Here is a 230,686-nt window from a genome sequence, read left to right on the forward strand (position 1 = left end):
AGCAGCTTTTTACCATCTTCATACAAACGACGCTTCTCTTCTCCACTTGGGAGGTCATTTTCATCAAATCCTCTTTGTCCGACACCTTTCACCCATGGAACGTGTGCGTAAGAATAAAATGCAAGTCTGTCCGGCTTCAGTTCCATTGTTTTTCTGATGGTATGTTCCATTGCTTCCCAATTCTGGTGTGGCAATCCGAAAACCAGATCATGGCTGATTCCTCTGTACCCTATTTCCTTCGCCCATTCCGTAACGTTTTTCACATTTTCAAAAGGCTGGATTCTGTTGATGGCTTTCTGAACTTTAGGATCGTAATCCTGAACTCCAAAGCTCACTCTTCTGAAACCAAGGTCGTATAAAGTCTGAAGATGTTCCTTCGTCGTATTGTTTGGATGTCCCTCGAAAGAAAATTCAGGATGCTCTGCAATATCCACTGATGAAAAGATACCTTCCAGCAATGTTCTTAAATTTTCAGGTGAGAAGAACGTGGGTGTTCCTCCTCCAAGGTGCAATTCTTTCAGTTTAGGTCTTTCAGTGAAAAGATCAAGATATAATTTCCATTCTTTTAAAACACTTTCAAGATAAGGAACTTCAACACTGTGCTGTTTGGTGATACGCTTATGGCATGCACAAAATGTACACAATGCCTCACAGAAAGGCAAATGGATATAAATAGAAATTCCCTCCTCTGCATTGCTTTCATGAAAAGACCTGATTACGGTTTCCTTCCATTTTTCCGGTGAAAATGTTGATTCATCCCAATACGGAACGGTAGGATAAGAAGTGTAACGCGGTCCGGGAATATTATACTTATCTATTAAAGAGTTCATTGTGAAAATTAAATTTTATAAGGGTATGAAATTTAACATAATTAAAATTCATCTTACAAAATTAACCATTAGTTATGAATTTTAACCTATGAATTATATTAGGTTCTATTTTATAATGAGTCTAAATACGTATGATCAGGCTTTTGGCCAATAGTGATAAATTCTATTCCTGCTATTTAAAATTTTAATTTCATGACGGCAATTTTGCTATTTCCTGCAAGAACAATATTATTCCTATCAATCCATTGGCAGACAAAGAAGCCTTTTTCATCAGAAATCTTTTTCCAGGTCTTCCCAAAATCTGAAGAATAGCTGATGTGTTTGTCTCCTACGGCAATGATTTCTTTTCCTTTTGATCCCGGTTTAATTTTCACACAGGTTGTATATCCTGCGTTCTGCCCTGAAGCCTGAATCTGCCAGGTCTCGCCGGCATCAGTTGTGGTTGCGATATTATTGATATTAGCATCCTGTTTGGTATAATCTCCTCCTGCTGCTATTCCGAAACGGTCTTCAAAAAAATCAATGGAATACATTCCCTGCGAAGGTTCTCCTTGTATGATTGGAGTGTTGAATACTTCTATTTTATCATCTTTCAGGTTCATTCTTAAGATTCTTGAAGCTTTTCCTCCAGTCGCAATCCATAAGTATTTTTTAGAGGATGAAATATTGGTATTGCTGGCGGCAAAAGCAGCTTCGCCATCATTTAACGTTACATTATTTTTAAACATGTTCCATTTCCCATCCTTATATACTGCCAGTTTCAGCAGGTGATCTTTATCTGCGTCACTGAAGGTATAGGCAAGTTTATCATTCACAAAATGCAAAGCATCATAAAACGCTGTTTTTGCAGTATCTTTAAAAATCACCTGTGATTTCAGATCTTTTTTATCAATTTTGAAAAAACGTGCCGGACTTTCAATATTGATTGCATAGAAAGAAGTTTTATTCTGTCCTAGTGTTCTGAACTGAAGTTTTTCTTCAGATAGCCTGATCTGTTTCTGGTTTTTATAGTTTTTAAGATCTACAAACCCGAATTTGGAATCCGTACCGCTGTACCAGACCTTGTTGTCATATAGTTCAAGAGCCCTGATACTGATTTTATCGTTAAGAATGGTTTCAAGGCTTTCCACCTGCTGGGAAAACGCGGTAATTCCTACGGAAAGGAGGACAATGGAAAAAAGTTTTTTCATAGAAATAGTATTGTGACAAAAAAAACCGCCGAAGCGGTTTATATTATTATTAATCCTGATTCTGATATTTTTCAGGGTTATTAAGCTTACTGTTTGATTTTCCGTAAAGGAAGTATACCAAACCTCCTAAGAATAACCATACTGCAGAAAGTTCCAATGCATGGGCACTTAGGTTAAAGATCAAATATAGGTTGATAATTACTCCTAATGCCACTACGATTTTATAAGCAGGAACTTTGAAAGGTCTGATCAGGTTAGGTTCTTTCTTTCTCATCACCCAAACTGCGATACAAACCAGTGTAAATGCAAACAGGGTTCCGAAACTTGTCATATCTGCCAATGTAGAAATTGGTGTAAATGCAGCGATTAAAGCTACTACAATTCCCAACAGGATAATTCCTTTGTAAGGTGTTTTTGTTTTTGGGTGAAGCTGTCCGAAGAATTTAGGAATCAAGCCGTCTTTTGCCATACCGATGAAGATTCTGGACTGCCCCATCATCATTACCATTACAACAGAAATCAACCCTACAGTAGCAGCAATCGTTACGATATTACTCGCCCAGTGCTTTCCTGCAATTTCAAAAGCATACGCAACAGGCGCTTTGATGGCATCCGGATATCTTCCTTCAGGATTAAAGTCTGTATAATGCATCATCCCTGTCAATACAAGAGATACACAGATATACAATGCTGTACAGATCAATAGTGAAGCGATGATAGCGAAAGGTACATCTTTTTTAGGGTTAATAGCTTCTCCAGCCTGTGTAGAAACAGCATCAAAACCGATATAAGCAAAGAAAATAGCTGCTGCTCCGGAAATAATCCCTTTAATACCATATGCCGAGACCATATCGCCCTCGGAATTCTTGATCTTTATCGGATCCGGAATAAAAGGCTTCCAGTTTTTAACCCCATCTACAGCGTTATAAAGATCTGTATTAGAGAAGATGATATATACTCCGGCGATAATTACAAAGATAACCGCTGAAGTTTTCATTAAAACGATCAGGTTATTCGCTCCTGCTGCCTCTTTAGTTCCTTTTACCAATAATGCAGTAATTAAAAGAACCAGAATAAATGCTGGCAGGTTCATAGAAAAACCATCTCCTGTATAACTTGCCGGGTCTGATGTCAGATAGGCAGGCAAATGAATATTAAAAATCTTCAAAAATTTATTAAAATAACCGGACCAACTCACGGAGACGGCCATACTCGCCATCGCGTACTCGAGGATGAGACACCATCCCATGGCCCATGCAAAAATTTCTCCTACTGTTCCATATGCATAAGCATAAGCTGAACCCTCTACAGGAATAATGGATGCAAACTCTGCATAGCATAATGCAGCAAAAACGCAGGCGATCCCTGCGATGATAAAGGAAATGGCAAGTGCTGGTCCTGCGTGATAATAGGCTCCTGTTCCTGTAAGAACAAAGATTCCACCACCGATGATAGCACCTACTCCAATTGCTGTTAAACTCCATTTTCCAAGGACTTTTTTCAGCTCACTTTTCTTCATATCTGCCTCATAGGCACTTAGTGGCTTTTTAACCCAAATTTTCGACATGTTTTTTTATTTATTAAGGATTTACGAAAATATAAAAAATTTAGGAACTCCCACGTTTATCGTTAAACTTTCCTCATTTATTTTACATTAAAGGTTTAAAAACCTGAACAACACATTATATAATCCATTTTAAAAAGTCCATATTTTTGCTTATTTTTGATTGCATGAATTTATATGATCTTTTTGTAAAGCCTTATGAAAGCTATGATTCTTTACAAATTATGTTGGAAGCATCAGGTGCAATTTTCGGAATACTGAGCGTATTTTTTTCCATAAAGAAAAATATATGGGTGTATCCTACCGGCATTATTTCAACGCTGATCTATGTATATCTTCTTTTCAATGCCGGGCTGCTTGGAGACTGTATGATTAACGTCTATTATACTGTCATGAGTATTTATGGATGGGTTCTATGGGCAAGAAATTCTGAAGATCATGTTCACGTAGAAGTTACATGGGCTACCCGAAAAGAATGGATACATGCAAGTATTCTTTTTGTGCTGAGTTTGGCATTTGTTACTTTTATTTATTATTGCAAACCTTATATTGATCATTTAGAAGGTGGTTATTTGGGATTGTATCATCTCGACTGGGCCAATTGGATGGATATTTTTACCACGTCCATATTTTTAGTAGGAATGTGGTTGATGGCCAAACAGCGCATTGAGAGCTGGATTTTCTGGATTCTCGGAGATCTTATTTGTATTCCTATGATGATTTTTAAGGGACTTGGAATCACTTCGGTTCAATATTTGGTATTTACTATAATGGCGATCTTAGGATACGTCAATTGGAAAAAAAGTTTTAAAGAAAAAAAAGTACAATAAAGTCATGAAAAATTTATTTAAAATAGCAGTCAGTATTTTTGCTATTACCAGTTTAACCTCTTGTTTAGCATATACCGACGGATACGGAAGCAATAGTGGTTACGGATATGGTGATCCCTACTACAACAACGGGTATTATTATGCTCCTTCAGGATACTACGGAAGCGGAGGATATTGGGGCAATGATGGCTATTATTACAGAAACAACGTTAATTATTACTATGATAATGGCATTCCTTATTATTATGACAATTATAATAACTCCAGAAGAAAAGTCTATGTAGAAAGAAGATCATCTTCTTCTTCAAGACCTCAAAACGGATTCCAGAATACGCGTACAACGAACAGTAACGGTTCATATAATAACGGAGGATTCAATAATAATAGAAACTCTAACAGCAACAGCGGATTCAGAAACCAGAATAGTGGTTATCAAAACAATCAGGGAAATCAGAACAACAGTGGTTTCAGAAACTCCAACAGTAACAGTGGATTCAGAAATCAAAACAGCAGTAATCAGAACAACCAGGGAAACCAGAATAACAGTGGTTTCAGAAATTCCGGAGGCAGCAGATCAGAGTCTTCCGGCGGTGGATTCAGGAATAGCTCGGGCAGCCAAAGCACCAGTTCAAGCAGACAGCAGAGCGGCGGTGGCGGCTTTAGATAAAACGATTATAAATAAGGAAACGAACAGCTAACACTGTTCGTTTTTCATTTAAAATATAGTAATTTTGCTTCTTCATTTAACAAAAAAATATGGAATTTTATAAATATCAGGGAACAGGGAATGATTTTGTAATGGTAGATAACCGTGATCTCCAATTTACTAAAGATAAAGATAGCATTGAAAAATTATGTGACAGACGTTTCGGAATAGGTGCTGACGGTCTTATTCTATTGGAAAACGATCCTCATTATGACTTCAAAATGGTGTACTACAATTCTGATGGCGGAGAAAGTACAATGTGCGGAAACGGAGGAAGATGCCTTGTCGCTTTTGCTTTTTTCCTTGACATCTTTGAAGACAAATGCAAATTCATTGCGACAGATGGTGAACATGAAGCTGAAATCCATAACGGAATCATTAAATTAAAAATGATCAATGTGGATACTATCTCCCAAGACGGAAATGATTTTGTTCTGAATACCGGATCTCCTCATTATGTAAAATATGTTGACAATCTGAAAGATTATCACGTTTATGACGAAGGATATGGCATCAGAAATTCAGAAAAATATAAAGAAAAAGGAATCAATGTGAACTTTGTAGAAAAAATTTCCGATAATGAAATTTTTGTAAGAACCTATGAACGAGGCGTTGAGGACGAAACTTACAGTTGCGGAACAGGAGTTACAGCTTCTGCTTTAACTTTTCTGCAAAAACATAATCTAACCTCTGTAAAAGTTAAAACTTTAGGTGGAAACCTTAAAGTACATGCTGAAAAAAGCGGTGATGCATTCCAGAATATTTGGCTGGAGGGTCCTGCAAAGCAAGTTTTTAGAGGTAAGACAGATCTTCTTTAAAAACAAAAAACTTTTAATCAACATTGATAAGAATGAAAAAAGCAATTCTCATTGTCATTCTGCTGGTTTTTGTAGTGGCAGGATTTTTTGGTTTGAGATTTTATAATAAATATTTAGGAAATAACGTAGAAAAGGATGGTTATGTTCTGATTCCTCATAGAGCAGGATTTAAACAGATCCTGGATTCTATTGCTCCTTATATTAAAGACAGGGAATCTTTTGAAGCTGTAGCTAAGGAAAAAGGCCTTGATACGAATTTTAAAGCAGGGCGATATCATATTCAGAGCGGAACAGGTAACAAAAACCTTGTCAATATGATCAAAGCAGGTAACCAGACTGCAAACTCTTACAGAATCGGGGATTTTGGAGATATGTATCAGATGATTGGTAAGGTGACCAAAAAAACGGAAATTGATTCATTACATTTTGTGAATGATCTGGATGCCGTGGCACAGGAGAAAGGCTATAAAAATGTTGAAGATTTAAAAAAATATTTTTTCATCGATACGTATAATTTTTTCTGGACAGTAAGTCCGAGAGAATTTTTTGCGAAGTTCGAAAATCAGTATAATGATTTCTGGACGAGTGAAAGAAAGAACAAGGAGCAGCAGTCCGGGCTTACAAGAGATCAGATTTATGCTTTAGCTTCCATTGTTTATAAAGAATCAGGAGGGAAAAAGGATGAAATGAAAACCATTGCAGGATTATATTTAAACCGTTACAGAAAAGGAATGAAGCTTCAGTCCGATCCTACGGTAATCTATGCGATTAATAAACAGACCAATTTTAAAGAACCTATAAAAAGAGTATTATATAAGCATTTATCGACACCTTCACCTTATAACACTTATGCCAATGCAGGTATTCCTCCGGGCCCCATCTGTGTAGTGGATAAAAACTCAATAGATGCTGTTTTAAATGCTGAAAACAACAATTATATATTTATGTGTGCTGATCCGGCAAGATTCGGATACCACAAGTTTACGGCAAGTGCAGAAGAACATGCTGTAAATGCGAAGGCTTATCAGGATTGGCTTAACTCGAAAAATATAAAATAAGCTTAGAAAAAGCACCAGGAAACTTATACAGTTAGAAAACAACAAACAACCATAATGTTTTGGCTATCAAATTGATATGGATATTCAAAATATTAAGGGTTATTCTTTCACGATCTTATACAAAAAAATAACCTATGAAGAATAAGACAGAAATTGTCACTATTTTCACCAGAAAAACTTTAGGACTTACATTAGTACTTTCAGCAGCAGCGATGGCTTTTGCACAGGAGAAGGCTGGAATTTCAGGAATCATTGTCAACAAAAAAAATCAACCGGTTCCTTACGCTTCTGTAACTTTCAGCAATAAGGCCAACAAAACATTAAGTGATGCCGTACTGACTGATGAAAAAGGACAGTATCAGCTGCAACTTATGCCCGGCGATTACGAAATTACAGTAGAAGCTATTGATTACAAAAAAAGTGTAGTCAGCAAAAATATTGCAACAGCAGGTAATATCGGTGCATTATCTATTGAAGCAGAGCCCTCTTCTACGGTTGATGGCAAAACAAAAGAAATTCAGGGTGTTGTTATTACTGCTTCAGCAGCAAAACCTTATAAAGTAGAGCTTGACAAGAAAACATATGATCCTTCACAGGACATTGTGAGCAAAGGAGGAAATCTTCAGGATGTTTTAACCAATGTTCCTTCAGTATCTGTGGATACGGACGGAACAGTTTCGATGAGAGGAAGTACCAATGTAAAGTTTCTGATCAATGGAAAGCCTTCTGCCCTTCTTGGGATAGATGACGGCGCTAATGCATTGCAGAGTATTCCGGCTGACCAGATTGAAAGAATCGAAGTAATTACCAATCCTTCTTCTAAATTTGAAGCAAGCGGAACATCCGGTATCCTGAATATCATCCTTAAAAAGAACAAAAAGGTAGGATTTAATGGTAGTGTGGTAGGGTCACTGGGATATTTTCCAAGAACATCCCTTAATACGAACCTTAGCTGGAGAAAAAACAACTGGACCTGGTTCCTGAATGGTGGCGGCGGTTACACGGAAAACAAGACGAAGAATAATTCGGAAACAACCTATCACAATCTCACATTTCCCAATGTGATTCCTTTCCAGCAGCCTAATGATGTTCTTGAACATCAATTGCAAAACTCCGAGAATAAAACGTATAATAAAAATTATAATGTAAGTGCAGGTTTTGTCTATGATTTATCTGATAAGACTTCAATCAATTTTACGGGATTGGTAAGAACATTTGAAGGAGACGGAAATGAACTTCTTGATACGTATGACAGTTTTTACAGGTTTTTCAGAGATTCACCGGATCCAAGTACTACAGCAGGAAAATGGAATTTATTAAATCCGTATGGAAGGAGAGATTCTAAAAGCGTCTTCAATAACCTTGCTTTCCAGGGAGATCTGGGATTAGATCACAAATTTGATGATAACGGGCAAAATTTATCCGTATCATTAAGTCTGCAAAGAAACAGAAGTAACAATAATGCGGATATTCTGGAAACATACGACCTTCGTCCTGATGTACAGGATATTACCAGAAGATATTCACTAAGTAAAACAATCATTGGTAAAGCTGACTATGAGCTGCCAATAGGAGAACAATCCAGGCTTGAAGCAGGATACAGATTGGATGTGAATGATAATACTTACGATAATTTTGTAAGCAGTACTTCCAACAATCCTTTTATTCCAAGCTACAATAACAATACAGATTATAAAGAAGTATTCAATGCTTTCTATCTGCAATTTAAGAGTAAAATCGGTGAAAAATTTGCTTATCAGCTAGGCTTAAGAGATGAACTTTCCAATGTAAAGATCAATTACATCAATCAAAATCCTAATGATCCGCAATTAAATAAAACAAAGAACTACAACAATTTATTTCCAAGTGTATTCTTAAGCTATGACGTATCTAAAAATAATCAGATTTTGCTTAATTATTCCCGTAGAATAGACAGACCAAGGTCATTCTTTATGGTTCCTTTCCCGAATTACAGCAACAGCCAGAATATTTTTGAAGGAAACATAGACCTGAATCCATCGTACGTAGATTCATTTGAAGTAGGATATAATATTACCAGAAAAAAATTTACGGTTAATCCTACCCTATACTACAGACACGCCACTGATGATACCAAAATGCTGGTATACAGACCTGATGAGAGCTTGGGTGTATTTTATACAAAACCAATCAACTTAGGAAATGATGACCGTTATGGATTGGATCTGAACTTTACTTATGATCCATTTGCATGGTTGAAAATCATGGGAAGTCTGGATATGTTCGGATATAAAACAAGTGGAATTGCTTATTATGATGCCATTGATAAAAATAAGCTGCAGCAAACCCGCAGTATGGATTTCACAGGAAACGGATTTTCTACCAGAGCCCGTCTTAATACAACATTTAAACTTGACAAAACTTTAAGTGTACAATTACAGGGATTCTATAGAGGAGCACAGAAAACAGCCAGCCAGAATACAGAGGATATGTATGCTCTGAATCTTGGTGCCTCCAAGACAATCTGGAAAGGAGACGGAACAATTTCCTTCAATATCCAGGATATATTCAATACAAGAAGCAGAGAAGTATTCAGTTTCAATGATGATTATACACGAAGAAACTATATGCAGTGGCAGCCAAGACAGTTTGCTATTTCCTTAACTTACAGATTTAAACAGGGAGAAAAAATCGAACAGCCTAAAAAGAAAAAGGATATCAATTCCAATGCAACAGGTGATGATCAGCAAGGCGGTCCAATGTAATACAACAAAGATCCCGAAAGTAACTTTCGGGATTTTTTATTGTTGTTATTTTACAGGTTCTGCTTTCGAATATTTTTCTTTTTCAGCTTCGTAGATCCTTCTTCTCAGATCACTGGTGGAAAACCTATGGTCTCTCTTGTTGAAAAAAATTTCAATTCCTTTTTCTTCACAGTATTTTTTACCTGTAAAGTCTTTGTCCATATAATCATCTCCTATGATTCTTACATCAATTACAAATGATTTAAGAATATCCAAAAGGTCTTCTTCCGTGTAATAAGGAATGATCTCATCCACAGCATTCACAGCTTTCAGTTGAATATATCTTTCAACAATAGTCTGGCTTGGCTTATTTTTAGTAGGACGGTCGTGGGACGGATCAATTTGAAGTCCGACGATTAAATAGTCACATACAGTTTTAGCTTCTTCAAGCATTTTGATGTGACCCGCATGTAATAAGTCAAATGACGAAAATGTAATACCTATTCTCTGTGTCTTCATACTAATTTAAAATTAAAGCTTCACTGAATTCAATGTTTTTAGGATAACACTTACTCTTCAGGAAAATGTTTTGTAATTTGTTTTATGATCGTTTAAATTGTTGTTTTGATGCAATTATTTCTCAATGCTAATTTACGAATTTCTGGTGTTCAGATATTTCTGCCATTCCCAAACTGTTCTCAAAGCCTCTTCCAGAGACGTTTCAGACTTCCAGTTGAGTTCTTTCTCTGCTTTTCCGGGGTTGGCATACGCTATAGTAATATCCCCTTCTCTTCTCGCACAGATCTGATATGGCACTTCCACATCATTGGCTTTTTCAAATGCTTTTACCACTTCCAGTACGGATGAGCCTTTTCCTGTTCCCAGATTGTAGGTATCAATCACCACATCATATGAAGAATCTTCTATCAGTTTCTTTAATGCTGCAACGTGCGCTTTTGCCAGGTCAACAACATAGATATAATCACGAACAGCAGTTCCATCCACTGTAGGGTAATCATCGCCCCAGATATTCAGTTTCTCACGCACTCCTGAAGCCGTCTGCATTACATAAGGCACTAAATTATTAGGAATTCCGATTGGCAATTCTCCCAACTTTCCGGAAGGATGCGCTCCGATTGGGTTAAAATACCTTAACAGTGATATTTTACTTTGATAGGCTTTGGCAAAATCAATAAGGATCTGTTCGCCCATTTGTTTTGTTTTCCCATAGACACTTTCAGGGGTTTTCAACGGAGTATTTTCATCGATCGGCATTACATCTGCCTGTCCGTATACCGTACATGATGAGCTGAAAATAAAGTTTGAGATCTTTCTTGTTTTAAATTCCTGAAGAATATTAATCAAGGAAAACAGATTATTCTCATAATAATCTACAGGTATTACCTGACTCTCTCCTACTGCTTTAGAAGCTGCAAAATTGATACAACCATCGATCCGATGAGCATCAAAAACCTGGGTAAGAAGCTCTTTTCTTCTCAGATCAAAAGGATAAAAAACAGGTTTCTTACCCGTAATTTCCTCAATATTATTTAAAATAAACCTTTCCGTATTGGATAAATCATCTACAATAACCACTTCAAAGCCGTTATTAATAAGTTCTACCACTGTGTGAGAACCAATATATCCAAGTCCGCCGGTAACAAGTATTGCCATTTTTATTTTTTAATCTTCGTGTTTTCCTATAAACTCAATGCTTTCATAATGTAGTTCTTTGTATCTAAATTTATTTATTAATACAATTAAAAATACAACAGCACCTATTGTTAAATAATTTTCCAATGAAATATTTTCTTCCACATCATTAAACTTTCGCAAAAGCAGTGACGCTAAAAGTCCAAAAGCGAGAAAACCATAAAATATATTCAGAATTAGTATACTTCTTGAAGATCTTGCTATAACCATTATTAAACCTATACAAGCTAATAAAAACATAAAAACTCCAATCGATAATACTGCATATACTTTGAGCGTGATATTGTTTGTCTCACTTTTAAAAAGGTTATAAGTATCATAAGTCCCAAATCCAATTATAAAAATCATCAAAAAATTGAAGATAATTACAAGTGCATTTATGATCTTATATCTAAATAACCTCTTGTTCATAAATCTATCCCATAAACTCAAGCACTGCATCCGTAATATACTTCAGCTGCTCTTCGTCTAATTCCGTATGCATCGGTAAAGAAATTACCTGATCCAAAAGCTTATCTGTATTCACAAAATCTGCAGCATTACTTTCCTGGAAGTACGCTTTTTGCTTTCTTAATGCTACCGGATAATAGATCATTGCAGGAATATCTTTTTCTGATAAAAACTTCTGAAGCTCATTACGCTTTCCGTTCAGAATTCTTAAGGTATACTGGTGGAATACGTGAGTAGAGTTTTCCGCTCTTTTTGGAGTCAGGATATTCGGGTGACCAGCAAATGCTTCATCATAAAAATCTGCTGCTTTTCTTCTTGCTTCGTTGTAAGAATCCAAATGAGGAAGTTTTTTTCTTAAAACTGCTGCCTGAATGCTGTCCAGACGTGAGTTTACCCCTACCTCGTCATGGTAATATCTTTCATACATTCCGTGGTTTACAATTCCTCTTAAACGGTGGGCTAATTTATCATTATTGGTAAAAATAGCACCTCCGTCTCCGTAGCATCCCAGGTTTTTGGAAGGAAAGAAAGAAGTTGTTCCCACTGTTGCCATTGTTCCTGCCTGTTTTACTGTTCCATCGGAGAAAGTATATTCTGAACCGATTGCCTGGGCATTATCTTCAATAACATATAAATTATGCTCTTCAGCAATTTTTAAAATTTCTTCCATATTGGCACACTGTCCGAAAATGTGTACTGGAATAATTGCCTTTGTTTTGGGCGTAATTGCTTTTTTAATCTGTTCAGTAGAGATTGTGAATGTATCATAATCTACATCTACCAGTACAGACTTTAACTTAAGCAGATGAATTACTTCTACTGTTGCAGCAAAAGTAAAATCAGCCGTGATAATTTCGTCTCCTTCTTTCAGGTCCAAAGCCATCAGGGCAATCTGTAATGCATCTGTACCATTGGCACACGGAATCACATGTTTTACGTCTAAATAAGACTCCAATTCATTCTGGAAAGACTTTACTTCAGGACCGTTAATAAATGCCGCAGAATCCATTACATTCAAAACTGCATTGTCTACATCATTCTTTATTTTGTAATACTGACTTTGCAAATCAACCATCTGAATTTTTTTCATATACTAAATATTTCTGTAAAAATAAGGAATTTAAAATCCTATCAAAAATTTTATTGATTTTGTTTTTATCTTTATACAAATAAATTTTATGAAAAAACTTTTACTCTTTTGTTTCCTAACAGGTTACCTGACCGTTTCCGCACAAACGGAGCTCGTTTTTGTTTACTTCACGGATAAGCCTAATAAAGCTGCTTTTTATGCAAATCCGTTGTCAGAACTCAGCCAGAAATCACTCAACAGGCGTACCGCACTGGGAATTCCGCTTAATGATCAGGATGCCCCTATTGAACAGTCTTATCTTCAGAATCTTCAAAATCTGGGATTTGTTGTGACAGATTATTCAAAATGGCTTAACGGAGCTGCGGTAAATGCTACTCCGGCACAAAAAACTTTATTACAGGCTCAATCTTATGTTTTGTCTGTTGAAAGTTTTGCCAGAAACAGTTCTACTACCGTGAAAACAGCACCAGGAAAATGGAAAGACGATGCAAGTATCAATAAAACACTTACTAACTTCAATTATGGTTCAGGGGCCGGACAAATTGATCAGGTCAATATCCGGCCGCTTCATCTGGCAGGTTATACAGGCACAGGAGTTTCCATTGCGGTAATTGATGCCGGATTCCCAACGGTGAATACAGGAACTGCTTTTGCAAGATTATGGACCAATAATCACATCAAAGCTTCCTATGATTTTGTTACCAAAACCGGAGATATTTATAATACTTCACTCAGCACACATGGTTCTGTCGTGTTAGGAGTTATAGGAGGATATCTGCAGAATGTTTTTGTAGGAGCGGCACCGGATGCTGATTTTTATCTTTACCGCAGTGAAAATGCGGCTGTAGAAATTCCCGAAGAAGAGCTATACTGGATTGAAGCAGCTGAGGAAGCAGATCGTAAAGGAGTTGACATTATCACCTCATCATTGGGATATAATGTTTTTGATGAAAGCCGTTATAATTATACATATGCCAATATGAATGGTAACACTTCCTTCATTGCCCGCGGAGCCGGTATTGCTGCTGAAAAAGGTATTTTTGTTCTTGCTGCTGCCGGTAACTCCGGACAACAGCCGTGGCATTACCTTATGACACCGGCTGATAACGCTAAAGTATTTTCTATCGGATCTTTAGATTCTGCCGGAAATGCTTCAGCTTTTTCTTCTTTCGGGCCTAATGCTCTCGGGGTGGTAAAACCGGACGGAAGTACCCAGGGAACCGGTACGACAACCGTTTATGATAATGCTACCTTAATCGTGAATGGAACTTCAATTGCTACTCCTATTGCTGCCGGCGGTGTTGCATGTCTTATTCAGGCATTCCCAGCGATGAACAGAGAGCAGATGAGAGCAAAGCTGAGACAAACGGCTTCACTATATCCTGCCCATACCGATCAGATGGGATATGGTATTCTTAATTTCGGAAGTTTATATAATCTCGTTCTGAATACCTCTGAGACTGTAAAAAAAGACAGGTTCTCCATATTCCCGAATCCTGCAAAAAATATCCTGAATATTGCATCAGAGCTAGAAGTGGAATCGTTAGAAATATATGATAACCTTGGAAGACTCATCAGAAAAAGCAACAACCAGAAATCTATAAAAGTGGAAGATTTTTCCAAAGGAACTTATTATCTGAAGATTCAGATGAAGGACAAGGTTTTCTACGAAAAATTCTTAAAGGAGTAATTTTTTATTTCCCTCAGATTGTGCAGATTGATTAACATAAACATCTGTGCAATCTGTGGGAGATATATTACTATTTGGGTCTTACTACAAAATAAATTTGAGCTAAAGCTCATTGAATGGTTTATAATAAAAAAACGGGCTAAAGCCCGTTTCTATTGATATTGATTATCATTTCGTTATGATCATTCTTATTTTTAAATAGCTTATGCCGAATTTCTGCTGGCATTAATATTCCCAAATAAAGAACGGGTCACCAGCTTTTCATAAGCTTCTTTATTTCCTTCTCCTTTCTGGATTTTCATTAAGGCATATTGCTGAATACTTAACAACGGAAGTACAATCTTTTCACGGATCTTCACCGATTTTCTGGAAAGCGGGTCTTCTTCCTGAAGCATTTTAAATCCTGTCAGTTCCAGCATAATGTCTCTGGAAAGCTCATATTCATTGAAAAGCACATTCCAGAAAGCACCGAACTTCGGATTATTTTTGATATAGTAAGTCAATGGGAAGTAAGACTTGTTCATACTCATCATGGAGTTCAGAACTAAAGTCTTAAAGAAATCTGAACCTTTATACAGCTCTCTTACTTCTTCAAATCTGCCCTCTTCTTTCATCTTTTGCATCGCATATCCAAAACCGAAGAACCCAGGTACGTTTTGCTTCAGTTGTGACCATGATCCTACAAACGGGATGGCTCTCAGATCTTCAAATTTCAGTTCGCTTCCGTTTCCTCTTTTGGATGGACGGCTTCCGATATTCGTTTTTCCGTAATATTCAAGCGTACTCATTTCCTGCAGATAGGGAACAAACATAGGGTGCGCTTTCAGATCTGAATATTTTTTATAGCTCATATCCGCCAACTCAATAATCAAAGCTCTTTCTTTTTCAGTAAGTTCTTTTTTTGAATTTTTGAATACATCATTTTCAACACCAGCGGTCAGAAGCTGTTCAAAGTTGTATTTTGCCTGCTCTTTGTTTCCAAAAATACTGGTAATGGTCTGCCCCTGAATGGTTAATTCAATCTTATTATTGGCAATTGTTTTTCCCTGAGAAGCATAGAAATCGTGGGTTTTTCCACCTCCTCTTGCCGGCGGACCTCCTCTGCCATCGAAAAATACGACTTTGATATTATTCTGCTCGGAAAGTTTTGTCAGTACTTCTTTGGCTTTATAAATTTCCCAGTTGGCTTTTAAATAACCTCCGTCTTTGGTTCCATCAGAGAATCCGAGCATGATCGTCTGCTGATTTCCTCTTTTTTCAAGATGCTTTTTATAAACAGGATTATGATACAGCTCATTCATTACATTTTCTGCATTGGCAAGTCCTTCCATGGTTTCAAAAAGCGGAACAATATCCATATTGATCGCTTCATCCTGATAACCGCAGATTTTAAAGAAGGCATATACATTCATAACATCTTTTACGGCATCAGAATTGGAAATAATATAGCGGTTCATTCCTCTTAATCCGTTCAGATGCTGGATATCCTTAACCTGTGAAACCGTTAACAAAGTATCTTTCACAATGTCTTCAAAATCTTCAGCAGCTACCGTTTCTGAAATCTGAATAAGCTTATTGAATTTTTGTTCATAATCAGCCTCTTCATTTCCGTATACTTTTGCATAAACCTCATCAATAACTTTCTGATGAATTCTGCTGTCCTGGCGGATATCCAGCGTTGCAAAGTGAGTTCCGAAGATCATCACACGATCCCTGAAATTCACCAAAAGATCTAAAAACAAAGAGTTATGTTCGTTGACCAGTATTTTTTCTGCCTCATCGGCTTTATTTAAAATATCTTCTGCTTTAATGCTCTTTCCGTCAAAAATGGCTGCATACAATTCTTCACTTAATTGGGTTAAAACTTCAGAAACACCTCTGAAACTCAATCTTCTCCTGATAAATTTCAAATGACTGTAGTATGATTTCAGAATCGCTGAACGAAGTTCTTCCGCTACTCTTTTCGTTACATCCGCTGTTACAAAAGGATTTCCGTCCCTGTCTCCTCCCGGCCAGAAACCAAGCTGGATAATATCTTCATGAAGATGAAAATGGCCATTTCCGAAAGTCTTTTTGATCTTCGTAAACAATTCCCCAATGGTATCATAATATACATATCTCAGGTAAGAAATAATACTCAGCGCTTCATCTATCGGAGTCGGTTTTTCTTTATTGACAAAAGGAGTCTTGCCCAGCTGCTGAAGAAGCATATCAATCTGGGTAACCGAATCACTGGTAATAGCCCCTCTCAAATCCTGAATAATTCTTTGTACCGAACTTGGATAAAACTGGGTCGGGTGTGCCGTAAATACGACCTTAACGCTAAAGTCTTTTAATTTCTCGCGTACTTTTTCAATTTTATGATCCTGAAAAGAACGTTCAAAAAGATTGGTTACTGTTCCATTATCACTTTCTGAATGGAGATTAGGAAATGCAGCATCCTCAATACTGTCAAACAAAACGACCTGTCTTTCTATATATTGTATGATCTTGAAAAGCAATTCCAGTTTCTGCTCTTCCGTCTGGAGATCGGTATGGTTTTTAAAAAATTCTTCGACGATATTTTCAGGAGTTTTTCCTGCTTCATAGCCGGTTCTGCTTTCCTCATAAAGAAATGGAAGCAGCATTCCGATATTCGTCATTTTATCATAAGGCAGGCTCATAAATAATGAATTATAGATCTGGAACTTATTTTCCACAATCTGCCTGAATTTTTCTGCGCGTTGGTCATGTATCATACTAACAAATGTAAGCGATTTTCAAATTAGTTGGGTTGACAAATGGCAAAAATTAAAGACGAAAATCAAAAAAACATATTTACATTTTATAAATACTTTTCAGAATAAACGAACGATTAACCATGAAATATTGTACAGGTTTAAAAACATAGAAATCCGTTTTACTCATTCAGGATTAATATAATTTTGATTAACTTTACTGTTAACACTATCCATCATCCATGAAAAAAATATTGACTTTCTTACTTATTACCCTTCTGTTCATCTCTTGTGAAAAAGATTGTTACAATGCACCATTACCTGTCATTTTTGAGTTCGTCAATTCCAATAATGAAAATCTTATCACCAATGGAACATTGACGTCCTATTCCATTCAGGATGAAAATAATGTCAGTGTACAATTATCCAAAACATCCGATGACAAAGTTCTTTTAGAAAATGTAGGTGCCTATAACGGAATAAAAAATTATAAATTTTATTCTAATATTAAAGACATTGACTTTTCCATCCAGTCATCGGAGTTTAATGGAGGCTGTGATGGTTATCAGATCAATAAACTGACTTTTACAGGTATAGATATTGATGTAACTGCTGAAAAAGGATATTATAAAATTGTACTGGAATAATTCTCTTTCTTACATTTGCACCGGAAACCCACTCTCTATGAAAGTAATCATCACATTTTTCCTGATTCTCTCCAATCTGCTTTACAGCCAGATCAAGGTTCCCGATGATTATAAAAAAATTCCTGATATTCTTGATACTGCAGAATACCTCTACCCTTTCATTATTCCTGATAAAGAGTATGCTTACTGGCGTGTTCTCAGCAATGATATGGATTATGAAAAAGCAATTATCTATGAAAGCCAGGCTCCTGATTTTATGACGATCAATGAACCTGTTCCAGAAAGAGGCTTTTTCCAGAAATGTATCGGGAACAACTGTTTTTCATACATTCTGGCGTGTAAGAATGAAAGATCAGTTTATTTTTCCAATGAACAACAGTTGAGAGATTTTATCGGAACGGTAGACAATCTTCCGGAGGCTATTTTACTGGCAAAAACATATGGGTATTCGGTGGATACAAGTAACCGATTTACCGGATCATATAAAATTGAAGACCGTCATATTTCAATGTACCTTATGCAATCTAAGGGTTGTCCGGCTGTGAAAGAATCTTTTTGGGTTAAAATCAACAGAAAAACAGGAAAACTGGAGGCAAAAAGCAATGGCGTGTATGCGAAGGATGAAAACTGTAATTCTTTGTGATTCTTTTGAAAATGCAAATAAACCATTAAGATTTTTTAAGTTGATAAGAAAGTTAAGGAATAGCTAAGCTATTTTTCAGCGATCCGCTTTATCTTCCATCAAAGATGGATCTTAATTATTCTTATTGTCTTCATTAACCTTAATGGTTTAATTTCTTATATATTAATAGCTCCCTGCCCAGATGCAATCAGGTAAGCTTCCTTCAATGTTTCAGAATAGGTTGGATGAGCATAAGAAATACGGAACATATCTTCAGCAGTTACTTCATACTCCTGAGCTATGACACCCTGTGCAATCAGATCGGCAGCTCTGGCTCCAATGATGTGAACTCCCAGCACTTCGCCATATTTCGGATCCACCAAAACTTTCGCAAAACCTTCCATATCCATTGAAGCGCGGGCCCTTGCACTGGCAGAAAATGGAAATTTCCCTACATTGTATGCAATGTTATTTTGTTTCAGGTAATCTTCGGTGTAGCCTACTGAAGCTACTTCAGGCCAGGTATACACCACTGAAGGAATACGGTTATAGTGAATGGGTCGTTTGTGCCCGTTAATGGTTTCAACTACAAAAACACCTTCTTCCTCAGCTTTGTGAGCCAGCATTGCACCACCAATAACATCACCAATCGCATAGATATTGGATGCGGAAGTCCGGCTGTTTTCATCCACTTTAATAAATCCTCTCTCATCCTGCTGTACATCAGTATTTTCAAGACCAAGACCTTTTACATAAGGGCTTCTTCCCACCGCTACCAATACATAATCTGCTTCCAGCTCACCTTCTGTTCCGTTTTTATCTTTAAAAAACACTTTAGCAGCAGATCCGGTATTCTCGGTTTTATACACTGCATGATTAAGGCGGATATCAATTCCTCCTTTTTTCAGGATTTTCTGAAGGCTTTTCCCCAATTCATGATCCATAGCAGCGATCAGATGATCAGCATATTCAAGGATAGTCACTTTCGTTCCGATGCGGTTGAAAACAGAAGCCATTTCCACCCCGATTACTCCCCCGCCGATAATCACCATAGATTCAGGTTTTTCCTTTAATGATAATGCTTCTGTGGAAGTAATAATTCTTTTTTTATCAATTTCCACTCCGGGAATAGTGGATGGTTTCGAACCTGTAGCAATGATATAATATCGGGCCGTTATTTCTTTAACTTCAGATCCGTTTACAACTCTGATGGTAGAATTATTGATAAATCCAGCCGTTCCCTGTAGTCTTGTAATATTATTTTTACTCATTAAAAAATCCAGACCTCCTGTATTTTTTGAAACTACATCTGCTTTTCTTCTGTACATCTGAGAAAAGTCCAGTTCTATATGATCCAGCTTAATCCCATGTTCATTGAATTGATGCTTTGCTTCTGAATAATGATGCGTACTGTCTAATAAAGCTTTAGTCGGAATACAGCCCACATTGGTACATGTTCCTCCCAGTGTATCATATTTCTCGATAATCACGGTTTTATATCCCAGCTGGGCGCTTCTTATCGCCGCTACATATCCGCCGGGTCCTGAGCCGATTACGGCAATGTCATAATGATCCATTTGATTTATTAATTTTTTATGATTAAATTTACTTGCAAAACAAAAGCAAATTTAAATTAAACACTTTCAATTTGCAAGTATTATTTTTAAATTAACAAAATGAGTAAAAAAAGATCAGACTGCCCCATCAGCTGTTCATTGGAAATGTGGGGTGATAAATGGTCCCTGCTCATCATAAGAGACCTTATGCTGAAAAAGGAATGCACTTACGGAGACTTCCTTAAGGCTGATGAAAAAATTGCAACGAATATTCTGGCTGCAAGACTTCAAAACCTGTTGGACAATGGAATCATTGATAAAAAAGGCCATCCGGACAGTAAGCTGAAAATTCTTTATTTTCTGACTCAGAAAGGAATTGACCTTATTCCCGTAATCGTTGAAATCAATCTTTGGGGTGAGCAGTATCTTACGATTCCTGATGACCGGAAAAAATTGCTGGACCAGATTAAAAAGGATAAGGAAGGTTTTATAAAAAGAGCAAAGGCCTTTCTTTCTTCTTAGATATAAATAAATGTTACAAGAGAATCGGAAATAGGAATCGGAAAAGCTAAAAGCAATAGCTTTCATAAAATGGAATAATAGCAATTTTAAAATTTCATTAACCTACTTTTCTTTTTTCATTCCGTAAATTTGACTAAAATAAATATAGAACAATGCTTAATTTCGAGTTTAAAAACCCTACAAAAATACTTTTCGGGAAAGGCGAAATCGCTAAAATTTCCAAAGAAATCCCCAAAGACGCAAGAATATTAATGATTTACGGTGGCGGAAGCATCAAAAACAATGGTGTTTATGATCAGGTAAAAGAAGCTTTAAAAGATCATGAATTATACGAGTTTGGCGGAGTTCCTGCCAACCCTGAATATGAAGTTCTGATCAATGCTTTAAGCTTTATTAAAGAGAAAAACATAACTTACCTTCTTGCTGTAGGCGGTGGATCTGTGATTGACGGCACAAAATTCCTTTCTGCAGCAGCCAATTATGACGGTGAGCCATGGGATATCCTGAGAAAATCAGTAAGAACATTTGAAGGGGAAGGAATGCCTTTCGGAAGTATTTTAACACTGCCTGCAACGGGATCAGAAATGAATTCCGGATATGTCATCTCAAGAAGGGAAACCCATGAGAAATTATCTTCAGGAGGACCGGGACTTTTCCCGCAATTTTCTGTACTGGATCCGGAGGTAATCAGATCTATTCCAAAAAATCAGATTGTGAACGGAATCACAGATGCCTATACTCACGTATTGGAACAATATATGACCGCTCCTTCTTCCGCCGACCTTCAGGAAAGAATTGCAGAAAGCATCCTGATCAGCCTGCAGGAAACTGCTCCAAAAGTATTGGCTGATGATTTCAACTACGATGCTGCAGGAAACTTTATGTGGTGCTGTACCATGGCGTTAAACGGACTGATCCAGAAAGGAGTTATTACAGACTGGGCCGTACATGCAATGGGACATGAGCTAACCGCTTATTTCGGAATTGATCATGCAAGAACACTGGCCATTATTGCTCCTTCTCATTACCGTTACAACTTTGAAGATAAAAAAGGAAAACTGGCTCAGTACGCTGAAAGAGTTTGGGGAATCAAAGACGGAAGTGTAGAGGAAAAAGCTGAACTGGGCATTAAAAAACTGGAGGAATTCTTCCACAGCCTTCATATCAAAACCAGGCTTTCCGAATATACGGAGGACTTTAAAGGAACCGCTGAAAAGGTTGAAAAAGCCTTTACAGACAGAAAGTGGCTAGGCCTTGGAGAATATAAAAAACTGACTCCGCAGGATGCTTATAAGATTGTAGAGATGAGCTATTAAGGGATTCGGGGTACGAGGTTTGAGCTATGCTGTTTCAAGATTCGGATGAAGCGCTTATCTTCATTTTCAGTTTGAAAATATATAACCCGAAACTCGCATCCCGTATTGCAACCTCTATAAAATTATTTAATTTACAAACATTCGTTTAAAAATTCACTATTTCATTACAGATATTTCAAATTTATTTATATTTTAGCATATTCTTAAATTTGTGAAAATGAAAAAACAGCTACTTTTATTTGCCTTTTCTGCCTTGGCACTTACTTCTTGTAAAGATGACAATCTCGAAGCTTATGATATGGAAATCATGAAGGGAGATTGGAAGGAAGTTAAAAGGGAAGTAATTTCCGGAAAAGATAATAAAACAGTGCTCTATACTGAAACTTTAACAGGATGTGCAGCTAAAAATACTCTTTTCTTCAGAACAGATTATTATGTAAGCTATACAGCGTATACGGGAGAAGGTGCAGACTGTACCCCATCGCCAAAAACTGAAGGAACATTTACCTACGATGCCGATTCAAAAATCATTGGAATTAAACTTGGTGATGAAGGATCAGTAAACTACAGAATTGATATTCTGACAGCCAAAGATCTTAAACTTGCCCAGCAGTCAGGAATCTTTGATATGGATGGAGATAAAATACCGGATGTCCCTTACGTTACCTACAAAAGATAAATTATAACTCCCGCTAATCGGGAGTTTTTTATTACTTTTATATCTAATTTAAAACTGAATATAATGAAGAAGATTCTATCAGCATTTCTATTGCTGTATTTTGCTATTGCTTTTTCTCAGGAGAAAAAACCGATGTTCTGGCAGGACATTCAGGAATTTAAAAAGCTGGACCAGCAAAACCCGCCTCAAAAGGATGCTATTTTATTTATTGGAAGTTCATCATTCACCAAATGGACTGATGTAGCAGATTATTTTCCTGGTAAAACCATTATCAACAGAGGGTTTGGAGGATCAAGACTTACAGATCTTAATGATTTTTCGAATGACCTTTTAGCGCCTTATCAGCCCAAACAGATCATTATTTACTGTGGCGAAAATGATTTTGCAGATAATCATAAGCTAAAAGCCAAAGTAGTTGTTGACCGATTCAAAGCTTTTTACAAAAAAATCCGTGAGAGGTTTCCTGATATTGAAGTAGATTATATCTCCATCAAATATTCGCCGAGCCGAGAAGTGATCTGGCCGCAGATGAAGGTTGCCAACAAAAAAATTGCTGCTTTTATGAAAAAGGAACCAAACGCGGAATTTATTGATGTTACCAAAGCAATGGAAGATGCTAATGGAAATGTAAGAAAAGATATTTTTGTGGAAGACATGCTTCATTTTAAGCCGGAAGGATATAAAATCTGGGCTAAGGTGATCACTCCTTATATGAAGTAAACTCAATCCATGATAAAAACAATAATATCAAATTCGATTAAAAATAAAAAACGATTCCTGAAATGGGAATCGTTTTTTTATTTTATTTCTTTCTTTTCGATTTCGAAATTGCTTTCTGCTGCGCTCTGTTGGCTCCAAATTTCTTAGGTGCTTTTCTTTTGGAAGGTCCACCCCAGTTTTCTTTGGTATTTTTAGCTTTTTTCTCGTGGAAAGCTCCTCCTCCTTCGTTCAGTTTTACCTGTACAGGATTTTTCATGACTACCTGATCTTCTTCGGCAGCAATCTTTTTAGGATTGATTTTAACTTCCTCAGGGAATTCATTAAATTTCAATTCCTTATCCATCAACAGCTCAATATCAAGAAGCAAAGGTTCTTCTTTTTTCGTTACAAAAACCAAAGCTTTCCCTTCTTTGTCTGCTCTACCTGTTCTACCGATTCTGTGGATATACTGCTCCGGAATATCAGGCGTTTCAAAATTGATGACGTGTGTAATGTTCGAGATATCCAGACCTCTTGCCATGACATCTGTGGTAATCAAACCTCTGATCTCTTCATTCTCAAACCTCTTCATCGCTTTCAGTCTGTAATTCTGCGATTTATTGGAATGAATCACATCAAACTGTTCAGGGAAAAGCTCATCGATTTTAGTAAAGAGAAGGTCTGCATGTCTTTTATTGTTATTGAAGATCAGTACTTTGGACATGTCTGCATCACTTTTAAGCAAATGCTCCAGTAAATTGATCTTGGTATTAAAGTTTTCTACTTTGTAACCAATCTGCTCGATTTTCTCAAGTGGTGTTCCTGATTTAGCCAATGAAATTTCAATCGGATTGGCAAAATAAACATCCAGCATTTCATCTACCGCTTCCGTCATGGTTGCAGAGAAAAGAATATTCTGTCTCTTCTCCTTCATCATTTCAAAAATGTGGGTAAGCTGTGGTCTGAAACCAAGATTAAGCATCTCGTCAAACTCATCGATGATCAGTTTCTGAACCTCTTTCAGAGAAATCGCGTTGTCTATGGAAAGATCCATCACTCGTCCCGGTGTTCCTACCAGAATATCACAGCCATCATTAAACAATAGTTTTTGAGTATTGATATTTTTTCCACCGTATATTCCGATTACTCTTGCCGTAATATTTTCTGTCAGTTTTTCAAGGATTTCTGTTACCTGTACCACCAGTTCTCTTGTAGGAACAAGCACCAAAACAGTTGGATTTCCTGTCTTGCTGTATTTCCATGTTTTAAGAACAGGTAAAAGATAAGCTAATGTTTTCCCGGTTCCTGTCTGCGCAATTCCCATTACATCTCTTCCCGAAAGTATAGGCTTTAAGCTCTTCTCCTGAATTGGAGTAGGTTCAAATAATTCCAGATCTGCTAAAACATCGAGAATTTTAACCGGAAGGTCAAAATCCGCAAAAGTGAGTTTTTCCATTTTGCAAAGATAGGTATTTAATTTTGTAGTATGGAAGCACGAAGTCTTAAGCTGGAAGATTATCAAACGTTCTTTTAATTTTTTGAATGCATAATGAAACAGATCAATATATTAATACAGGTCATTTCCTTCCCTCTTCCAGCCTCAAGCGATTGTAATCAATTCACTTTTACACTTTTACTACTGATTTTAATATCATCATCTTCCCATTTGCTGGAGGTAACAATAACATATCCTTTCTTTTTCGGATCTTTTTTAATAGGAAACTGATCTTCTTCCCACTGATTACAATGGGTTGAGATAGAAGGCAATAATGGCTTCCAACCCGTTTTACCTAATGTATACACATAGAACGGATGCCAGCAGCTGGTGCACCAATTGGGATAAAAGCCGATCTCTTCTTTTCCGTCACCATTAAGATCTCCTAAATTATACAAACTTCCCTGGTTTGCAGGAGTAATGGTGATCGGCTGTATATTTTTATCGCTGAAATAAATGGTGGTTTCACACTTTCCTTCACATTCGTCGCCACAGTCGCTGACTTTTGTGTAAGCGTATTCTTTTGTTCCGTTTCCGTCAAAATCTCCCTGAAGCTTCTCTTCATTTCCTTGTTGAGCCATACAAAGTGTGCTGAATAAGGTAATGGATGTTATAATAAGTGTTTTCATTGTTTTTGGTTTAAATACAGGGTGGCGGGATTCGGGTTACGGGTTACGGGTTACGGGGTGGCGGGATTAGCGTTTATACATTCTTCGGGTTCAAAGTCAACTTCCTTTTTATTTTCTGGTTACTCTTAGCAGAAGGATAATGACTAAAAGAATTGAAAAAATAAAACCTAAAACTGCAACTAACGACAGTTCTCCGATTCTTGGTCCGGATTCTGAGGAAAACACGATAGCCGTGGCAATGATATTCGCTCCTAAAACCATGGCCAGAATCAGATTGATGACACTGGATTTGATGAGCTGGTTGGTCTTCTCTATATTTTTGATTTCGCTGGAAACCGTAAATTTATTTTCATCCAGTTTTTGAAGAACGGAACGAAGTTCTTTCGGAATTTCATCTACATTATCCGTGAAATTCATCATACGGTCCATTCCTGTTTTCAAAAGATTTTTAGGACTGATTTTCTTGGTGAAAATCTTTTTGGTGTAAGGGTGAAGACTTTTAACAATATCAAGATCAGGATTAATGCTCCTTCCCACTCCTTCTATCAGACTGATTCCTTTGAACAGAAGATAGAAATAATCCGGCATATAAAGCCTGTTGTCTTTCAGTATATCCTTCATCTTGTTGATAATCACCTGTACATTGATATCCTGTAATGACGAGCTGTGAACAAAATTCAGAATATCATCCACATCATTTTCAAACCTTCTTTCGTCCGGAATTTCATAGCTTATGGCCATTTTTTTGAGTGAACGGACTATTTTATGCGAATTTTTAGCAACAAAACTGACAATAAGATTTTCAAGAATTTCTTTATCATTAGGCTGAATTTTCCCTACTGCTCCGAAATCAATGAAAACAATTCTGCCGTCTTTTCTTACTAAAATATTTCCGGCATGAGGATCGGCATGGAAAAACCCATAGTCTAAAATCTGTGATACAAAGAGTCTCAATCCTGTTTCTGAAACCTTTACAGGATCGATATCATTGGCCAAAAGAACAGATTTATCGGTTACTTTGATTCCATCAATAAATTCCATACAAAGAATATTGTTGTTGGAAAATTCTTCGTACACTTTAGGAACGTATGTTTCTTTATTGTTCTTAAAATTCAGACGGAATTGCTGGATATTGTTTTTTTCATTAATCAAAGAAACTTCTTCCAGTAAAGATTTTTCAAAGGTAGAAATGGCCTGTTTCAGATTGAGTTTTTCTCCTATCTCCGAATAAGCGGATATCAGTTTTTCAATATCTTTAATCAACAGTAAATCATCTTCAATGACAGACTGGACATCAGGTTTTCTCAACTTTAAAATTACCGGACTGCCATCCAGCAGAACAGCTTTATAAACCTGAGCAATGGAAGCTGTAGCCAAAGGCTTTTTCTGAATTTCACGGAAATAATCTTTCACGGAAATATTAAATTCACTTTCCAGTGCTTCCTCCACATTCATATCTACTGTTTCCACTTTGTCCTGAAGTTTCTGCAGTTCCTGGATCATTTCCGGCGGCAATAAATCTTCCCTGTTACTGAATGTCTGACCCAATTTTACAAAGGTAGGCCCCAGCTCTTCAAGAGCCAGTCTGATTCTTTCGTAAACGGTTCCTTTTGAGATGATTTCATCTGAATGACCGGAAGCTTCTTCCTGCTTATTTCCGTTCATTCTGGCCAGAAGATCTTTGAATCCATATTTACTGAGTACGGAAATCAGTCTTGCGGATCTTTTCAGTTTTCTTTGAGGTTTATCAAACATAGTGTATCAATAGTAGGTGCAATTTACTCCAAAAATTGTTCCTTTATGAAAACAATTATGACAACAACGCCAACAAATAAAATTAAAAATAACAACACATAATCAGTATTTTAAAGAATAAAATACACCAATATCAATAAAAACACATCATATATTGTAAAAATTAATATATTTACAATGTACAAATTAAAACAAATCAAAAATATTAGAACATGAAAAATTTACGCAACAACAAACTTTCAAGAGAGCAATTAAAAGGAATTGCAGGAAACGGAATTATTATCGGAAACTGCTCAAACCAATGCTGCCCTACAGACGGAAGACCAAAATGTCCTGGACTGATCTGCCCTGCTGTAGTATGCCCTCAGTATATGTAAGATCAGATTTTATACAGAATTATACAGTACCCGAAGAAATATTCTTCGGGTATTTTTTTTGCCCTAAAAAATGCCTACGTACCTCAATTTCTGGCACATTATTTCTATCTGGAAGAACAAAAAAAATTTATAATATTTAAATACAACACTATGTTAAAAAAAATTATTTCAGCTGGTCTTATTGTATCAGCAGTTCTGTTTACAACACAAATAAAAGCTCAGGTAGCATCAGCTCGTTCTATTGCCGAAGTAGCCACAAAAGAAATGAGTTATTTGGGACTTACAGAGTCGCAGGTGAATAAAGTTGCAGAGATCAATAATACTACAGCAGATGCACTTATTGCTCTTGATAACAAAGCCGGTAACAATAACAGCCCTGAAAACAACAAGATTATTGCTGACGAATTTGTAAGCATCATTGCCCAACGTCACCAGGCGATGGAACAGATTCTTACTCCTGAGCAAATGGCAGTGGTAAAGCAAGACAGAGCAGAAAAGATTGCTCTTTTCAGAACATTGATTATGGTTCCTATCCTGGATCTGACCGAAAGACAGGTTGAGCAGGCTTATGAGATCAACTTTAAAGGAGTACAGAAGGTTCAGAAAGACTTTGGAAAGCGTCTTAACAAGAAAAATGCAGGTCCTGAAGATGCTGACAGTAATAAAGCCAAAAAGGTTATTATCAGTGATTTTAAAACACTGGACAAAGATTTTAAAAAGATACTAAGTCCTGAGCAATATAAAGTGTATAAAAATAACCAGGATTTAATCAGGGAATCTGTTAAAAAAGGATAATTCAGTTTGTGTTAATACTTAAAACTTCGGGGCGGCTCCTATGGAGCCGCCCCGAAGTTTTATTATTTAAGATAAGTTTCGTAAAGATCTTTTCTCCGGTCTTTCATGACCTGAACAGAACCGTTGTGATGAAGATCTTTCAACAGGTTCAGATCTACATCCACAATCAGGGTCATTTCGGTGTTTGGAGTAGCTTCTCCTTTTACGGCATTGGATGGGAAGGCAAAATCGGAAGGGGTAAATACAGCAGCCTGTCCGAACTGAATATCCATATTGTTTACCTTCGGAAGGTTTCCTACACAACCGGCAATGGCAACGTAGCATTCGTTTTCAATGGCTCTTGCTGCGGCACAGTGGCGTACTCTCATGTAGGCATTCTGAGTGTCTGTAAGATAAGGAACAAACAGAATTTTCATTCCCTGATCAGCCAGAATTCTTGGTAACTCCGGAAATTCCACGTCATAGCAGATGACAAGACCTATTTTTCCGCAGTCGGTATCAAAAACTTTGATTTCATTTCCGCCTTTCATTCCATAATATCTCTTTTCGTTCGGAGTAATATGAATTTTTCTGTATTCATCCATACGGCCGTCACGGTGAAGAAGATAGCTTACGTTGTACAGTTCATTATTTTCAAAAACAGGCATGCTTCCCGAAATAATATTGACGTTGTAACTGATGGCCAGCTCTGAAATTTTTTCTTTGATTTCCTCTGTCAGCTTAGCCAGCTCTATCATACTGTCCCTTTCGGAAAGATTATTGAAGGGTGCCAGCAAAGGTGTGTTGAACAGCTCCGGGAAAAGGACAAAATCAGATTTGTAATCTCCCATTACGTTTACAAAGAATTCTACCTGCTCGTAAAAAGCTTCAATATCTTTAAAATGCCTCATCTGCCATTGCACCAATCCGAGACGGATAATGCTGTCCTGCATGGTATTCGGTTTTCTGCTGTAATAAATATTGTTCCATTGCAAAAGAACTGCATTTTCTCTTGAAGCTTCATCTTCCGGAAGATATTTTTTCAGGATTTTTATCGGAAGAAAATTATTGGAAAGCTGGAAAGACAATACCGGATCATAGATCTCTTTATCTCTTACTTTTCGGATATAATTTCTTGCAGAAAGTTCGTGGCTGTATTTGTGATAATTGGGGATTCTGCCTCCTAGAATAATCGATTTCAGGTTTAATAACTCACAAAGTTCTTTTCGTGCATCGTAAAGCCTTCTTCCCAAACGTAACTCACGAAACTCAGGATCTACAAAAACTTCAATTCCGTAGAGAACATTCCCCGTTGAAGTATGGGTATTGAATGTATAATTTCCTGTAATATCACTATAGGTATGGTCGTCCCCGAATTCTTCATAATTGACGATAATGGAAAGCGCTACAGCAGCGAGTTTTCCGTCAACCGTAATACAAATTTGTCCGTTAGGGAATATTTTTGTCAGTTTATCAATACTTTTTTTGGACCATATAGACTCCGACATCTGTGGGTAGGCCCTTTTCATCGTTTCCGCCAGTTCATCATAATCCTGAAGGGTCAGGTTTCTTGTTTCTATTTGCATTTGATGTAATTTTACTTAAATTTAGTGAAAATATTTTACTTAAATCCTTATAGATAACTACTTCCCCAACTATTTATACAAAATTTAACAGTGGATATCACCGAAACTTTACAAGCAGCAGTTCACTCAAATAATTACTGGAAACATTCTGATTTCAGTTCTGTAATCGAGATGCTTTCATTTCCTTATCACACTGATATAGAAAAGGAAACAGAAAAAATTGCTATTCTAAATTTGGGAAATAAAACTGTGGGATATATCTGTCTGAATTATCCTCTGATTTTTATAGAAAAGCTATATGCTTTACAGGTAAAAAATATTCTGCATACATTTCATGATATAGAATACATTATTGTCGATACACTATCTAATCCATATTTGACTGTAGATCCTGGTATTTATAATGCTTATTTTGATTTTATGGAAAACCTGAATGCTTTTTCTGCGGAAGATTTTTATTTTTACAATGTAAATTAAAAATCATTCTTGTCCGATTAACCTAAAACTTAATTAGCAGGTCGCTCCTCTGGAGCTTTGTTTTTATGGGAACTTCTTTTTTTCTACTAACAGCAGATCCCGACGGGATCAAATCCAGCTCCACTGGGAGCTAACTGTTAATAGAACATATTTGTTTTAAAATTATAGCTCCGGAGGAGCGACCTGTTAATTCATGATGTAAATATTGATATTTTCAATGTATTTATACTTTTTATCGGACAATAATGATCATATTAAATTTTTATTAGCTAATGAAACCATACGCAGTAATTTTACTCATAAGCGTCACCATTATTTTTATTTTAAGAATCTTTTATGCTGATACGTCAGTCAATGTTTCGCATAATTTAAACTTGTTTTCAGCATCTGAAATAAAGCCTCAGGAAGCGAAAAGTTTTATTTACTTTTATTTAATAGGTACTATGTTAACAAGTTATGTCATTTTTCATAAACATATACTCTTCAAGCTGATATATTGCTTGTTAATTGCTTTAAATATTTTACTGATCATTTCTTCATTGAAACAGTTTTAACAAAAAAATCCCACCCAAAAACGGGCAGGATTTATATTTTAAATTCAAGTCAAAAATTATTCCCACTCAATCGTTGCAGGCGGTTTGCTTGAAATATCGTAAGCTACTCTGTTGATTCCTCTTACTTCGTTGATGATTCTGCTGGAAACGGTATCCAGGAACTCGTAAGGAAGTCTGCTCCATGTTGCTGTCATGAAATCGATGGTATTGGCAGAACGAACTACAGCAGTGTATTCATATGTTCTTTCATCCCCCATTACTCCTACAGATTTTACAGGAAGAAGGACTACAAATGCCTGAGATACTTTTTCGTAAAGATCATTTTTGTATAATTCTTCGATGAAGATATCATCAGCTTCCTGAAGGATTCGTACTTTCTCAGCATCCACAGCTCCCAATACTCTGATTCCTAATCCAGGACCTGGGAAAGGGTGTCTGTATACCAGATGATGAGGAATACCCAATTCTTCTCCTACTCTTCTTACTTCGTCCTTGAAAAGCTCTCTTAATGGCTCCAATAACTCGAATTCCATATCTTCAGGAAGTCCTCCCACATTGTGGTGAGACTTGATTACTGCAGATGGTCCGTTGACAGACTGGCTTTCGATAACGTCAGGATAAATGGTTCCCTGAGCTAAGAACTTAGCACCTTCAATCTTGTGAGATTCTTCGTCAAATACGTGGATGAATTCGTTTCCGATGATTTTTCTCTTTGCTTCCGGATCGTCTACTCCGGCTAGTTTTGAAAGGAATCTTTCTTTAGCATCCACCATTTTAATGTTCATATGGAAATGCTCTCCATACTGATCCATTACTTTCTTCCCTTCATCCTTTCTTAATAATCCCGTATCTACGAAAATACAAGTCAACTGATCACCGATGGCTTTGTGGATTAAAACAGCGGCTACAGAAGAGTCTACACCTCCTGAAAGTCCAAGGATTACTTTGTTGTCTCCTACTTTCTCACGGATTTCCTCAACTGTTTTTTCGATATAGTTAGTCAGTTTCCAGTTTTTCTCTGAGTTACAGATTCCGAAAACAAAATTTTCAAGCATCTTTCCTCCTTCTTCTGTATGAGAAACTTCCGGGTGGAACTGGACGCAGAAGATTTTTTTATCTTCATTGGAGATAGAAGCAATTACCCCTGATTTTGCATTTAATTCAAAACCTGCAGGCAATTCTCCTACTTCGTCAAAGTGGCTCATCCAAACGACAGAGTTCTGAGTTACTCCTTTTAATAAAGAGCTTTCTTTAACGATCTCTAAATTGGCTTTACCATATTCTCCTTTCTCTCCTTTGTTTACTTTTCCTCCTAAAAGGTGCGCCGTCATCTGCATTCCGTAGCAGATTCCCAATACAGGAACTCCCTGCTCATATAATTCTTTTTCAACCAGGTGGGCATTTTCTGCATTTACAGAACTTGGTCCACCGGAAAGGATGATCCCTTTTGGCTGTTTTGCTAAAATATCTTGTAATGGTGTATTGTAAGGCAAGATTTCAGAGTACACACCCATCTCACGGATTCTTCTTCCGATAAGCTGGTTGTACTGGGATCCGAAATCTAAAATAATAATACCGTTGTTCATTTTTGATAATTGATAAATGATGATTAAATTAAAAGCTTTAAGCTATAGGCTTCATGCTATAAACTTTCTATACTGCAATAAACATATTGCCTGTAGCCTAAAGCTTATCGCTTACTTAACTGTTTTACAAAAAAAGACTTGGAATGACTCCAAATCTTTTTTCGCGATTTTTATTAAAACTTTCCGATGTCTTCTCTGTAGAAGCCGTAATCGAAATGTACGTGCGCTGCATCTTCGTAAACTTTTTTGCGGGCATCTTCGTAGGTAGCTCCTGTAGCCACAATGTTCAGTACTCTACCGCCATTGGAAACCACTTTATCACCTTTCGTGACTGCTCCTGCATATAAAAGTTTACTATGTTTCAGTTTGTCTTCTCCTGTAATTTCGAAACCTATTTCGATATTTCTCGGATACCCTCCTGAACACATAACAAGGCAAACTGCTTTTTCGTCTTTAAACTTAAGCTCAATGTCTTTCCCTTCCATACAGTCCTGGATAACATCTAAAAGATTGTTTTCCATTAATGCCATCAACACCTGAGTTTCAGGATCTCCGAATCTCATGTTGTATTCAAGAAGGTAAGCTCCGTTTTTCGTCACCATCAATCCGAAGAAGATGATTCCTTTAAATCCGAAACCTTCAGCTTTAAGACCTTTAACAGTAGGTTCCAGAATATTTTTCTCAAAATCTGCGTAGTGCTCCTGAGTAAATTCCGGACTTGGCGCTACTGAACCCATACCTCCTGTGTTAGGTCCTGTATCTCCGTTTCCAGCTTTTTTATAATCTTTTGCCGCTACACAAGGGAATAATTTTTCCCCGTTAGAGAAAGCAATAATAGACGCTTCAAAACCTTGTAAATATTCTTCGATAACTAAACGAATACCGGCATCACCATAGATTCTTCTGATCATGAAATCGTGGATTGTAGCTTCCGCCTCTTCAAGAGTATCACAGATTACCACACCTTTTCCGCCTGCTAAACCACTAGCTTTGATTACCAAAGGATACTGCTGTGTCTGCACATATTCTTTAGCATCATTGTATGAATCAAATACGACAGCCTTCGCTGTTTTGATATCATAGGTCTGCATAAATTTCTTAGAGAAAGCTTTACTTCCTTCCAGGCTCGCTACTTTCTGAGTAGGCCCGAAAACTTTAAGATCATGCTTTTTAAATTCGTCCTTGATACCCGCTACAAGAGGAGCTTCAGGACCTACGATCGTAAGATCAATTTTTTCTTTAATCGCGAAATCTCTAAGTTCTTTGATTTCTGATAAATGAACATTTTTCCCTATTACATCGGTAGTAGCATTCCCGTTGGCAAAAAACATTTTAGAAATTCTTGGGTCATTCTGAAGCTTTGCCGCTAAAGCAGATTCTCTACCGCCTTCACCTATGATTAATATTCTCATACTTTATTTATTATCTAGTCTTATTTTACAAATATATAATTTTGAATGCTAAAAATACAATCCCTAATTATTTTTTAATTCTATTTTAATTAGTGGAAAAAGTGTCTGACACCTGTAAACATCATCGGGATTTTGTGCTCGTTGGCAGCCTCAATACTATCCTGATCTTTTACACTTCCACCCGGCTGAATAATCGCCTTGATACCTTCCTGAGCGCAGAAATCCACTACATCACGGAAAGGGAAAAATGCATCTGAAGCCAATACCAGATCTCCGGAGAATTTTTCTTTTGCTCTTTCGATAGCCTGCTGGGTTGCCCAGATTCTGTTTACCTGACCGCCTCCGATTCCGAATGCCTGAATTCCGTTGGAAACTACAATCGCATTTGACTTCACATATTTTACTACTCTCTGAGAGAAAAGTAATGCTTTTTTCTGTTCTTCTGTAGGCTGTACTTCAGTTACCACTTTGATATCATCTGAGAAGTGAAGGTCATTATCCTGAACAAGGATACCTCCGTCTACTTTCACCCAGGTCTGTTTGTCTGAAACAGGGTTTACGATTTTGATAATTCTCAGGTTTTTCTTTTTTCTTAAAATTTCAAGAGCTTCTTCATCAAATTCAGGAGCCATTACAATTTCAAGGAAAGTTTTATTTAATTCTTCAGCTGTAGCTGCATCAATTGTATAGTTCATTGCAACAATTCCGCCAAAGATGGAAACCGGATCACATTCGAATGTTTTCTGATAAGTTTCCAAAGCTGAAGTTCCGATCGCAACGCCACAAGGGGTAGAGTGTTTTACGGCGCAACAAGCCATTTCTTCTTTGAACTCAGTGACTACTTTCCAGCAAAGGTCCATATCACGAAGATTGTTGAAAGAAAGTTCTTTACCTCCAAGCTGTTCGAAATCTTTCATCGCTCCGTTTTCGAAAGTAGAAACATAGTAAGCTGCTGTCTGGTGAGGATTCTCTCCATATCTTAGATCTGCTACTTTTTTATAAGAAGCATTCAGATAAGTAGGATATTCTTCATCTAAAAGCATTCTGGAAATAGCCGCATCGTACGCAGAGGTAAGGTTGAATACTTTTCCTGCAAGCTTTTTACGGGTTTCGATGTATGTATCACCGTTTTGCTCCATTTCGATTTTCACTGCTGCATAATCTTCAACATCAGTAATTACCGTTACAGAATCAAAGTTTTTCGCTGCAGAACGAAGCATTGAAGGGCCTCCGATATCGATAAACTCTACTTTTTCATGTAAAGAAATGTCTTTGTTTACATTTTCAAAGAAAGGGTAAAGGTTTACGATCACCATGTCAATCAGACCAATTCCGTGTTCCTGAACGGTTTTCATGTGCTCTTCATTGTTACGAACAGCCAGCAATCCACCGTGAACTTTCGGGTGTAAAGTTTTCACTCTTCCATCCAACATTTCAGGGAAATTGGTAACCTCATCAATCTGAATAGGATTTAAACCAGCGTCTTTCAAATGTTTGAACGTTCCTCCTGTAGAGATCAACTCATAATTCTGAGCTTCCAAAAACTGCGCGAATTCAATTAATCCACTTTTGTCAGAAACACTGATTAAAACTCTCTTTTTACTCATTTTACTTTCAATTTTTTACTTTTTACAGCTATTTCAAACTGTGTCCGGGTCTTTCACCTCCGAACTTACTTTTATTTTACTTAGATTTCTTTTTATTAATGTAACAATGTATCAGTCCAGCAATGTAACAATACCTTCAACATTGGTAAATTGGTACACTGGTACATTGTTATATTTATTCATTTCCCAGGACCTTATTGATCGCGATCGGGAATATTTCATATTCAATCTGGTGAACTTTCTGAGCCAGCGTTTCAGGAGTATCCTCTGCGGTTACTTCGAAAGACTTCTGAAGAATAGCTTCTCCTTCATCAATCCCTGGTGTCACAAAATGTACAGTTGCCCCACTCTCTACTTCTTTGGCTTCAATAACTGCATTGTGAACGTTCATTCCCCACATTCCTTTTCCTCCGAATTTCGGAAGCAAAGCCGGGTGAATATTGATTATTTTACCATTCCAGTTTTCACAGAATTCAGATTTTAAGATGGATAAGAATCCTGCCAATACAATCAGATCTGTATTTTCAGGGATTACTTTGGCCAATTCGCTGCTGAAATTCTTTCCTCTTGGAATCAGTATGTTTTCTATATTGTGATTCTTTGCTCTTTCCAGTCCGAAACATTCTCTGTCTGCTACCACCAGAGTTACTTTTGCATTCTGGATTTCTCCTGAGTCAATAGTATCAATGATTCTCTGCAGATTGGTTCCTGAACCGGATACGAGTACAACAATGTTCTTCATTATTCAGATGTTAGATGTCAGATTAAAGATTACAGACTTACGTCTGATATTTAAGATCTGAAATCTGATGTCATTTAAAATTTCAAATTAATTTTCTCTGCTCCTTCAGTGATTTCTCCGATTTCGTAAGCATCATCTAAAAGGTGCAATACTTTTTCAGCATGTTCAGCATCTACAACGATTACCATTCCTACGCCCATATTGAATGTTCCGTGCATTTCTTTACGTGCCACTCCACCTCTTTTTTCAAGTTCAAGCATCACACTAGGAATTCTGATTTTTGATTCGTCGATAGAAGCACAAAGTCCTTCCGGAATAATTCTTGGAACGTTTTCGTAAAGACCACCTCCTGTGATGTGGGCAATTCCTTCTACTCTTACTTCTTCCAATACTTTGTGAATATCTTTGTAGTATAGTCTTGTAGGAACTAAAAGCGTCTCGTATAATGGTTTTCCTTCAAACTCTTCCTCAAAATCCGGGAATACTTTTCTTACTAAAGAGAATCCGTTTGAGTGGAATCCTGAGCTTGGTAATGCAATAATTTTGTTTCCAGCTTTGATCTTAGAACCGTCAATGATCTGGTCTTTTTCTACGATTCCTACACAGAATCCGGCAACATCGTAATCTCCAGGCTGGTACATTCCGGGCATTTCAGCAGTTTCTCCTCCAATCAGTGCACAGTTGTTATCCTTACAAGCGGCAACCATTCCTAAAACGATTTCTGCAGCGATTTCCGAATCCAGCTTTCCGCAAGCCAGATAATCCAGGAAGAATAAAGGTTTAGCACCGTGGCAAAGAATATCGTTGGCACACATTGCGAAGCAATCTACCCCGATAGAATCATATTTTTTAGTATCTAAAGCTACTTTCAGCTTTGTTCCTACTCCATCTGTTCCTGATACAAGAACCGGATTTTTGTATCCTCCGATTTCATAGAAAGCACCAAAACTTCCCAAGTGGTTCAGTACATTGGAATTGTGGGTTTCACCGACCGCTTTTTTGATCTTGTCAACCGTTTTGTATCCTTCTTCTTTGTCTACTCCTGCTGATTTGTAAGTGTTGCTCATGTCTGCTTAGATTTTTAGATATAGGATTTCAGATCTCAGATTTCAGATGATTCTTATCTTGTATCTGACGTCTTGCGTCTTCTTATCTTTTAATATTTCAATTACTTTTATACTCGATTTTAGAAAACAAAAAAGCCGACAATCTTTTCAGATTATCGGCCGTTATTTTATCTCAGAATTTCAGAGCCCACAACTTTCCCTTTATGAGAAAAACATTGTTTATAGGAGGTCTGAATTTTCATCTCTTTTCTTTTTGCAAAAATAGTAATTTTAAATGAATATTCAAATTCTATTTTTCAAGGATTGTTTCAATGACTGCAATCTTCTTAATTTTTTCTTTTAACTCACTGTCTTTCTCTTCATTAGAAATTTTCTGAGCGGCTTTATCAAAGTTATCATTAAAGAAAGGAAGTGAAAATGTTTCCACCACATTTCCTCCGTGGAAAGGGAAACGCTTTGATGCTGCTTCCAAAACACCTGCACCACCTCTACCGCCCGGAGATGTAGACATCAATAGCATTGGTACTTCGTTCCAGACTGTTCTGTCTTTGATTCTGGATACCCAGTCGAACACATTTTTGAATGCTGTAGAATACGTTCCGTTGTGCTCTCCCAAAGAAACAAGTAATACATCAGCACCGTCAATTTTTGCTGCGAAATCATGAGCTTCCTGTGGAACACCGCCTGCTAATTCTCTTTCGTGTTTATAGATAGGCATTTCGAAAGGGTTTAAATCGATTACTTCTACTTCTGCATTTTCAAATAACGTTGATGCATAGGCTACCAACTGCTTGTTCATTGAAACTTCTGAATTACTTCCTGCTATTGCTAAAATTTTCATAGGTGAGGTTTATTTTTAAGATTACAAATTTAGTTTTTTATTTAAGATAAGACGGTAATTCCATTGGTACTTCCATTAATAATACTTCAGTGTCTTCTACCGCTTCAATATTAAAGCTCTGTGTATCCCAGATTCCTAATCCGTCTCTTTCATTCAGGACACGGTCTCCGATTTTTGCGCTTCCTTTTAAAACAAACGCATACACTCCGTTTCCTTTTTTGTTGAGCATATAATTTTTACCGTTTCCTTTTTTAAAGTTGGCCAGATTGAACCATGCATCCTGATGAATCCAAACTCCGTCATCATTTTTATTGGGAGATAAAATCTGCTGGAATCCATTGATTTTTTCCCCTTCTTTGATACTTTTCTGATCGTATCTCGGTTCAACATTCTGTTCTTTTGGGAACACCCAGATCTGAAGGAATTTTACTTCTTCATCTTTATTTTTATTGTATTCGCTGTGCATAACACCGGTTCCGGCACTCATCACCTGAATTTCTCCTTTTCTGATCACCGCTGTGGTTCCCATGGAGTCTTTATGTTCCAGATCTCCTTCCAAAGGAATGGATATAATTTCCATATCTCTGTGCGGGTGTGTCTCGAAGCCCATTCCCTGCGAAACGGTGTCATCGTTCAATACTCTTAAAACGCCGAAGTTGGTTCTATCTCTGTTTTGATAGTTGGCAAAACTGAATGTATGGTAAGAATTTAACCATCCGTGGTTGGCATGGCCTCTTGAATCTGCTTTATGATATACTGTTTTCATTTTCTGTGATTATTTATGGTACAAATGTACGGGATGTGGGTGTTTAAAAAGTTGATGTAGGTTAAGAAAGGAAATTGGAGAAGTAAAAAGGGTGAAAAAGTGAAAATATAGGCTAGGTTGGATTACGCAAAGACGCGATTTTTTGCATTTGATATGTTTTTAGGGCGCAAGGATTTTATCTGGGATAAAATTTTATACTGGATATTTTTTCTTCCAATGATTAAACAAGTGCAAGCATCTGTGATATCTGTGAAAATCTGCGGGAGATTATTGCAATCTTAAGATCAAAAAATAATAAGCATACGAAGGATAGGTTTTAAGTTTTGGCTCTAAAGCCAATTGATGGATGTTTAAAAAGAAAGCGGGCTAAAGCCCGCTTCTATTGAATTTCATTATAGTATTAAATCTAAATTAAAGTTTTCAATGCAACTTCTAATTTCTAACTTCTAATTTCTAGCTTCTAACTTCTAATTTCTAGTTAAAAATGTACCTGCTTGATTTCTTCTTCAATTTCCTTAGCGGTTTCATCTTCAGATTTCACAAAAATCATGGTCACTACAGCTCCAATCAGCATGCAAACGCCTCCTACCACAACATAATCCATCGCCTGTTTTCCGAAAATCCCGCTTACGATGGGACCTCCGAACAAACCATTGATGATCTGAGGAATCACAATAAAGAAATTGAATATTCCCATATAAACGCCCATTTTCCGTTGTGGAATCACCTCAATAAGCATTGCATAAGGCATTGCTAAAATACTTGCCCAGGCAAAGCCTAATCCGATCATTGAGATCCATAAATTGTTGACATCTTTAATGAAATACATGGAAACCAATCCCAAACCTCCACATAATAAAGCTAAAGCATGAGTCTGCTTTTTACCAATCTTTTTTGCTATTGGAGTCAGCAGAAATGCGAACGGAATCGCCCAGAGATTGTACATTCCGAAGAGCTTTCCGGTAAGGTCACCTGCATCATTGAATGCCTTGGAATGGGTATCTTCCGGGGAAAGTCCGAAATGATGAGTGGCCAGAGCACTGGTGGTAAATACCCACATGGTAAACAATGCGAACCATGAGAAAAACTGAACAATTCCCAGCTTTTTCATCTGCAAAGGAATTGCTGCAAAATCTTTGAAAATATCTGAAAACTTAGAATTATGTTGGTCTGCGTCTTTTCCATCTTCAAAATCAGCAAATTCCTGTGGAGAATATTCTCTGGTTGTCATGATCGTGTATAGAATTGATATGATAAGCAATCCCGCGCCAATATAAAAAGAGTAAATAACATTATCTGCTACAAATCCTGCCGGTGCTTCATTGGAAATCCCCATTTTTGTTAACCAGTCCGGAAGATAAGAGCCTAATACCGCTCCGATTCCAATCAGAATTGTTTGTACAGAAAATCCTATCGTACCCTGATGTTTCGGGAGCATATCTCCTACCAAAGCCCGGAAAGGTTCCATGGCAATATTCACTGAAGCATCCATCATGGCTAAAAATATTACCGCTAACAAAAGTGCATTGGCGGCAAACATCTGAGTAACGGATGCTGCATTTGGAAGGAGAACCAATCCTATCGCACACAAAACAGCGCCAATAAGGAAATAAGGCTTTCTCCTTCCCAACGGACTCCATGTATTATCACCCATATGGCCGATAATAGGTTGAACAATGAGTCCTGTAATAGGAGCCACCAGCCAGAACCAGGATAATTCGTGAACATCTGCTCCTAAATTCCCCAGAATACGGCTCGCATTTCCATTCTGTAATCCGAATGCCATCTGAATTCCCAGGAATCCCATGCTCATATTGATAATCTGGAGCATGGATAAGTCTGGCTTTTTCCTTTTTCCTACCTTCCCAGTATCGTCTTTCCCCATCATTATTGCCATTACGACTTCAGTTTTTGAATTAATGCATCTTCGATAGGGGCCTTCTCAATAACCACTTTATCAACAACCTCATTAGGCACTGTCACAGAAAGAACATATTGTTTTACCTTCCAGCTTCCGTTGATTTTCTCTACCACTCCTGAGCCTCTGCAGATCTTCATCTGTGTATCCAGCAATTCGTCAAACCAGGCCAGTTTTCCGTCTTTGCTGAAGTAAATATTTCTTTTAAGGGCTTTAAAATTCCAGGTTTTCTTTTTGTCAAAATAAGGTTTTGCCCATACCATAAATGCTTTTTTGTCCCAGATTTCAGTAGCGTCTGTACCGATAAAGGTAGATTCATCTGCAAACAGATTAAAATAGGCATCATAATCTGCTTTTGCCGCCATTGCATTGAAGGTATCAAGCATGGTAGTGATTTCCGATTTTTCTTTTTCAAATCCGGTCTTCGACTGTGCTGTAAGTAAAGAAACCCCCAGTAAAAAAAGGATTAATGTATAAGCAGTCGTTAGTTTTTTCATAGGTAATTATTATTTTTCTAGTTCAATGATGAATGGCGTTTTTGCCGGAATATTCATGCTCTTTTGCAATGAAATTTCTTTGTCTGAAATAATTTCTTTTCCTTTTGTATATCCATTCAGCGATTCTGCAAACCGTTTCAGATCTAACGTCTGATCTTTTTCATTATTGTTGACCACCACCATTACCGTTTCTTTTTCATTATATCTGAAATAAACAAAAACACCATCCTGAGGAACGAAATTTTTAGTTTTTCCATGATGTATCACGTCTTTACCTTTTCTCCAGTTCAATAACTTCTGAGTAAACCGGAAAAATTCTTTCTGCTCCGCAGTTTGAGCGGATGGATTGAAAGCGTTTTGTGTGTCAGATTTCCAGCCACCAGGAAAGTCTCTGCGGATATCTGCGTCACCACCGGTCTTTTTATCTCCTCTCATTCCTATTTCAGATCCGTAATAAATCTGAGGAATTCCTCTTACTGTCGAGATCAGAGTGAGCGCCATTTTATAGGCATCTGGATTTGCATTAAAGATTTCGTTCCATCTTTCGGTATCATGATTTTCAAAGAAAACAAGGGTATTATTGATATCCGGATAAAGGAAATCGCTGGTAAAAGAATCGTAAATACGAATCATTCCTTTATCCCAGCTTTCTTTTTCTTTGAGTGCTTTAGGCATATTTTCAAACAGCATAAAATCCATCACAGAAGGTAAATTTGAATTGTACCCTTCTATTTCTCCTATCTTCGAATTTTTCTGCCATGCTGCAATTTGAGCTGCTGTATACAGCCATGTTTCCCCTACGATATTGAATTTCGGATATTCATCGGTGATCGCTTTGGCCCATTTTGCCATGGCATCTTTATCATTGTAGGGATAAGTATCTACACGAAATCCTCCCAGTTCTGCATATTCTATCCACCAGATTGCATTTTGAATCAGATACTTCAGAACCAATGGATTTTTTTGGTTGATATCAGGCATGGTCGTATCAAACCATCCGTCCAGTGCATATTTTTTATCAATATCTGAAGCATTGGTATCAAACTGTGTTGTCGTTTTATAATTGGAACGTTTAAACCCTTTCTCTCCTTCATCAAACCAATGAATCCAGTCTTTTGAAGGAAGGTCTTTGATCATCCAGTGTGATCCGCCCCAGTGGTTGGTTACATAATCCATCACCAGCTTCATATTTCGCTTATTCAACTCCTGGGATAATGTTTTATAGTCTTCATTGGTGCCGTAGCGGCCATCTATTTTATAGAGATCAGTCTGGGCATAGCCGTGGTAGGAATACACTTTTTCGTTATCCTCATTCACAGGAGTAAGCCAGACCGCTGTAGCCCCCAGATTCTGAATATAATCAAGGTTGTTGATAATTCCACGAAGATCTCCACCATGCCTGCCGTTGGGAAGACTACGATCTGCTTTTTCGGTAAGTTCCGGTTTTGAATCATTCTTTTCATCCCCGTTGGCAAATCGGTCCGGCATGATCAGATACATAAAGTCTTTTGAAGTAAAAGACTCGCGGCTCGCAGATCCGGGATTTCTTTGCTTTAATTCATAAGTGTATGAACCAAGATTCTTTTTACCTTTTTTAATATTGATAGCAAACTTCGGAACGTTTATTTCGTTGGTATTGACTGTAATAAAAACATAGTTAGGATTATCTACTTTCCTGATGTCTTTGATCTGTATGCCATCAGAAAGCGTAATCTCGTTATTAGCCACTTCTTTTCCGTATACAAGAATCTGAAGTTCAGGATTTTTCATTCCCTTCCACCAGAAAGCCGGTTCTACTCTTTCCAGGTTTTTCTGGGAAAAAGCGAAAGAAGCTATAGAAATGGCGAATGCTGCATATATTGTCTTCATATTAGTGTTCAATTTAGCATTAAATTTTTATATATACATCGAAAAATATAAGAGAAAGTCTATTTTTTGACATCTTTTTACAACAACGATAAGATTACGTATCTTCATATAGATTTCATCATGAATAATTGGATTTGGACAAAATGGGAAAATCAGCCAGATAGCGAATAAATATTAAAAAAATACCCCGGAACATTAAAAAATCAATGAACCGGGGCACCTTAGTGTATCTTACAATTATTTTACTGGTTTAATAGAAATTGCGAAACCGCCGCTTCTTGCCATTTTAAAATTAATTTTCGATTTTCCTGTAATCTCTTTCTTATAGATATTATAACTTTGAGGATTATCGATATAATCGGCATCTTTTCCATCTTCATAGATGGTTGCCTCATATTTCTTTCCTTTGTCCAGGAATGAGAAATCTACTGTATATTCACGTTTGTTTTCATCGGTAATACCTCCTACAAACCAGTTTTCAGTTCCTTTTGCTTTTCTTGCTGTCACCACATAATCACCAGGTTCTGCAGATAAGATTTTGGTATCATCCCAATCTGCTGCCACATCCTTGATAAACTGGAACGCATCCATATGCTTTTTGTAGTTTTCAGGAAGGTCTGCAGCCATCTGAAGCGGCATATACATCGTTACATAAAGCGCCAGCTGTTTTACCAAAGTAGTTTTTACGAAACGGTTATCTCCAGGGAAATAATAATCTAGTTTCGTCTGGAAAATTCCCGGTGTATAGTCCATAGAACCTCCCATCCATCTTGTAAACGGAAGAACGGTCTGGTGGTCCGGTTTATTTCCTCCGAATGCTTCATATTCCGTTCCACGGGCTGCTTCTGCAGAGATATAGTTCGGATAGGTACGGCTTTCTCCTGTTGGACGTACAGATTCGTGAGAATTCACCATGATTTTATAGTCATTTGCTTTTTCAGCAATTCTATAATAATGGTTAATGGTCCATTGAGAGTAATGGTGTTCTCCTCTAGGAATGATATCTCCTACATATCCTGTTTTTACGGCATCATAACCATATTTGTTCATCGTCTGGAAAGCTTTATCAGCCCATCTTTCATAGTTCGTGGCAGAACCAGAAGTTTCATGGTGCATGATTAGCTTAATCCCTTTTGAATGGGCATATTCATTCAACATTTTGATGTCAAAGTCCGGGTAAGGAGTAATGAAATCAAAAACAAACTCTTTTGAATGTCCGAACCAGTCTTCCCAACCGATGTTCCATCCTTCGATCAACAATCCCTGGAATCCGTTTTCTGCCGCAAAGTCAATGTATTCCTTAACTTTTGTATTGTTGGCTGCATGCTTTCCGTTTGGAGTAAGCTTAGCAAAATCTGTTTTACCTAAATGAACATTTTCAGCAGTAGAATATGCCCACTGAGATTTTCCGATGATCATTTCCCACCAGACTCCCATGTATTTTGTAGGGTGAATGTAAGAAGTGTCGGTATATTTTGTAGGCTCATTAAGATTGAAGATCATTTTAGAATCCATCACCTGTTCAGCTTTCGGAGCTACAATAATCGTTCTCCACGGAGTTACTGACGGTGTCTGAATATATCCTTTTGCTCCCTGTCTGTCAGCAGTCAAATGCGTTTTGAATTTATAATTCTGTGCATCTACTTCAAGATGTGAAGCAGGATAATCCAATACAGCAGCTTCAGCAACGTTGATATACAAAGGCTCTTTTCCTTCTTTTTTAAGCATTAAAGGAGACTGAACTGCATTTTTCACCAATGACTGTGAAGCGTTGGCATCATATGCTTTATCCCATTTTGAAGGGATTTCAGATACTTTTGTTTCCTGATACTGATACTCCTGAGAGTCATAATCTGCAACCATCCACCATGCCTTCATATCGGTAGGGAAATCGATTTCAGAATCTTCTTCTCTGATCACAAAGTAATTAAGATTTTTCTGCTGTGGGAATTCATATCTGAAACCCAATCCATCATTGAATAATCTGAACTTTACCACAATACTTCTGTCTGTAGAAGCCTGATTCAGGGTGACTGCCAGTTCGTTGTAATGGTTGATATAATTTTTCTTTTCTCCTAAAACCGGCTGCCAGGTTTCATTTTTGGAGTCTCTTTTTTCATCTGTCTTTGCAAAACCGTTGTTCAGATCGTATTTTGCATCTTCTGGTTTGGCAATCTCAGAAGCGAATTTTATGGCTGTGTCTTTAAATAATCTCAATCCCAATTTAGAATCTTCCACCACTACTGCCCCATTGTATTTCAGGTTATAGTAAGGTACTCCTTCTTTCAGCTGAAAGTTCATTTCGAACTTTCCGTCCGGAGACTTTAAAGATTGGGCTTTCACACCTGTAAACATCATTGAGAGCAAAAGCGCTCCAACTGTAATTTTCTTCATAATGACTATTTATTAACTTAAAAAATAAAGTGCTGCGGTAAAGCAGCACTTTGCTTTATTTGAGTTTGATTTCTAATTGTTTTAAAATATTGGAATTGCCGAATATTCCGCAGTTATATCGTTGAAATATACGTCATACTTAAAGGTTTCACTTACCGGAATATTTCCTCCGCTGAGCTCAGCTACACCAAAAAACTCCTGAGCTTTCCCCCAGTTTGTTCCCCAATCATGATTTGCTCTGAACTTGAACTCACCTGAATTCAAAGTAACATTTTTCTTAACCCAAATGTGAGAATCAAAAGTTGACTTCTGTAAATCCAGATCTGTATTCCAATCTCCTGATGCAGTTCCGATCATTGAAATCGTATTATAGGTAACTGTTGGAGATCCAATTGAAGTAAAGGTATATGTTAAAGTATTGGTATCAACTGTCAGTTTATAATATCCAGCAGCAGATACAGAAATATTTCCTGAAGTACCGCTTGTACTTAATGTACCTACAGTGCCCATTCCATATTGAGTATTCCAGGATCCTGGAGTTTTAATCATTTTAAAACCGCCTTGTGCAAAATATCCGGTATAAGAATACACTCCTGCTGCAGCTGTTTTTTGTAATGGAAGAAACTTCGTATTTGTATCTGTATTATCCCATCCTGCCGATGTAGCATCTCCAATCAGATATAGATCATTAAAATTGTAAACCGGCCCTAAAAGATAGGGCGTTACTGTTAAGGTCTTAACATCAGAATAGAAAGGTGCAGCACCAACCAAAGTTCTTAGCCGAACTTCAATCTCAGCAGCTACATTAGTAGCAGCTCCTAATCCTAATGCTATATTATTAAGCTGTTTATTAGTAAAGCTCAGGGGAGAAGTTGTCACTTCCATTGTAGAAGCATCCTTAAAGTTTTTGCCTTTTATTGCAAATTGTAACTGTTGTGTATAAACTACAGGTACGTTAAAGGTTGATTTATTCCAAGTGATATTTAGAGCTACATTGTCAGGATTAGCCTTATCTAAAACAATAGTTGTCTTATCTGGTGTAATCTTACTTTTTACAGTTTCTGTAATAATTACCTGATCTTCATCTTTTTCACATGAAATAACAAAAATTCCAATACATGCTATTGCTAAAATTTTAAAAAAATTTTTCATTTTTAGATTCTGTTTAAAAGTTAATATCCAGGGTTTTGAACCAAGTTAGGATTAGCCACTATATCATTTGCCGGTATAGGGAAAAGATTTCTATATTCATCTACACCTTTACCTTCCTTTACACCACCTTTCCAAGGCCATAGATATGAACCTGACGTAAATTTACCATAACGAATCAGGTCTGTTCTTCTCGTTGCTTCCCAAGACATTTCTCTAGATCTTTCGTCTAAGAAAAAATCGGTATTAACTGAAGCAACAGTAGTTCCCCCCGCTCTCGTCCTTAAGGCATTTACATATCCTAGTGCAGTGGCTGCGTCTCCTCCTGATCCACCTCTTGAAACAGCTTCACCATACATAAGATAAATATCCGCTAAACGATATAAAGGAATATCCGCGTCAACAAAATTACCTGATACATCTGATCCAGGAGCACCATTAGAATACTTTATATTTTTATATTTAATAAACGCATAGCCATCTGTAAATGTTGATATATTATTTATTTCTAAATTTTGACCATTTGTATAGAAATTTCCTCTTTTGTCGCTTGGGGAACCAGCAAATAGATTAACAAAAGATTTTGTAGTTCTTATACCACCCCAACCTCCATTGATTCCGAATTCAGAAGCAGGCATAGAACCTCCAACTGCAGCGTGTACCATAAAAGTTGAACCTCCGTAAGTTTTTGTACTTGTACCATCGTAGTTTACAGATAAAATAACCTCAGGATTATTTACATTATTATCTGCCATAAATAATGATGAATAGTTTGACTTTAATGAATATCCAGCATTTATTACTTTATTACAGTATGTGATACAATCCGTATACCTTGCTGTGCCCGTATAAACTTGTGCATTTAAATATAGTCTTGCTAATAAAGACCAAGCAGCAGCTTTATCCGCTCTGCCATATTCATTACTTCTTGCATCTTTAAGATCATTTGCACAAGCTAAAAGCTCAGACTCTATATATTTAAATAATTCTGCTCTTGCAATTCTCGGAGGAGGTGTATTAATGATATCAGTAGCCTCAGTTACCATTGGTACATTTCCAAACAAATCCATTGCATGATAGTAAGATTGAGCTCTTAGAAAACGAGCTTCAGCTCGCATATATTTCGCTTCTGTAAGATTACTTCCGGTGATTCCGTTTGTGGAAAGTTTTTCGTCAGTCGTATTTTTAATAAATTCATTACTTACAGCAATTACATTGAATATTCTATAGTATATTGCTGCAACAAAAGGATTGGAAGCATTCCAAGTCATATTATGCATATCTGGAAGACCTGCATCAGCCCAAGCAATAACAGCTTCGTCTGTTGTTAAAACCTGCATACTGTACATTTGACGAAGATAGTTTGAGAAACCACCGTCGATTCCACCTATATCCGTATTTCCATCTGCATTATTTTGATCTCCCTGCCCCCCGATTGCTAGCCCTGCATAAATTTTAGCTAAGGCAGGTTTATAGTTACTAAAATCTTTGTATAACACGGTAGCTGTTAATCCTAAACTTGGTTCTCTTTCAAGATCTTGTGTACAAGAACCTGCAAAGAATAGAGCCCCTAGAGTAATAGACCCTATTATTATTTTTTTATATAAATATTTATTTCTCATGTTGATTAAAATTGGAAGTTAAACCCTACTGAATACACTTTCGGTCTTTGATAGAAACCATTGTCAATTCCTCCAAATACCTCAGGATCTACACCTTTATATTTTGTAATTACAAAAACATTTTGTGCCATTGCATTTACTCTTAAATTTGTTCCTTTTCCCATAAATTCTCCTGCATTATAAGCAATTGATAAATTATCCATTCTAAGAAAGGATGCATCTTCAATAAACATATCCGAGAAAAGTTGTGTTGTAGCAAACTGTGTTGTTAGAACACTTGAATTTGTATTGCTCAAGAAATTATTCGCCTGAATATTTGCAATTGAACTATTAGATGCAGAATTATTATAAACGTAATTTCCTAAAACAGCTCTAAGCGATGTGCTAAATTCCCATTTTTTTACACTTACCTTTGTAGAAAAGCCCAAGATTACATCAGGATTTGGAGATTTATAGAAATATTTATCATCTTCAGTAGATTTTCCATCACCATTTCTGTCAACATAAGCTCCTTCTAAAGGCTTTCCATTACTATCATAAACTTGCTGGTAAACATAAAATGCATTAAGGGGCTGACCCACTGTAATTGCTTGAATATAGTTATTAATACCGGTAAGTGTCCCTACTTGAATTTTATATGATGAATCTACATATTGAGATAAGCTTGTAACCCTAGGATTAAATCTAGTAGCATTAAGATTTACATCCCAGGTTATACTTTCATTTTTTACAGGAACCAAATTCAAGTTAGCTTCAAAACCTTTGTTGGCAATAATTCCAACATTTTTAATATTAAAGTTACTTAAATCACCTGCCCAAGTAGGTACTTTTGCAATAAGGTTTTCAGATTTTTTATCAAAATAATCTATTGAACCACTAATTCTATTATTTAAAATCGCAAAGTCTAAACCTAAGTTTTTAGTAGTTGTTGTTTCCCAAACCAAGTTTGGATTGTAAACATCCGGACGAAGTAATGTATAGAAACTATTACCAAACTGATACTGTGCAGTACTACTATTACTATAAGAATAAGAACCAAATGCAGGATAGAAATTACCGGTCTCTTGCTGACCGGTCTTACCCCAACCTGCTCTTATTTTTAATGAATTAATCGATGAAATACTTTTTAAGAAATTTTCTTCATTAATTTTCCATGCAACTGACACTGCTGGGAAATTACCCCATAACTGGTTCTTATCTGCTCCATTCCAGAATGTTGAAGAACCGTCTCTTCTGATAGAACCATTGATAATATACTTATCTGCTATGGTAAAAATACCTCTGGCGTAAAAAGATAGTAAAGTTCTCTGCGTATCTCCAGCAGTTGAAAAATCGGTCTTTTGACCATTTCCATAATATGTAGGAGCTGCTGGAGTAATCGATCGTGTATCTTGATAAGAGTAACCACCAATTATATCTACAGTGGTATTAATCGCATTAATCTTTTTTACATAATTTAGATAAGATTCAAATAATTTACTTTTAATTTCCTGAGAATATGAACGATAAGATCCTAAAGTTCCAATACCTTGAGCGTATTCTTTATATGTGTTAACAGAACCATCACTTTTTGCATAATCATAAGATCCTGTTATGTTCAATCTTAATTCAGGTAAAAAATGAAACTTATAATCTAGTTGTAAACTTGGAATAATCCTAAAGACAGATGAAATATCTCTTTTACCATATAATAAACCTAATGGATTTCTTGTTCCATTTACGTTTAAACCTGTAGCAGTATTGGCAGGATCTAACCATTCATAATATCCTCCATACTTAGAATTCCCTGAATATACTGGTTGCGTTGGATCAAAATAAATAGAAGCGCCGATAGCTCCAGCATCTGGGAATCTGTTCTCAGAAAAAGTTCCTTTAAAATTACCATTAACAGTTAAATGATTATCAAAAAATTTTGGCGAAAAATTTAACCCTAATGAAGTTCTTCTGAATTCATTTGTCCTTACGATCCCGTTTTGCTCATTGTACCCCAAAGATACTCTATATGGCAAACCTTTTACACCACCTGAAAATGCGACATTATTATCTGTTCCCCAGGCTTGTTGATAAATTTTATCCTGCCAATTAGTATTTGCAGTACCGAGATAAGACTTCTGAACATTTGTACCAAAAGTATTCACAAAACTTCTAAACTGATCTGCATCCAAAACATCTGCATTACCCATTTTTGTAGACACAGAAAAATTAGTATTGAAATTAACTTTGAATTTACCTGCGGTACCTTTTTTCGTTGTAATTAATATAACCCCGTTCGAAGCTCTATTACCGTAAATAGCTGCAGAAGATGCATCTTTTAAAATATCAAATGTCTCGATGTCATTTGGATTAATCAATGATAACGGATTTGTTGCTCCACTTAAATTGTTAAAATCAATAGGAACACCATCAATAACAATTAGCGGATCATTATTAATAAATGAAGAACCTCCTCTTACTCTAATTGTAGAACCTGAGCCAGGAGCACCGCTGTTGCCGGTAATTTGTACCCCAGGAGTTTTACCAACAATCAGTTGATCAGCAGTAGCTGCTCCACCATTGAAATCTTTTGATGTCACAGAAGAAATAGATCCTGTAAGATCTGTTTTTTTCTGCTTACCATATCCAATCAAGACAACCTCGTCAATCTTCTTCTCCTGAGGAAGAGAATCTTTTTTCTGCGCATGTATTACTGTACTGGCCAGTAAAAAAGCGGGCGCGATTTTTAATACTGTTGTAAAATTCTTCACAATCTTATTTTTTTATAGTTTCGTTTTTTTAGTCATGTTCAGGCTTCAAGCCAGACTCGCAATTTAAAAAAAAATTAGAATTATTATAAATTTAATATAATTTTAGTTAAAATTATGTATATTACGAAACCCATTTTAGTTAGTTTTTTAAGATACAATATTTTACAACGTCTTATGCATTACATAATATTTGTTTTAATTTAAGAAAATGTTAAACAATTGTTTAACTTAATTTGGTGTTCGCCCCTTAAAATTTGTATTCTGCAGCATAATAACACCACCAATAGCGGTATTCAACAGATATTCCTTATCTTTGCAGTCAAAACTTTACTATAAATGTCAAACAGAAAGATGATTACGGCAGCTTTGCCTTACGCAAACGGGCCGGTTCATATAGGACATTTGGCAGGTGTTTATATTCCTGCGGATGTTTACGCAAGATTTCAGAGAAGATTAGGAAAAGATGTAGCGTTTATCTGTGGTTCAGATGAGCACGGGATTCCTATCACCATAAGAGCTAAAAAAGAAGGAGTAACTCCTCAGGATATCGTGGACAAATATCACGAAATCATCAAAAAGTCTTTTTCTGATCTGGGAATTTCATTTGATGAATATTCCCGAACAACATCTAAGAAGCATTATGAAACCAGCCAGGATTTCTTCAAGGTTTTATACGAGAAAGGAAAATTCACGGAAGAAGTTTCTGAGCAGTATTTTGATGAGCAGGCAGGAGAATTCCTTGCTGACCGTTATATTGTAGGAACATGTCCTAATTGTGGTAACGAAAACGCTTATGGAGACCAGTGTGAGAAATGTGGTTCTACCCTTTCTCCTTCTGAGCTGATCAATCCGAAATCAATGCTTAGCGGAAATGTTCCTATCCTTAAAGAAACAAAAAACTGGTATCTTCCATTAAATGAATACGAAGACTTTTTAAATGAGTGGATCATTGAAGGTCATAAAGACGATTGGAAGCCTAACGTATACGGACAGGTTAAATCTTGGTTAAATGACGGTCTTAAGCCTCGTGCCATGACCAGAGACCTGAACTGGGGAGTTCCGGTTCCTCTTCCGAATGCTGAAGGAAAAGTATTATATGTATGGTTTGATGCTCCTATCGGGTATATCTCTTTCACCAAAGAATGGGCAGAGAAAAACGGAAAAGACTGGAAAGACTACTGGCAGAGTCCAGAAAGTGATCTGGTACATTTTATCGGAAAGGATAATATTGTATTCCACTGTATTATTTTCCCTTCGATGATGAAAGCACACGGAGATTATATCATGCCGGCTAATGTTCCTGCTTTTGAATTCCTGAACCTTGAGAACGATAAGATCTCAACATCAAGAAACTGGGCAGTTTGGGCTCATGAATATGTGGAAGACTTCCCCGGACAGCAGGATGTTTTAAGATATGCGCTTCTTTCATCTGCTCCGGAAACAAAGGATAACAACTTTACATGGAAAGATTTCCAGACTAAGAATAATTCTGAATTGGTAGGGATCTTCGGAAACTTTATCAACAGAGTTGCTGTTCTTATTCATAAATATTATGACGGTATTGTTCCGCAAGGAGATGTAAACAGCCCTGAACTGCAGGAAATAAGTAAATCTGCAAAAGAAATTTCAGGATTCCTTGAAAATTACGAGTTCAGAAATTCATTAACAGCCTTAATGAACCTTGCCCGTTTTGGAAACCAGTATCTTCAGACTGAAGAGCCTTGGAAAACCATCAAGGACAACCCTGAAAAAGCGGCTCAATCTTTATTCGTTGGGGCGCAAATAGCTGTTGCTTTAGCTCAGTTATGCGAACCTTTCATGCCATTCAGCTCTGAAAAGCTATTGAACATGTTCAATGTTGAGAAGAAAGACTGGAACTCTATTGAAAACCAATCAGTATTGATTGAAACAGGGCACAAAATCAACGAATCTTCCCTTCTTTTCTCAAAAATTGAAGACGATGTCATCGAGGCTCAGATCCAAAAACTGGAAAACACAAAACAAAACAATAAAAAAACAAACCCTAACGCAAACCCTATGAAAGAGGAGATCACGTTTGATGACTTTACTAAAATAGACCTTAGAACAGCAACCATTTTAGAAGCTGAAAAAGTAGAAAAAGCAGACAAATTATTAAAGCTTACTGTAGATACAGGGGTAGATGTAAGAACTGTTGTTTCCGGAATTGCAGAAAGTTTCACTCCTGAGGAATTAATCGGGAAGCAGGTAATGATCCTTCTGAACCTTGCCCCAAGAAAAATCAGAGGAATTGAATCTCAGGGAATGTTATTATTAACAACAAAACCAGACGGAAAATTATCTTTCGTTACACCGGACGACAGCAATGTTGAAAACGGTATTGAAATCGGATAATGACCATCTTTATAAGATCACAGGCTGTTTCTCTGGAAGCAGCCTTTCTTTTATCTACAGCTTATGGTTAACAAAAATGTTTTAAGAAAGCTTTCCAATCTGGAATTAGAAGGATATTTAAAAGAAGGCAACCGCTTTGTTCCGGAGGCTGTTCAGGCAGCTTTGGAAATTCTGGAAGAAAGAGGATGGGTTTTCAGCGAGCAGGAAAAAACGGCTGTTCAGCAGTTGATTCAACGTAAAAAAGAAGAAGAGAAAGCAAAACATGCAGAAGAAGTAGAGGTCTGGAAAGATTATATTACAGAAGATCCGGATGCTATCAGGCTTTATTCACGAATGACTATTTTTGTCAGCAGTATTCTTTTCAGTACAATTCCCGGAGCTATTCTACTCGCGTTTAATTTAATCAAACTCAAAAAATACTTTCCTGCGTTTCTTACGGTGGTATTTGGCTTCCTTTTTTTAATATTTCAGAAGTACGTTCTGGTTTCTCATTTTAATTTTGGTACAACTTCCCGATACAGTCCCGAAATTGGGGTCATTGCAGCAGGAGCTTTGGGTTTACTTGTCATCAGCGTTTTAGTAACTCCTCAAAAACTCCCTTACCGTGCAAAATCCTATGTATTTCCGGTAATTTTATGTGCAGTAACTGTTGTTATGATGTATTTCTATTTCCCGGAATGGTTTTCTTTTTATCCGCTGGCAACGGTTATCAATATATTCAGACAATAATTAAGAAGCTGATTCCCGCTATCAACTTTTACTCCTCGCTCCCGGCCGTCACCCTGAGCGTAGTCGAAGGGCCTCTTCTTTGCTGTGGGGTAACCGTTTCTATCGCGGCTAGGATAAGTACAAAAAGTCATCCCGGTGTACAGAATGACAATGTATGAATTCATGAGATTGCTTCGCTTTCAGCTCGCAATGACTTGTATAAAAATTATTTTTTGGTCAGTTTTGCCAGGTAAGAATCTTCATCTTTCAATACTCTTTCTATTTTGAAACCATTATTTATGGCAGCATTTTTCAAGGTATTAAAATCAAGATACAGCCAGGTAATCGGTTCCTCAGATTCTCCTTTATAATGAACCACATAATCCAGCTCGCCATAATATCCGCCTGCAGGAATGTACACTCCGCCATCTTTATCACGATCGAACATATAAAGAATATCCGTACTATCAATTAAAACCTGTCCGCCATCATTCAGTAATGTATGCAGTTTCTGAAGATAGGTATCTATTTTTGCCAGGCTTTCAAAAACTCCGGTACCGTTCATCAGCAATAAAATAGTATCAAAAGTTTCTCCGGAGAAATCAAGCATATTTTCGCAAACTGCCTTTTTAATTCCTCTCAGCTTACAAACCTCAACAGATTTTGGTGAAATATCCAATGCCGTCACCTCAAGATTTCTTTCATTCTGAAGGTATAAAGAATGAGAACCCGCACCTGCTCCGATGTCTAAAACCTTTCCTTCGGATAACTGCAGTGCTTTCTGCTCAATATCATTCATTTCTTCAAAATCTCTGAATAAATAATCCACCGGAAGTTCATCCAGCTCAGAAATTGACGTTTCAGTCTGCAGATCCTCCGGATTTTCATTGTGGTAATAATCCCAGATCGCTCTGCCCATTAAATCTTTCATAGTGCAAAGATAATAGTTCAATGTTCAATGTTCAAAGTTTTTGGTTGAATGTTGCGGGTTTGCGAGGTACGGGTCACGAGTTTCGAGGTACAAGATTCGGTGTTCCTACAACCTTAAACCTTAAACCTTAAACCTTAAACCTTAAACCTTGAACTTTAAATCCTTGCCTTCTACTCCATCGATTCCTTCTCCTTATGTCTGTCTGCCTGAGATTCGTTTTCTGCTACACCTGCCTTCCAGTAAGAATAGGCGTACAATTCCTGTGAAGTCCAGTTTTTCTCTTTTCTTAGATAAGTTCGGATTTCTTTTACACTTGAAAACTCACAGGCAACGTAACCGAATTTTGAAGTTTCAGGGATCTCAATACTTTTTACCGCATGGGTAATTTCACTGCTGATCTGAGGCTGCGCATTGTGCAGCCACTTAAAATCAATCTGTGCTTTAGTTTCAAGCAGCTGTTCGTCTTCTTTTCCATGAACTTCAATAATACAGGTTCCTTTTGCTGTTTCGGGAAGTGTTTCCAGAATAGCGCTGATCACCGGAATGGCCGTAGCATCACCGGCCAGCAGGTACCAATCTGCTGCAGGGTACAGCTCTTTACCTTCCATGCGCATCATCACTCCCAGTTTGGAGCCTACTTCAGCTTCTCTTACCCATCTGGAAGCAGGTCCGCCGTCTCCATGATCTACAAAATCGATGATCAGCTCATTTTTTTCCAGATCAATTCCTCTGTGGGTATAGGTTCTGATGGAAGGAGCCACATCTTTTGGCGGATACACCCACTGATGGTTTTCATCCAGCGTCGGAAAATGAATCTCATTGAGACCAGCCGGAGGAACTGCAATTTTATTATTATCACCCACCACCGTATTTTTGAATACCTGAACTTCCGGCGAGTAGAGATACACTCTGATAAAATGGTCAGTAATGTATTCTTTTCTGGTGACTTCGGCAACGATCTGCCCTGTTGAAATTTTAGCCATAACTGATTTTTTAAATTAAAATCCGGTTTCCGATCAAACTCAGAAACCGGATTTGAAATACAATATGTTTTCAGATCAGGGTATTTTAAATCCCGATCATTTTTTTAAAATTCAAAAGTGTAGGAAAGGTTGAATGTTCTTCCTCTTCCTTTATAATTAAACAATTCCGGAAGTCCGTAAGTAGCATATAAAACCTGAGAACGTTTGCTCCAGATCGTCTGGTAATCGGTATTAAACAGGTTCTGAATTCCTAAGTTGAATTTTCCCCAGTTGAAACGGTATCCCATCATCAGATCTGATGTATTATAGCCTTCCACTACATTATTAAGCTCGTCTTTCTGCGTGAAATTCTGTAACGACTGGAATCTGAATGACCAGTTCTTAATATTATACCCGATATACGTCACAAATTTGGAAGGGGAAGCATTGTAAATTTCCTGCTTCTGCCATTCTCCTTCCTTGTCTACCTCAGATTTGATCAAAAGTCCGCTGGCACCGAAATACACTCCATTGCTTAAAGAATAGGAAACCTCAGCTTCAATTCCCATGTTTCTTAATTTCAAATCATTCACAAGAATCTGGAACGTCTTTTTATCTACAGCAACGGTTTTGTCTGAATTACTCAAAAATCCGGCAATCTGCGCTCTTAGACCTCCTCTGTTCACACGGTATCCTACTTCAAACTGATTGGTTTTGATAGCCTGAAGCGGTTGTTCTTTCACATTGATACTGGATACTACATCCCAGTTTGTTCCTACCAATTTGTACTGTCCTATTCCATAAAATTTGGCAGGATCTGCTAAGCTTGCTCCCTGGGAAAATGTTCCCCAAACCTGATGCTGCTCATTGAATTTATATAATAAACCTGCATTAGCTAAAGTCACATTATAAGAACTTTCACCTCCCGGAATTGCAGATGCTGAACTTCCATAGCCCATTGCAATTTGGGTCTGCTGTTCAGAACCTACAAAATCATCCATTTTTACGTTAATATGCTGATAACGGATTCCGGCATTCAGTTGTAATTTGGGAAGAATATTGTATTTTGCCTGAACATATCCTGCATAACTCTGTGAATGATTGGTTGGATATCTGCCAAGGCTGTATTTTGTTTCATTGATTAAACCTCCACTGGACATTGTTTTGGCCATATCATAAACAGACTGTGTTCCTTCAAATTTTTCAAAATCGAAATCTGCTCCGTAAGTAACATTTAAGCCTCTCCATGATTTTGACAACAAAGCTTTAATCCCGGAATAATAAGTATCTTGCTGAGAAGAAGACATATAAGGTATTTTTCCCGTCTGTAAGGTAACATTTCCCGGGAATGGATAGAATCCTAACTTTTCACCTCGGGTAGCCAATTGCACATATAAATCCTGGCCGCCTAAAATTCCGTTTCCGTTATACGCTACGGTTGCCATATAACGTTCCGTTCCTACATTTTTATCGGATGAGAAACCATCTCTCATTTCCAGCAATGAAGCATTTTTTGTAGTAAATGCACTTAAATTTTCACCTAGAAATAAGCTTCTGTCTCCATTAAATTTAGAGTTGTAATACTGAACAGAGGCTGTTATTTTATGTTTATTGTTAAACTGATATCCTCCCGTAGCCAAAATGTCAATAGACTGATTATACTGAAGGTCAGTCTGGGTAATATCAGTAAAAAGCTGTTTCTGATCTGCCCCGTACACACCTCCATTCTGCTGATAGGCTAATCCCAATCTTCCAAAGAACTTATCTCCTTTAGCCGCAATAGACTGAGCAGCACGGAAGTCATGGTCATCTTTTCCCATAAATCCTGTACGTACACCCAGTTCAGTTTCACCGCTGATTCCTTTTTTGGAAGGTGTTTTTGTAATGATATTGATAATACCACCGGTAGCGTTACCTCCATAAATTGAACTTGCTCCTGAAAGCACTTCAATTCTTTCGATATTAAAAGGATCAATAGCATCCAGCTGACGGCTGATCGCACGGATACTGTTCAGAGAAACGCCGTCTATCATCACCAGGGCAGAACGTCCTCTCATATTCTGACCATAATTGGTTCTTCCCTGCGGACCAATATCCATGGAAGGTATCAGAATTGATAACATTTCTTTGATCGGAACTCCGCTTTTGGCCTGTTCCTGAATCTTTTCTTTCTGTACTACCCAGACCGTTCCCGGAACTTCAGAGATTTTTGTAGGTTTTCTGGAGGCTACGATTACCACATCTTCAATACCTTTGGAGGCAATAGAATCTTTTACGGTCTGGGAAAGCATTAGTCCCGAAACTAAAAGACCTATGAATGCATACTGCTTTTTCATTCTTTCTACTCAACGTTTTATAATTCTACAAAGATAATTCTTATTTAGAAAGAATAAAAATAACCAAACATGAAATTTTCCCTTATTTTATGATAGTAAACCTCTTTTACAGAAAAGTTTTCTAAATCCGGATATATATACACCATTAAGAATGGATTTAAGGAATAAAGTATACTTAAGATAAATCATTCTGATTTTTAAGCTTAAGGCGAAGCTCATCTTAATACTCTAAACACCTTACTATAATCTTAATATTTCAAAAAAGTTTAAAATTTGATATCTTCTTAAAACGTAAAATCCCAGCCCAACTAAGGACCAGGATTTTACTGGTAAAAACAAGGTTTCTTTTTATACTGCAGGACCTGCAGCATCTTTTATTTCTTCTAATAATTTTTTTCTTTCGCGAAGTCTTCTTCTCGCAATGACCGATTTACCGCCAAGAACTCTTACAAATCTGAAATACTGGAATCGTTTTGCTCCGAAATGATGAGTCGCAACATAAATCAGCACTCCCAATCCCACCAGAATAATATATCCGAATATCTTCTTGGTGGCGATGATAATGGCATTAAGCTGAATGGCTTTCATATTGGCTGCTACATTCTGAGGAGTCACCGTCATTCCATCCATATAAACAGCAAGATCTCCTATTGCCGTAACCTGAAAACGGTATTGAAACCAGGAATATAAAGTTGAAAAAATTCCTACGGCGAGGAAGGTTCTCCAAACCAATACAAGCCCGATGGCCGCCAGCATTTCATCCATTTCAAGCTTATCCAGTGTATAAAACCATACGGAGATAAACAATGAACACATTCCGTAGCCTTTTAAAAACATAGGCAGATACCAGTTGTCATAACTGAACTCCAGCACCATGGAAAAATACATAATAATAGCATATCCAACCATAGCGGCAAAACCGGAAAAAATATACATTTTCAATGGCTTTTCTTTTTTGAACCAGAAAATAGCAAGAGCTCCGGCTAAGATAATTCCGGGAATCATCAGTAGACTCAGCCTGGTATTGGTCAATTGATCATATCCCAAAACTCCTACCGCAAACGTATTCTGAATAGAAGCTGTTCCCAGAAACATTCCCAGCCAGAAAAGCATGAACAAACCGTGCTGCACATTATTTTTTGTGAAAATTTTAAACGAAAGGTAGGGGCGTTTTAAAGTCAACTGACGGATAGAAAGTAGTGCAAAACTGACAAAAGCTGCAATACTTCCATAGATGATATTCCTGGAGTTGAACCAGTCCTGCTGTCTTCCAAATGAATACACATAAGCCGAAAACATGAATGTTGAAATGAAAAGCAAAATACTCAGCCAGTCAATATAGTGCAGCGGTACTTTTAATGCAAAATATTTGTCATGCATAAAAATCCAGTGTATCAATGCTAAAATAAAGCATAAAACAGCTGTAAGCAGGTAGAACTGCTGCCAGTTGTAAAGAAGGGCAAACTCAGCAGCATAATAGGTTGCCACCTGGTTCATTACAAGAACGAAGGTATAGAAAGCTCCGTAAAATACTCCACGATTTCCGATCATAACCATTAATGGCAGAAACAGTTCTATGGTAACCATCATTTTCATAAAGCCAATCATTAAAGAAGTAAAAATAAAAATCATTGGCTGTAAAGTAGTCCCGTTCACGTAGCTCAGCAACCCTAAAAGCACCAGAAGCAACACCATCTTGTCCCTTACTTTGAATCTCATTTTGATTCTCAGAACAACAGGCATGCAAGCTCCCATCCCAATGGTAGTGGCGTAATTGGCCCACATAAAATATTCTGTCATGGCGCCGGTACCGCTTACCAGAGAACTGATATTTCCTGTATACACCCCGCCGATGGGCATTACCACAGCAAGCAGTAATACAATCAGCAGCAGCTGTACGGGTTTCGGTACCCAATCGCTATATAATCCTTTGTTGTACATGATTTTTTAGGGAATAGATTTCAGATATCAGATGGCAGACTTTCAACATTCAGCGTTAGCTTTCCATACGCATAATACCCGGCATCTGATATCTTTCATCTTTTAGTCTTTATTAATATTCACATTCATATTCATTCCGGCGCTCAGCTTATCCAGATCTTCTTTTTTGTTAGAAGCTGTAAACTCAATTCTTACAGGGATTCTCTGTTGTACTTTGATAAAGTTTCCGGTAGAATTGTCTGTAGGCACGCTTGAGTATCTTGATCCGGTAGCCGCTGAAACAGCAGTCACAATTCCTTCGAATTGTTTCCCTCCTAAAGCATCCGCTGTCATAGAAATTTTTTCTCCTACTTTGATATTCGGCATCTGGCTTTCCAGGAAATTGGCAGTTACCCACTTCTGGCCGTTCAGAACGATTGTCGCAACCTGCTGTCCTGGTTGGATGAGCTGGCCTTCAGAAATAGTTCTTCTTCCCATTACTCCATCATAAGGCGCTGTAATCACAGTATACGAAAGATTGATCCTCGCCATATCCAAAGCAGATTTTGTTCTTTTAATTTCAGCATCATTGATTCCCAATCTGCTTTTTACTTCAGTTGTAGAAAGGTTTGCAGATTGCTTTTGATTGACTAAGGTTTCATAAGCAGCCTTCTGAGCATCATATTCTGTCTTCACCTGATCATATTGTTGTCTCGTAACGGCTTCGGCTGCCAAAAGATTTTTATATCGGTTTAAATTCTGTTCGGCATTCCACAATCTTGCTTTTGCTCCTGCAATATTGGACTGCATCACATTGATATTGTTGGAAACTGTGTTTACAGAAGAGCTGGTCGCTGTTTTTTGAGCCATAGCATTCTGATAGGCGGCTTCAGCCTGTCCCAGTTGCGTAAGGATTTCACGGTCGTCAAGAATGACCAAAGTATCGCCTTTTTTTACACGCTGATGTTCAATAAATTTAATTTCTTTGATATAGGCAGAAACTCTGGTATTGATAGGATTGATAAATTCTTCTACCTGTGCTGCTTCCGTATAGGTTTTACTTCCGATATGAAAGTATTCTCGTATTAACCAGAATAATCCGAAACCGATCACCAGAAAAACGATGATATTGGATATAATGGCTCTGATTTTATTGGTTTTATTTTTCTTTTTCTTATGCTCTGCAGCAGATGTTGCCGGAGTAGGTGTTGTATTTTGAGTAGTTTGTCCCTTGTTTTCCATTGTGTTGATTTTCAGTTTTAAATTAAAGTGTTCCTGTAGATTTCAAAAGGTTGTAATACTGATATAAAACATTGATTTCAGCATTGGCGTAATCAAGCTCTGCCTGCAGTTTCTGGTTCTGTGCATCAATCATTTCCGCCTGCACGGCCAGCTGATTCAGATATTTGGCTTCCGTAATCTTGTAGTTTTCTTCCGCCAGTCTTTTGGAATCATTCAGAATATCTGCCTGCTGAATCGCTTCCTGATATTTGGTATAGGCAGCATTCACTGCCATATCTACATTCTGCTGCACCAGAGTCATGGCATCATTTGCCTGATTCTTTTGCAGTTCTCCTAATTTTACTTTTTCTTTTGTTTTATAGAGAGTATCAATGTTGTAACTCAGAGAAACCCCAGTCTGCCAGCCCCCTGAGTACATATCCAAAACAGGATTTCTCGTCGTGATCGGTCTTTGCAGCGTATATCCGCCAAATCCGGCCAGCGTAGGTGAATTGTCTGTTTTGATGATTTCAATATTCTTATCTGCTACCGCAATGTTTTTTTGAGCAGATTTCAGCAAAGGATTGCTTTCGTGTGCAAGATCTGTGTAGTAATCCATACCTATTCCTGCTTCTTTAGTCTCCAGACTTTCTGTAGGCACGATCTCTGTGTCAGAAGCTAAACCTAAAGCAATATTCAGATTATAATTAAGGATTTTTTTATTGTTGGTAAGGGTAAGAATCCCCTGATCCAGGTTTTTGATGGCCAATTCTCCACGAATCACTTCGTTTCGCGTTACCATTCCCTGCTGATAGAACTTCTGGATATTTTTCAGACGTTCCAGAGCCAGTTTTTTGTTATTCTGAAATACTTCTTCCTGATTGATGATTTTATAGACATCCAGATAATTGGAAATCACTAAAAATTTCACATCCTGTTTATTTTTCTCTAAATCCAGTTCCGAAAGCTGTTCGCGAAGCCCAGCCATTTCAATAGATTTATTCACCAATCCTCCTTTGAAGATCAGCTGTGTTGCCTGTACCGCATACGAACTTCCGTAATGTGGCATCGGAACGTTTGTAGAATTTGAAAAATCTTTATCAATGGCTACTGCATCTCCTAAATAGAACTGGCTTGTAGAAGCTGTAATGGTAGGAAGTTTCTGAAGCTTAACCACATTGGTGTTCTGCTTTGCAATATCAATATTCTGTGCGGAGACTTTGAGCTGCTGGTGATTCTGAACAGCGAGTTCCGTCACCTCACCTGCGGTCATCTGTTTGATCTGTTGTGAAAAAAACAGCGCAGGAAAAGCTGCTATCAATACTGATAGTGCTGTTTTTATTTTCTTTGTCATTTTACCTTGTTTTACAGATGCAAAGTTAGGTCAGCAACAAAATCAATCAAATGTTTGATTTTTGGAAAAAGATGTTCAAATGTAAGATTTTAATTTTCGAACTGATGTCTGTACTGTCTAGGGCTTACCTCAAGATGCTTCTTAAAAAAATGAGAAAATGAGTATTGATCGCTGAATCCGAGAATTGAGGAAATCTCCGAAACCGGTTTATTGGAAGAGTTTAAGAGCACTTTCGCTTCATTAATAACAATTAAAGCAATGATCTGACTTGCAGATTTTCCCGTAATGGTCTTTACTACAGAAGAAAGATGTCTGGTTGTAATTGACTGCCGTTCGGCATAGAATTCAACGGTTCTTTCAGTAAGATGATGCTCTGCAAGATCGGTAAGAAAGACAAATACAATTTCTTCCTGTCTGGACATCTGGTTCATAGAGCTGTTATCCTCCTTGGAAATAATTCCTGCCATCTGATAGCAGAAAACAGAAAAAAGGTGCTCTACCATTTCCTTCTTATAAAGCATTTCGGTATCAGAATCCAGGATATATTTCAGGAAATTGACGCTTTTCCAAACGACTTCCATTTCGTCTTCAGGAAAAGGAACTCCTTTATTCATCTGCTGTCTGAAATATCGGTAAGTAATCAGACGATTAAATTTTAATGATAAGGCAGAAATAAATTCTCTTTTATAAGAAACCATCCTCGACTGAAAGTCAGCCGTTACTCCTACCACTTCATAAATAGTTTGGGGATCGGTTACCATAAACATGTTGGCAGAAACCTCCAGATCACTGAAGTGCTGGCGAAGTTTTATAGTTCCTGATTTAATAAATATAAATGCAGGATTTTCGGGACGAAACGGTTTACCTACAGCTATTCGCTCGAAAATATTCCGTTCCGTAAAAATATCGACGCCAAATTTTTCCAGGGCAGACATAAGACAAATGTAAGCAATCTTACCAGTGATTACAAAATTTTATTATTTTAGCAGGAATCCAATTTCCCTTTAGTATGAGAAAGGTTGATCTATTATTTGCAGAATACAGTAAAAGCCATAGAAACCCGACCAACAAGTTCATTCACTGGATTTGTGTACCCTTAATTTTCTGGACGATTCTGGGGTTCGCCTCCCTGATTCCTTCCCCTCATTTCTGCGCTTCCTATTTCGGATGTGCCAGTATCGTAAGCCTTATTGTGATTATTCTGATCACCCTTTTCTATATAAGGCTGTCTTTATTGATCGCTGTTATCATGATCGTGGTCATGCTCATGATGGAACATTTCATCTATCTGGCCAATATCAGTTTCGGAAGACAATCATGGATGGTTTACCTTTCTGTGTTTATCATCACATGGATTTTTCAGTTTATTGGGCATAAAATTGAAGGAAAAAAGCCTACTTTCCTTAAAGATCTCCAGTTTCTTCTGATAGGACCCATATGGCTTTTAGGCTTTGTTCTTAAAAAGACAGGAATCAGATATTAATCTTCCAGCGCATATACCGCAAAACTGGCCAGCCAGTGATCCCCGCCATAATTTCCCTGAAAAAGTAATGGTAATCCATTATTGAGAAATACATCAGCTGTTTTCTTAAAATCTTTTTTCAGGGGATGATTAGCGGGAAGTGCATTTGAGATTCCTTTCATACACCATGCTTTAGAAAAAGATAGCCCTACAAGATGAACGGTTTGGTAATCGCTCAGATCACTTACTACAGGAATTTTTTCAACATTTTCAAGACTTCTCTTTTCGTAGAAAGCATTCAGCCACTGTACAAATTCTTTTTGAGGAAGCACTCTTCGCATCAGGTCTGCAATTTCAAGACTTGGCGAAAAGAAATCGGATCCGTCCGGTTCCAGATAAGCAGGTGTTTTCTGTTCTTTCAAGAAAAAGTATTTTGCCTTTTCCGTCAACTGGCTTTCAAACTCCTTATCTTTATTGGCTCTGGCCCAATCGATGGCAAAAGACATGGCAAATGCCGTGTTAGGATGAACTCCGGTTCTGTTAGGATATGTTTGCTTTGGAAGATAAGTTTTCCATGATTTCAGGATCTGATCTGTCAGCGGTTTCAGATTTTGGTGCCATATTTTAGCTTTCGGATGATCCCAGGTTGTGAGTTCTTCATCTAGTTTTAAGATCCACGCCCAGCCATAGGTTCTTTCAAAAGTTCCTGTCAGCTGATATTTTGTAAAGTAATCTGCTTCTGTCTGAAGTTTTTCTTTTTGAAATGATTCATCCAGAATTTTTTCAATCTCTTTGGCATTGGAGAGATTGGGTTTCGTTTTCAAAAGTCTGGTCAGCATCCAATGACCGTGAACAGAGCTATGCCAGTCGAAACATCCATAAAAACTAGGGTGAAGATCTTTTGGAGTCAAAGGAACTTCGCCTGCATTATTGATGATATGGGCAGTTTTATTAGGATATTCCTGGTTGATACAGTGAAGAGGCTTGTCGGATAATTTCATTGCCATTTCGTCTGTAAGTTTCGGAGCTTCCTGGGCATACATCAGAAATGGAGAAAACGCTAATGCTAAAAGACTTTTTTTCATGAATTAAAAATAGAAATTATTTACCAGTCTCAGCAATTTTCAGATTGGTTTTACAGCGAATTATTTTTAAATTTTAATCAATCTTACCTTATAATCATTTTTGAGCACACTTTTTGATCATACCCATAAAAAACTAATTAACCCATGAAAAAAATTATTTTCCTGTTATCAGGTCTTATTCTGATCAACTGCAGCAAATCAGGCGGCGAAAAACACGAAGCGAAAGCCGACATGATGGAAGTTATAACCGAGGATAAAGCGCCTTCTTCCGCAGCTTCATATTCACCAATTTCTGTTTCCGAAAAGCTGGTATCTGATGAAAATGGAACCAACAAAGACGTTTATACCCCTAAGAAAACAGATACGGTATCCAAAAAAATTATCAAAAACGGTGATATGAAGATTCAGGTGGGCGATATACAAAAAGCACAGAAACAGGTCAATGAAATTATCAGGAAAAACAGTGCTTATATCCAGAAAGAAGAATTTCAAAATACGGATATGGATGATAACCTTAGTCTGATTATCCGTGTACCTCATAAAAATTTTGATGCTCTGATCAATTCTTTTTCAGATGGCGTAGGAACTGTTTTATCTAAAAATATTTCATCCAATGATGTCACAGAGGAATATACCGATGTAGCGATAAAGCTGGCCAATAAAAAGATATATCTGGAAAAATACCGTGATATGCTTAGAAGTGCTGCTACCACAAAAGATATGCTGGAAATTCAGGAAAATATCCGTGAACTGGAAGATGAAATTGATGTAGCCGAAGGCAGACTTCGTTTTATTGATGACCGGGTAAATTACAGTACTCTGAATTTGAATTTATACAAAGAAAAAGTGAGAAGTTCCGCCACTTCAAAAATAGGTTTTGGGAGCCGTTTTGTAGATTCGGTAACGGAAGGCTGGAACAGTTTTGTAAGCTTTATGCTTGGAATCATTTCTCTGTGGCCTTTCTTTTTGCTTATTCCTGTTATTATTTTTATTTGGAGGAAATGGAGATCAAAGAAAAAAGAGTAAAATTAACTTATTAAAAATCCGGGCATCGAAGATGCCCGGATTTTCACTGCATTATCTACAATTTAACTATTAAAATATTCTTTTACTGTTTCAAGTACCTTTTCATCTGCCATTTTCTGTGAGGTTCCCAATGTAATTTTCAAATCTCTGAACTGAGCCGTATCATGAAGGAAGTGCTTAAGTTCCTCTTGTGTTACACCCGGTCCTGTAATATACACTTCCTGAGAATTGGTCAGTAACTTTTCAATTTCTTTAAAAAACTTGTTTCTGTTGGTAATTTCAGCATTATTTCCTGCATTCTCACTGGAGTTCCCGTGCTGTATCTCCGCTTTCACCGGTTTGCAAAGGATAAATTCAGAAACATTTTGTGCATCGTGATTCCTGGCTACAATGGCTTTCTCTGTATCAATCCAGATTCCTGCTAATTTTTTATCAGGCATAATCATATAATTTTAAGTGATAAATACTTAAAAACAAGAATAATGCAATAGTCCTGTTAAGGGCTGTTAAATATTTTTATAATTCTGCAAAAAAAAACCATCCACAAAATATGGACGGCTTTTTTGATATTTCAGATCGTTTTTGTTATTTTCTGATGGTTTTAGTAATATTTTTTCCGTCCTTATAAAGGATTTTCACAAAATAGATTCCGGATTGAAGACGGCTGATGTTCATACTGTTTTTATCGGGATTTATAAAAGTCATGATCTGAAGTCCGTGAGGGGTAATGACATCTACCCTGCTTATTTGAGCATAATACGTTTCCGGTGCAAAATTGATCATATGTTCGGATACAATTACTGAAAGATCATTTTCTGTATTGGCAAGAGCTGATGTCTGACAGTTCTGTCCTTCATTGCAGTCGCTTACAATTTTCCAGACAGCATTATTTCCTGGTGTTTCCCCCGGATTTGCGTACCATTTGTTCTCCCAGATTTTGCAGGTGTGGAAAACCTTTGTTCCTGCTGCTGAATATGTTTTTGCAGGATTATATTCCTGTGCGCCACAATAAGTAACCGCACCGCCTGATGCGCAGCCTGTCCCTTCAGTACATGTACTTATTTCCTCCCATACCATATTGGTTCCCGGCATTTCTCCCGGATTTGCGTACCATTTGTTTTTCCAGATTTTACAGGAGTAAAAAACTTTCGTTCCGGCTGCAGGATAAGCATTGGCAGCGTTATACTGCTCTGCTCCACAGTAAGCCTGGCCATTTCCTGATGTAATTTTTTTTGTTCTGACTTTTAATTCATTACTTACATCAGAAAGCTGATCGTTCATTGCAACAGATTTTACCGTATAAGTATATTCTGTGTCCTGTGCCAATCCGGTTCGTAAAAAGCTTTTTTGCACAGTCTCTCCTACTTTGATTCCATTCTCAAATACCTGGTAATTCTTGATTCCCTGCGAATGGGTGGAAGCTGTCCACATTAATGAAACAGAGTTTTCAGTAACTGCCATTGAATGCAGGTTGGAGGGTGCTGTTGGCTTTTCAGGAGTGCCCTCACTGTTTGTCTTTACATTGAGTGGCGCACTTTTCGCTGAAGTAAGCCCTGAAGATCCCTTCGCCTGAATTTCATAGGTATATGTCGTATTGGCTGTTAAACCAGTATCCTGGAATGTAGCCGTAGTTACCTGCTGAATGTTTTGTCCGTTGCGGAAAACGTTATAGGATACCGCGTCAGACTGTGCATTCCAGCTTATTTTGGCAGAAGTGCTTGTTATTCCTACCAGTGCTAAGCCTGTTGGGGTGGCAGGTGCAGAAACTCCTGTTCCGGAGGTTACGTTAACATCAATTACATTATAAAATGCATTGGTAGTATCTGCTACATCCCAGACCGCTAAAATAATATGATAGCCGCTACGGTTTGCAGGAACGGTAATTTGATGAGAAACATTATCCTGCGGAGGTGTCCCATTATGTGCAACAGTTCCAATAAGCTCAAGATCCTGACGGGAAAGAGGCTGATTGGGATTCCAGCCCTGCTTTGTCATATAATAATGCCATTTTGCTGTCGCATGGTACGCCGAGTATTTCCAGATAAAGGCATTCACACCCGTGGTGATATTGGTTTTCTTCCAACGGTCGGCAGTCTGGATATCCAGTGTAGTGTCTCCACCGATGCTTCCATTAGCAGAGGCAATCTTTCCATCTGCAGGACCCGCCGCAGGAAACCCTTTTGGGGCTTCAAGAGATCCAGGTTCATTAATAACAGATCCATAGATACTAAATGCGGCAGAATAGCCTAGTGAAGCCTTGTCCAGACTTCCCTGATATCCTCTTGAGGCAGGACTCAGAACATATCCGTGTGCAGACAGATGAATTAAAGATGGTACCAGCATCGCCAGCATCAGCAATACCGGAAAAAAAATTTTACGTGTCATCATATTTTAATATTTTGGTGTTGATTGAGCTGAATTGATTGTAAGCAAAACGGAACTTACATCATTTGTAATTCAATAAATACAAGTTAAATTAACTTGCAGCGTTTAAATCAGTTTAATTATGATATGTATAATAAAAAATCAAACTATATAAAAAAAGATCATAAATATTATCAATAACATTAAAATTTTAAAATTCATAATGCGTTATATTTAAATATAAAATTATAACATTTTACATTACAAAAATATATAAATGCTATGATATTTATCACTAATTATTGAAATATTTTTAGTTAAAATTATACATCAATAAATGAAAGAACGAAAAAAGAAAACTTATAAATCGTATTTATAATATTCCAACCCATTCTAAATAAAAAAGCAAAGGCCGCGAAATAATCACAGCCTTTTTCTATTTTGTACTCAAAAACTCTCGTACTTATTGTCAACTACAGGAGCAAAGTTTATTTCCCAAGTACGAATACTGCAGGAATTTTATGAAGTTCCGGCTTTTGTTTCTGCCAGTCTTTTATGGTTTTTGTTTTGATGAATTCATGTTCAGGATCGTTGATATTGGCAGCAATACAAAGCTTTGTATTGGGTGATAAAAACTTGCATAAATCTTCAAAAAGCTGGTTATTTCTGTAAGGAGTTTCCATAAAAATCTGTGAATATCCGGTTTTCTGAACAAGACTTTCAAGATTCATGATCTGTTTCTTTTTCTCTCCTTTATCAATAGGAAGATAACCATGGAAGGTGAATTCCTGCCCATTAAAACCACTGGAAATCAAGGCAAGAATAATGGATGAAGGCCCTGAAACAGGAACTACTCTGATATTTTTTTCATGACACCATTTCACAATCAGATTTCCGGGATCTGCAATACATGGCAGTCCTGCTTCTGACAGTAATCCGAAGTCCTCCCCTTTCAGCATGAGCTCCTGAGCCTCCTTAATATCTGCATTTTCTGTGTATTTATCCAATAGAAATAACTTCAGATCAGCCTGTTTTTTTTCAGGAGCAAAAAATTTCACAACCTTTCGGGCAGTTTTCTCATTTTCCACAAAGAAATAATCGGTCTGCATGATATAATCCTTCACAACAGGTGAAAAGTGGTTGATAGAAGTATTTTCTGATAAATAAGCAGGGAGTAAAAAAAGCATTGTATTATTTTTTTTGTTCTTTCGTTAAGTGAAGGTTGTGGGAAATATTTTGCATTTTCATGCTTATTATTTTGATAATTGATTTTTGATAGCCTCACATCCTTTATCCAAAAGCTGGAAAACCTTTTCAAAATCGTTCATATCGCCCCAATAAGGATCCGGCACTTCAGCATTTTTGTGATCTCCCAATACTTCTAAAAACAAGGATACTTTCTGACGTTCTTCTTCATTTTTAGTTTTAGAAACAACATCTCCGAGTACATCAACATCCATACAGTAGATCTTATCAAAGGTTTCAAAATCTTTCCTGGTGATAGGTCTTGATCTTTGCTGCGATATATCAATATGATGATTGGCAGCAGTTTTAATGGCTCTTTTATCCGGATGTTCGCCTTCATGCATTGAAATAGTTCCGGCAGAATCTACGAGATAATGATCCGGTAGTTTCGTTTTCATAATTCCTTCTGCCAGTGGGCTTCTGCATATATTTCCCAGACAAACCATTAAAATTTTCATATCCTGTTTTTTAAAAAAAGTCTTTTATTACGACAAAACTAAATAAAAAATGAAGAATAAAACTATCCTTCATTTTAATTTATGTAAGCTCAACCTTATTTATTGTTTGATTCTTTCAGTAAGGTCTTTTACGTATTTCTTGATTTCTTTATCAATTTTCGAAACGTCTTTGATGGTATCACAAGCGTACATTACCGTAGAGTGATCTTTTCCTCCCATTTCCTCACCAATTTTGGTAAATGTAGAATTGGTAAACTCTTTGGAGAAGTACATCGCAAGCTGTCTTGGTAATGCAATCTCTCTTTTTCTTGTTTTTGAAAGCAGCTGCTCTTTTTTGATTCCAAAATAATCACAAACCACTTCCTGAATGTAAGGAATATTGATAACTTTCTTTTGGTTAGCAGCAATTCTGTTGATGGTTTCTTTAAGCAACTCAAGACTAAGGTCTCTTTTATATACTGTAGAGTAAGCAATCACTGAGTTGATAACCCCGATAAGTTCTCTTACATTCGTTTTTGCTTCAGCAGCAAGGAAGTCAAGCATATCGCCAGGAAGAACAATTCCGTCTCTGCTTAGCTTATCTTCAATGATCTGTCTTCTTGTAGATAGATCCGGAGATTTAATTTCTGCAGAAAGCCCCCATTTGAAACGGGAAACAATTCTGTCCTGGATATCCATAATATCTGCAGGAGCCTTATCTGAAGTAAGGATAATCTGTTTTCCATTCTGATGCAGGTGATCAAAAATATGGAAGAAACTGTCCTGTGTTGCCGATTTTCCGGATAGGAACTGAATATCATCAATAATCAGTACATCTACCATTTGATAGAAATTAGCAAACTCAGTCTGCTTATGAGCTTTAGCCGCAGAGATAAACTGCTGGATAAATTTTTCAGAAGACAGATAAAGAACTACTTTATCAGGAAACTGATTTTTTACTTCAAGACCGACAGCCTGTCCCAGGTGGGTTTTTCCAACTCCATAACCTCCATATAGGAATAACGGGTTGAAAGCTGTTGCTCCAGGTCTTTTGGCAATGGATCTGGCTACAGTGGCTGCAAATTTATTACTTTCTCCTTCTACATAACTATCAAATGAATAGTCAGGCTTCAGGTTAGAATCTATATTTACTTTTCTAATTCCAGGAACGACAAACGGGTTTACAATATTAGCAGAAAAACCTTGCGGCATTGTTTCCTGTGTTTTCGGAGTAGGAACGCTTTGTCCCTTAATGTTCATGGTAACAGGTTTTTCTTCACCTTTTGGTCTGTTTTCCATCACAGAATACCATAATTTCACTCCTTTTCCAATATTTTTCTTCAGGGCAGCAGAAAGTAAGGACAGGTAATTGTCCTCTATATATTCCTTGTAAAAATCACTCGGCACGATCAGCGTAAGGTTGTTGGCCACCAATGAAAGCGGCTGAACCTTATCGAATAGCATATCGAAAGATTTTTCAAGTTTTTTAAGGTCAGAATTGTCTTCAGCAGCGTTCAGGTTATCGCGCATAAACTGAAGGCATTTCTGCCATATCATCATTAAATTGTCATCCATTTTTTAAGCCCCGATTATTCTTTGTTTGTACTGTGTTTAGAAGGAAGACAAAGGTCTAATTTTTTCTTTTCAAAAAAAAATATTGCAGGTATTGATTATTTAAAAATATATTTGTATGTATAATTTAACACCTAAAATGATACACACAACACACTCAATACGAGTACGTTACGCAGAAACAGATCCAATGAAATACGTATACTACGGAAACTATGCAACGTACTTCGAAGTAGCGAGAGTTGAACTCTTCAGAAGCATAGGAATTTCATACGATGAAATTGAAAACCAAGGAATTTGGCTTCCCGTTTCGGACTACAAAATTAAATATATCCGCCCTGCTTTATATGATCAAAAATTAGAAATCCATACTTATGTTAAAAAAATTCCGGGGGTAAGGATTGAATTTGAATATGAAATTTACAATGAAGAGCATATTAAAATAACAGAAGCTTCCACTACTCTATTCTTTTTAGATTCAAAAACTAATAAAGTAATCAGGTGTCCGGATTTTCTGATGGAACTGATTGAGAAGAACTGGAAAGGATAGATAGCAGGTAGTAGGTTGTAGGAATTAGGGAGATACCCGACGAAATATTGGGTAGAGGTTTTATAAAGGTGAAGGGTGAATTTTCAATAGAGTTAAAATATCTATCTCAAATTATCCGGTCACAAAATAAACCCGCAACTCGTAACCCGTAACTCGCAACTAAAAACATTACACTTTAAACTCTAAACTTTAAACTCTACACCCTCTCTGTTTATGAATTAATTCGCACCTTTGTACCATTATTTTAATCATCCCTTATATATTATATTATGAAGATTGCATTTTTGGGACCTCATGCCAGTTTCACCCAGCTTGCTACAGCACAGCTTTTCCCTGATGACGAAATAGTACCTCAAGCCAGCATTCTGGATTGTTTTGATGCCGTTGAAAACGGAGAGGTAGTAAAAGCAGTAGTACCTTTGGAAAACTCTATTGAAGGAACCGTATCGATGACGCTGGATTATTTATATAAGACTCCGTCTATTAAGATAGAAGCAGAAGCAGTAATGCCTATTGCGCATCACCTGATGATTCATCCGGAAAATTCTATTGAGAATATCGAAAGAATATATTCTCACCCACAGGCTCTTGCACAGAGCTTCCATTTTCTGGACACTCATTACAAAGAGATTCCGAAACAGGATTTTTCCTCCACTGCAGCGGCCGCAAAATTTGTTTCTGAAAACCCGGAGACTCCTATTGCTGCAGTAGCCAATCAGTATGCTGCCAATTTATATGGCTTAAAAATTGTGAACCGTAATATTCAGGATTTTGAACAAAACCATACCCGGTTTATCATTATTTCCAAAGAACAGAACCAATATCAAAATGACCAACTGGAAACACTGGGTGAAAAATCAGGAATGCTCATCACGCTTCCGGAAGATCATCCCGGTGGTTTACATCAGGTTTTATCGGTTTTTGCATGGAGAAAAATGAACCTTAGCAAAATAGAATCCAGAACCTTAAAAACAGGTTTGGGAAATTATTTCTTTTTTATCAATGTGGAAGGACCATGGAAGGAGGTTTTGCATGAAAATGCACTCAAAGAGCTTGAATCAATCAACGCTAATGTAGATTTTCTTGGGAATTATAAAGAATTCCTGTTGGAAAGCTAAGAAAACAAATAAATCTGTTCAAAAACACTGTCGTTACGGCAGTGTTTTTTTTATTCATTTGAGAAATATTAAATTCAAAAAAACTTTTATAATAAATTATCTATGGATAACACCTTCTGTTTAAACCAATAAATAACCCACACAATAGGGAGAATTATATTTCACCAAAACACTGATAAACAATATGTTAAAATAAAAATAAATATAATAAGTCGTAACCAAATTATGACTAAATATTAACTAAAATATAAACATATGTTTAAATATATTACATCATAATAATGTTAATTTTAAAGATTTCACAATGCAGGGTATAATTTTTGTTGTATATTTGCTTAGCAACTAATTTAAAAATCTTGATCATGAAAACTAAACTTTACAGCTTAATGTTAGCATGTGCAGCGTTACCATTATTCTCACAGGTGGGTATCAATACAGCCAACCCATCTGCAACTCTAGATGTTAATGGAACTTTGAAAGTTCGTGATACCCCTGCCGCTACAGCCCTACCCGGATATCAGATTTTAGCTGTTAACCAGGGAACTACCCAGGTATTCTCAGTTGACCCGTCATTGCTAAGTGCAGCTGCCGGAACCAACACTTCTGTATATTCTGCGAAAAAAACAACTGGTATAACCCTGCTGAATTTAGGGGTTTTACCTGCTGATTTCCAGCCTGTCAGCTTTGTACAAGCCGACAGAACGATAGGAACTGCGGCGTTATTTACCAATGCTGATGGTTCTTATAATATTCCATCAACCGGAGTATATGCTGTTGGATTTGCGTTCAGATATGGTACAGGTTTACAGGCTTCTTTATTGTCAGGATCTCCCGGTATCGCTATCGCAAGAACCAGATCTGCAGTAACCACTTTGATAGACACTCGTCCATTCAGTGGGGTCAATCTTGCATTAGCAGTTAACTTAACACTTTCCGATTCCAGCATCAATTCTTTGTATTCATTCCAGGCGGGTGACAAAGTTTCTTTCGGACTTGTAGATTCCGGTGTTATCACGGCAGGATTATTAGGATCCAGTATTGCGTCATTCTACATTTACAAAGTATCAAACTAGTAAAACATATTGTTAGTTATCTATACCATTTAACCCATCGCTTATACCGCGATGGGTTAATTTTTAAATAGCATTTGAAACATTTCTTTATATTTGATAAAAAACTAATGAAATGAATGAGTTTGTTGCAGTTATCATCTTTATAATTATCTTCATCATTTTCAATAATCTGAACAGCAAAATCAGAAAATTGAAAAAGGAGATTTCAGATCTTCATTATAAAATCAACGAGACTGCTCAGGCTCAGACAAAAGTAATTCATAAAACAACCTCAACGGAAAACAGTTTGATTCCGCAGCAAGAGGTACCTCAACAGGTTCAGCATGAAGATATACCATACCGTGAAAAAAGTGAAGAAACCTCAACACCAGTTCAAAAAGACTGGCTTGCTCCTGTTTCTGATTTTTTAAAACAAAATGTTCTTACCATTATCGGAATTTTTACCCTTGTTCTCGGAATTGGTTATTTTGTAAAATATGCCATTGATAAAAACTGGATCGGCGAAGCAGCAAGAGCGGGAATCGGTTTTTGTACCGGAGTAGGAATCATCATCACCGGGCATTTTCTCAGAAAAAATTATCCGGCTTTTTCTTCCATCATTACAGGAGGCGGTGTTGCTGTTCTGTATTTCACAGCTACCATTGCCTTTCGTGAATATCATCTGTTTACCCAAAATACAGCTTTTATTATAACGGCACTGATTACCGCAGCCTCTATCATCCTGTCCTATTACTATAAAAGTGAAGTACTGATTATCTTTTCACTGATAGGAGGTTTTGCAGCTCCTTTCATGATCAGTACAGGACAAAGTAATTATCTTTTCCTTTTTATTTATATTACTCTTTTAAATACAGGAATGCTGGCTGCCTCTTTTCTGCAGCACTGGAAAAGTGTGGGATGGACAGCTTATATTTTTACAACAGGCTACCTTTTATTCTGGACTCATGAAAGCCCGGAGCTTTTAAGCATTACTTTTTATCTGATCAGTTATGCGATTTTCTATATTTTTGGTCTGTACGATTACTTCAGAAGAAATATCCTTTCAACCTCTGATATTTTAATACTTGCTCTCGCTAATTTTTCAAGTATTCTGGGGCTTCTTTACATTTTTGATACATTAAAATATGAACCCCCGATTGTTTTTCCGCTTATTTTTGCTGCTGTAAATGCTATTTTACTTTTCAGAGAATATACCCGCAAAAGCTTTGGAGTAGCTTACTCTGTATTTGCAGGGCTTGTTACCAGCCTTATAACCATTGCGATTGCTATTCAGTTTAAAACGCATCTCATCACCAGCATCTGGGCCATAGAAACCACCCTCCTTCTTTTTATCTGGAAAAAAACAGGTCATAAGATTTTCAAAACTTTCTTTTATATCCTGTTTCCATTGGTGATGATCGCCCAGCTTATAACCTGGACTGAATATTTTGGAACAAAAGATTTCAATATCATATTCAATCCTCCGTTTATCACAAGTTCCTTTACTATTGTTTCCATCATGATTAATCTGTATTTGCTAAGGAATACCGTGAAAGAGACACAGGAAAAAAGCAATAACTTTTTTGAAGATCTTATTACTGTGATCAGTTATGGGGTTATCTATATTACTTTTCTTCTTGAAATCACTTATCATATTTCGGAAATGCCATGGTCAGCCATTACCAGCACAGGATTTTTATTCAGCATTTATTATATTTTTATTTTATTGCTTTTCAGGAAACTGCTGAGCATCAGAAATGATGTTCAAAACCTACTGATTTATCTGTTTTTCTTCCTGATCGTAATAAATACATCGGTTTCGACTCTTCTGGTTGTGACCGCTGTCTTAACAAAAAAGCTCCATTTAAGCTTTTATTTCCTTCATCTTCTGCAATGGATTCCTTTTATATATATAGGATACAGAATTATTCCTACTTCAGCGTTTCATAAGCAAAAGATTTCTTACTGGATACAGGCTCTGGCGCTAATCATTTCTGTAAGCTGCGAGCTGCATCATTCTTATATTTTAATGGTTTCCAATGATCTCCCGCATTCTTATAAAGCAAGTGAACATTTCAATATTCTTTATCTGCCTGTTATCTGGACAATTCTTGCCAGTATTTTTATTTATACCGGTTTGAAAAAGAATATTCAGGAATATAACAAGATTGGTTTTGCATTGGTAGGCCTGATGGTATTGAAACTTTATGGTTATGATGTATGGCAAATGGATAATATCTCAAGAATCAGCGCCTTTATTGTTCTCGGAGTTATTTTATTATTAAGCTCTTTTACTTTCCAGCGACTGAAAAATATGATCAGAAATATGGTAGATAAAAAGGATAAAAAAGATGAAAGCACAGACTGATAATCAGGAGAAAAGTTTTTATTTATAAATAGAATGTAAAACAATTCAAGATTTTATTCAGATTTTATAAAAAATAACTATATTTATCACGTTTTTAACAGTTACATATTCCAATTATGAAAAAACTATTCTATTCTTTTTTACTTCTATCCTCTGCTACTTTATTGGCCCAGCAAAAAAATCCTGCTGTAAAGTTTGCAGTGGCTGACAATGCCATTGGGACAGTAGAATTGTTCAATACAAAAAAGAACGTATTACAGGTTTCTAAAGTATACAATACTCCAGCGAGTCTTCCCCAAAGCTTAAAAAAATACAGTTCTGTTTTTACAAAAGGCGTAACTGAATATAAGTTTAAAAACGGAGAAAACGTACTTGACAGAATGGCATTATCCAATATGAATGCACAATACAATATTCCGGCAGATAACCCTGTATTTATTGAAGGATATGAATTTACAGATACCAATACTTTGATATATCCTGAAATCAGGAAAAGAACTGAAACAAAAGATTACAACGGTAAGAAAACATTGTTTATTTACACTACCGAATAATTTGATTTTTTGAAACATTAAGATCGTATTAAGATGTTAAGATTATTAAGATAAGCTTCGCTTTAACTTAAAATCAGCATGATTTATCTTAACTATACTTTGATTCTTCAGTCTCCTTAATGGTTTAAAAATATTTACCACCATTTTTCACTTTATAATAGCTGAAATGGTACAGGTTAAAAAAAAACGATTTAATATAAAAAAGGATGCCGTTTTTTCAGCATCCTTTTTTATTTTAGTATTTATTATTCCATTTTTTCTTGAGCTCTTCATAGATTTTCTTCTCAGTAGAGTTATTTCCTGGCTCATATAGTTTCACATTTCGAATTTCTTCCGGAAGAAAATCCTGTTCCACAAAGTTTCCTTCGTAAGAATGGGCATATTTGTATTCTTTTCCGTAATCAAGGTCTTTCATCAATTTTGTTGGTGCATTTCTCAAATGAAGAGGTACAGGCAGATTTCCGGTCTGCTTTACCAGAGCCAACGCTTCATTAATCGCCATATACGCAGAATTACTCTTAGGGGAAACCGCAAGATATACGGCTGTTTCACTTAATATAATCCTTGCTTCAGGATTCCCGATCACATTGATCGCCTGAAAACAGTTGTTGGCAACCACCAAAGCGTTAGGATTCGCCAACCCTACATCTTCAGCAGCAAGAATAAGCATTCTCCTTGCGATAAACTTGATATCTTCTCCCCCGGCAATCATTCTTGCCAGCCAATACACCGCTCCGTTCGGATCACCTCCACGCATAGATTTGATGAAGGCTGAGATGATATCATAATGCTGCTCTCCGTTTTTATCATACAAAGCCATCGTTTCCTGGAGAACTTCAAGAACATCAGAATTCAGGATTTCCGTTGTACCCGAATTTTTATATTGGTTCAAAACCAGTTCTACGGAATTGATCAGTTTTCTGGCATCACCACCGGAATACTGAATGAAAGCTTCTTTTTCAAGGATTTTAAAATCTGTTCCTTCATCTTTATTGTATCTTTCTGATGCGATATCAATCAGTTCTTCCAGTTTTTCATAGCTCAAAGCTTTTAAAACATAGACCTGGCTTCTTGAAAGCAGTGCTGAAACCACCTCAAAGCTTGGATTCTCCGTGGTGGCGCCAATCAAAACAATCCAGCCTTTTTCTACCGCATGCAATAATGAATCCTGCTGTGACTTATTAAACCTGTGGATCTCGTCAATAAACAAAATCGGTGATTTTCCGGAAAACAAATTCTGCTTCTTGGCATCCTCAATCACATCACGCACATCTTTCACCCCGGAAGAAACTGCAGAAAGCTTATAAAACTTTCTCCCCGACTGCTCAGAAATAATTTCAGCGAGTGTTGTTTTCCCCGTTCCCGGAGGCCCCCAGAATATCAGCGAATTCAGGGTATTGTTTTCAATCATCTTTCTGATTGTTCCTTTGTCGCCGGTAAGATGCTCCTGCCCAAGAACATCGTTCAGGGTTTTGGGTCTTAATTTTTCAGCTAATGGGATATTTTGATTCAAAGTAATTCTATTTTTTAAGATCAATGTCCCGGATTTCCGATCTCCGAAACTTATAACAAAATTAAACTAATTTTCATTTTTTTACCCTATTTTTGCATTGTTTTGAAACTTACATTTAATAAAATCATTACATTTCCGCTGGTAATTTTGATCAAATTTTACCAATGGTTCATCTCGCCCTTACTTCCCAAAAACTGCCGTTACGAACCTACCTGCTCTCACTATATGATCGAGTCGCTTCAGGTGCATGGTGTTTTTAAAGGTTTCTGGCTGGGATTTAAAAGAATTTTAAGATGCCACCCCTGGGGAGGAAGCGGTTATGATCCTGTTCCACCCAAACATAAATGTCAATAATCAAACTATTAAATCAATAGAAAAATGAATACTATCTTTTTCAGAATTTATCTTGTGCTGTTTGCGTTCACCACGCAGCTTCTTTTTGCACAGGAATACCCTGGAGGTTTATCTGACGGAACTTTAGATATCAATGGAAGCAATGTTCCTGTAAAAATCTATTCTACCACAGAAATGGGAGACCTTACAGCTTTTCCGGACAGAGAATCAGACAAGAACCAGTCTTTCGTTGTGATTCTTAATGAATCCAATTTTGAACCTGCTTATTATAATTATGGGGCTTCCACTTTAGCAAAGTATAAGGATTCCAGGTATCAGTTTTTTGATAAAAACTTTAAGTTGATTGATACTGGTGTTACCAAAGAAAATATCACCACTTTTAAATATGCAGTAAAGTCTGTAAAACCTATTACAGATTCTGATAAAGTAGAACTTAAGACTTCATTTAAAATATGGGATCCATCAAAAGGTATTCACATCGGATCATTTACGCTTCACTTTTATAGTTTGATGTTTGTTTTTGCATTTGGATTCGGATATGTTTTAATGACGAGAATCTTTAAGATTGATAATGTGAACCAGAAATACCTTGAACCTCTGTTCACATGGACACTGATCGGGACTATTCTGGGAGCAAGATTAGGACATGTTATCTTTTATCAGCCGGAACTATTTAAAGAGGATTTCTGGAGTGTATTTTTACCGATAAGCACAAAAAACGGTTTAAAATTCACAGGTTTTTCAGGACTGGCGAGCCATGGTGCTACAATTGCCCTGATCTTTACCACGCTTTATTATTCATTTAAAATCATTAAGAAAAATCCGTTTTGGGTATATGACAGACTTGGTATTGTCGTAGCTTTAGGTGGAGCGTTTGTAAGAATGGGGAATTTTTTCAATTCTGAAATTGTTGGTAAACCAGCTGACCCGAATTCTCCGTTTGCTTTGCTTTTCCCACAACAAAGCAGTGAGTATGGTCTTACGGTACCCCGTTATCCAAGCCAGTTATTTGAAGCAGTAGGATATGTTCTTCTCTTCATTTTACTATGGATATTGTACAGAAAAACAAATAAAAAATACCAGCAGGGATGGTTATTCGGTCTGTTTTTCATCATTCTTTGGGCGATCAGGTTCTTTGTTGAGTTCCTTAAAGAGCCACAGGGAGATGAATTCATCCAGATCGGCGGTCTGAATACAGGTCAGGTTCTTTCGATTCCTTTTATGATTGCAGGTGTTATCATCATGATCGTTTCCAAGAAATTTAAGATCACTGAGGCAGAAAACGAGAAACCGGAATAAGCCATTTAAGCTGAAAAATAAAAAGGCAAATTTGTAGAAATACAGATTTGCCTTTTTTATTAGCTGTTTACTTACAGATTTCTCTCCGCCTTTCTGTTCAGTTCTTCGAAAACAGACCCAAAGGCATCAATGACATCAGTAGGCAGCATCGATTCTTTTGAATGTTTTTCTGAAGCAATATCGGCAGCGCTGCCATGCAGCCATACCCCAAGAATACAAGTCTCCTCTTCAGAGTATTTCTGAGCCAGAAGCGAAGTGAGAATTCCGGTAAGAATATCTCCGCTTCCTCCTTTCGCAAGACCTGCATTTCCGGTTATATTATAGAATACTTTTCCCTGCGGAGTAACAACCTGGGTATGGTGGTCTTTAAGGACAATATAAAGATCAAGTTCTTTTGCCTTTTTCCTTGCCAGTTCAAGTCTTTCAAAAGAATTATCTGTACTTCCGAAAAGTCTTTCAAACTCTTTCGGATGAGGAGTTATGATTGATTTTTTGGGAATGAGTTTCAAATTTTTTGGATCAATTGAAATAATATTCAATGCATCTGCATCCAGAATCAATGGCTGAGAATAGTTTTTCAAAAAACTCAAGAAGCCTTTCTCTGTACCGGAATGCGTTCCCAGACCAGGACCGGCACCACAGGTAACATCTTTGTCCATCTCAAAATTTGTGATAAACTGCTCCCCTCCTTGTATAAACATGGCTTCAGGGCATGAAGTCTGCAAAATATTATATCCGCATTCCGGAGCGAGTGTAAAGGTCAGCCCTGCTCCGGTTTTGAGAGCTGATCGTGTTGCCAGCACTGCCGCCCCTATTTTTCCATAGCTTCCTCCTATGATGGCAGCCTTACCATAACTGCCTTTATGGGAAAATTCCTGTCTTGGAATAAATATCGATCCCACCAGCTGATCATCAATTACAGAGTAATCAGAATCAGTTGTATCTGCGTATATTTTGCTTAAATCAATATCCAGCTGTACTACTTTTCCGGTATATTTCCCTGTTTCAGGATGAAGGAAGGTTCTTTTCCAACATTGAAAGGTCAGTGTATAATCAGCTTTCAGAATAACCGGATTATTATCAAACATTTCATCTGCAGACAATCCGGAAGGAATATCGATGGATATCTTAATATTCTTTTTAGTATTCAATTGTTCAACAAGCCTTTTATAATCACCTTCCAACGGTCTGGATAATCCCGTTCCGAAAAGAGCATCTACAATAATGGTTTTCTCATCAAAATGATAGTGTTCTTCAGGATCAAATTTTCTGACGGTAATTCCCGACAAATCGCGGAGTCTTTTCAGGTTAACGGAAGCATCTTCTGAAAATTTCCTTTTGGAATCGCTTACAAATACATCTACATCAAAACCTTTCAGATAAAGTAGCCTTGAGACAGCCAGGCCGTCACCTCCGTTATTTCCGTTACCACAAAATACAGCCAGCTTTTTATGGTTTTTACAGTGTTCCGAAATCCAATGAGCTGCAGCCATTGAAGCTCTTTCCATTAATTGAATAGAAGAAACCGGCTCATGGGAAATCGTAAACTGATCCCAGCTGCGTATCTGTTCTGCGGTGAAAATTTTCATAGGTGAAACAAACTTTTAAGCAAATTACAAAAGATTTTTCATTATGCTATCACCTCATTAATAAAAATAAAAAGTCATCATTAATGGCATAATGTATTGTTACAATGCTGAAATATTCATTAAAACTGTTAGCAGGAAATGAGCGTAAATTTCAATATTTTGGGAATAAAAAACGATTAAACGTAGTGTTTTTTACATTTTTTAATTATATTTTTGTGTATATACTAATTAAAAAAAAATAAATTATGGGATTTGTAAAAGAATTTAAAGAGTTTGCCTTTAAGGGCAATGTTCTCGATCTTGCTGTCGGTGTGATCATTGGGGCAGCATTTGGCAAAATTGTTTCCTCATTAGTGGAAGATGTAATCACTCCTCTTATACTCAACCCGGCATTGAAAGCCGCCGGTGCAGAAAACATTGCAAAACTTTCTTGGAATGGTGTTGCGTACGGAAATTTCCTTTCAGCAGTAATCAGTTTCCTTTGTATTGCGATGGTTCTTTTCTGGATCATTAAATTCGCCAATAAAGTAAACAAAAAAGAGGCTCCTGCTCCTGCCGGACCTACAGAAGATCAAAAATTACTGATGGAGATCAGAGATTTGCTGAAAAGCAAAAATATCTAATCTTTTAAACAACAGTTTTAAAAATAAAAAAGCACTCCAGTCTAAGGCTGGAGTGCTTTATTTATGATCTTTTTCAAGTTATTGAATCTGTAAGATACTTGAAATCTGCTCTGCCAGGGAAAGCCCTATTCTATCCTGCGCTTCAAGAGTAGAAGCTCCCGTGTGAGGGGTAAGGGAAATTTTAGAATGAGTAAGGATTTCTTTTGATGGTGTTGGCTCATTAATGAAAACATCTAAACCGGCAAATCGTACTTTTCCTGAATCTAAAGCCTGAATTAAAGCTGCTTCATCAATAACTCCACCTCTTGAACAGTTTACAACAGCTACTCCGTCTTTCATTATTTCAAACTCATCCTTTCCGATCATATAACCGTCCTTCTGTGCAGGAACGTGTAAAGTAATGAAGTCTGAATGTTTTAAAACATCCTGTAACGGCTCTGTTTCGATATCAACATTGATGAACTGGTTGTTGTAAAATTTCACTTTGATACTTGCTCTTCCGACGTTATTATCAGCGGCAATCACTCTCATCCCAAGTCCTAAAGCAATTCTTGCCACTTCCTGGCCGATTCTTCCCATTCCTACAATACCGATGGTTTTTCCTCTCAGTTCGATACCTGCAGCATATGCTTTTTTAAGACCTGCAAATTCAGTATCTCCTACAACTGGCATTTTTCTGTTAGAATCCTGAAGAAATCTCGCCCCGGAAAACAAATGGGCGAAAACAAGCTCAGCCACAGATTCCGATGATGCTGAAGGAGTGTTGATCACATGAATCCCTTTTTCTCTTGCATAATCTACGTCAATATTATCCATACCAACACCTCCTCTTCCAATAATGTCGATAGACGGACATCCATCAATAATATCTTTTCTTACCTGTGTGGCACTTCTCACCAATAAGGTGCGGATTTTGTGCTCATTAATATAATCTACTAAAAATTCCTGGGGAACTTTTGTAGTAATCACCTCAAAGCCTTTTTCTGTCAATGCATCTATTCCAGATTGATCCAGGCCGTCGTTTGCTAAAACTTTCATAAAATATCAAGTATATTAAAAAATGAAAGATTTAAAAATTAAAGGTACTGGTTCACATTTAATCTTTAAATCTTTGAATTATATTTTTATTCGCCGTCTTCTTTGAATACCTCAATGGTCACTTGTTTTTCTACCAAATCCGTAAATCTTCCTTTGTATCTTGTAGCTCTTACCAGATGGTTGTCTATCCAGTGATAATTTCCTCCTCTTGGTTTTCCGCAAAGCACGCTGTGGTATTTGAAGCCATGCTTATCCAGCCAGTCGATCGTAATTTGTTTCAGATTTTCGGTTCTTGAAGTAAAAAAGCAGATCTGATGTCCTTCGTCATACCATCTGTTGATCGTTTCCAGAGCATCAGGGTAGGGTTCGCAGGTAACCATTCTTTCCGGCTCTTCATTGGGAACGTCATCAGTAATGGTTCCGTCGATATCTATTAAGTAATTTTTTATTCCATCCTTTAGAATAGGACTAATGTGTTCAATGTATTCTAATTCCATTACTAAATATTAAAAAACAAAGTTAGCGTTTTTACCATTATCAGGCATATTAATCTTGCTTTATGTTAATATTTTACTATAAAAACTTATTTTCAAAGAATAATATCAATATTTTATCAACCATTCAAGCCGAATTAGTTAAAAATTTTCATTTCACATTTTATTTTTACATCATAAAGTGGAGATCTGAAAAGCAACTACTCAGTGAATGGACAAATTTACCTGCCAGTCTTTTCTGACTTCCTCAATTTCATTGCCATGATTACAAAAAGCATGATGTTTATCTAAAAATTTCCAAAATACATTTATTACTCTTACATTTGTAGGAATGGAAGAATTTGTTGTTTTAGTAAATCCTGAAGATGAGGTTTTAGGGCTGATGGAAAAGCAGCAGGCTCACATCAATGGCCTGTTACACCGTGCTTTTTCTGTATTTCTTTTCAACAGTAAAGGAGAAATGCTTCTTCAGAAAAGGGCTTCAGGAAAATATCATTCTCCTAACCAATGGACCAATGCTGTATGCTCGCACCCGCGTGACGGGGAAACTTATCAGCAAGGAGCGGTACGCAGACTAAAGGAAGAACTGGGAATTGAAGCAGATCTTTCTGAAAAATTCCATTTTATTTACAAAGCAGATGTAGGCGGTGGTCTTTGGGAGCACGAGCTGGATCATGTATTTGTGGGAAATCATGAAACTGATTTCAATTTAAATAAAGAGGAAGTGGAAGAAGTAAGATTCATTTCCATGGAAGATCTGGATAAGGAAATTTCCAAACATCCTGAAAACTTTACAGAATGGTTCAAAATCATCCTTGAAGAATATAAACACCATTTTTAACGATGAAAAAAATATTGCTTTTTTCTGCACTTTTGACGGGAAGTCTGTTTTTTGCCCAAAAAGCAAAGGTCTATGAAAATTCCAATTATTCTATTACTGTTCCTGAAGGCTGGAAATCTACCAACGACAGTGAAATTGTTAATATTTTCCCTACCAGCCAGATAGGGGCAATTACCATTTCGGAATATCATGATCTTCCCCTTCCCAAAGCGGAAGTAAAAAAATTTATGCTGGCACTTTATCAATCCCAAGACCCGGAGGATAAAGTAAAAGAAAAAAAGAGCCAGAAAGGATATACAGAATATTTCTATGAGCATTTCGATGAAAAAGAGAAGCTGTTCTGGGTAACCAAAGCTTTTCAAAAAGATAAAAACTTATATTTGGTTTCCATTAATTGCGGCCAGAAATACTGGAACGGAAACTATATGACCCTATTCAATGAGACTTTTAACAGTTTTAAAATAAAGAAATAAAAATTAAATATGAAGAAAACAGCCTTGTACGACAAACATGTTTCTTTGGGAGCTAAGATCGTACCTTTCGCAGGTTTTGAAATGCCTGTTCAATATTCAGGGGTTACAGAGGAGCATTTTGCAGTAAGAGAAAAAGCAGGATTATTTGATGTTTCCCACATGGGACAGTTTTTCATCGAAGGGCCGGGTTCAAAAGACCTTTTGCAGTATGTAACTACCAATAATGTAGATGCACTTGAAAACGGAAAAGCTCAATATTCCTGCCTTCCGAACGAAAACGGCGGAATTGTAGATGACCTTATCGTTTACAAAATGGAAGATGACAAATATTTTGTAGTAGTAAACGCATCCAACATCGACAAAGACTGGAATCATATTTCAAAATACAATACTTTCGGGGCTAAAATGACCAATGCTTCTGATGAGATGTCATTATTGGCAGTTCAGGGGCCTAAAGCTACTGAAATTCTTCAAAAACTTACAGACGTAAATCTTTCAGAAATTCCTTACTATCATTTTACAGTAGGAACCGTTGCCGGAGAAAATGATGTGATTATTTCAAACACAGGATACACAGGAAGCGGTGGTTTTGAGATTTATTTCAATAACGAAAGTGCTGAAAAACTTTGGGATGCCGTAATGGAAGCTGGTAAAGAAGAAGGGATCATTCCTTGCGGATTGGCTGCCAGAGACACTTTAAGATTAGAAAAAGGATTCTGCCTGTACGGAAATGATATTGATGATACAACGTCTCCAATTGAAGCCGGTTTAGGGTGGATCACTAAATTTGATAAAGACTTCGTTTCTAAAGATGTTTTCGCAAAACAAAAAGAGGAAGGAGTTACAAGAAAACTAGTAGGTTTCGAACTGACAGATAAAGGAGTTCCAAGACATGACTATCCTGTGGTGGATGCTGAAGGAAACGTGATCGGAAAAGTAACTTCCGGAACACAGTCTCCAATGAAAAAAGTAGGATTAGGTCTTGCTTACGTAGACAAACCTCACTTCAAATTAGGATCTGAAATCTTTATTCAGGTAAGAAACAAGAACATTCCTGCAAAAGTGGTGAAAGCTCCTTTTGTATAATTGAAAAAAATAGCAAAAAAGAGGCTGTGAACAAATCACAGCCTCTTTTGGGTTTATATCCAAACCTTATAGGTTTTAAAAACCTATAAGGTTTATTATTTGCAAAATTAGTTTCCAGTTAAATTTATTCATTTACGCCAAAGAACTTCTGCAGTTCTTCAACATTTTTTTTGTCATTACCCACGAAAATCTCTTTATCGGTAACAAATACAGGTCTTTTCAGGAAAGTATAATGGTCCAGCAGCAATTCTTTAAAATCTTTTTCTGTTAATGATTTTACATCCAGACCTCTCAGTTTGATCTGAGTAGATTTTTTACTGAATAATGCTTCGTATGACTTTGTTTTTTTATGCATTTCCGCCAATTCCTCTTTTGTAATTGGTTCTTTTTTAATTTCACGGAGTTCCCAGTCTGTAAGGTCAAATTGGGCTAAAATTTTTCTGCATGTATCGCATGTATTGAGATAAAATACTTTCTTCATTACGGGTTCTAAATCTGTTATGGGTTAAAATTCTCTTTCATTGAAAGTTTCGTCTTTCAAAAGTAGGATTTAATCTAAAACTTTGGAAATTATTAAATAACTTTATTCAAATTTTATAAAGATGCAGAACAAGCCTATTACTTTTCAGTTTATTTCGGAGCCTTCAGATGTTAATTACGGAGGAAATGTACATGGAGGAAGTGTTATGAAATGGATTGACCAGGCCGGTTATGCATGCGCGACAACCTGGAGTGGTAATTATTCTGTCACTGTTTATGTGGGCGGAATCCGTTTTTATGATCCTATTAAAATCGGTGAAGTAGTAAAAGTAGACGCTCAGGTGATCTATACCGGAACTTCAAGCATGCATATTGCCATCAATGTTTTTTCAAGAAATTTAAAACAGCCCAACTTTGAGAAGAAAACACATTGTATTATCGTATTTGTAGCTGTGGATGAAAATGGAAAAAAACTCCCTGTTCCAAAATGGACACCGGAAACAGAGGAAGAAAAACAGCTTGAAATGTATGCCAAACGCCTGATGGAGCTGAGAACGCAGATTGAAGATGAAATGAAACCTTTTTTGTAAGAGCAGGTTTCGGGATGCGAGATTGCAGGATTTAAGGTTTAAGGTTTTGGGAAACCAGTAACAACAAACGACCAATCACATGATATGAAAAGTTTTTTTACTTTATCAGCATTGCTTGTAACAGCTTTGGTGCAGTCTCAGACACACCGGTTTATTTATGAGCTTCAGTATAAAATGGATTCTACCGAGGCTGGATATGAAAAAGTGAATATGATCCTGGATATCACCCCGAAGGAGGTAAAATTCTATGGAAAAGATCTCGCTATCAGAGACTCACTGAATAAAAAATTCGGAACGAACTTCAGCTATACTGATATGACCGGACAGGTAGTTAAAAGAAAGATCAATTCTTTTGATAATGAAAATTTCATCAACATTAAAAATGGATATTATACATTTAAAACTACGGATAAGATCAATTGGACAATTGCTGATGAGATTAAAAAGGTAGAAAACTATACTTTACAAAAAGCAACTACAAAATTTGGAGGGAGAAGCTGGACGGCCTGGTTCTGTAAAGACATTCCATTTAATGAAGGACCATTTAAACTGCGTGGATTACCCGGTTTAATCTTTGAGCTATCAGATGCTAAGAAAAATTTCCTTTATACGCTCGTTAAAAGCAGAGAACTTCCGGAAGTCTCCTCTACTTCAGATTTCCTGGAATCCAGCTTTGGTAATAAAGCAATTCCTATTAACGAAAAGCAAAAACATAAGCTGCTTATGGAATTTTATAATGATCCTTTTGCTTTTGAAAGAAATAATATCAGCAAATCCAATAATGACCTTAGAATTAATATCAATGGAAAGGAAATTCATAATGTTGATGAACTGAATACCCAAACCAAAAGCATGCAGGAGGTTATCAGAAAATATAATAACCCAATTGAAATCAATAAGGCGATGCATTATCCGGTATATTAAAGCTATGGTTATTTTTAAGTTTGGGCTAAAGCCAATGGGATTTAAAATTTATTTGGCTGGGCTAAAGCCCACCCCTATTGAATTTTAACAATAAGATCTTTTATCTTTTATCTTTTATCTTTTTACCATAATTCATATATTTGCATCATCAAAAGGAAATGGTGTTCTTCCTTACCCAACCGCTTTATAAAAGCTGATGACGCCTGATTAAAAGATTATTAACAAATAACTAATCAGGATTATTATGTCAAAAAGTCAAAGAACACCAGGTAAAAAAGCAGTTTTTTATACTCGTTTTTTCTTCAGAAAATTTCCGGCAATTCCTTATATTTTAAAATGGCTGTGTATCAGTATCATCATTGGTGCATTGGTAGGAACCGCATCTGCAGGATTTCTTCAATCTTTAGAATGGGCAACACACTTCAGAGAAAATCATCTCTGGCTGATTGCTTTACTTCCTGCTGCAGGATTTCTGATAGGGCTTCTTTATTATTATTTCGGAAAAGATGTGGAGGCTGGAAATAATCTGTTGATCGATACCATCCATGAACCCAAGGGAATTATTCCTTTTAAAATGGCTCCTTTTGTGTATCTGGGAACAATTGCAACGCATTTCTTCGGAGGTTCTGCCGGCCGTGAAGGAACAGCTCTTCAGATGGCGGGAGCCATCGCGGATCAGCTCACCAGGCCTTTTAAGCTTGACAGAAATGAAAGAAAAATATTAATTATTGCTGCTATTGCTGCCGGATTTGGCTCCATTTTCGGAACACCGCTGGCAGGAGCCGTTTTTGGTCTTGAAGTTTTTCTGATCGGAAGGATTCGTTACAATGCGATCTTTCCGGCATTTGCTTCTGCCATTCTGGCGGACTGGGCTACCAATCTCTGGAATGTAAAACATACCCATTACCATATTGATTTTATTCCTAAACTTGAGTTCTTACCAATTCTATACAGCATTCTGGCAGGAATAGCTTTTGGAATCTGCGCTGCTGCTTTCAGTAAAATCATCCACTGGATGAGCTCTCTTTTTAAATCAAATATCAAATATCCTCCACTTCGTCCAGTAGTGGGAGGAATTATTATAGCACTTGCCGTTTTTGCAATGGGAACAACCCGTTATATAGGACTGGGAGTTCCTGTAATTGTGGAATCTTTTGAAAAGCAGCTTCCACTGTATGATTTTGCTCTAAAAATGATTTTTACCATTGTTACGCTTTCGGCCGGATTCAAAGGTGGAGAAGTGACACCTTTGTTCTTCATTGGTGCTACCTTAGGCAGCGCTCTGTCACTATTCATTCCTTTACCCTTCGGATTATTAGCAGGAATGGGGTTTGTAGCGGTATTTGCAGGAGCCACCAATACGCCTTTAGCCTGTATGCTGATGGGAATTGAATTATTCGGGGCAGAATGCGGTGTATATGTAGCTATTGCGTGTGTCGTTTCTTATCTTCTTTCAGGACATAACAGTATTTATTCCAGACAGAAAATCGGAGAAGCAAAAAACAGAAGATATGAAAGTCAGCAGGACAAGTCTGTTTCGGATTTTTTATAAGGGGTTTCGAGATGCGGGATGCGGGTTACGAGTTACGGGATGCGGGGTGCGAAGTGCGGGGTCACAATTATTTGTTTATTTTGTTGCCGGATGCTGGTTTTTAATGGTTCTTTGTTCTTCTTCACTTATAATATCTCGAACCCAAAATCCCTCAAACTCAAAACCCCGAAACTCGCAACACGCATCTCATTACCCTCAAACCCTCCCACTCTCAAACTCTCAAGCTCTCTTCACCATTTCCAACTATAATTCGTAATTTTACCCCATGTTCGATTACAGATTAAAAGTTTTCCATACGGTGGCTACCCGATTAAGCTTCACCAAGGCTTCAGAGGAGCTTCACATTTCCCAACCCGCTGTTACCAAACATATTAAAGAGATTGAAACTCAGATAGGTGCTAAGCTATTTGACCGTAAAGGAACTTCTATCCAGCTGACCCAAAGCGGAAAAATTCTGTTTGAACATGCAGAAAAGATCAGAAACATCTATCGTGACATGGAATTTGAGATCAGCCAGATCAGTCAGCAGCATAAAGGAAAGCTGATTATCGGGGCGAGTACAACCGTTGCACAGTATATTTTACCAGAGATTTTGGCCAAATTCAATTCTTATTATAAAGATATTAAGATTGAGCTTCTTACCGGAAATACGGAAACCATCTCAACACTTTTAAAAGAAGAAAAAATTGACCTGGGTATCATTGAAGGGGAATCACAGTCTTCTTATTTTGAATATAAAACTTTTAAACCTGATGAAATTGTTCTCGCAGCAAAATCAGATCATCCTCTTGCCCATAAAACATTAAGCTTAAAAGATCTTTATCAGCTGGATCTTATCTTCAGGGAACAGGGTTCCGGTACGCTGGAATTCATCCAAAACAGGCTTAAAGAAAAGGAAATTAATATCCATGAATTGAATACTGTCATACAGTTGGGAAGCAGTGAAAGTATTAAAAATTACCTTCTTCACTCCGAATGTTTGGCATTTCTTTCTATCAGCACTATTCTTAACGAACTTAAAAACAACATCCTTACAGTGATTGATATTAAAAATTTCAGTATCGAAAGAGATTTTCATTTTATCCTTCCCAAAGGAGAACAATCTGAACTGATCAAACTTTTTTTGAGGTTTGCAGAATAACAGGCAATAAGCAATAAGCAATAAGCAATAAGCAATAAGCAATAAGCAATAAGCAATAAGCAATAAGCAATAAGCAATAAGCAATAAGCAATAAGCAATAAGCAAAGATATAACTTTTAGTTATCCGATATAACAAAATACGATTTACTTTGTAATACTTTATTTCGGACTTTTGATGCTCATTTTAAAAGTTCGCATTATGAAAGATTTCATTCAAAATGAAATAACAAGGAAAGTATTTTTTATTGTTTTGGCTGTATTATGCCTTACACCTTTTATATCTTCTCCAATTGCTCTTGCTTTGGGATTTGCCCTGGCTGTTTTTATCGGAAATCCTTTTGAAAAACACCTTCATCAATATATTCATTTACTGCTGCAGATTTCAATAGTAGGTCTTGGATTCGGGCTGAAGCTTGATGAAGCGCTTCATGCCGGAAAAACAGGCTTGATGCTGACTGTTGTAAGTATTGTCACCGTTATGGTTTTAGGATATTTTCTGGGAAAATTATTTAAACTGGAAAGACCTTTATCTTATCTTCTCTCCGCAGGAACTGCTATTTGTGGCGGGAGTGCTATTGCTGCTGTTTCTCCCATCATTAAACCTAATACAAAACAAATTTCTCTTGCGCTGGCTATTGTTTTTACCTTAAATTCGGTTGCCTTGTTTGTATACCCTGCAATAGGACACCTGCTGAATCTTTCACAGGAGCAGTTTGGGCTTTGGTGTGCAGTGGGAATTCATGACACAAGTTCTGTAGTGGGTGCTGCCAGTAAATATGGAGATGAAGCTTTGAAAATAGCCACCACAGTGAAGCTGGCCCGTGCTTTATGGATTATTCCTGTCTCACTGATAACCATGTTTATTTTTAAAAGTAAAGATTCCAAAATAAAGATTCCCTGGTTTATCGGATATTTCATTGCAGCAATCCTTTTGAATACTTATTTCCCCTTTCTTGACCGATTCAGTACTTCGATTACTGTTCTGGCAAAATCCGGTCTGAATCTGACCTTATTTTTGATTGGTTCTACCCTTTCTATTCAAACGCTGAAATCAATCGGATTAAAACCTTTGGTAATGGCAATTATACTATGGGTAACGATAAGCATCGGCAGCCTTCTTTACATTATCCGTTAAAAGAGCAGAACCCTTTTGAAATCAAAAGGGTTCTGCATATTAAATGTGGAAATGTTTATTTCTAATTGAAATAATTTCTTAGATCTCCCCACAAGTATAAACCTGTGGACAGCCAATATATTGTACACAATACCAAGGTCCGGTTACTGCTCCTGAGCAGCTGCATCCGCAAAGTGATAAATCAGGGTTTCCGCTTATTCCTCCGGTAATGTTTTTCAGATCCTGTTTTCTTAATTTTTTAGCGTTTTTCATAATGTTCATGAGATTTAGTTTGATTAAAAATATAGTTTTAGTTACCTTTCAAAGTTAAACAAATATTAAATACTCGCAACAAAAATTAATGTAAAATTGAATAATTTATTGATAATAACCCTATTATTACGTTCAAAATAAGGAATAGCACTATGTTATTTATTAAACAAGTTAAATTATTCCGTAAATTCAAGATCTCTGTCGTGGGTTTCTGAAATGGTAAGTGAAGAATAAAATGCCAGCCCGAATACCACCACCCCTACTATGGCAGCACTTTCCACAACCGGGAAATGTCCTTTAAGAGAATCAAAAGCAAATATCATTACCGGCACCAGACCTCTTACCATGTTGGGAACGGTAGTTGTTGCCGTATTTCTGATATTCGTCCCGAACTGTTCTGCTGCCAACGTTACAAACATAGCCCAGTATCCTGTTCCAAATCCCAGCCATACACAAAACAGGTAATATCTGGTTTCCGTGTTGGTATTTCCGAATAACATAATTGCCACCCCGATCAACGTAAAAATCAGCATATAAAAGATGGCCATTTTACGGGATTTTAAAGCATGGGAAATAAAACCACTCAACAGGTCACCGACAGAAATACCTACATAAGCCCACATAATGGCTTTTCCGGGGTTGATATCCTTTATGCCTAATTCAGGGGCAAACTGATTGGCTAAAACAGCCAGAATGCCTATGCAATACCACGTAGGTAATCCCACTGCAATACATTTTAAATATCTTATCAGTCTGTCTTTATTGGTAAAAAAGGAGAGAAAGTTTCCTTTGGAGATATTTTTATGCTCAAGATTCTTATAAATTCCGGATTCCGATACGCTTATTCTCAGTATCAATAACATAATTCCCATGATCCCACCGATAATGTAAGAAATATTCCATCCTCCGGCCAGCTCTACAGTTAGCTGAGCTACAACGGCGCCCATTAATCCAAAACCGGCAACAACCGAAGTCCCGATGGCTCTTAAATTCTTCGGCAGACTTTCAGAAACCAGTGTAATTCCGGCTCCAAGCTCTCCGGCAAGTCCTATACCTGCAATAAACCTTAAGCCGGCATATTGGTATATCAAATGCTCTTTCGGAAAATAAGGCAGAAAACCACAGGCAATATTGGCTAAAGAATACACTAAGATGGATCCAAAAAGTACGGAAAGCCTTCCCTTTTTGTCTCCAAAGATTCCCCAGAACACCCCTCCTATGAGAAGTCCTACCATCTGGCAGTTCAGTATGAAGGTTCCGTCTGCATCCGGATTAAGCCCCAAAGCTTTTAAACTGGGTATTCTAACGATACCGAATAAAAGAAGGTCATAGATATCTACAAAATAGCCAAGGGCGGAGATAATAACGGGAATAGAGAAAATGTACTTCAGTTTTGAAGACAGGGACAGTTCTTGCATTTTTAAGTTTTGATAAAAATAAAAAACCTTTCAATTTCTTGAAAGGTTTTTATCAAATATCTTTTTCTGATTATTATCTGGCAATATTGACAGCTCTCGTTTCTCTGATTACTGTTACTTTTACCTGTCCCGGATAAGTCAGTTCATTCTGGATTTTCTCAGAGATGTCGTAAGAAAGCTGAGAAGCTACTTCGTCATTTACTTTTCCACTCTCTACCATTACTCTCAGTTCTCTACCTGCCTGAATTGCATAAGCACTGGATACTCCATCGAAGCTTAATGCTGCAGATTCAAGATCTTTTAATCTCTGGATGTAAGACTCCAATACCTGTCTTCTTGCTCCCGGTCTTGCTCCTGAGATCGCATCGGCAACCTGAATGATCGGAGATAATAATGACTTCATTTCAATTTCGTCGTGGTGAGCTCCGATTGCGTTTACAACTTCAGGGTTTTCACCATATTTCTCAGCCCACTGCATTCCTAAAAGCGCGTGTGGTAATTCTGATTCCTGCTCAGGAACTTTACCGATATCGTGTAAAAGACCTGCTCTTTTTGCTAATTTTACGTTTAATCCTAATTCAGCAGCCATCGTTGCAGCAATGTTGGCTACTTCTCTTGAGTGCTGTAGTAAGTTTTGTCCGTAAGAAGAACGGTATTTCATTCTACCTACGATTTTGATCAGTTCAGGGTGTAATCCGTGGATTCCTAAATCAATGATGGTTCTCTTCCCTACTTCAATGATTTCCTCCTCAATCTGCTTTCTTGTTTTTTCTACCACTTCTTCGATTCTTGCCGGGTGAATTCTACCATCGGTTACCAATCTGTGTAGGGATAGTCTTGCAATTTCTCTTCTTACCGGATCAAAGCATGAAAGAAGAATAGCTTCAGGAGTATCATCAACGATAATTTCTACTCCGGTTACCGCTTCCAAAGCACGGATATTTCTACCTTCTCTACCGATAATTCTACCTTTTACTTCATCAGACTCGATGTTGAAAACGGATACTGAATTTTCGATTGCCTGCTCCGTTCCGATTCTCTGGATTGTCTGGATAACAATCTTTCTCGCTTCGTTTTTAGCATTCATCTGAGCTTCTTCCATGATGCTCTGAACATGTGCCTGTGCTCTTGTTTTGGCCTCTGCTCTCATGGTTTCTACCAATTCTGCTTTAGCTTCCTCAGCGGTGTAATTAGAGATTTTTTCAAGTATTTCTACTTTCTTGGCAGTAGCCGTATCTAATTCCTGCTGTTTTCTATCCAGAATTTCGTTCTTCTTGGCATAATCTGCAATCTGTCTGTCGAGATCTTTTTCAAGCTTCCCAGTCTTGCTAAGCTCGTCATTCAGCTTGTGTTCCTTGTCTTTGATTCTTTTCTCAACTTCCTGCATTTTCTTTTCGCGGGACTGAATATCAGCGTCATGCTGTGATTTCAGTTCCAGGAATTTTTCTTTAGCCTGAAGATTCTTTTCTTTCTTTATGGATTCAGCCTGTACATTAGCTTTTTCTATAAGGTTTTCGGCATTTTTCTTGGCATCATCTATGATGAATTTTGCTTTAGTATTCAGAGAACTTCTGGAAAAAAACATTCCCACGACAGCTCCGATTACCAAACAAACAACACCGACTATAACTTCTATCATAATTTATATTGAGTTTTAATTGTATTCATATCCTTGTTCAATAAAAAAAGCCCACAATAATCCAGAGATTGAGAGTAAACTCCTAATCAACACGATTTGAACTGATTTCCACTGTCTGTAATCCGGAAGCCCGGCACGCCATTCAATGGACATTTGTTCGGTAATTGTTTAGCGTTGAGTTTACCTTTAATGTGTTAGAATTATTGTAGGCAGTAATTTTCAGGAAAAAAAATCTATTTCCCGATTTCATTCAACGACTGATTAATCTGCTTTAACCTTTCGTTGGTAGAATTAATATTTTTTTCGTAGTTCAGAGAAACTACTTCCGCATTGGTTCCCAGTTTAAGGGCACACATAGCCAAAGCATCCTGTTTATCTCTTACATCGAAGTTTTGTTCAAAATCTTTAATCATATTCTCGATCTGCTTCCCTACTTTACGCAAAGTTTCTTCCTCTGCTGCCGGTACGTTCAGCGGATACACTCTTCCTGCAATGTTGACGGTTATTCTCCTTATCTCCATTATAATCCACTGTTTTGAAGCTGAGCAATACAGAAATCAATTTCTTTTACCAATCTGTTGATATGGTTTTTCATTAACCTATTGTGTTCAGGATTTCCTGATATTGCTGAATAAAGTTTTATATTTTTTTGTTCTTCTGCTAATACCTGATTCTTTCTTCTTTCCTCATCATATTTCTTCTTCAACTCTTCATGCTCAATACTTAATTCTTTTAAATTTTCCGTAAGATTTTTATAGTTCTTTTGCAGAGTCGAAATCTTTCTCTCTAATTCTGAAAAATTGTTTTCTAAATCTTGAAGCATTTCAGGTTTGTATATTCTAACTAAAAGCAAAAATAAAAAAATAATAACACTAACAAAAATAAAACACTCTATATTTTGATATAACAATAAAAAAGGAGGTGCCAGCGCACCTCCTGTGTATTTTTCAGTGAAAATATTTTTATTCAAATTTCAGAACGAACATTACTGCTCTTGTCTGCAATGTAGAGATTGCAGATGACCAGTAAGGAGGTGTAGTAGCGTTATCCGCCACTTTTTCATTGTTCATGAAGAATGTTCCTCTTACGGCAGGAGTCAGTTTAAATTTGTTGAAATAAAACTGGATTCCCATTTCTGCAGACCATGCAAAGTTGTGCGTAGTAGATCTGAAGATTCCCTGCATGTTGTCGTCTGTAGAAGTTGCATTAGACTGAAGGTTTACGACGTAATTCACCCCTGCTGCAACATAAGGTCTTGAGTTGTACCATCTCTGGCCGTGAAGCTCCAAAAGTACCGGAATATCGATCAACGTAGATTTAATTTCTCTTACTTTATCCTTTTCCTGTAAAGGGAATGGCATAAAAGGATCATTCGTTAAAGATCCCCCTGCATATATGTCATTGGATTGTGTATTAAAAGTCAACTGTCTTTGTGCAAACTGTAAACCTGGTTCTATTCTTACGTCAAGATAGTCATTCAGTCTCCATTTTGCAATAAGCCCGGCACCGAAACTATAGCTTTCCTTAGAGGTAACAAGGTTTTCATTATCATTCATCCCGTATTTCGGATGTAAAACAATGCGGTAATCCAGTCTGTTCCCGTTCAAATAAAACCCCCAACTGAATTTCTGTTCGTCGAAATCTTCCAACTTGTCCATTCTGTTTCGGGTTCTGAATTGCGCGTTTGCAAAAACGGCAACATTTACTGAGGTTAAAACCAGTGCTTTTAATAGAAATTTATTCATAGGTTACTTTGTTGCTTTATAAATTGTGGCTATACCTAAACTTAATTTTTTATATTCAACTTTCTTAAATCCCGTATCTAAAAGAATTTGCTTCATCTTCTCCCCGAAAGGAAAAGCATTTACAGAATCCGGAAGGTATGTATACGCCCTATTATCCTTAGAAACCAATCTGCCGATGGCAGGTAATATATTTTTGAAATAAAACATATAAAATGGTCCCATGAAACCCTCAACCTTTGAAAACTCCAGTATATAAACACTTTTGTTATCTTTAACTACTCTTCTTAACTCTGCCAAACCTTTGGTAAGGTTTTCAAAATTCCTTACTCCAAATGCAACGGAAACAGCATCAAATCTATTGTCCTCGAAGGGTAAATTTTCTGCATCTCCTTTTTGCATGGAAATTTTGCCGTCTAATTTAAGTTTTTTTATTTTAATAACGCCAACATTCAGCATTTGTTGTGATAAATCTAATCCAACTACTTTAGAACCGGTTCCTTTTTCAATAGTAATTGCCAGATCTCCTGTTCCTGTAGCTACATCCAGCACTTCCTGCGGATTATCATTTTTCATCCATTTTACCAGTTTATTTCTCCATAGAACGTCAATTTTCATGGATAAAACATGGTTCAGAAGGTCATACTTCGGTGCAATGTTGTCGAACATATCCTCTACCTGGCTTTTTTTGGTAGCCTCTGAATTGTAGGGAGTAACTTTGGTGATATCTTTTGTCAAAACTTAAAACTTGTAATATTCTTTGTAATAATTTAGGTAATCCTGCTTTCTGAAGATTTTGGATCGTGATTCCACTTTCTGGATATTTTTGATCACTTTGTCATAGTCTTCATCTACATTGTAATAAAAATCTTCTGTGTAAAGCTTATTGAAGCGTCTTGCTCCTCCGTAATAATCCTTTCCGTCGATAACCGTTTTATCAAGTGCTGTCAGCAACGAATCTTTTTTAAGATTATATCCGTAATACTGATCATTTACGTAGTAATCCTGATGGGTAATATTAATCAGACCGCGAAGTTTATTCACTTCAAATGCTGAATCGTAAAGCATTTTCTTGTTCTGATCAAAAACCTGAATAGAGTTTTTCCCTTTATTCAAATCCACATGCACATACTGCCCCGCAGAAATAATTCCTTCAGATCCGTTATTGATCTTAAAATAATACGTATTCGGGGTAGGATTATCTACAACATAATAATTCTTCTTGGCTAAAAAAAGGAAGTAGATCCCAAAGGCAACGATAAACGCCACAGCTGCAATAAGTAAGCCTTTTAAGGACGAGTTGTTTTTCATAGATTGTAAAGTACAATTTTTGCAAATTTAATAATATTTTTAATTCTCCGTTATTAATATTAATTATTAACTTTGCATCTTTAAAAAAATCATATAAACGAATGCCGAATACGATCATTATTGGCTCTGGATGTTATATTCCGAACAGAGTTATTGGTAGAGATTACTTCATGAATTCCGAGTTTTACACTGAAGACGGGGTAAAGATTGAAAAGCCTGTGGAAGAGACCATTGCGAAATTTGTAGAGATTACAGAAATCGAAAACAGGAGATTCATTGAGGATGATCTTTCCAACTCACAAATCGGTTATGAAGCTGCAAAAATTGCCCTTGAGGACGCAAAAGTAGACGGCGAAGACCTGGATTATATTATTTATGCAAGCAATTTCGGGGAAGTTACTGAACACGGATATGCTGATTTTATGCCTACAATGGCAGCGAGAGTGAAGAATAAACTGGGAATCAAAAACAGAAAGTGCGTAACCTACGATATGCTTTTCGGATGCCCGGGATGGGTAGAAGCAATGATTTTAGCGGATAATCTTATTAAAGCTAAAGTAGCCAAAACCATACTTGTTATCGGAGGAGAAACTTTAAGCAGAGTAACAGATCCGCATGACAGAAACAGAATGATCTTTGCAGACGGTGCCGGAGCTGTAGTGGTAAAAGCTACAGATGAAGAGAATGTTGGAATTATTGCCCACAACACAATTTGTGATAACGGACCGGAATTAAACTATCTTGAAAACGCTCCTTCCATCAATAAAGAAGTAGATCAGAGACGTCTGTATGTAAGAATGTTAGGAAGAAAAATCTACGAATACGCTCTAAAAAATGTACCGGTTGCGATCAAGGATACCATTACTGATGCCGGTCTTTCTATTGAAGATATAGACAAAATCTTAATTCACCAGGCCAATGCTAAAATGGATTATGCAATGATTGAAAGACTTCATAAGCTTTATGACGTGAAAGAATACGATCATGCCATCTCTCCTATGACTATCCAGGATTTCGGAAACACTTCCGTGGCAACGATTCCTACTATGTATGATTTAATAATTAAAGGAAAAATGGAGGGTCAATCGTTTAAAGATAATGGTAACATTGTGATGACTTCGGTAGGTGCCGGAATGAACATCAATGCTATCGTTTATAGATTTCCTAAAAAGTAATATTTAAACCATTAAAAATATAAAAGCACAGGGAAGTTTATTCTTTGTGCTTTTTTTTGATCAGAACATGCAAAAGAATTTTTTAATCATCGCCGCAATCTTCCTTTTTCTGGAAGTGTATATTTATCAGGCCGTCAGAACACTTACCGATAATTTCTGGATCAGAATCGGATACTGGGTCATATCTTTAGCCGTGTATGGAATTTTCGCGTATGAAGTTACCCACTACCAAAGATCAGACAGAAGTATGGTAAGAGCTCAGATCATGATTTCGTTATTTTTAATCTTCATCCTTCCAAAGATCTTTATCGTTTTATTTTTATTGATTGATGATATTGTCCGAACGGGCGGTTACCTGATCGGTTTCGCCAAGCCATCGGAAAATTTCTTCCCGGAAAGAAGAAAGTTCCTGAGCCTGGTTGGATTGGGAATGAGCGGCGTTCTTTCCGCTCTTTTCATAGACGGGATTACATTTGGAAAGTACAGGCATAAGGTAAGAAGGGTAAGAGTAAATTTCGCCAACCTTCCGAAAAGTTTTAAAGGATACAAAATCATCCAGATTTCTGATGTTCACAGCGGCAGTTTCTCTGATCCCGGCAAATTAGAGCATGCCATCGAGCTGATTAATGAACAGAAGCCGGATCTGGTATTATTTACCGGAGATATGGTGAATAACGTTGCTGATGAATTTAAACCTTTTATTCCTCTGTTTTCAAAAATCCAGGCTAAGGACGGCAAGTTTGCGGTATTGGGAAACCACGATTACGGAGATTATGTAAGCTGGGAATCACCTGCAGCTAAAAAAGAAAACCTTGACACATTGATTGATTATGAAAAGCAAGCCGGATTTGATATGCTGAGAAATGAACACAGAGTGATTGAAAAAAACGGTGAAAAATTGTATATCCTAGGTGTTGAGAACTGGGGTTTGAAGCCATTCCCACAATTCGGAAAGATTGATGATGCTCTAAAAGGAGTACCAGAATCTGCCAATAAGATTCTGATGAGCCACGACCCTACCCACTTTGATTATGTGGTAAAAAAGCACCCCGCAAACATTCACCTGACACTTTCGGGACACACGCACGGGATGCAGTTTGGGCTGGATCTTAAGAATGTAAAATGGTCACCGGTACAATACAAATATCCAAAATGGGCCGATTTATACGAAAGTGAAGGGAAACTGCTGTATGTCAACAGAGGATTCGGAGTATTGGGCTATCCGGGAAGAGTAGGTGTATTGCCAGAGATTACGCTTTTTGAGTTGAGCTAGTGAAGTTCAAAGTTCAAAGTTCAAAGTTTAATGTTAGAGGTTTAGAAATTGAGTATTGTTGAACATGTGAATAGTTCTCCCTAATCCCTTTAATCTAATAGCTGCTACCTAACACCTAATATCTGCAACCTATAACCTGCAACCTAAAAAATATAATCTTTCATACGGGAAGTAGCCATTTCCCTGTCGTTAAGAAAAGTAAGGAGGGCATCTAATTTGTCCTCCATTTTTTTGCCCGAAAATAAGCTTCGGTAAAATGGAATATCAAAACGGTATTTCTTGAAATCCGTAAACTGCCATGTGTTCAGGTAGATCAGCACAAATTCTTCATTCTGCAAAGTTTCCAGTACCATATTCTGATAGTACTTCATCGGCAGAATCTGAAATACAAAATCATTATAGGGAAGCTGACTGTACGGAGAAATACTTTCCGGGACAATACTCAGCCCATCCTCCTCTATAATTTCAGTATCTCTTTTAAGCCTTTTGAAAGGAAAAAGAATATTGGCATTATCAATATTGGAGACATAATTGAATTCCATCATCTTTAACATTTCGTGAGAAACCTTTATGTCTTTCTGACGGATTCCTCTGATTTGTTTTTCCAGAAGATCCTGAATATTCTTCTTGGCATTTTCAATTTCTTCAGGATTTGAACCTTTGTTATAAAAAGCAATTTCATGCCCTTTGGATGAAATTGCTTTTATTAAATGATGAAGTTTTTCAGTAATAGAAACCTCTACAAAAAAACTTGATTTAACATCATGAATATCTAAAATTCTCAGAATCGCTCTGGTATTATCTTCAGTGATTTTTAATCGTTCTTCATCAGAAATTTGAGAGCCGTTTTTTACTCCAGCTTCAATACAAGTGATGTTAAAAGTCAATAATACCATTTAAATTAAATTTTATGTAAATTCTACAAAATATTAAAAATCAGATGTTAAATATATTTTTAATTAAAGTATTACTTTACATTATTAATCCTTGGCTAATTTTACCTTCAGATTCTTAATCATATCTTTTGTCATCTCAGAAATTCCGAAATCATACGTCAGACCCCAGTCTTTTTTAGCTACGGAATCGTCAATTGATGCCGGCCATGAATCTGCAATTGCCTGTCTGAAATCCGGGTTATAATCGATTGTAAAATCCGGAATTTCTTTTGTGATTTCTTCCGCCAGTTCTTTTGGAGTAAATGACATTCCGCCCAAATTATAAGAAGAACGAACCGTTAAACTTTCTTTAGGAGCCTCCATAAGTTTCAGGGTTGCATTGATAGCATCATCCATATACAACATCGGCATTCCTGTATTCTCCGAAATGAAACTTGTATACTTTCCGTCTTCAATTGCTTTGTAGAAAATCTCAACAGCATAGTCGGTTGTTCCACCTCCCGCCGGAGTCTTCCATGAGATCAATCCTGGATATCTGATACTTCTTACATCCACACCATATTTATCGAAATAGTACTCACACCACTTCTCCCCTGCCATTTTGGAGATTCCGTAAACGGTTGTTGGGTTCAACACCACATCCTGTCCTACGTCATGCTTTGGAATTCCTTTTCCAAATACTGCGATTGAACTTGGCCAGAAGATCTTTTTAAGAAGTCCTTCTTTTGCCATTTCACAAAAATGAAGCAGCGGTTCAAGATTCAGCTTCCACGCAAAAATTGGCTGCTTTTCCGAAGTCCCGGATAAAAGCGAAGCAAGGTGGTACACTGTAGTAATATCATAATCTTTGATCACCTGCCTTACCAACTGGGTATTGGTAACATCCATTCTTTCATAGTGTCCTGCAGAGGTAATTCCTTCCTGCCATCTGTCCAATCCTGAAGCAACAACGTTTTCCGCTCCGTGGATTTCAACAAGTCTGTTCGTCAATTCGGTACCAATTTGTCCCAAGGCACCTGTAATCAGTATTCTTTCCGTATAGGATTCCATTTTTCAGATTTTTTTTAGAATTGTACAAAAGTAAAAAAAACATGCCAACCATAATAAAAAAGGTATACTTTCGTACACCTTTTTATATTCCTGAAATTTGTAATTAAAAAGTAAGATTTACTCTGGCAAAAAGAAATCTGCCGTTCATCCCGAACTGAGAAACATTTCTCGAGTATACAAACTGATTCTGATTAGACAGATCGATAGTAGACGTATTAACATACACAAGGTTACCGGAAGCATCCAGAGAAGGAGTTTTTACCGTTGCCGGGCCGTAGTTTTTATCAGGATAAATATCAAACAAATTATTCGCCCCGATTGTCAGTTTAAAGTTTTTATTAAAATTATATCCAACAGACAGGTCGGTAATTATTTTTCCTCCCCAAACCGGATGTTCAGTAGCGACAGCCTGGCCGTTAATGATTTCTCCGCTTACGATTCCGTCCCCGTTAGCATCCATCGTATTAGGGTCGGTAACTTTCCCGAAATAAACATTTCTTAGCAGCACACTGAATTTATTAATCTCCAGAGCATTATTCAGGGAAGCTTTAAACCTTGGAATAGCTTCTTCAAGGTAAACACGGCTGGATTCCGAATAATACCTGTTGATCTGCCCTGCATTGATTAAAATATCAGAACCATGTATATCGCCTATCCTGTTCGTCTTTGACACCGTAACTGCAAAATCAGAATTCAAAGCTACCGACTGAGAAAACCTTGCTTTATGTGAAATCACCCCTTCAATACCCTTAGTCTGAGTATCAATCGCATTTGCGAAGAAAGTGGCAGCATTTGCATTGGCCTTATCAAAGGCAGTCTGTAATTTAGCAAGATCACTTCCCACCGGATAGGTTCCCGTCGGTCTTGAAAACTGATCTGTTAAGACCACCCTGTTTTTAATCTTAATGTAATAACCGTCTACTGTGAATGTAAGATTCGCCTGTGGAATCTTAGCCGTAAAACCGGCAGAATAACTCACCGACTCCTCCTGTTTCAATTGTGGAATTCCAAGAATATGTGCTACATCGGAATCATTAGAAAACGCGCCTACTTCATATGCTGTTCCGCCCACAAACTGTGTCGCTGTAGCATTAAAATAAATCTGCTGTAAAGATGGAGCTCTGAATCCCGTGGAATGTGCCGCCCGGAGATTGATATGATCCGTCAGCTTATATCTTGTTGCCAGCTTATAGTTGAATGTAGAACCAAAGTCTGAATAGTTTTCATATCTCAAAGCAGCACTCACCAACCATTTATCCGTAACATCCAGCTCCGTATCCACATAAGCAGCTACGGAATGCCTTCCTTTATTTAAAGCATTTTCAGGACGAAAACCAGGGAATACCTGAGCTCCTCCGGGCCTTGTGTTTCCAAAAAAATCAGTAGGCTTTAGCGCAGCAGCTGTTGCAGGGTTCTGAATCTTCCCATTAATATCATAAAGAGCCCATGAAGCTTCTTCGCCATTTTCTATTTTGTATTTTTCAAACCTCATTTCTCCTCCAAAGGCAATATTAAATCCTTTTAACCAGTCTAACTTTGTATCGAAATCTGCATTGATGGTATTTTGAGAGAATCCCAAGCCACCAGCATTAAACTCTCTTTTACCAGGATACAGCATGGATGCATTGGCTGTATTTTTTATTGTATAGTCAAAAGTATTGCTTCCGAAAGTGTTACTGAGATCATAATTAATATTTCCTAATTTTCCTTTAAATCCTGCTGCAAAAGAGAGATCTATAACATCAGAAGCAATTTCCGGTAAAAAACCATTAGGATATATTGACGTTGAAGTTCTGTTTTGATTGGGCCTTCTGTAAAACCCTGCTGCATTTCCTGCTCTGTAGGAGATTCCTCCAAAAGCATATCCCCGGATTGTTGAGGACAGATCAAATTCGGAGTTCATAAAAAACTGACCGGACCCTAACCTGGACTGCCCCACCCTCATATTAAAGTCGTCTCTTGTTAACCCTCTGTAAGCAAGTTCATTTTCAGTTACATCACCCTTCAGCAGATTCTGCAGGGCTGTAATTGTATTTGCCGACTGAATATCAGCCTGCTGTGCTGCAGTAAAATAATTTACATGCGGAGCATACTGATGTATATAATCTATGATTTGCTGCGTATTGGAAGTATTATTGATATTCCCGAAAAGAGCGGAAATATTCACTTCATTTTCTAATGCTCTTTGCTCAATAGCATTATATGCATTAAAAATATCACCTGCCGCCGACCTGGCTCTTCCGGTATCATTTCTGTTCAGAAAGCTTGCCGTAAAATTGACGAACCCATTATGACCAATTTTAGTTCCGTAATTAAGATCAAGCTGATATTTCTCTCCATCCCATCCTCCGGTATGATCATTAGCTCCTTTCGAATTAAATCCACCTCCCATAATTGCTGCGGTAAATGCATTGGTATTTTTCTTCATGATCACATTAATGACTCCGGCAATTGCATCAGAGCCGTATTGCGCTGAAGCCCCATCCCTCAATACTTCCAGCCTTTCAATAGCAAAAGCAGGAATAGCATTCAGATCGGTCCCTACAGAGCCTCTACCCGGAGAACCGTTAATATTAACCAGTGATGAAGTATGCCTTCTCTTTCCATTAAGTAAAACAAGTACCTGATCCGGCCCGAGCCCTCTCAATTGAGCTGGATCAACATGATCCGTACCATCTGCTACAGTTGTTGAATTGGAAGTAAAAGACGGTGCAGCATAGTTTAAGATCTGATTAAGATCGGTTTGCGGACTTAGTACAGATTGTGATCCAATATTGATAACATCCACAGGAACAGGTGTATCGGTTGCAACTCGGCTTTTATTTCTGGATCCTACAGTAATTTTAACTTCATCTACTGCCTTTACTTTTATAGAATCTTTCGTTTGTGCATTTAGGCTGGCTGACACAAAGACCAAGGTTCCCAAAAAGATAATTTTCTGGTAATTTTTTTTCATGTATTTTTTTTTCAAATGTAATAATTCAATTTTTAAAAAATGAAAATAATTTCATAAAAAATCTAAATTAATTAAATATTACATAATAAAATTGAATAAATAAATACATTAATCAAATAAAATTTAAAAAATATTAACAAATGAAAAAAGTAAAGTATAATTTTCATATTCCTAATAAAAACAGCTATTTACACAAAAAATTCAATAATTTTGTTGTAAGAAAAAACAATCATATGAAGAAGATTTTAATTGCTTCGATGCTTTTGGCTGCACAGCTCAGCTGGGCACAATTTACTGACATCAATATTATCAAAGAAGTACAGGTAAAAAAGAAAGGTGTTGTAGTCTCTGCACATCCGTTAGCCAGTGAAGCAGGAGCCAAAATCTTAAAGATGGGCGGAAATGCCTACGATGCTGTTACCGCAACACAATATGCCCTTGCTGTAGTGTATCCGCAGGCCGGAAACATCGGTGGCGGAGGATTTCTGGTAGGTGTAAAGAATAATGGTGAAAAATTCACACTGGATTACAGGGAAACAGCTCCGAAAAAGGCTTCCCGTGATATGTATATTGATAAAAAAGGAAAGGCAGATACAGATTTATCCCAGAACGGCAGACTTGCAGTAGGCATCCCGGGAAGTGTAGCAGGATTTTTTGCTACGTTGAAATACTGTAAACTTCCTATGGAAAAGATTATTCAGCCCGCCATTGATCTTGCTGAAAAAGGATTTGCCATCACAGACAAAGAGGCAGAAATGCTGAATAACCAAAGAGAAAAATTCCAGAAACATAATAAATCTTCCATCATTTTTGTAAAAGATACCCCATGGAAAGCCGGAGATCTATTGGTTCAAAAAGATTTAGCTGAAACTTTGAAACTGATCCAGAAACAGGGAGCTAAAGGTTTTTATGAAGGAAAAACAGCTGAACTTTTAGTTGCTGAAATGAAAAGAGGGAACGGAATCATCACATTGGAAGATCTTAAAAACTATAAAGTTGCTGAGAGAAAAGCATTGGAATTTGATTACAAAGGAAACGATGTTGTCACCATGCCTTTACCATCAAGCGGCGGAGTGCTACTTGCCCAGATGCTCAGAATGGCCAGTTTTGAAAACCTTGAAAAATATCAGCAGAACTCAACAAAAGCAGTTCAGATTATGGCTGAAGCAGAAAGAAGAGCGTTCGCAGACAGAGCTGAATATATGGGTGACCCGGATTTTATTCAGGACAAGACCTCTTACCTGATCTCTGATGATTATCTGAAAGGGAGATGGAAAAGTTTTAGTTTTGACAAAGCAACACCAAGTGCAGAAGTCGGTAAAATCATAGCACAACCGAAAGAATCAATGCAGACCACACATATTTCCGTATTGGATAAGGATGGAAATGCAGCTTCTGTAACCACGACTCTTAACGGATATTACGGAAGTAAAGTTTTAGTTACGGGAGCAGGATTCTTTTTAAATAATGAAATGGATGACTTTTCAATCAAACCCGGAGTACCGAATATGTTCGGAGCTGTGGGTGGAGAGGCCAATTCAATACAGCCCAACAAGAGAATGCTTTCTTCAATGACGCCAACGATTATTCTTAAGAATGGAAAACCTTTTATGGTTGTGGGAACTCCCGGAGGCACTACAATACCGACTTCAGTATACCAATCCATTGTGAATGTGGTTGATTTTAAGCTAAATGCGAATATGTCGGTCAATGCACCAAAATTCCATCACCAGTGGCTTCCTGAAACCATAACGGTTGAAAATAATTTTCCGGAAAGTACTATTTCTGAACTGAAAAGCAAGAATTACGTCATTGAAAAGACGAAGTACATCGGAAAAACAGAAATGATTGTTCTTGATGAAAACGGAAATATTCACGCAGTAGCAGACGGCCGTGGAGATGATTCTGTAGCAGTGGAATAAACTACATATTAATATATAAATAGAGTCATGGCTTCATTCTTCGAATGAAGCCATGACTTTTTAATTAATTTATAAAACAAGGTCAACAGATTCTTTTGAATGACTTTTGTCATGTTTTCAGATAAATTTTCTTAATTTTCGCCCTTAAAAAAACAAAACGACTGTTCTTTGAAAGCAAAAAAAATACACAATCAGCTTTATTTCCAGGTGATTATCGCCATCATTGCGGGTATTCTTCTTGGAAAATTTTACCCTGAATTGGGAGAAAAGATGAAACCATTGGGGGATGGATTCATCAAATTGGTAAAAATGATTATCGCTCCGGTAATTTTCATAACCCTTACTTTAGGAATTGCCCACATGACCGATTTGAAAAAAGTAGGCAGAATTGCAATCAAGGCAATGATCTATTTTTTTACCTTTTCAACTCTGGCTCTTATCATCGGATTAGTGGTAGGAAATATTCTGCAGCCGGGACATGGCTTGAACATTGATCCTGCTACCCTTTCGGGCGATGTTTCACAATACCAGGCAAAAGCTCATGAATCTACTCTTACGGGTTTTATTATGAATATTATTCCGGAGACATTATTCAGCCCTTTGGTGGGTGATAATATCCTGCAGGTTCTTCTGGTTGCTATTTTAATGGGAGTTGCTTTGGTTTTAACAAAAGAAAAGAGCCAGAAAGTAACTGATTTTCTACAGGATTTGTCGACTCCGGTATTTAAAATCGTCCATATGCTCATGAAACTTGCCCCGATAGGAGCTTTCGGTGCTATGGCCTTTACCATCGGAAAATATGGACTTCATTCTGTACTGAATCTTATATTCCTGGTAGGTACCTTTTATATTACGTCTATCCTTTTTGTGGTCTTGGTACTGGGAGCGGTGGCATGGTATAACGGATTTAATATTTTCAAACTTCTTTTTTATCTTAAGGAGGAGCTTCTTCTCGTTCTGGGCACAAGCTCTTCAGAGTCTGCCCTACCGGGAATTATGGAAAAACTTGAAAAAGCCGGCTGCTCACGGGCTATTGTAGGCCTTGTAGTTCCTACCGGATATTCTTTCAATCTTGACGGAACAAATATTTATATGACACTGGCCTCTCTCTTTATTGCACAGGCATTAAATATTCATCTTCCTCTCGAAAAGCAACTGATGCTTCTTTTGGTAGCCATGTTAAGTTCAAAAGGCGCAGCTGGTGTCACAGGTGCCGGGTTTGTTACGCTTGCAGCAACATTGGCCGTAGTTCCTGAAATTCCGATTGCAGGAATGACTTTAATTCTTGGAATTGATAAGTTCATGAGCGAATGCAGAGCTTTAACCAATGTCATTGGAAATTCTGTAGCTACAGTTGTAGTGGCCAACTGGGAAAAACAACTTGATAAAAAGCAACTTCAATACTGTCTGGAACATCCGGCTGAAGTGGAAAAGAAACTGGAAGTGTAGACAGGTGGCAGATGGCAGGTTTTAGGTTGCAGGGAATAGGGATAGAATTCAAGGTTCAAGGTTTAAGGTTGTGTGTAAAACGTAACTCGAAATAAACCGAACTCGCAGCCAAACAACCAGTAACTGGTAAACCCGAAACAGATTAACCCACACCAGTAACTGGCTTTAAATCAAAATATTCAAACTTGAAGGCTGTACTTTAACATGAATTGGTGATTTTATCTTATTGAATTCACCGTCAAGATGCCAGTTTTTGGTATTGACTTTAAATGATATTTCAGAGACCGGAAGATAGGTCACATACTCATCATCTTTCAGCCTTTTGGTAAACATTCTGAAAGCAAACAGCGCAGAATACGTCAAAGGAAATTTTTTCACCAAAACCATGTCAACCAATCCGTCACTTTTACTGGCTTTTGGTGCAATATAAGCGTTGTTACCAAACTGCCGGGTATTGGCGATGTTCATCATCAGATATCTGCCGTTATACTGCTGATATTCCTCATCAAAAAACTTCACTTTGATCGGTTTGTAATTGAAGAAGGTTTTCAGAGAAACTTTGATATAGTTTTTGAATCCACGGCTTGTTTTTTCAAACTCTTTAACTACTTTACCGTCAAAACCTGTTCCCGAAACATTGATGGAAAGCCTGTCGTTCACGGTAAATGTATCGATCTTTCTGGAATTTTTTGCTTTTATTTTTTCTAAAAGTTCGTCGAGATTTTTACTGAATTGTGTTTCATTAGAAAAACCGTTTCCTGAACCTGCGGGGAAAATTGCGAGAATTTTCTCTGTATTAATAAGGTTCCTGGCTACTGTAGAAATGGTACCATCCCCTCCTATTGCCACAAAAATATCTACCTTTCCGAAGTGAGACTGGATAAATTCATCTGTCCCGGGAATAGATTCTGAAACATAATACAGAGGATTGTTAACCTTTGCTTTAAGTTCGTTCAAAAACGGCTGATAGTTTTTTTTGGCCGAAAAAGGATTGATAATAAAAGCTACTTTGTCCATTACCGCAAAATTAAAAAATGCTTCCAAAACTGGAAGCATTAATTTACTTAATTTTCATTCTTTCTTTAAATTCTGTATTTAATGTACCTTTCAGATCTTCCCACGAAACAGGAATGGTAATATCTCCGGCAGCAAAAGCAGCAATTTCATAGGGACTGTAGTGAAAATACAGGTTTTTATCATCAAAATAAAAGTTATCAGATGCCGGAATTTTATCCACTAAAAGCATTTCTGAGTTTTTCACTTCTCCGTCACCATCCATCGTACCACTATTCATTTTATCGATATTCTTCATCAGAATGGCTTCAATTTTATTTTTAGGCATTGAAGTAATGTCTTTCAATTCTAATTTTTTGCTGTTTTTCAGATCAAAAACCCTTTCGGAAAATCCGTAATTATCATGTGCTCCACCTTCATATCCGCTTCCCACATATTGGATATGCATATAACCGTTGGTATTGGAAATAAGGTTCATGTGTGAGCTTGAATACCAGTTTTGAGCATAAGTGACATCTGAAGCCCAGTCTTTATTATCATTTTTTACAGAATTGAAATAACTATTTTTTTCATTGTCCAGATAAGCCTGAAGACCTGCTTTGGAAAAGTCTTTAATTTTTTCATTCTGGAAATAGATGCTGTCCAGTAGTTTTTTATCTTTTAAAGAAGGGAAAACCAACAGTTTTGAAGTGTAACTCACTTTTAAGGAGTCTGTAATTTTTGTAGAATCATTGACTTTCACAGAGTCCACTACAAATTCTTCAGTCGCTTTATTTTCTGTTTTTTCTGCTTGCCCTGCCTTTTCATTTTTTTTACAGGCCGTAACTACCAGGAAAGAAGATAATGCTATAACAGCAATCGTATTTTTCATAATTTATTTTTTTGAGTATATATACAAAAACCATTCAAAAGATGAATGGTTTTGGAAAAAAAAATATTTTTTTACTCAGATCACGTCAGACATTACTTTTTAACAAGACTGATTACCTGGTTTTCAAATTTTGAAGCGACGCCCCAAATTTGTTTAAATGCAGGATAGTACTCTTTCGGATAATCTGAACTGTTAATTTTTGTGGTGGTCGTTACCTCCAGCTTATTTCCTTTTTGTACGATAGAATAGGTATATTCTATTTCTTTATCTTCTGTAACAATCTTTTTTTCTTTAGGCATTTCCTCAATCACATATCCTTCCGGAATTTCAAGAGTTACTTTTTTTACTTTCGTGATCGGTGATCCAAAATCGATAGGATATTGTCTTACTTCCGTCTGATCAAATTCATTGGAACTTTTGTTTAAAAACAGCATAGGATTAATGATCATTTTCTTCCCTACTCTGTCAATCAGGTTGGGAGAAGAGAATTTCATACTGCTTTCAAAGTCTCCATTTTCTAAGACTTTTGAATCGATATCCGTAAAGTCCATGGAGAAGTTTTCCTTGTACTGTTTTTTGTATTTCTCAGCATTATCGTCATAGCTGTCTTTTACATACATTGCGTAGGCGCCGGTATCTCTGTCAGAATACGTTCCTGAAATACTTCCGTCGTCATTGATTTTACCATTGACTGTAAGGAAAGTATTACTTGACTTCACATTGGCCATTTGAATCAGAAGAGTCTTGTCTTTGGTGACTAAAATTCCATACTGATTCCAGTTTTTAAGAGGAATCTCATCCAGAGAAGATTGTTTTGAAGTGGCATCATAGATATGCAGCTGGTTATCAATACTGATCGCTGCTAATACAAAATTCATATTGGAAATATTAGGCGAAACCAAGTTGATTAACCCGTTTTCCACCGTAGAAATTACCAACGGATCAGCTTTAAGACCTGCTTCACGAAGCATCATAACAAGAAAAAGACTGATTTCTGCAGCGTTCCCAACTTTAGTTTCCAACAGTTTCCTGATGCCATCTTCTGTGTAGATTCCTTTATCTTTATTCCAGGTAAAGGTTTTTTGAACATAGGAAAAAATAGCATTTGCCTTTTCAAGATCTGTTTTCATTTCTGAAATTCCTGCCGGCATATTTTCTTTTGCCAGTTTTGTTCTTTTCAGTTCTCCTCCAAAATCTTCACTTTCATACAATCTCTTTCCAATCTGATCCCATGAGGAAGAATACAGCTTAAGCTCTCCGAAATTTGTAGAATTCAGCTCAGCACTGATTTTTGTTCTGAAGTTTCTGTCATTTCTTACAAATTTTTCAGTTTTAAAGCCTTTCAGATTTTCATAAGCAAATCTGTAGGTTCTGTATTGTGCACCATATAGGTATCTTTCCTCCATCTCTCTGTACTTAGGAGTAATTCCCCCTGTATAATTTACGTTATATGACATATTAATCGGAGTATCAAAAACGTATTCTGTATTCAGAGAAGGCGTGTCGGATTCTATCAATACTTCAGGAATCATAAATCTGAACGGAGATACAATTTCATATTGATACTCCAGGATTGATCCATTTTTCACACCTGGGAATGCAAATTTTGTGAGAGTAACATATTTATTCTCTTTGCTTTTATATTGAGAACTCTTTTCTACTTTTACAGGAACAGAATTTCCATTTTCAAGATTATAGGTAAAAGCCTTGAATTTACCTAGTGATTCTCTGTTTGAACCGATATTATAGATAGGGATTTCGAGATTCAGCCAATCTTCAGCTTTATCTTTATCATAAATCTTAACTCTGTAAAAATATCTTTTATGCAGATTACCGGTATTGTTATCGATCATAAAATAAGCAGATTTATACAAGATCTCTGCAGGAGCATTTTCATCCAGTAATGATTTGGTTTTAGATAAATCTGCATCATTAAATTTCGGAGGATTCAGAAATTCATATTTCTTCTGAGCATTTACCAGTATTGTGCCGGCTGAGCAAAGAAGCAATACTATTATTTTTTTCATGGCTATATTTTTGTTATTAAAATTTTTGAATTATCCATATTCAGGATCTTTTTTCTGAAACTGATATAGTCATTGTACTTTTCCTTTGGATACAGCCCTTTATTAATCTGTATTTTTCTGATCACTTTTACCTGATCATCACTTTTAACAAAGCTTAGCTTATAAGATCCGAACTCGGAAGTAATGCTTGAGTTATCCGGAGTTTCATCAACTTTATATCCTAAAGGAAGAACAAAAGCAATTTCATATTCATCCTCATAAGACATGCCTACTTCAAAAGGAAGCTCACGGTTTTCATCAGTTTTAAAGACTGCATCATTAAAAATAGGCACAGATCGGAACAATAGGCTGTTTCCTGCTTTTTTAGAGAAATTGTTGGTTTTAAAGTCCAGATCATAGGTAATAACGGCATTGTTTCTGTCGTTATTAAAATTTTTCATTTCAACTTTTTCAAAGTTCAGGATATTAAATCTTTCTTTAACTGCATCATTCTTTTCTTTAGGATTAAGGTTGGCAAATCTCAGATTATCATCATATTGATTTCCGGTATAAGAAAAGTTACCGGTGCCGATAATACTGTTATCCTCATTAAGATTAACTCTCAATGTTTGTTTTTCTTTATTCTGTTCAGCTTTATACACCGGTGTATTGATCAGTTCGATTCCTTTCGGAGTCACAGCAAGTACATTTCTGTCGGTAGTACTGTAATTTAAATGGTTAAAAGCAATTTGCTGAGAGGTATTTTCAAGCCATATATTTCCTTTTTCTGTTGGAACCATAAGAATAATATGATTTCCTCCCATAGAAGGAAATTCGGGATCAAAAGAAACCTGTGACCGACTGGAGGTAATGATGCAATAATTGGAAGGAATCCCTGCTTCATTCAGAAGAACTTTCATATAATTCGTAAGCCCCTTGCAATCTCCATAGCCTTTTTTCTGAACCTCATCCGGCATCATAGGCTGCCATCCACCTATTCCCAAAGCCACAGCAATATATCGGCTTTTGTTCTGCATGTACTGATAAATTTTCTTTACTTTATCTTCTACAGATCCCTGTAATTGTAAAGAGGCTACTTCAGCTTTAATAGCAGGAGTAGATGCAGAAACAGGTACCAAAAGATCATTGTAAATCCAGGTTCCGAAATCTGTCCAGTTATTCAAAGTTCCCTGTTTTCCTGCAAGGCTGAATTTTGTAAGTGTAAAGTTGACCGCAGGTAAGATTTTAACAGGCTCTGGAATCATAAAAGCATCGTCAATAGCAGGTACATTTTTGTATGAATAGGTTTTATCATTTCCACTACCGCTTTCTATCACAGAGGTATAATTGTATTTTGAAGGGTAAATTTTAGATCTGAGTTCTATTCCAGAAGTGTTAACGATTTTAAACTGTGCTTCTTCAAGAGATATTTTAGTAGAAGTAAAAGGTACAAAATCCGGGATAAAAACAGTGTCTTCATCTTCAGCTTCATAGGAAAAATCAATAGTATAAGGATATTGCACCGGTGTATATGAATAAACCAATATCCTGTTATCAGAATAAAAAACTCCCAGAGGATTGTTCGCTACGTCTTTAAAATCAGATTTTGAAACACTTTTAATTTTTTTGCCGGTCTCATCGTAAATCGTAAGTTTTATGTTTGAAATACTTTTTGATTTATCATAAGGGATGTAAGCTACTGCCTCATCGTCACCGTCTTTATTTAAGACTGTAATTATCTTATTTTTCTGATATTTTATTTCATCGATTTTATTGATCTGAACGGTTGTAAATTCTTTTCGGATTACAGCACTCGCATTTTTCTTTAAATTCTCAGGAATGGCAGAGGCAGGATAGCTCTGTGCGAAATATAATGAGGCGGTAGATAATGCCCCGAGGACTAATATTTTCATCATAGTTATTAAGATGGTACAAAAATAATAAAATCTTAATAACTGTTAAAAAAATATAAAAGGCTCCAACATGTGAAGCCTTCAACCTAATACTTAAAAAAGTACTGTTTTAAATGTACCTATAAGGCAATGAACACATTATCAACTTTTCATTGCTTATTTCTGAAAAGTTAAAACAGAATATTTATATTCATTCTATATTGAAATAAGAATATATATTCTGTAACATGAAGGGATAAACTTCAAATTGTCTGTACTCAAATTTATAATAATTTACAATCCATATGATTCAAATACTGTAGAATTAATAATAACGGAAAGTACAATTAATTCTACAATCCTATCGATGATTAATAAAAAAAAGACTTCAGCAATGAAGTCTTTTAATTTTTTTCTTTCTATTTAATCATTCGGGACCAGTTTACTGTCAAAACGATCACTTCCCAATCCCAATACAGGAATAAAAATAAATCCGAAAAGGAGAATCAGAATAGTGTACAGAGGTGTTTCTTTCGCAAAGCCTTTGGCAAGTCTGTCATATACCACCCAGCATGCATAAATGTTTACCAATGGAATAAAGAAAAGAATGATCCACCAAATCGGCTTTTTCACAATTTCCAGTAATACGATCGTGTTGTAAATAGGAATAAAGGCAGCCCAGGCATCTTGTCTTCCTGCTTTCTGGAAGATTTTGTACATGCAGTATCCATAGAATATATAGCAAAGCAGTCCGAAGAACATTGTTCCGATCCCTAATCCTGCAGCAACTGCACCAGAAGCCGCATCTGCTCCGTTGTAAGGATCTGTTTGTAAAAGAGTTAACATATTATTGTTTTTTTGGTTTATCCAAATATAAAAAAAGCTTCTAAATAATCAGAAGCTTTTTTATTATATTTTTAAAAAGGTTTATGCATCAATTTTTGCATATTTCGCATTTTTCTCGATAAATTCTCTTCTTGGCGGAACTTCATCTCCCATCAGCATTGAGAAAATACTGTCTGCTTCCACTGCATTATCAATGGTTACCTGCTTCAGAATTCTGTGTTCAGGATTCAATGTAGTTTCCCACAACTGTTCAGGGTTCATCTCTCCAAGACCTTTGTAACGTTGTACCTCTACTCCTTTTCCGTCCGGAGACATTTCTAAAGTAAATTCCTCACGCTCTTTTTCGTTATAAGCATACACTTTTTTATTTCCTTTCTTTAAAAGGTATAAAGGCGGTTGAGCGATATAGATATAACCATTCTCAATAAGTTCCTTCATATATCTGAAGAAGAAAGTAAGAATCAGTGTTGAAATGTGAGATCCGTCAATATCGGCATCGGTCATGATAACGATCTTGTGGTATCTTAATTTTGCCAGGTTCAATGCTTTGCTGTCTTCCTCAGTACCTACAGAAACCCCAAGAGCAGTATAGATATTTCTGATCTCTTCGTTATCATATACTTTGTGAAGCATAGATTTCTCTACGTTCAGAATTTTACCTCTTAACGGAAGGATAGCCTGGAAGTGTCTGTCTCTTCCCTGTTTAGCCGTACCCCCTGCGGAATCTCCCTCTACAAGGAAGATTTCAGATTCTGCCGGATCTTTTGATGAACAGTCTGATAATTTCCCTGGAAGACCGGAACCTCCCATCGGAGATTTTCTCTGAACCATTTCACGGGCTTTTTTTGCAGCCTGTCTTGCTTTTGCAGCTAAAACAACTTTCTGAACAATCAGCTTAGCTTCATTAGGATTTTCTTCCAGGAAGTTGGTAAGCATTTCCCCTACAATTTTATCTACAGCTCCGGAAACTTCAGAGTTTCCTAATTTTGTTTTAGTCTGTCCTTCAAACTGAGGTTCCATTACTTTTACAGAAACTACAGCTGTTAATCCCTCACGGAAATCATCACCTGTAACTTCTACTTTCTCTTTCTGTGGAATACCCAGATCATCAGCATATTTTTTAAGGGTTCTCGTCAAAGCACGTCTGAAACCTGCAAGGTGAGTTCCTCCTTCATGAGTGTTGATGTTGTTTACGTAAGAGTGAAGATTTTCGTTGAAAGAAGTATTGTAACGCATTGCTACTTCTACAGGAATATCATCTCTTTCTCCTTCCATGAAGATTACATGTTCCATGATAGACTCACGGTTACCATCAATGTAAGCAACGAATTCTTTTAACCCACCTTCTGAATGGAAAACTTCCGAACGGAAAGATCCGTCTTCTAATTTCTCTCTTTCATCAGTTAATGTAATGGTAATTCCTTTGTTAAGGTAAGAAAGTTCTCTTAAACGGCTTGCTAATGTATCGTAATTATAAATTAACTCTGTAAATATACTATCATCCGGCTGGAAAAACTGCTTGGTTCCTCTTTTTTCGCTGTGACCAATCTCCTCAACACCTGTCTGGGCTTTTCCTCTTGAATAAATCTGCTGGTAAACGTTTCCGTCTCTGTAAACCGTAGTGATCATCTCGTTGGAAAGAGCATTCACACACGAAACCCCAACCCCGTGAAGACCTCCTGAAACCTTATAAGAGTCTTTGTCAAACTTACCTCCGGCTCCAATTTTTGTCATTACCACTTCAAGGGCAGATTTCTGCTCTTTTTCGTGGAAATCAACCGGGATACCTCTACCGTTATCACTTACTTCAATTCCGTTTCCTTCCTTGATGCTAACGAAGATCGTGTCGCAGTACCCTGCCAATGCCTCGTCAATAGAGTTATCTACTACTTCATAAACCAAGTGGTGAAGTCCTCTGACTCCTACATCACCAATGTACATTGAAGGACGCATACGAACGTGTTCCATTCCTTCCAATGCCTGAATACTACTAGCTGTATATTGTTTTTGACTCATATTAAAAATTAAAAATCCTGCTATATGCAAAGACTCACAAATATCGTGATTTTTTTCGAGGTATGAAAGTTAAAAAGTGTCAAAAAAATGTGGAGTTTTCTTTAGAAAAACATAAGGATTAGTGAGCCGGTAAAAGAAACAAAATTAAAATGTATTGATGAGATAGCAACTGTTGTAAATCATATTCAACATCAATAATTTATGCTTAAATTTATTATCTGAAAAGTTGAAATTATGGATGATTTTATCGCAGCACGCGCTCAGATGGCACTCTCTCTGGGCTTTCATATCATATTCTCCTGTGTGGGTATGGTGATGCCTTTTCTGATGGCTTTTGCCCATTGGAAATATCTGAAAACCAATAACGAGGTATATAAAGGACTTACAAAAGCATGGAGTAAAGGGGTGGCTATCCTTTTTGCAACGGGAGCCGTTTCAGGAACAATGCTTTCTTTTGAACTTGGCCTTTTATGGCCCGGGTTTATGAAACATGCAGGTCCGATTTTCGGGATGCCTTTTTCTCTGGAAGGAACAGCCTTTTTCATCGAAGCGATTGCCATTGGTTTCTTTTTATACGGATGGGAAAGATTCAATAAATGGTTTCACTGGTTCTGTGGTTTTCTTGTAGGAGTAAGCGGGCTGGCTTCCGGAATTCTGGTGGTAGCAGCCAACTCATGGATGAATTCTCCCACCGGTTTTGATTATATTAACGGACAGTATCTTAATATAGATCCTATCAAAGCGATGTTCAATGATGCATGGTTTCCTCAGGCTCTTCATATGACAGTTGCTGCTTTTTGTGCAACAGGATTTGCAGTTGCAGGAGTTCATGCTTTTATGATTATGCGAAAAAGAAATATTGAATTCCATACCAAAGCTTTTAGAATTGCCGTAGGTTTTGCCTTGATCGGAGCATTCGGAGCACCTCTAAGCGGTGATGTTGCTGCAAAGTCGGTAGCAGAAAGACAGCCTATCAAACTGGCAGCTATGGAAGCTCATTTTGAAACGGAAAAAGGGGCTTCATTTGTGATTGGAGGAATTCCTGATGAGGAAAAAGAAGAAGTGAAATATGTAGTGAAAATTCCAAAAGTGTTGAGTTTTCTGGTAAGTAATGACTTTAATTCTGAAGTAAAAGGTCTTAAGGATTTCCCTAGAGATGAATGGCCTCCGATTGCTGTGGTTCATTATGCTTTTCAAATCATGATTTTCTTCGGAGTGATCATGATTGTTATCGGAGCTGTCTATTTATATGCCTTCTTCTTCAAAAAAGAATGGCTGAATAAAAACTGGTTATTAAAAACCTTTTTAATCGCAACACCTTTTGGATATATTGCTCTGGAAGCGGGATGGACGGTAACAGAAGTAGGAAGACAGCCCTGGATTATTTATGGGATTATGAGGACAGCAGATGCGGTAACTCCTATGCCGGGAATACAGTATTCATTCTATTTCTTTACGGCTATTTTCGTATCATTATCATTAATCCTTGTTTTCCTTTTAAAGAGACAGATTCAAATGGTACCGATGCTTTACGATCCTACCGATGTTCAGTTTAACGATAAAAACAAAAAATCATGATTTACATTGTAATAGGTTTTCTCTGGCTATCCATCTGTCTTTATATTATTCTGGGCGGAGCTGACTTTGGAGCAGGTATTGTAGAAATGTTCACCAATAAAAAAGCCCGTCATAAAACCCATGAGATTATGTATGAATCTATTGCTCCTGTTTGGGAAGCCAATCACATGTGGCTGATTATTGCCATCGTTATCCTTTTTGTTGGTTTTCCGGAGATTTATACCACTATGTCTACTTATCTTCACATTCCTTTAGTACTGATGCTTTTGGGAATTATTGCGAGGGGAACAGCCTTTACCTTCAGACATTATGATGCTGTAAAGGATAACTGGCAGGTTTTATATACCCATATTTTCTACTATGCGAGCCTTTTAACACCTTTCTTTTTAGGATTAATCGCTGCTGCTACGGTTTCACATTCTATCAATCCTGATGCTGTAGGTTTTCTGGATTTGTATGTGTTCAGCTGGCTGAACTGGTTTGGGGTTTCTGTGGGCTTATTTACTGTAGCCCTTTGTGCTTATCTTGCTTCTATATTTTCATTAAGAGAAACACGTGATAAGGCCGATCTTTTGTTAATGATCAGAAAATCCAAGCAGACCATGATCTTTGTTGTGGTCACAGGAATATTGGTATTCGTAACTGCTTATATTTCAGATATTCCCCTTTTGATGTGGGTATTTTCAAAGCCTTTGGGGATTATGGCGATTGCTTTTGCCACCATTGCCTTGTTGCTTATTCTAAGAGCGATGAACCGTCAGAAGCTGCTTCCTGTACGTGCTTTGGCAGGATTCCAGATGGTGATGATTTTAGTAGCGGCAACGTATCAGCATAATCCGGATATTATTTTATTAGGAAACGGACAGCATCTTTCATTACTGGAACATATGGCTCCTGAAAAAACTATCGCCGCATTGGGATGGGCATTGATGCTGGGCTCATTGTTTATTCTTCCTTTCTTATTTTATCTGATGGCTTCTTTCAGTAAGTTGAGAAAATAGTAAGTATGCAGGGTTATAAAGATAAAACAGAACTCATTGAAGAGCTAAAGAAAAGATATCTGCTCTATGATCAGGAATTTAATGATATAAAAGAAGAGGAAAAAGATCTTCGGCAGCCGGGAGTTGATAAAACTCCATCACAAAATATTTCCTATCAATTGGGTTGGACTCACCTGCTTTTACAGTGGGAATCTGATGAAAGCAAAGGAATTGAAGTAAAAACTCCCACTCCTGAATACAAATGGAATAACCTGGGAGGATTGTACCAGTCTTTTTATAATCAATATGGTTCTCATACTTTACAAGAACAAAGAGAACTGCTTCGAAATCAGGTGGATGAAATTATCAACTGGATAGAAAGCCTTGATGATGATATACTATTTATTCCTGGCAAAAGAAAATGGGCAACAACACCCGCCCAGTGGCCGGTTTGGAAATGGATCCATATCAATACCGTAGCTCCCTTTAAAAACTTCAGGACACAGCTTAGGAAATGGAAAAAATAAAAAGGTACAGCATAGCACTGTACCTTTTTTTATTTATGTTTTTGTCTCGTCCTGAAATAGCGATACACAAAAAAGAATCGTTATGGCAGAAACATTAACATCCACGTACATTAAACGTACACAGAAGGATTACAGTTTAAGTTTAAAACTTCAAATCGTGAAAGAAGTTGAATCAGGAGCATCCACTATTAATAATTGTCGTAAGAAATATGGTATTCAATCTCATGGAACTATTTTAAATTGGCTGAGAAAATATGGTAACTTTGATTGGGAAAACCAAAGACCTTACGCGATGGAAAAAACACCTGAACAACGTATAATGGAATTAGAAGCCCAGGTAAGGCTTCTTGAAAAGCAAAAGGCATTCTTAGAAAAGCAGGCTTATATTGCAGATAAAAAGTCCATATTTTTTGATATGATGATTGATCTGGCTGAGAAAGAATATCACATTGATATTCGAAAAAACTCACCACCCGAACAATCGATTACTTCCGCAGTAAAGAAAAAGAAACTTTGATTTTTACTTGCGGATTGTTAGGGTTAAATAGACAAATCTATTATAGAAGTATAAAGCGTACGAAAGTTTGTAAAGATAAAGCTTCAGAGGTAGTAAAGCTGGTAGAGAATCTTCGTGTTAAGATGCCCCGGTTAGGAGGCCGGAAATTATATTTTATTTTACAGAGATCCTTAAGCTCCATTAAGGTAGGGAGAGATAAATTCTTTGCCATCTTAAAAGCTAATCATTTATTGATTGAGCCTCGCAAAAGCTATCACATTACGACCAACTCTCATCATCGTTTTAGAAAGCATAAGAACCTGCTCCTGGACTACCAGATAACAAAGCCCAACCAAGTATGGGTTGCAGATATTACTTATATAGGAAACCGAAAAAATCCAAGCTATTTAAGTTTAATAACTGATGCATATTCTAAGAAAATAATGGGACACTTTGTTGCAGACAATTTGAATACACAGAGTAGTATTATAGCTTTAAAAAGAGCTCTCAAGAAGCATAAAGGGATGAGAGAATCTTTAATCCATCATTCCGATCGTGGTTTACAATACTGCTCGAATGAGTATCAAAAACTTTTACAGAAACATCAATTAAAATGTAGTATGACACAAAACTCCGATCCTTATGAAAATGCAATAGCAGAGAGAGTGAATGGTATTTTAAAGCATGAGTTTGATATTGATAAACATGATATAAACAATAATTTAAGGAAAAAGATAGTAAATGAATCTATCGAAATCTACAATGATTTACGACCACATTTTTCAAATCATTATCTAACTCCAAACCAAATGCATAACCAATCACAAATTAAAATGAAAACCTATAAAAACAAAAACCAAAGCAATAGTAAAATTACTCTGGTTTAATTATTTATTTTTGTACTATAATCTGTATCAGTTTTTCAGGACTAGTCATTTCTGAGAAATCTTAAGCCAGTTTCATCAAAAGATTTTCGTCAATTTTCTCTACTTTCACAATATTGTTTTTTGTCAAAGTCTTGGAAGCTTTATCCCATTTTTTACCGGATAACTGGCTTCTTTCTTTTACTTCTGCCAAAGCCATCGGCTCTTCCTGGGAATTAAGGATTTCAAGGATTACTTTTTCATCCTCTCCTAATTCAATTTGTGGGACTGCTTTTTCAGGTCTCATCTGAGGGAAGAATAATACTTCCTGGATTGAGGCATTATTCGTTAAGAACATAATTAATCTATCCATACCGATTCCTAATCCTGAAGTTGGTGGCATACCATACTCCAGCGCTCTTAAGAAGTCCTGATCGATGAACATTGCTTCATCATCTCCTCTTTCAGATAACGCCATCTGTGCTTCAAAACGCTCTCTCTGATCGATAGGATCATTAAGCTCTGAATATGCATTAGCGATTTCTTTACCGCATACCATTAATTCAAAACGCTCTGTTAAGCCTTCTTTGCTTCTATGTTTCTTTGTCAGTGGAGACATTTCGATCGGATAATCCGTAATGAAAGTCGGCTGGATGAAGTTTCCTTCACATTTCTCACCGAAGATTTCATCGATTAATTTTCCTTTACCCATCGTCTCATTTACTTCGATACCGATAGATTTCGCGAAATCATATAATTCCTTCTCAGTTTTTCCGGTGATATCGAAACCTGTAAATTTCAGGATCGCTTCTGTCATGGAAACTCTTGGGTAAGGAGCTTTGAAATCTACTTCATGTTCCCCAAAGGTAGCTTTTGTAGTTCCGTTTACCTGGATAGCACAGAATTCCAGTAATTTCTCAGTGAAATCCATCATCCAGTTATAATCTTTGTACGCTACATAGATTTCCATAGCGGTAAACTCAGGGTTGTGGGTTCTGTCCATTCCTTCATTTCTGAAGTTTTTAGAGAACTCATATACTCCGTCAAAACCACCTACGATCAGTCTTTTCAGATATAATTCGTTGGCAATTCTTAAATATAATGGAATATCCAGCGCATTGTGGTGCGTGATAAACGGTTTAGCTGCTGCTCCACCAGGAATTGACTGTAGGATTGGTGTTTCCACTTCAAAATATCCTGCATCATTAAAGAATGTTCTCATGGCATTGAACAATTTTGTTCTCTTCACGAAAATTTCTTTTACCTGTGGGTTTACCGTTAAATCTACGTAACGCTGTCTGTATCTTAATTCAGGATCTGTAAAACCATCGTGTACTACTCCGTTTTCATCAGTTTTAGCCTGAGGCAGCGGGCGTAAAGCCTTTGTAAGAAGCGTAAAGTTTTTCACTAAAACCGTCTTTTCTCCTACCTGAGTGGTAAACAATTCTCCTTCAATACCGATAATATCACCGATATCCAGAAGGTGCTTGTATACTTCATTATATAGTTCTTTATCTTCACCCGGACAGATCTCGTCTCTGTTGAAGTAAACTTGGATTTTTCCTTTAGAATCCTGCAATTCTGCAAAAGAAGCCTTTCCTTGAATTCTGCGGGACATCAATCTACCAGCGATCTTCACCTGTTTACTTTCAGAAAAATCCTGTTTTATAGATTCTGTAGTATCTGTAATTATATACTCATCCGCAGGGAACGCATTAATCCCCATTTCAGTAAGCTTATTCAGCTTTTCTCTTCTAATGATTTCTTGTTCTGATAATTGCATTTCTTATTTTTCTAAAAGCGTACAAATTTAGGCATTTTTGACATGACCGTCAATGGCTTTTTTAAGAAATTTTAAAAAGTGGTAAAGATGCGGGGTATTGGGGTTCGGGATACGTGTTTAGAGATCAAAGATTTGAATGATTGTGCTATAACATTAAACTTTGAACTTTGAATTTTAAATCAACCAGCTTTTTCTGTCTTTTCGGGGAATAAACGTCCACGCCAGCATTCTGCTTACTTTTTGTCCCTGAGCCATATCAATAGTTCTCACCTCTACAGCATTTACTTTCTTTAAAAGATTGTTGAGTTTATTGAGATTGTCTTTTTTCGAAACCAGACACGTGAACCAAAGAACCTGTGATGAAAACAATGTGCTTTCATTGATCATTTTAGTAATAAAAGCAAGTTCACCACCTTCACACCAAAGTTCAGACTGCTGTCCGCTGAAGTTAAGAAGAGGTTTCGTTTTCTTTGATTTACTAAGATTTTTTGTTTTTCTGATATTCCCTTTCATGGCAGATTCTTCAGAATCATGAAAAGGAGGATTGCACATGGTGAAAGTAAATCTGTCTTCCGGACCAATGATATTGGTAAAGATATGATCAGCATCAGGCTGGCTTTTTAACTGAATAACAGAGGAAAGATCTTCATTTTGATCCAGAATGTGTTGAGCATTTTTCAAAGAATCCTGGTTGATATCCGTTCCCAGAATGGTCCAGCCATAAGATTTGCAGCTGATTAAAGGATACACGAGATTCGCGCCTGTTCCTATGTCTAATCCTTTTACAGAATTTCCTGTGGGAATTTTGTTAAGTGGTTCACCTAATAGATCGGCAATATAATGTACATAGTCTGCTCTTCCCGGGATCGGTGGACAAAGATTGGTATCGGGAATATCCCAGCCTTTAATGTTGTAGAAATGTAAGAGTAAGGCTTTATTGAGCAGTTTAACTGCTTGAGGAATGCTGAAATTAATGGTTACTGTCTGATAGGCATTTGTAAAAACATAGTGTTTCAGTTCCGGCACACAAGAAATAAGCTGATCAAAATCGTAGGAATTACGATGCAGATTTCTTGTGTGCAGACTGGATTTTTCAGCAGACATATTTTATTTCTTCTGACTTAAAATATATTCCACCATTTTTTTGGCATCTTCTTTAGATACCTGAGGATGGGCAGCCATAGGGACATTTCCCCATACTCCACTTCCGCCTTCTATAATTTTGGAAGCCAGCAGTTCAGTATCCTTTTCAGAGTACTTTCCTGCAATTTCCTGATAAGAAGGTCCTATCATTCTCTCATTCACAGAATGGCAGCCTGAGCAGTCCAATGTTTCCATGATCTGATCACCGGAAAGATTAGATTGAGCAGGTTCTGAAACAGCTGTAGTTTCAGAAGAAGATGCCACTTCTGCTGTATTTTCTTTTTTAGAACAGGAAATGATCATAAGCCCCAGTGTTCCTGCCAAAAGTATTTTTTTCATTATTTCTTCGCTGTAGAATCTGTTTTAGCAGCTTCAGGTGCAGTTGCAGCAGCTGGAGCAGCAGTTTTAGCAGTAGAATCTACCACAGTAGTTGCTTCCGGTTCCTCAAGCATTGTGTTGCTATCCTGTAAAGAGTGATCTGGCTTTTTTTTGCAGCTTGCTAATAATAAACCTCCGATAAATGCGATTGCTAATACTTTTTTCATTTTTTTCTAATTTGGAAGCAAAAATATAAAAAATAAACTTTTAAACTTATGACAAATGTTTTCTTTAGGAAATATTTTTGAGATCAGGATCTTAACAACTGATAAAAAAATAATTCAAACATGGGAGAATTTTAAATCAGGTTAGTATTTTTGTATATCGGATGATCCGAGCCAAAAATCAACGTATTAATTTAAAAATGTATGACCAGAAAACATGTATTGGGTACAGCTTGCTTTGCTATACTCTCTTCTTTCCTTTTTTCATGTGATAATTCATCCAATGAACCACAATCAGAATATTCTGATAAAATTGAATCGGTGACGCTTTTAAAAACGACAAAATCCTGGGACGGAACTACGTATCCTGCTTACCCCGCAACTCAGCCGGAAATTTCAGTCCTTAAAATTGCTGTACCTCCCAACTCGGCACTGAGCTGGCATAAACATCCTGTGATTAATGCTGCTTATGTAGAAAAAGGTGAAATTCAGATTGAAAGAAAAGAGGATGGAAAAACGCAATGGATAAGAAAAGGTCAGGTACTTCCTGAAATGGTTAATACCGGCCACAGAGGTAAAACCGGAGACCTCGGAGCAACGCTGATTGTTTTCTACAGCGGAACTCCGGATATTCCTTTATCTGAGCCAGTACAATAAATAGTTCAAACGCCAGGTTCGCAAAGTAATGATGATAAAAATTTATTTTTTTGTTCGCAAAGGCACTTCATTCAGCTAATAACAGCTCTTTTGCTAAGTTAAACGCCCTTGTGATCATTTTAACAGTCATTTAATAACATCTTTGCGATCTCAGCGTTTAAATAAAAGATTATTATAGTTATCTTTAATCCATGATTTTAATTTCAAAAATTCTGTTTTTCACCAGCCATCATGGTTTTTATACTGTGGTTCTGTTGTTTGCATTCTTTGGATTGCTCTCCTATCTGACCAAAAAAGCATGGTTTTTGATTCCGATCATTCCACTTGCTATATTGAATGGTTTTGGAGGACAGTTTCTAAATGCATGGTTTTTAAACAAATACGGAGTAGAAAGCACAGCTATTATCACCTCTGATGTAGAAACCAATTCTACTCTGAATGACATGTACATCCACGATTATGAAGCCATTGTAAAGAAACAGGACGGAAAATATACCACTACCTTTTTCTCCACTACTACTGCAGCCATTTATCCTATCAGAAATTCAATCAGAATTCCGGGTGATAAGGATATTCCTGTAAAATACATTCCAGGATATGAAAAAAACATGGTCATCCTTTATGATCAATCCAGGGAAGGAAAAATTGTATTACAAAATGAAAAAATGGTTCCTGTGAATTCTGCAAGAATCAAATATGAAGCAGACAGAACAAATAAACAATTCATTGAAGAATATATTGCTGCATTGGAAGATTATGTAAAAGACTATGATGATGAAACTTACAGAGAAAAAATCAAAGTATTGAAACAAGAACTCAAACAGCTTAAATAAGAGGTTTCAATGTTAAGTTTTTTTATTTTCAGAAATTTTTTCGTCTTTGTATAAAAAAAATTTCTACATTTGTCCTATGTTTAAAATGAACAACAATATTTGGTGGTGGCTTTCAAACTCTTCGTCGGGTCTGAAGGTATTGTCATGTTGTTAATTACAGCAGAAATAATCAAAAAACAATATATAGGCTTTGACGGATACCGTTAAAGCCTTTTTTTATTCCTTAATCTCACAAAAAACAATAAAATGTTGACCAAAACAATTACGATAAAAACCGTTTCGAAAAAAACACTGGGAGACCTTCATACTCCCATGAATATTTACCTTAAGATCAGGGATAAATTCCGTGATACGATTCTTCTGGAAAGTTCAGATTCAAAAAGTATTGATAATAACTTTTCCTTCATCGCCGTGAATGCCATTGCCGGAATTGAGGTGAAAAATCTTAACGAATATGAAATCAAACTTCCTTCTTCTGCTCCCGTAAAGCAATTTATTATGGAGCGGAATATTACAGATGTATTTGAAGAGTTCCGTCAGATTTTTAAATGTGAAGAAACCGGTGATCCTATTGAGCAGACGGCTCAGAGCCTTTTTGGCTACACAAGTTTTGAAGCGGTACAGTTTTTTGAAAACATCAGCCTTAAAGCACAAAGCAAGGAAGTAGAGATTCCTGTTTTAAGGTATAGATTGTACCAATATGTAATTGCTATCAATCATTTTAATGATGAAATGTATATTATTGAAAACTGTATTGATGGCGTAAAATCTGAATTCCATCTGTTGGAAAATCTTATTAAAAATCAGAATACTCCGGTTTACCCATTCGAGAAAACAAGCGAAGAAACATCTAATATTACAGATGAAGAGTATATTGAACTGGTAAAGACAGCCCAGAAACACTGTATGCGCGGAGATGTCTTCCAGCTGGTTCTGAGCAGAAGATTTGAGCAGAAATTCAAAGGTGATGAGTTCAACGTGTATCGTGCTTTGAGAAATATCAATCCTTCTCCTTACTTATTCTATTTTGATTACGGAAATTACAAATTATTCGGATCAAGTCCTGAAAGCCAGTTAATCATCAAAAACAATAAAGCCATTATTCACCCGATTGCGGGAACATCCAAAAGAACAGGAAATTTTGAAGCTGACCTTGAAGCTATTGAAGTCCTGAAAGCCGATCCCAAAGAAAATGCAGAACATACCATGCTGGTAGATCTCGCTAGAAATGATCTTGGAAAGCTTGGGAAAAATGTAACGGTTACTAAGCTTAAAGAAATCCAGCTTTTCTCTCACGTTATTCATATGGTAAGTGAGGTGACTGCAGATGTTGCTGATGACATCAATCCTCTGGAAATGGTTTCCGCTACTTTCCCTCAGGGAACATTAAGCGGTGCACCCAAGCATAAAGCGCTTCAGCTGATCAATCAATATGAAAAAGATTCCCGCGGCTATTATGGCGGCTGTATAGGAATCATCGGACTGAACGGAACCTGCAACCAGGCCATTATGATCAGAACCTTCTTAAGTAAAAACAATACCTTATTTTACCAGGCTGGTGCCGGTCTTGTAGCAAAATCTGTCCCTGAAAGTGAATTACAGGAAGTCAACAACAAACTGAATGCACTGAAAAAAGCAGTAGAAAAAGCAGAAAAAATAGTTGAAAAATAAACCCACCAGCTAGCAACAAAAAAAAACCAGCAACTATCTAACAAAAAAAGCAATGAACAGCAATATAAACACTCAGCAGACGCCACTTAAAGTTCTCGTTTTCGACAATTACGACAGCTTTACCTATAACCTTGTTCAGATTATTGAAAGAATTCTGAACCAAAGAGTAGATGTGGTAAGAAACGATGAAATTACCCTTGAAGAGATTGGAAAATACGACAAAATCATCCTTTCTCCCGGTCCCGGAATTCCTGAAGAAGCAGGTATTTTATTAGACCTTATTAAAGAATACGCTCCTTCAAAAAGTATCCTTGGAGTATGTCTCGGACAGCAGGCCATAGCTGAAGCTTTCGGAGGAAGTCTGATCAACCTGTCTGAAATCTTTCACGGAGTGGCTACCACTACCGACCTGGTGAAAGAAGACACCAAATTATTTAAGGATTTACATTCAGGATTGGAAGTGGGAAGATACCACAGCTGGGCAGTCAATACTGAAGATTTCCCGGAAGAACTGGAAATCACAGCCGTAGATAAAGACGGAATGATCATGGCTTTGCAGCACAAAACCTATGATGTACACGGAGTACAGTTTCACCCTGAAAGCATTTTAACGCCGGAAGGAGAAGTAATCATTAAAAACTTTCTGTTGTCATGAAAACCTTAGAAAGTCCTTCAACAACCATAAAAATACCACAAATGAAAGAAATACTTCAATACCTGTTCAACCATAATACGCTTTCAAAATCAGAAGCGAAGGCTACCATGATTGAGATTGCACAGAATAAATTCAACGCTGCGGAAGTGACTGCTTTTATCAGTGTTTTCCTGATGCGGAATATCACATTGAAAGAGCTGGAAGGTTTCAGAGAAGCATTGTTACAAATGGCTGTTCCTGTAAACATCGATGCCAGCGATGCGATTGATATTGTAGGAACAGGAGGTGACGGAAAAGATACCATCAATATATCCACTCTGGCCAGTTTTGTAGTAGCCGGAGCCGGACAGAAGGTAATAAAACATGGAAATTACGGAGCTTCTACCACTACAGGCTCTTCCAATGTACTGGAAGAACTGGGATATCAGTTTAAAAACAGCTCAGAGCAATTGAATGAAGATCTTGAAAGGGCTAACATCTGCTTTTTGCACGCTCCTTATTTTCATCCTGCGCTGCAATCTGTCGGGTTATTAAGAAAATCGCTGGGATTAAGAACCTTCTTTAACCTTTTGGGTCCTTTGGTCAATCCGGCAAAGCCCAGATATTCAATGATTGGAGTTTATAATCTGGAAATTGCAAGAATTTATCAGTATCTTCTTCAAAAGGAAGAACGTGAATTTATTCTGGTGCATGGCCTTGACGGATATGATGAAATAAGTCTTACCGGCGACAGCAAAATCATCACCAAAAACGGCGAAGAAATTTATTCTGCAGAAGATTTAGGTTTCAATCCGGTAACGCTGGAAGATATTAAAGCAGGAAACTCCATTCGGGAAACGGCAAAAATATTCATGGATATTCTGGAAGGAAATGGTACAGAACAGCAGAACTCAGTAATCCTTGCCAACGCTTCAGCAGCACTTTACAACACCCATAAATTCGGGACCTACGATAACTGTCTTCTCATGGCTGATGAAAGTCTGCAAAGCGGAAAAGCATTGAATAGTTTTAATCTTTTGATCCAATAAGATTCACCATTCACTTGCAAAGCAAAATTCACTATTGACTATATTACAGACACAAAAAAATGACTATACTGGATAAAATTATTGAACGAAAAAAAGAGGAGGTTGCTGCAGCAAAATCGCGCATTTCCCTTGACCGGTTAAAAGACACCTCTTTTTTTGGAAGACCAACCTATTCACTGAAAGAATCCATCAACAATAAAAGCGGAATTATCGCTGAGTTTAAGAGACAATCTCCTTCAAAAGGGATCATCAATAATAATGTACAGCCTTTGGAGGTAGTTTCTGCTTACGAAAATTTTGGAGCCAGCGGAATTTCAATCCTGACTGATCATGATTTTTTCGGAGGAAATTTAAATGATGTTATGGATGTAAGAAATGAGATTACCATTCCGATTCTGCGAAAAGATTTTATGATTGATGAATATCAGTTTTATGAAGCCAAAAGTATTGGAGCTGATGTAGTATTACTGATCGCTTCATGTCTTTCACCAGCTCAGGTACAGGAATTTACCGAATTAGCTCACCAACTGAAATTGGAGGTCTTACTGGAAATTCATACAGAAGATGAACTGAAACATTTCAATTCAGAAATTGATTTGGTAGGAATTAATAACAGAAACCTTAAAGATTTTAAAGTGGATCTTCAGCATTCCGTTCAGCTAAAAAACCAGCTTCCAAAAGAAGTTTTATCTGTTGCAGAAAGTGGTATTTACAGCCTTGAAGATTTTCAGTTTTTAAAAGAAAAAGGATTTGACGGTTTCCTGATGGGCGAATATTTCATGAAAAATACAGATCCTGCCAAAGCTTTTGAAGAATTTGCTTCTCAAATTTAAACACAATAACAATGAACCTGCAACCTACAACCTCAAACCTGCCACCTCAACTCAAAGTCTGCGGTCTTACAAAACCGGATCAGATTCAGGAATTGATTGCTATGAAAACAGATTTTCTCGGTTTTATCTTCTATGAAAAATCACCGAGGTATGTTTTGAATCATCTGAGTCTGGAAGAACTCTCAACCATTGATCACCAGGGAAAAGTGGGCGTTTTTGTTAATGAAGAAGCCGATATCATTGTAAAGATCGTTCAGCATGCAGATTTGAATTTTGTCCAGCTTCATGGTGATGAAAGTAACGATTTTATTGCTGAATTAAGACAAAAGCTGAATCCGGAAGTTGGTATTATTAAAGTCATCAGAATAGGAAGTAATACAGCAGAAAATCAAAATAAAATAACACAAATTCTTGATCTGCAACAAGCAACCTGCAACCCGCAACCTGTCACCTACTACCTATTTGATACAGACAGCAAAGCCTTTGGCGGAACAGGGCAACAATTCGACTGGAATATTCTGAATGAATTTGAGATTCCACTGCCCTACTTTCTAAGCGGCGGAATTTCTGAAGATAATATCTGTGATGTAAAAACATTGAAGCAACAGCCTTTCGCTTTGGATATCAATTCAAAGTTTGAAACAGAGCCCGGCAGTAAAAATATTGACAGGATAAAAAAATTTAAAACCCAATTTCAACAAAATAAATAACACATAAAAAACACAAGGATGAATATACATTTGCTAAAGAAGACATTTTATAAAACATTATTTCCGCCTAAATTCGGGAATGAAAAAATCCAGAATCTATACCATTTTGTTGCACAAAACGACAGCAATACAGAACATTGGGAAGCAGGTGGACTATTGTCTGATTTCATTTGTATTATTAAAGATTTTGAAGAAAGTGATATCCAGTATTTTTTTGAAAGAATCAGCTTATGGAACAGTTATTATCTGGTTATTATTTCAGATAAATTTTTGGAAAACCATGTAAAATCCAGTGTAAAGTATGACCTGGGATTGATTTATTCTAAAATTTTTCTGCTTTACGAGGATTTCGATCCTTATTTTCTGATTGACAACCTTGAAATTGCCATTACCATGTATCAGTCGAAAATAGATAAAGCAACCTTAATTGACTTAATGCATAAAATAGAATTATTATATTATAAAAAGCTGATTACCAAACAGCAGTACGATTACCATCTCACATTTATTAATAGTTTGAACCCATGAAATATCACGTAAAAGAAACGAAAGATTTAACAGAAGCCGAAATAAAACACATCCTGGAACTTTGGGATATTTCTGCATGGAACACCATGAAATCATCCTACTTCCGCTCTTTTTTTAAAGACTCAGAATTTCATTTTCTGATGGATACGGATGAAAGCATATTGGCCATTATGAGAGTGAATTTTGATTTCACCTTACAAATAGCAGACACCGGTTATTCCTTTGCGGAAGCCGTAGGGCTTGTTTCTGCTCATAAAAAGAGAGGGTATGGAACCGCTTTGGTGAAACATTTCAAAGAAAATGTTACTCAGAGAAATCTTGAGACAATTGGTTTCTGCCACGCTGATCTTCGTTCCTTTTATGAAAAATGTGACATAGAAATCCTCCATGACAAGGCCAAAATGATCAAAGAAAGTATCGGCCCGGAGTGGGTAAATTCTGAAGATGATGATATTTTGATTTTTCATACCTCGCAGAAAAGAAAAGAGCTGCTCAACCAGCTGAGTGTACAAAACAACGCTTATTTAATGACTAAAGAATAAAAAATGAATTATAAAAACCCCGATGAAAACGGATATTATGGAGAGTTTGGAGGTGCTTTTATCCCCGAAATGCTCTATCCTAATGTAGAAGAACTGCAAAAAAACTATCTTGAAATCATAGAGTCTGAAGATTTTCAGGCCGAGTATCAGGATTTGCTGAAAAACTATGTTGGGCGGGCCACTCCACTCTATTTTGCTAAAAATTTAAGTCAGAAATACAAGACTCAGATCTATTTGAAAAGAGAAGATCTCAACCATACCGGAGCTCACAAAATCAATAATGCTCTGGGCCAGGTTTTATTAGCGAAACGTCTTGGAAAAACCAGGATTATTGCGGAAACCGGAGCCGGACAGCATGGCGTTGCTACCGCTACAGCATGTGCTTTGCTTGGTCTAGAATGCATCGTCTATATGGGAGAAATTGATATCCAGAGACAGGCTCCCAATGTAGCGAGAATGAAAATGCTGGGAGCAGAAGTAGTGGCTGCCACTTCAGGTTCAAAAACCCTGAAAGATGCAGTAAATGAAGCATTAAGAGACTGGATCAACAATCCTGTGACGACTCATTATGTGATTGGAAGTGTAGTGGGACCTCATCCTTTTCCGGATCTTGTAGCACGATTCCAGAGTATTATTTCAAAGGAAATCAAAGAACAGCTGAAAGAGAAAATCGGAAGAGAAAATCCGGATTATGTGATTGCCTGTGTAGGTGGAGGAAGTAATGCAGCAGGGACCTTTTATCATTTCGTAGAGGAAAAAGAGGTGAAAATCATTGCTGCTGAAGCCGGAGGATTGGGAGTGGATTCCGGAAAATCCGCTGCTACTACTTTCCTGGGAACGCTTGGTGTCCTTCACGGAAGCAAAAGTCTTGTGATGCAGACAGCAGACGGCCAGGTTATTGAACCCCACTCTATTTCTGCCGGACTGGATTATCCGGGAATCGGGCCTTTTCATGCGCATTTATTTAAAGAAAAAAGAGCTGAATTCTTTAGCATTAATGATGATGAAGCTTTGAAATGTGCCTTTGAACTCACCAGACTGGAAGGAATTATCCCTGCACTGGAAAGTTCTCACGCACTGGCTGTTCTGGATAAGAAGAAATTTAATGAAAATGATGTTGTGGTCATTTGCCTGAGCGGCCGTGGAGATAAGGATATGGAAACGTATCTTAAAGAAATTAGAAGTTAGATACTGGAAATTAGTAAGTATTACCTAATAACAAGTATTCACCTTCTAACTTCTACCCTCTAATTTCTAACCTCTATAATAAAAAAATGAAAAAACTAAATATATATTTCACAGCAGGAATTCCACAACTGGAAGATACTGCTGATATTATACAACTGATTCAGGATTCCGGGGCTGATATGATCGAAATCGGAATGCCTTATTCTGATCCTGTAGCAGACGGCCCTGTCATTCAGAAAGCTCACGAACTGGCTTTACAAAACGGAATGACCATTGAAAAACTATTGTCACAACTAAAAGCAATCAAAGACAGGATCAAAATCCCAATTATTCTGATGGGTTATATCAATCCGGTACTAAGTTTCGGATTTGAGAAATTCTGTGCAGCATGTTCGGAAAGTGGTGTTTCAGGGCTGATCCTTCCTGATCTTCCTCCTATTGAGTTTGAGAAAAACTATCAGCATATCTTAAAACAATATAATCTTAATTTCACTTTTCTGGTAACTCCGGAAACCTCAGATGAAAGGATGATCTATCTGGATTCATTAAGTTCAGGATTTCTGTATGCCGTAAGTTCTTCTTCCACTACCGGAAATGAAAATGCGGTTTTAAAGAATGAGGACTATCTTTCCAGGCTCGCTGCTCTTCCACTTAAAAATCCGGTGATGATTGGGTTTGGAATTAAATCGAAAGATGACTTCGAAAATGTAACGGAAAAAGCAGATGGCGGTATCATTGGAACAGCCTTTGTGAATATTTTGCTTCAGGATAGAGACTGGAAGAAAAGGGCTATAGATTTTATCCATTCCATAAAAGGGTAAAATTCACTAAATTTGTATATCAAAAATTGAAATGAATACAAATCAAAATAAAGCAGTAGAATTTGAAGATTTAGGAGTCAAAGAATATCAGCCTGCCTGGGATTATCAGGAACAGCTGATGAAAAACATCATTGATACCAAAATAAAAAACAGAGATCTTCCTGCAGAACAGCATAGTATAACTCCCAACCACCTTCTTTTCGTAGAGCATCCTCACGTGTACACGTTAGGAAAAAGCGGACATGAAGAAAATATGCTTGCCGGTATTGATAAGCTGAAAGAAATTGAGGCTACCTTCGTGAAAGTAAACCGCGGTGGAGATATTACCTATCATGGCTATGGACAAGTTGTAGGTTATCCTATTCTGGATCTTGAAAATTTTTTCACTGATATTCATTTATATATGAGGAATCTGGAAGAAGTGATCATCAGAACCATTGCCGAATATGGTATTAAAGGAGAACGCTCGCCGGGAGAGACCGGAGTATGGCTGGATGTGGGAAAACCATACGCCAGAAAAATGTGTGCCATGGGAGTGAAAGCTTCCCGTTGGGTAACTCTTCACGGCTTTGCACTAAATGTGAATACGGATATGCGTTATTTTGAATACATTATTCCGTGTGGGATCAAAGATAAGCAGGTTACTTCGTTAAAAAGAGAGCTTGAAAGGGAACTCACTCCGGAAGAAATGGAAGAACTGAAAGCAAAGATCAGAAAGCATTTTGCAGACGTTTTCCAGGCAAAATTGATTTATAAATAGTCAAGTTTACTACAATATAACAAACCCGGTTTCAACTATTGAAACCGGGTTTATAGTTTTATGATAATGTTATTTTTATTCGCTTACACTATCCACAACGTTTGTAATTCCGCAGGATCTATACCTCAAAATCTATTTTAAAATTCTTCTTGCTTTTCAGAATTCTACTATTATTGAGACATTTTTTAGATTTGATCCGTATTACATAGTTTAGATTCCTACGGAATGGACAAAGTATAAATAGACTTATCTTATTGAAGAACATTTGTATGTCAGGAATAAACTATCCATCCACCTTGTCCATTCCGTAGGAATCCAGATCTCGAAATTCTATTTTAAAATTTTCTATGTTTCAAAATTCTACTATTAAAAAACTAAGGTTTTTTAGTTGTTTTCAATATTATAAAATCAATAAAACAACGAAATAATGTATTTTTTTCAAAAAAATTCTTGCATATATTTTAATTTTTATTACTTTTAATGTCACAAATAAGTGAACTATCATAATTAAAAAGTTCACTGAAAACTAACCACAAAATATAAAAACTATGAAAAAATTTCTGTTATCCATGATGGTATTCGTGACGGTACTGTCAGTGAATTCCTGCTCAGATTCAGCTGCCAACCAGGATCCTAATCTTGTAGCCAAGGAGTCTAATGAAATTGCAATGAAAGATTTCGGCAAAACTGTTCCGGTAGGGATTGAAAAAGAAGATGGAAAATTTAAAATCTCATTTATGGTTACTGCACAGCCGTATGAAATTGCGGACAGTAAAGAGAATGCAGGTTATATCTCCATGATCAGACAGGCTGTTGAAAACGAAACTCCTGTTCATGTTTTCCTTAAAGCTAATACCAATAAAATTGCAAAAGTAGAAAAAGCAACTGCTGATGACATCCGTTATTTCAAATCGGTATTCAACAAAGAAGAAAGAGGAGAAAGTAACAAGGCAGTAAGTGTTATTCCTAATCTTGCTACATTAAACAGTCTTTTTACCCAGATCAAAAACCAGGCTTGTGGAACTTCTACGGCATCTTCACCATGTATCACATTCAGATATCCGGTGGATGGATGCTATGCAAGAGCCCACAAAATGAGACAGATCCTTTTGAATGCAGGCTATGATTGCGAAAAGCAATTCGTGTATGGTAACCTTAGAGCGTCTACCGGAACATGCTGCGTTTCATGGGTATATCACGTAGCCATTTTGGTAAGCTTCAAAAATGCATCAGGAATTGTTGAGAAAAGAATCATTGATCCGTCATTATTCTCCAGCGGACCGGTAACCGATTCTGCATGGAGAGTTGCTTGCACCAACACAAGCTGTGGGTCTGCTTCAGTATCTTCTTATGCCAATACTGCAGGAAACGTATACTACAGAAGTCCATCAGGATCTCTGTTATATGATAACAATTATGTGAATACCAACTGTGTATTGAACATATTCTCATCCCTTTCCGGATGTTCTCCTTCCCCTGCACCTAGTGTAGCGAGCTGTGGATTCTAACTAATTTATATAGAGCTCCTGCCGATATTTTGATATATTGCAGGAGCTTTTTTACTTAATCCTTTTTATTATGAAAGCCTGGTCCTGTTTACTATTACTTTTTATTATGATTACATCGTGTTCCGGTAATTCCACTCCGCAGAATTTAACCTGGTATAATAATGCCACTATTTCCGATATTACTGAAGATCCGGACAAACCCAATGAAGTGGTGCGTGTCGCTATTGGAATCAGTGCGCAGGTTTTTTATCTCTCTAAAAAGTCACCGGAATATAAGAGCCTGATGGAAAAAGCAACCCAAAGCTTAAAAAAAAGTAAGGTCTATAATATTGGTATTGAAAATAAAACCAATATCATCAAAGAAATTAAAGAGGTCAAATAACCCGGATTATCTGATCACAGAAATTCCGGCATCCACTTTTATCTCCGCTCCATGGATATAGGACGCTTCTTCTGAAGCCAGAAACAGAACTACACTGGCTATTTCTGAAGGCTCTCCCTGTCTTTTAAAAGGAATTGTCGGAATAATATCACCAATAGCGCTTTCTATCTGCTCTCCGGTTAAACCAGTATTATTAAAAATATTGGTTTTGATATGTCCGGGACTTACTCCATTCACACGGATTCCACGTTCTGTAAGTTCTACAGCAAAAGTTTTGATCATTGACTGCACTGCAGATTTGGCTGCAGAATACACCGAAAAATTAGGCATCGCAATATCCGTTGCCACGGAAGTATTGAAAATAACGGAGCTGCCGTTTTTCATTAATGGCAACACCTGCTGTACCGTAAAAAACGGACCTTTCACCAGCATATTAAATAATTCGTCAAACTGATTTTCATCCACATATTCCACAGGTGCAAATCTTCCGTATCCTGCATTGGCAAAAACCAGATCAATATGTTCTGTATATTTTCTGATTTCATGCTGCAGCTTCATAAGGTCTTTCATATTTCCGGCATTGGAAACAATTCCCAAAGCCTTTTCTCCAAGTTTCTCTAAAGCACTATTCACCGTTTCTTCACTTCTTCCGGTAATGATCACAGATCCTCCTTCTTCAATGAATTTCTGAGCGGTAGCCAAACCCATCCCATTGGTTCCTCCGGTAATTAAAGCGGTTTTGTTTTTAAATCTCTGCATTGTTTTAAGTTTAAAATTCTACGGCAAAGATTGGAATACTACGGCTTTGAAAAAATCCAGTTCTTGTGGAATTGAATGGAAAGGCAAAAAGTTCATCAATGATTGTTATCAATAAAATCATTCAAAATTAAATTGCGCACAATTAAATTGGTTATATATTTGTATCGTTAATTGAGTCAGTTCAAAACTGACATTTAATCATCAATAAGTAGTTTAATTTAAAACAAAAAGAAAAATGTCATTAATAGAAAATCTAAACTGGAGACATGCTGTAAAAGCTTATGATCCGACCAAAAAAGTATCACAGGAAGACCTTAATACGATTTTAGAATCAGCAAGACTGGCTCCTACTTCATCGGGCTTACAACCGTTCAGAATTATTGTAGTGGAAAACCAGGAACTGAAAGAAAAAATGGTGGCGGGTGCATTAAACCCTGAAGTAATGAGAGATTCTTCTCACGTTTTGGTCTTTGCAGCATGGGACAGTTATTCTAATGAAAAAATTGACAAAGTTTACGATTATCATACGGATGTAAGGGATCTTCCAAGAGGCCGCTTTGGAAGCTATACCGATAAAATTAAAGAAATATACGGTGCGCAGACTCCTGAAGAGCATTTTGCCCACACTGCCCGCCAGACTTATATTGCCTTAGGAATTGCGCTTGCACAGGCTGCAGAACTTAAAATCGACAGTACTCCGGCGGAAGGATTCAGCAATGATGTTGTGGATGAAGTACTGGGACTAAGAGAACTGGGATTAAAAAGTGTAAGCCTTTTATATCTTGGATACCGTGACGAAGCTAATGACTGGCTTTCTACTATGAAAAAAGTCAGAATTCCAATGGATGAATTTATCATAAAAAAGTAATACCTTCATCGAATCTTTCGTACCCCAAAATTATGGAAAATCCGAAAACACCTAAACTGGAAAACCAGATTTGTTTCCCATTGTATGTCATTGCCAAAGAGATTACAGGGCTTTACCGTCCTTTTCTTGATGAACTGGGCATTACCTATCCGCAATATCTTGTGATGATGATATTATGGGACGGTGACGGACTTACGGTAACCCATATCGGAGAAAAACTGTTTCTGGACAGTGGTACTTTGACCCCTCTTCTTAAAAGGCTGGAGTCTAAAGGATTTATTATCCGAAAAAGAAAAAAAGAGGACGAAAGAGTGGTTGAAGTATTTTTAGACGAAGCAGGAAAACAGCTTCAGCAAAAGGCTTGTGAAATTCCGGGAAAAATTCAGGAAAAACTGGGAATACAACCGGAAGAGCTGCTGCACCTTAAAGAAACAGTCTTAAAAATATTAAACAAAATAGAAAATAAATGAAAACATTATATACCACTCAGGTCACTGCAAAAGGAGGAAGAAACGGACATGTGAAAAGTGAAAACGGAGTGCTGGATCTTGATGTAAGAATGCCGAAAGCTTTAGGAGGAGCCAATGATGATTTTGCCAATCCTGAAATGCTTTTTGCAGCGGGATATTCTGCGTGTTTCGACAGCGCTCTGAACAGAGTGATCAGTCTTTCTAAAGTAAAAACCGGAGAAACTACAGTAACCGCTCAAGTCAGCATAGGCCAGCTTGAGAATGGAGGCTTCGGACTAGCAGCAGAACTGGATGTGAACATCCCTGGAGTTTCTATTGAGGAAGCACAGGCTTTGACAGAAAAAGCACACCAGATCTGTCCTTATTCTAATGCGACCAGAAATAATATGGAGGTGAAACTATCAGTCACCAACAACGATTAATCCAATTTTTTTAAGCATAGTTATAACGAAAGGAGCTGTTTCCATGGAAACAGCTCCTTTTTATTTTTTTATTTTCCCGCTGATTTCAATGATGGCGCAGATCATTGAGGCTATTTTTTTATATATAGTGTTTATGAATGTCATTCGTCATTTATAACCCAATATGATATTAAAATAGAGTAATTTTGTGTCATGGAAATCATTATAGATATTGTATGCCAGGTGTATGCAGGGCAAAAATCAAGAAAGACGATTGATCTTGTTCTAAACACATTCCTTCCCGGATATGAAAAATTAAATCTCGATTATACTTTCCCAAGGCACGACAAAGATTATATTTTTAAAACAGAAGACGAAATGATTGGTTATTTCATCGAAAATCCTGCCCTTGACCAAACTTTTTACTGGAATAAATATCATGATAATCCAGACAAAATAATGGTGGGTGCCAATATTACAGATGATGACAGGCTTATTATGAGCCTAACAATGGACACCACGGAAGAGAAAAGAGATATGTACTTCAATAAGCTAAAAGAAGTTTTACAATCAGATATCGGGGTAATTACCTATGTGTATCCCGCAGGTTATGAAGATGGAGAAGATTTTATTATAAAATATGGATAGTATTCAATCTTATCATCATTCATAACTTATCATTTATAATTCGTAATTACCTCCTGTCTTTATTTACGTCACTTTTCTGATAGGCATCTACCTTTTTATAAGAATCGTTTTTTTCTTTTTCCTTTTTATCGGAAATCAGGATTCCGAAAAGATGGTCGATTTCATGCTGGAAAATCACCGCAGTAAAACCTTCTACAATTTCTGAATATTTCTGTCCTTTCAAATCCACATATTCCAGTTGGATAACTTTGCTTCTGTAGAACTGATCTCTGAAATCAGGAATAGATAAATCTCCTTCGGGACCAAGATTCTGCAGATCGGAACGCCATACAATGACCGGGTTAATAAAATATTCCAGCGGTGTTCCTTCCTTATCAAAACGCTGCACCCAGATAATCTTTCTGTTGATTCCCACTTGTGGGGCTGCAATACCTACTCCGCCATCTGTTGAAAGAAGAGATTCTTTCATCCTTTTTACCAGAACAGCGGTGTTAGGATCAAGAGGATCAGCTTCTGAAGAAATACTCAGCAAGGTTTTATGCTGATTGACATCTGTTGTCTGATAGATAGGCAACGCCCTATTAACATCTCCCTGATTGATGATGGAAAGTTCATTGGAAGTCAGTTTTTGTGCATTGAACAATCCGATAAAAAAGATCAGCAGAATGGGGATTTTTTTCATATGTTTTGAATGTTATACAAAGGTAAATATTGTGGAATAAAAATGATTATAGAACGCTGATTTTTATGTTTTGGCTAAAGCCAATAGAAGTTAGCATAAAAAATAAACGGGCTAAAGCCCGTTTCTATTGAATTGAATGTAAGTAATTGATTTTTGTCATTCTGAAAGGAATGCAATGGATTGAAGAATCTCATAATTAATTAACAGTGAGATTCTTCCTTCGTCAGAATGACACTTTTGTGAAAAAATTAAAAAGTCTTTGTCATATCCGCAGGGATCATCAGATTGAAATCTGTCGGGATATAATCTTTAGTCGGAACTTTCAATTCAGGATCGTCCGATTCAAAAACAGAAATTACGGCCATTTTCAAATTAGGATTTTTCTGTTTGATGTACCAATAAATTCCACCAAATTCTTTACTGTGGTAGTTTCCATTATAGTGGATGAAGGTTTTTCCCGCCTGGTAATTTTTCAGGATAGATTCAGCCATTGTAGCATCTTTTGTAGCCTGAGCTGAAATAAAATTCATCACTTTGGTTCCTTCTGCATGATCTCCCATCATCTTTTTCATTTCCGGATAGCCAGGAGTGTCTAAAGTCACTTTAATCGGCAGCTGTGCAATGTAGGTTTTCTCTTTTTCGCTTAATTTATTCAAGGATTCAAGACCTTCTTTTGCCGTTTGAGAGGCATATCTTCTCGGGATATTCGTGGCAATAAAATTCAGTTTTTTATCTTTCGCAAAATCCACTAAAGGCTTGTAATCAGTTGCATAATTGTTCCACAAACGGGCAGAATCTTTTAATGTTTTTGCATCAAATTTTCCGTTTAAATATTGATCCAGCTGCGTCTGGTTATCTCTTTCAAACATTTCCGCTCCTAAGATCAGCTGTCCGTTCTTTTTCGCAAACAGCGCTTCTGTAATTTTAAGCTGAAGCCAATGATTGATGGAACTGTTATGATTTTCGCCAAAAAAGACCACATCATAATCTGCCAGTTCTTTTACCAGCTTTTCTGTCTTTACTTCTTTTCCTTTTTTATCATAAAACTGATATGCTTTTAAATCCTGTGCTTTCAATGCACAGAAACCAGCCAGCAGTATCGCTATGAAAATATGTTTCATTTTTTTATATTTAGTCACAAATTACACAAATATTCCTGCACTTGCAGATTGTTTCAATAAAAAAGACCGCTTTGAATTTTACAAACAAAACGGTCTCATTCAAATCATCTAATTATTATTTCTCTAAAGCTGCTACAAGGTCCTTCCACTCCTGAAGCTCAGGAATTCCAGGTTTTCTTTTTCCGAAGAACTGAACGATAAAGTCTCCTTCTTTGTTGAATACTTCGATAGCGGTTACCTCTCCGTCTTCAGTCGGTTTTTTCACGATCCACGCTTCTGCAATTTTCGTTACGTCAAGATGTAAGTTGAAATCAGGATCCATTACATTGAACCATTGCTGGTGCCAAAGTGTTTTCTTCACATTTCCTGTGTGGATCTGGATAATCCCTCTGTTTCCAACGAAAACCATGATTGGAACGTTCTTTTCAGAAGCATCTTCAAGGATATTCACCACTTTCGCATTATCAATTTTCTTAGCAAATCCTTCCGGAGCCAATCTTAATGCCTGCGTTCTGCTTACTCCATATTTTCTGGTCATCATGAAGAAATCATGAGTATCTTTCAATTCTGTCCAGGCTTTTTTAAAGCCTTCTACATCAATGTCTGAATCTGCTTTTTCAGCCTGTTTTGGAGCGATTGCTTCAAAAGCCAATGCCTGATTCTGATCTTCTGCTCTGAATTTTTCTACGATCGCATCGAAAGCAGCTTCATTACTGTCCTTTGTCAGATAAATCTTGTGAAGTGCCAGACCATCTTTTCCGAAAAACTGAAGGCTTTTCTTCTCTCCTTCCAGTACTGCAAAAGCAAATTTCCAGTGGTTAAGGAAAATTCTGAGATCGATATCTTCACCCACAAAAAGCTGTGCATGAGGGCTGCTGAAGTCTCCGTTCAGGTAAGTCCCTTTTCTTTCATGAACACATTCATCATTACGGGTAAGCGCCATTACTTTTCCTAACTGCTCAGCTTCTGTAAGGATTCCCTGGAAATCCGGGTTCAGGACAGTTACTCCTTCTCCTATGCTTGTTGCCAATAATTCTGCCTCACTTACTTCTAACTGTGCTGCTGCATTTCTTATTCTGATATGTGGATTTTCTGCTTTCAGAGCTTCCCATTTTTCCTTTAAATCATTAACTAATGTGCTCATTACTTTACTTTTTTATGGTTAAAATTGTATAAATTCTTCGTATCGTTTCGTTTCCTGTTTTACTTTTTATTTCTTCTTCTCTTTCAGAAGTTTTCATTCTCTTAAAATGACTTTTTGAAATCAGCTCTTCCATTTCGCTGTTGTTGTACAGAGTGAAATCATACTCTGTAAATGGAAGCTTTTCCATGAATTTTTTTTGTCCGAATGTAAGAACGAATGTTCCGTCATCTTTTAAAACCCTGTAGATTTCGTTTAAGAATTCCACGGGATTTTCCCAGAAGTATACGGTATTGACTGTAAATATTTTATCAAAAGTTTCATCTTTGAAAGGAAGTTTCTTCCCTTCGTATAAAACAAATTCCGCCTGACTTTCAAATTCTTTATTGAGCCTTTTGGCTTCATTGTGCATGGTTTCAGAAATGTCAATCCCTGTGTATTTCAGGTTTTTGGCAAGGTTCATGATACTTTTCAGGTGTGCGGCATTCCCGTGTCCTATTTCAAGGATTTGCTGGCCGTCATCAATCACAAGTGTTTTGATACTTTCTAACGTCATGCTGATGTTAGTGGCATTCATCATTTCACCAATCTCAATGCCTTTTTCACCCTGAGGGTTGGCAAGATTCTGTGCGAGGATTTTGAGTTCTTCTTTTTCCATGGTTATCCAAAAATGATCATTGGGTTATTGGTAATAGGGTGCCCGCAGATGGTACAGGGAAAATTATAGGCATTGCTGATATTTTCTTCAGTAAAAACTTCCTGTGGGGTTCCATAGGCAGAAACCTGTCCTGATTTCATTAATAAAATCTTATCTGCAAACTGTGCAGCAAGGTTCAGATCATGTAAAACGACAATAGCACTGTTGGCTTTTTTGGTGAAATTTTTGATAATTTCCAATGCTTTATATTGATGTTTTATATCTAAATTATTCAAAGGTTCGTCCAGAAAAACCAGTTTGTGGGCAATTCCATTTTCAAGCTGAGCCATTACTCTGGAAAGATGTACACGCTGTTTTTCTCCACCTGAAAGGGTGTTGTATTCTCTTTCTTTCAGATGAAAAATATCGGTTTCGTACATCATATTGTTCATGGCTTCAAGATCTTCTTTTCCGGGCTGGGCATCAAAATAAGGATACCTTCCCATCATGATCACGTCCTTCACTTCAAGCGGAATATCATGGCTGTTATGCTGCGAGAACTTGGCTTTGTGTTTTGAAAGTTCCTGAATATTCCATTCTCTGATCGGTTTATTTTTAAACAAGACCTTGTTATGGCCGGACTTCACTTCATCTGCCAATACACTCAGAAGACTTGACTTCCCTGCTCCGTTCGGTCCCACAATAGCCAGAAATTCACCGTATTCCAGGGAGACATCTACCCCGTCCAGAATCCGGAATTCTTTATGTTGATAATTAATCTGGTGTGCCTTAATCATTACAGTGATTTTTTAAATTTAACCAAAATGGCGATAAAAATAGGGCCTCCCATTAAGGCTGTTAAAATCCCTATCGGCAGTTCTGACGGTGCCACAATACTTCTGCTGAAGGTATCTGCCGTTAATAACAAAATACTTCCGCACATCGCTGATAATGGCAAAATAAAAACATAATTAGATTTAAATAAAAGCCTTAAAATATAGGGTACAATAAGCCCTACAAAACCAATTGTTCCTGAAAATGCCACGCAGGTTCCCACCATTAATGCCACGGTGATGATGATCTGTTTTTTCAGTCTTTCCACATTGATTCCCAGATGTTGTGCATCTTTCTCTCCCAGCATCATTGCATTCAATGCTTTTCCTTTTGGAAGTAAAATAATGTAAGCAATAATTGCAACAATAGCCAGAATAATATTTTTCGTCCATGTAGCGGCAGCCAGACTTCCTAAATTCCAGAAAGTAAGATCTCTCAGCTGCTCATCTTTTGAGATATAGATCAAAAATCCGGTTATCGAAAACCCGATAGCTGTTATGGCAACTCCGGTAAGCAGCATCATCACTACATTGGTTTTTCCTCCGCTTGTTGAAATTCTGTAGACCAGCATCATGGATAAAAAAGAACCGATAAAAGCGGCTATTCCTACCAGTGAAAATTGTACAGCTTCAGGAAGATATTCTTTGAAATGTCCTCCTAAAACAATCGCAATAGCTGCCAGCAATGTTGCTCCTGATGTAAGTCCTATTAAATCTCCCGTTGCCAGAGGATTCTTGAAAAGTCCCTGAAGACTTGTTCCTGAAACCGACAACATACTTCCTATTAAAATGGCCATGATAATTCTGGCGGCTCTTACGTCCCAGATCACATATTTATCACTGAGTGACAAACCGGAATCTCCTTTTATAAATTGCCACAGAGCCCTGAACCGAGAGTTTTCTCCGAAATCATAGACTCCTGTATTAAGTGACAGCACTGCTATAATGACAAGCAGTACCGCACTTATAACAAGATAAAAGTATAGTTTACTTGGTGCTTTCAATTAAAAGTTTGTTTAATCCTACTGCTGCTTCTCCTACTCTTGGTCCAAAACCCGATACCAAACCTCCGTCCATTGCAATGATTTTCTTGTTTTTACCTGCATTAGTCTGAGATACTCCCGGCATTTTTAGCGCACCTTCGTTTCCTCCTGCTCCCTGTAAACCGGTTTCAAAGAAGAATAATACATCAGGATTAGCTTTTACAACGGCTTCCGGTGTCAATGGTTTGAAATCTTCAAAATCAGTCACTGCATTTTCTCCTCCTGCAAGAGTGATCAATGAAGCCATTGGGGTATTTTTACCACTCACCATCAGCATATTTCCTCTTGCGTAGATGAACAATACCTTGGGCTTTTTAGCAATAGGCTGTACTTGCTTTAAGTCAGCATCAATTTTATCGTTTAGTTTCTGATAATCTGTATTTCCGATCGCTTTTGCTACCTGTTCGATCAGTTTTTTAGTTCCTTCAACCGTATATTCCTGTTTAAAAACTTCGGTTTGAATCCCTGAGGATTTGATTTTCCCCATTAATTCCGGGTTGATATCTTTATCAGAAGCAAGAATCAATGTTGGGTTTACAGCCATGATCGGTTCAATTGTCATTGATCTCATGTGTCCTAAATCTTTCGCTGTAGCTTTTAATGAGGCAGGATAGGTACTGGTAACATCAGTTCCCACTATTTCTTTCTCGTGGCCTAAAGCAGCTACGATTTCAGTAATTCCTCCGTTTAATGTTACTATTTTATTGTTGGTTTTGGGTGCTTCTGAAATGGCTTCTGTTGTATTTTCTTTTGCTCCTGTCTCTGCTTTTTTGCAAGAATATACTGCTACAAGAACAGAAGCTGCAAGGATGAATTTTTTCATGATATACTATTATTTGATTATTTATAAAGGTTCGAATTCAAAATTGGTGTATCCTCTTTCTCCTTTTGTATTTTTCATGGTATTGAATCTCAGCTTGAAATAAAAGCCTTCAGCATCTTTCAATACAAAAAAACGGTCTGCATACACAAAAGGAACAGGATTGGATGCTGTACCGGTAGTGGTTCTCCATTTATCGCCGATAGCCCTCTGGTCATTGAAAACAAATTTTGAAGACTCTACATCTTTTAGTTTAAATGCATTGTAAGCAGCATCAAGATTTCCTGTAACTGTTACCTGGTAAGCACCTACTCCATTCAAAGTATTGGTTGTTACAAAATCTGCATAAAAATAGCTACCTGCACTGGTTGTAGGTCCCATGAAAACTTCATTGGTAAATGTTGTGAATGCCAGATCCCATTTCTTTTTCTTTGGCTGAATTTTTACCGGGGTTCCTGTTTTCAGATTGAAGAATGAGAAGCTGTATTCTGTATCTTTGGTAATGATATATTCTTTGATGTCTGCTTCTGCTGCATTCACGTCAGCATAACGGATTTTGTATCCATTCTGAGCTCTCAGAATCTGAATTTTTTTCCATCCTCTCGGATCACCGGACAATGAAACTGAACCTGCCCCGATATTGTTAGCAGAAGGTATTTCTCTCCCAAGATTGATCAGATAAACTGGGTTATCAGCATCATTTTCTTTGATGGCATCAATTCCTGAAGTCTGATTTAAGAAGTCTCCGTTCGGATTGTCAACATATTTCATATTGGCAGCATCAAATGTTCCTACCTGAGCAATATCTTTTAAACTTGAAATATCAGCTTCTTTTACTTTACTAATGTCTGATGCGTTGGGTATTTTGACCACCGTCATGGCAAGAGATCCGTTCATGATCACTCTGTATGCGTCGCCGTTGTAAAAACCAAGATCCCAGTCTGTCCTGCTGTTGACCGCCGGATTGGTGTAGTCACTTAAATCGATCCAAACCTGGTTAGGTTCTGTGGGGCCGCCAATTGGCACACTTACTTCAGATCCCGTCATAGGCGGAACCGGAACCGGATCTTCGTCTGCAGAAAGACAAGACTGTGTGGTTGCCATGATGGAAAGAACAGATATTATTTTTAAATACTTCATAATCTTAACTTATTATTTAAAATTGAAACATTAATCGGGCAAAATAGCTTCTGCCATAATATAAATTAACAAACCCGTTCGCAGCTGTATGAGCTGAACCGGCTACTGCCGTAGAGTTTAACCTTGTGACATCAAATATATTTTTCACTCCTGCAGAAATTTCAAAATGTTTCTTCCAGAATGGCTGGCTTACGATGAAATCCATCATATGGAAACTATCTATTTTTCCAAGGCGGAAGTCATTAGCTCCATCGGATACATAAATTCTGTCCGGACCTGTGAATTTGTAGTAAAGGGCAAAATTAGTGTCGGTACTTTTCAGTTTGTAATTTGCTGAAGCGCCTGCCTGTACCAGATACTGAAAGTCTGTTGGGGAAGAAGATTTCAAATCAATCATCGATACTGATGTTCCGTTTACTGATCCTCTTAAAGACAGGGCAAACTGATCTTTTCTGAAATCTACATTAGCGGAGAATAGTAGATTTTTATAGGTATTAAGGTTCATATATTTATAGGTGGAAGGCTCCTTTACCATTACCATTTCAATCCTGTCACGTACATCAAGGTATAATGCGTCTACTCCATAAGCGATCTTCCAGCCATTATCTGCTGAAAAGTTCTGATTCCAGAAAAGTCCTGCAGAGAATCCCTTTTCAGGATTCAAGTCCGGATTTCCCTGTACATCATGGTTAAGATTCACAAAATAAGTGTACAGCTCGTCATATTTAGGGAAGCGGTTAGCAGATCCCACAACTGCTCTAAGGTTTGAATTCTCAGAGGTTTTATATCTTGCTGATAAAGAATAGTTGTACTGATTATTAAAGTTTTCGCTAAGGGAAAGTCTTACTCCCGGTCTTAATGAAAATTTATCTGAAACATTCCATTCTGCAGAAAGGAAATTGGAGTAGGTGAAGATCTTTCTTTTTACCGCTTCACCGAAGAAATCTCCGGCAATCAAAGCAGCATAGCCATTGGTATAGTCTAATTCATATCCTAACTGGAAATCAAAAACCTTGCTGTCGAGGAAGTTGCTGAACATTCCTCTGGAGTAGATGACATCGGTCTTATAATAAGACTTTTCGTCCTGACGGCTCTTGATTTGTCTGTTCGGGATATCGTAATTATAGTCGTAGTATTTCCTGTCCTGGTTCTGATACGAGAAGTCTCCCATGTATCGGATATGTCCCAGATTAGTCTGAATATTGAACTGGTGAATCCATCGGTCGGTGTTATATCTTCTGTCTCTGCTTTCATACGAAACACCGCCCAACCCATCATTAAGAGGATTTCTGTTCACCTCCGGATTATAGAAATTGAATTTTTCGTCAAGATAAGACAACTTGTAAAAGAATGTCGTTTTATTTTTGGTATATCTTAATAAAGCAGAAGCATCATACTGATCTTTCGGGTTCCATTCATACCCTCTCTGGTTATCCTGTCCGAAATATTTGTAGCCTTTGCTTTCCCCTTCATATCCCATAAACTGGTTATGGTTGAAATTGATGCTGGCAAACCACTCATTGCTGATATTATAATCTACATTAAGGTTCTGAATATGCCTTCCGTTTCCTCTTTTTTTAAGATCATAGTTGTCCCTTACTGTTTCTTCCTGTATCGAACCTCTAACACTGATCTTTTTTGTACTGTTTTTTTTGGTAATAATGTTGATGACCCCGGCAACAGCTCCATTTCCATATTCAACCCCCATACTTCCTTTTACAATTTCTATTCTTTCGATATTGCTTAAGGTAATTTTGGTAAGGTCAATGTTACTTCCCAGCCCTGTATCCCCTACTACCGGAATATTGTCTATAAGGATCTTTACATAATCACCATTAAGCCCCATGATATTGGCGGTGGAATTTCCTGAGCGGGTATCCGGAGTGATCTGTATGTTAAGACTTTGATTCAAAACCTCGGCGACATTCGTTGCTGCCATATTTTTGATCTGTTCTGCATCAATAACATCAACCTTATATATCGATTTGTTAATGGACTGCTGCATGTACTGTCCTGTAATAACAACTTCTTCAATTTTCTTTTGATTAAGAGAATCCTTTTCTTGTGCATTTACCCATAAGGCCACGGATAATGATAGAACGGAAAGCACTTTCTTCTTCATAAGGGTACAAATTTTCAGCAAATATAAAACTTTATTTAGACTCATTAAAAATAATTATATATTTTTGTGGAATAATTCTAAATAAAAATAATATTATGAAATTACAATTACTTTTAGGAGCTCTGATGTTTACAGCCTTAACGGCGAATGCTCAGGTGTCTAACATCAATGAAAATTTCAACAATTTTACCGCTGGGAACACAACTTTCCCTCAGTTTGGATGGTCTGCCATTGTTGCACCCATCACCGGTGAGTTTCCTCCTGTACCTCCAAGAATGATTGTAGCAGGAGATTCCAACCGGTTTGTTCAGTCGTATGCAGGAAATAATGCTACAGGTTCATCTTACCTTATTACACCACAGATTGAAACTCCCACCGGAAACAAAACACTGACTTTCGATACTACTTTAGTGTCTCCGTCTCCCGGCCCTGGAAGCATTCAGATAGGAGTAGCATCCAACCCTGCAGATATGTCAACATTCGTTCCTGTAGGAAGCCCTATTAATGTAGCCACTATCGGCACCGTGCAGAATATCAGTGTTAATATTCCGGCATCCACAGGTTCATACATTGTATTTAAGTTCACTCCTACTGCTACTCACGTAGCAATCCAGGTGGATAATGTAGTGTATAACACGACCGCCTCTTTAGGCGTATCAGACAACCATAAATCGACAGAAAATTTCAGATTTGCCTTAAATTCTGATCAGTCTGCAATAGAATTCATTGTCAAAAAAGATCCTAAAAACATTCAGATTTATTCTGCAGCAGGCAGCAAAGTAGCTGAAGGAAAACTCAATGGAAGAAGTTTTGACATCAATACCCTTCAGACGGGTGTTTATTATATGAATATTGAGACTGCAGAAGGCAGATTGATCCAATCAAAATTCATCAAAAAATAAGGTTTATCAGACTATTATTGGCCTTTATTAAAGCCGGTAGGACTTTTTTTACCGGCTTTTCTATGTTCTGATTTTAGCATTTTTTTATGTGACTAAAATAAAAACACGATAAAAATCATGTTTTTATTTAGACTGATTAAAAATAATTATATAATTTTGTGGAATCATTCTAAATAAGGATTTAAAAAATAAATTATGAAAACAAAACTATTATTGGCATCAGTACTGGCACTGTCTGTTCAGCAGACTGTTTTGGCGCAGACTGACGCGTTGGGATACTCACAGGTAAATATGACCATGGGAAGCGGATACCAAAACCGCGTGTTTGTAAACCTTGCAGATGGTAATATGGTTTCTCAGCCAGCCAATACGTGGGATATTGCTTTTTATAGAAATTCAAACTATGCATTCGGATCCAGAGTCAATGATGCTAAGGATATTGAAGTATTCACTGCATCAACCAACTTAGCAGACTGGGATAACATCAGCATCAGCAATGAAGCTTCATGGGGAGATCCTCTTTATAATCCGGACCAGACCACTGACTGGAGCCAGGGCGCTTTTGAACAGGGACCTGTGACTTCTCCAAACCCCAATATTCCTTCAACCGGATGGGGCGTTTATAACCCGGTGAACCACCACATTCAGGGGAAAGCTATTTTTGTTTTAAAATATGCTGCAGGAACCTATATCAAGTTTGCTATTGAAGATGCTTTTGCAGGATATACCTTCAAGTATTCAAAATGGAACGGGACTTCATGGGGAGCTACAGAAACCAGAACCATCGCCAACGGAACAGATGATTCATATTTCAACTATTTCTCATTTGATACCGGAGAAAAAGTTCCCAATCTGGAACCTTCCAGAACGGCATGGGACTTCGTATTCACCAAATATTATACGTTCTATATGGGTGTACAGATGTACCCGCTTTCCGGAGCGATTCAAAGTCCGAACATAAAAGTGGCAATGGTACAGCCAGAAACACAGCAAACAGCAGCTAACACCGTTCCTGCCACAGCCAATTTCTCATCAGAGATCACTACGGTAGGACACTCATGGAAAGGGATCGGGACTGTGAAAAATGATGTGGTATACTACGTCAAAAAAGGCAATGATTACTACAGAATGTACTTCACAACCAATGGTGGTGCCAGTACAGGAAATATGTATTTCAAATACAAAAAGATCACAGAAACGTTAGGAATTACCGAAGTAGGAAAAAAAGCATCTTTCGGTATTTATCCTAATCCAACTACGGCGGATAAAAAAGTAACGGTTCTTTTTGATGTTAAAGAAAAAACAGGTAATAAGGGAAATGTAGAGGTCTATGACCAGACCGGGAAAAAGGTCTATTCAGCTGAACTTACGAACCAGACTGGTTTTTATAAGCAGGATTTGAATGTTTCTACCCTTACTTCAGGAAATTACCTTGTAAAAATTACTTACGGTGGTCATTCGGAGACGAAAAAGCTTATCGTAAAATAAACTTTCAATTTTAATACTTTCTATTTTTTCTAATAAAAAGGCGGTTTCAGATTGTTGAAACCGCCTTTTATTTTTTCTTCATTAAAGAACTTAAAAAGATATAAAACAAATAGTTATATAAGATTCTTCTTTAAATTTTTAAATCTTTAAATCCTTCAATACCATCAATATATTTTAAATCCTTTATAAACCTCTACAGAACTTTCCATAATTTTGGAAGCATCTTTACGGAAATCCAACAAGTGGTCCTGCCCGTTATGCCTGTTGTGGTGCTCAACACTTTCCCAAAGCTCGATCAGGAAGAAAGTCCCTTTATTATCTTTATCTTCAATAAGGTCATACTGCAGACAGCCTTCTTCTTTTCTTGTTTCTTTCACAAGGTTTTGAAACAGCTCTACAGCGTCCATCAGATAATTTTCATTAAACTTAAAAAGTGCAATGATATGTAAATTCATGTTCTAATATTTAGTGATGTAAAAGTAAAATATTTTCAAAACCGAAAACCTTTTTAATCCTTTTATTTTTCCACACCCAACATAATTTTTAATTAAAAACTGATTTATAAATAGTTATAGAACTCATCACAATCACCAGGGTTCCGATAATAACAAACATTTTCTTCACAGGAAGCTTTGCTGTGAGCATTGCGGAAAAAGGAGCGGTCACAATTCCTCCGATCAAAAGCCCTAAAATAATATTCCAGTGCTGGATTCCCAGGGTAAAGAAAAAAGTAACTGCAGCCGTTATGGTAAGAATAAATTTGGCCACGGTAGAACTTCCTACGGCAAATCTTGGGGTGAATGCATTTTTAATCAGTGTTCCGGTCACCAAAGGCCCCCAGCCTCCTCCGGCAAAAGAATCTATAAAACCACCGATCACACCCAGCCTGGTCAGATTGGTTTTTCTTTTCAGGGCTTTGCTCTGTTTTTTCTTAAATGCATTTGACAGGATTTGAAATCCAAGGTATAAAGTGTAAAAAGCAATCAATGTTTTGGTGATTTTCGCATAATATTCTCCCAGATAAGTAAGACTGACAGCTCCGATAATTGCTCCGATCACAGCCGGAATAGCTAGCTTTTTCACCAAACTTTTGCTTACATTTTTCAGTTTAATGTGGCTGAGGCTTCCCGCAGCAGTGGTGAAACTTTCTGCAGAATGAATACTTGCACTTACAATATGCGGCGGAATATTCAGAAGCATAAGGGTCGTGGTACAAATAACTCCATATCCCATTCCCATGGAACCTGCCACAATTTCTGCAAAAACACCTACCAGGAGCATCCAGTAAAAAATATAATGATCCTTGGCCAGAATGATCTGTAATTCTTCCAGATATCCCAGTTCGTACATGGAAAAAACAGCAATGGATATAATAGCAGCCGTCACCAAAAGGACATTCAACCTTACCTGAATTTTTCTTGAAATCACCATATTAAAAAATCGTTTTGGTCTGTATTTTTTGATTATCCGTCACATTGAAAATAAAGATATTTAACGATCGTATGTTTTCTGCACTTCTGTACAAGGAAATATTTTCAGGTATGCTATATGCTGCATCAGAATGCACTGCAGTAATGGAGCGGGTAAGCTTTTGTAATTGGTTTAATTCTTCTTTTGAAATCATAGTTTATTCATTTGAAGTAGTGCAAATATCTGATAAAATATTTATCCTACAAAAAAAGTAGACTATTAATTCAAAAAAAAGGACCGGGTTAATCCACCAGATCCATTAAAGTTTTACTTTCCAGAATATTCAGAGAAGCATCGCGAACTTCTATCAGGACATCATGAAGCCCGCAGTGATCTTCATTGCAGTCATCACATTTCTCATAAAAATTGAGACTTACGCAGGGAAGCATCGCAATAGGACCGTTGACAAGACGGATGATCTTTGCCAGTTTCACATTTTCCGGATTTTCTTTGAAAAAGTATCCTCCACCCTTTCCTTTTTTACTGTCGAGGATTTCCGCTTTTTTCAGTTCAAGAAGGATATTTTCCAAAAACTTTAAAGGAATTTTTTTATGTTCCGCAATTTCAGAAATAAGAATCGGGCCGTCATTTCTTTTTTCTACAAGATATGACAGCGCCTTAAAAGCATATTGAGATTTTTTTGAAAGCATTAAAGCAAAAATACGAAAATTGTTTAATATTTGAAAAAGACCTGAAAACAGGAATAACAAACGAAAAAAATGTCGGTGTATCTATCCGTAATTTTACGGTTTTAGGTACCACAATTTTGCCTTTCTCCTATTAAATCATTATGTTTGCCATATGTTCAGCAAACAAGAAGCACAGCAATTAAAAAAAGAATTTTGGACAGCTTTTGGAAGATCATTTCCCAGAAAATGGATTCTTTATGATACCAAAATCAAGGACATGGCATTTAAGTTTTCTGCCGACAATAAAAAAGCAGAAGTTTCTCTGGATATCGAAATGAAAGATGAAATTTTCCGGAATGCCTATTATGAGAAGATCTGGTCTTTGGAGGATATATTAAAAGATTTCATCGGAGATTTTCAGAAGGAAGAATATTTCACTCTTGAAAATGGTAAGATCATCAGCAGGATATGGGTTGAAAAACATAATGTTTCCGTTTTTAATAAAAATACCTGGCAAGAAATTTTTGAATTTTTTGTGGACAAAATGGACGGTTTCGAAAGATTTTACTACGAATATGAGGATTTTATAAAGGATATATAGAATACTTACGAAATAAATACCACTTTATACTTCAGGTTGAGATAAAAAAAGAAAACTTATCTTTGCACTACCACTTAAACTAATAGATGAAACAAACTAACATGATTAAAAATGAGAAAAGTGTACAAAAACATTTTTGGAGAAATCATCTCTAAAAGTAAAGCTGTGAAGCTAAGCGAATATCATCTGTATTATTATGAAGAAGGCTCCGATTTCCTGAAAGAAATTGAATTCATCAATGAAGACAGTGTTTACAACATCAATTATTTTCTAAGTGACGAGGAAGACGAGGTGAAGGTAGTGGATTATCTTAAAGAAAAATCTGACTTTTTTGATATTGAAAGAAAAGAAACTGCCGACGGCTATATTATTTCTACCAATAAATTATATTCTTTATCCGTAGATGATCTGCCCCTTATTTCTAAAACTGTTTTCAAAACGGACGATCCTGAAAACTTTATCTGCTCACAGGTCATCGATAACGAAACCCACCAACCACACCTTGAAAGAACCATAAAATGCTGGTATACGAATGACGAAAACGGTGAAAAATATGCAGCCATAGAATGCAGCTATCAGGAAGACGGAAAACTGGAACTGGCTGTAGATAAAACACCCGACCCGGACAATGAAGAAAACTGGATCCATTATGATTATGATACTTTCGAAGATCTTCAGGCACAGATCCCTACTGACATCAGCTATTACAAAACAGCTGCCTTACTTCCCAAACAAGCCTATCAGCAATAATCTTATATTCTTTAACACACCACATCCCCAGTTATTAAATGGAAGATCTCAATTTTTCAGATGCAAGAATTGAAGCCTGAATAAAGATCTTAAAAAATAATAAAGACTGTTTTCGATTGGAAGCAGTCTTTCTCTTTTCTGCAACAAAAACCAGTATCAGAATCATTTCCAAAATAGCTTTAAAACTTTGTTCCATTTTATTATATTTGTAGAAAGGCACAAATATAAAAGTCGTTATGGAAAAGCTAAAAAATCTAAGAAAGCAAAGAGGCTACACACAAGAATATATGTCTAAAATAATATCTACAGATGTCTCCAATTATTCCCGAAAAGAGAATGATGAAGTAAGGATATATGATGATGAATGGGAAAAGCTTGCTAAAGCACTTGATGTTCCTGTAGAAGAAATAAAGGAAGAAAAACCATCACGAGTTGTCAATAATGATAATTTAACTTTCAACGACCAATCTGCAAACAATAATTTTAATCAATATTACAACATTCCTAATTCTATTGTGGAAAATTTGCAGAGCTATATTAAAGTTTTAGAAGAGCAGGTGGGAGCTTTGAAGGAAGAGAATAGAAAATTGAAAGGGAAATAAATAAAAGAGAAACTGTATGTTTCTCTTTTATTACCATTATCATCAATTTTTAAATTTGATAGAATTTATTAATCTACTCTTCATTATTCTCTTGTTCCTGGTCTTTTAAATACCAAAACTCGAATTGTTTTAGCAAATTTTTATCTGTTTGCCCGAATTTTGTACCAAAAAACTCTACATCCAATTGTAATAGTTCGTCAGAATAATTTTGCATTATTTTATTAAACAATAAATCCTTATCTATACTTTCGCATAATTCATTATATCCATGTAATTCTAAATCTGATCGATATCTTTTAGGCTCTTTTGTTGTGTGTATATCTAATGTATAAAGCCTAATAAATTCGATGATTTTTTCAGAATTATCTGAAAATAATTGCTCAAAATATGCACTTTGCTGCTCAGGGTCCTCAATCTTCCAACTTCGAAAAAATGAATGATAATAATCTGGATATTTTTCATGCAAAGGTATGCCATCAGCATAATACAGAGCTTTTTTACGAATAAAGTTAAAAAGTTCATTTCTTTCTTCATCAATTAATAAATAAGTACCCTTAACTTCATCCGGTTCAGTACTTATATATAATTGCATAGCAAAATCAACAGAAGATGTATTAGTAATTATCTCTTTGTATTTATTAAATACCTCGGATTTATTTTCATTATCTTCAAGCAAACTTCTTATTATCATTGCTGATTGACTTTGTGGATTGTATACAAATGAAAAAAAGCCATCTTCCTCAATAATTTCTTCATTTATTTCAAGATTTTTGACAGCAATGATATCAATTAGCTTATTCTTTTCTTCCCAAGACAAATCACCTATAATACTTCTTAATTTAATAACAACATTTTTAAAAGTACCAATTTTTACTAAATGAAGAAAATTTGATTGAGCATTTTCAAGATCATTATTTTCCACATATTCTAAAAATCGATTGAATTCAACATCAGAAAACTGATCTTTTAAGACACAATAAGCAAAATATCTATTGAAGTATCTACTCGAAGAAATCCTCTTATGTTTATAAGCTATTTGCTCTATATCGTCGATAAATGAATTATCTAGCACCTCAGCAACGGAAGGAAATAATTCAGATAAAAAACCCTTTACAAGTATCTTTTCATTTTCATTAAAAGAATTTAGCATCTCATCAAGAATCTTTTTCATATCAGCTTTATCAGTTTCTCCAAAACTATTAAACGATAATGAATAAGTACGTGCAAAAAATTGTTGATTTTGGTTAATAATTTTATAAATATCAGGATAAATTATTTTTACTGCTTCAATTAACAAAAGATCTACAATATTAATCTCATCTTTTAATAAGGGTATTGAAAATGAAATACTATTTCCATATCTGACTGCATAACGCGGAGTCTTGATTTTTGGTAATATATAAGTTTCAAATACATTTATATACCTCCGCATCTCACTATCAGAAAGTTTAATATCATTTTCAATCAATACTTTTTCGATAATACTCAATGAATACTCCTGTAAATCAGACGACTGAGGCTTAGGGATTTTTAATGGTACTTGAATTATCTTTTCTAAAAAATTTTCTCCTGCTTGTTTATTCTCTTGACCAAACCTTTCATTAATTGCATTGGCTACCATGTTATCATCAAAAGATAATATATAAAATGTATTATGAAAATCTGCATTAATTTTAACTAATCGAATGAGGGAATAAATTTCATTTTTATCCAAACGATCTATATCATCAATAATAATAACGATCTTTTTTTCACTTTCCTTGATAAAAGAATTAACTCGTATTTTCAAATCTTCAAGATCAACATCGGCTAATCCTTTTCCAGCTCCAGAAAAATCAAATCCCAAAACACTAGTTAAAGAACCATATTTTTCAACAAATTTCCCAAGTTTTTCTGAATTTGTTGAAAGTTCCTGGTCAAGTGATTTGGAAATTGATATAAAAAAACTTTTAAGTAACAACTCTTCATCTTTATAACGCCAAGGATTAAATTTTATAATAATAATATTGTCAGAATGACTTAACTCTCCTTCAATAAAATTTAAAATTGATGATTTTCCATCTCCCCAAGCTCCATAAATTCCTATAACAAGACCATCGTCGCTTCCTCTATGAATAATTGTTTCTGCTATCCTTTTAGAGAACTGATATCTTTGAAACCTATCTTCTTCCCTTTTTTCTACAGGTCTATCTGATGAATAAACATTTTGCATAGTATTCTCTTTAATAGTTTTTAATAATCAAATATAAAAAAGAGAAACCTTACGATTTCTCTTTTTTATATTTTATCCAAATTTCTTTTTCCTTAACCAGAAGAACAGTCCTCCGATAAGGCCGATAATAGCCAGTGGAAGCAGTAAATTGATCCACTGCCAGGTCGATTTCTCTTCAGTAATTCTTTGCCTGTCGAGAAGTCTTTCTTCAATGTTTCTGTTTCTCAGTTCCATCAGATTGCTGTCATCCAAAAGATAATCCAATGCATTTCTCAGGAACTGTTCGTTTCCAAACTGTTCGTTCGTTAACAGATCTACCCCTAATGGAAGTGGTTTTCCTTTGATTACTTTATTTCTACCCACATCACCGTCTGCAATCACAATCATTTTGTTTTCCGGGCTGGATGTTTTGAATCCAGGGTACGATTTTCTTTCAATTCTTGATGCATAGGCAGAGTTGAATTTTCCTTCCAAGGCTACAGCGAAGATCTTCGGTGTACTTGGCTTTTCCATTTGTCCAAGACTGTCTACACTTGCAATTTCTTTCAGATCCACATAATTCGGAACCTGTTTCAATAAAGTTCTTTCACTGGATTCGAAAAGGACTTTTGTTTTGATATTCTTTCTTCCTCCTAAAGTATCAATAGAAGTCGGGAATTCAAATTTTACAGGGTTGATATTCTTGGTGACCGGATTATTATTTTCGGCAATTCCAAGTGGATAATAAGGCCAAGGTAAGCTTGTGTACTGAGGGTTTCCACTCACCTCTCCTGTAACCAGTCTTAACAGGGCAAACTTTTTCACGTCTTTTACCAACGCAGGATTGATTCTCAGCCCGTAATTGAAAAAGAAGTCTGTCATATTGATATCGACAGGGAAAGGCATTACTTTTTTGGATCTTGTCAGCGTATCCATTTCAGCATTTACAGCATCAATCATCCAAAGGGTTTTCCCTCCGTTCATGATGTACTGATCCAGAATTACTTTTTCATTATCTGTAAAAGCTTTTCTTGGTTTTGCAATCACCAAAGCACTCATCTGCTTTAATAGCGGAACATCTTCCAGTGAAAGTTCAGTCTGATTTTTAGGAATGATAGGTCCTGCATCATAGTTTTCCATTGCCAATTGTACAAATCCCTGGAATTCATCCGGATTCAATTCATCGTGGTTGACAAGAATCCCGATTTTCTTTCTCTTGGCAGCTACAATATTTTTAATGTTGGAAACAAGATTGTACTCCAGTCCTTCAATCGATCTTGTCAGCTGCTGATCGGCATCAATTCCGGCCTGCTGAACCACTAAAGGAATAGAAACCCCGTCATTTCCATATTTAATCACAGCGTAAGGGAAAAGCGTGATCTGTGAGATTTTCCCGTCTTTTACATCCGGAAGAATAGACGGCTGCATTCCCATAGCCATCAAAGTGTCCTGAGACATTTTTGTTTTAATCGGATCGATAAATTTAAAATCAATCTTCGGATTAATTTTTCTGAATTCTTCCAGCATGAATTTCGTTTCGCTTTGCAGCTGTTTGAAACTTGCCGGAAAGTCACCTTCCAGATACACTTCTACCGTCAGAGGCTTTTTAACAGACTCCAGTACTTTGATGGTGTTATCAGAAAGGGTATATCTTTTTTCTTTTGTTAAGTCTAATCTGATTCCCGAATAGGTCAGGATAATAACCAAAGGAACAATTGCAATTAAGAAAATTCCCAGTGGAGATTTAGCATTGAACTTCTTCATGATTCTACTTCTTTTTGTTAATAAAATGATTAGCCAATACTAATGAAGCGCCGATGACAAGTACAAAATACGCCACATCTTTAACATCAATAAGTCCTCTTGTGAAGCCTAAGAAATGCTGATAGAAGCCAATATTCTGAAGGATAAAATCTGCACCTCCCAATAGTTTATAACTTGCCAGCTGTTCGATCCCAAAATACATAATGAAACACATGAAAACACCCAGCAGATAAGCCATAATCTGATTCTGAGAGAGAGAGGAAGCAAGAATTCCCACTGCTGAAAATGCTGCGATTAAGATTATCAGTCCGATATAGCTTCCAAAGGTCATTCCCAGGTCAATATTTCCTGCAGGAACTCCCAAAACATATACCGTATAAAGATAAATTAATGATGGAATAAGACATAAAATTCCTACAATCCATACGGAAAGGAATTTACCTGTCACCAGTTCTGAAACTTTTAACGGCTGTGAAAAAAGCCAGTTCAATGTTCCGGTTTGCTGTTCTTCCGCAAAAGTTTTCATAGAAAGGGCCGGGATGATAAACATCAACAGCCATGGAACTAATACGAAATAGCTCTGCAATGAGGCCATTCCAATCTCAAAAATATTAGAATCGTTGTCGAAAAAGAACAGAAAAAGAGTCGCTATCAAACTGAAAGCGGCAATAATCACCCATGCACTCCAGTTTCCAAAGTAACTCCAAAGTTCTTTCTTTAAAATTGCAATCATAGTTTTTTTATAAGATATAGAAGGGATGAATATATTCGGACATGCACCCTACTCTACAATTATTTGTTTTTTTTATTTTTATTAACCAGTTTCACTGTCATCATAATCAGAAATACAAGAACGAAAAATCCTGCAATTAATTGCCACCAGTATTCGATCACCATTGATTTTAAAATAACGGTAAATACGACCAGAAACAGAATGAACGTTGCAATTTCATTGGCCTGTCTCAGTTTGATATTGGCAATGGGCAGTGTACTTCCATTCAGAACTTTTAAATGAAGGACTTTTTTCCAGCACCAGTAATGGTAGATGGCAAGCCCGATCAGGAAGGTTAGTTTTAAATGAAACCATCCCATCTTCATTAATCCCGGGTTTAAAAAGATCATCACCAATCCGCAGACCGCCATGATTACCCCGGCAGGAACTGTGATAATGTTCCACAGCCTTCTGGCCATAAAAGTGTACTGCTCTCTCAGAATTTTCTTTTTTTCTTCAGAAAATTCATCGGTATCTTTATAGTAAACGAAAATCCTCACGAGGTAAAAAATTCCCGCAAAGTAGCTTACCATAAAAATAATGTGCAGCGCTTTGATTATTGTGTAAAGCATTCAGAAAAAATTAACAGCAAAGATAAGCTTATTATATAATTGTTAAAAATAAATTTCTTTTGATCAGGAAAATATAAGTAAAATAGATTTTATATAAAAAATAGTTCGGCTCGGGGCAGCAAAGCTGCCCGAGCCGAACATTATATTTTTATTGTGGTAGCCACTTCAATAATTAAGAGATCACTCCTAATTCTTTTCCAACCTTTTCAAAAGCAGCAATCGCTTTATCCAGATGTTCTTTGGTATGAGCCGCAGATAATTGTACTCTGATTCTTGCTTTTCCTTTCGGTACCACAGGATAGAAGAACCCGATGACGTAGATGCCTTCATCCATAAGCTTTTCTGCCATTTTTTGAGAAAGCGGAGCATCGTAAAGCATTACCGGAACAATAGCAGCATCCCCATCAGGAATGTCAAAGCCTTTCGCTTTCATTTCCGTTCTGAAATATTCTGCATTTTCCATTACTTTATCACGAAGAGAGGTATCATCTGAAATCATATCCAATACTCTTAATGCAGCTCCTACGATACCAGGTGCTAAAGAGTTCGAGAATAAATAAGGTCTTGAACGCTGTCTCAGCATATCAATGATCTCTTTTTTACCGGAAGTAAATCCTCCCAAAGCACCACCTAAAGCTTTTCCTAAAGTAGAAGTAATAATATCTACTCTACCCATTACTTCATTCGCTTCGTGAGTTCCACGGCCTGTTTTTCCGATGAAACCTGTTGCGTGAGAATCATCTACCATTACCAAGGCATCATATTTATCGGCAAGATCACAAACTCCTTTTAAATCTGCAACAATACCGTCCATTGAGAATACTCCGTCTGTAACGATGATTTTAAAACGGTGGTTCTTCTCAGAAGCTGCAATCAGCTGAGCTTCCAGATCCTCCATATTATTATTTTTATATCTGTATCTCGCTGCTTTACACAAACGAACACCATCAATGATTGATGCGTGGTTCAGTTCATCTGAAATAATAGCATCTTCTTCTGTAAACAGGGGTTCAAAAACACCTCCGTTGGCATCAAATGCTGCAGCGTAAAGGATGGTATCTTCAAGACCTAAGAAATCAGCAATCTTTTTCTCCAAATCTTTGTGAATATCCTGTGTTCCGCAGATAAAACGTACAGAAGACATTCCGTATCCGTGAGATTGGATCATATCCTGCGAAGCTTTCATTACTTCCGGATGGTTGGATAATCCCAGATAATTATTGGCACAGAAGTTCAAAAGCTTTTTTCCGTTAGCTTCTATTTCTGCACTCTGCTGAGAAGTGATGATTCTTTCTCTTTTGTAAAGTCCGTCATTCTCAATATTCTGAAGTTCGTTCTGTAAATGTTGAAGGTATTTTTCAGAGATCATTTTTAGTAATTTTTTAGATGTGCTAATTTACTAAAAAGGCAGTAAAATAAAACCTTTTATCAGTTTAATTCTAAAAAATTGAAAAGGCTTTCACTTTTAACATTATTAGTCTACAAATTTAGTAGGATAATATTTATATTTGTTTAAAATTTTAATGCATGAGATTAAAGCCGGTACAAAAAATAAAGACGATCAGTTCAGGAACCTTTATCAATAACCACATGAAGCCGGGAATTCCGGTTATTATTGAGGACTTTGTGCATCCGGAAAGTCCAGCTTTTAAAAAGTGGAATTATGAGTATTTCAAAGAGATTGCAGGAGATCATAAAGTTAACATCTACGGAAGTGAGCTTGATTCCCTGGACAGAGTGGCCAGTGATCCTATTGCACAGACTACATTTTCAGAATATCTGGATCTCATCCAATCTGCTCCCACCGAACACAGGCTTTTCTTATTTAATTTACTGAAAATAAAACCTGAATTGAAGAATGACCTCATCTACAATGATGTAACGAATGGTAAAATACTGAAATGGCTGCCCTTTATGTTTTTTGGAGGAGAAGGTTCTGTCACCAGAAATCATATTGATATTGACATGTCCCATGTTTTTATCACACAGTTTCAGGGAAACAAGAGAATCTGGCTCTTCCCGTGGGAACAGTCTGATTTTATGTATAAGCTGCCCTACAATTTCCATAGTCTGGCTCAGATTAAAAATCCTGATTACAAAAAATATCCGGCCCTTCTTTATTTAAATGGCTATGAAGCTATCATTCGTCCTGGTGAAACCCTTTATATTCCTTCCGGCTGGTGGCATTATATTCAATATGATACGGAAGGTTATTCGATATCAGTGAGGGCACTTCCCTCAAGTCCTCTTGAAAAATGGCGTGGCTTCAAAAATTTAGTCATCACAAGACATTTTGATAATCTGATGCGTAAAATATTCAAAGAAAAATGGTTTGAATACAAAGTGAAAACGGCCAGAAAAAGAGGAGCCAGAGCAGCAAGAAAACAAAGAAGCTTTCAAATCTGAAAGCTTCTTTTGTGATATTATGATTCACTTTGGTAAAAGTACTCATTCATACTTCACCATTTGTTATTTTTAATGTTTGATAAATTTGATATTCTTTTCATCAATCGTAATGAAATAAGCTCCGGGAGCTAATTCTGCTATTCCAATCGCTTTACCCGGCTGATACGTTCCTTTTCCTACCAGTTTTCCGTCTATGGCATGAATCGTAAAGTCCATAGCCTTATTAATTCCTTTCAGATTAATTTCATTTTTTGCAGGGTTCGGATACAAACCAAATTCTTCTTTCTCAACAGAAGAAACACTTAATGTATTATCCTGAACAACTGTAGAATTTTTCTCAAGAATCTGATATTCATAATTAAACTGAACACTTGCAATAGGAAATGTTACCGACTGTAAAAAGCTTTGATTATTGGATGTATTATTAAGGACAAAATAAGCAGTCTGGCCTGCAGTTCCTGTCACTTTAATTGGTAAAGGCATTTCAAAAAAGCCAACGGTAGGACTGCTTTGTGTCTGAGAAACTTTAAATAAAGCCTGATTTCCGCCCTGCATCCACTTGATGGTGTACGTAGGATATCCTTCTCCATAGACCCAGTCATTGAAAAATTCTGTAAAATCTGTTCCGGTTGACTGAAGCAGAGAAGCGTTGAAATCAGCTGTACGCACATAGCTGTATGCCAGGTTCGGTCTCGCATGGTAATCTTTAAGCGCCTGATAAAATACAGCATCACCTAAAATCCATTTCAGCATTCTCAGCACATATCCTCCTTTGGCGTAAGACAATCTGCTGTCGAATATTCTATTAATACTGGAAAGTCCGGAATCCGGCACATACACACTTCCTGTTGTACTTGCGGTAATGTAATTAGACTGACCTTGTAAATAATTCAGAAATTCTGTGTTGGTCATCAATAGTTTTTCGTTGGCAACATGTTCTCCAAAAGTTGCAAAACCTTCATTCAGCCAGATATCATTCCATGCACCACAGGTTACCTTGTCCCCAAACCACTGGTGAGTAAGTTCATGGGCAATCAGCTGTTTGCTCCATCCTCCCATAGAAGACATGGTCTGATGTTCCATTCCTCCTCCATACATAAATTCCATGTGACCATATTTTTCATTACGGAAAGGATAAGATCCAAAATAGGTTTCAAAAGTATCCATCACCTGCTTTGTCCAGTTGATATTGGCTATACTGGTGGCATTTGAATTCGTAGACGGATAAATATAATTCACAAAAGGAAACGGAGGATTTCCGATGGTATCATTAAGCTTAACAAAGTTGGTAATGGACAGCGCGATCAGATATGCCGGTGTAGGATACATTGTTCTCCAGAACGTAAGTTTAGTGTTTCCTGTAGGAAAAGTTTCAGACATCAGCTTTCCATTCGCTGCTACGCTGTAGTTCGATGGAGTTGTAATTTTAAAATCAAATCTTTCAATTTTATCATTTAAACTTTGCTTTGTCGGAAACCAGTCCTGGGCGCCATAAGGTTCATTCAAAGTAGAAAGAACTGGAGTTCCGCTCTGAAGAGCAGTTTTGAATGCATCATTACTTGTGGACGGTGCTCCAGCATAATAAATGGTAAGAGAGTCCAGTGTATTGGCAGGAATAGAAGCTGGAAAATCAATCTTCAGTTCTTTTGAAGGAAGCTGCTGAAAGCTTGTAATGTTAGTTCCGTGGTATTTCACCTGAGAAACCGTTAACGAATTGGAAAGATCAAAATAGATGCTTCCCATACTTTGAGTAGGTTTAAAATGTGAAGTTACCGAACCGGAAATATTATACACCGCAGGATCAAGGCTGACTTCCATTCTCTGATACTGCAGGTCGTAATTCAGGGTATTGGGATTAATATTCCCGATATTCATTTTTTGAGTGAAGGATTTTTTCTCTTTTTCAACGAGTCCCTTCATATCAATGTTTTGTTCTTGCTTCTGGCTATAGAACTGTTGGGAAAATAGAAATCCCAACACCAAAAGGTACAATTTTGTCATGTTTTGAAAAATTTAATCAAATATAAAAAAAACCTTTTAATCCATGATTAAAAGGCTGTTATAATATATAAAATAAAAAATTTTTAAAGATCCAGTGCGGGTTCAAGAATTTTTTCCATTCTCTTCTTTACCATATCTACTGATCCGGAATAGTTATTCACCATTAAAGAAAAAACCAACGTTTTTCCTGAATTGGTTTTCAGATAACCGGCTAATGTTTTTACTTTATTCAAAGTTCCTGTTTTCGCAAAAACCTGTCCGTTCCCTCCTGCATTGAACATTCTTTTCAATGTTCCGGATTGCCCTCCGATGGGCAGAGAAGTCAGATAAGATCTGTAGTATTTCTGATCCATCAGAGAAGTAAGAAATTTCACCTGAGAAATCGGGGTTACATTATTACTTCTTGAAAGCCCGCTCCCATCAATGTAATTAAGTCCAACCATATCAAAACCTGCATCTTTCAGGTGATTAGTCACCACGATTCTTCCGGATTCTGAAGTCTGGTCGCCCATTTTCTGATATCCTACCGTTCTTAACAAAGCTTCTGCCAGTGAATTATCACTGTGCTGGTTGGTATAATAAATAATATCACTTAAAGTAGGTGATTTATATGCTGAAAGCATTTTTCTGTTTTCAGGGGCTGCATCTGTCATTTTCGGAGTTACTTTTCCGGTAACAGGAATTCCGCTTTTCATCAGTGTTGTTCTGAAAGAGTTGGCAAGGTAAGCCGGTGCATCAGGAAGTTTGGTTGTTAAAACTCCGTTTCCTTCGTATTTATCAGCATATACCATCTGATGATTGTAAGGAGAAACGTAGAAAAATTTCTTTTCTGTAGAGAAACCACCTTTTTTAACGATCAGTTTTTCGTTGGCCGGGTTGATATCGCGGGTACTTCCTGCAGGTAAATAATAGTTATTGTTTTCCAACCATACAACATTTTCCGGAAGCACTGAAATATTGCCTTTGAAAAGCGCTGTCTGAATGATAATATCACCATTTACCTTTTTGATTCCCTCTCTTGAAACACCGCCTACGAAATCTGAAATAATATCTCTATAAGATGCTGCACCTGCTTTGTTTGTTCCCAAAGAAGGGTCTCCGCTTCCTATTACATAAAGATTTCCATTCAACACTCCGTTTTCATCTATAGTTCCTGAGTACTCCAGCTGAGTCATCCAACGGTAGTTTTCACCCAGCATATTTAAAGCCGTTTCCGTTGTCAACAATTTGGTCGTAGAAGCAGGTACTAAAGGAGTATTTTCGTTGTACGAAGAGATAACCTTCTTCGTTTTCGGGTCATACACTACGAATCCCCAGGTTGCATTTTTCAGCACAGGATCCGCCATCATTGTGTTTACATTAATGTCCACCAGTTCTTTTGCTGACAAAACAGTTTTCTCCACTATCGTACTAACGGGTGAAGGCAGGTTTAAACTGCTTTTCTGATTGTCATAATTCTGGGAATAAAGAACGGTAGAAACGGTAGATTGAGCCAGGAAAAGACCAGAAGCCAACACCGCCGCACTTGAAATATATTTTCTGAAATTTACCATCTATCTTCTTTTTGTTCTGTAGTTTTGACTCTATAAAAAATGAAAGGTTAAATCATTCAGTAAAAGAGCCAAACACTTAATCAACGTCCAAAAGTAGAAATTATTGTTATATAACGGACCACCGCCCCGTTATAAAAGAGTGTAAAGTTTGTTAAAAATTGTTAAAAATCAACAAAAACATCTTTTTTAATGCTTTGATACGCAGTGATTTCATCAAATTCTTTCAAACTTATCAAAACCATTTTTTTGAATTTTTCATAATTTTTCCCACGGGGAAGCTTCAGCATAATCTGGAACTGATAGAAGTTATTCAGTTTTGCAATCGGTGCTCTTTCCGGACCTAAAACACATTCTTCAGGAAGATATTTTCTGAGGATAGAGCCCAGAAACTGTGATGCCCGGTCGGCTTTATCCTCTCTTCTGTGTTTCAACTCAATCATAATGAGCTTGGTGAAAGGTGGATAATGAAATTTCTGACGTTCTGTAAGGATATATTTATAGATCTTGGCAGGATTATTCATCTTGATGAGCTGAAATACAGAATGATCAGGATTAAAGGTCTGAATAAGGATCCTTCCTTTTCCGGAAACCCTGCCAGCCCTTCCTGAAACCTGTGTGATCAGTTGATACGCTCTTTCTTCTGCTCTGAAATCCTGTACATATAATAAGGAATCTGCTTTTGGGATGGTAACGAGTTCAATATGATCAAAATCCAGTCCCTTGGAAATCATTTGGGTTCCTACAATAATATCTGTTTCTCCGTCTTCAATCTTTTCGTACAATTTTTCGTAGGCGAATTTTTTGCGCATGGAGTCTACATCCATCCTGTCTACTTTATTTTCCGGAAACAATTTGGTAACCTCTTCATGAATCTGTTCTACACCTACTCCTCTTTCGTTCAGCTTTTCAGAATTACATTTCGGGCAGGTTTTCGGTTTTGAAGCTCTTTGCCCGCAATAGTGGCATTTCATTTCATTTGCCGCTTTGTGATACGTCATGACCACATCACAATTAGAGCAGTAGTTCACATAGCCACAGCTTTCACATTCTATGACATTGGAATAGCCACGACGATTGTGTAAAACGATTGCCTGATTCTTTTCATCCACCGTTTTCTTAATCTCTTCGATAAGCTTCAGAGAAAAGTTCCCTGAAACCTTTTTAGATTCCTGAGCTTCCTTGAAATTGATCAGTTCATATTCCGGCAGATTGACATTCCCGAATCTTTCATTCAGGAAAACGTATTTCATTTTATCTTTCCTGGCACTGTAGTAGCTTTCAACAGAAGGGGTAGCTGATCCCAGAATCACTCCTGCCTTATACAGCCTGCCTAAAACCAGAGAAGCGTCTTTAGCATTAAAATAAGGGGAAACTTCCCTTGGTCTGTACGCAGAATCATGTTCTTCATCAACGACAATAAGCCCCAGATTCTGGTGAGGTAAAAACAAAGCATTACGGGTTCCGATCAGAATACGGATGTCGTTCTGCTTAATTCTTCTCCATACTTCCACTCTTTCAAAATCAGTCAGTTTCTGGTGATAAAAACCGAGCTGTCTTCCATACTTCTTCTCTAATCTCTGGGTAATCTGTTTGGTAAGCGAAATTTCCGGAAGCAAAAACAGAACATTCTTTCCGTCACGGACACATTCATCAATTTTCTCTAAATAGATATGGGTTTTCCCTGATGAAGTAACGCCATGAAGCAGAACATTCTTCCCTTCTTCAAAAGCTTCATCAATTTCAGCTTTTGCTGTTTTCTGCTGTTCGGAAAGCTCTTCAAGTTCCTCGATTTCTCCTTCATAGCTTTCAATCCTGTCTTTCTGCATAAAGTATTCCTCCACAAGGCCTTTGTCTGCCAAAGGTTTGAAGTGGGAACTTCCGAAATAACCGTCTTCAAACAGTTCAGATTTTTTAATAGGAACGTCAGGATGTTCCGTCTGTTTTTCCAATATAAGAAGGAAAAGATCTTTCTGTTTCTGCGCTCTGTTCAGTTTTAAAAGAATATCCGTAAGATTTTGATTGGCCAGAACCTCATCATTAATTCTCACATAAGCAACTTCTCTGGCTTTATACTTTTCAGCAATTTTCTCATCAATTTCAATGTACTGAAGATCAATCAGAGAATTGATGGTTCTGATGATATCTTTTTTAGGAATAAAAGTTTCAATATCTGTAAGATTAATCAACTGCCGTACTTCCAGTGCCTGAATCAGATACATTTCGTTAACATCCAGATTTTCAAAATCTATAATGGCTCCTGGTTTTAGTTTTAAATAGGTTTCACTTTCCAGTTTTAAAGAAGAAGGAAACGAAAACCTGTAAATTTCTCCGAGGCTGCACAAATAGTATTCCGAAAGCCAGTTCCAGAAATCAATCTGTTCATGAGGAAGAATCGGTTGATCATCCAGCATGCTGATGACTTCCTTGGCTACAAAGTTTTCCGGTGCATTATCATGAAGCTCAAACACGATTCCCGTATAGATCTTTTTTCCACCAAATGGTACCAGAACACGCATTCCTGGTTGGATTTCAGACATCATTTCCTGAGGAACTTTATAAGTGAAAGATCCTTTCAGGTTGAGGGGTAAAACAATTTGAGCGTATTGCAAGGGAAATATTTAAAGTGTAAAATTAGAATTTTCCTGAGAGAACTGCAACTTTGTGGAGATTCTTTAGTAATCTTTAACCAAGAACCTTAAACTGCATTCTATTCTTTACTTTCTCCTTATTTCCATTCCGTAGGAATGTAACCCATTCAGATATTTTTTAATGTCTAGAATTACATTGATCAAAAAAAATGATATGACAGGCTGGATTCCTGCGGAATGACAAAGCGTGTGGATAAAAGAACAACCACAAATTCAGAAAGGATCGAAGAAAGGATTCATGAAAAACTAAAAAAGAAGTTCCGTAATCTGATACCAAAATGCAGACGTAATAAATCCTACAATGATACTGACTCCAATGATCAGGTTGGTCAGTTTTGAGTTCAGCCTGAACTGTTCTGCAATAATACTTGAAGTAACCAATGTTGGCATCGCTGCTTCAAATACTGTAATTTTAGCCACATCTCCTTTTATTCCGAATAACAGAGCCATTCCCAGAACAATTGCGGGTGCCAGAATCAATTTATAAAGCATAGACATCGACATCTGAGGAATCAGTTTTTTCCATCCATTGAATTTCAGCTGTAACCCGACTGAAAACAGAGCTAAGGGACTTACCGTGGCTGCCAGCTTGTCAAAAAACGGTTCCGCAACAGTAAAATCAATAAACTGAGACAAAACCAAAGCAGATATACAACCAATTAATGGAGGGAATGTAATGAGTCTTTTTAAAATGAATATTGCACTTACTTTTCCGGATTTACTGCCTCCTTTTACGGCAGCAATAATTCCGAGTGTGGAAAGGGCAAAAAACATGGTCTGGTCACACATGATTGCGATACTCAGAAGCCCTTCGCCATAAAAGGCACTGATTAAGGGAAATCCGATGAATGAAGTATTACTGTACCCGCTTGCCAATTCCAACGTACTTCTGGACCGCCTTGAATATCCCCTGCTTTTACTGTAAAACATCATAAAAAAGAAACAGAACACCGAAATTAAAAATGTGGCTGCAATCGGGAACAGCATTTCTGTTGTCCATTTTACTTTGGGCAGATATTTAAACGAAACTGCCGGAAGAGCAAGATAAAGAATCCAGGTATTGATGCCTTTGTGAGCATCGGGGTGGATAGATTTTGTTGCTTTGAATATCATTCCTGCAATGATACACACTGCAATCAGAACAAAATTTACCATAACTGTAATAAAATATGAGGCAAATTTACGGCTGATTTTTGAGTTGGAGGGGGTAAAATTTATATTTTTTTCGGGAGAATTTCTAATGAAACTTTTCAGTATTAAATCTTATAGGTTTTGAAAACCTATAAGGTTTGGAGATCTACCTTCCGGAAATTTATAACCCTTGTCAAGGTTTAAAACCTTGACAAGGGTTGACTTCTGACTTCTTAAGAGTTTTTTCAAAAATATATTTTACTTCTTTATCACCTCCCAAAGACTCATCACCTCTATATTTTCCAAAGGCTTTGAAAGGGTAATACTTTTTGAAGTTCCCGGAAGCAGGTCAAAGAAATTATCGCTGAAATGAGTATCACCGATTAAATAAATGTCCTTAGCCAGCGTATCTGTTGAGATTTCAATTTCAGTGGGTGATATTTTTCTGATTTTAATATCAGGTTGTAAGAGTTTCAGATCTTTTGGTTTACTAAAGAAGAACAGCTTTTCGAATTTTGTGTCTTTTTCGGAACTGATTTTTAAAACAGCTCCCGACAAATCAAACTGAGACAATTCCAATTTACTGATACTTCGTATTTTCTTGCTTGCATCAGCATTAATAAGATTTGACTGACTGGCTTTCCAAAGTATTTTTCCTTTAAAATCAATCAATTCAAATTTTGTCTCTGTTTTCAGTTCTTTCAGGAGATCGCTTATCAGATAGACATCATAGCTTTTTTCGGTTTCCGCTATTGATACCAAAACAGGTTCAAAGCTTCTTTTCGCCTGATAGTGGAAGGCTTTCCAGTTTCCAAGATAATCAATGGAAGACCAGGAAACTACCGGCCAGCAATCGTTGAGCTGCCAATACAAGGTTCCCATATTGTAAGGTTTTGCACGGCGGTGAGCTTCAATAGCGATCTGCATTCCTCTTGCCTGCAAGAGCTGTGAAACGTAGTTGTATTGTACAAAGTCCGTTGGAATTTTGTAATCACGCTTCAGATATTCATTAATAATATCCCAGCCGCGGATATGTTTTTCGTGAGCTTTAATGGTTGGATTCTGAAGGCTTAAATCCGGAGTTCCGGAGAACATTGATTTTGTCGTTTCAAGAGTTGGTGTACCCTGAAAGCCATATTCAGACATGAAACGCCCTACTTTTTCGTTGTAAATTTCAAAAGGCTGTTCACCCCACCAAACGCCCCAGTAATGAGAATCCCCTTCGGTAAGACTTTCTTTATGTCCCCAACCAATGGAGGGAGAACTTGGCCAATATATATTTTTATCCGATTTCAGATTTTCTGCCAATGCATTAGGAATTACCTCATGAAACAGCTTCTTATAATCTTTCCAAACCTGAAGAGAGTCATTTTTTGAATATTTAAACTGTTTCTGATAGCCCCAGTTGACAATCGCTTCATCAATTTCATTATTCCCGCACCACAAAGCAATGGACGGATGATTCTGAAGTCTGTTGACCTGGTCTTTTACTTCTTCTTTTACATTGTTTAAAAATGCTTCATCTGCCGGATAAAAGCTTCCCGCAAACATAAAATCCTGCCATACTAATATCCCGTTTTCATCACAAGCTTTGTAGAATTCATCATCTTCATAAATACCTCCGCCCCAGATACGGATCATATTCATATGGGCTTCTTTGGTATCCCTGATCAGTTTCTGGTATTTTTCTTTGGTCATTCTCGGCGAAAAACTATCTCCCGGAATCCAGTTGGTTCCTTTGATATACAGTGGTTGCCCATTCACTTTAAAATAGAATGATTTTCCCTTTTCATCTTTTTCCTGAATCAATTCAACGGTCCTTAAGCCTATCCTGATATTTTTAGCATCAATATTTCTCTGATCTTTGGAAAGCTTCACTTCAAAATCATAAAGATGAGCTTCACCACGCCCGTTAGGCTGCCAGAGCTTCATTCCTTTTGTTTCATAAGGAACCGATATCTTATTAATCCCTTTTTTTAAAGATATTTTTTGGTGAATTTTATTAAGATCCAAGGTATAATCTCCGGCATTTTGAGCATAAATTTCAAAATCAAAGCGCAAATTATCAGAAGTGCCGGAAACTCTTTTCTGAATATCCTTAACCGTAATAATTTTAGCATTATTCCAGAATTCCAGCTGAACATCTTTCCATATTCCTGCAGTAACCAGCCTTGGTCCCCAATCCCATCCAAACTGGTATTGTGCTTTTCTCACAAAACTTCTTGGTGATTCCGGCATAGTGAACGGAATTTTTTTCGCTAATTCCTTTCCGGTATTCACAGCGGATGTAAACTTAATCTGCAATGTATTATGACCCGGTTTTAAATATTGTTTTGCAGGAATATTCCATTTACGGAACATATTATCTGTTTTCTTTAACAGTTTTCCGTTAAGATAAATTTCTGAAAATGTATCCAATCCGTTAAAAACCAGATCAATGTTTTCATTCTTTAGTTCATGAGGTAAAATAGTAAATGAGGTCTGGTAGTCCCAGTCTTCATTTTCAACCCATTGTACTTTCTTTTCATTTTCATCCTTAAAAGGATCAGGAATGATCTTATTATCCATTAAATCCAAATGAACGGTTCCCGGAACTTTTGCAGGAAGCCAGTTTTGATCTTTTGAATTTTTAAACTGCCAGTTCTCCAAAGACAAGCTTCTTTGTGAAAACTGCGCGGAAAGGGTATTCTGCATAAAAAGGAAAACAAAAAGGATCGTTTTATTCATCAATAAATTTGTTTACAATTGTTATCATACCAATGATTTTGTCATTCCGAGGAACGAAGGAATCTCTATTTTATCAGTCTAGATTCCCGCTACGCTTGGAATGACAACCAGAGTGCATATTATTTATTCTTCAATGCAACCACTTCATCAGCATTCGCAAAAGCCCCACCATCCGTAATGGCTGAAGAATGGAAGTAACCCGCATGGGTAACTGCTCTAATCTCTTCAATATTGGATGAACGCAGACCACCTCCGACAAGTATTTCTATTCTTCCGTTGGATAATTCAACAAGCTTTTTCAGATTCTCTTTTCCTTCTGATACATTGGGTCTCTGACCGGAGGTAAGAATGGTTGTAAAACCACATTCGATTACTTTTTCCAGAGATTCTTCCAGGCTTGCAGCACGGTCAAAAGCACGGTGAAAAGTACATGGATATGGCGTTGCCAATTCTACTAAAGCTTTATTCTGTTCTATATTAACCTCATTATTTTCATCCAGAATACCGAATACAAAACCGTCTGCATGTAATGATTTTAAATGAGCCAAGTCATTTTTCATCTGTGCAAATTCCGAATCTGAATACGTAAAATCTCCACCTCTCGGACGGATCATCACAAAAATCGGGATTGTAATTTTTTCACGAAGCTTCTTCATCGTTTCAAAATCCGGAGTAGTTCCGCCTTCACTGAGTCCATCACATAATTCTATTCTGTCTGCCCCGTTTTCAAAAGCGATAATCGCTGATTCAGGATTAAAACAAGCTATTTCTATTTTTGACATTGTATTGTATCTATTTAATTTGATTTTGGTTCTTCCTGCAGTACATCTGCAATCAAAAAAGAACCGTTTTCTTTTACTACTTTTATTACTGACGGATATTCTGCTTTAAAATTTTTGTCTGTCAGCACTACATTGAAGAGATATTCATCTGTTGAGGAGAGTTCTAAATCACAGCTTTCAACTTCAATTTTATCCCAATCCTGTGGTGCAATCAGAAAGCCCGCTCCAACACCTGCTTTTCTTACATCAAATCTGGTTTTCCATTTATCCTGAAATTCTTTTTCAGTAAGGCCTCCGCTTACATCCAGGTCAACATTCATTGCATCCATTTTATAATCGAAGTAGTCTTTGGTTGTGATTTTCCGCATATTCTTTTCTTCACTTCCGATATCGGCTTTAAAGTAATCTACAATACTCTTTTCCAGCCATTTCTTAGCATCTTCTGCCTCATTGGACTCATTATGCAAAACTACTTTTTCTTCTATCTGTACTGGTTTTACATCTGTCTTAATCTCCTTCTTTTCTTCCTTACAAGCAATAAAGAGTAATAAGGAAGCAATGATCGTTCTTTTCATATTTGTTTTTATGTTTTGGCTAAAGCTACCAGGTGTCATTGATTTGTTTAAATGGGCTTCCTTCGTCTATGCTCAGGATTATAGCCCGTTCCTATTGAATATTAATTATTTCAAAACAAATTCAGGCTTTTCAAGGCGGTTTCCTTTCTGATCGTACACCGCAAAGTTGAATCCATCCTGAATACAATAAGACCCATATTCTCCCTGTTTATTGATGGCAATAAAACCTACCTGAATATCTTTCAGATTTTTGTTTCTTCGCTGATTGATTTTTACAATTCTCTCTACAGCTTCTTTACAGGCTTCCTGAGGGCTTCTGCCTTGTCTCATCAATTCAACTACAAGATGTGTTCCTACCGTTCTTATGACTTCTTCACCATGACCTGTTGCCGTAGCTGCTCCTACTTCATTATCCACAAACAAACCTGCTCCGATAATTGGGGAATCTCCTACTCTGCCATGCATTTTGAAAGCCATTCCACTGGTAGTACAGGCTCCGGAAAGATTTCCTTGTGCATCCAAAGCGATCATTCCGATGGTATCATGGTTTTCAATATTGGCAATGGGCTTGTATTGGCTGGTCTTTAACCATTCTTTCCATTCTTTTTCTGATTCGGGAGTAAGAAGATTTTCTTTTTTAAAACCTTGTGAAAGAGCAAACTGCAGGGCACCGTCACCTACCAGCATAACGTGGGGTGTTTTTTCCATTACAGCTCTTGCAACCGAAATCGGGTTTTTAACATGTTCTAGACATGCTACGGAACCGATATTATAATTCTCATCCATGATACATGCATCCAGCGTCACTCTTCCGTCTCTGTCCGGACGGCCTCCATATCCTACACTTCTTTCTTTCGGATCTAGTTCTACAAGACGTACTCCCTTTTCTACGGCATCCAAAGCCCGTCCTCCTTTTCCAAGGATGGTCCATGCTTCTTCATTGGCTTTTAATCCGAAATTCCAGGTGGAAAGAACGATAGGTTTATTGATGACTTTTTTACTTTCAGGTCGTTCTGCGGCCATTAGTTCTAAAGGGTTAATGGTAAGTGCTGCGGTTGCAATTCCCAGTTTTTTGATAAAACTTCTTCGGTTATTGTTCATTGGATGTCAAAATTATTTAATACAAAGCAAATATCTTAAAAAAATCCGTTGAAAATCTTATGGTTTTCCCACTATTTTTCTTTACCATTTTTTATTATTTTTATAATGGTTATTTTAATTAATATATATGTTTAAAACCTTTAGAAAAATGGATTGCTTTAAGGAATTATCGGATGAAGAAATCCAGGTCCTTGCAAGCATCAGTACTCCTAAGCTTCTTCGGAAAAAAGAAAAACTGTTAGAGCCAGGTCAGCCGTTTAACCATTTATTTATATTGACCAATGGTCTTTTGAGATTTTTCTTTGATGATGAAAACGGAGTTGAAATTAATACTTTCCTGCCCTCAGAAAAAGAGGTTGCCTTTCTGGAGAGTCCGGAATCTTATTCTGCTGAAGGGACTAAAAAGTATACCATACAAGCCGTGATTGATTCTCAGATTATTCTTTTTAACAAAGGTGAATTTGAGCAGACTGCCTTTCAGCATAAAGGAATTTACAATTTGTATTTGAAATCGTTGAAACAGATTATCAGCATTTTATCAGCACGTACAGAGCAGTTCTGCAGGAGCTCGCCGCTTTCCCGTTATGAAGATTTTCTGAACAGCCATCCGTTTGTCTGTCAAAATGCCAACCGAAAATACATTGCTAATTTTCTGGGCATCACTCCCAATTCCCTTTCCCGTATTACTGCCCGCGACAATAAAAAAAAGAATCAAGGAAAAAAATAACTTAAGAATATTTTTAATTGTTGCATTCAGTATAATTTTGTCCGGTCAAAAACTTGTTCTTCACCACTAAAAAAACCAAATGAAAAAAAATATAATCATCTTCAAAGCATTCCACCTTATAGAATAGTCTTTACATCTTAACAGGATTAATATGTGATTGTCCGGATATTCATCGGGATCTGAATCTGTATTTTCTTAAGTCAAAATTTTATTACCATTATATATTTATGCAAAGAATAACCACCATTCTCTGCCTGTTACTGGCATGCAATTTTGCTCAGGCATCTACAGGCAATCTTGAAGACAAAATAGCCGATGGAGCTTCCTGGCTAATACTAATTGTATTGCCAGTTGCCGGAATTTATCTCTTCTGGAAGGTTCATATTTATCCGGAAAAGGTAGCAGAAAAGAAAAATCATCCTCAACTGAACGCTATCAAAAGCATGTGCCTTCTTTCTCTAGTCTTTGGCGGCCTTTTATGGCCGGTTGCCTTAATCTGGGCCAACTATGATTATGGAAATCAAACGACTCCTGAAAAGGAAACAGACAACACAAATTTACCTGAAGAAGAATTTAAACCCATCGAAAATTAAAAGACATGCTGGAATTACTAGTCGCAATATATGCCGGGATTTGCTGGCTTCTCATTAAAAAATTAAAATTGATCCCGTGGACATTTACCACACAGGTAATAGTGTATTCACTGCCTATTTTCGGATCTATCGCCTTGATATTGAGTTTAAATTATTACTGTCCCATTACCTCTGACGTAAAGGTAGGAAACAGAAGTGTGGATATCACCACACAGGTTTTGGGAAAGGTAAAAAAAGTATATGTAAGTACCAACCAGGAAGTAAAAAAGGGAGATACTTTATTTATGCTTGACAGGGAGCCCTATTTACAGGAAATTAAATCACTGGAAGCTAAACTGAGCAGTATGAAAGCCACGGTACATTCTTATGATGCAGACATTTCGGCCTCCAGAAAAAATATTACGGCATTACAGTCACAGCTTGATCTTGCCAACAAAAGAGTATCTCAATATCAGGAGCTTGTACAGGCTGGAGCTGCCAACAAATTTGATCTTGAACAGGCGATAACCAATGTACGTGATCTGCAATCCCGAATCAGTGCTGCACAGTCACAACAGCAGTCTTTGGAAACAAAATCCAATGCTTCTTATGGTGGAGAAAATTCATCAGTGTCTGAGATCCAGGCTAAGCTGGAACAGGCTAAATGGAATCTCTCCCAAACCGTTGTTCTGGCACCTACGGATGGTGTGATTCCGAATGTTCAGCTGAATGAGGGAGCTATTATGGCACCCTTCAAATCTGCATTTGTTCTGATTCAGAAACAGCAGTCAGTCATTGGATTTTTTGCTCAGAATGAGCTTGAAACCGTAAAAAAAGGAGATGAAGTGGAACTTGCACTTAAAACAGAGCCGGGAAAAGTGGTAAAGGCCAAACTTGAATACGTCATTGATGCTACCAGCCAGGGGATCATGAATAATGCAGGAGGAATGCTGGGCGGAAATGGTTCTACAGCCGGACTTCCTGATACGGCAAGACAATTGCCGGAAACCGATGGAAAGCTTATTGCCAAATTTGTACTGGAAGATAATCAGAAACAGCTTACAGTGGGAGCAAGAGGAACTGCAGTTATTTATTCTGATCATATTAAACCTCTTCATCTTATCAGAAAAGTAATGGTGCGTATCAACAGCAAAATCAACTTCCTGATTCCTAAACTTCATTAACATGTATAAAAAGTTAATTTTAGTGAGCATACTTGCTGGATCTTTAAGCTCCTGCATCGGTTATAAAGAAGCTACGAAGGAAAATATAGATCAGCTTAAAGAAAAGAGTGAAATTGCTACTCATCTACAAATTCCGGATGACTGGATTTTTGACAGAAAAGCAGATTCAAAATCAATTTCCTACGACTGGATCAATGATCTTAAAACCTCACAGCTGGAAGCCCTGGTTAAAGAAGGAATGTTATACAATGCAGATCTTATTATTGCCAGAGAAAAGCTTAACCAGATTGAGCTGGCAATGGAAATTGCCGGAAGCGACCTTTATCCGAGCGTAAGTGCTGTAGCCAACACTTCGAATAATCTGGTCAGTGGCAGCCAGGTTCAGCGCCTTGCGTTAAAAGCCAATTGGGAAATTGACCTTTGGGGTAAAAATAAATCTTCACAGATGGCCGGCACCAGCAGTTATTTTTCTGCAAAACATCAGAATACACTGCTGCATCAGTCTATTGCAGGAATGATTGCCAAAGCTTATTTTCTGAATATTGCAGGAAACATTCAGGAAAATAAGATTGAAAGCTATATTCAGAAGACCAAAGACCTGGAAAAGCTCTACATCATTCAAAAGAAAGTTGGAACGGCAAATGCTATTGATGTGTCCAATATTTCTGCTGAAATTATTTCCCTGCAGGGTTATCTTGAAAAGATTAAAAATGCCAATATGCAGTCGAGAAGGTCTCTGGAGCTTCTTACCGGAAAGTATCCGGAGGGAAAACTGGCAACCCAGAATTTCTTTAATTCTGTAAAAAGCAGTATTCCTGAATCTTTTCCTCTGGAACTTCTTGAAAACCGATCAGACATACAGGCAAGTCATTTCCAGATCGAAAAGGCTTTTTATGAAGTACAGGAAGCTAAAGCGGCAAGACTTCCTTCATTAAGTATCAGTTCTTCACTTGGTAGTGCCGGAAGTAATGTGGAATCCATTAATTCTTTATTTTCCAATCCATTAATAAAAGTGGGAGGAGGATTAGTTTCTCCCCTGTTCAACGGTGGAAAGCTTAAAAAGAATGTGGAAGTAAAAAATTCCCAGCAAAAACAGGTTGTTGAAGAATATTCAAAAGCTGTTCTGAATGCACTGAACGAAGTGGAATCATCTTTAGCTAATCTCCGTTCTATTGAAAGACAGATGGCTTATACAACCAACGCTGTCAATGAAGTGAAAAACAATATTTCTCTAACTGAGAAACAAATAAAGGTCGGTACCAGCAACAGTTTTGTACTGATCCGTAAACAAAGGGATCTTTTGAAAAATGAAATGAACCTCATCAATCTGGAACTTCAGTACAGAATAGAGCGTATTAATCTTTATATGGCTTTAGGTGCGGAGAACTTTATTTATTCATAATTTTTATACTTGGAGAGACTGCAGAAATACTCTGCAGTCTTTTTTATAATTTATAAGGCATCAATGAGGCAATTTGTCTCTGAAATATCCATATACCCATGTTCCGGCAATAGCGCTCAGTAAGGTAACAGATACGGCTAAAGCACCTGTTCCGATCTGAGCAAAAAGAGGCCCTGGACAGGCTCCGGTAATGGCCCAGCCAAAACCAAAAATCAATCCACCGTAAATCTGACCTTTATTAAACTTTTTAGGTGCCAGAGTAATAGGTTCCCCATACATTGTTTTTATTTTAAATTTTTTAATCAGCCACACTGAAATCATTCCCACCAATACAGCACTTCCAATAATTCCGTACATATGGAAAGACTGCAGACGGAACATTTCCTGTATCCTGAACCAGCTGATCACTTCTGCTTTCACAAAAATAATCCCGAAAATAATTCCAGCGGCGAGGTATTTCAGATTGTGATACCATGGATGGTTAGCCGTACTTTCGTTTACACAAGTGGTATATATATTTTGTTCTTTTTCTTTGATCATAATGTAATTCTCTTTTTAAATTATACTTATAGGGAAAGGATGATAGGCAAAATAAGGTTAGCCATTAAAAAGCCACCGATCATAAAACAGACTGTTGCCACCAAAGAAGGCCACTGTAAGTTGGAAAGTCCCATGATTGCATGTCCGCTGGTGCATCCTCCTGCGTATCTTGTTCCGAAACCAACCAAAAACCCACCCACTACCATCATAATAAATCCTCTAAGGGTCAACAGGCTTTCGAAATTCATCAGTTGTAACGGGACCAGATTGTTGTAAGCTGTAATTCCGTAGCCCGCCAGCTCAGCTTTCAGATTGGGATTCACTGTTATTTCATTAGGGTTCACCAAAAAATGGACAGCAATCAGTCCTCCGAAGAAAATTCCCAGGACAAAAAACAGATTCCAGGCTTCTTTTTTCCAGTCGTATCTGAAAAAATTCACATTGGCAGGGACACAGGCGGCACAGATATGCCTCAGTGAGGAACTGATTCCAAAGGATTTATTTCCCATAATCAATAAGGCTGGCACGGTAAGCCCGATCAACGGACCTGCAATATACCATGGCCAGGGTTCTTTTATAATCTCCAACATCTTTTTTATTTATTTAAAATTTTAGTCTGACATACAAAATCACTTTTCGGAATATCTGTAGACGCAATGGCTTTAAAACCTCCTTCAATTTCTGAAAAATTCCTGTAGCCTCTTGCCTGAAGGATACTCGCTGCCATTGTACTTCTGTAACCGCTACCACAATGCATGTAGAAATGTTCTGTTGGTTTTATCTTATGAATCCAATCATTGATATAGGCCAGAGGTTTGCTGTAAGCTTCATTAATATGTTCTGCATTGTATTCACTTTCTTTTCTTATATCAATAATTTTCGCTTCTTTTCCTTTGATTTCACTTTCAAACTGTTCTGCAGAGATGCGATTGACAAGGTCTGTTTCCTTTCCGCTTTTTTTCCAGCTTTCAAAACCTCCGTCCAGAAAACCTAAAATATGATCGAATCCTACTCTGCTCAAACGGGTTACCGCTTCTTCTTCATATCCTTTTTCAGTAACCAGTAGAATAGGCTGGCTGACATCAGCAATTAAAGCGCCTACCCACGGGGCAAAATCACCATCCAATCCTATATTGATAGACTGTGGGATAAAACCTTTGGCAAATTCACGGTTGGATCTTACATCTAAAATCAAAGCACCTGAGGCTTCAGCAATTTCCTCAAACTGTTCAGGAGAAAGAGCGTGCAACCCTTTTGAAAGTACTTCATCAAAACTACTGTACCCTTTTTTATTCATCATCACATTCATTCCGAAATAAGCTGGTGGAGGTAAAAGACCATCCGTTACTTCTTTTATAAAGCTCTGTCTGTCCTTTTGATTCAGGGCATAATTGGTTCTTTTTTGATTCCCCAAAGTATCTACTGTTTCTTTCTGCATATTTTTACCGCAGGCTGAACCGGCTCCATGAGCTGGATACACCGTAATATCATTATCTAAAGGCAAAATCTTATTGTATAGACTATCATATAAGAGTCCCGCCAGCTCTTCCTGCGTCATATTGGCTCCTTTCTGTGCGAGATCAGGACGCCCCACATCCCCGAGGAATAAGGTATCACCACTAAAAAGGGCCTTTTCAACACCGTTTTCGTCAATCAACAGAAAGCATGTGCTTTCAAGAGTGTGTCCCGGCGTGTGAAGAACCTTAATTTTAATGTCTCCGATTTCAAATATCTGTTCATCCTCTACAATGATGGCATCAAACTCCGGATGGGCTGTCGGACCATAAACAATCGGAGCTCCCGTTTTATGGCTTAAATCCAGATGTCCGCTTACGAAATCTGCGTGAAAATGGGTTTCAAAGATGTATTTCAATTTTACTCCATCTTCTTTCAGTCTGTTGATATAAGGCTGTGTTTCTCTTAAAGGATCAATAATAGCAGCTTCTCCTGCTGAGGTAATATAGTAAGCACCCTGAGCAAGACATCCTGTATAAATCTGTTCTATTTTCATTGTATTTTATTCTTTATTCTGTTATCTGATACAAATTTCCTGCTTTGCTTTTTCCTGTACAGCTACTTTTGTTACACAAGAAAATTAAAGAAAGACTTCTTTCGTAATGATATAAATACCCATGATCAGGATAAACCACCCAAATGCAGGTTTCAGTTTTTTGCCGTCTATCTTTTTTGATAGTTTTGAGCCCATTATAATTCCTGCAACAGCAATCACCGTAATAGAAACCAGCAGTTTCCATTCTATTTTCACCTGGTTTACTGAAGAGAGGAAACCGATTAAAGAATTGAAAGAAATAATCACTAAGGAAGTTCCTATTGCAGTTTTCATGGGCACTTTTAATAGATTCACTAATGCCGGAATGATCATAAAACCGCCTCCAGCTCCCACCAGTCCCGTTAAAATACCAACTATTGAACCCTGTCCGGCTGCCAGAAAAAAATTATTTTCATCCTGAATGTTTTCTAAAGTTTCTTTTGAGGAATTGCTTTTAATCATTTTATAGGAAGCAAGAATCATCAAACAGGCAAAAACCAGTAATAAAAAAATGTTCCTGGTAATGGTAAAATTGTGTATTTGAAGTATTTCTACAGGAATCAGAGGAAGAATATATTGTCTTGTCAGAAAAATCGAGATTACCGAAGGTATTCCGAACACCAGCGCCATTTTAAAATTGACCAGTCCTTTTTTAAAATACGATGCAGAACCTGCAATACTGCTCATCCCCACTATAAAGAGGGAATATTCTGTTGCCAGAAAAGCATCGATCCCAAAGAGATAAACGAGTACAGGAACCGTGAGAATACTTCCTCCTCCTCCGATTAACCCCAGAGAAATACCTATTAAAACTGCCGCTGTATATCCTATAATTTCCATTTCTATTCAAATAATTCTGATGCAAAAATGGGAATATGAATGAAAGTCTACAGCTACTTTTGTTACATAAGGAGATTTTTAAACACGAATAATTTCACAAAGGACACAAAGAATTTAGCGTAATTCTGCTTCTTTGAGATTGCTTCACCTTTGGTTCGCAATGACTTTAACTACCCCGTCAAAAATTCTTTGAACTTTTGCCACCCTTCCAAGAAAGGGAAATATGAGTATTTTTGATTAAATTGAGAGAGAATTTATGAGTTCAGGGCTTTCAGGAGGGTAATTTTATTTCTGCCTAACATGAGTTTTCCGTCTTCTTCCAGTTGCTTCAAAAGTCTTGACACCACTACTCTTGCGGTTCCCAGCTCATTGGCAAGCTGCTCATGAGTGGTATGAATCGTTTCAGAGCCGGTGAGTTCAGATTTTTTCTGCAATAGGTTGAGAAGTCTTTCGTCTACTTTTTTGAAAGCGATGGCATTGATGATATCTAATAGCTCTTCAAATCTTTTATGATACAGTCTGAAGATATAATCCAGCCATTCCGGATGATCTTTGATGAATAAAGATACTTTGTCTACGGGTAAGAAAAGTATTTCTGCATCCTCTTCTATCTCTGCTTTTACAATGCTTTTTTCATTATGCATACCGCCCAGAAAAGACATGATACAGCTTTCTCCGGCTTTGATGTAGTATAATAAAATTTCACGTCCGTCTTCTTCTGTTCTGATCACTTTCAGCATTCCTTTCATCACAATAGGAATGGAACGGATGGAAGCATTTTCATCTAGAATAATATCTCCTTGATGGTAATTCTTCGTTATACCATATTGATACAGTTTTTCTACCAATTCTGGTGATGATGAGAATTCTGAAGAAAGTATCGTGTCGTTCTGCATTTTTTTATTCTAATTTACGCCAATTTCATCAACAAACAACCATGCTTTGGAATCTGCACCAGGATTTCCTGCCGGAATAATGCCTGCATTTTCAATAGTTACTTTCAGGTATTTCGCGTTCTGCGTTCCTACATTCACTTTGATTTTTCCGCCGGCCTTCTGAATTTCAGGCGTGCCGATCTCTTTAATCAGTTTGAAGTTCTTATTATCATCAGAAACAAAAATCTTTGCAGATTTAGCCAGATGAATCCAGCTTCCTTTATTTTCAAGGGTATTGAAATACACTTCTGAAAAAGTTGTTTTCTGCCCCAAATCTATTGTTGCCACTACATCTTTTCCCTGAAAGCCCAGCCATGTTTTACCCAGTTGTTTTACATTTCCGATAATACCATCTACTAAGGTGAAAGCACCTCCAAAAGAATAGTTTTCGCTAGGTTGTTGTTCTAAAGTTATCTTTTTTCCGGTAGTCTTTGAAATGGTAAATTGCTGTGTAGACACGGCACTTTTCAACTGCCCCTCTTCAAAATAAGCTGATTTAATGGTTAAAGAATTAGGAATCTCAACTGCCGTCTGATACGTTTTAGAATTGATGGAAGGGTTCGTTCCATCCAGCGTATATCGGATACCGTTTGAATTCTGCGAAGTAGACAGTTCATAAGCAATTCCGTTATTGGAAGGAATTACTTTTCCGGTGATGTTATAAATGCTTCTGGCATAGTTGACCTTCATACCATCCAGAACTTTAAACTGGTTAATCACTCTGTTTTCAAATTCTTTATAGTTTTTAGGATCTGAGGTTCCCCATCCCACTTCAGAAAGTGCCATTAATCTTGGGAAAATCATGTACTGTACCTGCTTAAAATCTAAAATATATTCTGTCCACAGATTCGCCTGAACACCCATGATGTACTTAGCCTGCTCTGTATTCAGTTCGGAAGGAACAGGATTGTAAGCGTATACTTTTTCTAAGGGCGTAAATCCTCCAAAAGCATTAGGTTCAGACTGTGGATCTCCCTGATAATGGTCAAAATAACAGTAGGCACCAGGAGTCATTACGGCAAAGTGTTTTGATTTTGCAGCTTCAATACCTCCATTCACGCCTGTCCAGCTCATCACAGCAGCGTTAGGAGCTAATCCGCCTTCTAAAATCTCGTCCCAGCCTATGATTTTTCGCCCTTTACTGTTAACATATTTTTCAATCCGATGAATAAAGTAGCTCTGTAAGCCGTGTTCATCTTTTAAATTATTTTTCTTAATCAGCTCCTGGCAGTGTGCACATTCCTTCCATCTTGTTTTCGGGCACTCATCACCTCCAATATGAATGTATCGGGAAGGGAATAATTGGATTACCTCATCAAGAACATTTTCAAGAAACGTAAAAGTTTCATCTTTCGGGCAGAAAACATCATCAAAAACGCCCCATTTTGTAGCAGGTTCAAAAGGACCTTTGGTACATGCCAGTTCAGGATATGCAGACAGTGCGGCCAAAGCATGCCCAGGCATTTCAATTTCAGGGACCACAGTAATGTGTCTGTCCTGAGCATATTTCACCACGTCTTTTATTTGTTCCTGTGTATAAAAATAAGGACCGTAAGGTTTTCCATCAAACGTGTTATCCACATAGGCTCCAATCATGGATTCTTTACGTTTTGAACCGATCTGAGTAAGTTTAGGATATTTTTTGATTTCAATCCTCCATCCCTGATCATCCGTTAAATGCCAATGGAAAGTGTTCAGTTTATACATTGCCAGATAATCTATATACTGCTTCACTTCATCTACTGTGAAAAAGTGGCGGCAGACATCCAGATGCATTCCTCTCCATGCAAATTTCGGCTGGTCTTCGATTTTCATAGCCGGAATATTCTTTCCTTCTTTACACTGTTCAATAAGCTGGATCAAAGTTTGAAGAGCCAGAAAGTATCCTTGTTTAGTGTAAGACTTTATATGTATCTGTTTTGGAGAAATTTCTATGGAGTAATACTCTTTTTTCTGTTCAGAATCTGTTCCTGATGCCTGAGGAATTATAGAATTCGTTAAATGAATCTCACCACCCTTCTTAGCATATTGAAATTCCACCTGAGAACCTATTCTCTTTTTGAAATATTCTGTTTCCTCTTTTGGCAGATCACCACTTAATACGAAAGCTTTTGGTATTGCAAATTCACCCTGTAAAAGTTGAACTTTTTGAGGATAAGGGATTAGATTTAATTTATTTTGGGCAAAAATCATGTTTGAAATCAATACAAAGAGTACTAGAAAAGTCCGTATCATGAGATGGGGTTAAGGTTTGAGCTAAGATAATTATTTTTCAAAACTCTTTGAGCCTTTTTAAAAACAAATTAAATACCCAATTTCAGACTCCTGTAAAATGAATAATTTACAGTTTGCAATCATTCTATATAGATATTATTCTATTAAATATGGGATATTGTGGTTTGCTTTTTGATCAATTTAGTCGACTTAAAAAAATTAAAGGTTTAAATTTGTAAAAAAAGAAGATGAAAAAAAATATTTTTCTGGCAGCCACTTTATTATTTTCTTTATCAGCTCAGGCACAAATTTTTGATATTATAAAATCTGCTGTTAAAGACAAAACAGGTGTAGATCTTAATGCTCCTGTTAAAAATAATGGTACGGTAACTTCTACTAAGACGACGACTACCACTTCAGGTAATTCATCTGCCAATATTGGAAACCTTACTTCAAGTCAGATTTCTTCAGGATTAAAAGAGGCCTTAAGTATGGGCGTAACGGATGGAGTAAAAAAACTAGCGGTAACGGATGGTTTTTTCAAGAATGAAGCCGTAAAGATTTTAATGCCTGAAAAATTAAGAAAAATTGATACAACACTACGTTCCATCGGAATGGGAAGCCTTGCTGACGAAGGCGTAAAATTGTTAAACAGAGCTGCTGAAGATGCCGTAACAGAAGCTGCACCTATTTTTACAAATGCTATTACTTCTATGACGATTACAGATGCCAAAAACATTTTATTAGGGAGTAATAACGCCGCAACAAGTTATCTTCAGGGAAAAACCCAGACTCAGCTGTTCAATGCCTTTCAACCCAAAGTAAAAGCTTCTTTAGGGAAAGTAGGTGCTGACACCCTTTGGAAAAACCTGATTTCAAAATACAATACGTTTACCGGACAGGCTGTTACTACAGATCTTAACGAATATGTTACTACAGAAACCATTAATGGAGTTTTTAAAATGGTAGCAGATAAGGAAAGCGGAATCAGAAATACACCTGCCATGAGAACTACAAGTATTTTGCAGAAGGTTTTTGGAGCGCAGGATGGGAAATAAATAAGATTAGACTAAATATACAAAAGCTGTTTCATGATGAAGCAGTTTTTTTATGTTTAATTTCTTTTGTCTTGAAACAAAAGAAACAAAAGTTCAAGACCTGGACCTCTCCGCTAAAAATAAGTCCTGTTCTCTAAAAATTCTAAACTTGCGCGAATCATTATTTCTTTATCGGTTCTGATTTTGCCTCGCGCTTCGGACAGGAGAATTTTCTTAACGTTCACAGGATTTATTTTTTTTGACGCTGCGAGTTCCGATGTCGGAGTTAAAGTCAGCTATATAACTATTTGTCTGGACCTTAATGATAATAACAATGTTTTTTGTTGACCTGATTTCTTTTGTCCTAAAACAAAAGAAACAAAAATTCAAGACCTGGAGCTCTCCACTAAAAATAAATCCTGTTCTCTAAAAATTCTAAACTTGCGCGAAATCATTATTTCTTTATCGGTTCTGATTTTGCCTCGCGCTTCGGACAAAAGAATTTTCTTAACGTTCACAGGACTTATTTTTTTGACACTGCGAGTTCCGATGTCGTCTTTAAAAAGTTTCGGCCTCACTTTGTGAGGCCGAAACTTTATATTGTTATTTAGAATTAGAACTGCATTTCAGGAATTTCCCCTTCGATGATAAGATCTGCTTCTGTTGCTTTAATAATGTCTTCTACCGAAACGCCAGGTGCTCTTTCCACCAGCTTGAATCCTGCCGGAGTTACATCCAGAACGGCTAATTCAGTAACTACTTTTTTCACACAGTTTACGCCAGTTAAAGGAAGTGTACATTTCTTAAGGATTTTACTTTCTCCTGCTTTATTTACGTGCATCATGGCTACAATGATATTTTCAGCAGAAGCTACAAGGTCCATTGCACCCCCCATTCCTTTCACCATTTTTCCGGGAATTTTCCAGTTGGCAATATCTCCGTTTTCCGAAACTTCCATTGCTCCAAGAATGGTAAGGTCTACTTTCTGACCACGAATCATCCCGAAACTGAAGGCTGAATCAAAAAATGAACCTCCTTCCAGAATAGTAATAGTCTGTTTTCCGGCATTGATGATATCAGCATCTTCTTCTCCTTCGAAAGGAAAAGGCCCCATACCCAATACTCCGTTTTCACTCTGGAATTCTACGGAAATACCTTCCGGAACATAGTTGGCAACCAAAGTAGGAATTCCAATTCCCAGGTTTACATAATAACGATCTTTCAGTTCTTTTGAAATTCTTTTGGCAATTTGTTCTTTTGTAAGCATAATAAAAACTTAGACTGCAATTTAATTATTTTCACTTGAATACAAAAGAGCTTTGTTGTATTCAACAATTAACACTGTTAGTTAAAATAATATCTGTAATTTTGTTCTATTATTTTTTAATAGAATGAAAATACTTTTTAGATATCTAAAACCTTATCAGTGGCTGATAATCATCTCTTTATTTTTGGCTACTGTCAATCAGGTTTTTTCTTTATTTGCTCCGGCGATCACAGGAAATATCCTTGATCAGCTGGTTACCCATCCCAACTTTTTTGATAAAGAAAAGCTATTGCCCAGAAGCCTGAATGAATATTTATACGGAAGTTCTGTATATCATGGGGCTTTTTACTTCTTGGGGCTTCTTATCGGAACTGCAATGGTGAGCAGAATTGCCAAAGCTTTTCAGGATTATGTAGTCAGTGTGATTACTCAAAAGTTTGGAGCGAAAATATTTACAGACGGTTTAAAACACTCTATGGCACTTCCCTACCAGGAATTTGAAGACCAGAGAAGCGGTGAAACGCTGTCTATTTTAACAAAAGTAAGAGAAGATACTGTAAAATTCATCACGAATTTCATTAATATTTTCTTCGGAATTCTCGTCAGTATTATTTTCGTTTCCGTGTATGCGATCCGTTTACACTGGTCTATTATGCCGGTTTATATCTGCGGAATTTTCTTTATTGCCATTGTTACCAATTTATTGAGTAAGAGAATCAAAGTGATCCAGAAAAATATCGTAACGGAAACCACCGCTTTAGCCGGAAGTACTACTGAAAGTCTTAGAAACATTGAAATTGTTAAAAGTTTAGGATTAACCAATCAGGAAGTAATCCGTTTAAATAACAATACGTATAAGATTCTTGGCCTTGAACTGAGAAAGGTAAAAAGCATCCGTTCTTTGAGCTTTATTCAGGGAACAATGGTCAATTTTCTTCAGCAGATGATTACGTTGACTTTATTGTATTTAATTTTTAAGAATATTGTTACACCAGGTCAGTATTTATCTCTAATGTTTTATGGTTTCTTTATTTTCGGGCCAATGCAGGAAATTGGAAACATTATTATTTCTTATCGTGAAGCAGAAGCTTCTCTTCAGAATTTTGACCGTTTGATGAAAAAAGAAGTGGAAGAAAAGCCGCTTCACCCAAAACAAATCGGGGCTATTGAGGAACTGGAATTCAAACATGTTTCATTCAAGCATCAGTCTGCACAGTATAAAGCTTTAAATAACATTTCTTTTGATCTTAAAAACGGTGAGACCATTGCTTTTGTGGGACCGAGCGGTTCCGGAAAAAGTACCCTGGTAAAACTATTGGTTGGATTGTACAGACCTCAGGAAGGGAATATTTTTTACAATGGAATCAATGGAAAGGAATTTGATTTTGATGAGCTGAGAAATCAGATTGGTTTTGTAACACAGGATACCCAGTTATTTGCAGGAACTATTAAAGAAAACCTTCTTTTCGTTAACCCTTCAGCTACTGAAGAAGAACTGGCCGTTGCTTTACAGAAATCAAGCTGTACAGCATTATTGGAAAGAGCAGAAAAAGGAATCGAAACCGTTATCGGAGAAGGCGGTCTGAAACTTAGTGGTGGTGAAAAACAAAGAATTGCCATTGCAAGAGCTCTTTTAAGAAAACCTCATCTTTTGATTTTTGATGAAGCCACTTCTGCTCTGGACAGTATTACCGAAGAAGAAATCACTACGACGATCAAAGATATTTCGAAAGAAAGGGAACAGATCACCGTCCTGATTGCGCATCGTTTAAGTACGATTATGCATGCTGATAAAATTTATGTTCTTGAACGCGGACAGATTGTAGAAACGGGTTCTCACGCCAATCTCATTGACGAAAAAGGGTTGTACTACGCCATGTGGAGACAACAGATCGGAGAAAGAAAAACACTTACTCCCCAGGCATAAAAAAAGCGCTGAATCGATGTTCAGCGCTTTTTGTTTTTATTGTTTTGAAATTATTCTTTAGTTCTTACAGTTCTCTGCTCAATTCTTTTTTCAAATTTTTCTCCCTGGAAAATTCTCTGAACCATGATTCCCGGAATATGAATTTCGTTCGGATCTAATTGTCCCGGTTCTACCAGTTCTTCTACCTCAGCAATGGTAATCTTTGCAGCACCTGCCATTGGGTGGTTGAAGTTTCTTGCAGATCCCTTGAAAATAAGATTTCCTGCATGATCGCCTTTCCATGCTTTTACGATAGAAAAGTCTGCATCGTATGCATGCTCCAGAATATGAGGTTTTCCTTTGAATTCTTTTACCTCTTTACCTTCTGCTACTTCAGTTCCATACCCTGCAGGTGTATAAAATGCCGGAATTCCGGCCTGGGCAGCTCTGCATTTTTCAGCTAAAGTTCCCTGAGGAGTAAGTTCTACATCCAATTCACCTGAAAGCATCTGTCTTTCAAACTCAGCATTTTCTCCTACATAAGAAGAGATCATTTTCTTAATCTGTCTTTTGTGAAGCAGTAATCCTAATCCGAAATCATCTACTCCTGCATTGTTTGAAATACAGGTAAGATCTTTCACATCGCTTTCCACCAAAGCATTGATTGAGTTTTCAGGAATACCACAAAGTCCGAATCCGCCAAGCATCAGTGTCATTCCATCATTAATTCCTTCGATGGCCTCCTTTGCATTTTTTACTCTTTTATCTATCATGAAATATTAGATTTTTCTGTTGGCTAAATTTAATAAATTTTCTTGTATATCCTATGAGTGGAAAGATTACTGAATTTAATACATTTTTAAAAATCGATCTGAAACTTTTAAAAACATCATAATCAAAACATTATATCAAAAACTGAACAAGTCTGTTCATTTTTTATCTTATTTCTCATCAATTTCATCTATATTTGCCCTCTCAAAGCCGGAAATACTGTTTTTCAGTTCCGACGGAAATTTAAACACAACTTTAATGTAGAAATTATTTTATGGCAGATTACTACTGTCCTCATCACTTCTTTTGATCTCTATAAAGGTCTCTTTCAATATCTGCCATCTCACTAATCATATAAAAATATCAAAGCTTACATAAAAACATGAAAAAATTATTTACCTCAGCATTACTTGCACTGATACTCAGCATCAATGTATGCGCACAGGAAAAAACGTATTTCGATGAAAACTGGGAAAAAACTACTCAGGACAATATGGAATATTACCGTGAAACGATTCCTAAAGGAAAGCTTACTCTTATCAAAGATTTCTATAAGGACGGAAAACTTCAAATGGAAGGACTGGCTTCAGACACCACTCCCAACAGTGAGATTTTTGAGGGAAAAGTAACCTGGTATACTGAAGAAGGAAAGGTTCTGAATTTTGCCACCTATTCCAAAGGACAGCAGATTGGCCCGGCACAGACTTATGATATGAATGGCAGGCTGACAGAAGATGTGGTATATAAAGCTGACGGAAGTTTTTCAGGAAAGATGTTCAGTTATAAGGATGCTGAAGATGGAATGGACTTTAATATTCTGGTCGATTACGAAAACTCAACGCCTGTAAAAACAACCGTTTATGATGATGACATTAAAGGGATCAGAAATGAAACCATCATTGATAAAGACAGTAATACCGAAACAAAATATTACGGTGAAAAAGGAAAATATCTGGGCAGCAACACTACCTCCGGTTCGGGTGAAAATATGGTGGTAGATTACTATTCCAGTCCCATGAGGATCTCTAAGATAGAAAAATACAGAAAGGACGGCAGTGTAAAAGAAGGCGTCATTTATAGCAAAAGCGGAAAGATCTTACAGGAACAGAAAATGAATAAAAAAGATGGCTATAAAACCACTTATGATGAGTCGGGTAAAAAAATAGCCCATCTGGTATACCAATATGATAAGGAAAATGATGTTTATAATCCAATGGACGGGGATGATTACCATCTGGCTTATGAATATTCACAGATTTCCTCTATTGATACTTATGAAAAAGGCTCAAAGGTAACCAGTAAATATTTTGATGAAGACGGAAAGTTATCCTCAGAGCAATTTTTAAAAGATGATCTTATCCAGGAAATTAAATATTATTCCCCGGATGGAAAGCTAAAATCTACATTAACATACAAAGATGGTATCCCTTATAATGGTACTACCTATGAAGGCTTTAATGAAACAGTTTATAAGGAAGGTATTATTGTAAACATCAAAAACTTTTTTGAAGGTGACAATACGAAGCTAAGTTTTGAAAAAAAGCTGAACGCCAAACAAACAGGCTATGATGCAACTGTTTATGACCCCAAAGGCACTATTTTATATACATTTACACAACCGATCAGTGAAGATGGGGATGATTATTCCTTTACAGCACAAATCACACAGTATGTAAAGGGGAAGCCTGCCAATAAGTCTTCTGTAAAAGCAGGTGTTATTCAAAGCGGAAAAATCAGAATAAAAACATGGGATGGAGCTAAAGAACTTGAACGCAGCGGGAAATGGATCTTGTTAAAGCTTTATAATATGGATGGGAAGCTCATTCAGGAAACTAAAACACTGGCCGATACTCAGGAGGAAAATGCTTCTGCTGAAAACCCGACGCTGATTAACGAGGATGATCTGCATCATTTATTTGACTAATTACCACAACTATATATCAAAGACGGTTTCATTTTTTTGGAACCGTTTTTTGTTTAACCACAAACGGGCACAGATTTTCACAGATAATTATGGAAAATTATACTTTTTACATCCATAAAAAAGAGGCTATCATTGCTGACAGCCTCTTCATTATAATTGTGTTTTAATTTACTTTACTGAATAATCAGCTTTAAAGTAAACAGTTTTCTTCCGTATACTTTTACATAGTAAACGCCTGCCGGAAGATTTTCATTCACCAAAGAGAAACGTTGGTTATTGATATTTTTCGATACATACAGTAATTCTCCCGAAGCTGAAACCAGCTCGATTTTTTCAATCGGGTAATCACTTTTAATAAAAGTAGGCTGTCCCGGTTTGGTTGGGTTCGGATACAATACTACATTTTTTTCTGTACTTCTGGTTTCTTCAGTTCCCAAAGTAGGTGAAGTTACCTGGAACTGTACCCTGTTTGAAACTTCTGTGTAGGAATCATTGGTAAACATGACCATGTAGTAATTTCCAGGTGTTGCAGGTACTGCTGTTCCCTGAATAGTTTTTGTTCCCTGAGTTATTCCGTCAAAATAGGTATAAGAAACAAAATTATCATCCGGTGTCTGAACACTTTGAGGATAGATTCCCAACCAGTCTTTGATGATTCCCGGAGAATCCGTCCATGAAGCCGTAATATTTTCACCCAAGGTATAAACAGGTTTGTTGATCCAAAGATCTGTAACGATATCTCCTACTTTGAAGAATACCTTCTCCCCGATTCCGTTATATCCGTCTTCCAATAAATACTGAGCATAATAATACCCTTTTGGAAGTCCTGTGAAATTTAATGTTCCTGATGCAGTTGTTACATAGCTCCATTTGATAGAAGGTGTGGTTCCCGGGGTCTGGCCCATTTTATAAATTCCGATCCAGTCTTTCTGTAAGTTGGGTCCGTTTGTAAAATTAATAGTAACGGTTCCTCCTACAGGATACGTATCAGCAGTAGTCTGCAGCTGTACTTTCGGTCCTACATAGAAATTTTTTCTTGGGGCGATTTCCGTATACCCGTTGTTGGCAAAAAATCCTGCAAAATATTGTCCTTTAGCAGCCAGACCATTATTGAAGGTTACTGTTCCAGCAATCTGACCATTCGTATAAATATACCCTTGAGAAGTTGTAGAAGCCGGAGTCTGTCCTTTTTTATAAATTCCTACCCAATCCTGCTGATTTCCGGGACCTCCTGTAAATGTAGCTGTGATAGCTTCATTCTGAGCGTATTCAGTTTTGTTTAAAGTAAATGTAGGATTTGACACTACACTTCCTGTAATTTCGAACTGCTTCACATTACTCCACTCACTCCATTCAAGGTTCCTGTCTCTGTAACGTGTTTTTACATAATAGATTCCGTTGGGGATAGAATTCGCTGCCAATGTTGCTTTGGTGATGTCTACTCCATCATTCAAGTTTTTGGTTTTATCAGGAGTTCCGTTTCCATCTTTTCCGAACCAGTTTTCAAAATCACGGTAAAATTCTTTTTCAATTACAGAAAAGTTTGAGGTTTTACTGATCTGGAACTGTGTTGTATTTAAAAGCTCTCCGTTGGAAGATGAAAATGCACTTCCATTCAATGTTAATGGTAAAGTAATTGGCCCTGAGAAAGTATTTGTAATGGATGGTTTTGCCGGCTTGGGCTGATTTTTATATCTGTGGAAAGAATCTACCAATACATTGTTTTTCTTATTGTAAATTCCACCGATCGAATAACATTCGACATCCACTTTTCCGGTTGGGACATCTACTTCCACAATCTGATAGGTCCAGTCTGTCAATGTTTTCTGAACATCGTCAAAATCCTGTTCATTAGACATTCCCCAATACTGATCCCAGGCTGTTCCTCCGGAAATAATCTGATAATTCGGTGTGTTTTTAAGCTGCCCTCTGTGGTATAAATGATGGTGGGCTCCAACGTGCATTAAATATTTATCAGAAGTTACCAGAAGCGGTACCGCATTTTCTCTTACCCAGGTAGAAATATCTCCTACATACTGCTCAGCCTGATACGGTCTGTGGCTTAAAGAAATAATCCAGTCTACCGTAGAATCATTGTTGGCCGCCGTTAAAATCTGCTGAAGCCATGTCTGTTGTGCTGATCCTGTATGTTCAGAACTTAAACTTACAAATAATACATTTCCTGCCTGCTGGGCATAATAATTCTCATTTCCTGAGCTTATTCCTTTATAACTGATTTCATCAATATAAAAATGAGCATAGTAAGAATTCATTCCCATCGTTCCATAGGTTTCATGGTTTCCCACCGTTGTCTGAATAGGCAGATAAGGTGATAATTTGATATTCTTTTTAAAGTGAACATTTTCATAGTGATCCAATGTACCTACGTCTACCTGGTCACCCACCATAAAAGTAAGCGCAATATTATCTGACGGATCTGAAGCAGCTCCGAATTTTTCCTTGAGTTTTTTATACGCATTCAATGTAAGCGTATCATATCTCGGTTCTGCTTTGATCTGGTTGTCCCCCATAATAAGGAAACGGATCTTTCCATTGGCAGTTACCGCCTGTCCCGGTAAAGGAAGTGTTCTGAAATTATAAACAGCAGACTCGCTTGTTCCGGTTTTGATCTTATAATAATATTTGGTATTCGGCTGAAGGTTGGTAATCTTTGCCGTGTGATAATAATAGCTGTTGTTGTATCCGGTATCCGAGAAGATATTGGTAGTTCCTGTTACCGTCACATTTAAATTTGTTGGAGAATTTCCGTAGATTACTGTTGTTTCATTATTGGAAGCTGTTTTCCAATTGACGATCATAGAATTCGGAGTCGGGTTTTGTAAATAAGGGAACAAAACCTGTCCGAAAGCCATCTGGACCGCGAAACAAAAAAAGAAGAAATAATGTTTCATAATAGTTTTAGTTTTAAAATAACATATAGTTTTAAGTTGTGAATCAGGAATTTAAAAAACCGTTATCCGGATTTTTACTTCGGGCAAAAGTAGAATTCCCATATAAACTCTGTCTAATGGTATTTTAAAGAAACCGTTAATTTTTTAACAAAACCGGAATGAAAAAATTATAGTTTTTAGTACATTAAATATTTGGCATATTCAAAAACTATTTTGTACATTTGCAACCTGTTATTCAACCTCTGACGAAGAACGTGTAAGTTGCTTAGCTTTAACATTTTATTTTATTAATAATGGATTTATTAAAGTACGTACAAGACAAGTACATTGCGAAAAAAGAATTCCCTGAATTCAAAGCAGGTGATACAATTACTGTGTATTACGAAATTAAAGAAGGACAAAAGACCAGAACTCAGTTCTTCAAAGGAACAGTTATCCAATTAAGAGGTACTGGTTCTACAAAAACTTTCACTATCAGAAAAATGAGTGGTGATGTAGGTGTAGAAAGAGTATTCCCTATTAACATGCCTGCACTTCAAAAAATTGAAGTTGATAGAAGAGGTAGAGTTAGAAGAGCTAGAATTTACTACTTCAGAGACCTTAGAGGTAAGAAAGCAAGAATCAAAGACGCTGCTTACAAGAAGAAATAATTCAGACAACAATACATACAAAAAGAGGCTGTTTACTTATAAACAGTCTCTTTTTTTTGTGTAAATATTTTTACTTTTTATAGGGAGCTCCTTCTCCGGTTTCCAGAAATTTTTTCAGGCTGCCGAGAAATTGCAGCCAGCCATTGGAGCAGATCTCATAGCATTCAATATCCGGGTTCAGGCCGATATGGGTTAGTTTTATCTGAGTGCTTTCTTTATTTTCCTCTATTTGCCAGACAATTGTTGTCCCGATCCATTCTGTCTGGTTCTTTAATTCAGGAAGGGCAATCAATGAGTCTTCAACCAGCCAGACAATTTTTGTATTGGCAGTTAATTCTTTCACACGTATTGTTTTATGGATGTTATCTCCAAATCTTATGATAAAAAGATTTCCAGCCTCTGAAGATGAACCTTCAAACAATTCAGTCCACCAAAGGGGAATTTCATCTGTTAAAGCCTGATATACTTTATCTGCCGTGGTGTTGACCTCAAGTAGATGTACGTAGTTCTCAACACTATTTGTATTAATCGTTTTCATAAAATTATTGTATTGGTAGTACAATTTTATGAAATCTACTATAAACCAGGCTTTTCATAGGACAAGAAATATTATATGACACCAACCTTGTCAAGGTTTGCAAACCTTGACAAGGTTAACAATCGTACTTTTTATCAGTTGTACAAAAGGACTATTCATTCTTCATGAGATACTGCAAAGGAGTGGAACCTGTCTGCTTTTTGAAAAATTCAATAAAAGCACTGTCTGATGAAAAGTCCAGGATATAGGATACCTCTCCTATTGAATTTCCTTCCACCAAAAGTTCAATTGATCGCTGCAACCGCCACTGCTGTCTCCAATCCTGATAAGACAGTCCGGTTTCTTTTTTAAAAATACGGCTGATCGTTTTCTCCACCGCTCCTGTTTTTTCTGCAAAATCTTTTAGCATTGGAGGCATAGATTTCCGCAGTGTCCATTCTTCAGCTATTTTCGTAAAACGCTTATCCTGCGGCATTGTAAGTTCCAGTTTTTCTTCCGGAGCTTTACTCAATTCATCCCAGAATACTTTTAAAAGATTAGTTTGATCCTGTCTCAACCCTGACCATTCCCAGGAACAAATTCTTTCAATAATTTCTTTTAACAAGGCGTTGACATGAAGAACTTTCAGGCCATGTTTCATATATCTTTGGGAATATTTTTCATCAAAATAAATGGATCTGTAGGCCACAATATTTCTGAAATTCACACGATGAACTTCATGGGCAGGAATCCAAAGCATTCTGAACGGAGGGAGAACCAGCTGCCTGTCGGAAGTCGTTACAGTCATACAGCCTGATGGCGCATACAACAGCTGAGATTTCGTTGTGTGAAAATGAAAACCGGAGTCATGCATCACCATATCAGAGGTTATTCCAACTACTTTTTCAGGGATTGAATCAGCATCAAAGACGTCGTTTTGTTCCAGTACAGCCATGTCCTATTTTTGATATTTTTTGTTTTTATATCATTATAAATATACATTGATTTTTTGGAAACTTTGCAGAAAAAAAATGAAAAAGACAAATCCTATCTGGCTGCTGACCCTGCTTGTGATGCTTCCGCAGTTTGTGGAAACCATCTACAGTCCTGTTTTGCCAATGGTACAGGAACAGTTTGGAGTCCATGAAGAAACAGTTACCTTAACAATCAGTTTATATTTTATCGCATTTGCACTGGGTGTGGCATTTTGGGGAGTGCAATGCGACAGGATCGGAAGGAAAAAATCATTGGAATATGGTCTCATTACCTATGGGGCAGGAACATTGGCGGCTGTTTTTGCTCCTGATTTTATGGTTCTTCTGGGAGCCAGGATTATTTCTGCATTCGGAATTTCGGTGGGTTCCATTGTAACACAAACCATTTTAAGAGATACTTTTGACAAAGATAATCTCAGCAAAGTATTTTCCTGGATCGGAATAGGCTTGTCCATCAGTCCGGTAATCGGAATGGTTACAGGCTCAATACTGGCTTCCTCCGGCGGACATCAGAGCGTATTTATTACATTGTGTATCTTGAGTATACTTTTTTTACTCCTTTCCAGACAGAAAATTGCTGAAACTCATCATGTAAAGAAATCCATCAACTTGAAGACGTTGATCAACTTGTTGAAACGGATGCTGCTTGATCAGAGTATCATCAAGTGCTGCTTATTGATTATGAGCTTTAATGTCTTGCTATTTTCATACTATTCACTGGCTCCGTTTATCTTTAAAGAAAATCATTATTCCTCTTATGTTTTCGGGTACAGCAGTATAATACTGGCTGGCGGTACCTTCGTGGGAGCAAAGCTTAACAGATTTTTATTATTGAAGAATATACGGTCTGAATATTTAGTCAAAGCAAGTACCTTCTCCGCATTGGCTGCCTCTGTTTTTGTCTGGATTCTGACAGGTACAGGAATTTATTTTGTAATTCCCTACTTCTTTATTGTGATGGCATTCAGCATTGCAATTCCCAATATTTTAAGTACTGCATTGATTCATTATAAAAACGAAACAGGAAGCGCCGGGGCTTTATTAGGATTAATTTATTATGTTCTGATAGGTTTAGGATTGGTGAGTATTGGACTGATACAAAATCTGGGAATTGCGTGTGTCCTGTTTTCTGGAATTGGAGTTGGTACTTTATTGCTGTTTGGAAACAAAAAGAATTGATTTTGAAACATTAAGTTTAATGAAGGTGATAAGATTAGGTAAGTTTCATCAAAGATGAAAAATTAAGCAAAATGTATATAAAGCTTATTATTTTACTCACTTGCAAAAACTTAATGTTTCAAATATTTTATATTTTAAAATTAATTTATTGTATAAAATCATACAGTGCTTGAAAAAATTTAGGATATACTTCGATATGCGGAAGGTGCCCGACATTTTCAATCTCAACAAGCTTTGAGCCTGCAATCTCACGTTGGGTTTTCTTTCCCAATTCCTGATATTGCCCCATTTTAGGTTGAAGTTCTTTAGGAGCTCTGTCCTTTCCTATTGCGGTTCTGTCTCTTGTTCCAATAATAAGCAATGTCGGAACTTTTATATTTTTAAATTCATAACATACCGGCTGATTGTAAATCATATCCGAAGTAAGCGCTGCATCCCATGCGACCTGAGGATAATCTTTATGAAGAGTCCAGCCAGCAATTAAGTCAAGCCAGGGTTGATATTCTTCTTTCCATTTATTGTCGTAATAGAATTTCAGCTGATAATTTTTATAGGTTTCGGCTGTATTTTTAAGTTCAGACTGATAAGCCTGATCAATGGTCTGGTAGGCTGCAAAAGTTTTATAATCTTCCAGTCCGATCGGGTTTTCGAGAATCAGTTTCTGTACTTTTTCAGGATATAATAACGTAAATCTGGTGGCCACCATTCCTCCCATTGAATGTCCAAGTACGATGGTTTTGTCAATTTTCAGTTCATCCAGAACCGCTTTTGTATTTTCTGCAAGCTGTGAAAAAGAAAATTGGTAAGCATGAGGCTTTGAAGACTTTCCAAATCCTATCTGATCAGGAATCACTACCCGGAAACCTTTAGCAGAAAGGTCTTTTGCTGTTCTCTCCCAGTACGCTCCATTAAAGTTTTTACCGTGGAGAAGCATGACCGTTTTTCCGTTGGGTTTTTGCGGCTTTACATCCATATAAGCCATTTTCAAATCTTCACCCTGAGACTTGAAATTAAGAAAATGAACTTCGTAAGGATATTGATAATCAGACAGCATTGCATCCAGAGGTTTTACCTGTGAAAATATAAAACCGGAGACCGTTAAAGCAAAAGCGGACATTATATTTCTGAAATGTTTCATAAAACGTTTATTTAAAGATTAAAATTAAAAAAACCGCTCCAAAAGGAACGGTTTTAACTGTTATTTTTAGTTAATATTTTTCAGACCATTATGCCATTGAAACTTCTTTTTCCTGTTTTGAAGGTAAATTCATTAAAACAATTGCAAAAAGAATCAAGGCAATACCTACCCACTGAATGAAAAATACTTTCTCTCCCAGCAAAACGAAAGCCATGGTTACGGAAACCGGAAGTTCCAGTGATGAAACGATACTTCCAAGGCCCAATCCTGCATTGGGAAACCCAACATTGAATAAGATAGGCGGAATAATAGTTCCAAAAAGCGCCAGTACAAATCCATACGTGAGAAATATTGAATAATTAAATGAATGGATATGTTCTGTATTATCAGTAAAATTCAGGTATAATGATTTTAAGCCATCAAAATACATAGGCCCTATCTGGGCAAAGAATAAGAATGCAAAAACGACAACTGAACCACCCGCCAGCATAATAATACTCTTTCGGAAAACCGGAAGATGAGTAGCCAGCGTATTAGAGGTGAACATTGTTAAAGTATATGAAGCGGCTGCCATTAGCCCCCAGAATACTCCGTGCCAGTCCAGCTCTATTTCCATATTAATAAGATTGGTTGCCAGAACCGTTCCCAACAAAACGATAACCACAGAAACCACTTTTCTTGTGTTGGGAAGTTTTTTAGTTAGAATACTTTCTACCACCACACTGAACCACACCGACTGCATCAATAATACAATAGCAATGGAAACATTGATATATTGCACGGCAATATAGTAGAATAAACTTGTTCCGCCCAAAGAAGTTCCTGCAAGCAAGAGCATTCTTACTTCTTTAGAACTGGGCACCGATAATTTCTGTTTTGAGGTTAGGGTCTGAATAAAGTTCAGGATCAAAAGTCCCGTCAAACCTAATACGAATTGGGAAGTAGTTACTTCTGAGGTTGTAAAGCCATCATGATAAGCCATTTTTACAAAAGTGGCCAACATACCGTATATACTAGCTCCAATCCCTACAAATAAAACACCTTTTAGTATATTTTTCTTCTTCATAATTTTTTTAACAGCCTGCAAAGGTACAACATATAAATTAAATCATTCAGCAGTGTCATGGTGATAGATAAATAAAATCGCCACAAGCAAAGCTTGTGGCGATTTTTGAGATTGATTATAAAAGTAAATTATTTCTTAACCATTACTTTAGATGCAGCTTCAAAACCTAGTCCTTTGATTTTAACCATATAAGTTCCGTTGACAAGGTTGCTTGTAGAAATTGCTTTCTTGGCATCCGGTGAGATTTTATCTTCTGAAGAAACCAGTTTACCAGACATATCATACAATTCTACGCTTACTTTTCCAAGAGTATTGCTTGGGAATTTAATATAGAATTCATCTTTGGCCGGGTTTGGATAGATAGAAATGTTGTTGTTCTTATCTGCCTTTACATCATTGGTAGCCAATAAACATGCTTCCGGAACGTTAAAGTCCTGAACCTGATCATTAATATTATTTTTAGCTCCTGCTGATGCATTCACTCCTAAACCTCTTCTTGCAAAAACTCCCCAGATCATACATTTATCCTGTCCCTGAGTTGTTGCCATCTCAGCTGCCAATATTGCATTTCTTCCATCAATAAAGCTAGGATTACAGCCCTGAAGTTTAAGAGCGTCTGTTACTAACTGTAATACTTTTGTGCTTCCGTTAGGGGTTGTTGACAGTACATCTGAAGCATAACCGTATTTTTCAACATATTTCCAGTGAAGATCCCATAACATGGTTGCCCAGACAAAACCAATAGAGTGTACATCCGGAACAATTGCTGATCCGTTATTGTATTCCATTCCGTTGGTATTTCCGTATGTAAATCCGTTAACCGTCATGTTGGTAGAATATTTTGCAGGTCTGATACCACCACCTGTTATAGGCTGACCTATTGCATAAGTACCAGTACCTCTCGCTACTGTAGCATCGTCTCCTGCTTTGTTTGTCAGCATTAAAGCAAAGAAATCAGACCATCCTTCTCCCATCTGTTCCTTACTCACGCCTGAATTCAGACAGTTGTATCCGGTACCGGTCATTCTGTTGGATATTCCGTGGCCGTATTCATGGGTTACGATTCCGTTATCAAAACTTCCGTCAGGAGTCTGGTTTCCTTTTAGAGTAACATTTACTGTTGTACTTGCTGCAAGGTGAGTTTTGATATATTCCCCTTCTGCATTGGTAATCAATACTGAAGGGATTGTAATTGTAGGGTCATTACCCGCCATATTTCCCAGAGTAGAGCCATTGGTCACGTTATTATATATAATGGCCGCTTTAGCTCCGGCATCCTGAAGATTTTTCACTTTTACAGCAAAAGCACATGTTCCTCTCTCAACAAGTCCTATTTTATTAGTCAATGAGCTTGCAGGTAAAGCCGTACATCCGTCTAAAACTGATGAAAGTGCAACATCTCCTGTCAGGCCGTTCATTGGTAGTGGATTACCGAACTGTGCAGTTCCTGCTCCCGGTGTTCGGGAAACAGCAACACTTGGTGCATTATAGAAAAATACTCTTCCAACCGGAGACCAGAGATACATTTGCATTCTTCCATTATAACCATCCTGCCCTGAAGAGAAATTCGCATTATTTAATCCGCTTCCATCCTGCGCCTCTGCATATACAGAATCATCATCTCCTCCAACAGGTCCGTTACCAAAATTGTTCTGCTGGAAATTTCTGGCAGATTCTGTAAATCCAAATTTATAGAAAACGTCGTGAATTCTGTTATTCAGATAAAATAAATTTGTAATAGCAGCATTTCTGTTATTTAACGGAGTTTCATTGATGTTAAAAGGGAAATCAAAATTTCTTGTTGCTCCTCCGTCTGCCGGAGTTCCTGTAAGATAATCAGGTGCAGTTAAAGCAGTTCCAGCCGAATCTTCATAGGCAAAAACGTTATTTCCTCTTGTAATCGTGTAATGATTGGTTCCGTCAGAATGCCATCCTTCAGGAGAAGCACTCAGGATCCAGGGGTTGGTAATAATAGATCTTGAACCAAAAGTTGGTGCTTCAATAGGTAATGGAAATACATTATATGATGCATTATCCGGTAGAAGTAACGGAATATTATTCTGTGCTAGGTTATTCTGAGGTCCCACCAGGGTATTTTCAAAGTGATCGGCATGGCTATATTCCGCATCTGATGAATAAGCATCGTGATGAAAATTACAGGATAACGTAAGATTACTTTTTAACAGGATATTTCCATTATTGGCATCTACTACAATATTCCAGTAATTGGGAGACTTTGGCTCCATTAAGGTATATTCATATGCCAAACGGAGGTTTCCGCTTTCATCATTTGCGTATACCAATCTTTGATTGGCTGAAGTCGCTTTCTTCTGAGTTTTTTCAAGATACTCAAGAATAGTGAAGTTTGCTATCTCAGGATTTTTCAGATCTTCAGCAATCTTCTGAAGCGCTGTACTTTTACTGATTGCAGCTGTACCAGATGTAGATGCAGTATAATCTTTTACAAAATTATCGGTGTAGTAAACAATTTTATTGTCCTGAATCAATGCTGTTCCTACAGAGCTGTATATTGGCAAACCATTATACGTCTGTAAAAATTTAACAACATTACCATTCAATGATTTTGACAGATCTACATTATCAATAATGATATTATTAAGATCAGACTTTTTATATTCCCTGATTTTATTTTGAGAAATATAATCTTTAATGAGTTTTTCATTATCCTGTCCGAATAATATTGCCGGAAATGCAGAAAATACTGCAAATAAAATAGGTAAAGCTTTGTTTTTCATATCCATTATTAAAGGCGCTAATCTACAAATAATTCACATAACTTTAATACTTTTTATATTAAAAATTAAACATAAATCAAGACAAATAAAGAAAAAATACTTTAAAATCAATTTACATATTTCTCAATTATGAGAACCATGCATTATATTTATACGTACCACATTATGTTTACCGTATGTTTAATTCTTTTTCATACAAACATTTTCTTTTTATAAGTCATTTTAATGAATATAAATTTCTGCCTACAGAAATCTTCTTTTACTGTTTTATCTGATAGTTTTTGTTTCCGTACTGTCTTATTACACTTGTATGTTCCTTGCCGTATAGCCATAAAAAAAGCCGCTCAAATGAGCGGCTCTTATGTATTATAATGGTTCAAAGATTATTTACCTTCTTCCATTTTTCTTTTCAACTCTGCTAATGCGTCGATGTCTCCAAGAGTAGATCTTTCTTCGTTGTTAGAAGAAGAAGTTACGTTTCTAGAAGAAGCTTCTTTTACGTTTTTCTTCTCTTCGTCTCTGAAGATACCTGTGTGAGATACTACTACTCTCTTGAATTCTTTGTTGAATTCGATTACTTTGAACTGAGCCTCTTCACCTTTTTTGATTTTAGATCCATCTTCTTTCTCTAATAATCTTGAAGGGCAGAAAGCTTCAACCTCAGCATCCTCGAATTGAACAGAAGCTCCTTTATCGTGAACTTCTACAGCTTTACCAGCGTGGATAGTTCCTTCAGCATATTTAGTTTCGAATTTATCCCATGGGTTTTCAGTCAATTGCTTGTGACCTAGAGATAATCTTCTAGCCTGAATATCTAATTCAAGAACTACAACATCTAATTTATCACCTACTGCGCAGAACTCAGATGGGTGCTTGATTTTCTTAGTCCAAGAAAGATCAGAGATGTAGATTAATCCGTCGATACCTTCTTCTAACTCTACGAATACACCAAAGTTAGTGAAGTTTCTTACAGTTCCTACATGCTGAGATCCTACCGGATACTTAGCTTCGATGTTTTCCCATGGATCTTTAGACAATTGCTTGATACCAAGAGAAATTTTTCTTTCTTCTCTGTCTAAAGTTAATACTTCAGCTTCTACTTCATCACCTACTTTTACAAAATCTCCAGCAGATCTTAAGTGAGTAGACCAAGACATTTCAGAAACGTGGATTAATCCTTCAACACCTGGAGCGATTTCTACAAATGCACCATAGTCAGCAAGAACTACTACTTTTCCTTTTACTTTGTCACCTACTTTCAAGTCAGCAGAAAGAGCATCCCAAGGATGAGCTTCTAATTGCTTCATACCTAATTGGATTCTTGTTTTCTCATCATCGAAATCAAGGATTACAACTTTTACAGTTTGTCCGTCCTCAAGGATTTCAGATGGGTGGTTCACTCTAGACCAAGAAAGGTCTGTAATGTGGATCAATCCATCTACACCACCTAAGTCAATGAATACACCGTAAGAAGTGATGTTCTTAACAGTACCTTCAAGAACCTGTCCTTTTTCAAGCTGAGCGATGATTTCTTTTTTCTGACCTTCGATATCTGCTTCGATCAATGCTTTGTGAGATACCACTACGTTTTTGAACTCAGGGTTGATTTTCACAACTTTGAACTCCATAGTTTTTCCTACGAACTGATCGTAATCTTTAATTGGCTTAACGTCAATTTGAGAACCAGGTAAGAATGCTTCGATTCCGTGAACGTCAACGATCATACCACCTTTAGTTCTTGATTTAACAAAACCGTTAACGATTTCTCCAGTTTCGTGAAGTTCGTTTACTTTATCCCAAGCTTTAAGCGTTCTCGCTTTTCTGTGAGATAACTGTAATTGTCCAGTTTTGTCTTCTCTCTTGTCAACCATTACTTCTACCTCGTCACCTACTTTCAGGCCTTGGTTGTAACGGAATTCGTTTAGAGAGATAACACCTTCAGATTTGAAGTTGATGTCTACGATAGCTTCTTTATCAGTTAATCTTACAACTTTACCAATTAGAACGTCGTTATCGTCTAAGTTGTTTAATGATCCGTTGTAGATTTCTTCTAAATCGCTTTTTTCTTTTCTCGCATCTGCATCAAGACCTGATTCGAATGAATCCCAATCAAATTGTTCTGGTGCTACATTTTGGTTTAATAAAACCTCTGCTGAATTTGTCTCTTTTGACATTTTCTAATAAATTTGTATTCCTTCTTTTTTAACGGTTTGAATAAATGCAGATTAAAAAATACGGAAGTAATTAATTTTAAGTAATTTACTCTTCAAACCTTTTCGCCACAAAAGTGGGTGCAAAGATATGAATTTTATTTAAAATAAGCAATAGATTTTGCCAGGCTAATATTTAACTTATATATTTAAAAATCAACACCTTGATTAAAAGGATGCTTCGACTGAGCTCAGTATGACATTCTAATACTAACCGTCTTACATTCAGAATTAAGCAATATCCGATGTCATAATGACCATACACTGAAAATTTACAAGAGGCATCAATAAGCAGAAGACAAAAATGAGATTCTTCATTTCGCTGCGCTTCATTCAGAATGACAGTAAGACAGAATTAAAGAAGGACCACACTTTCCAATCCTTCTCAAACTCTCCTACTCTCAAATCCTCAAACTCCAAAATTCACTACCTTTGCAGCATGGAATTACAGCCGATCTATCAAAAACTGCAGATTCAGGATATGAATCAGATGCAGAAATCTACTTATAAAGCGTCTGAAAGCAATACAGACATTGTCTTACTCTCTCCTACAGGATCCGGGAAAACGCTGGCCTTTTTATTTCCTGTTGTCAGAAATCTGAAAAAAAATGTTCAGGGTGTTCAGGCTTTGATACTGGTTCCGGCAAGGGAACTTGCTTTACAGATTGAGCAGGTTTTTAAATCCATGGGAACAGATTTTAAAGTTTCTGTATGCTATGGAGGACATGACAAAAAAATTGAGGTTAATAATTTAATTGAAGCTCCGGCTGTATTGATCGGAACTCCGGGAAGAGTTGTTTACCACTTGAGAAATAATAATTTTGATCCGAAAACAATTAAGACTCTGGTTCTTGATGAATTCGACAAAGCTCTGGAACTGGGTTTTCATGATGATATGGAATTCATTTCCAATTCTTTAAAAGAACTTTCTCAGAGAATTTTAACATCTGCCACAGCTATGGATGAAATTCCCACGTTTACAGGCTTAAAAGATGAAAAAGTAATCAATTTCCTTAAAGAAAATGATGTAAAACCGGATCTCCAGCTGAGAAAAGTGATGACTATTCCGGAGGAAAAACTGGATACACTTTTCAATCTGGTTTGTAAAATCGGAAACAAAAGAACCCTGATCTTCTGCAACCACCGTGATGCTGTAGACCGTATCTCTGAACTTCTTCATCAGATGGGAATAGACAGAGAAACCTTCCATGGCGGTATGGAACAGGATGAAAGAGAACGTGCGCTGCTGAAATTCCGTAATGATTCTGCAAGAATTCTTATTACTACGGATCTTGCTGCCCGCGGACTTGATATTCCTGAGGTAGAATCGATTGTTCATTATCAGCTTCCTCCAAAAGAAGATGCTTTCATCCACAGAAACGGACGTACCGCAAGAATGAACGCCAAAGGTTTTGTCTACCTGATCATGACTGAAGAGGAAAACTTCCCGTTCATTAAAAACAATACTCCTGAAGAAAACGTTGCCGGATTCACTAAAGTTCCGCAAAAAACACCTTTCCAGACGGTTTACATCAGTGCAGGAAAAAAGGATAAAGTAAACAAAGTGGATATTGTAGGATATCTGTTAAAGAAAGGAGAGCTTCAAAAAGAAGATGTGGGAATTATCGAAGTAAAAGATACGACATCATATGTTGCCGTCTCCAGAAATAAAGTAAATGCCCTTTTAAGAAAGCTTCAGAACGAAAAACTGAAAGGTAAGAAAGTAAAAATGGAGATTGCTTATTAGACCTCTCACTCTACACTTTATTGTCATTGCGAGGGGCACAGCAACGAAGCAATCTGCCCTCCCCGCAATGACATAATATTATTTAATTCCTTTCACTCTCAGAGGGAAAGTATACACTGACCTGGAGGCAGTAATGAAAAGAATATCATTGTTTTTACCGCCAAAAGTGACATTGGAAGTCCAGTCTTCAGGAATCGGGATGTGATAGATCTTCTTCCCGGAACTGTTGAAAACATGCACTCCTTTTCCTGTCAGGTACAGGTTTCCGTGTTTATCCATCGTCATGCCATCTGACCCCATTTCACAGAACAGTTTTTTCTCAGATAATTTTCCTTCTCCCAATATATCATAAACGTAGGTTTTTCCGGCATCAATATCAGATAAGTACAATTTCTTTAGTTTTTCACTCCCAATAATACCATTGGGTTGGGTGAAAGTTTCTAATTGGGTAACTTTTCCCGATTTATCTCTGTAATAAAGACTTTTATGTTGAATTTCCTGTTTAAAACCAACCCAGTAATCTCTTTCATACAAAGGATCTGTAAAGTACATTCCTCCAAATTCATCATTCCAGACATCATTGGGGCCGTTCAGCCTTTTTCCTTCGAAACCTTTTAGCAGAACTTCTACTTTTTTGTCTTTGGATATCTTCCATATCTCACCCTGATCGTCTGAACAGGTAATCAAATACCCATCTTTGTCAAAGTGTGTTCCGTTTGCCCTTCCTGTTTTATTCAAAAACTCTATCACCTGATTGGTTTTCCAGTCCCAATAATAAATCTTATCATTAGGCTGATCGGTGAAATAAACATTCCCTTCTTTATCTGCTGATGGTCCTTCTGTGAAACTGAACTTGTCCGAAACCTTTTCCGGCTGCACTCCCTCATAAAACATTTTACTATAATTTACTGATTGACAGTTTACCAATGCGAAAACCAAACCAATCATACCTATTTTAAGTATATTCTTCATGCTTCATTTTTAAAGTTGCAATTTACGATATGACCTAGAGGTTTCAAAATATTTTCCCGTTTTGATACAATAAAAACAACAGATACAAAATGTCCTAATTATCCTATTTTGGAAGTAGATCATATTAGTAATGAAAAGATATAATCCGGAGCTTTGCAGTAACAGAATCAATCACTTTTTCATGGAACAGTCAATTTGAAAATAAGATTGGTCAGGATGAAAATTGTACTAAAATACTTTTATAGCATATAACAATGAGCGCAGAGTCCAACAATATCAAGTCTTTGGAAATTGAAAATGAAGATTTCAGAAATTCAGTGGGAACCATGGATGAAACCGGTAAAAGGAAGTGGATTTTTCCCAGAAAGCCCAAAGGAAAGTATACCAACTACAGGAATTACACCAGCTATTTTCTTCTTACTTTATTTTTCGGACTGCCGTTTGTAAAGATCAATAATAATCCTTTTCTGCTGATCAATGTCATCGACAGGAAATTCTTTATTCTCGGACAGCCGTTTTACCTGCAGGACTTTTTTATTCTTGCTTTAGGGGCGGTAACCTCCGTCATTTTTGTGATGTTATTTACTGTCGTTTTCGGAAGAATATTCTGTGGGTGGCTATGCCCGCAGACGCTTTTTATGGAAATGGTCTTCCGTAAAATCGAATACTGGATCGAAGGAGACCGGAATAAACAGATGAAGCTGGACAGACAGGAATGGGATGCAGAGAAAATAAGAAAAAGGTTGACGAAATGGTCTGTTTTCCTTTTAATTTCATTGATTATTTCTCATTTTATGTTCATGTATATTGTGGGCTACGAAGAAGTTTTCCGTATTATGAGTGAAGGACCTGAAGCCAACTCACTGAAGTTTATCGTTATGATCTTTTTTACCATGACGTTCTATTTTGTTTTCGCATGGCTTCGTGAGCAGGTTTGTACGCTGGTTTGCCCTTACGGAAGGCTGCAGGGTGTATTGATCGACAAGCAAACGATCAATGTATACTATGATTTTAAAAGAGGAGAAGGCCGTGCAAAATGGAGAAATAACGAAGACAGAAAAGCAGCAGGAAAAGGAGATTGTATAGACTGTAACCAATGTGTTGTGGTATGTCCTACAGGAATCGATATCAGAAACGGACAGCAGCTGGAATGTGTAAACTGTACAGCCTGTATTGATGCCTGCGATGAAGTTATGGAGAAAGTTGGCTTACCTAAAGGATTGGTCCGCTATGCTACGGAAGCAGAAATTGAAAATCAGGACAAATTCCGGTTTACTCCAAGAATGAAAGCCACAACTGTTATCCTTGCCTTGTTGATTGGGTTCCTTGGGTTTTTAATGTATGACCGTGGTTCTATGGAAGCCAAATTCATCAAACCTGCAGGTTCTACATTTTTTATTAAGAACGGTAAAATCACCAATACTTTTATCTATACCCTTCTGAATAAATCAAACGAGAAAAAGATGCTTACCATCAAAGTGATCACTCCAACGAATGCGGAAATTACCTATTTCGGTTCTGAAAAAATTATTTTGAAAGGAGATCAGATCCTGAAAGGAAACATCAACATTTCCTTTCCTGAAGACGAAATTAAATTCTCAAAACAAAATATGGTCATCGGAGTATTTGATGAAAAAGGACAGCTGGTAGATTCGTTTGAAACTACTTTTGAAGGACCGTTTAAGTTGGCTCTTTAGGTGGCAGGTAGCGGGTAATAAGTTATAGGAAGTAGGAAAAGTAGTTGATATTTCCCATTCCCCTCCTCTGGAGGAGCGGGATGGTTTTCCAACGCATTCCTCCCCAACCTTAAACTTTGAATTTGGAACTCATTAAGCCTTATATTTCCTCATAAACTGCGTGGGAGTCATTCCGGAGCTTTTCCGGAATACTCTTACAAAGTAGGAATATTCTTCGTATCCCAGTCTAAAGGCAATTTCCACCAAACTCTCGTCGAGATACATGAGCATTCTTTTGGCTTCCAGCACTACCCTTTCAGTAATGACATCAGTTGCTGTTTTTTGAACAACAGTCTGGGCAATCCTGTTCAGATGTTTGGATGAAATACCTAACAAAGAGGCATAATGCGTAATGGACTTGTGTTTTGTGAAGTTTTGTTCAATCAGATTTTCGAAATCCTGATAATGTTTAAAATAAGAAAGTCCGGCAGCAGAATCCATTGTATCAAAATCTTTTGAAAACAATCTTGCAGCATTAATAAAAATCTGAGACATTAGTGATAAAATCAGACCTTCTTTCATAATGTTTTTAGCCTGATGCTCTTCTCCCAGTTCTTTAAATAAACTCATGTTTTTCTTCAATTCCTGAGCGTTCAATTGTAGTTTTCGCGGGAAAGATACGGATCCGAAAAACGGAAAATTTCTGAGTTTCTGATTCACATAATGCATTTCATAAAATTCCTGGGAACAAAAGAAAATGTAACCGTCTATATCTTCCGAAAGCTCCCAGCTGTGAATCTGTCCCGGTGACAAGAAGAAAAGACTTCCTTCAGAGACTTCATATCTTTGAAAATCGATCTCATGCACTCCTGTTCCTTTGGTAAAGAGAACTGCTGCATAGAAATCATGTCTGTGAGGCTTCTCTATATGACGATGTCCCAGCACCAAATGACTCTTCATGGTGTTAAAATAAAAATCTGAAGTATTTTTACCCGCCTGGAAAAGATCGATATGAAGAACGGAGATCGGATTCATTGATAAATATCTTAAGGATTCACAAATTTAGATAAAAAGAACCGGTAATAGCTGCTCTTCTTCTCTGTGATGACCAAATGGCTGTTTTGTGATGATTTTACATCTTTATTTTTCCTTTAAAACAAAGTCTGACCGCACTTTTTACAATATATTTTGGATGAAACTTTAAAAAATTTTTATCTTTGAAGTTTAGGAGTTGTAAAATGAAAATAAATTTACCTGATAAGCTGTATTATTCTATAGGAGAAGTTGCGAAAGCATTCGATGTAAACACTTCATTAATACGTTACTGGGAACAGGAATTCCCTATTATCAAGCCTAAAAAAAACAGAAAAGGGAACCGGTATTTCACTCCTGAAGACATTAAAAATCTTCAGATGATCTACCATCTCGTAAAAGAAAAAGGATATACCCTTGACGGAGCCCGTATCGCTCTGACCACCAACAGTAAAATTTCCGAAACCATTACTCTGATCGACCGCCTGGAGTTTGTAAAAGCTGAACTGATCAAGCTGAAAGAGTCTTTAGGAGAACGGGAAGAGGATTAAATGCTTTGAAAATATAAAACCTCCGCTGCAATGAATTGCAGCGGAGGTTTTTATTGATAGTAACACATGGCAAAACCAATGATTCATTATTGCTTTTTGTCCAAAATTATTCTTCTTTCTTAAAACTCACCACCAGATATTCTCCGTTTGAACAGTATTTCTTACAGCTGTCATCTTTAAAGTTTTCAGGCTTTTTGGTGTACTCTTCAATATACCTCGCACTTTCAGCTGTATCAGCCGGAACTATAACAATATGGTAATTGTCAGCCACTGTACTATCGGCTTTTTTTAATGCCTCTTCCTTGTATTTCAATGCTTCAGTGTAATTCATATTCATGATCAATTAATAAGGTTAATAAGTATGATGAAAAAATTACAAAAACCAAGCCGTTTGAAGAAATGCTATATAAAAAGCAATCAAGAATTTCAGTATCAATTACGAAATTATATCGCATAAAAGACAATATTCCCACCACCTTTTAAACCATAAAACACTTTCTCTTTATCATATTTAACCATTTCATTATCAGCTATTGCAGTGCTTTATTTTTATTATTACGTTTACTATATGATGAGAAAAAACTATTACCGGAAACTGGCATTGATGGTCACATTGCTGACTGTTTTATTAGCCTATCAGAAATACACCAGTCGTGAAAAAGAACCTTTTCCTGAAGTTACCTTTATTAAAGATTCTTCAATACGGGATCTATCAGATTTTGATCCTAATCAACTGGACAAAGAACAGTGGCTGAAACTTGGATTTTCAGAGAAACAAACTGCTACTATCCTTAAGTATAAAGATATGATAGGAGGAAAATTTACTTCAAAAGAGCAGTTGAAAAAATGTTATGCTATTTCCGAAGAGAAATTCAGTGAACTTGCCTCTTTCATCTTACTTCCTGAAGTAACAGAAAAAAAGGATCCAAAAGGATTCTCTTCCTACGGAAAGAAAGAAATTCTGGTTTCAGCGAAATTCAATCCTGATCAGTTTTCTGTCCACGACTGGCTTAAGATGGGTTTCAGTGAAAAGCAGGCAGAAGCTATTATAAAGTATAAAAATTATCTCGGGGGAAGTTTTATCAGTAAGGAAAAGTTTAAAGAATGCTTCATCATTTCCCCGGAAAATTACAGCAAAATCGAACCTTATCTTTTGCTGCCGGCAAAAACTCCGGAAAACTTCAGGAATTTCGCGAAGGATAATCCTGTAAAATCCAGAATTCAATATCATATTTTTGATCCTAATCAACTGGACTTAGAGGGCTGGAAAACACTTGGATTCTCAGAAAAACAAGCAATCACAATCCTCAATTACCGGAACCGGAATTTAAGAGGAAGCTTTAAAAGCCTTGACGATCTGCAGAAATGTTTTGTGATTTCTGCTGAGAAATTTCAGGAAATGAAACCTTATATCAAACTTCAGGAAAAACAGCAGGAAAAAACAGACTTTTCAAAAACAGACCTTAATACCATTACGTTTAAACAGCTTATAGAATTCGGACTGGATGAAAAAAGTGCAGGTTCAATCATTGGTTTCAGAAAGAAACTGGGAGGCTTTATGAATAAGCAGCAAATTCTAAGTACTTACAACATCGATCAGGACCTGGTTCAGAAACTGATTTCAATAGCGCCATTGAATACATCAGATGTTCCCCGGTACTCATTAGTAAATGCACCGGAGGAATGGCTTAAAAATCATCCTTATTTCAAGTACTCAGCAGATAAAATCATATTCTACAGGATTAGTAATCCAGATGATAAAAAAATATGGAAACTTTTAAAACTGAAACCTGAGTATGAAGAAAGAATGAAATTATATGTAAAATAACGTGACAACAAGAAGTTGACATAAACTCTTCCAAAATAATATTCCGGAAGAGTTATACTGTAAATAATGTCCTACATTTTAGTGATGCATATAACTGCCTGGTCCGTTAGTTCCTTCAATAGATTCCGGTAGAATTCCATATTTATTCCTTAAATCTACTGTTCCTAATTTTTTCCCGGAATTAATATCAATGATACTAATCGTACCGGAATTTAAGTTAGGAAGATCCAATAGATTATTCTGTACTGCTACAACATCTTTTCCTGACTTGGTTTTAAAGAAAGCCATATGATGCGCCCCTCTGTCAGCTTCAAAAGTCTTCAAAAGCTTTAGCTGGGGAAGATTATTTATATCAAAAACAAGCACTCTTCCAGGATCTGCAAAACTTACATAGAGCTTGTTTGTATCATCAATATACATTTCAAGCGCCCAGCCTAATCCTTGTGTACTTCCGTCAAAAATCTTGGTAAAAGCATCATATTTTTTGGTTGCGGTATTGTATGGGGCAATCCAGATATCACCGCCAAGCATTGTTGTAGCAAGTGCATATTGTGGAAATTTTCCGCGAAGTAACAACACCTCAACCGGAGCGGACAAATCTGCTGGTGAGTCTGCTACCTGGTATGTTTCCTTGATTTCATAGGTATTCAGATCTAACAAAGTACAGGTATTTCCCATTCCTGTCGTAAGATCAGGGTGAATGGTAGAAGTCACCATCATTAATCCTTTTTCCTCATTAACGGAAATGCCATGCGGATACATGATAAACTTACCGGGATTAACCTGAATGGGAGCTTTAATCGTTTTGATAAGCTGATTATTATTAGCATTAAAAACGCCAATACTTCCGTCTTTCGGACCTCCTGCCCCACCCATAAAGGTCATAAAATATCTACCGTCATTTGTGAAAAACAAGTTTTCACCTACTGTATTCTCGCCCGTATCAATAGGAGTTGCACTGATTAATTTCGGCTGTCCGTATTGGTCTTTATCCGTTTTTATTTCATAGAGATAACTGCCTCCCAAAGCAGTGGTGAACATTTTTTTTGCATCCAGATTGTAATAAATATGATGGGGCAATACCCCATTACCCAATTCAAGCTTACTGCTGATGTTTCCAAAATTCGGAGCTTCAGGATCAAGTTCTATAACGGCTATTCCGTCTGATGACCCTTTTATGCTTCTGTAATCAATGTAAAACGAGGTATTATGAGGATGATCGGGATTGTGGTTCTCATTCAGGCAACCCGTGGATATTACCAGAATAACAAACAAGAACACTGAATTCATTTTTAATTTCATGGTTTTGTGATTATCATTGTTAGTATTATAAATATAAAACATTTCCAATGAAAACAAAAACATATTACACTAATATGTGAAAAATAATAAATGACATTAAAAATAATGCTTCCTGTAGTTAATACAAGGAAGCATGAAATTAAAACCGTTAAAGTATCTTGGATATTTTTAATCAAATGTTTTACTGGAATCTACCAGCAAAGAGTTTAAGGTATTAAGCTCCTCATCAGTCATATCTCTCCATTTCCCTATCGGCAGATCAAGTTTGATATTCATAATACGGATTCTCTTGAGTTTTTTAACTTCATACCCCAGATATTCGCACATTCTCCGGATCTGTCTGTTCAGTCCCTGGGTAAGGATAATTCTGAAATTCATTTCATCAATCTTCTCTACCTCACATTTTTTAGTCACAGTATCAAGGATAGGAACTCCATTTCTCATTTTCTCCAGGAATTTTGGAGTGATCGGCTTATCTACACGAACCAGATATTCCTTCTCGTGATTATTTCGAGCTCTCAGGATTTTATTGACAATATCACCGTCACTCGTTAATAGAATAAGCCCTTCACTAGGTTTATCCAGTCTTCCGATAGGAAAAATTCTTTTCGGGTGGTTGATATAATCTACGATATTATTTTTTTCACGTTTGGTATCGGTAGTACAAACGATTCCTACCGGTTTATTAAAAACGATATACACAGGTTTTTCCTGAGGCTCTCTGATGGGTTTTCCGTCTACTTCTACGAGATCCTCATCAGAAACTTTGGTTCCCAATTCAGGAATTTTCCCGTTTATCTTAATTCTGCCTTCCTCCAAAAGTTTATCTGCTGCTCTTCTCGAACAGTACCCTGCTTCTGATAAATATTTATTAATACGTGTCTTTTCCATTAGTCTTTTCCGTAACCGGTATAATTTTTATTGCTGAAAAGGGTAATTCCATAGCTCAGCCCTATGAAAAAACCGTCAGCTCCGTCTTTCAGCCGATGTGATTCAAAAACAATTCCTCCTTCCTGGCTCAATCTTTTTGAATAGGAAACCTGCATTCCCAGTCTCCCGCCCCAGAATTCAGTATCTGAAACAGCAGAGTGATTAAGCTGTTTTCCATAATTAATATCGATATAAAAAGGTCTTTCGCCCGGAGAAAAAATAATCTTTGGTTGAATAACCCAATAAATCAGATGATAATTATCCTGGATAAAACTATATTTAAATCCTGTTCCCAATGCAAAGTTAGGAAGAAAATTATATCCACCCACAGCAGTAATCCCATAAGTAAGATTTCCTAATGAAGATCTGTTTTCAATATACTGCGAATTGCTGGTCTGGTTCTTCTTATTAATATTAAATCCTACATTCAGAGAAGGATTGAAGTAAAAATCCATTTTTGATTTTCCAGTTTCTGTATCCTGAGAAAATGCTTTACAAAAAGAAAATATTAATAAGAAAATGGATAATTTTATTTTCATAGGCTTTCGAATCTGTACTCGTTATTCAGGAACTGATCTGTAGCATCTTCAATGGCATAATCACCAATTTTGGTACGTCTCAGCTGTGTCAGATAAGCTCCTACTCCCAGTTCCTGCCCGATATCATGAGCCAGACTTCTGATGTATGTTCCTTTTGAACAGCCTACCATGAAACTCACCAAAGGAAAATCGATTTTTATGTCTTTGATATAATGGATGGTTGTTTTTCTTGCCTTCATTTCCACTTCTTCACCTGCTCTGGCAAGATTGTAAGCTCTTTCGCCATCAATTTTAATCGCTGAATAAACGGGTGGTTTCTGTTCAATTTCCCCAACAAATTTTTCCAGCACTTCTTTTACCTGTTCTTCAGTAATATGAGAGATATCCTGGTGAAGAATTTCAGGTTTTTCGGTATCATAGGATTCTGTCTGGACACCGATCTTGATCTCTGTCCAATATTCTTTGGGAGCATCCTGAATTTCAGGAATTTTCTTTGTAAATTTTCCACAGCAGACGATAAGAAGCCCGGTTGCTCTGGGATCTAAAGTTCCGGCGTGTCCGATTTTAAATTTCTTGGGAAGATCAAATTCCCTTTTAAGTTTATATTTCATTTTATTGACAGCCTGGAAGGAAGTCCAGTCCAAAGGTTTGTCCAATAAAAAAATGTATCCTGATTTCAGTTCTTCAGCAGTCATGAATGAGTATAAAAGATTTCTTATTTAAAGAAATAGAAATAAATCAACAGAGCTATTCCTACAAAAATACGGTACCAGCCCCAAGGTTTGAATCCATATTTGTTAAGCACACCAATAAATGCTTTAATGGCAATAAGTGCTACAATAAATGCAACGATATTTCCAATTACAAAGATCATAATATGATCCTGTGAAGACATAATCATTTCATATCCTTTCTGCGGATTTGCGGTTTCTTTTCCCCAGGTCTTAACAAAAACTGAGTACACGGTTACAGCAAGCATGGTAGGGACTGCAAGGAAAAAAGAAAATTCTGCAGCAGCCTTTCTGGTAAGGCCTTGTGCCATTCCTCCAATAATAGAGGCCGCACTACGGCTTGTTCCCGGCATCATCGCAAGACACTGCCAGAAACCAATGGTAACAGCATTTCTTACGGTAATTCCTTTTTCATCATCAATTTTAGGATTCCTGAACCATTTATCTGCAAACAATAAAACTACACCACCCAACACCAATACAGAAGAGATCGCAATCTGGTTCCCAAGAACGGCTTCAATTTTATCATCGAATAAATACCCCAACACCAAAGCCGGAACTACAGCAAATGCAAGTTTAAAATAAAACTGAATATTATTTAAGTCAAAAAACTTTTTCCAGTATGCCACTACGACAGATAGAATAGCTCCAAACTGAATAGACACCTGAAACATTTTTAAAAATTCTGTTTCTTCCAACCCCATAAGATTCGCAGTAAATCCCATATGTGCTGTAGAGGAAATCGGAAGATATTCCGTCAACCCTTCTACAATGGCAATAATAATTGCTTTGATTAAATCCATATTCTTTTAAAAATTAAAAAGATTAAAAGATTTAAGAATTAGAAAAATCAGCTCATTGGCTTACATCTTTCAATTCTTAAATTTTTTAATCCTTAAATAAAATTATTTTATTTATTTTCTTTTTAAGATCGCGTACACTTCTATTGCAAATCCTATAACAACAAACAAAGGTGCTATTCTGATTCTTCTGATAGAAAAGATCCCGTCATTCCATGAGTTAGGATCAAATTTCCCGTCTACTGTATTGGCATCAGGTCCCATCATAAGTAGAAATCCTACTACAATGAAGGCTAGTCCGATCAGCATCCATTTGAAATTCTGCTGTCCGAAATAGAAAGCGTTTTCCTGTGGTACTTCAGCTTCATGCCCGTAGTCTGAAGCAGAAAATTTATTTGTTTTTTTGCTCATTATTAAGAGTAATATAAATCGTCAACGTTTGATTTCAAGAACCTCCATGTAGCGAAAATGGTACTTAAGACAGAAATAAAAATTCCAACACCCAGTACCAGGATTACTAACCAGAAGTACTGGTTGTTGTCCTGTACGAAAGCAGAACCAATCTGACTGGTGAAATAATACCAGACTCCGCCCAAAGCGAGAAGACCTATTACAGAACCGATAGCTCCTAAAATAATAGCTTCCACAATGAAAGGTTTAAGGATAAATCTTCTTTTCGCTCCTACCAGCTGCATTGTTTTAATAATAAATCTCTTTGAGAATATTTTCAGACGGATAGAGTTGTTGATCAATACAACTGCCAATATCAGGAACAGGACTGAAAATCCTAAGATCCATTTCAGGATTCTGCTCAGGTTATTGTAGACATCTACCATCAGAGTACTGTCATTTTTAACATCAATAATTCCGGGAACGGATTTGATTTCTTTAATAGCTTCATCAATTTTTGCTGGATCTACGAACTCCGGCTTTAAAGCCACTTCAATAGAAGAAGGGAAAATATTTTCCTCAAACAATGCATCACTGTCGATTCCCATACTTTTCTTGGCTTCTTTTGCCGCCATTTCTCTTGAAATATAAGTCGCTTTTTTTACAGGAGCTAATAACTGTACCTTTTTAAAAGTTTCTTCCTCAAGTTTTGCAATTTTTACAGAATCTTTAGCGTCATAGTTTTCATCAAAGTAGGCATTCACTACCAACTGTTCTTTGATATAGTCAGAATACTTCTGGGCATTAATCAGAATAAGCCCCATTAATCCTAACAAAAATAACACTAAGGCAATACTTATCACTACTGTAATATTGCTGGACCGAAGCCTTTTCTTATTAAATTCATCTACAGATTTAGCCATTAATATTAAAATTTTTGGCTAAAATAGAAAAAATCTTCCGAAATTTGGGACGAAATAAAGAAAATCACTGTTAATAAAATCATAAAAAACTTTGAGTGTAAAAGCAAAAAAACATCTTGGACAGCACTTCCTGACAGATGAAAATATCGCAAGAAAAATCGTAGAAGGTCTTAGTTTTGAGAGCTATAACAACATCATGGAAGTAGGTCCCGGAATGGGCGTTCTTACCAAATATCTTCTTGAAAAGGATCAGAACATTTACCTTGCAGAAATAGACACGGAATCTATAGAATATCTGAAAAACAACTATGCAAAAGTAACTGAAGAAACTTTTGTAGGTGATTTTCTGAAGCAGGATTTCAGTTTTATCAAGGATGATCAGATTGCGATCATTGGTAATTTCCCTTATAACATTTCGTCACAGATTCTGTTTCAGATTGTAGACCATTACCAGCTGATCCCGGAAATGGTAGGAATGTTCCAGAAAGAGGTAGCGGAAAGAACGGCGGCTGTTCCGAGAACTAAAGATTATGGTATTCTTTCTGTTCTGATACAGGCTTATTATGATGTATCTTATATGTTTACGGTACATGAAAATGTCTTCAATCCTCCTCCAAAAGTAAAATCGGGAGTCATCAGGCTTACAAGAAACCCTAAAGAAGGGCTTGCGGGCAATGAAGTACTGTTTAAACAGATCGTGAAAACAGGTTTCAACCAAAGAAGAAAAAAGCTTTCCAATGCTTTAAAAACACTCAATATTCCTGAAGCCTTGAAAGGGCACGAATTTTTAGATAAGAGAGCAGAAGAACTGAGTGTAGCAGATTTTATACACTTTGCCAATCTGTGGAAAGAAAATCAATAAAACAATCATTATAAAGCTTCCTTACCGGGAGCTTTTTTGCTGAATACATTACAATACACTCTCCGTTAAAAGCAGAAAGCCTTTCAAATAAATTCGAAAGGCTTTCTTTTATATTACATTATCAATTTTAGTTTCTGTTTTTCAGCATGATCCATCCTGACCAGTTCATCTGAGCTTTTGATTTCGGATATTCAAAATTGAACTTATACCAGTATGTTGCTGTAGGAAGTCTCTTACCACTTACCGTTCCGTCCCAGACTGGATTTTCTTTTGAGAACCTGAACATTTCCACTCCATATCTGTCATAGATAGAACCCGTAAAGTTTTTAAAGTCTCCAAGAGCCTTAAGATCCAATACATCGTTAATTCCATCTTCGTTTGGCGTAATGATATTGTTGATCTGCAATGTAAAGAATTCAAGAGATCCCACACAATGCGTACCTACTCTTCTTACCAAAACAGTATAGTTTGTATTGTCTAAAAGATTCGTAAATACATTTGAATCCTGCCATGTGATACCACCATCAAGAGAATATTCCAAAGTGCTTGGTGTATTGTTCATTGGCGGGTTTTCAGCTGTAATTGTTACTGTTTTTTTGATGCTTTCATAATTTAATGCAGTAACAAAAGGAGTTGCTGCCCCCATTACTTTGGCTTCAAAAACTTTCTTACAGATACCATTATCAATTTCTACTGAGTAGATTCCCCATTGGTCTACATCAATTTTCCGTGTTGTAGCACCTGTACTCCAAAGATATTTATAACCATCACCGGCTCCTGCATCCAGAGTGACAACATCACCGACACACATTTCAACGTCTTTTAATGTAGAGGTAATTTCCGGTGTCACTTCAATTCTGATCGTTGCCGGATTAAGAGATTTACATCCTTTTGCCCCAATCGCATATACTGTAAATGTTGTAGTCTGATATAGAGTAACCGTCTGCATATTCCCTGTTCCCATGAAATTGCTCCAAAGATACGTATCTCCTCCTTCAGCCGTAAGGGTTACAGATTCTCCCGGACAGATTTTTATTCTCGAAGATTTCACTTTAGCGGTTGGTGTTGCTTCTTTCTGCAATGTCAATTCTACAATTTTGCTACAGAATCCTCCATTGGAAACAAGAACATACAGAATCTGGCCATCGTTACCATTATAATTTAAAGGTGTCTGGATATAGTTGTTATTCTGTGCAACAGCATCCGCCTGATTTTCATAAAATTTAAAGATTGCTCCAGGCGTTGGGCTGATGGTAGGCATAATTGTACTTAAATCGAAAGTAGTAATATCCGGTGTGGTACAAAGCAGTAATGTAGCATCCTGAGCCTGAGGTGTTGTTCCTCCGTGAATCTGGATTGAAGCTTTACCCGGACATGGATTACCAGGAACACTTACTTCGATTGTATAAGTACCAGGCTGTATTGCAGTAATGGTATTGGTTGTAGCATTCGGGATTGGTGCTCCATTAAAAAACCACTGGTATACAAGGTTAGGATCATTTACAGAAGCTGTAATGACCTGAGGTACATTATCACATACATTAATATCTGAAGGCAGTTTTGTTCCTGCAGGATCTAAAAGGTCTACCCCGATATTGAAAGATCCTCCTTCAAGGAATACAGCAGAATCATAACTATGGTCACTGTAATCAGCAATTACCATTTTGAAATGGTATTCCTGTCCTGCCACTACTGTTGCTGTGGCAGTCAATGGAATTGTTCTTCCGTTAAAGTTGGTTTCAACGTTACCTGTGTTGTAACCGGCAAAATACTGCTCGTTTACCGCACCACAACTGGTTCCGATTGCAGGGTGGATATTGGTAATACTTACCGGACCTGCACCTCCCGGAAGTACAGCCATATTCACATAAGGTCCACCTGAAGTAGGTCTCAACAAGATGGCAAATGCATCTGCAAAGGTACAAGGGAAAGATCCAGTATATTCTTCTGATGCAATAAGGTAATTAAATTTGATCTGAGAAGTTGTTGGAACGAAGTCAAACTCCAAAAGAACGGCATCATTCAGTCTGCTTTCCACAACCCCGATTACCTGTGCAAGATCAGCATCTGAACCTCCACCGTTAACATCACTCAAACCGCCTTCAAAAGTATTACCAGCTCTTCTTGCATACCCTGTGGAAAGAATAAGCCCGTCTTTAAAAGGGAAATTGGTTGCAGCCTTATGAAAATATCCCCATGCTCTGTTTGCCTCACTTGCAGCGTGGTTAGGAGTAATTTTTACATTGGTTACATTGGGAGTAAGGCAGGTATTGGTCCCGGAGGAGATCAATACATCTTTAACCATTTTTTCAATAGTGTAAGCGGTTTCAGGATACTGCGGAGCATTCACATCAATAAAAGCACCAGCTCTTGCAGACAGATTTGAGGGTGTTTCTTTGGCGTGTTTTCGTGGTGGCAGGTTTTGTGAAAATAAAAAAGTCGAGATGACTAAAAAAAATAAACAAAGCGGTAGATATCTTCTCATAATATTTTTGTTTCAACAAATTTAATTTTTTTTTAAATATCTCATATACATATTTGCATTTTTTACTATAAAAAAACAAAACAAAAAGCATTTACAGTAAATTTTCATTAATCAATCCCTATCCGGACAAATCATACCTGTTGTACCAACATCGTATTACAAATAATTTTAACATATTTTCCACTTATTTTACATAATTCACAAAAGACGATTAAATATATTCATCAAATCAAAAAAAAAATCTTTCATTACTGAAAGATTTTTTGATCAATTTTTATTTTTATAAAATCTAGTTTCTGTTCTTCAGGAGAATCCATCCTGAACGCTGTTCCATTTTCTTACTGGCTGGATTTTCCCATTGTACCCTGTACCAATAAGTAGCAGTAGGAAGATTAATTCCCTTTAAAGATCCTGTCCAGATAACATTTCCTTTACTTGCTTTGAATACTTCAGCACCGTACCTGTCGAAAATAGAAGCTGCGAAGTCTTTGTAACCGCTTATTCCGGTGAAATCAATAGTATCATTGATACCATCCATATTAGGGGTAATAGCGTTGCTGATAATGAATGTAAAATAATCCAGCGAAGTACCGCATTTAGCACCTTTCACTCTTACCATTACAGTATACATGGTATTGTTCAAAATACCTGTAAACACATTCGATTCGTGCCATGTCAATCCTCCATCGATGGAATATTCTAAAACTCCGCCTGTAGGGTTACTTGCCGTAAGCGTAAGAATATGATTATCATACACAATATTGGTAAACTGCGGCAGATCAGGATTAATAAGCTGTGCCGAAAAAGTTTTGGAACAAACCCCATTACTGATTGTCACAGAATATGTTCCGGGAATATTAGTTGTTATGGTTTGAGTAGTGGCTCCCGTGCTCCATACATAAGTATAGTTTGGTCCTGAACCGGCATCCAGTGTTCCTTTATCTCCGGCACAGACAAATACATCTTTTAAGGTAGAAACAATCGCCGGAACTACTTCAATAGTAACTTTAGCCGGATTCACAGAGCTACATCCGTTTCCTCCCAATGCATATACTGAATATTCTGTTGTTGCTGTAGGAGTAACTACCTGAGTATTTCCGTTTCCTGTGAGGCCTATCCAGTTATAAGTAATTCCACCTGTAGCAGTCAATGTTACAGATTCACCTTCACAAATTTTCAACTTAGAGGCTGTAAGGCCTGCTATTGGCGGACCTACCTGAACAGTAACTGACGCTGGTGTGGCAGAAATACAACCATTTGCTCCAACAGCAAATACCGTATATACAGTAGTTGTGGTAGGCGAAACCACCTGGGTATTTCCATTTCCTGTAAGACCATTTCCCCAGTTATAGGTTACCCCTCCGGAAGCCGTTAATGTTACGGATTCTCCTACACAAATACGGGGTTGTGATGAAACTAATGCAGCAACAGGCTGTACTTTATCTTCCTGTACTGTTACTGTCGAAGTAAAGGTACAGCTCAGGTTTCCTGGCTGTGATACATTCGTCACTGTTAAAGTATAGGTTCCGCCGGCGCTTACCACAGGGGTAAGTGTATTAGCTCCTGAGACAATAGTACCTCCGGTGGTTGTCCATGCAATGGTAGATCCTACCGGTACAACAGATGCTGATGCATTGATGGTAACCTGTGGTGTTGTACAGGTAATTGTTTGTGGTGCAGCAATGGTAAGCGTAGTTTGAGCCGTGCTTAATAACTGCAGAGATACTACATAGCTGCAGCCTCCATTACTTACCAGTACATAAATAGTCTGGCTTCCTCCCGGCGGCGTATATGTTGTAGGTGCTGCAATAAAGTTTCCGTTAGCAGCATTGGCATCAGCCTGACTGACGTAGTAAGTAAAAGTAACTCCTGCAGTTGTGGTGATCTGGGGCTGGGCTTCCGTAAGATTATAAGTTAATCCCGGCTGATAACATTTATGAAGTGTTGCATTTTGCGCTGTGAAAGGTTCTGAAACTTCTATCGTTATCGTTGCAGGGTTTTGAGAAACACATCCATTCGCTCCCACTGCTGTTACAGTATAAGTGGTGGTGGCAGTAGGTGAAACAACCTGTGTATTTCCGTTTCCTGTAAGGCCATTACCCCAGTTATAGGTAGCTCCACCTGAAGCGGTAAGTGTTACAGAATCTCCTTTACAGATTTTTATTTTGCTTGCTGTAAGCCCGGTAACCGGCGGAGCACTGTTTCCTGTCACGGTTACAGTTCCTACCGCTGTACAGCTGATATTTCCTGGCTGATACACTTTTGTGATGGTTAAAGTATAAGTTCCTGCAGCATTAATCACAGGATTTAAAGTCGTTGCTCCTGAAACAATATTCCCTCCCGTAGTCGTCCAGTTGAAAGTAGCTCCTGCCGGATAAACGGAAGCTGATGCATCCAGCGTGGTCTGAGAATTGTTACAGGTAAGCACTGCCGGAGGGGCAATGGTAGGTATCATCTGTGGAGCTTTTACCAGTTGGAGTTGTGCTACTTTTGCACAGAAACCGTTGGCTACTCTTACATACACCGTTCCACCCGCACTCTGGTGAGCTGTTGGATTAGGGATTGTATTGGCATTTCCTGCATTGGCATCCGCCAAAGTAGTATAATATGAAAACACAGCTCCCGGAGTAGTACTTATAGAAGCTTGTGCTGATGTTAAATTAAAAGTTGCATTTCCGGCAGCATAACAGGCTGTTAATGTAGCATTCTGTACTGTAGGAGATGTTCCGCCAACTACTGTAATAGTAGCTTCCCCCGGACAGGTATTCCCCTGGATGAAAACCTTAACGGTGTATACCCCTGGTGCTATTGCCGTGTAACTTGCATTGGTAGCTCCTGCAATCGGAGTAGTACCCTGATACCACTGATACGTTATATTAGGTCCCTGCACAGAGGCTGTAAAAGTCTGTGGAGTATTATCACACATATTAACAGAGTCAGGAAGCTGCACGCCAGCCGGATCCAGGATTTTCACCCCGATATCAAATGACCCTGCTTCAAGAAATACTGCTGAATCAAAGTTGGGATCCTGATAATCCGCAAGCACAATTTTAAAATGGTAGGTTTGCCCGGGGATTACAGTTGCTTTGGCAGTAAGAGGAATGGTACGTCCGTTGAAATTGGTTTCAATCTGAGCGGTATTGGTTCCTCCGTAATAGGCTTCATTCTTAGGCCCGCAGTTTTGATATTGCGGGTGTATATTCGTTACACTTACAGGTCCTGCTCCTCCCGGAAGCACTGCAAGATTGGTATAAGTAGGATCTGTTGATTTTTTTAACAGCAGAGCAAAACCGTCTGTGATTGTACATGGAAAGTTTTGCTGATATTCTTTAGAAGCAAATAAATATCTGAATGAAATTTCAGTAGAGGCAGCCACAAAGTCAAATTCTATAGAGGTGGCATTCGTGAGGTTATTATTACCGATTCCCAAAGCATTCGCAAGATCTATATCACCTCCGGTTCCAAGATCATCACTTAAAGTTCCCTGAAGAGTGTTCCCTGCTTTATTGGCATATCCGGTAGAAAGGATAATCCCTTTGCTGAAAGGAAAATTGGTATTTGATTTATTAAAATATCCCCAGCTTCGGTTCTGGTTGGTAGCGGCCAGGTTGGGGGAAACGGTTACATTGCTTACACTTGAGCTGGTACAGGTGGAACCTCCGGATATAAGAACATCATTGATCAACTGAGTAATAGGATAGCCGGATTCCGGGTAACTTGGTGCATTCACATCTATAAAGGCACCTGCTCTCAAAGAAGCAGCAGTAGGTTTTGATGCTATTTCTACCCTTCCTTTATTTTGAGCCAAAATAAAGTTTCCCATGAAAGCTAAAAATAACGCTAAAAATAAATTTCCTATCCTCCTATTTAACATTTTATATTATTTTAAACAAAAATACTATTTTTTTTAATTGAAATTCAAGTTAACACAATTTACATTATTACTAACGCAAATTTATTTATGTTAGAATATCAACTTTGTTTATTTTTAAAATAATAAAAAAAGACTGACAAAATAGTCAGTCTTTCAGTTATAGTTCAAATTATTCTATATTTTTAAGCAATATCCAGCCTGTTTTCACAGTAAGTTCCTTGCTCGCAGGATCTTCGAAGGTTACCTGATACCAATATGTTGAAGTAGGAAGCTTTTTACCTTGGAAATATCCGTCCCAATACGGTCTGGTCTTCGCTGCTTTAAACACTTCTCTTCCATATCGGTCGAAAACCTGTCCGCTGAAGTCTTTATAATTAACCACACCACTGAAATCTATGGTATCATTAATATTATCCCCGTTTGGAGTAATTACATTTTTCATGACGAATGTAAAGAATTCAAGGAAACCGACACAGCTTGTAAATTTAACTCTTACCCTGATCGAAATGATTTTATTTTTAGGGACATTATTAAATACATTGGAAGACTGCCATGTAACTCCGTTATCTACTGAATATTCCAGGATACCGTTACTTGGATTATTTGCTGTAACGATCATGGTTCCACTCTCATTATAATCCACTTTTATCACTTCCGGAATTACAGCTTTAATCACCTGAGTTTCGAACTCTTTTGAACAAACCCCGTTACTGATTACTACTGAATACTCCCCAGGAGTACCTACTGTAATGCTCTGACTCGTTTCACCAGTACTCCACTGATAGGTATATCCTGGTCCTGAACCAGCATCCAGAATAATTTTATCTCCCTGACAGATATGGCCTCCTTTTAAATTTGAAACAATAGCCGGTACTACTTCAATGGTAATACGTGCCGGCTGAAGAGATTTACATCCCTGTGCTCCGATAGCATATACTGTGTAAGTGGTAGTCTGAGTTGGGCTTACCGTTCTGATTCCGCCGGTAGCGGCTGCTGAATCACTCCATTCATAGGTTACACCGCCGGTAGCGGTTAACAATACGGATTCTCCGGCACAGATTTTCAATCTTGGTGCTGTAACCAATGCTGTTGGTG

At 37.1% G+C, this 230,686-nt stretch carries 204 protein-coding genes and 1 riboswitch (2 of these 205 only partly in view); of the genes, 82 read left to right on the forward strand and 122 right to left on the reverse strand.

The features are described from left to right. The 3 genes from hemN to JNG87_RS10195 form a co-directional block, all read right to left on the reverse strand. Nucleotides 1-830, reverse strand: partial view of an oxygen-independent coproporphyrinogen III oxidase gene (gene hemN, locus JNG87_RS10185; RefSeq protein ID WP_202843877.1) — the 5' portion only. Its footprint begins 529 nt before the window's first position; only the first 830 of its 1,359 coding nucleotides appear in the window; the start codon lies at nt 828-830; its stop codon lies beyond the left edge, outside the window. Nucleotides 831-1,006: 176 nt separating this feature from the next. Continuing rightward, nucleotides 1,007-2,020 carry a WD40/YVTN/BNR-like repeat-containing protein gene (locus tag JNG87_RS10190; protein WP_202843878.1) on the reverse strand — a complete coding sequence of 338 codons (1,014 nt, stop codon included), beginning with the start codon at nt 2,018-2,020 and terminating at the stop codon, nt 1,007-1,009. A 49-nt stretch (nt 2,021-2,069) separates the two neighbouring features. Continuing rightward, nucleotides 2,070-3,587 (reverse strand): amino acid permease, encoded by a 1,518-nt coding sequence (locus tag JNG87_RS10195; RefSeq protein WP_110011136.1) that lies wholly within the window; start codon nt 3,585-3,587, stop codon nt 2,070-2,072. Between the two features lie 164 nt (nt 3,588-3,751). Here JNG87_RS10195 and pnuC point away from each other — a divergent pair, with 164 nt between their 5' ends. The 5 genes from pnuC to JNG87_RS10220 all read left to right on the forward strand — a co-directional run bounded on the left by pnuC (nt 3,752) and on the right by JNG87_RS10220 (nt 9,740). Continuing rightward, the gene (pnuC, locus tag JNG87_RS10200) at nt 3,752-4,414 is read left to right on the forward strand and encodes a nicotinamide riboside transporter PnuC (RefSeq protein WP_062670753.1); all 663 of its coding nucleotides are present in this window, start codon (nt 3,752-3,754) and stop codon (nt 4,412-4,414) included. A 4-nt stretch (nt 4,415-4,418) separates the two neighbouring features. Then, nucleotides 4,419-5,081, forward strand: coding sequence for a hypothetical protein (locus JNG87_RS10205; RefSeq protein ID WP_202843880.1), 663 nt, complete (start codon nt 4,419-4,421; stop codon nt 5,079-5,081). Nucleotides 5,082-5,170: 89 nt separating this feature from the next. Continuing rightward, nucleotides 5,171-5,938 carry a diaminopimelate epimerase gene (dapF, locus tag JNG87_RS10210; RefSeq protein ID WP_062670756.1) on the forward strand — a complete coding sequence of 256 codons (768 nt, stop codon included), beginning with the start codon at nt 5,171-5,173 and terminating at the stop codon, nt 5,936-5,938. A gap of 32 nt (nt 5,939-5,970) precedes the next feature. Next, nucleotides 5,971-6,996, forward strand: a complete 1,026-nt coding sequence (gene mltG, locus JNG87_RS10215; RefSeq protein ID WP_202843893.1) for an endolytic transglycosylase MltG — start codon at nt 5,971-5,973, stop codon at nt 6,994-6,996. Between the two features lie 134 nt (nt 6,997-7,130). Further along, nucleotides 7,131-9,740 carry a TonB-dependent receptor gene (locus tag JNG87_RS10220; RefSeq protein WP_202843899.1) on the forward strand — a complete coding sequence of 870 codons (2,610 nt, stop codon included), beginning with the start codon at nt 7,131-7,133 and terminating at the stop codon, nt 9,738-9,740. Nucleotides 9,741-9,785: 45 nt separating this feature from the next. Here JNG87_RS10220 and JNG87_RS10225 read toward each other — a convergent pair whose 3' ends face one another. The 4 genes from JNG87_RS10225 to JNG87_RS10240 form a co-directional block, all read right to left on the reverse strand. Next, on the reverse strand, nt 9,786-10,238 hold the full coding sequence (locus JNG87_RS10225; protein WP_110009329.1) for an adenylyltransferase/cytidyltransferase family protein: 453 nt from the start codon (nt 10,236-10,238) through the stop codon (nt 9,786-9,788). A 132-nt stretch (nt 10,239-10,370) separates the two neighbouring features. Beyond that, nucleotides 10,371-11,393 (reverse strand): UDP-glucose 4-epimerase GalE, encoded by a 1,023-nt coding sequence (gene galE, locus JNG87_RS10230; RefSeq protein ID WP_202843903.1) that lies wholly within the window; start codon nt 11,391-11,393, stop codon nt 10,371-10,373. 9 nt (nt 11,394-11,402) lie between these two features. Next, nucleotides 11,403-11,780 (reverse strand): hypothetical protein, encoded by a 378-nt coding sequence (locus JNG87_RS10235; RefSeq protein WP_202843905.1) that lies wholly within the window; start codon nt 11,778-11,780, stop codon nt 11,403-11,405. 67 nt (nt 11,781-11,847) lie between these two features. Then, complete coding sequence (locus JNG87_RS10240; RefSeq protein WP_202843907.1) at nt 11,848-12,972, reverse strand: DegT/DnrJ/EryC1/StrS family aminotransferase; 1,125 nt, start codon at nt 12,970-12,972, stop codon at nt 11,848-11,850. Between the two features lie 88 nt (nt 12,973-13,060). Between JNG87_RS10240 and JNG87_RS10245 the strand changes: the two genes are divergently transcribed. Continuing rightward, nucleotides 13,061-14,662 (forward strand): S8/S53 family peptidase, encoded by a 1,602-nt coding sequence (locus JNG87_RS10245; protein WP_202843909.1) that lies wholly within the window; start codon nt 13,061-13,063, stop codon nt 14,660-14,662. Nucleotides 14,663-14,865: 203 nt separating this feature from the next. Here the strand turns inward: JNG87_RS10245 and JNG87_RS10250 are convergent, their stop codons facing one another. Then, a complete protein-coding gene (locus tag JNG87_RS10250; protein ID WP_202843911.1) occupies nt 14,866-17,400 on the reverse strand; it encodes a phosphoenolpyruvate carboxylase in 2,535 nt (844 codons plus the stop codon). Between the two features lie 221 nt (nt 17,401-17,621). On the opposite strand from JNG87_RS10250, the gene JNG87_RS10255 reads away from it, so the two are divergent. Beyond that, entirely contained in the window at nt 17,622-18,026 is a 405-nt protein-coding gene (locus JNG87_RS10255; RefSeq protein WP_202843912.1) for a hypothetical protein, read from the forward strand. A 37-nt stretch (nt 18,027-18,063) separates the two neighbouring features. Then, entirely contained in the window at nt 18,064-18,669 is a 606-nt protein-coding gene (locus tag JNG87_RS10260) for a hypothetical protein (RefSeq protein ID WP_238349708.1), read from the forward strand. Nucleotides 18,670-18,824: 155 nt separating this feature from the next. Here JNG87_RS10260 and lpdA read toward each other — a convergent pair whose 3' ends face one another. Next, nucleotides 18,825-20,225, reverse strand: a complete 1,401-nt coding sequence (gene lpdA, locus JNG87_RS10265) for a dihydrolipoyl dehydrogenase (protein ID WP_202843916.1) — start codon at nt 20,223-20,225, stop codon at nt 18,825-18,827. Between the two features lie 99 nt (nt 20,226-20,324). Here lpdA and JNG87_RS10270 point away from each other — a divergent pair, with 99 nt between their 5' ends. From JNG87_RS10270 to JNG87_RS10285, 4 genes are all read left to right on the forward strand, one after another. Then, nucleotides 20,325-20,726 carry a winged helix-turn-helix transcriptional regulator gene (locus tag JNG87_RS10270; RefSeq protein WP_202843918.1) on the forward strand — a complete coding sequence of 134 codons (402 nt, stop codon included), beginning with the start codon at nt 20,325-20,327 and terminating at the stop codon, nt 20,724-20,726. A gap of 152 nt (nt 20,727-20,878) precedes the next feature. After that, complete coding sequence (locus JNG87_RS10275) at nt 20,879-22,042, forward strand: iron-containing alcohol dehydrogenase (protein WP_202843920.1); 1,164 nt, start codon at nt 20,879-20,881, stop codon at nt 22,040-22,042. Nucleotides 22,043-22,259: 217 nt separating this feature from the next. After that, nucleotides 22,260-22,721: a lipocalin family protein gene (locus JNG87_RS10280; RefSeq protein WP_110009340.1), complete on the forward strand. Its 462-nt coding sequence runs from the start codon at nt 22,260-22,262 to the stop codon at nt 22,719-22,721. A gap of 63 nt (nt 22,722-22,784) precedes the next feature. Continuing rightward, complete coding sequence (locus JNG87_RS10285) at nt 22,785-23,441, forward strand: GDSL-type esterase/lipase family protein (RefSeq protein WP_202843922.1); 657 nt, start codon at nt 22,785-22,787, stop codon at nt 23,439-23,441. 82 nt (nt 23,442-23,523) lie between these two features. Here JNG87_RS10285 and JNG87_RS10290 read toward each other — a convergent pair whose 3' ends face one another. From JNG87_RS10290 to JNG87_RS10300, 3 genes are all read right to left on the reverse strand, one after another. Then, a complete protein-coding gene (locus tag JNG87_RS10290; protein WP_202843924.1) occupies nt 23,524-24,876 on the reverse strand; it encodes a DEAD/DEAH box helicase in 1,353 nt (450 codons plus the stop codon). 158 nt (nt 24,877-25,034) lie between these two features. After that, complete coding sequence (locus JNG87_RS10295; protein WP_238349709.1) at nt 25,035-25,544, reverse strand: hypothetical protein; 510 nt, start codon at nt 25,542-25,544, stop codon at nt 25,035-25,037. A 108-nt stretch (nt 25,545-25,652) separates the two neighbouring features. Next, the gene (locus JNG87_RS10300) at nt 25,653-27,299 is read right to left on the reverse strand and encodes an ABC1 kinase family protein (RefSeq protein ID WP_202843927.1); all 1,647 of its coding nucleotides are present in this window, start codon (nt 27,297-27,299) and stop codon (nt 25,653-25,655) included. Between the two features lie 212 nt (nt 27,300-27,511). Between JNG87_RS10300 and JNG87_RS10305 the strand changes: the two genes are divergently transcribed. Both JNG87_RS10305 and JNG87_RS10310 read left to right on the forward strand, forming a co-directional pair. Then, entirely contained in the window at nt 27,512-27,676 is a 165-nt protein-coding gene (locus JNG87_RS10305; protein WP_202843929.1) for a hypothetical protein, read from the forward strand. 150 nt (nt 27,677-27,826) lie between these two features. After that, nucleotides 27,827-28,471 (forward strand): hypothetical protein, encoded by a 645-nt coding sequence (locus tag JNG87_RS10310; protein ID WP_202843931.1) that lies wholly within the window; start codon nt 27,827-27,829, stop codon nt 28,469-28,471. A 62-nt stretch (nt 28,472-28,533) separates the two neighbouring features. Here JNG87_RS10310 and JNG87_RS10315 read toward each other — a convergent pair whose 3' ends face one another. Further along, nucleotides 28,534-30,036 (reverse strand): carbon-nitrogen hydrolase family protein, encoded by a 1,503-nt coding sequence (locus JNG87_RS10315; protein WP_062670801.1) that lies wholly within the window; start codon nt 30,034-30,036, stop codon nt 28,534-28,536. A gap of 90 nt (nt 30,037-30,126) precedes the next feature. Here JNG87_RS10315 and JNG87_RS10320 point away from each other — a divergent pair, with 90 nt between their 5' ends. Continuing rightward, nucleotides 30,127-30,513: a hypothetical protein gene (locus tag JNG87_RS10320; RefSeq protein WP_202843933.1), complete on the forward strand. Its 387-nt coding sequence runs from the start codon at nt 30,127-30,129 to the stop codon at nt 30,511-30,513. A gap of 610 nt (nt 30,514-31,123) precedes the next feature. Here JNG87_RS10320 and guaA read toward each other — a convergent pair. The 14 genes from guaA to JNG87_RS10390 form a co-directional block, all read right to left on the reverse strand. Continuing rightward, nucleotides 31,124-32,671: a glutamine-hydrolyzing GMP synthase gene (gene guaA, locus JNG87_RS10325; protein WP_395974920.1), complete on the reverse strand. Its 1,548-nt coding sequence runs from the start codon at nt 32,669-32,671 to the stop codon at nt 31,124-31,126. Between the two features lie 155 nt (nt 32,672-32,826). Continuing rightward, entirely contained in the window at nt 32,827-34,065 is a 1,239-nt protein-coding gene (gene purD / locus JNG87_RS10330) for a phosphoribosylamine--glycine ligase (RefSeq protein WP_202843948.1), read from the reverse strand. A gap of 89 nt (nt 34,066-34,154) precedes the next feature. Next, nucleotides 34,155-35,672, reverse strand: a complete 1,518-nt coding sequence (purH, locus tag JNG87_RS10335) for a bifunctional phosphoribosylaminoimidazolecarboxamide formyltransferase/IMP cyclohydrolase (protein ID WP_202843950.1) — start codon at nt 35,670-35,672, stop codon at nt 34,155-34,157. A 175-nt stretch (nt 35,673-35,847) separates the two neighbouring features. After that, nucleotides 35,848-36,414 (reverse strand): phosphoribosylglycinamide formyltransferase, encoded by a 567-nt coding sequence (purN, locus tag JNG87_RS10340; protein ID WP_110009351.1) that lies wholly within the window; start codon nt 36,412-36,414, stop codon nt 35,848-35,850. Nucleotides 36,415-36,488: 74 nt separating this feature from the next. Then, the gene (gene purM / locus JNG87_RS10345; protein WP_202843952.1) at nt 36,489-37,481 is read right to left on the reverse strand and encodes a phosphoribosylformylglycinamidine cyclo-ligase; all 993 of its coding nucleotides are present in this window, start codon (nt 37,479-37,481) and stop codon (nt 36,489-36,491) included. Nucleotides 37,482-37,770: 289 nt separating this feature from the next. After that, nucleotides 37,771-38,322 carry an NADPH-dependent FMN reductase gene (locus tag JNG87_RS10350; RefSeq protein ID WP_202843953.1) on the reverse strand — a complete coding sequence of 184 codons (552 nt, stop codon included), beginning with the start codon at nt 38,320-38,322 and terminating at the stop codon, nt 37,771-37,773. Between the two features lie 37 nt (nt 38,323-38,359). Then, nucleotides 38,360-39,088, reverse strand: coding sequence for a pirin family protein (locus JNG87_RS10355; RefSeq protein WP_202843954.1), 729 nt, complete (start codon nt 39,086-39,088; stop codon nt 38,360-38,362). Nucleotides 39,089-39,566: 478 nt separating this feature from the next. Continuing rightward, complete coding sequence (locus tag JNG87_RS10360; RefSeq protein WP_202843955.1) at nt 39,567-40,985, reverse strand: MFS transporter; 1,419 nt, start codon at nt 40,983-40,985, stop codon at nt 39,567-39,569. Next, nucleotides 40,985-41,503 carry a nuclear transport factor 2 family protein gene (locus JNG87_RS10365; RefSeq protein WP_202843956.1) on the reverse strand — a complete coding sequence of 173 codons (519 nt, stop codon included), beginning with the start codon at nt 41,501-41,503 and terminating at the stop codon, nt 40,985-40,987. Before JNG87_RS10365 ends, JNG87_RS10360 begins: the two co-directional genes overlap by 1 nt. Before the next feature lie 9 nt (nt 41,504-41,512). Continuing rightward, nucleotides 41,513-43,372: a glycoside hydrolase family 13 protein gene (locus tag JNG87_RS10370; protein WP_202843958.1), complete on the reverse strand. Its 1,860-nt coding sequence runs from the start codon at nt 43,370-43,372 to the stop codon at nt 41,513-41,515. Nucleotides 43,373-43,609: 237 nt separating this feature from the next. Next, nucleotides 43,610-45,766, reverse strand: coding sequence for a glycoside hydrolase family 97 protein (locus tag JNG87_RS10375; protein WP_110009357.1), 2,157 nt, complete (start codon nt 45,764-45,766; stop codon nt 43,610-43,612). A gap of 81 nt (nt 45,767-45,847) precedes the next feature. Next, on the reverse strand, nt 45,848-46,918 hold the full coding sequence (locus JNG87_RS10380; protein ID WP_202843960.1) for a SusE domain-containing protein: 1,071 nt from the start codon (nt 46,916-46,918) through the stop codon (nt 45,848-45,850). Nucleotides 46,919-46,938: 20 nt separating this feature from the next. After that, nucleotides 46,939-48,537, reverse strand: a complete 1,599-nt coding sequence (locus JNG87_RS10385; protein ID WP_137904206.1) for a RagB/SusD family nutrient uptake outer membrane protein — start codon at nt 48,535-48,537, stop codon at nt 46,939-46,941. 5 nt (nt 48,538-48,542) lie between these two features. Continuing rightward, nucleotides 48,543-51,281, reverse strand: a complete 2,739-nt coding sequence (locus JNG87_RS10390) for a SusC/RagA family TonB-linked outer membrane protein (RefSeq protein WP_202843968.1) — start codon at nt 51,279-51,281, stop codon at nt 48,543-48,545. Nucleotides 51,282-51,617: 336 nt separating this feature from the next. Between JNG87_RS10390 and metG the strand changes: the two genes are divergently transcribed. Both metG and JNG87_RS10400 read left to right on the forward strand, forming a co-directional pair. Continuing rightward, a complete protein-coding gene (gene metG, locus JNG87_RS10395) occupies nt 51,618-53,654 on the forward strand; it encodes a methionine--tRNA ligase (RefSeq protein ID WP_202843973.1) in 2,037 nt (678 codons plus the stop codon). A 63-nt stretch (nt 53,655-53,717) separates the two neighbouring features. Continuing rightward, entirely contained in the window at nt 53,718-54,383 is a 666-nt protein-coding gene (locus JNG87_RS10400) for a hypothetical protein (RefSeq protein ID WP_202843975.1), read from the forward strand. Nucleotides 54,384-54,588: 205 nt separating this feature from the next. On the opposite strand, the gene JNG87_RS10405 is transcribed toward JNG87_RS10400, so the two are convergent. The 7 genes from JNG87_RS10405 to JNG87_RS10435 all read right to left on the reverse strand — a co-directional run bounded on the left by JNG87_RS10405 (nt 54,589) and on the right by JNG87_RS10435 (nt 64,021). Then, the gene (locus tag JNG87_RS10405; RefSeq protein WP_202843977.1) at nt 54,589-55,293 is read right to left on the reverse strand and encodes a class I SAM-dependent methyltransferase; all 705 of its coding nucleotides are present in this window, start codon (nt 55,291-55,293) and stop codon (nt 54,589-54,591) included. 170 nt (nt 55,294-55,463) lie between these two features. Beyond that, the gene (locus JNG87_RS10410) at nt 55,464-56,276 is read right to left on the reverse strand and encodes a siderophore-interacting protein (protein ID WP_202843979.1); all 813 of its coding nucleotides are present in this window, start codon (nt 56,274-56,276) and stop codon (nt 55,464-55,466) included. A 104-nt stretch (nt 56,277-56,380) separates the two neighbouring features. Further along, complete coding sequence (locus JNG87_RS10415; protein ID WP_202843981.1) at nt 56,381-58,591, reverse strand: TonB-dependent receptor; 2,211 nt, start codon at nt 58,589-58,591, stop codon at nt 56,381-56,383. Nucleotides 58,592-58,939: 348 nt separating this feature from the next. Next, nucleotides 58,940-60,532 (reverse strand): MFS transporter, encoded by a 1,593-nt coding sequence (locus JNG87_RS10420; protein WP_137904201.1) that lies wholly within the window; start codon nt 60,530-60,532, stop codon nt 58,940-58,942. A gap of 102 nt (nt 60,533-60,634) precedes the next feature. Further along, the gene (locus tag JNG87_RS10425) at nt 60,635-61,753 is read right to left on the reverse strand and encodes an HlyD family secretion protein (RefSeq protein WP_137904200.1); all 1,119 of its coding nucleotides are present in this window, start codon (nt 61,751-61,753) and stop codon (nt 60,635-60,637) included. Nucleotides 61,754-61,775: 22 nt separating this feature from the next. Next, complete coding sequence (locus JNG87_RS10430; RefSeq protein ID WP_202843983.1) at nt 61,776-63,086, reverse strand: TolC family protein; 1,311 nt, start codon at nt 63,084-63,086, stop codon at nt 61,776-61,778. A gap of 89 nt (nt 63,087-63,175) precedes the next feature. After that, nucleotides 63,176-64,021: a helix-turn-helix domain-containing protein gene (locus JNG87_RS10435; RefSeq protein WP_110009370.1), complete on the reverse strand. Its 846-nt coding sequence runs from the start codon at nt 64,019-64,021 to the stop codon at nt 63,176-63,178. Nucleotides 64,022-64,095: 74 nt separating this feature from the next. On the opposite strand from JNG87_RS10435, the gene JNG87_RS10440 reads away from it, so the two are divergent. Beyond that, on the forward strand, nt 64,096-64,569 hold the full coding sequence (locus tag JNG87_RS10440) for a DUF962 domain-containing protein (protein ID WP_137904198.1): 474 nt from the start codon (nt 64,096-64,098) through the stop codon (nt 64,567-64,569). Here JNG87_RS10440 and JNG87_RS10445 read toward each other — a convergent pair. Continuing rightward, a complete protein-coding gene (locus JNG87_RS10445; RefSeq protein WP_202843985.1) occupies nt 64,566-65,633 on the reverse strand; it encodes a DUF2891 domain-containing protein in 1,068 nt (355 codons plus the stop codon). The two genes, JNG87_RS10440 and JNG87_RS10445, sit on opposite strands and share 4 nt — an antisense overlap. 144 nt (nt 65,634-65,777) lie before the next feature. Here JNG87_RS10445 and JNG87_RS10450 point away from each other — a divergent pair, with 144 nt between their 5' ends. Then, the gene (locus JNG87_RS10450) at nt 65,778-66,659 is read left to right on the forward strand and encodes a DUF4349 domain-containing protein (RefSeq protein WP_202843987.1); all 882 of its coding nucleotides are present in this window, start codon (nt 65,778-65,780) and stop codon (nt 66,657-66,659) included. A 62-nt stretch (nt 66,660-66,721) separates the two neighbouring features. Here the strand turns inward: JNG87_RS10450 and JNG87_RS10455 are convergent, their stop codons facing one another. From JNG87_RS10455 to dnaA, 5 genes are all read right to left on the reverse strand, one after another. Beyond that, nucleotides 66,722-67,099: a hypothetical protein gene (locus JNG87_RS10455; protein WP_202843989.1), complete on the reverse strand. Its 378-nt coding sequence runs from the start codon at nt 67,097-67,099 to the stop codon at nt 66,722-66,724. 145 nt (nt 67,100-67,244) lie between these two features. Beyond that, nucleotides 67,245-69,047, reverse strand: coding sequence for a lytic polysaccharide monooxygenase (locus JNG87_RS10460; RefSeq protein ID WP_202843992.1), 1,803 nt, complete (start codon nt 69,045-69,047; stop codon nt 67,245-67,247). 464 nt (nt 69,048-69,511) lie between these two features. Next, nucleotides 69,512-70,210 carry an SAM-dependent methyltransferase gene (locus tag JNG87_RS10465; protein WP_202843994.1) on the reverse strand — a complete coding sequence of 233 codons (699 nt, stop codon included), beginning with the start codon at nt 70,208-70,210 and terminating at the stop codon, nt 69,512-69,514. A gap of 66 nt (nt 70,211-70,276) precedes the next feature. Further along, nucleotides 70,277-70,726, reverse strand: a complete 450-nt coding sequence (locus JNG87_RS10470; RefSeq protein WP_202843996.1) for a low molecular weight protein-tyrosine-phosphatase — start codon at nt 70,724-70,726, stop codon at nt 70,277-70,279. 99 nt (nt 70,727-70,825) lie between these two features. Then, a complete protein-coding gene (dnaA, locus tag JNG87_RS10475; protein ID WP_002980474.1) occupies nt 70,826-72,280 on the reverse strand; it encodes a chromosomal replication initiator protein DnaA in 1,455 nt (484 codons plus the stop codon). Between the two features lie 136 nt (nt 72,281-72,416). Here dnaA and JNG87_RS10480 point away from each other — a divergent pair, with 136 nt between their 5' ends. From JNG87_RS10480 to JNG87_RS10500, 5 genes are all read left to right on the forward strand, one after another. Then, nucleotides 72,417-72,827, forward strand: coding sequence for an acyl-CoA thioesterase (locus tag JNG87_RS10480; RefSeq protein ID WP_202844268.1), 411 nt, complete (start codon nt 72,417-72,419; stop codon nt 72,825-72,827). Between the two features lie 269 nt (nt 72,828-73,096). Further along, the gene (gene pheA, locus JNG87_RS10485) at nt 73,097-73,945 is read left to right on the forward strand and encodes a prephenate dehydratase (protein ID WP_202843998.1); all 849 of its coding nucleotides are present in this window, start codon (nt 73,097-73,099) and stop codon (nt 73,943-73,945) included. Nucleotides 73,946-74,307: 362 nt separating this feature from the next. Further along, nucleotides 74,308-75,018 (forward strand): hypothetical protein, encoded by a 711-nt coding sequence (locus JNG87_RS10490; protein ID WP_110009380.1) that lies wholly within the window; start codon nt 74,308-74,310, stop codon nt 75,016-75,018. 112 nt (nt 75,019-75,130) lie between these two features. Further along, a complete protein-coding gene (locus JNG87_RS10495; protein WP_202844000.1) occupies nt 75,131-77,365 on the forward strand; it encodes a DUF2339 domain-containing protein in 2,235 nt (744 codons plus the stop codon). A gap of 116 nt (nt 77,366-77,481) precedes the next feature. Continuing rightward, nucleotides 77,482-77,919: a hypothetical protein gene (locus JNG87_RS10500; protein WP_202844002.1), complete on the forward strand. Its 438-nt coding sequence runs from the start codon at nt 77,482-77,484 to the stop codon at nt 77,917-77,919. Nucleotides 77,920-78,154: 235 nt separating this feature from the next. Here JNG87_RS10500 and JNG87_RS10505 read toward each other — a convergent pair whose 3' ends face one another. Then, nucleotides 78,155-79,432 (reverse strand): replication-associated recombination protein A, encoded by a 1,278-nt coding sequence (locus JNG87_RS10505; protein WP_202844003.1) that lies wholly within the window; start codon nt 79,430-79,432, stop codon nt 78,155-78,157. Between the two features lie 102 nt (nt 79,433-79,534). On the opposite strand from JNG87_RS10505, the gene yidD reads away from it, so the two are divergent. Next, entirely contained in the window at nt 79,535-79,786 is a 252-nt protein-coding gene (gene yidD / locus JNG87_RS10510; RefSeq protein WP_034695943.1) for a membrane protein insertion efficiency factor YidD, read from the forward strand. A gap of 450 nt (nt 79,787-80,236) precedes the next feature. Continuing rightward, nucleotides 80,237-81,085: a prolipoprotein diacylglyceryl transferase gene (gene lgt / locus JNG87_RS10515; protein WP_202844270.1), complete on the forward strand. Its 849-nt coding sequence runs from the start codon at nt 80,237-80,239 to the stop codon at nt 81,083-81,085. A 71-nt stretch (nt 81,086-81,156) separates the two neighbouring features. Here lgt and JNG87_RS10520 read toward each other — a convergent pair whose 3' ends face one another. Further along, nucleotides 81,157-82,674 (reverse strand): NAD(P)H-hydrate dehydratase, encoded by a 1,518-nt coding sequence (locus tag JNG87_RS10520; protein ID WP_202844005.1) that lies wholly within the window; start codon nt 82,672-82,674, stop codon nt 81,157-81,159. 245 nt (nt 82,675-82,919) lie between these two features. On the opposite strand from JNG87_RS10520, the gene mscL reads away from it, so the two are divergent. Then, nucleotides 82,920-83,297 carry a large conductance mechanosensitive channel protein MscL gene (gene mscL, locus JNG87_RS10525; protein ID WP_002980494.1) on the forward strand — a complete coding sequence of 126 codons (378 nt, stop codon included), beginning with the start codon at nt 82,920-82,922 and terminating at the stop codon, nt 83,295-83,297. A gap of 78 nt (nt 83,298-83,375) precedes the next feature. Here the strand turns inward: mscL and JNG87_RS10530 are convergent, their stop codons facing one another. After that, nucleotides 83,376-84,335 (reverse strand): D-2-hydroxyacid dehydrogenase, encoded by a 960-nt coding sequence (locus JNG87_RS10530; RefSeq protein ID WP_110009387.1) that lies wholly within the window; start codon nt 84,333-84,335, stop codon nt 83,376-83,378. Between the two features lie 86 nt (nt 84,336-84,421). After that, nucleotides 84,422-84,832: a phosphoheptose isomerase gene (locus tag JNG87_RS10535; RefSeq protein WP_002980498.1), complete on the reverse strand. Its 411-nt coding sequence runs from the start codon at nt 84,830-84,832 to the stop codon at nt 84,422-84,424. 328 nt (nt 84,833-85,160) lie between these two features. Between JNG87_RS10535 and idi the strand changes: the two genes are divergently transcribed. The 3 genes from idi to gcvT are packed head-to-tail and all read left to right on the forward strand — an operon-like array spanning nt 85,161 to nt 87,229. Beyond that, entirely contained in the window at nt 85,161-85,670 is a 510-nt protein-coding gene (idi, locus tag JNG87_RS10540; RefSeq protein WP_202844007.1) for an isopentenyl-diphosphate Delta-isomerase, read from the forward strand. Nucleotides 85,671-85,672: 2 nt separating this feature from the next. Further along, the gene (locus tag JNG87_RS10545) at nt 85,673-86,143 is read left to right on the forward strand and encodes a hypothetical protein (RefSeq protein WP_110009389.1); all 471 of its coding nucleotides are present in this window, start codon (nt 85,673-85,675) and stop codon (nt 86,141-86,143) included. A 9-nt stretch (nt 86,144-86,152) separates the two neighbouring features. Further along, nucleotides 86,153-87,229: a glycine cleavage system aminomethyltransferase GcvT gene (gene gcvT, locus JNG87_RS10550; protein WP_202844012.1), complete on the forward strand. Its 1,077-nt coding sequence runs from the start codon at nt 86,153-86,155 to the stop codon at nt 87,227-87,229. 124 nt (nt 87,230-87,353) lie between these two features. Here gcvT and JNG87_RS10555 read toward each other — a convergent pair whose 3' ends face one another. Continuing rightward, nucleotides 87,354-87,710: an arsenate reductase family protein gene (locus JNG87_RS10555; RefSeq protein WP_110009391.1), complete on the reverse strand. Its 357-nt coding sequence runs from the start codon at nt 87,708-87,710 to the stop codon at nt 87,354-87,356. A 121-nt stretch (nt 87,711-87,831) separates the two neighbouring features. Between JNG87_RS10555 and JNG87_RS10560 the strand changes: the two genes are divergently transcribed. From JNG87_RS10560 to JNG87_RS10580, 5 genes are all read left to right on the forward strand, one after another. Continuing rightward, the gene (locus JNG87_RS10560) at nt 87,832-88,299 is read left to right on the forward strand and encodes an acyl-CoA thioesterase (RefSeq protein WP_002980508.1); all 468 of its coding nucleotides are present in this window, start codon (nt 87,832-87,834) and stop codon (nt 88,297-88,299) included. 84 nt (nt 88,300-88,383) lie between these two features. Then, nucleotides 88,384-89,223, forward strand: a complete 840-nt coding sequence (locus tag JNG87_RS10565) for a GLPGLI family protein (RefSeq protein WP_202844015.1) — start codon at nt 88,384-88,386, stop codon at nt 89,221-89,223. A 145-nt stretch (nt 89,224-89,368) separates the two neighbouring features. After that, nucleotides 89,369-89,436, forward strand: a riboswitch (Fluoride riboswitch). A gap of 31 nt (nt 89,437-89,467) precedes the next feature. Beyond that, a complete protein-coding gene (locus JNG87_RS10570) occupies nt 89,468-90,775 on the forward strand; it encodes a voltage-gated chloride channel family protein (RefSeq protein WP_202844016.1) in 1,308 nt (435 codons plus the stop codon). A 265-nt stretch (nt 90,776-91,040) separates the two neighbouring features. Further along, nucleotides 91,041-91,916 (forward strand): LysR family transcriptional regulator, encoded by an 876-nt coding sequence (locus tag JNG87_RS10575; RefSeq protein WP_202844018.1) that lies wholly within the window; start codon nt 91,041-91,043, stop codon nt 91,914-91,916. Nucleotides 91,917-92,115: 199 nt separating this feature from the next. Further along, nucleotides 92,116-93,051: a YeiH family protein gene (locus JNG87_RS10580; RefSeq protein ID WP_202844025.1), complete on the forward strand. Its 936-nt coding sequence runs from the start codon at nt 92,116-92,118 to the stop codon at nt 93,049-93,051. A gap of 78 nt (nt 93,052-93,129) precedes the next feature. Here the strand turns inward: JNG87_RS10580 and JNG87_RS10585 are convergent, their stop codons facing one another. The 8 genes from JNG87_RS10585 to JNG87_RS10620 all read right to left on the reverse strand — a co-directional run bounded on the left by JNG87_RS10585 (nt 93,130) and on the right by JNG87_RS10620 (nt 99,413). Then, the gene (locus JNG87_RS10585; RefSeq protein WP_110009396.1) at nt 93,130-93,312 is read right to left on the reverse strand and encodes a hypothetical protein; all 183 of its coding nucleotides are present in this window, start codon (nt 93,310-93,312) and stop codon (nt 93,130-93,132) included. A 167-nt stretch (nt 93,313-93,479) separates the two neighbouring features. Further along, nucleotides 93,480-94,721 carry an MFS transporter gene (locus tag JNG87_RS10590; RefSeq protein ID WP_202844027.1) on the reverse strand — a complete coding sequence of 414 codons (1,242 nt, stop codon included), beginning with the start codon at nt 94,719-94,721 and terminating at the stop codon, nt 93,480-93,482. 73 nt (nt 94,722-94,794) lie between these two features. Next, nucleotides 94,795-96,360: a ribonuclease Y gene (gene rny / locus JNG87_RS10595; RefSeq protein ID WP_171006220.1), complete on the reverse strand. Its 1,566-nt coding sequence runs from the start codon at nt 96,358-96,360 to the stop codon at nt 94,795-94,797. Nucleotides 96,361-96,593: 233 nt separating this feature from the next. Next, nucleotides 96,594-96,881, reverse strand: coding sequence for a cell division protein ZapA (locus tag JNG87_RS10600; RefSeq protein WP_110009403.1), 288 nt, complete (start codon nt 96,879-96,881; stop codon nt 96,594-96,596). After that, nucleotides 96,881-97,330 (reverse strand): FlxA-like family protein, encoded by a 450-nt coding sequence (locus JNG87_RS10605; RefSeq protein ID WP_238349710.1) that lies wholly within the window; start codon nt 97,328-97,330, stop codon nt 96,881-96,883. The genes JNG87_RS10600 and JNG87_RS10605 overlap by 1 nt, the downstream gene beginning before the upstream one ends. Then, nucleotides 97,323-98,105: a porin family protein gene (locus JNG87_RS10610; RefSeq protein ID WP_202844028.1), complete on the reverse strand. Its 783-nt coding sequence runs from the start codon at nt 98,103-98,105 to the stop codon at nt 97,323-97,325. The genes JNG87_RS10605 and JNG87_RS10610 overlap by 8 nt, the downstream gene beginning before the upstream one ends. Nucleotides 98,106-98,108: 3 nt before the next feature. After that, nucleotides 98,109-98,840, reverse strand: coding sequence for a bifunctional demethylmenaquinone methyltransferase/2-methoxy-6-polyprenyl-1,4-benzoquinol methylase UbiE (gene ubiE, locus JNG87_RS10615; protein WP_002980528.1), 732 nt, complete (start codon nt 98,838-98,840; stop codon nt 98,109-98,111). Between the two features lie 3 nt (nt 98,841-98,843). Then, nucleotides 98,844-99,413 carry a hypothetical protein gene (locus JNG87_RS10620; protein ID WP_062670900.1) on the reverse strand — a complete coding sequence of 190 codons (570 nt, stop codon included), beginning with the start codon at nt 99,411-99,413 and terminating at the stop codon, nt 98,844-98,846. A gap of 101 nt (nt 99,414-99,514) precedes the next feature. On the opposite strand from JNG87_RS10620, the gene JNG87_RS10625 reads away from it, so the two are divergent. Together JNG87_RS10625 and JNG87_RS10630 are read left to right on the forward strand one after the other, a co-directional pair. Further along, entirely contained in the window at nt 99,515-100,588 is a 1,074-nt protein-coding gene (locus tag JNG87_RS10625; protein ID WP_110009405.1) for a 3-oxoacyl-ACP synthase III family protein, read from the forward strand. Between the two features lie 67 nt (nt 100,589-100,655). After that, nucleotides 100,656-101,861 (forward strand): metallophosphoesterase, encoded by a 1,206-nt coding sequence (locus JNG87_RS10630; protein ID WP_202844030.1) that lies wholly within the window; start codon nt 100,656-100,658, stop codon nt 101,859-101,861. A gap of 143 nt (nt 101,862-102,004) precedes the next feature. On the opposite strand, the gene JNG87_RS10635 is transcribed toward JNG87_RS10630, so the two are convergent. The 3 genes from JNG87_RS10635 to JNG87_RS10645 form a co-directional block, all read right to left on the reverse strand. Continuing rightward, complete coding sequence (locus JNG87_RS10635) at nt 102,005-102,757, reverse strand: polysaccharide deacetylase (RefSeq protein WP_202844032.1); 753 nt, start codon at nt 102,755-102,757, stop codon at nt 102,005-102,007. A gap of 84 nt (nt 102,758-102,841) precedes the next feature. Continuing rightward, nucleotides 102,842-103,807 (reverse strand): NAD-dependent epimerase/dehydratase family protein, encoded by a 966-nt coding sequence (locus tag JNG87_RS10640; RefSeq protein ID WP_110009408.1) that lies wholly within the window; start codon nt 103,805-103,807, stop codon nt 102,842-102,844. 103 nt (nt 103,808-103,910) lie between these two features. Continuing rightward, complete coding sequence (locus JNG87_RS10645) at nt 103,911-106,763, reverse strand: TonB-dependent receptor plug domain-containing protein (protein ID WP_202844034.1); 2,853 nt, start codon at nt 106,761-106,763, stop codon at nt 103,911-103,913. A gap of 233 nt (nt 106,764-106,996) precedes the next feature. Here JNG87_RS10645 and ggt point away from each other — a divergent pair, with 233 nt between their 5' ends. Both ggt and JNG87_RS10655 read left to right on the forward strand, forming a co-directional pair. Then, nucleotides 106,997-108,685, forward strand: a complete 1,689-nt coding sequence (gene ggt, locus JNG87_RS10650; protein WP_202844036.1) for a gamma-glutamyltransferase — start codon at nt 106,997-106,999, stop codon at nt 108,683-108,685. Between the two features lie 168 nt (nt 108,686-108,853). After that, nucleotides 108,854-110,134, forward strand: a complete 1,281-nt coding sequence (locus tag JNG87_RS10655; RefSeq protein WP_202844043.1) for a dicarboxylate/amino acid:cation symporter — start codon at nt 108,854-108,856, stop codon at nt 110,132-110,134. A 165-nt stretch (nt 110,135-110,299) separates the two neighbouring features. Here JNG87_RS10655 and JNG87_RS10660 read toward each other — a convergent pair whose 3' ends face one another. From JNG87_RS10660 to gyrB, 6 genes are all read right to left on the reverse strand, one after another. Then, nucleotides 110,300-111,151 carry a diacylglycerol/lipid kinase family protein gene (locus JNG87_RS10660; protein ID WP_110009412.1) on the reverse strand — a complete coding sequence of 284 codons (852 nt, stop codon included), beginning with the start codon at nt 111,149-111,151 and terminating at the stop codon, nt 110,300-110,302. Between the two features lie 43 nt (nt 111,152-111,194). Continuing rightward, nucleotides 111,195-112,019, reverse strand: a complete 825-nt coding sequence (locus JNG87_RS10665) for an RsiV family protein (RefSeq protein ID WP_202844045.1) — start codon at nt 112,017-112,019, stop codon at nt 111,195-111,197. Between the two features lie 92 nt (nt 112,020-112,111). Beyond that, the gene (locus JNG87_RS10670) at nt 112,112-114,046 is read right to left on the reverse strand and encodes a transglutaminase-like domain-containing protein (RefSeq protein WP_202844047.1); all 1,935 of its coding nucleotides are present in this window, start codon (nt 114,044-114,046) and stop codon (nt 112,112-112,114) included. Nucleotides 114,047-114,048: 2 nt separating this feature from the next. Continuing rightward, nucleotides 114,049-115,941 (reverse strand): DUF3857 domain-containing protein, encoded by a 1,893-nt coding sequence (locus tag JNG87_RS10675; protein ID WP_202844049.1) that lies wholly within the window; start codon nt 115,939-115,941, stop codon nt 114,049-114,051. A 399-nt stretch (nt 115,942-116,340) separates the two neighbouring features. Beyond that, a complete protein-coding gene (locus tag JNG87_RS10680; protein ID WP_047432171.1) occupies nt 116,341-116,763 on the reverse strand; it encodes a DUF5684 domain-containing protein in 423 nt (140 codons plus the stop codon). Between the two features lie 81 nt (nt 116,764-116,844). Then, complete coding sequence (gene gyrB, locus JNG87_RS10685; RefSeq protein WP_202844051.1) at nt 116,845-118,779, reverse strand: DNA topoisomerase (ATP-hydrolyzing) subunit B; 1,935 nt, start codon at nt 118,777-118,779, stop codon at nt 116,845-116,847. A 234-nt stretch (nt 118,780-119,013) separates the two neighbouring features. Between gyrB and JNG87_RS10690 the strand changes: the two genes are divergently transcribed. From JNG87_RS10690 to JNG87_RS10710, 5 genes are all read left to right on the forward strand, one after another. After that, nucleotides 119,014-120,357, forward strand: a complete 1,344-nt coding sequence (locus JNG87_RS10690) for a cytochrome ubiquinol oxidase subunit I (RefSeq protein ID WP_202844053.1) — start codon at nt 119,014-119,016, stop codon at nt 120,355-120,357. After that, on the forward strand, nt 120,354-121,358 hold the full coding sequence (locus JNG87_RS10695) for a cytochrome d ubiquinol oxidase subunit II (RefSeq protein WP_202844055.1): 1,005 nt from the start codon (nt 120,354-120,356) through the stop codon (nt 121,356-121,358). Before JNG87_RS10690 ends, JNG87_RS10695 begins: the two co-directional genes overlap by 4 nt. A 5-nt stretch (nt 121,359-121,363) precedes the next feature. Continuing rightward, the gene (locus JNG87_RS10700; protein WP_202844057.1) at nt 121,364-121,864 is read left to right on the forward strand and encodes a ClbS/DfsB family four-helix bundle protein; all 501 of its coding nucleotides are present in this window, start codon (nt 121,364-121,366) and stop codon (nt 121,862-121,864) included. A gap of 82 nt (nt 121,865-121,946) precedes the next feature. After that, the gene (locus JNG87_RS10705; RefSeq protein ID WP_202844064.1) at nt 121,947-122,381 is read left to right on the forward strand and encodes a transposase; all 435 of its coding nucleotides are present in this window, start codon (nt 121,947-121,949) and stop codon (nt 122,379-122,381) included. Then, nucleotides 122,378-123,247, forward strand: coding sequence for an IS3 family transposase (locus JNG87_RS10710; RefSeq protein ID WP_202844066.1), 870 nt, complete (start codon nt 122,378-122,380; stop codon nt 123,245-123,247). The genes JNG87_RS10705 and JNG87_RS10710 overlap by 4 nt, the downstream gene beginning before the upstream one ends. Nucleotides 123,248-123,308: 61 nt before the next feature. Here the strand turns inward: JNG87_RS10710 and lysS are convergent, their stop codons facing one another. The 4 genes from lysS to JNG87_RS10730 all read right to left on the reverse strand — a co-directional run bounded on the left by lysS (nt 123,309) and on the right by JNG87_RS10730 (nt 126,694). After that, on the reverse strand, nt 123,309-125,006 hold the full coding sequence (lysS, locus tag JNG87_RS10715; RefSeq protein WP_202844068.1) for a lysine--tRNA ligase: 1,698 nt from the start codon (nt 125,004-125,006) through the stop codon (nt 123,309-123,311). A gap of 174 nt (nt 125,007-125,180) precedes the next feature. After that, the gene (rlmF, locus tag JNG87_RS10720) at nt 125,181-126,110 is read right to left on the reverse strand and encodes a 23S rRNA (adenine(1618)-N(6))-methyltransferase RlmF (RefSeq protein WP_202844071.1); all 930 of its coding nucleotides are present in this window, start codon (nt 126,108-126,110) and stop codon (nt 125,181-125,183) included. A 3-nt stretch (nt 126,111-126,113) separates the two neighbouring features. After that, nucleotides 126,114-126,488: a c-type cytochrome gene (locus tag JNG87_RS10725; protein ID WP_202844073.1), complete on the reverse strand. Its 375-nt coding sequence runs from the start codon at nt 126,486-126,488 to the stop codon at nt 126,114-126,116. Beyond that, complete coding sequence (locus tag JNG87_RS10730) at nt 126,488-126,694, reverse strand: hypothetical protein (RefSeq protein WP_202844074.1); 207 nt, start codon at nt 126,692-126,694, stop codon at nt 126,488-126,490. Before JNG87_RS10730 ends, JNG87_RS10725 begins: the two co-directional genes overlap by 1 nt. A 201-nt stretch (nt 126,695-126,895) precedes the next feature. Between JNG87_RS10730 and JNG87_RS10735 the strand changes: the two genes are divergently transcribed. The 14 genes from JNG87_RS10735 to JNG87_RS10800 all read left to right on the forward strand — a co-directional run bounded on the left by JNG87_RS10735 (nt 126,896) and on the right by JNG87_RS10800 (nt 138,807). Next, on the forward strand, nt 126,896-127,348 hold the full coding sequence (locus tag JNG87_RS10735) for a cupin domain-containing protein (RefSeq protein ID WP_202844075.1): 453 nt from the start codon (nt 126,896-126,898) through the stop codon (nt 127,346-127,348). A 191-nt stretch (nt 127,349-127,539) separates the two neighbouring features. Continuing rightward, nucleotides 127,540-128,181, forward strand: a complete 642-nt coding sequence (locus JNG87_RS10740; RefSeq protein WP_202844076.1) for a hypothetical protein — start codon at nt 127,540-127,542, stop codon at nt 128,179-128,181. Nucleotides 128,182-128,427: 246 nt separating this feature from the next. Then, on the forward strand, nt 128,428-129,852 hold the full coding sequence (locus JNG87_RS10745) for an anthranilate synthase component I family protein (RefSeq protein WP_202844077.1): 1,425 nt from the start codon (nt 128,428-128,430) through the stop codon (nt 129,850-129,852). 52 nt (nt 129,853-129,904) lie between these two features. Further along, entirely contained in the window at nt 129,905-130,507 is a 603-nt protein-coding gene (locus JNG87_RS10750) for an anthranilate synthase component II (protein WP_202844078.1), read from the forward strand. 41 nt (nt 130,508-130,548) lie between these two features. After that, nucleotides 130,549-131,535 carry an anthranilate phosphoribosyltransferase gene (gene trpD / locus JNG87_RS10755; protein ID WP_202844080.1) on the forward strand — a complete coding sequence of 329 codons (987 nt, stop codon included), beginning with the start codon at nt 130,549-130,551 and terminating at the stop codon, nt 131,533-131,535. 59 nt (nt 131,536-131,594) lie between these two features. Then, nucleotides 131,595-132,368: an indole-3-glycerol phosphate synthase TrpC gene (trpC, locus tag JNG87_RS10760; protein WP_202844082.1), complete on the forward strand. Its 774-nt coding sequence runs from the start codon at nt 131,595-131,597 to the stop codon at nt 132,366-132,368. Between the two features lie 11 nt (nt 132,369-132,379). Then, the gene (locus tag JNG87_RS10765) at nt 132,380-133,078 is read left to right on the forward strand and encodes a phosphoribosylanthranilate isomerase (RefSeq protein ID WP_202844084.1); all 699 of its coding nucleotides are present in this window, start codon (nt 132,380-132,382) and stop codon (nt 133,076-133,078) included. An 18-nt stretch (nt 133,079-133,096) separates the two neighbouring features. Further along, entirely contained in the window at nt 133,097-133,606 is a 510-nt protein-coding gene (locus JNG87_RS10770) for a hypothetical protein (protein WP_202844086.1), read from the forward strand. Further along, complete coding sequence (locus JNG87_RS10775; RefSeq protein ID WP_202844094.1) at nt 133,603-134,148, forward strand: GNAT family N-acetyltransferase; 546 nt, start codon at nt 133,603-133,605, stop codon at nt 134,146-134,148. Before JNG87_RS10770 ends, JNG87_RS10775 begins: the two co-directional genes overlap by 4 nt. Before the next feature lie 3 nt (nt 134,149-134,151). Next, entirely contained in the window at nt 134,152-135,336 is a 1,185-nt protein-coding gene (gene trpB / locus JNG87_RS10780; protein WP_202844096.1) for a tryptophan synthase subunit beta, read from the forward strand. Between the two features lie 62 nt (nt 135,337-135,398). After that, nucleotides 135,399-136,157 carry a tryptophan synthase subunit alpha gene (trpA, locus tag JNG87_RS10785; protein WP_262896836.1) on the forward strand — a complete coding sequence of 253 codons (759 nt, stop codon included), beginning with the start codon at nt 135,399-135,401 and terminating at the stop codon, nt 136,155-136,157. 31 nt (nt 136,158-136,188) lie between these two features. Beyond that, nucleotides 136,189-136,917, forward strand: coding sequence for a lipoyl(octanoyl) transferase LipB (gene lipB, locus JNG87_RS10790; protein WP_120230515.1), 729 nt, complete (start codon nt 136,189-136,191; stop codon nt 136,915-136,917). 548 nt (nt 136,918-137,465) lie between these two features. Then, nucleotides 137,466-138,425, forward strand: a complete 960-nt coding sequence (locus JNG87_RS10795; protein ID WP_202844099.1) for a protein-glutamine glutaminase — start codon at nt 137,466-137,468, stop codon at nt 138,423-138,425. A 106-nt stretch (nt 138,426-138,531) separates the two neighbouring features. Then, complete coding sequence (locus tag JNG87_RS10800) at nt 138,532-138,807, forward strand: hypothetical protein (RefSeq protein ID WP_202844101.1); 276 nt, start codon at nt 138,532-138,534, stop codon at nt 138,805-138,807. A 6-nt stretch (nt 138,808-138,813) separates the two neighbouring features. On the opposite strand, the gene JNG87_RS10805 is transcribed toward JNG87_RS10800, so the two are convergent. Further along, a complete protein-coding gene (locus tag JNG87_RS10805) occupies nt 138,814-139,566 on the reverse strand; it encodes an SDR family oxidoreductase (RefSeq protein WP_202844102.1) in 753 nt (250 codons plus the stop codon). A 235-nt stretch (nt 139,567-139,801) separates the two neighbouring features. On the opposite strand from JNG87_RS10805, the gene JNG87_RS10810 reads away from it, so the two are divergent. The 4 genes from JNG87_RS10810 (at nt 139,802) to JNG87_RS10825 (ending at nt 141,953) form a co-directional block, all read left to right on the forward strand. Beyond that, the gene (locus tag JNG87_RS10810) at nt 139,802-140,434 is read left to right on the forward strand and encodes an NAD(P)H-dependent oxidoreductase (protein ID WP_202844103.1); all 633 of its coding nucleotides are present in this window, start codon (nt 139,802-139,804) and stop codon (nt 140,432-140,434) included. Between the two features lie 32 nt (nt 140,435-140,466). Continuing rightward, complete coding sequence (locus JNG87_RS10815) at nt 140,467-140,904, forward strand: MarR family winged helix-turn-helix transcriptional regulator (protein WP_202844104.1); 438 nt, start codon at nt 140,467-140,469, stop codon at nt 140,902-140,904. Next, complete coding sequence (locus JNG87_RS10820; RefSeq protein WP_202844105.1) at nt 140,901-141,326, forward strand: organic hydroperoxide resistance protein; 426 nt, start codon at nt 140,901-140,903, stop codon at nt 141,324-141,326. Before JNG87_RS10815 ends, JNG87_RS10820 begins: the two co-directional genes overlap by 4 nt. A gap of 192 nt (nt 141,327-141,518) precedes the next feature. Beyond that, entirely contained in the window at nt 141,519-141,953 is a 435-nt protein-coding gene (locus tag JNG87_RS10825; protein ID WP_123278017.1) for a hypothetical protein, read from the forward strand. Between the two features lie 46 nt (nt 141,954-141,999). Here the strand turns inward: JNG87_RS10825 and JNG87_RS10830 are convergent, their stop codons facing one another. From JNG87_RS10830 to JNG87_RS10870, 9 genes are all read right to left on the reverse strand, one after another. Continuing rightward, nucleotides 142,000-142,635 (reverse strand): peptide deformylase, encoded by a 636-nt coding sequence (locus JNG87_RS10830; protein ID WP_202844107.1) that lies wholly within the window; start codon nt 142,633-142,635, stop codon nt 142,000-142,002. A gap of 248 nt (nt 142,636-142,883) precedes the next feature. Beyond that, nucleotides 142,884-143,756 (reverse strand): ChaN family lipoprotein, encoded by an 873-nt coding sequence (locus tag JNG87_RS10835; protein WP_202844109.1) that lies wholly within the window; start codon nt 143,754-143,756, stop codon nt 142,884-142,886. Between the two features lie 115 nt (nt 143,757-143,871). After that, the gene (locus JNG87_RS10840; RefSeq protein ID WP_202844111.1) at nt 143,872-144,900 is read right to left on the reverse strand and encodes a hemin-degrading factor; all 1,029 of its coding nucleotides are present in this window, start codon (nt 144,898-144,900) and stop codon (nt 143,872-143,874) included. A gap of 4 nt (nt 144,901-144,904) precedes the next feature. Then, a complete protein-coding gene (locus JNG87_RS10845) occupies nt 144,905-145,555 on the reverse strand; it encodes a class I SAM-dependent methyltransferase (RefSeq protein ID WP_202844113.1) in 651 nt (216 codons plus the stop codon). 2 nt (nt 145,556-145,557) lie between these two features. Beyond that, on the reverse strand, nt 145,558-146,331 hold the full coding sequence (locus JNG87_RS10850; RefSeq protein ID WP_202844114.1) for a heme ABC transporter ATP-binding protein: 774 nt from the start codon (nt 146,329-146,331) through the stop codon (nt 145,558-145,560). Then, a complete protein-coding gene (locus JNG87_RS10855) occupies nt 146,331-147,371 on the reverse strand; it encodes a FecCD family ABC transporter permease (protein ID WP_202844116.1) in 1,041 nt (346 codons plus the stop codon). The genes JNG87_RS10850 and JNG87_RS10855 overlap by 1 nt, the downstream gene beginning before the upstream one ends. After that, nucleotides 147,355-148,233, reverse strand: coding sequence for a hemin ABC transporter substrate-binding protein (locus JNG87_RS10860; protein ID WP_202844117.1), 879 nt, complete (start codon nt 148,231-148,233; stop codon nt 147,355-147,357). Before JNG87_RS10860 ends, JNG87_RS10855 begins: the two co-directional genes overlap by 17 nt. A gap of 21 nt (nt 148,234-148,254) precedes the next feature. After that, nucleotides 148,255-149,370 (reverse strand): HmuY family protein, encoded by a 1,116-nt coding sequence (locus tag JNG87_RS10865; RefSeq protein ID WP_238349711.1) that lies wholly within the window; start codon nt 149,368-149,370, stop codon nt 148,255-148,257. Between the two features lie 16 nt (nt 149,371-149,386). Next, nucleotides 149,387-151,492: a TonB-dependent receptor plug domain-containing protein gene (locus tag JNG87_RS10870; RefSeq protein ID WP_202844118.1), complete on the reverse strand. Its 2,106-nt coding sequence runs from the start codon at nt 151,490-151,492 to the stop codon at nt 149,387-149,389. Nucleotides 151,493-151,587: 95 nt separating this feature from the next. On the opposite strand from JNG87_RS10870, the gene JNG87_RS10875 reads away from it, so the two are divergent. Continuing rightward, nucleotides 151,588-152,394 carry a T9SS-dependent choice-of-anchor J family protein gene (locus tag JNG87_RS10875; RefSeq protein WP_202844119.1) on the forward strand — a complete coding sequence of 269 codons (807 nt, stop codon included), beginning with the start codon at nt 151,588-151,590 and terminating at the stop codon, nt 152,392-152,394. A 195-nt stretch (nt 152,395-152,589) separates the two neighbouring features. Next, complete coding sequence (locus JNG87_RS10880) at nt 152,590-153,882, forward strand: T9SS type A sorting domain-containing protein (protein WP_202844124.1); 1,293 nt, start codon at nt 152,590-152,592, stop codon at nt 153,880-153,882. Nucleotides 153,883-154,046: 164 nt separating this feature from the next. Here the strand turns inward: JNG87_RS10880 and JNG87_RS10885 are convergent, their stop codons facing one another. From JNG87_RS10885 to JNG87_RS10900, 4 genes are all read right to left on the reverse strand, one after another. Next, nucleotides 154,047-154,337, reverse strand: a complete 291-nt coding sequence (locus tag JNG87_RS10885) for a putative quinol monooxygenase (RefSeq protein WP_034696070.1) — start codon at nt 154,335-154,337, stop codon at nt 154,047-154,049. An 88-nt stretch (nt 154,338-154,425) separates the two neighbouring features. Further along, nucleotides 154,426-155,313: a sulfite exporter TauE/SafE family protein gene (locus JNG87_RS10890; protein WP_202844126.1), complete on the reverse strand. Its 888-nt coding sequence runs from the start codon at nt 155,311-155,313 to the stop codon at nt 154,426-154,428. A gap of 1 nt (nt 155,314) precedes the next feature. After that, entirely contained in the window at nt 155,315-155,506 is a 192-nt protein-coding gene (locus tag JNG87_RS10895; protein ID WP_202844129.1) for a hypothetical protein, read from the reverse strand. Nucleotides 155,507-155,594: 88 nt separating this feature from the next. After that, nucleotides 155,595-156,002 (reverse strand): RrF2 family transcriptional regulator, encoded by a 408-nt coding sequence (locus JNG87_RS10900; RefSeq protein ID WP_202844131.1) that lies wholly within the window; start codon nt 156,000-156,002, stop codon nt 155,595-155,597. A gap of 151 nt (nt 156,003-156,153) precedes the next feature. Here JNG87_RS10900 and JNG87_RS10905 point away from each other — a divergent pair, with 151 nt between their 5' ends. Together JNG87_RS10905 and JNG87_RS10910 are read left to right on the forward strand one after the other, a co-directional pair. Next, nucleotides 156,154-156,582, forward strand: coding sequence for a DUF4268 domain-containing protein (locus tag JNG87_RS10905; protein WP_110009455.1), 429 nt, complete (start codon nt 156,154-156,156; stop codon nt 156,580-156,582). Between the two features lie 111 nt (nt 156,583-156,693). Then, the gene (locus JNG87_RS10910) at nt 156,694-157,332 is read left to right on the forward strand and encodes a hypothetical protein (RefSeq protein ID WP_202844132.1); all 639 of its coding nucleotides are present in this window, start codon (nt 156,694-156,696) and stop codon (nt 157,330-157,332) included. A 34-nt stretch (nt 157,333-157,366) separates the two neighbouring features. On the opposite strand, the gene JNG87_RS10915 is transcribed toward JNG87_RS10910, so the two are convergent. Next, nucleotides 157,367-157,528 carry a hypothetical protein gene (locus JNG87_RS10915; RefSeq protein ID WP_202844133.1) on the reverse strand — a complete coding sequence of 54 codons (162 nt, stop codon included), beginning with the start codon at nt 157,526-157,528 and terminating at the stop codon, nt 157,367-157,369. Nucleotides 157,529-157,568: 40 nt separating this feature from the next. On the opposite strand from JNG87_RS10915, the gene JNG87_RS10920 reads away from it, so the two are divergent. Continuing rightward, the gene (locus JNG87_RS10920; RefSeq protein ID WP_202838470.1) at nt 157,569-157,934 is read left to right on the forward strand and encodes a helix-turn-helix domain-containing protein; all 366 of its coding nucleotides are present in this window, start codon (nt 157,569-157,571) and stop codon (nt 157,932-157,934) included. A gap of 73 nt (nt 157,935-158,007) precedes the next feature. Here the strand turns inward: JNG87_RS10920 and JNG87_RS10925 are convergent, their stop codons facing one another. The 5 genes from JNG87_RS10925 to kbl all read right to left on the reverse strand — a co-directional run bounded on the left by JNG87_RS10925 (nt 158,008) and on the right by kbl (nt 164,602). Beyond that, entirely contained in the window at nt 158,008-160,146 is a 2,139-nt protein-coding gene (locus JNG87_RS10925; protein ID WP_202838471.1) for a P-loop NTPase fold protein, read from the reverse strand. A gap of 72 nt (nt 160,147-160,218) precedes the next feature. After that, nucleotides 160,219-161,889: a gliding motility-associated ABC transporter substrate-binding protein GldG gene (gene gldG, locus JNG87_RS10930; protein WP_202838472.1), complete on the reverse strand. Its 1,671-nt coding sequence runs from the start codon at nt 161,887-161,889 to the stop codon at nt 160,219-160,221. 4 nt (nt 161,890-161,893) lie between these two features. Continuing rightward, a complete protein-coding gene (locus JNG87_RS10935; RefSeq protein ID WP_137906051.1) occupies nt 161,894-162,622 on the reverse strand; it encodes an ABC transporter permease in 729 nt (242 codons plus the stop codon). 59 nt (nt 162,623-162,681) lie between these two features. Beyond that, nucleotides 162,682-163,233, reverse strand: coding sequence for a CopD family protein (locus tag JNG87_RS10940; protein WP_137906052.1), 552 nt, complete (start codon nt 163,231-163,233; stop codon nt 162,682-162,684). Nucleotides 163,234-163,405: 172 nt separating this feature from the next. Continuing rightward, on the reverse strand, nt 163,406-164,602 hold the full coding sequence (kbl, locus tag JNG87_RS10945) for a glycine C-acetyltransferase (protein ID WP_110009461.1): 1,197 nt from the start codon (nt 164,600-164,602) through the stop codon (nt 163,406-163,408). Nucleotides 164,603-164,760: 158 nt separating this feature from the next. Between kbl and JNG87_RS10950 the strand changes: the two genes are divergently transcribed. Beyond that, complete coding sequence (locus tag JNG87_RS10950) at nt 164,761-165,639, forward strand: cupin-like domain-containing protein (RefSeq protein ID WP_202838473.1); 879 nt, start codon at nt 164,761-164,763, stop codon at nt 165,637-165,639. Nucleotides 165,640-165,708: 69 nt separating this feature from the next. On the opposite strand, the gene JNG87_RS10955 is transcribed toward JNG87_RS10950, so the two are convergent. From JNG87_RS10955 to JNG87_RS10990, 8 genes are all read right to left on the reverse strand, one after another. Further along, nucleotides 165,709-167,640 carry a M1 family aminopeptidase gene (locus JNG87_RS10955; protein WP_202838474.1) on the reverse strand — a complete coding sequence of 644 codons (1,932 nt, stop codon included), beginning with the start codon at nt 167,638-167,640 and terminating at the stop codon, nt 165,709-165,711. An 83-nt stretch (nt 167,641-167,723) separates the two neighbouring features. Beyond that, nucleotides 167,724-169,193 carry a D-alanyl-D-alanine carboxypeptidase/D-alanyl-D-alanine-endopeptidase gene (gene dacB / locus JNG87_RS10960; RefSeq protein ID WP_202838479.1) on the reverse strand — a complete coding sequence of 490 codons (1,470 nt, stop codon included), beginning with the start codon at nt 169,191-169,193 and terminating at the stop codon, nt 167,724-167,726. A 161-nt stretch (nt 169,194-169,354) separates the two neighbouring features. Then, nucleotides 169,355-171,802 (reverse strand): primosomal protein N', encoded by a 2,448-nt coding sequence (gene priA / locus JNG87_RS10965; RefSeq protein WP_202838480.1) that lies wholly within the window; start codon nt 171,800-171,802, stop codon nt 169,355-169,357. Between the two features lie 285 nt (nt 171,803-172,087). After that, nucleotides 172,088-172,996 (reverse strand): AEC family transporter, encoded by a 909-nt coding sequence (locus JNG87_RS10970; protein WP_202838481.1) that lies wholly within the window; start codon nt 172,994-172,996, stop codon nt 172,088-172,090. A 234-nt stretch (nt 172,997-173,230) separates the two neighbouring features. After that, on the reverse strand, nt 173,231-175,699 hold the full coding sequence (locus JNG87_RS10975) for a beta-mannosidase (protein WP_202838482.1): 2,469 nt from the start codon (nt 175,697-175,699) through the stop codon (nt 173,231-173,233). A gap of 119 nt (nt 175,700-175,818) precedes the next feature. Further along, a complete protein-coding gene (locus JNG87_RS10980) occupies nt 175,819-176,481 on the reverse strand; it encodes a copper homeostasis protein CutC (protein WP_202838483.1) in 663 nt (220 codons plus the stop codon). 14 nt (nt 176,482-176,495) lie between these two features. Further along, the gene (locus JNG87_RS10985) at nt 176,496-177,056 is read right to left on the reverse strand and encodes a hypothetical protein (RefSeq protein ID WP_202838484.1); all 561 of its coding nucleotides are present in this window, start codon (nt 177,054-177,056) and stop codon (nt 176,496-176,498) included. Between the two features lie 105 nt (nt 177,057-177,161). Then, nucleotides 177,162-178,157 (reverse strand): isoaspartyl peptidase/L-asparaginase family protein, encoded by a 996-nt coding sequence (locus JNG87_RS10990; protein WP_202838485.1) that lies wholly within the window; start codon nt 178,155-178,157, stop codon nt 177,162-177,164. Nucleotides 178,158-178,305: 148 nt separating this feature from the next. Here JNG87_RS10990 and JNG87_RS10995 point away from each other — a divergent pair, with 148 nt between their 5' ends. The 4 genes from JNG87_RS10995 (at nt 178,306) to JNG87_RS11010 (ending at nt 182,042) form a co-directional block, all read left to right on the forward strand. After that, nucleotides 178,306-178,884, forward strand: a complete 579-nt coding sequence (locus JNG87_RS10995) for a Crp/Fnr family transcriptional regulator (RefSeq protein WP_227943543.1) — start codon at nt 178,306-178,308, stop codon at nt 178,882-178,884. 227 nt (nt 178,885-179,111) lie between these two features. Continuing rightward, the gene (locus tag JNG87_RS11000; RefSeq protein WP_202838486.1) at nt 179,112-179,477 is read left to right on the forward strand and encodes a DUF3302 domain-containing protein; all 366 of its coding nucleotides are present in this window, start codon (nt 179,112-179,114) and stop codon (nt 179,475-179,477) included. 5 nt (nt 179,478-179,482) lie between these two features. Continuing rightward, a complete protein-coding gene (locus tag JNG87_RS11005) occupies nt 179,483-180,640 on the forward strand; it encodes an HlyD family secretion protein (RefSeq protein ID WP_202838487.1) in 1,158 nt (385 codons plus the stop codon). A 22-nt stretch (nt 180,641-180,662) separates the two neighbouring features. Continuing rightward, the gene (locus JNG87_RS11010) at nt 180,663-182,042 is read left to right on the forward strand and encodes a TolC family protein (protein ID WP_238349565.1); all 1,380 of its coding nucleotides are present in this window, start codon (nt 180,663-180,665) and stop codon (nt 182,040-182,042) included. A 60-nt stretch (nt 182,043-182,102) separates the two neighbouring features. Here the strand turns inward: JNG87_RS11010 and JNG87_RS11015 are convergent, their stop codons facing one another. The 6 genes from JNG87_RS11015 to JNG87_RS11040 form a co-directional block, all read right to left on the reverse strand. After that, complete coding sequence (locus JNG87_RS11015) at nt 182,103-182,582, reverse strand: DUF6691 family protein (protein WP_202838489.1); 480 nt, start codon at nt 182,580-182,582, stop codon at nt 182,103-182,105. Between the two features lie 26 nt (nt 182,583-182,608). After that, the gene (locus tag JNG87_RS11020; protein ID WP_202838490.1) at nt 182,609-183,172 is read right to left on the reverse strand and encodes a YeeE/YedE family protein; all 564 of its coding nucleotides are present in this window, start codon (nt 183,170-183,172) and stop codon (nt 182,609-182,611) included. A gap of 5 nt (nt 183,173-183,177) precedes the next feature. Next, the gene (locus JNG87_RS11025) at nt 183,178-184,593 is read right to left on the reverse strand and encodes an MBL fold metallo-hydrolase (RefSeq protein ID WP_202838491.1); all 1,416 of its coding nucleotides are present in this window, start codon (nt 184,591-184,593) and stop codon (nt 183,178-183,180) included. Between the two features lie 84 nt (nt 184,594-184,677). Next, nucleotides 184,678-185,472, reverse strand: coding sequence for a sulfite exporter TauE/SafE family protein (locus JNG87_RS11030; protein WP_202838492.1), 795 nt, complete (start codon nt 185,470-185,472; stop codon nt 184,678-184,680). 254 nt (nt 185,473-185,726) lie between these two features. Continuing rightward, nucleotides 185,727-186,368 carry a Crp/Fnr family transcriptional regulator gene (locus tag JNG87_RS11035; RefSeq protein ID WP_110009478.1) on the reverse strand — a complete coding sequence of 214 codons (642 nt, stop codon included), beginning with the start codon at nt 186,366-186,368 and terminating at the stop codon, nt 185,727-185,729. A gap of 9 nt (nt 186,369-186,377) precedes the next feature. Further along, nucleotides 186,378-188,600: a family 20 glycosylhydrolase gene (locus JNG87_RS11040; protein ID WP_238349566.1), complete on the reverse strand. Its 2,223-nt coding sequence runs from the start codon at nt 188,598-188,600 to the stop codon at nt 186,378-186,380. A gap of 269 nt (nt 188,601-188,869) precedes the next feature. Between JNG87_RS11040 and JNG87_RS11045 the strand changes: the two genes are divergently transcribed. Beyond that, the gene (locus tag JNG87_RS11045; RefSeq protein WP_202838494.1) at nt 188,870-189,679 is read left to right on the forward strand and encodes a DUF4197 domain-containing protein; all 810 of its coding nucleotides are present in this window, start codon (nt 188,870-188,872) and stop codon (nt 189,677-189,679) included. 592 nt (nt 189,680-190,271) lie between these two features. On the opposite strand, the gene JNG87_RS11050 is transcribed toward JNG87_RS11045, so the two are convergent. Continuing rightward, a complete protein-coding gene (locus JNG87_RS11050; protein WP_002980639.1) occupies nt 190,272-190,925 on the reverse strand; it encodes a CoA transferase subunit B in 654 nt (217 codons plus the stop codon). 124 nt (nt 190,926-191,049) lie between these two features. Between JNG87_RS11050 and JNG87_RS11055 the strand changes: the two genes are divergently transcribed. Next, entirely contained in the window at nt 191,050-192,852 is a 1,803-nt protein-coding gene (locus tag JNG87_RS11055) for an ABC transporter ATP-binding protein (RefSeq protein ID WP_202838495.1), read from the forward strand. 50 nt (nt 192,853-192,902) lie between these two features. Here the strand turns inward: JNG87_RS11055 and JNG87_RS11060 are convergent, their stop codons facing one another. Beyond that, nucleotides 192,903-193,604 (reverse strand): CoA transferase subunit A, encoded by a 702-nt coding sequence (locus tag JNG87_RS11060; RefSeq protein ID WP_062671053.1) that lies wholly within the window; start codon nt 193,602-193,604, stop codon nt 192,903-192,905. A 380-nt stretch (nt 193,605-193,984) separates the two neighbouring features. Here JNG87_RS11060 and JNG87_RS11065 point away from each other — a divergent pair, with 380 nt between their 5' ends. Beyond that, complete coding sequence (locus JNG87_RS11065; protein ID WP_202838496.1) at nt 193,985-195,526, forward strand: toxin-antitoxin system YwqK family antitoxin; 1,542 nt, start codon at nt 193,985-193,987, stop codon at nt 195,524-195,526. 173 nt (nt 195,527-195,699) lie between these two features. On the opposite strand, the gene JNG87_RS11070 is transcribed toward JNG87_RS11065, so the two are convergent. After that, a complete protein-coding gene (locus tag JNG87_RS11070; RefSeq protein WP_202838497.1) occupies nt 195,700-198,438 on the reverse strand; it encodes a fibronectin type III domain-containing protein in 2,739 nt (912 codons plus the stop codon). A gap of 293 nt (nt 198,439-198,731) precedes the next feature. On the opposite strand from JNG87_RS11070, the gene rplS reads away from it, so the two are divergent. Further along, nucleotides 198,732-199,088: a 50S ribosomal protein L19 gene (gene rplS, locus JNG87_RS11075; RefSeq protein WP_002980648.1), complete on the forward strand. Its 357-nt coding sequence runs from the start codon at nt 198,732-198,734 to the stop codon at nt 199,086-199,088. Nucleotides 199,089-199,158: 70 nt separating this feature from the next. Here the strand turns inward: rplS and JNG87_RS11080 are convergent, their stop codons facing one another. Together JNG87_RS11080 and JNG87_RS11085 are read right to left on the reverse strand one after the other, a co-directional pair. Beyond that, nucleotides 199,159-199,626, reverse strand: a complete 468-nt coding sequence (locus JNG87_RS11080) for an SRPBCC family protein (RefSeq protein ID WP_202838498.1) — start codon at nt 199,624-199,626, stop codon at nt 199,159-199,161. Between the two features lie 151 nt (nt 199,627-199,777). After that, nucleotides 199,778-200,560: an AraC family transcriptional regulator gene (locus tag JNG87_RS11085; RefSeq protein WP_202838499.1), complete on the reverse strand. Its 783-nt coding sequence runs from the start codon at nt 200,558-200,560 to the stop codon at nt 199,778-199,780. A gap of 76 nt (nt 200,561-200,636) precedes the next feature. On the opposite strand from JNG87_RS11085, the gene JNG87_RS11090 reads away from it, so the two are divergent. After that, complete coding sequence (locus JNG87_RS11090; protein WP_202838500.1) at nt 200,637-201,779, forward strand: MFS transporter; 1,143 nt, start codon at nt 200,637-200,639, stop codon at nt 201,777-201,779. Nucleotides 201,780-201,924: 145 nt separating this feature from the next. On the opposite strand, the gene JNG87_RS11095 is transcribed toward JNG87_RS11090, so the two are convergent. From JNG87_RS11095 to rpsA, 4 genes are all read right to left on the reverse strand, one after another. After that, entirely contained in the window at nt 201,925-202,917 is a 993-nt protein-coding gene (locus JNG87_RS11095) for an alpha/beta fold hydrolase (protein ID WP_202838501.1), read from the reverse strand. Nucleotides 202,918-203,005: 88 nt separating this feature from the next. Then, entirely contained in the window at nt 203,006-203,983 is a 978-nt protein-coding gene (locus tag JNG87_RS11100) for an EamA family transporter (RefSeq protein ID WP_202838502.1), read from the reverse strand. A 128-nt stretch (nt 203,984-204,111) separates the two neighbouring features. Next, complete coding sequence (locus JNG87_RS11105) at nt 204,112-206,739, reverse strand: T9SS-dependent M36 family metallopeptidase (protein ID WP_238349567.1); 2,628 nt, start codon at nt 206,737-206,739, stop codon at nt 204,112-204,114. A 383-nt stretch (nt 206,740-207,122) separates the two neighbouring features. Next, a complete protein-coding gene (rpsA, locus tag JNG87_RS11110; protein WP_137905342.1) occupies nt 207,123-208,913 on the reverse strand; it encodes a 30S ribosomal protein S1 in 1,791 nt (596 codons plus the stop codon). A gap of 475 nt (nt 208,914-209,388) precedes the next feature. Here rpsA and JNG87_RS11115 point away from each other — a divergent pair, with 475 nt between their 5' ends. Continuing rightward, nucleotides 209,389-210,696 carry a DEAD/DEAH box helicase gene (locus JNG87_RS11115; RefSeq protein WP_202844275.1) on the forward strand — a complete coding sequence of 436 codons (1,308 nt, stop codon included), beginning with the start codon at nt 209,389-209,391 and terminating at the stop codon, nt 210,694-210,696. 78 nt (nt 210,697-210,774) lie between these two features. On the opposite strand, the gene JNG87_RS11120 is transcribed toward JNG87_RS11115, so the two are convergent. Further along, nucleotides 210,775-211,668 carry an SMP-30/gluconolactonase/LRE family protein gene (locus JNG87_RS11120; protein ID WP_202838504.1) on the reverse strand — a complete coding sequence of 298 codons (894 nt, stop codon included), beginning with the start codon at nt 211,666-211,668 and terminating at the stop codon, nt 210,775-210,777. Between the two features lie 254 nt (nt 211,669-211,922). Between JNG87_RS11120 and ccoG the strand changes: the two genes are divergently transcribed. Continuing rightward, entirely contained in the window at nt 211,923-213,365 is a 1,443-nt protein-coding gene (ccoG, locus tag JNG87_RS11125) for a cytochrome c oxidase accessory protein CcoG (RefSeq protein WP_202838505.1), read from the forward strand. Nucleotides 213,366-213,497: 132 nt separating this feature from the next. Here ccoG and JNG87_RS11130 read toward each other — a convergent pair whose 3' ends face one another. Beyond that, nucleotides 213,498-214,379 (reverse strand): AraC family transcriptional regulator, encoded by an 882-nt coding sequence (locus JNG87_RS11130; protein WP_202838506.1) that lies wholly within the window; start codon nt 214,377-214,379, stop codon nt 213,498-213,500. Nucleotides 214,380-214,582: 203 nt separating this feature from the next. Here JNG87_RS11130 and JNG87_RS11135 point away from each other — a divergent pair, with 203 nt between their 5' ends. Further along, nucleotides 214,583-214,927 carry a MerR family transcriptional regulator gene (locus JNG87_RS11135; protein WP_062671077.1) on the forward strand — a complete coding sequence of 115 codons (345 nt, stop codon included), beginning with the start codon at nt 214,583-214,585 and terminating at the stop codon, nt 214,925-214,927. 106 nt (nt 214,928-215,033) lie between these two features. Here JNG87_RS11135 and JNG87_RS11140 read toward each other — a convergent pair whose 3' ends face one another. Beyond that, nucleotides 215,034-215,258, reverse strand: coding sequence for a hypothetical protein (locus JNG87_RS11140; RefSeq protein WP_202838507.1), 225 nt, complete (start codon nt 215,256-215,258; stop codon nt 215,034-215,036). Nucleotides 215,259-215,495: 237 nt separating this feature from the next. Between JNG87_RS11140 and JNG87_RS11145 the strand changes: the two genes are divergently transcribed. After that, on the forward strand, nt 215,496-216,755 hold the full coding sequence (locus tag JNG87_RS11145) for a helix-hairpin-helix domain-containing protein (RefSeq protein WP_202838508.1): 1,260 nt from the start codon (nt 215,496-215,498) through the stop codon (nt 216,753-216,755). 78 nt (nt 216,756-216,833) lie between these two features. Here JNG87_RS11145 and JNG87_RS11150 read toward each other — a convergent pair whose 3' ends face one another. The 7 genes from JNG87_RS11150 to JNG87_RS11180 form a co-directional block, all read right to left on the reverse strand. Next, nucleotides 216,834-218,045 (reverse strand): hypothetical protein, encoded by a 1,212-nt coding sequence (locus tag JNG87_RS11150; protein WP_202838509.1) that lies wholly within the window; start codon nt 218,043-218,045, stop codon nt 216,834-216,836. Between the two features lie 180 nt (nt 218,046-218,225). Continuing rightward, nucleotides 218,226-218,948: a 23S rRNA pseudouridine(2604) synthase RluF gene (gene rluF, locus JNG87_RS11155; protein WP_110009312.1), complete on the reverse strand. Its 723-nt coding sequence runs from the start codon at nt 218,946-218,948 to the stop codon at nt 218,226-218,228. Then, nucleotides 218,948-219,442, reverse strand: coding sequence for a hypothetical protein (locus JNG87_RS11160; protein ID WP_202838510.1), 495 nt, complete (start codon nt 219,440-219,442; stop codon nt 218,948-218,950). The genes rluF and JNG87_RS11160 overlap by 1 nt, the downstream gene beginning before the upstream one ends. Before the next feature lie 80 nt (nt 219,443-219,522). After that, nucleotides 219,523-220,221 carry a tRNA pseudouridine(55) synthase TruB gene (truB, locus tag JNG87_RS11165; protein ID WP_110009310.1) on the reverse strand — a complete coding sequence of 233 codons (699 nt, stop codon included), beginning with the start codon at nt 220,219-220,221 and terminating at the stop codon, nt 219,523-219,525. Between the two features lie 20 nt (nt 220,222-220,241). After that, the gene (locus JNG87_RS11170) at nt 220,242-221,060 is read right to left on the reverse strand and encodes an undecaprenyl-diphosphate phosphatase (RefSeq protein ID WP_202838511.1); all 819 of its coding nucleotides are present in this window, start codon (nt 221,058-221,060) and stop codon (nt 220,242-220,244) included. A gap of 111 nt (nt 221,061-221,171) precedes the next feature. Next, nucleotides 221,172-221,468, reverse strand: coding sequence for a DUF3098 domain-containing protein (locus tag JNG87_RS11175; protein WP_110009308.1), 297 nt, complete (start codon nt 221,466-221,468; stop codon nt 221,172-221,174). A 2-nt stretch (nt 221,469-221,470) separates the two neighbouring features. Then, nucleotides 221,471-222,370 carry a cell division protein FtsX gene (locus JNG87_RS11180; RefSeq protein ID WP_110009307.1) on the reverse strand — a complete coding sequence of 300 codons (900 nt, stop codon included), beginning with the start codon at nt 222,368-222,370 and terminating at the stop codon, nt 221,471-221,473. Between the two features lie 91 nt (nt 222,371-222,461). Between JNG87_RS11180 and rsmA the strand changes: the two genes are divergently transcribed. Next, nucleotides 222,462-223,232 carry a 16S rRNA (adenine(1518)-N(6)/adenine(1519)-N(6))-dimethyltransferase RsmA gene (rsmA, locus tag JNG87_RS11185; RefSeq protein WP_110009306.1) on the forward strand — a complete coding sequence of 257 codons (771 nt, stop codon included), beginning with the start codon at nt 222,462-222,464 and terminating at the stop codon, nt 223,230-223,232. Nucleotides 223,233-223,359: 127 nt separating this feature from the next. Here rsmA and JNG87_RS11190 read toward each other — a convergent pair whose 3' ends face one another. The 3 genes from JNG87_RS11190 to JNG87_RS11200 all read right to left on the reverse strand — a co-directional run. Further along, nucleotides 223,360-225,717 carry a choice-of-anchor L domain-containing protein gene (locus tag JNG87_RS11190; RefSeq protein WP_202838512.1) on the reverse strand — a complete coding sequence of 786 codons (2,358 nt, stop codon included), beginning with the start codon at nt 225,715-225,717 and terminating at the stop codon, nt 223,360-223,362. Between the two features lie 289 nt (nt 225,718-226,006). Then, the gene (locus JNG87_RS11195) at nt 226,007-229,591 is read right to left on the reverse strand and encodes a choice-of-anchor L domain-containing protein (protein WP_202838513.1); all 3,585 of its coding nucleotides are present in this window, start codon (nt 229,589-229,591) and stop codon (nt 226,007-226,009) included. A gap of 169 nt (nt 229,592-229,760) precedes the next feature. Beyond that, nucleotides 229,761-230,686, reverse strand: partial view of a choice-of-anchor L domain-containing protein gene (locus JNG87_RS11200; protein ID WP_202838514.1) — the final stretch only. 1,435 nt of this gene lie beyond the right edge of the window; 926 of the gene's 2,361 nt are visible here — the last part of the coding sequence; its start codon lies off the right edge, out of view — the gene reads right to left on this strand; it ends in the stop codon at nt 229,761-229,763.

Origin of the sequence: Chryseobacterium cucumeris (assembly GCF_016775705.1) — a bacterium.
Taxonomy (GTDB): domain Bacteria; phylum Bacteroidota; class Bacteroidia; order Flavobacteriales; family Weeksellaceae; genus Chryseobacterium; species Chryseobacterium cupriresistens.

Coding starts and splice junctions, on each gene's coding strand:
- JNG87_RS10545 (WP_110009389.1), top strand. CDS start 85,673: ATGAAAAAAATATTGCTTTTTTCTGCACTTTTGACGGGAAGTCTGTTT.
- JNG87_RS10905 (WP_110009455.1), top strand. CDS start 156,154: ATGTTCAGCAAACAAGAAGCACAGCAATTAAAAAAAGAATTTTGGACA.
- JNG87_RS10500 (WP_202844002.1), top strand. CDS start 77,482: ATGAAAAAACTATTCTATTCTTTTTTACTTCTATCCTCTGCTACTTTA.
- JNG87_RS11055 (WP_202838495.1), top strand. CDS start 191,050: ATGAAAATACTTTTTAGATATCTAAAACCTTATCAGTGGCTGATAATC.
- JNG87_RS10220 (WP_202843899.1), top strand. CDS start 7,131: ATGAAGAATAAGACAGAAATTGTCACTATTTTCACCAGAAAAACTTTA.
- JNG87_RS10385 (WP_137904206.1), bottom strand. CDS start 48,537: ATGAGAAATAAATATTTATATAAAAAAATAATAATAGGGTCTATTACT.
- JNG87_RS11105 (WP_238349567.1), bottom strand. CDS start 206,739: ATGAAAAACAAAGCTTTACCTATTTTATTTGCAGTATTTTCTGCATTT.
- JNG87_RS10350 (WP_202843953.1), bottom strand. CDS start 38,322: ATGAAAATTTTAGCAATAGCAGGAAGTAATTCAGAAGTTTCAATGAAC.
- JNG87_RS10940 (WP_137906052.1), bottom strand. CDS start 163,233: ATGCTTTACACAATAATCAAAGCGCTGCACATTATTTTTATGGTAAGC.
- JNG87_RS10450 (WP_202843987.1), top strand. CDS start 65,778: ATGAAAAAAATTATTTTCCTGTTATCAGGTCTTATTCTGATCAACTGC.
- JNG87_RS10445 (WP_202843985.1), bottom strand. CDS start 65,633: ATGAAAAAAAGTCTTTTAGCATTAGCGTTTTCTCCATTTCTGATGTAT.
- JNG87_RS11080 (WP_202838498.1), bottom strand. CDS start 199,626: ATGAAAACGATTAATACAAATAGTGTTGAGAACTACGTACATCTACTT.
- trpB (WP_202844096.1), top strand. CDS start 134,152: ATGAATTATAAAAACCCCGATGAAAACGGATATTATGGAGAGTTTGGA.
- JNG87_RS10360 (WP_202843955.1), bottom strand. CDS start 40,985: ATGGCAATAATGATGGGGAAAGACGATACTGGGAAGGTAGGAAAAAGG.
- JNG87_RS10910 (WP_202844132.1), top strand. CDS start 156,694: ATGAGAAAAGTGTACAAAAACATTTTTGGAGAAATCATCTCTAAAAGT.
- JNG87_RS10355 (WP_202843954.1), bottom strand. CDS start 39,088: ATGAAAACAGTATATCATAAAGCAGATTCAAGAGGCCATGCCAACCAC.
- JNG87_RS11000 (WP_202838486.1), top strand. CDS start 179,112: ATGCAAAGAATAACCACCATTCTCTGCCTGTTACTGGCATGCAATTTT.
- JNG87_RS10315 (WP_062670801.1), bottom strand. CDS start 30,036: ATGCAAATAGAAACAAGAAACCTGACCCTTCAGGATTATGATGAACTG.
- gldG (WP_202838472.1), bottom strand. CDS start 161,889: ATGAAGAAGTTCAATGCTAAATCTCCACTGGGAATTTTCTTAATTGCA.
- JNG87_RS10410 (WP_202843979.1), bottom strand. CDS start 56,276: ATGGCTAAAATTTCAACAGGGCAGATCGTTGCCGAAGTCACCAGAAAA.
- gcvT (WP_202844012.1), top strand. CDS start 86,153: ATGAAGAAAACAGCCTTGTACGACAAACATGTTTCTTTGGGAGCTAAG.
- JNG87_RS10885 (WP_034696070.1), bottom strand. CDS start 154,337: ATGAATTTACATATCATTGCACTTTTTAAGTTTAATGAAAATTATCTG.
- trpD (WP_202844080.1), top strand. CDS start 130,549: ATGAAAGAAATACTTCAATACCTGTTCAACCATAATACGCTTTCAAAA.
- JNG87_RS10725 (WP_202844073.1), bottom strand. CDS start 126,488: ATGAAAAAAATACTTTTGGCAGGAACACTGGGGCTTATGATCATTTCC.
- JNG87_RS10260 (WP_238349708.1), top strand. CDS start 18,064: ATGAAAGTAATCATCACATTTTTCCTGATTCTCTCCAATCTGCTTTAC.
- dacB (WP_202838479.1), bottom strand. CDS start 169,193: ATGGTAAATTTCAGAAAATATATTTCAAGTGCGGCGGTGTTGGCTTCT.
- JNG87_RS10405 (WP_202843977.1), bottom strand. CDS start 55,293: ATGAAAGATTTAATGGGCAGAGCGATCTGGGATTATTACCACAATGAA.
- mscL (WP_002980494.1), top strand. CDS start 82,920: ATGGGATTTGTAAAAGAATTTAAAGAGTTTGCCTTTAAGGGCAATGTT.
- dnaA (WP_002980474.1), bottom strand. CDS start 72,280: ATGGATGACAATTTAATGATGATATGGCAGAAATGCCTTCAGTTTATG.
- JNG87_RS10845 (WP_202844113.1), bottom strand. CDS start 145,555: ATGGAAAAAGAAGAACTCAAAATCCTCGCACAGAATCTTGCCAACCCT.
- JNG87_RS11130 (WP_202838506.1), bottom strand. CDS start 214,379: ATGAATCCGATCTCCGTTCTTCATATCGATCTTTTCCAGGCGGGTAAA.
- JNG87_RS10900 (WP_202844131.1), bottom strand. CDS start 156,002: ATGCTTTCAAAAAAATCTCAATATGCTTTTAAGGCGCTGTCATATCTT.
- JNG87_RS10640 (WP_110009408.1), bottom strand. CDS start 103,807: ATGGAATCCTATACGGAAAGAATACTGATTACAGGTGCCTTGGGACAA.
- JNG87_RS10835 (WP_202844109.1), bottom strand. CDS start 143,756: ATGAAACATATTTTCATAGCGATACTGCTGGCTGGTTTCTGTGCATTG.
- JNG87_RS11095 (WP_202838501.1), bottom strand. CDS start 202,917: ATGAAACATTTCAGAAATATAATGTCCGCTTTTGCTTTAACGGTCTCC.
- JNG87_RS10660 (WP_110009412.1), bottom strand. CDS start 111,151: ATGGACAAAGTAGCTTTTATTATCAATCCTTTTTCGGCCAAAAAAAAC.
- JNG87_RS10730 (WP_202844074.1), bottom strand. CDS start 126,694: ATGAAAAAAGTATTAGCAATCGCATTTATCGGAGGTTTATTATTAGCA.
- JNG87_RS11140 (WP_202838507.1), bottom strand. CDS start 215,258: ATGAATTACACTGAAGCATTGAAATACAAGGAAGAGGCATTAAAAAAA.
- JNG87_RS10305 (WP_202843929.1), top strand. CDS start 27,512: ATGAAAAATTTACGCAACAACAAACTTTCAAGAGAGCAATTAAAAGGA.
- JNG87_RS10690 (WP_202844053.1), top strand. CDS start 119,014: ATGGATGATTTTATCGCAGCACGCGCTCAGATGGCACTCTCTCTGGGC.
- JNG87_RS10990 (WP_202838485.1), bottom strand. CDS start 178,157: ATGAACAATAACCGAAGAAGTTTTATCAAAAAACTGGGAATTGCAACC.
- JNG87_RS10860 (WP_202844117.1), bottom strand. CDS start 148,233: ATGAAAAAATTCATCCTTGCAGCTTCTGTTCTTGTAGCAGTATATTCT.
- JNG87_RS10625 (WP_110009405.1), top strand. CDS start 99,515: ATGCCGAATACGATCATTATTGGCTCTGGATGTTATATTCCGAACAGA.
- JNG87_RS11020 (WP_202838490.1), bottom strand. CDS start 183,172: ATGTTGGAGATTATAAAAGAACCCTGGCCATGGTATATTGCAGGTCCG.
- JNG87_RS10895 (WP_202844129.1), bottom strand. CDS start 155,506: ATGATTTCAAAAGAAGAATTAAACCAATTACAAAAGCTTACCCGCTCC.
- JNG87_RS10875 (WP_202844119.1), top strand. CDS start 151,588: ATGAAATTACAATTACTTTTAGGAGCTCTGATGTTTACAGCCTTAACG.
- JNG87_RS10580 (WP_202844025.1), top strand. CDS start 92,116: ATGAAAGATTTCATTCAAAATGAAATAACAAGGAAAGTATTTTTTATT.
- JNG87_RS10290 (WP_202843924.1), bottom strand. CDS start 24,876: ATGGAAAAACTCACTTTTGCGGATTTTGACCTTCCGGTTAAAATTCTC.
- JNG87_RS10195 (WP_110011136.1), bottom strand. CDS start 3,587: ATGTCGAAAATTTGGGTTAAAAAGCCACTAAGTGCCTATGAGGCAGAT.
- JNG87_RS11030 (WP_202838492.1), bottom strand. CDS start 185,472: ATGGAAATTATAGGATATACAGCGGCAGTTTTAATAGGTATTTCTCTG.
- JNG87_RS10380 (WP_202843960.1), bottom strand. CDS start 46,918: ATGAAAAATTTTTTTAAAATTTTAGCAATAGCATGTATTGGAATTTTT.
- purD (WP_202843948.1), bottom strand. CDS start 34,065: ATGAGAATATTAATCATAGGTGAAGGCGGTAGAGAATCTGCTTTAGCG.
- JNG87_RS10460 (WP_202843992.1), bottom strand. CDS start 69,047: ATGATGACACGTAAAATTTTTTTTCCGGTATTGCTGATGCTGGCGATG.
- JNG87_RS10805 (WP_202844102.1), bottom strand. CDS start 139,566: ATGCAGAGATTTAAAAACAAAACCGCTTTAATTACCGGAGGAACCAAT.
- JNG87_RS10285 (WP_202843922.1), top strand. CDS start 22,785: ATGAAGAAGATTCTATCAGCATTTCTATTGCTGTATTTTGCTATTGCT.
- JNG87_RS10680 (WP_047432171.1), bottom strand. CDS start 116,763: ATGTTAACTCTTTTACAAACAGATCCTTACAACGGAGCAGATGCGGCT.
- JNG87_RS10995 (WP_227943543.1), top strand. CDS start 178,306: ATGGATTGCTTTAAGGAATTATCGGATGAAGAAATCCAGGTCCTTGCA.
- JNG87_RS11070 (WP_202838497.1), bottom strand. CDS start 198,438: ATGAAACATTATTTCTTCTTTTTTTGTTTCGCGGTCCAGATGGCTTTC.
- JNG87_RS10365 (WP_202843956.1), bottom strand. CDS start 41,503: ATGAAAAAACTAACGACTGCTTATACATTAATCCTTTTTTTACTGGGG.
- rpsA (WP_137905342.1), bottom strand. CDS start 208,913: ATGTCAAAAGAGACAAATTCAGCAGAGGTTTTATTAAACCAAAATGTA.
- JNG87_RS10775 (WP_202844094.1), top strand. CDS start 133,603: ATGAAATATCACGTAAAAGAAACGAAAGATTTAACAGAAGCCGAAATA.
- JNG87_RS10955 (WP_202838474.1), bottom strand. CDS start 167,640: ATGACAAAATTGTACCTTTTGGTGTTGGGATTTCTATTTTCCCAACAG.
- JNG87_RS10275 (WP_202843920.1), top strand. CDS start 20,879: ATGCTTAATTTCGAGTTTAAAAACCCTACAAAAATACTTTTCGGGAAA.
- JNG87_RS10800 (WP_202844101.1), top strand. CDS start 138,532: ATGATTACATCGTGTTCCGGTAATTCCACTCCGCAGAATTTAACCTGG.
- JNG87_RS10530 (WP_110009387.1), bottom strand. CDS start 84,335: ATGAAAGTTTTAGCAAACGACGGCCTGGATCAATCTGGAATAGATGCA.
- JNG87_RS10610 (WP_202844028.1), bottom strand. CDS start 98,105: ATGAATAAATTTCTATTAAAAGCACTGGTTTTAACCTCAGTAAATGTT.
- JNG87_RS10205 (WP_202843880.1), top strand. CDS start 4,419: ATGAAAAATTTATTTAAAATAGCAGTCAGTATTTTTGCTATTACCAGT.
- JNG87_RS10560 (WP_002980508.1), top strand. CDS start 87,832: ATGCAGAACAAGCCTATTACTTTTCAGTTTATTTCGGAGCCTTCAGAT.
- purH (WP_202843950.1), bottom strand. CDS start 35,672: ATGAGTAAAAAGAGAGTTTTAATCAGTGTTTCTGACAAAAGTGGATTA.
- JNG87_RS10300 (WP_202843927.1), bottom strand. CDS start 27,299: ATGTTTGATAAACCTCAAAGAAAACTGAAAAGATCCGCAAGACTGATT.
- JNG87_RS10565 (WP_202844015.1), top strand. CDS start 88,384: ATGAAAAGTTTTTTTACTTTATCAGCATTGCTTGTAACAGCTTTGGTG.
- rluF (WP_110009312.1), bottom strand. CDS start 218,948: ATGGAAAAGACACGTATTAATAAATATTTATCAGAAGCAGGGTACTGT.
- JNG87_RS10425 (WP_137904200.1), bottom strand. CDS start 61,753: ATGGAAAACAAGGGACAAACTACTCAAAATACAACACCTACTCCGGCA.
- JNG87_RS11135 (WP_062671077.1), top strand. CDS start 214,583: ATGAAAATAAATTTACCTGATAAGCTGTATTATTCTATAGGAGAAGTT.
- JNG87_RS10970 (WP_202838481.1), bottom strand. CDS start 172,996: ATGGTAAATTTTGTTCTGATTGCAGTGTGTATCATTGCAGGAATGATA.
- JNG87_RS10225 (WP_110009329.1), bottom strand. CDS start 10,238: ATGAAGACACAGAGAATAGGTATTACATTTTCGTCATTTGACTTATTA.
- JNG87_RS10865 (WP_238349711.1), bottom strand. CDS start 149,370: ATGAAGTATTTAAAAATAATATCTGTTCTTTCCATCATGGCAACCACA.
- JNG87_RS10925 (WP_202838471.1), bottom strand. CDS start 160,146: ATGCAAAATGTTTATTCATCAGATAGACCTGTAGAAAAAAGGGAAGAA.
- JNG87_RS10975 (WP_202838482.1), bottom strand. CDS start 175,699: ATGAATAAAACGATCCTTTTTGTTTTCCTTTTTATGCAGAATACCCTT.
- JNG87_RS10735 (WP_202844075.1), top strand. CDS start 126,896: ATGACCAGAAAACATGTATTGGGTACAGCTTGCTTTGCTATACTCTCT.
- pnuC (WP_062670753.1), top strand. CDS start 3,752: ATGAATTTATATGATCTTTTTGTAAAGCCTTATGAAAGCTATGATTCT.
- JNG87_RS10705 (WP_202844064.1), top strand. CDS start 121,947: ATGGCAGAAACATTAACATCCACGTACATTAAACGTACACAGAAGGAT.
- JNG87_RS10240 (WP_202843907.1), bottom strand. CDS start 12,972: ATGAAAAAAATTCAGATGGTTGATTTGCAAAGTCAGTATTACAAAATA.
- JNG87_RS11050 (WP_002980639.1), bottom strand. CDS start 190,925: ATGCTTACAAAAGAACAAATTGCCAAAAGAATTTCAAAAGAACTGAAA.
- lipB (WP_120230515.1), top strand. CDS start 136,189: ATGAATACAAATCAAAATAAAGCAGTAGAATTTGAAGATTTAGGAGTC.
- JNG87_RS10245 (WP_202843909.1), top strand. CDS start 13,061: ATGAAAAAACTTTTACTCTTTTGTTTCCTAACAGGTTACCTGACCGTT.
- JNG87_RS10765 (WP_202844084.1), top strand. CDS start 132,380: ATGAACCTGCAACCTACAACCTCAAACCTGCCACCTCAACTCAAAGTC.
- dapF (WP_062670756.1), top strand. CDS start 5,171: ATGGAATTTTATAAATATCAGGGAACAGGGAATGATTTTGTAATGGTA.
- JNG87_RS10695 (WP_202844055.1), top strand. CDS start 120,354: ATGATTTACATTGTAATAGGTTTTCTCTGGCTATCCATCTGTCTTTAT.
- JNG87_RS11115 (WP_202844275.1), top strand. CDS start 209,389: ATGGAATTACAGCCGATCTATCAAAAACTGCAGATTCAGGATATGAAT.
- JNG87_RS10810 (WP_202844103.1), top strand. CDS start 139,802: ATGTCATTAATAGAAAATCTAAACTGGAGACATGCTGTAAAAGCTTAT.
- JNG87_RS10435 (WP_110009370.1), bottom strand. CDS start 64,021: ATGTCTGCCCTGGAAAAATTTGGCGTCGATATTTTTACGGAACGGAAT.
- JNG87_RS10420 (WP_137904201.1), bottom strand. CDS start 60,532: ATGTACAACAAAGGATTATATAGCGATTGGGTACCGAAACCCGTACAG.
- JNG87_RS10310 (WP_202843931.1), top strand. CDS start 27,827: ATGTTAAAAAAAATTATTTCAGCTGGTCTTATTGTATCAGCAGTTCTG.
- JNG87_RS10250 (WP_202843911.1), bottom strand. CDS start 17,400: ATGATACATGACCAACGCGCAGAAAAATTCAGGCAGATTGTGGAAAAT.
- purN (WP_110009351.1), bottom strand. CDS start 36,414: ATGAAGAACATTGTTGTACTCGTATCCGGTTCAGGAACCAATCTGCAG.
- JNG87_RS10465 (WP_202843994.1), bottom strand. CDS start 70,210: ATGCTTTTTTTACTCCCTGCTTATTTATCAGAAAATACTTCTATCAAC.
- JNG87_RS10570 (WP_202844016.1), top strand. CDS start 89,468: ATGTCAAAAAGTCAAAGAACACCAGGTAAAAAAGCAGTTTTTTATACT.
- JNG87_RS10455 (WP_202843989.1), bottom strand. CDS start 67,099: ATGCCTGATAAAAAATTAGCAGGAATCTGGATTGATACAGAGAAAGCC.
- JNG87_RS10470 (WP_202843996.1), bottom strand. CDS start 70,726: ATGAAAATTTTAATGGTTTGTCTGGGAAATATATGCAGAAGCCCACTG.
- JNG87_RS10645 (WP_202844034.1), bottom strand. CDS start 106,763: ATGAAAAAAAATTACCAGAAAATTATCTTTTTGGGAACCTTGGTCTTT.
- JNG87_RS10575 (WP_202844018.1), top strand. CDS start 91,041: ATGTTCGATTACAGATTAAAAGTTTTCCATACGGTGGCTACCCGATTA.
- JNG87_RS10815 (WP_202844104.1), top strand. CDS start 140,467: ATGGAAAATCCGAAAACACCTAAACTGGAAAACCAGATTTGTTTCCCA.
- JNG87_RS11025 (WP_202838491.1), bottom strand. CDS start 184,593: ATGAAAATAGAACAGATTTATACAGGATGTCTTGCTCAGGGTGCTTAC.
- rlmF (WP_202844071.1), bottom strand. CDS start 126,110: ATGTCTGCTGAAAAATCCAGTCTGCACACAAGAAATCTGCATCGTAAT.
- JNG87_RS11150 (WP_202838509.1), bottom strand. CDS start 218,045: ATGAATTCAGTGTTCTTGTTTGTTATTCTGGTAATATCCACGGGTTGC.
- JNG87_RS11085 (WP_202838499.1), bottom strand. CDS start 200,560: ATGGCTGTACTGGAACAAAACGACGTCTTTGATGCTGATTCAATCCCT.
- JNG87_RS11060 (WP_062671053.1), bottom strand. CDS start 193,604: ATGATAGATAAAAGAGTAAAAAATGCAAAGGAGGCCATCGAAGGAATT.
- JNG87_RS11160 (WP_202838510.1), bottom strand. CDS start 219,442: ATGGATTTTTACTTCAATCCTTCTCTGAATGTAGGATTTAATATTAAT.
- JNG87_RS10415 (WP_202843981.1), bottom strand. CDS start 58,591: ATGAAAAAGCAGTATGCATTCATAGGTCTTTTAGTTTCGGGACTAATG.
- JNG87_RS11170 (WP_202838511.1), bottom strand. CDS start 221,060: ATGGATTTAATCAAAGCAATTATTATTGCCATTGTAGAAGGGTTGACG.
- lpdA (WP_202843916.1), bottom strand. CDS start 20,225: ATGGATCATTATGACATTGCCGTAATCGGCTCAGGACCCGGCGGATAT.
- ccoG (WP_202838505.1), top strand. CDS start 211,923: ATGAGCGCAGAGTCCAACAATATCAAGTCTTTGGAAATTGAAAATGAA.
- ggt (WP_202844036.1), top strand. CDS start 106,997: ATGAAGAAGATTTTAATTGCTTCGATGCTTTTGGCTGCACAGCTCAGC.
- JNG87_RS10555 (WP_110009391.1), bottom strand. CDS start 87,710: ATGAAGAAAGTATTTTATCTCAATACATGCGATACATGCAGAAAAATT.
- JNG87_RS10985 (WP_202838484.1), bottom strand. CDS start 177,056: ATGAAAAGAACGATCATTGCTTCCTTATTACTCTTTATTGCTTGTAAG.
- JNG87_RS10665 (WP_202844045.1), bottom strand. CDS start 112,019: ATGAAAAATACGATTGCTGTTATAGCATTATCTTCTTTCCTGGTAGTT.
- JNG87_RS10920 (WP_202838470.1), top strand. CDS start 157,569: ATGGAAAAGCTAAAAAATCTAAGAAAGCAAAGAGGCTACACACAAGAA.
- JNG87_RS11040 (WP_238349566.1), bottom strand. CDS start 188,600: ATGATTTTTGCCCAAAATAAATTAAATCTAATCCCTTATCCTCAAAAA.
- purM (WP_202843952.1), bottom strand. CDS start 37,481: ATGAGCAACACTTACAAATCAGCAGGAGTAGACAAAGAAGAAGGATAC.
- JNG87_RS10670 (WP_202844047.1), bottom strand. CDS start 114,046: ATGAAAAAAATAATAGTATTGCTTCTTTGCTCAGCCGGCACAATACTG.
- JNG87_RS10675 (WP_202844049.1), bottom strand. CDS start 115,941: ATGATGAAAATATTAGTCCTCGGGGCATTATCTACCGCCTCATTATAT.
- JNG87_RS10270 (WP_202843918.1), top strand. CDS start 20,325: ATGAGTAAAAAAAGATCAGACTGCCCCATCAGCTGTTCATTGGAAATG.
- JNG87_RS10915 (WP_202844133.1), bottom strand. CDS start 157,528: ATGGAACAAAGTTTTAAAGCTATTTTGGAAATGATTCTGATACTGGTT.
- JNG87_RS11190 (WP_202838512.1), bottom strand. CDS start 225,717: ATGAGAAGATATCTACCGCTTTGTTTATTTTTTTTAGTCATCTCGACT.
- JNG87_RS10635 (WP_202844032.1), bottom strand. CDS start 102,757: ATGGTATTATTGACTTTTAACATCACTTGTATTGAAGCTGGAGTAAAA.
- JNG87_RS10370 (WP_202843958.1), bottom strand. CDS start 43,372: ATGAAGACAATATATGCAGCATTCGCCATTTCTATAGCTTCTTTCGCT.
- JNG87_RS10375 (WP_110009357.1), bottom strand. CDS start 45,766: ATGAAGAAAATTACAGTTGGAGCGCTTTTGCTCTCAATGATGTTTACA.
- truB (WP_110009310.1), bottom strand. CDS start 220,221: ATGACTGCTGAAGAACTGAAATCAGGATACATTTTTTTATTGGACAAA.
- JNG87_RS11090 (WP_202838500.1), top strand. CDS start 200,637: ATGAAAAAGACAAATCCTATCTGGCTGCTGACCCTGCTTGTGATGCTT.
- JNG87_RS10890 (WP_202844126.1), bottom strand. CDS start 155,313: ATGGTGATTTCAAGAAAAATTCAGGTAAGGTTGAATGTCCTTTTGGTG.
- JNG87_RS10255 (WP_202843912.1), top strand. CDS start 17,622: ATGAAAAAAATATTGACTTTCTTACTTATTACCCTTCTGTTCATCTCT.
- gyrB (WP_202844051.1), bottom strand. CDS start 118,779: ATGAGTCAAAAACAATATACAGCTAGTAGTATTCAGGCATTGGAAGGA.
- JNG87_RS10870 (WP_202844118.1), bottom strand. CDS start 151,492: ATGAAGAAGAAAGTGCTTTCCGTTCTATCATTATCCGTGGCCTTATGG.
- JNG87_RS10700 (WP_202844057.1), top strand. CDS start 121,364: ATGCAGGGTTATAAAGATAAAACAGAACTCATTGAAGAGCTAAAGAAA.
- JNG87_RS11045 (WP_202838494.1), top strand. CDS start 188,870: ATGAAAAAAAATATTTTTCTGGCAGCCACTTTATTATTTTCTTTATCA.
- JNG87_RS11065 (WP_202838496.1), top strand. CDS start 193,985: ATGAAAAAATTATTTACCTCAGCATTACTTGCACTGATACTCAGCATC.
- JNG87_RS10825 (WP_123278017.1), top strand. CDS start 141,519: ATGGAAATCATTATAGATATTGTATGCCAGGTGTATGCAGGGCAAAAA.
- JNG87_RS10495 (WP_202844000.1), top strand. CDS start 75,131: ATGAATGAGTTTGTTGCAGTTATCATCTTTATAATTATCTTCATCATT.
- JNG87_RS11005 (WP_202838487.1), top strand. CDS start 179,483: ATGCTGGAATTACTAGTCGCAATATATGCCGGGATTTGCTGGCTTCTC.
- JNG87_RS10440 (WP_137904198.1), top strand. CDS start 64,096: ATGAGAAAGGTTGATCTATTATTTGCAGAATACAGTAAAAGCCATAGA.
- JNG87_RS10600 (WP_110009403.1), bottom strand. CDS start 96,881: ATGGAGATAAGGAGAATAACCGTCAACATTGCAGGAAGAGTGTATCCG.
- JNG87_RS11195 (WP_202838513.1), bottom strand. CDS start 229,591: ATGTTAAATAGGAGGATAGGAAATTTATTTTTAGCGTTATTTTTAGCT.
- trpC (WP_202844082.1), top strand. CDS start 131,595: ATGACTATACTGGATAAAATTATTGAACGAAAAAAAGAGGAGGTTGCT.
- JNG87_RS11120 (WP_202838504.1), bottom strand. CDS start 211,668: ATGAAGAATATACTTAAAATAGGTATGATTGGTTTGGTTTTCGCATTG.
- lysS (WP_202844068.1), bottom strand. CDS start 125,006: ATGCAATTATCAGAACAAGAAATCATTAGAAGAGAAAAGCTGAATAAG.
- JNG87_RS10280 (WP_110009340.1), top strand. CDS start 22,260: ATGAAAAAACAGCTACTTTTATTTGCCTTTTCTGCCTTGGCACTTACT.
- JNG87_RS10620 (WP_062670900.1), bottom strand. CDS start 99,413: ATGAAAAACAACTCGTCCTTAAAAGGCTTACTTATTGCAGCTGTGGCG.
- kbl (WP_110009461.1), bottom strand. CDS start 164,602: ATGATCTCTGAAAAATACCTTCAACATTTACAGAACGAACTTCAGAAT.
- JNG87_RS10480 (WP_202844268.1), top strand. CDS start 72,417: ATGATACACACAACACACTCAATACGAGTACGTTACGCAGAAACAGAT.
- galE (WP_202843903.1), bottom strand. CDS start 11,393: ATGGCAATACTTGTTACCGGCGGACTTGGATATATTGGTTCTCACACA.
- mltG (WP_202843893.1), top strand. CDS start 5,971: ATGAAAAAAGCAATTCTCATTGTCATTCTGCTGGTTTTTGTAGTGGCA.
- metG (WP_202843973.1), top strand. CDS start 51,618: ATGTCAAACAGAAAGATGATTACGGCAGCTTTGCCTTACGCAAACGGG.
- JNG87_RS10630 (WP_202844030.1), top strand. CDS start 100,656: ATGCAAAAGAATTTTTTAATCATCGCCGCAATCTTCCTTTTTCTGGAA.
- JNG87_RS10830 (WP_202844107.1), bottom strand. CDS start 142,635: ATGAAAAAAATCCCCATTCTGCTGATCTTTTTTATCGGATTGTTCAAT.
- JNG87_RS10400 (WP_202843975.1), top strand. CDS start 53,718: ATGGTTAACAAAAATGTTTTAAGAAAGCTTTCCAATCTGGAATTAGAA.
- JNG87_RS11100 (WP_202838502.1), bottom strand. CDS start 203,983: ATGAAGAAGAAAAATATACTAAAAGGTGTTTTATTTGTAGGGATTGGA.
- JNG87_RS10590 (WP_202844027.1), bottom strand. CDS start 94,721: ATGCAAGAACTGTCCCTGTCTTCAAAACTGAAGTACATTTTCTCTATT.
- JNG87_RS10520 (WP_202844005.1), bottom strand. CDS start 82,674: ATGAAAATTTTCACCGCAGAACAGATACGCAGCTGGGATCAGTTTACG.
- JNG87_RS11180 (WP_110009307.1), bottom strand. CDS start 222,370: ATGGCTAAATCTGTAGATGAATTTAATAAGAAAAGGCTTCGGTCCAGC.
- JNG87_RS10950 (WP_202838473.1), top strand. CDS start 164,761: ATGAGATTAAAGCCGGTACAAAAAATAAAGACGATCAGTTCAGGAACC.
- JNG87_RS11035 (WP_110009478.1), bottom strand. CDS start 186,368: ATGCAGAACGACACGATACTTTCTTCAGAATTCTCATCATCACCAGAA.
- JNG87_RS10745 (WP_202844077.1), top strand. CDS start 128,428: ATGTTGACCAAAACAATTACGATAAAAACCGTTTCGAAAAAAACACTG.
- JNG87_RS10840 (WP_202844111.1), bottom strand. CDS start 144,900: ATGAGCACATTAGTTAATGATTTAAAGGAAAAATGGGAAGCTCTGAAA.
- JNG87_RS10585 (WP_110009396.1), bottom strand. CDS start 93,312: ATGAACATTATGAAAAACGCTAAAAAATTAAGAAAACAGGATCTGAAA.
- JNG87_RS10750 (WP_202844078.1), top strand. CDS start 129,905: ATGAACAGCAATATAAACACTCAGCAGACGCCACTTAAAGTTCTCGTT.
- JNG87_RS11175 (WP_110009308.1), bottom strand. CDS start 221,468: ATGAGCAAAAAAACAAATAAATTTTCTGCTTCAGACTACGGGCATGAA.
- rny (WP_171006220.1), bottom strand. CDS start 96,360: ATGATAGAAGTTATAGTCGGTGTTGTTTGTTTGGTAATCGGAGCTGTC.
- JNG87_RS11015 (WP_202838489.1), bottom strand. CDS start 182,582: ATGATCAAAGAAAAAGAACAAAATATATATACCACTTGTGTAAACGAA.
- JNG87_RS10430 (WP_202843983.1), bottom strand. CDS start 63,086: ATGACAAAGAAAATAAAAACAGCACTATCAGTATTGATAGCAGCTTTT.
- JNG87_RS11145 (WP_202838508.1), top strand. CDS start 215,496: ATGATGAGAAAAAACTATTACCGGAAACTGGCATTGATGGTCACATTG.
- JNG87_RS10770 (WP_202844086.1), top strand. CDS start 133,097: ATGAATATACATTTGCTAAAGAAGACATTTTATAAAACATTATTTCCG.
- JNG87_RS10850 (WP_202844114.1), bottom strand. CDS start 146,331: ATGATTAAGGCACACCAGATTAATTATCAACATAAAGAATTCCGGATT.
- JNG87_RS10980 (WP_202838483.1), bottom strand. CDS start 176,481: ATGTCAAAAATAGAAATAGCTTGTTTTAATCCTGAATCAGCGATTATC.
- JNG87_RS10880 (WP_202844124.1), top strand. CDS start 152,590: ATGAAAACAAAACTATTATTGGCATCAGTACTGGCACTGTCTGTTCAG.
- JNG87_RS10820 (WP_202844105.1), top strand. CDS start 140,901: ATGAAAACATTATATACCACTCAGGTCACTGCAAAAGGAGGAAGAAAC.
- JNG87_RS10190 (WP_202843878.1), bottom strand. CDS start 2,020: ATGAAAAAACTTTTTTCCATTGTCCTCCTTTCCGTAGGAATTACCGCG.
- idi (WP_202844007.1), top strand. CDS start 85,161: ATGGAAGAATTTGTTGTTTTAGTAAATCCTGAAGATGAGGTTTTAGGG.
- pheA (WP_202843998.1), top strand. CDS start 73,097: ATGAAGATTGCATTTTTGGGACCTCATGCCAGTTTCACCCAGCTTGCT.
- JNG87_RS10490 (WP_110009380.1), top strand. CDS start 74,308: ATGAAAACTAAACTTTACAGCTTAATGTTAGCATGTGCAGCGTTACCA.
- rplS (WP_002980648.1), top strand. CDS start 198,732: ATGGATTTATTAAAGTACGTACAAGACAAGTACATTGCGAAAAAAGAA.
- JNG87_RS10535 (WP_002980498.1), bottom strand. CDS start 84,832: ATGGAATTAGAATACATTGAACACATTAGTCCTATTCTAAAGGATGGA.
- JNG87_RS10795 (WP_202844099.1), top strand. CDS start 137,466: ATGAAAAAATTTCTGTTATCCATGATGGTATTCGTGACGGTACTGTCA.
- JNG87_RS10740 (WP_202844076.1), top strand. CDS start 127,540: ATGATTTTAATTTCAAAAATTCTGTTTTTCACCAGCCATCATGGTTTT.
- JNG87_RS10235 (WP_202843905.1), bottom strand. CDS start 11,780: ATGATTTTTATAATTGGATTTGGGACTTATGATACTTATAACCTTTTT.
- JNG87_RS10935 (WP_137906051.1), bottom strand. CDS start 162,622: ATGATTGCAATTTTAAAGAAAGAACTTTGGAGTTACTTTGGAAACTGG.
- JNG87_RS10295 (WP_238349709.1), bottom strand. CDS start 25,544: ATGAAAACACTTATTATAACATCCATTACCTTATTCAGCACACTTTGT.